This window comes from Microbacter margulisiae (assembly GCF_014192515.1).
Taxonomy (GTDB): domain Bacteria; phylum Bacteroidota; class Bacteroidia; order Bacteroidales; family Paludibacteraceae; genus Microbacter; species Microbacter margulisiae.
The window spans coordinates 461372-692057 of sequence record NZ_JACHYB010000001.1 but is presented as its reverse complement, the minus strand read 5'-3'; the positions used below and the strand labels follow the sequence as shown (position 1 = coordinate 692057).

Here is a 230686-nt window from a genome sequence, read left to right as displayed (position 1 = left end):
CACAGTCCCCCGAGTGTATGCAGTTTTTACAAATTGCACCAGATGAGTAAAATAATCTTTTTGAAACTCTTCGTTTAAGCGTGTTTTCCAGCTATCTTCGATTTTTACATCCATATAGTTTGTTCATAAAGTTTGAAAAACGAAGATACGAGAATTCAATAAACTGCACAAAAAAAACCGACAAAAATTGCCGGTTTTTTATAATAAAAACAAGACGTTTTTTAATTATTTCCTTCATTGTTCAATGCCTGATACTCTTTTGTCATTTGCAAACGATAGTACAATTTTTTCAACGTACCGGTAATATCTGTATCTTTGGGATTCATCTGATGGGCTTTTTCAAAATAAGGTAATGCTTGTTTGAAAACATCAGTCGCTTGGGTTACTTTTTGGTTATAAACATTGACGTCTTTAATGTCATTAGCAGCTAAAAGCATATTAATAGCTTGATTATAATATAAACGACCAAGTGAAGCTTCTGCTTCTGCATAATCAGGTTTTAATTCCAAAGCCTTTTCAAAAGCAGCACGAGCACCATCAATATCTTTGTTCATTTCTAACAAATTACCTTTTACATATTGATATTGAGCAACTTTAGGTTCTTCTGTAATAGCCTGATTCAAGTAATTCAATGCTTCAGCATTTTTTCCTGAATAGATAAAATAGTTAATCAGATTTTGTAAAAAGAAAGGTTCTGCCGGAAATTTAGAAGCACCAGTTTTCAAAACAGCTACAAAATTTGCGGTATCTTTTTTAGCAGCATATTCTTGGTATAGAAGTTCATATACATTCTTCAACTCATAATTATCATTTTTGAGTTGTCCTAACAAGTTAAGAGCGGTAGTTGTGTCGTTTGCGTTGATAGCTGCAATTGCAGTGTAGTATTTAACCATTTTGTAGGTTGAATCTTTTTTCAATTCATCGGGTTTAAACATTTCCAAATCAGGAATTGAAAGATAAACCTCAAATGTTTTAACTACATCAGCATAGCGTTTTTTGTCAAACAAATAACTTCCATAGCGAATTAGCTGTCCATCTGTATAGTAGGTGTGAAAAATATTCTTGATGTCTTTGGTAAAGCGTGGTTTGATTTTTCCTTTATCATTAGGTTGTTGATCTAAATTATAACTTTTCAGATAACAGCCGAAAGCTTTCACCAAATTCAGACCTAACGTGTCTTGATCAAATTTTTGTTTCAGCAATTCTTTAGCATACTCCTTTTCGCTTATTGCATTATAAACAGTACCTGCAACATACCATGTTTCAGCTTCATCTTTTGTTGCTGAATTTTGCTGTGCAGCTTGAATAGCAGCTATAGCAGCAGGAAAGTCCGGCGTACTGGCCAAAGCCTTATTTTTGGCCAAAGAAACATTTGATTTCTGGCCAAACACAGTAACCGTTGTAACGATTAACATTAGAGATAATAAAATCTTTTTCATAACAATGTTTTTTAGGGTGTGATTTTTAATTGATTGTGTTTTAATTATTCTTCTTTAGTGGAATCATTGTCATCAACATCTGTGATTTGAGAAGTAATTTCTTCGTTTGCTTCTGATTGTACTTTGCAGACAGATGCTATTTCATCATTTCGTTTTTCCAGATTAATAATCCGCACACCTTGTGTGGCTCTACCCATTACACGTATACTTGCCACATTAGTACGAATAGCAATACCTGATTTATTGATGATCATTAAATCATTCTCATCCGTTACATTTTTTATACTGACCAAACTGCCTGTTTTGTCGGTTATGTGCATTGTACGGACACCTTTTCCTCCACGATTGGTAATTCTGTAATCATCTATAGACGAACGTTTTCCGTATCCTTTTTCGGAAACAACCAATATAGTTTCTTTCTCTGGATCAGCAATACATATCATACCAACAGCTTCATCAGCAGTGTCATCATCCAGCATCATACCACGAACTCCTGTGGCAGTTCTGCCCATTTCACGCACTTTACTTTCATGGAATCGTATTGCACGGCCATTCCGGTTGGCTATGACAACTTCAGAATTACCATCTGTCAGACGAACCTGAATTACCTGGTCATCATCGCGTATTGAAATAGCATTTACACCATTAGCCCGTGGACGGGAATACGCTTCCAAAGAAGTCTTTTTAATGATTCCTTTTTTCGTACAGAACAACAAATAATGAGATTGTGTATACTCTACATCCTCCAGTTGTTTGACCCGTACAAAGGCATTTACTTTATCTTCTGCATCTATATTGAGCAGGTTTTGTATAGCCCTCCCTTTGCTATTCTTATTGCCTTCAGGAATCTCGTATACTTTCAGCCAGTAGCAACGTCCCTTTTGCGTAAAAAAGAGCATATAGCTATGCATCGATGCAGGATATATATATTCAATAAAATCTTCATCACGCGAATTGCTTCCTTTCGACCCTACTCCACCTCTATTCTGTGATTTAAATTCGCTTAAGGGTGTTCGTTTAATATATCCCAAATGAGAAATAGTAATGACCATTTCTTCGTCAGCGTAAAAGTCTTCAGGATTAAATTCTTCCGATGAGTAAAGGATTTCCGTGCGACGTGCATCTCCATATTTGTTTTTGATCTCAAGCAGTTCATCAGCAATAATCTGCATTCTGTGTTCTTTGTTCCCCAGAATATCCTTCAAATCTGCAATCAATTTTTGTATTTCATTGTACTCAGTATGAAGTTTTTCCTGTTCCAATCCGGTAAGCTGACGCAACCGCATTTCCACAATAGCCCTTGCTTGAATCTCAGATAAGGCAAACCGATCCATAAGGGCAAGTCTTGCTTCATCTGGCGTTTTCGAAGCTCTGATAATGGCAATGACTTCATCAATATGATCACTGGCAATAATTAATCCTTCGAGAATATGTGCTCTTTTTTCTGCTTCTTCCAGTTCAAACTGTGTACGTCTTACCACTACTTCATGGCGATGTTCCACAAAATGTCCAATCAGATCTCGAAGCGAAAGTGTCAACGGACGACCATGGACCAAGGCAATATTGTTGACATTAAATGAGGATTGTAGCGCTGAATATTTGAATAGCTTATTCAAAACAACCTGAGAATTTGCATCCCGTTTTACGTCAATAACAATGCGCATACCCTGACGATCACTTTCGTCATTAATATTGGATATGCCATCTATTTTCTTTTCTTCCACCATGTCAGCTATTGCTTTAATTAGCTCAGCTTTATTGACCATATATGGAATTTCAGTGACGATAATTTTTTCTCTTCCGTTTGAATCAACTTCAATTTCAACTCTGGAGCGAATAACAATTCGTCCTCGGCCAGTTTCAAAAGCTTCACGTACGCCGGCATAGCCATAAATTATTCCTCCGGTAGGAAAATCAGGAGCTTTTACATATTTAATTAGCTCATCAACAGTAATTTCACTATTATGGATATAAGCAACTGTAGCATCTATGATTTCTGATAAATTATGCGGTGGCATATTTGTAGCCATTCCTACTGCAATACCAGACGCTCCATTCACTAAAAGATTAGGAATCCGCGTTGGCAAAACCGAAGGTTCCTGCAAAGAATCATCAAAGTTAGGTTGAAAATCGACTGTGTTTTTGTCAATATCCAACAACATCTCTTGTGCAATTTTTTGCAACCTAGCTTCTGTATAACGTTGAGCAGCAGGATTGTCCCCATCCACAGACCCAAAATTACCTTGTCCATCTACTAATGGGTAGCGCAAAGACCAAGGTTGGGCTAATCGAACCATGGCCAGATAAACGGCTGAATCTCCGTGTGGATGGTATTTCCCTAATACTTCTCCAACGATTCTGGCTGACTTTTTATAAGGTTTATTTGCATCTAAACCTAATTCATTCATAGCATACAATATTCGACGATGCACAGGTTTAAACCCATCTCTTACATCTGGCAACGCTCGCGAGACAATCACCGACATAGAGTAATCTATGTAGGATGATTTCATCTCTTCTTCAATATTGATCTTTATAATTCTATCGTTATCAATCATCTATTTTAATTAATTGATTTCTGTCGTGCAACTTTAAAAAGCGCACTAAGTTATATATTTTTATAGATAGTACCAAACCATTTATCCAAGTTTGCCAACAAAAAAGGTTAATCAATCAGCTCAATATGCTTAATTCTGTGGAGGTTGATGAATCCAGACAAAACAATCCGGAAGATCAATCTTGGGAATATCCCCAGATGGGAAAATGCCAAATATAGCGGAACCAGATCCTGACATGGCAGCATACAAGGCCCCTTTGTTATAAAGCATTGTTTTTATGTCGTTAAGCTTTGGATATTTTGAAAACATGACTGATTCAAAATCATTGACAATAGTATTTTTCCACGTTTCAATTGGATGTTTAATTAATTCATTTACAGATACATTCTGTTTCTTAGGTATAATTGAGCCATAAGCCTCACGGGTTGATATATGAACAGGAGGTTTAATAACCACGAACAAATAAGCAGCAAGATCTAATTCAACAGGAGCTAATATTTCGCCTCGCTGTGTAGCATAAGCAGGAACATTACGAATAAAAAAAGCACAATCAGAACCAAGTTTTGCTGCGTAATTTTCCATTTGATCGTCCCCTAAACCCAAAGCAAATGTCTTATTAAGCAATCGAATCATTGCGGCAGCATCGGACGATCCTCCACCAAGACCAGCTCCCAAAGGAATATTTTTATGTAAGAATATAGACAATTCAGGCAAGTCAAAGTCTACTTTTACCATATTAAATGCTTTGATAACCAGATTATCATGCGCTTGATCCGACAATTCTATCCCTGAAATCGTCAGCGATGTTTTATTGGCAGGGATAATTTCCAACGCATCACAAAGAGAAATCGGATAAAAAACTGTTTCTATGTTGTGAAATCCATCTGTCCGCTTTTCTACAATATTCAGTCCAATATTAATTTTTGCATTGGGGAAGCACAACATGGGGGAAAATCAATTTAGAAATTATTGTTAGAAGCAAGGCAATCTATTTGTATTTAGATCATTGGAATGCATTGCATTCTTCTACAAAGATAGAAATTATTTATAGGAATACCGATTTTAGAAAGTATTTTATCTCTAATTTATATGTCAATTCAATCGTCTGTTAGTATTTTGTTGAAACATTTTGTTAGAAGTGAATTAGAAAAAGAGTAGATTTGGAATTCCAAAATAATCAAAAACTAATGGAATCTAATTCAAAGAATACAAAGCGTAAAGCTTCTTCTCCGATAGTGACAGCACAAAACGAATATGGAAAACTCCCTCCTCAAGCCATCGAACTTGAAGAAGATGTTCTGGGAGCTATGATGCTTGAGAAAGATGCGTATTATTCAGTGAGCGAAATCTTATTGCCTGATTGCTTTTATAAAGATGCCAATAAAAAAATTTACAAAGCAATCATCGATTTGGCTCTCAAGGAAGAACCTATTGATATGCATACAGTCACTGAACAACTGCGTAAGAATGGCGTTTTAGATGAAGTCGGGGGTGCCTATTATATTACGCTTCTGACAGCTAAAGTAGCTTCGGCTGCTCACATAGAATTTCATTCTCGAATAATAGCACAAAAATATTTGGCACGTGAGTTAATCCGTGTCTCAAGCGAGATTCTTTCCAAAGCATTTGATGATCGGACTGATGTTGCCGATTTAATGCAAGAGGCGGAAGGAATGTTGTTTGAAGTTTCTCAACGTAATGTAAAAAAAGATGTTCAGCAAATTAATCCCATCATTGAAGAGGCTGTCAAGCGTATTCAGGAAGCATCCAAACGACCGGAAGGATTAAGCGGCATTCCATCGGGCTTCCATAGTTTAGATAAGATAACTTCCGGATGGCAACGTTCTGATTTAATTATTATTGCAGCACGTCCTGCGATGGGGAAAACTGCTTTTGTCATTTCCATGGCACGCAATATGGCTATTGACTATAATGTTCCGGTTGCGTTATTTTCACTTGAGATGTCTAATGTGCAATTAGTGAATCGTTTATTGATGAATGTATGCGAGATAGAAGGTGATAAAATAAAAAATGGACAATTAGCCCCCTTTGAATGGCTCCAATTGGACTACAAACTTAAAAAATTGTATGATGCTCCAATTTATCTGGATGATACGCCAAGCCTCTCTGTTTTTGAATTGCGTACCAAAGCGCGCCGCTTAGTGAAGGAACATCATATCAAGATGTTGATTATTGACTATTTACAGTTGATGAATGCCAGTGGCATGACTTTTGGCAGCCGTGAGCAGGAAGTTAGCACTATTTCCCGTTCATTAAAAGGCTTGGCAAAAGAATTGGACATTCCAATCATTGCATTGTCACAGTTAAACCGTAGTTTGGAGGGTCGTCTAGGAAGAGAAGGCAAACGGCCTCAATTATCTGACTTACGTGAATCTGGAGCGATTGAGCAAGATGCTGATATGGTTTGTTTTATACACAGGCCTGAATATTACAAAGTTACAGATGATGGCCAGGGAAATTCATTGATTGGGCTTGCGGAAATTATTGTTGCTAAGCATCGTAATGGGGCTACAGGTGATATTTTGTTACGATTTAAAGGTCAGTTCGCTAAATTTACGAACAGAGACGATGATGATGATAGTACTTATCAAGGCTATGTTTCGAAAATTAATGAAGATAATGCTTCCTTGGCTGCAAATAATTCATTAAATGTTGATTATGATGCTTACCCACCTCCTCCTCCCCCAAATCATGATGTGCCATTTTAATATTTGCAAAAAATTCCTCTTTGATTGTCATTCTCAAAGAGGAATTTTTTGTTGTTAAAGCAGGAACATATCTTTTGTAAATCGCTATTTACTATCAATAAGCTTCAATGATAATTCGGTCAACTGATTGGTTTCAATTGGAGATGGAGCTCCGCTCATCATATCCCGCCCTGCATTGTTCTTAGGAAATGCAATGCAATCCCGAATACTGTCTAATCCTGCAAACAAAGAAACCACCCGATCTAAGCCAAAAGCTAATCCTCCATGGGGAGGAGCTCCATATTTGAATGCATCCATTAAAAATCCAAATTTAAACTGAGCTTCTTCTTCGCTAAAACCCATAATTTGAAAAATTTTATGTTGCAATTCACTATTATGAATTCTAATGGAACCACCGCCCAGTTCTACTCCGTTAATTACCATGTCATAAGCATTAGCACGGACTTGACCTGGGTCCGTTGATAGCAAGACAATATCTTCAGGTTTTGGAGACGTAAAAGCATGATGCATTGCGTAATAACGCTGTGTCTCTTCATCCCATTCGAATAATGGAAAATCAACAACCCACAACGGTGCGAAAACATCTTTTTTTCGTAATCCTAACCGCGTTCCCATCTCCAACCGCAATTCTGATAAAACCTTTTGGGCTTTTTTCTTTTCATCTGCCAATATTAAGATCAAATCGCCTGGTTTTGCCTGCACCTCTTCGGCAATTGTTTCTAAATCATTTGCGTTATAAAACTTATCGATGGATGATTTAAAGGAACCATCTGGTTCATATTTTATATAAACCAAGCCTTTAGCGCCTAATTGAGGTCTCTTGACAAATTCAGTTAGCTCGTCTATTTGTTTCCGCGTGTATGAACTGCATCCTGTTGCGCAAATACCTCCAACATATTCTGCTGAATCGAACACAGAAAACTGATGTCCGGATACTACTTCTTTTAATTCCACAAATGGCATTCCAAACCGTAAATCAGGCTTATCAGATCCATACAAGCGCATAGCGTCTGCATAAGTCATTCTTGGAAAATCATGTATGTCAATATGATGAATCGTTTTAAAAAGATGTATCATCATACCTTCAAAAAGATCCAACACATCGTCCTGCATCACAAATGACATTTCACAGTCAATTTGAGTAAACTCTGGTTGTCGATCGGCTCGTAAGTCTTCATCACGAAAACATTTGACAATCTGAAAATAACGATCAAATCCAGCAACCATTAAGAGTTGTTTATAAAGCTGCGGAGACTGTGGTAAAGCATAAAACTCACCTGGATTCATTCGTGATGGAACAACAAAATCGCGGGCTCCTTCTGGAGTTGATTTAATTAAAACAGGAGTTTCAACCTCTAAAAAATTATGCTCACTTAAATATTTTCGAACCTCCAATGCAATTAAGTGACGTAATTCTAAATTTTTACGCACAGTATTCCGCCTTAGATCAATATATCTGTACTCCATTCTTAAATCATCTCCTCCATCTGTATCATCTTCGATGGTAAAAGGAGGAATTTTCGACTCATTGAGAATGCTTAACTCAGCAGCGATAATTTCAATCTCGCCGGTATTTAAATGTAAATTTTTATTGCTACGCTCAGCAACAATACCTTGACATTGAATTACCCACTCTCTTCCTAATCGATTGGCTTTCTCAAACAATTTTGGATTCTTTTCCTGATCAAATACCAATTGTGTGATGCCAAAACGATCCCTTAAATCAACAAAAGTCATTCCTCCCATTTTACGAATGCGTTGTACCCAACCGGATAAAATCACAGATTCGTTGACATTTTGAAGGCGTAATTCGCCACAGGTATGTGTTCTATACATTGATGTAACTAATTGCTTAAATGGTTATTATTACATTTTAAATTCTGTGTTGGTTATGTAATTGGCTACCGCAATTAATTGCTGGTACCAATCTTCACCAAATCTTCGAATCAAAGGCTCTTTCAAAAATTGAAACAGTTTCCTATTTTCTTGATCTCCAAGTTCGATTCCTCCTTTACAAATATGCCATTGATGATAATTAACAGCTGTAAAAGTTCTATGTTTTTGAAGCCTTACAGGATATAAATGACATGAAATGGGTTTTTTAAAAGAGGTTTTCCCTTTCTCAAAAGCTTCTTCAATCCGACATTTCCAATATCCCTCGGCATCCTGAAAAGCAAAAACACATTCGGCTCCATTAACTATAGAAATCGAGAGATCATTATCTCGATCAAGATATGTTATTCCTTGTTTTTCTATCACTTCTTTGGCTGCTACTGAAAGATCGGCCCAAATAGAAGGTAATAAAACTTCAATTTGTTTTGCTTCTTCTTCTGTGACTGGAGCTCCTTCCTCTCCTTCTACGCAACAGATACCTTTACATTTTGATAAATCACATATAAAATTCTGCTGGACAATATCTCTGCTAATTATAGTATCATCTATCTGAATCATAGATAATTACGCTAATTCCCCTATATTGTTTTGTCTTTTCTGTTCTTCAACAATAGCATCGATGACAGCAATAATCGTCATATTAACGATATCACGAACTGAACTTTCAACATCAAGAATATGAATTGGTTTCTTTAGTCCCATTTGAATTGGGCCAATCATGTCTGATATTCCCATTTCCAAAATCATTTTGCTGGCTATGTTTGCCGAACTTAAATTAGGGAAAATCAATGTGTTAACTTCTTTATCTTTTAGTTTTGTAAATGGATATTTTTCGTCACGTAATATTTTATTTAATGCAAAATTTACTTGCATTTCTCCATCGATAACCATATCCGGACACATATGATGCAAAGTGTCAATTACACGATGTATACTTGCAGGGCTACCTTGTTTATCAACGCCAAAATTGGAATAAGAAAGCATTGCCATAACAGGATCATGAGCAAAAAATTTCACAGCCTGATTTGTTAAGCGAGCAATATCCACTAATGTTTCTTCATTCGGATGACGATTGAACAACGTATCGGCTAAAAAGAAGGTCCCTTTTTTTGTATTGGCAATATGCATTGCGGCAATATGTTTCATTCCATCACGAATGCCAATCACCTGTTTAGCCGCATTTATGTTTTCAATAAAGTTGGTATATGCACCTGTGATCATGGCATCTGCATTACCCATTTCAACCATCATCATACCAAAATAACTCCGATCAAACATTTTTTCCAGTGCATCGGTTAATGTCATACCATCACGTTCACATTTAGCTGTTAAATGTTTAGCATAAAGGGTACGCCGCTCTTCTTCCCGATCATGACGCAGATTTATAATCTCAATGCCGGTCAAATCGATATTATTTTCAACAGCCATCTTTTCAATACGTTCTTCATTCCCTAATAAAATTGGGAAACATACGCCTTCTGCTTTTGCGGTAGCTGCTGCTCTCAGCATATTTAAGTGATTAGCTTCTGAAAAAACCACTCGTTTAGGATTCTGACGTGCTGTTTCAGTAAAATGACGCAACATTTTATTATCATATCCCATTAATTCTCTTAGTTTTACGTTATATGCATCCCAGTCAGTAATTGGATTACGTGCAACGCCGGATGCAATTGCAGCTTTTGCTACTGCAGGGGCAACCGTGGTTAAAAGACGAGGATCAAGGGGCTTAGGAATAATATAAGATCTACCAAAAGAAATTTTATTCAAATTATAAGCAGCGTTGACAACATCAGGAACATGTTGCTTGGCTAAATCGGCAATAGCCAATACCGCTGCTTTTTTCATCTCTTCATTAATAGATGTTGCGCGAACATCTAAAGCGCCACGGAAAATATATGGGAATCCTAATACATTATTGATTTGGTTCGGATAGTCGGAACGTCCTGTGGCAAAAAGAATATCTCCTCGCGAATCCATGGCATCAGCATAAGATATTTCGGGGTTCGGATTGGCTAATGCAAACACAATAGGATCTTTAGCCATGGTACGAACCATTTCTTTTGTCAAAACATCAGCAACAGATAATCCTAAGAAAACATCAGCTCCATAAACTGCGTCAGATAAAGTTTTCAGACCTTGACGATCTGTGGCAAATTCTTGTTTTTGCGGGGTTAAATTTTGCCTGTCTGCTGTAATAACGCCCTTGCTGTCTACCATGATAATGTTTTCTTTACGAGCACCAAGCAATACATACAAACGGGCACAGGAATTGGCAGCTGCACCAGCTCCATTCACTACAATACGAATATCTTCAATTTTTTTTCCTACAATTTCAAGTGCATTGATCAAACCTGCAGCAGAAATAATTGCCGTTCCATGTTGATCATCATGCATAATCGGAATATCTACTTCTTCGCGTAAACGGGTTTCAATTTCAAAGCATTCTGGAGCTTTAATATCTTCTAGATTAATACCACCAAACGTAGGAGAAATGGCTTTAACAATTTGAATAAATTTTTCGGGATCTTTTTCGTTGATTTCAATATCAAAAACATCAATGCCAGCAAAAATTTTAAAAAGAAGACCTTTTCCTTCCATAACCGGCTTACCAGCTAATGCACCAATATCACCTAATCCCAAAACAGCTGTGCCATTCGAAATAACAGCAACTAAATTCCCTTTTGTCGTGTATTCATAAGCTGCATTCGGATCTTTTTCAATTTCTAAACACGGCTCTGCTACTCCAGGGGAGTAAGCCAACGATAAATCTGTTTGAGTACTGTAGGGTTTAGTTGGAACAATTTCTATTTTTCCAGGTTTGCCCATTCTGTGGTAATTGAGGGCGTCTTCTTTTGTGAACTTTGCCATTGTATAAGATGAATAATTGATTGTGTTTCTTAAAAGGAGCTGCAAATTTAGATTATTTTCTTCTAAAACTATCGTGTGCTGAAACAATAAATTGGCATATTTATTATTTTTCAATGCTATTTGCTTGTCTTATTATTTCATCTTCTCCTCAGTTTTAACTCTTCATATTTTTCCAAAAAGTAATATCTTTGTCAATCTCTAAACAATACGTGTATGCCGATAATATCCATTATTGCTGCTATAGCCGAAAACCATGCGATTGGTTATAAGAATCAATTATTATGCCATATTCCTGACGATTTGAAAAGATTCAAACGACTTACATTGAATCATCCCATTATTATGGGGCGCAATACTTTTTTGTCTCTTCCTAAAGGAGCACTCCCGGAACGAAAAAATATTGTCGTTACCCATCAATTGTTAGAATTTGAGGGATGTGCTACTGTGCATTCGATAGAAGATGCGGTGGAGATATGTAAGAATGAAGAAGAGATATTTATTATTGGAGGGAGTTCGCTATATAGTCAAATTGTTCCCAAAGCCGATAAAATGTATCTAACGCATATTTATGCCACATTTCAAGCCGATGCTTTTTTCCCTACTATTGTTGATGACGAATGGAAAAAAGTTTTTTCAGAATATCATCCGGCTACAGATAAAATACCATTTGGTTACTCGTTTGTAAATTATGAGCACATTCATGTATAATCTAATCGGCAAATCAACGTCAACTGATTTTTAAAGCTCCAATTATTTCGGAAATCGAAGTATAATGATGACGTTCCAGATAATCCTGGATTCCTTGCAATACATTCAAACTCACCGTAGGATCAATAAAATTAGCAGTGCCAATCTGAATAGCAGTAGCTCCCGCCAGAAAAAATTCAACTGCATCCCGGGCATTGCTAATTCCTCCCATGCCAATAACTGGAATATTCACAGTATGAGCAACTTCCCATACCATACGCAAAGCAATTGGTTTAACACATGGGCCTGACAGTCCACCTGTAATAGTAGATAAAACCGGAGTTTGCATTTCAGCATCAATTGCCATTCCTAACAAAGTATTAATCAAGGAAACAGCATCTGCACCTTCATTTTCAACAGCTTTAGCTATGATTTTAATGTCAGTTACATTAGGCGATAATTTTACGATCAATGTTTTATGATATACTTTGCGAACTTCTTTGACTACTTCAGCGGCTGCATCTTTATCAACACCAAATGCCATGCCCCCTTGCTTTACATTGGGACATGAAATATTAAGTTCTATAGCAGGTATATTATCTACAGCATTAATCTTCTCAGCTGTTTCAATATAATCATCCAGTGCCGAACCGGACACATTTACTATAAATGTGGTTTGAAAAGCTTTTAGTCGGGGGTTTATGGAGTTTATAAAATAATCCACTCCTTTATTTTGAAGTCCAACGGCATTTAACATGCCAGCTGGCGTTTCTGCCATCCTTGGATATAGGTTTCCTTCGCGGTGATGAAGCGTTGTCCCTTTTACACATATAGCTCCTAATTGATTAATATCAATAAAATCAACATATTCTTCGCCATATCCAAATGTTCCTGAAGCTGTTATAACTGGGTTTTGCAACAATAAGCCGCCTATTTTTGTCGTTAAATTTACCATACTAGTTCTTTTGTATTAAATACAGGTCCCTCCGTACAAACACATTGGTGTCCATGTTGTGTAGGTGTAACACAACAAAGACAAGCTCCTATTCCACACGCCATTTTATTTTCTAAGGAAACTTCGCAGTCAATCGAATATTTTTCGGCATATCGTGCTACAGCCTTCATCATAGGAGTGGGGCCACATGAATAGATTTTATCAAAAGTGTTTTGCAAAACAGAGTGCTCTGTTACAAAGCCTTTTTCACCAACAGAACCATCCTCAGTTGTTACAAAGACATTGCCATGCTTATGAAATTCATCTAACTCAATCAAACCATCAGCATTTTTTGCTCCTATTAAAAAATTGGGAGTAACGCCTTCTTCTTTCAACTTAGATCCTAAAAACAATAAAGGTGCAATTCCTACACCTCCCCCAATCAGCAAGAGATTTGATTTTTTGCTATAAGGCATTGAAAATGCATTACCTAATGGGAAAATCAAATTTAATTTCTCGCCTGGTTTAGATTTGCTTAATGCCTGAGTTCCGTCTCCTACGATCTGAATAAGTATCCAAATTTCCTTTTTATCCACATTTACGTAATTAATTGAAAAAGTACGCCTTAAAAATGCAGAAGATACATTGTCAATTTTGATTTGAACAAATTGCCCTGGCAAAATCAAAGGAAGAGGTTCTGAATATGTTAGTTTCAACAAAAAATTGCTTTTGTTCAGTGAAATATTTGCAGAGATAATCCAATCGCCGATAAATTTTTTCATTCTCACACCGGAATAAATAGTTAGAATTCAAAGTAAATATCTAAATTTTAATCTATTACGAGCTAAAATCCACAATATAAACTTTATGTTGAATTGCATACAAAAGTACGAAAATCCGAACGAGATTCAAATTCGATATAAAAACAAACAATTAGTCAGTCTGAAATTGGGTTGTTGTTGATGGGACAAATTCTTCAAAAGTCATATCGGAATAATAAACCGTAATCTTACTTACTTTCTTGTTTTTCAAACTTTCAATAGATTGAATATTGGATGTGGAAGTGATCGGTTTGAGATGGTCTTCTTTTTTTATAGATTTTGTTTGAGGATTAACGGAAGTAAGACTGGAGTCTTTTTCTGAGATGTCAAACAAAGATGTTTGTTCTAATCCATTCGTTTGTCTCATCATACTACCTCTTCCTAAAACAAGCCAGTCCGGATTAATAGATGGATAAGCAGAAAGAATCTTTTGAATTATTTCCATACTGGGCTTGTTTCTCCCGTTTAAGATGTGAGAAATAACTGACGCTTGTGTCCCAATGGCTAAGGCAAATTTACCTGAAGTCAGTTGTTCATGTGTAATGATTTGAGCAATTCGTTCTTTCATGATGAAAAATGTATCATTTCTTTACACTACAAATGTAAACTATTTTCTTTACAAATTGCATATTTACAACTGTAAAATAGAGAATATAAATTACACATATGTACAGTACGAAATAATACGTTACAGACATCTATTTAGGTATGATGCTCAGGATGTTCATTTGTAATTTTGCTATTCAAAATATCGTGTACTTAAACTTTATGTAATATTCATATATACCAAGTAAACAGTATACTACTAATTTAATTTAACAATAAAAATGACTTTTGCAGCATAAATTTGACTACGCAAGAATATGTCTCAACTTTATATTTATATATAGTACATAAAACACTAGATATATGATTATTACAAAATACAAAAAGCTATTGTTATAGGATTCAAATGATTAAATTCACAAATGTTATTTTAGACGATTTATTGCGTTACTTTTTTACTTTACATATGTCAATAAGCTATTTGATTTACATATATAATCTTTCAACATGTGAATAAAAGAATAGTTACATAGTCAAAAAAGTATTTTTGTAGCGATTTACAACCAGATCACTATGAAATTTATGCAGTTAGAACACTGTTTGCCAAAATTGCTATTTTAAAAATAACAAAGGACCTTCATTTTTTGAATTAACCAAATGAAGTACAATTTATTACACGTAATATGTACTTATTTCTATTGCTTGAGAATTCAATATTTTCAATAAGTATTAGGGGTAGGTGAAAAATTTATAGTCAAAGGCGTTCAAATATATTCCAAGCCCGGAAATAAATATTTATTTTTGCGATAAAAAAGATCTTGTGAAACCAAACAAAAAATCACTCCCTATTTTGACTAATATTCCAATTGTTGATATTGCTGCAGAAGGAAAAGCAATTGCCAAACTCGACAATTGGGTTATCTTTATACCTACAGTTGCCCCTGGTGATATAGTCGATCTTCAATTGACAAAAAAGAGAAAGAGCTATGGAGAAGCAAAAGCTATTTTATTTCATCATTTCTCAGAAGATAGAGCCGTCCCTTTTTGTGAACATTTTGGTACTTGCGGTGGATGCAAATGGCAGCATTTAACCTATGAAAAACAACTACATTATAAGCGTAAGCAAGTTATAGATAATTTGGAAAGAATTGGAAAAATTGAATTGCCTGAAATATCACCTATTTTAGGCTGTCTGCAAACAACCTTTTATCGAAACAAACTGGAATTCACTTTCTCAAATAATCGATGGATGACTCAGGATGAGCTTCATTCAGACCAACAAGAATATACAGTTGATAAAAATGCCCTAGGATTTCATATTCCTGCTTTATTCGATAAAGTGTTGGATATCAAAAGCTGTTGGTTACAAAGCGAACTTTCGAATCAAATTCGGAACAGCGTTAAAGCTTATGCTATTGAGCATCATATGCCTTTTTTTGATTTGCGAAAACAAAATGGCTGGCTTCGAAATATGATCATTCGCTCATCGACTACCGGTGAAGTAATGGTTATCATGGTCTTTTATTTTGAAAATGCAGAATTAAGAAACAAACTTCTCGAATTCATTTCCAAAAGTTTCCCTCAGGTAACATCTCTTGTCTATATCATTAACGAAAAAGCAAATGATAGCATTACTGATCAACAAGTGCATTTATTTCATGGCCGTACTTATATTGTCGAACAAATGGAATCTTTACAGTTTAAAATTGGACCAAAATCCTTTTATCAAACAAATTCCAAACAGGCTTATGAACTTTATAAAATTGTCAGAGAGTTTGCGCAACTATCAGGGAAAGAATTAGTTTATGATCTTTATACTGGAACGGGAACAATCGCTAACTTTATAGCAAAGAATGTGGCTAAAGTTATTGGTATAGAGTATGTACCTGAAGCTATTGAAGATGCAAAAGCAAATGCTTTGCTTAATCACGTAAATAATACATTGTTTTTTGCTGGTGATATCAAAGATGTAATGAATAATGATTTCGTGGCAACTTATGGTACGCCTGATGTGTTGATTACAGATCCACCAAGAGCAGGAATGCATAAACAGGTTGTTGAAAAAATCTTAGAATTGAGTCCTAAACGAATTGTTTATGTTAGTTGTAATCCGGCAACACAAGCAAGAGATCTGCAATTACTTGATGAAAGTTATGTGGTCACAAAAGTACAACCTGTAGATATGTTTCCTCATACTCAACATATTGAGAATGTAGTACAATTGACACGACGTTAAATATAATAAGATGCAATATGATACGTCACTAAGTGAGATGCCTTTAAAAACTGAATTGAAAGATAGAAATCTAAATGTTTCTATTGTTAGATATGGGCAATCGTTTGATTTGATTGCTTTGCTGATTAATTTGCTAAAACAGGCATCTGTCGTCCATACGATTTATATAATAGATAACTCTCAGGTAGAAGATATTCGTTTTCATTCATTATCTGTAGAATATATCAAGAATAAGCGCAATATTGGATTTGGACGCGCTCACAACATTGCAATTCAACATTCTATCAATGACAATATAGTATATCATGCAGTCATTAATCCAGATGTCACGTTCGAACCTAGAATTTTGTTCCGTATAATCAAATTTATGCAGAACAATCCGAAAATTGGAGCCTTAATGCCCAAGATATTTTATCCTAATGGAGATCTGCAATACCTTTGTAAATTGCTTCCGGCTCCCTTAGACTTGATATCCAAGCGTTTTTTCCCTGAAAAATGGACAAGAAAGCGAATAGATAAATTTCAATTAAAACATTTTGATTATAATGAGACGCTTAATGTGCCGTATTTATCCGGATGTTTCTTAATTTTGAAAATTGAAGCTTTACAAAAAGTCGGGTTATTTGATGAACGTTTTTTTCTCTATCCGGAAGATATTGACTTATCTCGTAGGATACATGAGCACTATGATACGGTTTTTTATCCTGAAGTAAATATTACACATGCTCATGAACAAGGTTCTTACAAAAAACTTTATCTTTTGGTCATTCATGTTGTAAATATGATTCGATATTTTAACAAATGGGGCTGGATACTCGATCAACAAAGAAAACAGATCAATTCTCAAACCTTGAGCTTAGTTGATAACCTTAAAAATCAGAAGTAAATATGAAAATTGATATTTTAGAAGTTACGAGTGCTTTTGTCGTCTTGTTTGCCATCATTGATATTTTAGGTTCAGTCCCTATCATTCTCAACCTAAAACAAAAAAATAATAAGATTAATCCATTGATGGTTACTGCGGTATCATTTGGCGTAATGCTGGCTTTTCTTTTCGCCGGCGATATAATTCTGCGAATGTTCAATGTTGATATTAAATCATTTGCCGTCGCTGGGTCTATTATTATTTTTATTATGGCGTTTGAGATGACATTAGGAGTCGAAATTTTTAAAATGGATGGACCTTCAAATGTAGCGTCCATTGTACCGCTGGCCTTCCCGCTAATTGCTGGACCAGGATCATTTACCTCTCTCCTGTCTTTGAGAGCAGAATACCAAACGATCAATATTATAATCGCGTTACTTTTAAATATGATTTTTGTTTACATTGTACTGAGAATGACAGACAAAGTAGAGCGATGGATTGGTGAGGGCGGAATTTATATTTTGAGAAAATTCTTTGGCATAATTTTATTGGCTATAGCCGTAAAACTATTTGCAACCAATATTGCCTCAATTTTTGGAGCCTTGATGATGCACAAATAATTAATATGTCGACAACAAAATCTCCTTCTTTCCTGCGATTTATCAATAGCTTTCGATACGCCCTTCGTGGAATTAAAACATCACTCAATAAAGGCGAAGTAAATATCCGGGTGCACGTTTTTGTGGCAATCGCAGCCATATCGCTTGCCTATCTTCTACATCTAAGCATACTCGAGTGGAGTGTTATTATTGTCTGTATAGGAATAGTGATTGCTGCTGAGTTATTTAATACAGCTATTGAAAAATTAGTTGATCTGGTTTCTCCTGAATGGAATCATAAGGCCGGCATAGTCAAAGATATTGCTGCAGGAGCAGTTTTAATTGTAAGCATTGCTTCTGCCATCATTGGCATCATCATTTTTGCCCCAAAAATCATTGATTTATTTCACTGAAAACATGCGTCATCCGATATCTTCAAACAATTTTTGAATTTCTGAGTCAGTTTCAAACAATTGCTTTTGACATTGATGAATTAAATCTGTTGCCTTTTTTACCACTTCAGACAGTTCTTCTAAAGGAATCTCATTTTTTTCGAGTTGTTCCAATAATTTTTCCAGTTCTTCAATAGACTCAGAGTAGCTTTTTTTAAATTTCGGCATATAATCCTATAGAATTTCAAATTTTGTAGCTATCTTATTTCAGATTGTATTGTTTTTTATAATACTGTTGATATGCCCCGGACGTAATGTCGTCGAGCCATTTTTCATTAGCAAGATACCAGTCAACTGTTTTTTCCAAGCCTTCTTCAAATAGTAATGATGGCTTCCATCCTAAGTCATGTTGCAGCTTTGATGAATCAATCGCGTATCGTAAATCGTGCCCTGCTCTGTCAGTGATGAATGTAATTAATTGCTCAGAGGCTCCTGATACGCGCCCCAATTTTTTATCCATTATTTTACATAATAGCCTGATTAAACTAATATTCGACCATTCATTATTTCCTCCAATATTATAAGTTTCTCCATTTACGCCATGATGAAAGATGAGATCAATAGCAGCAGCATGATCGTTTACATAAAGCCAATCACGAATATTTTCGCCTCTCCCATATATAGGAATAGGTTTTTGATGTTTAATATTATTGATAGCTAATGGAATCAATTTTTCAGGGAACTGTCGTGCCCCATAATTATTTGAACAATTGGAAACAACAACAGGTAATCCAAAAGTATGATGAAACGCCCTGACAAAATGATCTGAACTTGCTTTTGATGCTGAATATGGGCTTCGAGGATCATAAGAGGTTGTTTCATGAAATTTACCTTCCTGACTTAATGAGCCATAGACTTCATCTGTAGAAATATGGTAAAACCGTTTATCTTCATATGCGTTCTTCCATAATTCTTTAGCTGCATGAAGTAAATTTACTGTTCCCAACACATTCGTTCTGACAAATGATAATGGGTCTGTAATAGAGCGATCCACGTGTGATTCGGCTGCTAAATGAATAATGCCATCAAATTGATATTTTTCAAATAAACGGTGAATAGCATTTGTGTCTGTAACATCTTCTTTTTCAAAAATATGGTTTGGCTTACTCAAAACATTGTTCAGATTTTCCAAATTGCCCGCATAGGTCAGAGCATCCAATGTGATAATTTGATAGTCAGGATATTTGTTCACAAAAAGATCAACTACATGCGAACCAATAAAACCTGCCCCACCCGTGATTAGTAGACTTTTCATTATCAGATATTTTTATATTTCAGAATTTAAATCCTTCAGACTACAAAAATACAAGAAAAATAACTATTTATAGCTATCAAGAGGTCTTAAAACAAAAAAAATTACACTGATATTATTGACCACTGATTTTGTCAAATAATATTTTTAGCATAGATGCTTTGTAGTAAAAGCGATCGCATAATATATTCCGAAACACTTTGTAATGAGAAAAAAAGTCGCTAATTTTGCAACACATTGAATAAGTGATTATCGAACTTTCGTTTTGATCTTCATCGTTCCTTTTTAACACTCTAACAATATTGCCCATGGACACTCTTGATGACATCAAGCCACAATCCTCAGAATCGACTTTATCGTATACAAATTCGGAAAATTCTGACCTTCAACAGGCGTCAGAAGAACAATCCGTTGAGCAGATAGATGTCAACAAAGAAAATGAATCTTTCCGCGAATTTGCTTCATTAACAAAAACAGCTCTAATAGAGAAGCTCCAGGAAATTTTAAAAAATCCTATAGAAAAAATTGACAAAGAAGAAGTTGAAGGGATTAAGCAATATTTTTATCGCAAACATAAGCTTGAAATTGAACAACAGAAAAAAACTTTCGTTGAAAATGGGGGTATTGAAACAGACTTTACCCCACTTCCGGACGAAGATGAACTTCAATTTAAAGCATTGCTTCAAACATACAAAGATCAGAAATATGCATATGCAGAAAATATTGAAAAGACCAAAGAAGATAATCTCAAAAAGAAATTGTCTATCTTAGAGCAGTTAAAAGAAATTGCAGAATCAGGTGATGTTGGAGAGAGTTTGCCTATTTTCAAAAAATTACAACAAGAATGGAAGAGTATTGGCGCAATTCCTCAAACGAAAGTCAATGAGCTTTGGAAAATCTATAATGGATACATGGAACGCTTTTACGATCTGATTAAAATCAATAATGAGCTTCGCGATTATGACTTCAAAAAAAACCTGGAACAAAAAATAGCTTTATGTGTTGCTGCCGAAAAACTGGCGATTGAAAAAGATGTTGTTGTAGCCTCGCGTATGCTGCAAAAATTACATGAAGAATGGCGTGAAATAGGTCCAGTTGCACGTGAATTTAGAGAAGAAGTCTGGGAACGTTTCAAAACTGCATCTACTGTTGTAAATAAAAAGCACCAAGAGTTTTTTGCTGGATTAAAAGCTCAGGAAGAACTTAATTTACAAGCTAAAACAAAATTATGTGAACGTGTAGAGGCTATTGATTATTCTAAATTGATTAGCTTCCGTGATTGGGAAAACAAAACAAACGAAATCATTGAATTGCAACATCAATGGAAAGGTGTTGGTTTCGCTCCTCGCAAAGAAAATATCAAAATCTACGAACGTTTCCGAACTACTTGTGATCATTTTTTCCAACAAAAAAGCGAATTCATGAAAGCCTCCAAAGCTGAATTGGATGCAAATTATGAAAAGAAAAAAGTTCTTTGTGAAAAAGCTGAATCATTGAAAGATAGCACTGACTGGAAAAATACGACTGACATATTAATCCAGATCCAAAAGGAATGGAAAACAATTGGCCCAGTTGCAAAAAAATATTCTGATGCATTATGGAAAAGATTCGTATCTGCTTGTGATCATTTTTTTGAAGAAAAAGCAAAAACCTTTTCTTCAAAAAAAGTAGAAGAGATGGGCAATTTGAATTTAAAACAGGAGTTGATAGATAAAATCAATGCACTGAAAAAAACTGATAACGTTCAAGAATCATTTGATCATTTGAAAGAATTACTTTCCCAATGGCATACGATTGGACATGTCCCTTTTAAAGAGAAAGACAAAATATTTAAATCATTCAAAGATGCGGTAAATAAGCAAATGGATGCATTGAATATTGATGCTGTCAACCGGAAACTCATTTCGTTTAAAGACACAGTTGAAAAAATGATTGAAGGGGATCACTCCAATCAATTATTCCGAGAACGGGAAAAATTGCTACGGACTTATGACACACTGAAATCAGAAATTGCCACATACGAAAACAATATTGGATTCATTACAGCAAAATCAAAAAAATCAGATACCATTGTTACAGAACTTGAACGCAAAATAGAACGACTAAAAGAAGAACGAAACTTGATTGAAAAGAAAATTAAACTTATAGATGAGAACTTACAATAAATAATCAAATACTCATCTATATAATTCATGTCCTATACCAACCTTATTAATTATTTCAACAATGGACTTTAATGATAATAATTGGCAAAATTCTGATCAACAGTCAGGAAATGAACATGCCAGCCGTGACGGTAATTTTAACAAAGAGAATAGAACTCGGAAACGTTTTTCTGTACATGGATCATCAGAAAAACCAAACTTTTCAGGCAACAATTATAAATCACGTGATAACTTTCAACAAAGGCCATATTCACGCGACAATGCGAATAGAAACAATACACAGCGTGGTTATAATAATTATAACAACAAACCATATTCTAATGATGGGAATTCTTTTGAAGGAGGTAATCGTGACTATTCGAAATCATACCGCAGTTCAAACGACTCATCAAATCGTAGAACTTATTCATCTCAGGATCCTAATCGCAATCGCTCTGAAAATTACGGCAACAGCTATAATAAAGAAAGGAGAGATTTTTCAACTCAAAAATCCTCACAAAGTTATAATAATCAACGAAATAACTTTAACGGAAACACTTCCCGTCCTCGCCAACAGGCATACAGACCAACGCCTGCACCACGAACTTATGCCCCGCTTCCAAACGCAAATGAGCCTGTAAGACTCAATAAGTTTTTAGCAAATGCAGGGATTTGTTCACGACGAGAAGCTGATGAATATATAAAAGCCGGCGTTATATCCGTAAATGGAGAAATAGTAACGGAATTAGGCACAAAAATTATGCCCACGGATAAAGTTTTATTTCATGATCAATCCGTACAGTCTGAAAAAAAAGTGTATCTTCTGCTCAATAAACCCAAAGATTTTGTTACCACAGTTGACGATCCAAAAGAACGGAAAACAGTGCTTGATCTGGTCAAAAATGCTTGTTCTGAACGGATTTATCCAGTAGGTCGTTTGGATAGAAGTACGACAGGAGTGCTTTTACTTACAAATGATGGTGATTTAGCGTCAAAGCTAACCCATCCGAAATATAATAAAAAGAAAATTTATCATGTTTTCTTAGATAAAAATCTTTCAAAAGCAGACATGGAAAAAATTTATACCGGTATCGAGTTGGAAGACGGAGAAATACATGCCGATGAAATTCATTATGTAGATGAACAAGACCACAAACAGATTGGCATTGAAATTCACTCAGGACGTAATCGTATCGTACGACGTATATTCGACCATTTAGGTTATCGGGTTAAACGTTTGGATCGCGTATTTTTTGCAGGTCTGACAAAGAAAGGGTTACCGCGTGGAACATGGAGATACCTCACACAAAAAGAGGTTAACATGTTGAAAATGGGTGCGTTTGAATAATGTTTTTCAACTTCTCGTTTGCTATTTATTAAACTATATAGACAAAAGCTGCTTTATAAGGCAGCTTTTGTTCAATATAAAACCATAACTCAATAATTAGACCTATTTTTAGTATCACATGAGTTTCCAAAGCTTTCCATCTGCTTTACTCGAAGCTGCTGTAAATGAATTTTCAAAACTGCCTGGCATAGGTAAAAAGACCGCATTACGATTAGTCTTGTATCTTTTACATCAACCAACCCCTGATGTTGAAAAATTCGGGAATACATTGATCCGGCTTAAACATGAAATTCATTATTGCAAAAGATGTCACAATATTTCTGACACTGAAATTTGCGACATTTGTGCAGATTCTGGCCGGGATCAGTCCATCATATGTGTGGTTGAAAACATTAAAGATGTGATTTCTATTGAAAATACGCAGCAATTCAATGGCTTATATCACGTATTAGGTGGAATCATTTCGCCAATGGAAGGCATTGCTCCAAGCGATCTGGAAATAGACAGTTTAGTGGAACGAGTCGCACAAGGTGATATTCAGGAAATCTTCATGGCTCTAAGTCCAACAATGGAAGGTGATACGACAGCCTATTACTTGTATAGAAAATTAAGTGCGTGTCAAGTTAAAATTACAACAATTGCCAGAGGCATAGCCATTGGTAATGAATTAGAATACGCAGACGAAATTACTTTAGGACGATCGATCGTAAACCGAACTCCTTTTAGTTACTAATTTTTGCCATATTGATCATTCAATTCCTCAATATAGTTCAGTATTTCGACCCTTCCTTTTCCTGTTTTTGAGGATGTTTCAAAAATGAGAGGCAATGTTTCCCATGTCTGAAATAAAGTTTCTTCATATTTTTTCCTATTGTTCAGAAACTGTGTTACTGATAGCTTATCGGTTTTTGTAAAAACAATTGAAAAAGGAATCTCTTGAACACCTAACCATTCTATAAATTGTAAATCAATCGATTGAGGTTCAAGCCTGGAGTCTATTAATACAAAAAGATTAATTAATGGCTTACGGAGCAGGATATAAGAATCAATCATTTTCCTCAATCGTTCACGGGCTGCCAGCCCTGTTTGCGCAAATCCATAACCAGGTAAATCAACAAGAAACCATTCTTTATTAATCAGAAAATGATTGATCAATAACGTCTTACCTGGTTTCCCAGAAGTTAATGCAAGACCGTTCTTTTGAGTTAACATGTTGATTAACGATGATTTGCCTACATTAGAACGGCCTATAAAAGCATACTCCGGTAATGCAGTTTCAGGACAAGATCGAACATCTGTGTTGCTTTTGATAAATTCAGAAGAAAAAATATTCATAAACCTCAATTGGGTGTTCGTGGTGAGACCACTTTAATTTTATTGGAATAAGCCATGCAAAGTTAGCAAAATTAAAAGGAGTTACCTAATGAAACTTGCTATCTTGTCCCTAAGAAACTGAACAAAATTAACTATCTTTGTATTGTTCTTTTCATTCTTCATCATGAAAAAATTTGGGAGAGTCATTGGAATTATCCTGCTTGCTGGCTTTATGTTCAGCCTTTTATCTGTTATTGTTTATCGTTTTGTGCCTGTGTTTATTACTCCATTAATGATAGTCAGATCAGCTGATAAAATTATTCACGGACAAAAACCTGTCATTGAAAAAAAATGGGAACCACTTGATAAGATTTCTCCCAATATGGTACAAGCAGTCATTGCATCTGAAGATAATTTGTTTATGGAACATTTCGGCTTTGACGAAAAAGCTATAGAAGAAGCATTTAAACATAACGAACATAGCAGGCGTATAAGAGGTGGAAGTACCATTTCGCAACAAACTGCAAAAAATGTCTTTCTTCTCCCAGACAGATCATATGTGCGGAAAGCTATTGAAGCCTATTTTACCTTACTGATTGAAACATGTTGGGGGAAAGAGCATATAATGGAAGTGTACCTGAACGTGATTGAAACGGGAGATGGAATTTATGGAGTTGAGGCTGCCGCAGAACATTATTTTCACTGTCATGCATCACAATTATCTAAATCACAGGCAGTTTTGATCGCAGTGTCGTTACCTAATCCACGTAAATTTAATCCGGCACATCCGTCAGCATATTTGCTTGAACGACAGGCAAAAATTTTACATCTAATGAGTGAACTTCCTAAAGTTTCATTTGAAAAATAGTAACTATGATGAATCAAAAAATAAATATAATAGATTGGGGGTTAATTTCTTATAAAGAAGCATGGGGGCAACAGGAAGAATTATTTAATCAGACTATTGCCGACAAACAACAAGGGAAAGATACTCCTAATTATTTAATATTATGTGAGCATCCTCACGTCTTTACTTTAGGTAAAAATGGAATCATATCTAATTTACTGATCAACCAAGCTCAATTAATTGCAGCTAAAGCTGAGTTTTTTCAAACCAATCGCGGAGGAGATATAACGTATCATGGCCCGGGACAATTAGTGGGTTATCCGATATTCGATTTAGAAAATTTCAAATTAGGGTTAAAACAATACATAGATAAAGTTGAAGCCGCTATTATCGATGTACTGGCTCAGTACGGTATTAAAGCCGATCGTATGCCTAAGGCGACAGGAGTTTGGTTAGATATAGATAATCCTTCTCGAAGCAGAAAAATTTGTGCCATTGGTGTCCGTAGCAGCCATTTTGTAACAATGCACGGATTTGCTTTAAATGTATCTACAGATTTGAGCTACTTCTCGTTTATTAATCCGTGTGGATTTGTTGATAAAGGAGTAACTTCCATAGAAAAAGAATTAGGAAGAAAAGTGGAATTATCAGAAGTTAAAATGAAAATAGAAAAGGCATTTCAGAAAATATTCCTTGTATAATAACGTTTTACTAGTAAGATTTTCAAATAGCAAAAACAGACAAAAGACGTTGTTTCATTCATGAACAAAAAACTTATACTGCTCTATTTTTTAATACTTTCTGTTTTACAACTGAATGCTCAGGCTGGTAATACGGTATACTCTTTTCTGGATTTACCTGCTTCAGCTCACTTAGGAGCAATGGGTGGAACCAATGTTTCGTTATATGATCAGGATATTAATCTTGCTTTTAATAATCCTGCCTTGCTGAGTGAAGATACTAAAAATGCCTTAGGCCTAAATTATACCAATTACTTAGCTGGAATTAATTTTGGATCAGCTATTTATGGGTTCAATGCAAGTGAAACTAATCATTGGGCTTTAGGAATTCGGTATATTAATTATGGTCAGTTCCAGGGTTATACCTCTGACAATGTAAGTACAGGGACATTCAATGCACAAGATTATGCTGTAAATTTAATTTATGCCAGAACTTTAAGCGATAAGTGGAACATTGGAGTTGCATTTCAGCCAATATATTCGCATTACGAAGCTTATAGCAGTGTAGGATTGTCAGCAAATGTAGGCCTTCATTTTCACGATGAAACAAGCCTGACATCCTTTGGAATAGTTGCAAAAAACATTGGAACACAAATTACATCATATGATGCCATAAATGGGGATCAAGCCCGGGAACCATTGCCTTTTGAAATTGAAATGGGTATTACCAAAAAGTTTGAACATGCTCCTTTTCAGTTAACAGTTACGGCTACAAACCTACAGCGTTGGAATTTGAATTACCAAGAAAATGACTCCATTGCCACCTCAGGATCTGTAGTCAATATGCTTTTTCGACATTTGATTTTTGCGATAGATTTTTTGCCAAGTAATCACTTTTATTTAACTGTAGCATATAACGATCGGCGTGCTTCGGAGTTATCCATCGCTAATATACGTTCATTATCAGGATTTTCAGGTGGTTTTGGCATTAATATTTCTCGAGTAAGAATTGGATTCGCAATTGCGGAATATCAGGCGGGCAGTTTAGCATATCATTTTTCACTGACTACTAAACTTAGTGATTTCGGGATTCAATGATTCATTGTAATAATCTAATTTTCATGGATATAATTTCTAAAATAATAATTGCTATTGATGGATATTCTTCCTGTGGAAAAAGCACTATGGCAAAAACATTAGCCAAAGCTATTGGTTATATTTATATTGATAGTGGAGCTATGTATCGAGCAGTAGCATTATATTGTATAAAAAATCAATTAATTCGTGAGAATCCAATTGACTTGGAGAAACTAAAACAATTATTGCCGTCAATTTGTATTGGTTTTAAATCTAATGCAACCGGCGAATCGGAAACATATCTCAATGGGATAAACGTAGAGCGTGACATTCGTTCTCTTGATGTGGCGCAAGCTGCTAGTTTGGTCAGCGCAATACCTTTTGTTAGAGAAGCCATGGTTAAATTGCAACAACACATGGGGCAGTCTAAGGGAATTGTTATGGATGGCAGAGATATTGGTACTGTGGTTTTTCCCCACGCAGAGTTGAAAATATTCGTTACGGCATCACCTGAGATCAGAGCTAAACGAAGGTTCGCAGAGATGGCCGCTGTCAACCACAATATCACATTTGAAGAAGTTTTAGCAAACGTAATAGAACGCGACAATAGAGATACACAACGAAAAGCCAGCCCTCTTCGCAAGGCGGATGACGCCTTAGTCTTAGATAATAGCTATCTATCTATCGATGAACAATTTCAGTGGCTCTTAAATGCTTATCAAAATACAATTCACACAACTCAACAATGGTCTTAATATCACAAACTATTAAAAATATGAACATAAAGAAATATCTGCTTATTTCCTGTTTACTGATGGGAATTTTTTTACTGGCTGGATGCCATAATTATAATCCGGATTTGAATGGCAAATGGCAACTAATGACAATTTCAACTCCAACTCAAACAATTGTACGAGACAGCATTTTTTATAACTTCGACAATTATACCTTTGAAGTGCAAAATATGAACCGAAATACAAATCCTAACGGAGGAGTTTTACTTGGTGAGTTTCATCAGATAGGAGATTCATTAATTCTTCAGGTAGTAGATAATTGGTATATTCCGTCTCATTTCTACTGGAATAGTCTGGAAAAACGGTTTAAGATTGTCTCTATTTCTTTGAGTAGACTGCGTTTATCCGAAAATGATAGCATTTACACCTTTAGAAGCTATAATTAACGAATTCAATGGAAATCGAAAGATTTGTCAGTTGTAATATTTGCCATATAACTGATGAAATTCATTTGTTTTCTCAAAACGATCTAACCAGTTATTGACTAAATTAATAAAGTTTGGTGTCAGAGGATTCATTCCCCACCCTTGCTGTTGCGAAAATCCAACTGGCAATGACACATCTATACCTGTGAAACGCTTGGCAAAATATTGAGCAACACGTTCATCGGTAACTGCATAGGGAATTGTACCTTTCGCAACCAACAGTATAAGTTCTTCCGAATCATACACATTCATTTGATTGATATAGATGGTATCACTCATTTCATGAGCCAAATGTCTAATCAATTGAATGTAATATGATCCTTTAGACAACGTCACCTGCTGCTTCCCTAATTCTAATTGGTTAGTAATGTTTCCTTTACCGTTTGAATCTTTACGCTGGACAAGTACCGCACGTGAAATTAGGATAGGATATGAAATGGTGAGTGATTGCTTTGTTTCTGAAGTTAAGGGTATATTTTGAGCAATAATATCTACTTTACCATCCAACAAATCACTGATTGCTGCATGCAAAGAACGTACACGAATAAATTTTGGCTTTACATGCAGCTCGTTGTCACATAAATCACGAATCAGCTCATATTGAAATCCCGCAATAGAGTCGCCTCGATACATATAATCGATTTGATTATCCCGAATAGCAACACGCAAAAAACCTTTAGAACGAATCACATCTAAATCTCTGACTCCACTGGAAAATCGTAATGCATAAATAAGATATCCCGCTAGTAACAAGAGAATTAAATCAATAATAATTGTTTTTCTCTTGAATCTTTTAAGGGAAAGATCTCTCATTACAAAGAATTAAAAAAGTGTAGTCTGACCTGTAATCTCATCAATATTAAAATCTGTATCCGGTAGATTCTTTTCTACCTCTCGTGACGCATCCGGCACTTTAGGCTCCTCTAAAATTTCAAAACCTTCTTCATCCGAAGACGGATTTTCATCCTGATCATCGGCAACGGCTTTAGGTTCAAGTTCCTTCACAGATAACAGTTGCCATGTCGTCAAACGTTTTCCTTTTGCCTTGCAACTTTTCACACCTACAAATTCCTCCACATCAATGACAACAGGTTCTTTGTCTATGTCATCTCCGCCAAAAGAAAGCTCAAATTGAGGAAATTCTTCACCTGAAAGATGTATCAAATAAGAATCTGAGTGATCTCCAAGAAAATTGACCGGTTTGGAAGTGGATTCAAACATGAAACGCTTTAAATATGGATATCCCTGTTCGGCATCAAAAAGTATAGCTGACCACACTTTGTCTTTATCAAATTGTTCAATTACCAGAATATCTGGTTCATAATGATTTGTCAAGTCAAAATTGGATGTGTAGTATTCCCCGTTTTTATGAATAACCAAAATCAAGTCTTCACTTTGAAATTCACCAAGATAATCACCACGCCCATCATAATTCAAGCGCAACACATCATGATCAAACCATACATCCCGACCTCCCAATGTTGAAGCTCCTTTATGTTTCAAACTGATTTTCAGAATATCGTTTTTTGTCAACAAATTTCCCATCGACTGACGACCCTTAATAGCAATCGTGCTAAAATCCTTTTCTAAAACCAGATTTTTTATTCTTGGCTTGGGCTTTAATGCAATACGAATGACTTCTGCTTCTCCATTAGGATTGGCACTAAAATACAGGATTTTGGAATTTTCTTTTCCTTGTGTTACGTCGTATTCCTTATCCCGTGTCACACCGGTCACGGCAAAACGTTTCATATAATAAGCTCCGTTTCTACCATTTCTGTACACCAAGTTATAAATTGTACGCTTATCATTTTTCTTGAAGAGGGATATGTAAAGAATATTTTTGCCTACAAATAACTTTTCAGCTACTTTTACCACTTTATATTTTCCATCTTTAAATAAAATGATAACATCGTCTATATCAGAGCAATTACATAGAAATGTATCTTTTTTAAGGCCTGTTCCTATAAAGCCTTCTTCATAGTTAACATATAATTTTTCGTTGGCTTCAACTACTTTGGCTGCTTCAATTGTTTCAAAATTCCGAATTTCTGTACATCTCGGATAACGTGCACCATATTTATCTTTCAGTTTTTGATACCAATCAATCGTGTATTCAACAAGATGAGCTAAATGAAAATCAATTTGTTTAAGCTGTTCCCGAATAGAAGTAATTTCATCTTCCGCTTTTTCGACACTAAATTTTAGAAAACGCTTTGTCTTGATCTCAAACAGGCGAATAATATCTTCATTTGTCACCTCCCTGACAAAGTTGGCTGTGAACGGCGCTAATCGCGCACGGACATGATTAATAGCATCATCAATAGTTGCACTTTCTTCAAATGGTTTGTCTTTATAAATCCGCTCATGAATGAAAATCATTTCCAGTGATGCAAAATGTAAAGCCTCCAATAATTCGCTCCGTTCGATTTCTAACTCCAGTTTCAACAAGGACTTTGTGTGAACAACGCTTTGCTGCAGTAGATGAGTGACATTAATAAAATAAGGCTTATTATCTTTGATGACGCAGCAATTTGGAGATATGCTGCGTTCGCATTCTGTAAAAGCATACAACGCATCAATGGTTTTATCAGATGAAACACCTGGTTGTAAATAGATTACAATTTCTGCTTTTTGTGCTGTATTATCATCTACCTTACGAATCTTTATTTTCCCTTTCTCATTGGCCTTCAAAATTGATTCGATTAATTTAGAGGTATTGGCTCCAAACGGTATATCATTAATAACCAAAGTTTTATTGTCTATTTTATTGATTTTAGCCCTGACTTTGACAGTTCCTCCTCGTTCTCCGTCATTATATTTGGACACATCGACATAACCGCCAGTTTGAAAATCGGGATAAAGAATAAATGGTTCGTTTTTCAAGTATGCTATCGAAGCGTCAAGCAATTCATTGAAATTATGTGGCAGAATCTTCACATTTAAACCAACAGCAATCCCTTCGACTCCTTGTGCCAGCAATAATGGAAATTTTGCAGGAAGCGCTACCGGTTCTTTGTTCCGGCCATCATACGACAGTTTCCAGACGGTAGTTTTTGGATTAAATAAAACTTCGAGAGCAAATTTTGAAAGTTTTGCCTCAATATATCGAGGAGCTGCAGCTCCATCACCTGTTAAAATATTTCCCCAGTTACCTTGACAATCAACCAGTAAATCCTTCTGTCCTAATTGCACCAATGCATCACCAATAGAGGCATCTCCATGTGGATGGAATTGCATGGTATGTCCTACAATATTAGCTACTTTATTATACCGTCCATCATCCATACGCTTCATGGAATGGAGAATTCTCCGTTGAACAGGTTTCAGCCCATCATAAATATGCGGGACAGCTCGTTCCAAAATAACATACGAAGCGTAGTCAAGAAACCAGTTCTGGTACATTCCAGACAAATGGTGTTTAATCTGATCATCATGTGGGTTAGGAATATGATAATCAGAATGAGCTTTTGATGATTCAATAATAGATTGACCATCAATATTATTATCTGAAGAGTTATCTAAAACCTCTTCGGTTAAGTCGTCAGAGAATGTATCGTTATTATCGTCCATATTATCTCAAATATCTTTGCTTCTTTCCAAATCGTTTATCATTACGCCCACACTTTAAGAACCTTAGGTAACACTTTTATTTTCAGCTTCTTTCCCATCATACCTGGTTCGCCATCAAAATGCACATAATCAGGATTTTTCCTTTCTACTTTTAATGTTTTACATTTGAAAGTCTCTACATATCGGGTCTTATCCAGTTGCCTTGCAAGTAAATGTAAACTGATTTTAGGTGCTTCGTAAATTGGAAACTCCGACATCACAACTACATCCAAAAGTCCATCATCAATAGAAGCATTCGGAGCTATAATCACGTTATTGCCCCATTGGGCTGCATTGGCAAAAGTAATTAAAAATGCCTTTCGTTCGATCGTTTCTTGTCCGTCAATTGTTAATTTATACCTTTGTGGCTTATAATCAAAATATTGAAAAATGACCTCGCCTACATACACCACCGGACCTCGCCTTCCAGCTTCAGCAAAACGATTGGCTATATAAGCATCATAGCCTACTCCTGCAGTACAAAAAAACGGAGTATCATTTAACATACAGCCATCAATAAGCATTTCGTGTCGTTTACTGATTTTTCTCAGTGCCACTGACGGTTGTCCTGACATTTTAAGATGCAATGCCAATCCATTGCCAGATCCGGCAGGAACGACTCCCAATGCAACAGATGTACCCAACAGCGCACTAGCAACCTCGTTAACTGTTCCGTCGCCGCCTATCGCTACCACTGCATCATAGCCTTCCTGAACATATTTTTTTGTTTGATAAAATCCGTCATTAGGAGCATTCGTGTTATAAAGTACTGTTTCATACTCGTTTTCAGGAAAATATTTTTGAATCAATCTCGGATATTGGGATTTTGAACGAACTCCTGATCTCGGATTAATGATAAAAGCGATCTTTTTCACTGCCTGTCAATTATTTATATCACATTAAATATGTTTTGTGTTTGCAAATCTCGTCTTGAATGATTTAGAAAGAACATTTTAATGATCAATCATACCATCCCTCATTGTAACAATACGATCTGATAAAGCTGAAACTTCTTTATCATGTGTTACAATAACAATTGTCAGGGAAAAACGATCGCGAACATCAAAAAACAACCGATGTAATTCCTCTTTATTCTTTGAATCCAAGCTTCCGGAAGGCTCGTCGGCCAATATAATAGATGGCCGGTTTATCAATGCTCTTGCAATAGCAACACGTTGCCGTTCACCTCCCGACATTTCATTTGGCTTGTGTTGTGCCCGCTCTTCTACATGAAGAAACTGGAGTAATTCTCTGGCTTCTGTTTCTGTTGTTTTATAGTTTTTCTTAGCAATCAAAGCAGGTAGCATTACATTTTCCAACGCTGAAAATTCCGGCAATAACTGAGGAATCTGAAATACAAACCCAATATGTTGATTACGAAAAAGAGAAAGTTTTTTCTGATCTAATGACTGTATCGGAATAGAATCAATAACTACTGAACCCGCATCTGGACGTTCCAATGTTCCCATAATGTGTAACAGCGTGGTCTTCCCTGCTCCACTTGGCCCCACAATGGAAACTATCTCGCTCTTATTCACTGAAAAATCAATTCCTTTAAGCACTTGCAACGATCCGAACCGTTTTGTAATGTTCTCTAATTGAATCATACAAACAACTTATAATCAAATATTTTACTTACTATAATGAAGAAATTTCAGACAAACAGGCTGAGCCAGTTTTATCACCTCATGCATAGAGGCCAATAAACCCGTTTCAGGGTTGCGTTTAAGAACAACCATGCTGTTGCCATATTGATTAGCAACAATCAAATATTTACCCGTCGGATCTAACGTGAAATTTCGAGGCCAGTTTATGTCATTCCTAATCCATTGTATTGGTTTCACATTTCCTGTGTGCTCATTAAAGGAGCATACCACAATGCTGTTATCTCCACGGTTTGAAGCATATAAGAAACGGCCATCAGTTGAAAAGTGGATTCCTGCAGCCCCGTTATAGCCTTTAAACTTAGCTGGCAAAGTTGAAATATTATGCACGATAACACCAAATGCACCGCTGGTATCTCTTCTTATAATAATGATCCGGCTTCCCAGCTCATTCACAACAGCCATCCATTTTGCATTTGGAGAAAAATCAATATGACGTGGGCCAACTCCTTTAGGAAGATCTATTTCACCAAATGGACGAAGTTTATTTTGTTCAATAGTGTAAATCAAAACTTTATCAGTTCCTAAATCAGCTGAATAGATAAAGCGACCTTTCGGATCCGGCAAAATACAATGGGCTCTTGGAACCCTCCCCCAATGATGGTCTACAGTTGCTAGGGAACCAATTGCCCCATTAGCTTCAATGGGATAAAACGTTACCAATCCACTACCATAACTGGCAGCTCCTAACCATCTCATCGGTTGTAATTCTGCGATATGACAACTAAGCCCACCTTTACCCGTTTGGCTGTTAATGTAATGCAAAGAATCCATATGGTCTATAGAAAATGAAGATAAACAATAAGTTGAATCCATTTCGCCAACCGACCAGATATATTTGTTATTTGCTGAAATTGCAATATAACTTGGATTTGTTATTTTGGCAACCAATTCAGGGGCATATAGTTTACCTGTTTGAGAATCAAACCAACTTCGATAAATTCCGTTGCTGCCTTGTCCTGTGTAGGTCCCGATAAATAATGGAATTTTCGTTTTAATCTGCGCATAACTTATGGTAAATGAGTTTACACATATAATCAATAAGAATCCAATCCAATAATTTCGTTTCATTGTAATTTCATGTTTGTGAAAGATATAAAGCCTCCTTATTTTGTACTAATAAAATGTATGGGTTTAAATGATATATGCAAATTCTCAAAGATGAATGTCCATATATCAGCTGCTTCATCAATGTATTTTGAAATTGGCTTGCCTGCTCCATGTCCAGCCATATGTTCAATATGAATTAAGACCGGATTTGACCCTTCTTGATCGGCTTGCAATGTGCTTATAAATTTGAATGAATGTGCGGGAACAACCCGATCATCGTGATCTCCGGTAGTTACAAAAGTAGCAGGATAGGCAACTCCCGGCCTGATATTTTGTAAAGGAGAGTATTTCAATAAATAATGAAACTGATCTTCATTATCGCTTGTCCCATAATCACTTGCCCAAGACCATCCAATAGTGAATTTTTGATAGCGTAACATGTCCATAACTCCTACCTGAGGAATCGCTACTTTGAACAAATCCGGACGTTGTGTCATACAGGCTCCAATCAGCAATCCGCCGTTTGAAGCTCCCTGAATCGCTAATTTTGAAGAAGATGTATATTTCTCTTTAATTAAATATTCTGCTGCAGCAATGAAATCATCAAATACATTTTGCTTATGAGATAATATACCTGCCTGATGCCATTTTTCACCAAACTCTCCACCCCCGCGAATATTTGCCGTCACCCAAATGCCTCCATTTTTAAGAAATAGCATACGACTGGCACTAAAAGTAGGAGTAATACTGATATTAAACCCGCCATAACCATAGAGTAATAATGGATTTTCCCCGTTTCGTATCAAATTTTTATTGTGAACAATAAACATGGGCACTCTGGTACCATCTTTCGAAGTGTAGAAGATTTGATCTGTGACAAAGTCCGAAGTAGTAAATGGCAGTTTTGTGGAATAAATTAATTGCGGCACTGCCATATTATCTATGGGGAGTTTGTAGATATTATCAGCACAGGTAAAAGAGGTATAATCATAAAACAAAACTTTATCTTTTTGTTTCCCGCTAAGCGAGGTGACCGTACCCATACCAGGCAAAGATATCTTCTTGTCGAAAATCCCATTGGTCTGGTATAACAACAATTCATTATAAGCATTATGTAAATAAAGTACCACTAGTTTGTGATCTACTATTGTGGCTTGTTGTAACACATCTGTTTTTTCCGGTATCAATGTTGAAACTTTCCAATCTGCTGTATTGACTTTGATAATTTGATAATTAGGAGCTTCAGCATTAGTTTTCACAATTAAATCATCTCCTATGTTATCAATAACAGCATAATCGTGATCGAAACCGGAGACAAAAACATGCAGCGGAGTATGGAGACCTTTTCGTAAATTACCAACTATCAAATTATTACCACTTGACGCGTCTGCACCATAAATGAATATAAAATGTTCGTCAGCAGTTGTTTGTGCCGAAAAAGTACGCAGTGGATGCTGGCTGTCCTGATAAATTAAAATATCTGCGCTTTGAGGTGTTCCTAATTGATGATAATAAATCTTTTGAAATTGATTTTGTTGTGTTAATACATTTCCGGTCGGAGCATCATAACAACTATAAAAAAAACCGTTTTTGTACCATGCAATATCTGAAAATTTTACCCATTTCAACACATCCGGTAACTGCTTGCCATCTATTGTCATAACTCTGATTTCTGTCCAGTCAGAACCTCCTGTAGCAAGAGCATAAGCAATATACCGATTATCATTTGAAACAGCCCATGTATTCAACGCTACAGTACCAGTTTTCGATAAAATGTTTGGATCCAATAATAACGTTTCTTTGTCTGTTTTACTATCCTGCTTGTATAAAACAGATTGATTCTGAATCCCATTGTTCTTAAATAACAAGTAATTATCTCCGGCTTTTACAGGAACGCTTTGCCTGGGATAATTCCACATTTGCGTCAGGTCCTTTTTTATCGCTTTGCGAAAAGGAATTGTATCCAGATAAGAATCTGTCAGAGCATTCTGTTTCTTAATCCAATTAGATGTAGCTAAGGAATTTTCATTTTCCAACCAACGATATGGGTCGGCAACTTTTGTGCCAAAATAATCATCCACCGTATCGCATTTTGGTGTTTCAGGATAACGTATGGTTTGTGATGATAAAAATGACGATGTTGATAAACACATTGTAATAAACAAAAAAGAACGCAGGTGTTTCATGAGTTTTGTTTTAAGTGTTATTGAAAAGCTATTCAATAAACATAGCTAGTTCCGTCCTTAAAAATAAGTCACTTCCTTATCATAAATCGCTGTAAGTAAGTTATTCGCTAAACGACTGGCTCCTAACCGAAATAGTTGGTTGTTAAGCCATTCATTCCCCAATATTTCTTTTACAATAGTATAATAAACTATCGCATCGGCAGGGGTAACAATCCCACCAGCAGGTTTAAACCCAACTTTTCGACCAGTTTTTTGATAAAATTCTTTGATCGCAGTGCACATAACGTAAGCGGCTTCAGGAGTAGAGGCAGGATTTGTTTTTCCTGTCGATGTTTTAATAAAATCAGCCCCTGCTTCCATTGCCAATAAAGAGGCTTTTTTGATTTCTGCAGCCTGTTTTAAGGTTCCGGTTTCTAAAATCACTTTCAAATGGGCATGTCGGCAAGCTGCTTTAATTTCAACCAGTTCGTCAAAAACATCTTCGTATTGTTTGTTCAGAAAAGCACCTACGGAAATGACAACATCAATCTCAGATGCTCCTTCATGAACTGCCAATGAAGTTTCAGCGACTTTGACTTCCACAAATGTTTGAGATGACGGAAATCCTGCCGATACAGCGGCTACAAGCACAGGAACTGTTAAAGTATCATGGACAACGCCAGCAAAATTAGGATATACGCATATAGCCGCCACAGAAGGAATATCGGGAAATATGATTGAAAAAGCATTCACTTTTTCGACCATATTTCGAATATTCGTTACATTATCAGCAGTATTCAGAGATGTTAAATCAATAGAATTAAAACATTGCTTGTATATCTCTGGAGGAGTATTTACTTGAGATTTTTCTTCTAATAGCCGTGCTGTCAATTCTGCAATTTCTTTGTCGTTTAACTCGACATCATAACCCTGAAAAAAGGCATTAAAATCTTTCATGAAATAATAATTTGTTATTAAAGATGCATGACGCAAATTACAAATAAGTTTGTGTTTTGCTGAATATCTGACTCTTATAATAAAAAAGTAAAGGGATTCTTTTGAAGCCCTTTTTATTCTTGTTTTTTTACATAGCTTGCAAAGATATTACTTTTTCATCAGAAAATATCCTTTGTTTTCGTAACAGAAACAGTTCCATGAAGCTTTTTGTATCTGATTTTAGCAGGTATTTTTCTGAACATTTATCGGTTATCTCAATAAAAAATGTACTTTTGCAACACATATCGTTTTGAATTATCACTCATATAGCGTTGATGGTTTTAAACTGCAATATTTTACTCACAACTATTCCCATTAAGTCCGATGAGCAATAACCTTTTTATTAAAAAATCAATTGCCCAATTGATTGAACAGTCAGAAAACCATAACACATTACGTCGACATTTAAGTGCAACGAATTTAGTTCTATTAGGCATAGGAGCCGTCATTGGAGCTGGTATTTTTGTATTAACGGGAACAGCTGCTGAAATGCATGCCGGACCAGCAATTGCACTCTCATTTATATTATCAGCCTTAGGAAGCCTTTTTGCTGGACTCTGCTATGCCGAATTTGCTTCCATGATTCCTGTCTCCGGAAGTGCATATACATATGGGTATGCTACTATGGGTGAATTCATTGCCTGGATAATTGGTTGGGATTTGATTTTAGAATATCTGTTTGGATCTGCCACTGTCGCAGTTGGGTGGTCCGGTTATGTAATCAGCTTTTTGCAAGATTTCGGAATTACCTTACCTGCTTCGATAGCCCAAAGTCCATTTCTCTATGATTCAACAGGATGGCATCATAGTGGTGCTATTATCAACTTTCCGGCTATGTTTATAATAGGATTGATGACAACGCTATTGGTAATCGGCATTAAAGAATCAGCAAAGGTCAACAACATCATTGTTCTTATTAAAGTAACCGTTATATTGCTTTTTGTAGGATTTGGCATCAGCCATATACATATGCAAAACTGGACACCATTCATCCCTAAAAACACCGGCACGTGGGGACAATATGGTTTTTCGGGAATTTTGACAGGAGCTGCTGTTGTATTTTTTGCTTACATTGGGTTCGATGCAATTTCCACTACAGCACAAGAAGCAAAAAATCCCAAACGGGATATGCCTATTGGTATTTTGGTCTCGTTGCTAATTTGTACTTTATTATATGTAGCCGTAAGCTTAACATTAACTGGGATTGTCAATTATCATAACTTAAACGTTCCTGCCCCAATTGCATTAGCTATTGACACAGCAGGGAAAAGCCTGATTTGGTTACGTCCGATTATTAAAATTGGTGCCATTGCAGGGTTAAGCTCTGTCGTATTGGTATTGTTATTAGGACAATCACGCATTTTTTTCACAATGGCTGGAGATGGCCTTTTATGGAAAAGTTTTGCAAAAACACATCCACGCTTCAAAACTCCACATATTACCACAATTGTAACTGGAAGCTTTGCCGCGTTATTCGCAGGTCTTTTTCCAATAGGACTTCTGGGAGAATTAGTCTCTATAGGAACTCTTTTAGCTTTTACGATTGTGTCCATTGGCGTTATTATTCTTCGGAAAAAAGAACCCGATGCACCAAGATCTTTTAAAACGCCATGGGTACCTGTTATTCCCATTTTGGGTGCTGGAGTTTGTCTGGCCCAAATGGCTTCCCTGCCTTTAGATACATGGTTACGTCTTATTCTATGGATGCTGATCGGTTTTATAATTTATTTCACTTATGGGCGTAAGCACAGTATTACCAGAAAATTATACGAAGCCGAAGAGGAGAAAATACATTAAAATAATATTTGAGGACATATTATCTGGCTCCAAAATAACCAGATTATTGCCATATAGTTATAATCCAAAAGATTCTAAGCGTATATTTAATCAAAAAGTTGCATATTTTACCTGATTCTTGCTCTTTGAAAGGAATACCACTGTAAATAGAACTTTTTTATAGAAACAAAGTCTATGGTTTATCTGAAAATACACAAAAAGCTACATGTAAGCGTTTTATAAATAAAAGAGCAGATAAAGTCCACATTGAATACAAATATCAAGAAAGCATACATTAAAGTCAATGGCGCACACAACACATTGATATATAATATATAAAAAGAAAAATATTTTTCACAACATTTTTTTCAATTGTGGTGATGGCGATGCTAAATTAATTTTTATACCTTTGCACGCACTAACCAAAAAACTATCATTATCGTGAGTCTACTTAGCGAAAAAATGTCTTTGTTTGATGCTCCTCAGAAGTATCAAGCTGCTGGGGTTTATCCCTATTTTCGTGCAATTGAATCTGATCAAGATACTGTTGTTACAATCCACGGCAAACCTGTCTTGATGTTTGGATCAAATAGTTATCTTGGGTTAACAAACCATCCCCGTATTAAGGAAGGTGCGATTAAAGCAATAGAAAAATATGGAACAGGATGTGCTGGTTCTCGTTTCCTAAATGGGACACTCGATATTCATCTCGAGTTGGAAGAAAGATTAGCCAAATTGGTTCATAAAGATGAAGCCTTAGTCTATGCTACTGGATTTTCTGTGAATTCAGGCGTCATTCCTTGTTTAGCTGGGAAGGATGATTATCTCCTTTATGACGAATTAGATCACGCATCAATTATTGAAGGTCGTCGGCTTTCGTTTGCTAATCAGCTTAAATATAAGCATAACGATATGGAATCGTTAGAACGCCAACTGAAGCGATGCGAATCTGATAAGATTAAACTAATCGTTGCAGATGGCGTTTTTAGTATGGAAGGAGACATAGCCAAACTACCGGAAATGGTTGATCTGGCTAAAAAATATGATGCTTCTATCATGATTGACGAAGCTCATTCATTGGGAGTCTTTGGACAAACGAGCGCAGGCATTTGTGAGCACTACGGCGTAACGGATGATGTGGATGTCATCATGGGCACATTTAGCAAATCTTTAGCAACAATCGGAGGTTTTGTAGCTGCTGATAAAAGCATTATCAATTATCTGAAACACAATTCGCGTACATTGATATTTAGCGCAAGTATCACTCCGGCTTCTACAGGATGCGTGCTTGCAGCACTTGACGTCATTGCCGAAGAGACTTGGCGTAAAGATCAACTATGGGCAAATACAGCAAGGGCTTTAGATGGATTTCGTAAAGCAGGCTTTGATATTGGCCATACCGAAACTCCAATTATACCTCTGTTTGTACGTGATAACGAAAAAACATTTATTCTTACCCGGAAACTAATGGATGACGGAATATTTGTAAATCCTGTAGTTTCGCCTGCTGTTCCACCAGAAGATACATTAATTCGGTTTTCATTAATGGCTACACACACATTCGAGCAAATTGATGAAGCTATTGCAAAAATAACACGGAATGCACAACTCTTAGGCATTATCCCATAATATACAAAAAATTAACGAACCTCATTATTTGACGATCTAAAATATGAGGTTCGTTGATTCAAAAACAACGTAGAAGGGCCTCTATATTTCAAAAAAACTACTATCTTTGCACGGCTTTTCAAACAACGCGGAAGTAGCTCAGTTGGTAGAGCATCAGCTTCCCAAGCTGAGGGTCGCGGGTTCGAGTCCCGTTTTCCGCTCCACTTAAATATACTAAGATGATTGAGAGAGTTTGATTCAATTCAGGCTCTCTTTTTATTTGATTTTGTCGTTAATTAGACTACTTCTTGTAGGTAAATGTTATAAAATTGTTAAATCCAAACAGAAAAGGATCGTTTTGGTCTAACATTTTCAAATAATCCTACTAAAATATTCAAGTTATGGCTACTTTTAAGGCAGTTGTCTAATTGAATAGAAAAAGACAAGATGGAACCTATGATGTAATAATCAAAGTTACCCATAATCGGAAAAACACTTCAATCCTCACTCCGTTTATGTAATTGAGTCCGACATCAAAAAGATGGATCCACTAAATCGAGAGTCTATTCGAAAAAAGCAGAAGATATAATAAAAAGTTACAGGCATCAGTGCGATAAAATTTATGCAAGACTTCCCCAAATGACTTTATCCGAACTTGTGGATTATATCATCAATAGAAAAGATGCACCTAATTGCATGTTTAATTTTATTCAATCAGGGCTATCAATAAAGGTTAAAAAAAGATACCGGCACACAAATGTGCTATGAAACCAGAATTAGTATCACGGTGTTAATTATCGCCATAGGTGCATTATTGCAATACCCTTAATTAAACGCATAGAGCGAGTATGCTCAATTACAGGCATCCTAAATAATGGGCATCGTTTATAATCTATTTCTAGTATTTATAAATATTTTTTGTAAGTGACTTTTGTTATTTGCTTACATTTTTACCAAGCCACTTTTTTTGCTTCAAAACTTTCTTTCGCGATCGTCCTTTAGCAATCGATAAAACTAATGTACATAATTAATAAAACACATCGATGAGGCACCGTAATAGAGGCGAATTAGTCAAATGCTTCAGAAATCTTTGCTATATTTGCTTCGTTCAATAATGATAAGTCAAAAGCCTTACTGTCCACTTTTCAATAAGCAAACTTTACTGTTTTTCAAACTGATTCGAAAAAGAGCAGCAACGGCAAAACCATACAGAGGGATGACCGGAAGAGAAATTCCTACATAACATTATGACTAAACAATAAATAATTAACTGATGAATAATTTCATTGTTTCTGCACGAAAATACCGTCCCACCACATTCGAATCAGTAGTAGGGCAATCGGCACTCACAGCCACACTGAAGAATGCCATCAAAACTAATCACTTGGCTCATGCTTACCTGTTTTGCGGGCCTCGTGGAGTAGGAAAAACATCATGTGCCCGTATTTTTGCAAAAACAATCAACTGCGAACATCTGACGCCTGAGTTTGAAGCTTGCAACGAATGCGAGTCATGCCGTACTTTCAACGAACAGCGTTCATACAACATTCACGAACTCGATGCTGCATCGAACAACTCCGTTGACGACATTCGTTCCCTTATTGATCAGGTACGTATTCCCCCCCAGATAGGTAATTATAGTGTATATATTATCGACGAGGTGCATATGCTATCACAGGCAGCGTTCAATGCATTTCTCAAAACGCTGGAAGAACCTCCTGCCCATGCTATTTTTATTTTGGCCACTACCGAAAAACATAAAATCATACCCACTATTCTTTCGCGTTGCCAAATTTATGATTTTGTACGCATCGGCATCAATGATATTGTAGAACATCTTGCCTCCATTGCTGAGAAGGAAGGTATCACAGCTGAACCTGAAGCCCTGAATGTCATTGCACAAAAAGCTGACGGAGGAATGCGTGACGCTCTTTCTATATTCGATCAGGTTGTTAGTTTCTGTAGCGGGAATATAACTTATCAAGCTGTAATCGAAAATCTGAATGTACTCGATTATGACTACTATTTCAGGTTGACCGATTGCTTTCTTAGCAATCGTGTAGCGGATGCATTGCTATTATTTAACGAAATTCTGAACAAGGGATTTGATGCTCAAAACTTTGTAACAGGTATGAGCGGCTATTTCCGTGACTTGTTGATGTGCAAAAATTCTGCAACTGTCCAATTGCTTGAAATGGGTAATGCTATCAGGGAGTTATACGTAAAGCAAGCGGCCCAATGCAATCCTGTTTTTTTGTTCGATGCATTGACACTCTCCAACGAATGTGATTTGAATTTTCGCACCAGTCGTAACAAAAGATTGCTCACCGAATTGCTACTGATCAGACTCTGTCAATGGAACGATAAAAAAAAAGTTGTGACTGATGAGACTGTTGAGCATAAATCCATCGAAAAGATTAGGGTATCCTCTCCTGCTCCTGCTCCAACGCTAAACAATACTCAACTACAGAATAATGTTGTTGCCACACAATACGTAACAACACATCCATCTTCGAGTATTGGACGCTATCAGGAACCAGTGCAAAAAAAGCAAGCTGTGGTGCCTCCCTCTATATCCATTCGGACAACCCCTCAGGAAATCACGCAAATGGTTACCGAAAATCAGGCAGGCGAATACAAAGTTAAACAACATGAACCTGTTAGCCCCGAAGCATTACAAAATGCATGGCTGAAGTTTGCCAACGACAAAATAGCCGATCAGATATATGCAAGAAACTATATGCTCAACCACCTGCCAACGTTAACAGGAAGCGACTCTATCCGTATGGTGTTTGATCAACCGATACAACAAAAGTCATTCAGTGAAATTTTCGACAACCTGAAAATCTATCTGCTGGAAGAGCTCCGCAATGACTTTCTGACATTTGAATTTGAATTGGATGAAACACAGCAAGATGACAATGCGCTATTTACTTCGCAGGACCGTTATACCTGGCTCCAGAAAAAAAACGATGCTTTAACCCATTTGCGTAAAACATTTAAACTAGAACTAGACTGATATTCGGCACGCAAAAGGATTACGTCATCGGATGGCTCAATTGAAATAAATTGCGTACATTTGTAGCCGGTTTAACGATTACATCGTTCCCATGACATTCAATTTAATTATATAAAAAGAATATTGTTATGATTGCCACACGAAGTTACGTATGCCTTTTAACAACACATTACATCATATGAAATATATATTTTTGCTATTTTCTGCATTAATTCTTATTATATTGGTCAATTCGTGCAATCCAGCTGAAACAATTTCATCAGGGACAAGTGCCGTTGTACAAACTCCAACCAATGATATCTTCCCCGTTATCACGGTACGCTGGAGTGGACGTATGGTTATTTGTAACAATAGCGCAAATGATTATACCTCTTATCAGTGGTATTTGAACAATCAGGCAATTCAGGGTGCTACAGCCCAGTATTACTATGATTCAACTGGTTTGAACGGTGCTTATTATGTAGTAGTAACAACATTGAAAGGCACGAAATTACAATCCGATTCAGTGTCAGTACATACCACACCCTGATAACTTAAGAGATTATCAGATTGTTTTATAAATAAACAGCATCATCCTTTTTGTACATAACTTATTTTTCTTCTTTATATAATGAAAAGACCACTTTTTATATGGTTATTGTTAGGAGTTTCGCTTGCGCTATTTGCGCAGAAAGGGACTTATTTGAAAGGATTTGAAATAAACGGGTCTGCTTCGTTGGGAGTAAATGCACTCAGTTATTTGAATACAGGCGGAAATCGTGCTGATGGTCCGGGTATGGGGCTAGGCATAGGTGTCGCTTTTTTCAAGAATGAACACTGGGGGCTTTCCACCGGACTTAATTTTACCAACTACACCTCGTTTGCTTCTTTTGCAAACAACTACACATTTACAAACTACACGGTCGACAGCGATGGACAACCATGCAATGTCAACTTCAAACTCAACAACACAAAAGAAGTAGATGTAGCATATCAAATGTCTATTCCTTTAATGGTCAATTACCGTTATTATCTACCCACAGGCAACGCCCTCTTTGCAGCGGGTGGACTAAAGGTCTCCTTTCCGCTCGGATCAACCTACCGCGTGACTTCAGGTAACGTAACCACAACCGGCTACTATCCTGACCTGAACGCAACCATCAGTAATATTCCTGAATTGGGCTTCACGTCAAATGACATCAAGGGTCTACATGGAACAACTTCATTCAAAAGTACTTATATGGCTTCGTTCGAAATTGGTTATCTGTTAAGGCGCCAGAAAAATTCATTCCTAACGTTCAGCCTATACGGTGATCTTGGACTAAATAATTTACGCCGTACTTATACCAGTACCCCATTGATGTACAATTATTATTTATACGGTGGGCTTCCCGGATCTGATCTTGTAAACCAGGTAAAACTCTATTCGGTGGGAATCAAAATAAGCTGGAACATTCACTTAAGCGGTGGCGGTGAATTGCCCACATTGCATGAAAAAAAATAATAAGAAAAACTATTCAACCAATTAATTAAGAACTATATATAGTGTTATCAACATGGGAAGAGCATTTGAATATAGGAAAGCACGAAAAATGAAAAGATGGGGTAATATGGCCCGCGTATTTACCAAACTGGGGAAGGAAATCTCAATTGCAGTTAAAGCGGGTGGTCCTGATCCGAACAATAACCCCAGACTACGAGCATTAATTCAAAATGCAAAGGCTGAAAATATGCCCAAGGAAAATGTGGAACGCGCTATAAAAAAAGCTATTTCTAAGGATGAAGCTGACTACAAAGAAATGGTATATGAAGGATATGCTCCACATGGTATTGCCATCGTTGTAGAAACAGCTACCGATAATGCCACCCGGACTGTGGCAAACGTACGGAGTCATTTTAATAAACTGGGTGGTTCCTTAGGAACAACAGGCAGCCTTGCCTTTTTGTTCGAAAGGAAAAGTGTATTCCGTGTAGCTGCTAAAACTGATATCAATCTCGAAAATATTGAATTGGAATTGATTGACTACGGTGTTGACGAAGTGTTCGAAGAAGACGATAATCTCGTCTTATACGGCGAATTCGAATCTTTCAACAAGATTCAGAAATGGCTCGAAGAAAATCAGTTTGAAATTATCAATGCTGAATTCGAACGTATCCCCAACGAAACAAAAGAACTTACAGAAGAAGAACAGGCTCAGGTGATGAAACTGATTGAACGTCTCGAAGAAGACGAAGATGTTCAGAATGTTTATCACAACATGAAAGAATCATAATCTTACAAAACACTAGATTATAGGAAATTAACGAGAATGTGTCGTTTTCGCTTTATAATTTTACTTTTGACCATCGGATGGCTGGTGCAAGCACAATCCGGCTCACTCGTACACAATGAACATAAATTACATATCTTGTTTGATCATTTATATAACGCGAAAACAGATACACAACGTCAGTCTATAAATGACTCTATTTGCCGACAATTCAACTCAATACTATCACTTCCATCATCATTTGACTACCCTTTCGATTCATTGCAATATGCAGGGAAAGTGTATTCAACAGATCAGAAATTACGCATTTACACTTGGAATTATATCATACAATCCGGTGACTATCATTTCAATTGTTTCATTCAACGCCAGCAGGATAACGCTATATTTCGGCTGATACAAAATTCTCGTGTCTATCTGCCACAAGAAACTGGGATCATTCTGCCGTACAATTGGTACGGAGCCTTATATTATGAGGCAATTCCAATCAAAAATCACAGGAAGACAGATTATGTGCTTTTAGGCTGGTCCCGTTATTCTGCAGAAGTAAACTTCAAAACGATTGATATTTTATCATTTGAAGATAATCAGGTTCATTTGGGTAACCCATTTATTCAACGGAAAAATATCATGCTCTCCAGAGTCATCATCCCCTATTCATCACGCTATGCTCTGACGTTACAATATGATGCAAAAAAGAAAATGATTCTTTTCAATCATCTCAGTTCTCAGCAAAATACTATGTTAGTTCCTGATGAAAATTTTTCAGCCTGCATAATTACCAAATCAGGATTGAAATTCAAAGATGATCTTCCGCTGAAAGATCACGAGATACCACATGCTCATGCTCACTTCGAAGCCTCTAATTCTGTAGAATAATCTCGGGCATAGGCCTTTTTCATTATCAAAGCATTGTTGTTTCAGATAAAATGAGTATCTTTGCAGTTCATTTAGGCGCAACCGCTGGTAGTATAGAGAGAACTGTTATTGTTGCGGCTACTTACTTAATTAAATAATTGACACAAATGGATTTAGTTAAAGTTGCAGAACAAGCATTTGCAGTTGAACGTGAACTTCCAGCATTCAAAAGTGGTGATACGATTACCGTAGCTTACCGCATTATTGAAGGGAACAAAGAACGTATTCAGCTGTACAAAGGAGTAGTAATTAAAATTGCAGGACATGGAAACAAAAAGCGTTTCACAGTTCGTAAGATGTCTGACAATGTAGGCGTTGAGCGGATATTTCCCATGGATTCTCCCTATATTGAAAGTATTACTCTGAATAAAGTAGGAAAAGTACGCAGAGCAAAACTCTATTACTTGCGTAGTTTGACAGGTAAAAAGGCTCGCATTAAAGAAAAACGAATCTAAAAAAGATAGATTGACATCAGTTCTTCAAAAAAGGAAGCTCATAGAGTTTCCTTTTTTTGAATACACTCATCAGAATCCATCCACTATCAGCAACTAGGCGATGACTTTATGAATTTAGTTATTGATCAGGGTAACACATCAACCAAGATTGCTGTTTTTGACCAAACATCGATACTTGAGGAAACATCCGGAGTAATGCCTGATGTAAAAGACATGGTAGCATTATTGGATAAATTCCCCATTAATCAGGTTGCAGTGTGTTCTGTCGCCGGATTCTCAAAATCAATTTTAGAATTGTTTTACCAAAGGAATCTCCATCATATTATTCTGACACAGGAAACACCCATACCTCTTGTCAATCATTACCAAACACCTGCAACGTTAGGCGTTGATCGCATTGCGGCAGCCGTCGGGGCAAATTTCATTAAGCCTAACAACAATTTATTGATCATTGACATGGGAACGGCAATCACATATGATGTTGTTTCGAAAGATAATGCTTTTGTAGGCGGTAATATTTCCATTGGATTACAAAGCCGTTTCCGGGCATTAAAGGATTATACACATCAACTTCCGTTACTTCATCCGACAACTAAGTGGACTAATTTTATTGGCCAATCGACAGAAAAAGCGATCATGGCTGGTATCATGTATGGAGTTTTATTTGAGATGGAAGGCTTTATTTCCACAATAGAAGAAAAGTATGATTCACTTTCTGTTTTTTTAACGGGTGGCGATTCAATTTACTTTGAAAGCAGCTTAAAAAAGCCCATCTTTGCAGTGAAAAATTTAGTATTAGTAGGCCTTAACCGAATATTAGACCATAATGCAATTTAAAAGAATCGTTTGGGCACTTGCTGCCTCATTTATTTGCCTCACTTTATCGGCACAAAACAATACAAATTCCCCATATTCACGCTATGGATATGGTGAATTACGTGATCTTGGCTTTGGAAAAAGTCAGGCTATGGGAGGAATTGGTATCGGTTTGAGAGATCATACCACTATCAATCCTGCTAACCCGGCTTCCTATTCTGCCATGGACTCTCTAACATTTCTGTTTGACTTTGGCGTTTCCGGAGTCAAATCAAGCTTTTCAGAAGCCGGTACACATGCTTCTACTTTCAACGGAGGGTTAGATTATGTGGCTTTCCAATTTCCGTTGGCGAAGTGGATGGCTGCTGGTATCGGACTAGTCCCCTATTCTGTTGCAGGGTATAATTTTACAACCCAGGGGCGACTGAAAAGTATTACAGGTACCGCCCAGGATCTGCCCGGTCGTACCGACACAGTGCTTTATCTTCAGTCTTTCAATGGGAATGGAAGTATATCGCAATTGTATGGTGGAATCTCTGTCAAGCTAGGAAAGCATCTGGCATTAGGGGTTAATGCAAATTATCTCTTTGGTAGCAACAATTACTATAAGTCTTTATCGATTGCCGATTCATCAGATGCAAGTCATACCTTCACGTCAACAGCACAGTCGCTTAGCCTGCATGTCAGCACATTAAGTCTGCGGTACGGCCTTCAATACACTACAAACATAGGGAAAGTTGATGGATTGACAATCGGAGCGATGTTTGAGCCCAAAGTAGGTATGCATGGCCATTATACAGAAAATACCTATGGGATAGATACCGTTACTATTGCAAATGCAGAAAGTTCCAATTATTTTGAAACTCCAACACAATTTGGATTTGGTGCTACATATATGCATGATAATAGAATCACGCTTGGTGCTGATTTCTTAATGCAGCAATGGGCGAATTCCAAATACTTTGGTAAAACTGATTCATTGAAAAACAGAATAAAATTCTCTTTGGGAGGTGAATACATAAACAATCCTTACGGACAGTCATATTGGCAACGTATGAGATTCCGTTTCGGAGCTAACTATTCCACATCTTATATCAATGTCAATGGATATTCACCAACAATGATGAGCATTTCATGTGGTTTTGGATTCCCGTTGAGAACTTCCCGATCTATTGTAAATACAACGTTTGAGTATGGCATTATAGGCAAATCAAGTCCGACAACTTTACGGGAGAATTACTTCCGATTCTCGCTTGATTTAACTCTGGACGAACTTTGGTTCTTTAAACGTGAATTATAATTTGATGAGATTTCAGTTGCACAAAGAGCGGCTCTCTTCTCCGCGAATAAAAAGGAAAAACATAACAACTGCCTTCTGGGTGGTTGTTTTGTGCTTTATGGCAGCTTGTTCGGACATCCATCCAAAGACAGTGGACATATCTGTTAACCGAAATAAACTACCAAGTTTAATCGAAACGCGCGTAACAACGTTAATTTCTGACTCAGGAATCACCAGATATCGTATCACGACTCCAATATGGTATGTATACGACAGAGCATCAATGCCTTATTGGTATTTTCCTAAAGGAATTATTTTACAGCGTTTTGATAAAAATTATCATGTAGACGGATCAATCCGATGCGACAGCGCACGTTACTTTATCGGTCAGCAACTCTGGCAATTAGATGGGAAAGTAAAAGCGCTGAACCTTCAGGGAGAAACATTCGAAACCCCCCAGCTGTTTTGGAGCCAGCATGATCAACGCATTTATTCCGATTCTTTAATACGGGTTACGCAGTCAAGCAAAATTATTATCGGTATTGGTTTTGATTCAAACCAATCATTGACAAAATACACGATACGCAGTCCGGAAGGAATTATTCCGGTGAGCCCAGTTGCTAATGCTTCTACTGCTCCAAAAGCTGCTTCCGATACAAAACAGGTAACAAAAACACCCACACCGATTCATGCAAAATAGTTCACTATGTGGCTTTATTTGTTGATATTAATAGCCTTTCTATTTGCAGCCTTTTTCTCAGGCATGGAAATTGCCTTGATCTCTGCAAGTCAATTACGTTTTGAATTGGAAAAAAGACCCTATCGTTTTTCATCTATTTTGTTATCATTTCTTTTTCATCATCAGGAACAATTTATTGTCACAACATTGGTTGGTAACACCATTGCCATTGTAATTTTCACTAGCAAGTTAGCCGAAATTACAACACCATTTTTTACTTTTACCCACAGTGACATCTTCATTACACTCATTCAAACACTGGTTGCTTCAACTTTCTTATTAATATTTGGCGAATACTTACCGAAAGTCATTAGCCGGTCAAATCCAAATCTATTTTTAAGGTCTTTCTCCATTTTGTTCGGGCTATTTTATGTTATATTATATCCCCTTGTCTGGATTATTATTCAACTATATAAGCTTATATTCGGTCTTTTACACATATCTATCCATCATAAACCCATATCTTCATTTTCACGTGTTGATTTTGATTATTTGGTGCAGGAAAATATAAACCAACAAATTGAAAAAGAAGAAATCATTGATCCGGAAGAAGAAATCTTACAAAATGCGCTGGACTTTTCCTCCGTCAAACTACGTGATTGCATGGTGCCTCGAACAGAATTAATTGCAATCGACCAGCAGACAGCCACTACCGAACAATTAAAGCAACTGTTTATTGACACCGGGCATTCGAAGATTATTCTTTATCAAAATGATATTGATAATATTGTAGGATATATCCATTCCTCAGAAATGTTGAGACATCCTGAAATATGGAAAAATTATGTCAACAGTGTACCTATTGTCCCCGAAACTATGCCGGCTCATCATTTGATGAAGCTTCTGAATCAGATGCACAAAAGTCTGGCAGTTGTAGTAGACGAATTTGGTGGCACTGCTGGAATTGTGACACTGGAAGATATCCTAGAGGAGATCTTTGGTGAAATAGAAGATGAGCACGACAAAAATGCATTAGTCATGAAACAGATCGATGATACATCCTATATCTTATCTGCTCGTTTGGAAATTGAAACGGTAAATCATCAATTGCATCTTAACTTACCTGAATCAGAGATCTATATGACACTTGCAGGTCTCATTCTGCATTATCTCCAGCATTTACCAAAAGTGAATGAGGTTATTCAAATCGAAAGCTTTGAATTTCGAATTTTAAAAATGGGACAGAATCGGATTGAATTGGTCAAATTGCTTATCAATCCTTCTTCTCAAAAAAACTGAAATGTACATTCCCATAAGAACGTTCTTCCATAAAATTAGGATGGCTCTCAAAATGATTTTTTCTGGAATGTTCCAAAATAAACAATCCTCCTTCTTTCAGTATATTATTTTGAAAAATTAAATCCGGCAGAGCTGGCAATTCATTCATTGCATAAGGAGGATCGGCAAAAATAATATCGAACTGAGCGTGACGAGCCGATTTGACATACCGGAACACATCCATTCGAACAGGATACAGCGCACTTTTCATATTCAGTTCCTGTATTACGTGGTGAATAAACGTAAGATGCCTTTCGCTCATTTCAACCGCAGTGACATTTGGGACTCCTCTGGATACAAGTTCATAGCTAATGCTTCCTGTTCCTGCAAACAAATCTAAGGCAGAAATCGACTCCCATTCAAAGCGATTATTGAGCACATTAAACAGCGATTCTTTGGCAAAGTCTGTTGTTGGCCGTGCCGTAATATTAGTCGGGGGAGTAAATTTTCTCCCTTTAAAAGCTCCACTTATGATTCGCATAGGATATAATAAACCAAGTCAGTAAATGAATGATATAAATCTTCAGGGACGTCCGACGTCACCGGAATGGTAGATGGAAAGGGCAATACAGAAACCTTTTTCAGATATGTTCTGAGATAAAATATCTTTTCAGTAATAATCGTCTTATTCCCTGATAAATGTACCAAGGCAGACGAGCTTTCTAATTCAAATTGTTCAAACAAGCGCATTATCCAATACAATAAATCTTCCGGTGTAATTACTTTAAAATGATTTAATAATAAGATTTTTCCTCCGTCAGCTAACGCTACAAACATAATTTCGGGATAAAGGCCGATAACCATAACCGGCTGAAATGACCTTTTTGACAATTGATAAGCAGCACAAAGCAATGTAGAAGAGACATGGCAATATTTAATATCCGGCAAGAAATGATGCGCAAACTCATAAATTTTTTTAGGCACAAGGAAAAGACCTACCATGTCAAGATATTCCAAGTCAACATGTTCAAGAACAAAATCTTCTTTTAATTCATTGCAGAACTGGAATAGATCTTGTCTGTAGTCTTGATTAAAAAACGGACGCGGCACAAACAGGCTATCTTCCGAAAAAATAATTAGACTGGATTTGCCAAAACCATTGATGTCCCATTGATTCAATTCGGCCTCTATTTCCTTAAACGAATTATAAGTTCCCTGATTCCCAGCAACCAACAATTTAGTTTTTCTTTCCACAATAAACCATGCCCACATTACATGATCAATTTTCAAAATGAAATGATACAAATGAAGTGCATCTGATTGAAGTTTCGAAGGCAGATAACGTTCATGCATAATTTACGCAAAAAAAATGGCCCTGATGGACGGTTTGTAATGCAAAAGTAATAAAAAATCGTTTCCGTTTATGCTCTTTACACAAGCAGGCTGCACTATCGTTAGTAAATAATTTTTGAAAATGTCGTTTTTAATTAAATTGCAATTAGTGAGCTTATTATTATTTCATAAAAGAAGCGGTTAAACCAGTTTAAACGAGGAACAATAAAGAATAATTGGTATCTTTGGCACTAAAATCAATAAAAGTGAAGACACGTCGTCCCTCAAAATCAATAGAAATGTTACTGCTCACAATCGGGCTGTATCTATTTTTCATGGGATTTGCACAATTATCTTCTGCGAAAACGCCTGTAAAACACTTTCGCTCTAAAGCAAAAATTACGCTGGTAAAATATTGCCAGCACCCGACAAAAAAAATACCAATCCCAGTTCCTGCCACACACCCTCCTAAGGGAACACCACGGATAGTAAGTTCATCATCAGTAACATATCAATTTGATGTTTTCAATTATTATCTTTCATCTTGTGTCTTTGCAAAATTGACGCATGCTTCAAAAATCCGAACTATTTATCACTTGAGATCTGCTTACTCAGTATATCAGGTGATTCATTCCCTCCGAGCACCTCCGTTCATGGCATAATTGCCAAGAATCTGACATGTTTATTACGCATTTATTCATCTATTAAGCCATTAATAGATAGCAATACAGACAATATTCAAAGGTCAGTATAAACAAAAGATATGACATAGACTATCTTTGTTTGTAGTGGACTTTCCTCTTAGTAGATCAATATGTTTCTTACTATGGCAAAAGACAATGGGGACGAAAAACGGACAGTTTTTTAATTAGACACCCCCAAATGCCTCCGTATGCCTTTTTACGGAGGCATGTTTTATGGTACAACAAGGATTAATCACAACAAAACTTTGAGTATCTTTGTCCGAGATATAACACTAACAAGACCTCTCTGTCAAGATGAAGAAGAAAGAAATTTTCGGCGTTATTTTAGTATTTACTGCCTTACGGATATTGCTGGCATCGATGATGGGCTTGATGCCTCAAGATGCATATTATTTTTATTATAGCGATCACATAGCTCTCTCCTATTTTGATCATCCTCCTATGATCGCTTATATGTTGAGATTTTTCAGCATTATATTGGGGCACAGTGCGCTTTCACTTCATTTGGCAGATTTTCTGATAACATCTTTGACTTTATATGTTTTTTATTTGTTTCTAAAGGAAATATTAGAAGGAGAAACCTTACGTAAAGCTTTTATTTTAATAGCAACAACACCTTTGATGACAGTGCTTTGCATTAATAGTACGCCTGATGTTCCGTTGTTGTTGTTTTGGGCAATAAGCTTATTGTTAATGTATCGTGCTGTTATGCATCATCGGATTATTGATTGGATACTCGCAGGTATTGTTGTAGGACTAACATTTGACAGCAAATATACAGGACTCTTCCTTCCTGCCGGAATGGTTCTTTTCCTGCTGTTATCTCCTACACATCGTCGCAAATTAATTTCCTGGCAATTCTTATTGTTTGTTGTTTTCTGTTGTTTAGCCGTATCACCAGTAGCGATCTGGAACATAAACAATCATTTCATCTCATTCAAATATCAGTCCACACAACGGGCTTCAAGTATTGATTCATTTCATTTTCAACCTATATTGTTTTTGGGGAGTTTCGGATCCCAATTGTTTTTAGTCTTACCTGTGTTCTATCTGGTTATTTTTAAAGCAGGCTATTATCTACTGAAAAAATATTTCACACGCTCTCCAATAGATGACAAACAGCTTTTTGCCGCCTCGTTTTCACTTCCTGTTATCTTCTTTTTTACAGCTGTTTCCCTTTTTTACTGGGTAAAAATAAACTGGATGATGCCAGCATTTCTTTCCGCAGCCATCATAGCTGTAGTATATTTCAAAACATGGAAATCAATTCGTTGGCAAATTTGGATTTCTCTATTCATTCATCTTCTGGCAATTATTGAAATTGGATATATGGTCGTTCCGATTAATTCAGACGATACGTGGTGGGGATGGAAACAACTTGCAGGAAAAGTCAAAACATTGCAACACAGTCATCCCAATTATTTTGTATTTTCTGATGATTCATATAAAACAGCGGCTGAGCTCAATTTTTATCTACCAACGCATGTGTATGCCGGAAATCTGATTGCACAAGATGCATATCAGTTTGCGTTGAACGATACAGCATTAAATGCTTTATCCAGCCACAACGGGCTATACATTACTTCGTCGTTTAATCAACACAACAAATCGCTTAAAGGAAATGTCGAACCATACCTTTTGAAATATTTCAAAAAAGTGCAACCACTGGATTCAATTCTATTGAAAGATCATAACGGAAATATCAGACGAAGGTTTGCGGTATATGCATGCCAAGGATACATGCCTCCGGCTAAAGACCATCAGATTCCTGTGAAATAAATACGAAGATATTTTTTCAATGAATGGAAAGCAAAAACTTTTCAATTGCTTTGCGCACATTCAACGAAGATCCGCAGAAATTATTTGTCATAATCGAAAAGACATAGTCTTTATTATTGTGTTGCAAATAACCCGAATAACATAATACCCGCATAATAGAACCACTTTTCGCACGTACTTTACCTTCTAAAGGAGTATTAGCTAAAAAGTTACGCAATGTTCCATTTACTCCGGCAACAGGTAGAGAATTCAGTAACTGATTTCCATAAGGATTCTCAGTCCTCATATAAATCAACAAATGTACCAAAAAAGAAGGAGTAACACCATCAAATGGAGATAAACCGCACCCATCTTCCATAAACAAAGAAGTTGTATCAAACTGATGATTACTCCAAAACTGTTTTACCATATGCGTTGCCTCCTCGCGGGTAGCAACCGGGTAATCGATCAAAGCCAATCGCTTAAAAATATGTTCAGCAAATAAATTATTACTTTCAATATTCGTTTTATCAATAATAGTATTCAGATCAGGTGAATAATGAACATAAAACGTATGCCTTGAGCTAAGTAAATCAGGAAGAGTATCTGTAGGCGTACCTTTCACTGCAATCCCTTTTCGAGTTAATTCCCACGTAAAATAAGTTGCTAATGCTAAAGGAGGATTTGGCAAATCTCCTTTAACAACAAATGAGGCACGATTGGCAGGTATAGTTCCGGTTATAGTTCTTTGGTAGCTAAAAGGAGCACCATGCAAATAGCTGTCGTCGGCATTCACGGAAGAAGCCTTCAGATAATTATGAAAAATAATAGGATGAAACTCGGGAGCCACTGAGACAATGACAGGAGTAGAGCCCACACTTCCTGTACGAAACGTTAAACGACACATATTATCATCTAAAGATAAGCCATAATCGCCTGCTGCATAATAATTACCCATATCTTCCCAAACCCAGTTGGGAGGAATTACTTCTCGATCAAAAGCAGAGACATCAGCAACAATACGACCTTCAATAGCTTTAATACCAATATTTTTCACAGCATTTACCCACTGGTCAATAAAGTTTATGTCATCAAATTTTTCAGAACCAATAGTCGGATCCCCTGTCCCCACAATATAAATATTGCCATGTAAAATGCCGTCTCGATCAATATTGCCGTCATATTGCAGTGGCGTTTGAAATTTAAAATCCGGCCCCAGCAAATTTAACGCAGTAGCAGTAGTAATCAATTTTAAATTTGATCCCGGGAGTAATACTTTATTAGATTGATAATCAGCTATAATCTTATTGTTCTTTATCTCTTTCACAAGAACGCCTACATTTGCGCATGATAATTCCGGCGTTTTTAAAAAAACAGATAATGCATGCGATTCAGCCTGAATATTTTCCAACGACAAAGCAAGCAAAAGTAATGCAGAAAATAAGCGATAATGACGAGAAGTAAAAAAAAGGAGCATCTTATTCATGAATAGAAGCATTTAAAATCGTTTTTGCCTATACAGAATAAATTCCATCAATAATATACAGTCAAAACTATGAATCACTTATGATGGATAAACAAAACTCATGCAAAATTCAGGAAGAAACACGCATGAGTTAAAAAATTAAATAGTAATCAAAATATTACTATTAATAAATAACATGTCACTGGAAACCAACCAGTTGCACATCAAAAATAAGGGTAGAATATGCAGGAATATTCCCCATTGCTGTAGATCCATAGCCTAACGATTGAGGAATATAAATTTCAAAAGTAGAGCCGGTATTCATTTTCAACAAGGCTTCCTGAAATCCAGACACCAAACTCGAAACATACATAGACCGAGGGCTATTGACTAATGTAGTATCATTTACCGTTGTGTCAAAAACAGTACCATCGATAAGTTTCCCTGTGTAAAGTAATTGGACATAGCTTCCAGCATTGGGTTTTAATCCTACGCCTCTTGTAATGACTTTATATTGTAATCCAGTCGAGGTAGTCACGACATTTGCTTGGGTCTTATTATTATCTAGAAATTGTTGATTCAATTTTTGCCAGTTACCGGATTGACTATTACAAGCACCCACGATTAACGCAATAATAATAAGAAGAGGAAGAGCGTTCAGTTGTTTTGAGTTTAACATAAAAAAGAAATTTAGTCGTAATCAAACGTATATGTTATATTAGCGATCATTCCATTGTTTTGTAAATGATCGGTGAAAAACAGGCATCTTACGGCGCGGTCCCCATAATGTAAAATTCAAAGGAGCAGCACCAATATTTTTTATATTCGCAGGCAAAAGGTCAAACCAGAAACGTTTTCCTGTGATCAATCCAAATGCCTTCATGCTAATCTTTTCAACTAAAGGACGCGTAGTTCCTTCGACCACTTTGCGGCGATTAACAAGAAGTAATTTTGGCAATGGAATCCGAACCGGACAAACTTCTGCACATTTCTCGCACAAACTACAGGCAAAACTTAAATGCCCCATTTCTTTCATTCCCTTAAAAAAAGGAGTAATCACAGATCCGATAGGCCCGCTATATGTTGCATTATAAGTATATCCTCCAATCGTTTTATAAACAGGACAAGCATTTAAACAAGCCCCACATCGGATACAAGAAAGCACTTCAGCTACTTCATCATCTTCATATACCGCTGTACGTCCATTATCTAACAGGATGACAACCATTTCTTCAGGGCCATCTATTTCGCCTTGTTGGCGTGGTCCCGCAAAAATAGTATTATATGCGGTCACCTGTTGACCAGTCCCTAATGTTGCCAGTAAAGGTTGAAACAGACCCAATTGCCTCATTTCCGGTATTATCTTTTCAATACCTGCTATCACAATATGCAATTTCGGAAAAGAAGTGCTCATCAAAGCATTTCCTTCGTTTTCAGTCACTGCAACAGCACCTATATCTGCAATTAAAAAATTAGCACCCGTTACTCCAACATCTGCTGCAATGAATTTTTTACGTAACAAAGCACGAACGTATGCTGTAAGCTCTTCCGGTGAACTATCAATCGGAGTCTCAAATTTATCATGAAAAAGTGCAGCAATATCTTCTTTCGATTTATGCATTGCCGGAGTAACAATATGATAGGGACGTTCTCCTGCCACCTGCACTATAAATTCTCCTAAATCTGTTTCCACAGATTCACATCCAAGTTTTTGCACTACTTCATTCAAAGAGACTTCTTCTGTTGTCATTGATTTGCTTTTCACCAACAACTTTGCCTGATGCTCTGTCAAAATCTGATTTACATATAAAACAACTTCTTGTGCATTCATGGCCCAAAGTACCTTTGCTCCTCTTTGGGTTATATTTGTTTCAAATTGCAGCAAATATTCATCCCAGTGAGCCAACATAAAACGTTTAATATAAGCTGCACGATCTTTAGCCAGAGAGAGGTTTTCATATCTTTTATAACCTCGTTCTACTGCTAGATCATATCGTGAGATATTAAACTGTAACGTTTTGCGGTGCCGCTCATTAAAAGCAATTTTTGCAGCATCTTTATGAAATTGAGTGGTTGCTTTCAATGTTGTTTTCAAGATAGAGCCCGACAATTGTAAATCGGGGTCAAAGATAGTAAAAGTTTAAAGCTCACACAAAAAAATCCGGCCACTTCACAGTGGACCGGACTCCCATCTAACCAAAAACCAAAAAAATAATGAATGCGTGCCTTTTCACAAAGACTGACCATCTAAAAAGTTATGTGTAGATTTAATAGGTTGCATTCAAACCATCTTTATTTATAAACTAATGAGTAGACAGTATCGGCTCCTTTAAGATTTTTCACTTTAAGCATTAATTTCACCGGCAAAGTATTAATTAATTGCAAAGATCTGAGATCGAAAGAAATCACATTATGATACAGATTCTTTGAATTATCTCCGTAAGCATTATGCCTTAACTCTAAATTAATGTCGGCGTCTTGTCCAGCAACGATGGAAGGGATCTGAACCAAGCTAATAAAATGATTTGCGTTTGCTCCATAATAAGAATAAGCTATATTCAAAAAATGGCTTCCAATCCAACAATCAGACACGTTAACCGGGTCATTCCCCAAACTATCCTGCAATACATCAGAAAAACGCGTAATTTCTTTAGTTACAACATTAGTTGCATCATTCAACCGTATGGCATAATTATAATCACCATTAGCCTGATTCTTCCCTAAAATTGTATAGTTAATCAAGACACGTCCCAATTTAACTGGCTCAAATGTATTTACAACATTATCAACAGGATATAAAACAGTGTCATTATCCAATTTAAGTAGAAAATCTTTAGAAGAAACTACCTGTTCAACAGTAGCCAAACTTACCACACATTCATTGTATGATAAGCTATCTTCCTGACTACAAGATTCTAAAAATCCCAATAAAACAAAGAGCAATAATAAACTTTTCATTCACCATCTTATGTTCATACAATTTATTTATAAGATGAACGTTAGGAGAAAACGTTGCACGAAAAAAAATATTTTTGTTTTTTTATTATTGAAAGGCTTTCGGTTTAACTAAATCAAAACCTTGCTACGCTATGAATAATGTATAAATTTGTAGTTTTACTAAGAGATCCTTTTTATTTGATAGAAAAATTCAGATAGCGTATTGCAAAATGGGGGATCTTTTAATTTCAACTCAAAGAATACAAAATATAATTCAATGTATTATGAAACAACTAACTTATGATCCAAGCAACTATACCATAAAACACCTTTTTCTAATGCAAATATTTAAAGTTTCTTGGGGGATGCTCTTCTTGTTTTATTGCATGCAATCTGGTTATTGCGAAGGGACAAAATCTGTTTCGCCAAACGCTGATATGTGTACAGGTTTAGCTATATTACCTTCTCGAAATAATGGATCTTATTTACATTGCCCAGTAAGTAACAGAATCTATTTTCATATTAAAGATTACAACACAGAACGCTTTTTTTATGGGTTTAATTGGCAAAAATATGGCAGCGGATTAGTTGCCGCCAGCTATATCAAAGACTCCACTCTTCATTATAAATTTTATAGGAAAAGCCCTGGAAAAGCAAAAAACGTATATATGCTCATTTATGCTCCTGACGGAACACTAGCTCAAAGGCCTATTCTTTTGCCTTCTAATGGCATTGGTCATATTGATTCATACAATCAGGCGATAGAAGGGCCAGACATCAATAGATCTATGTCAAAAGGGTATAGGCCTTTGGTATTCAAACCAAAAATGAATGGTGAATATTGGATTGAGTTTTACATAAGTAATGATGGAGGACGTTCTTCAACATCAAAAAACGAATGGATATATTCTCCGTATTTTGATCTTACTGTAGCCACTTCTACTGGTAAAAAATTTAATGGAAGAGTACATTCAGCAAAATGGGGTCTTGTAGCAATAGACCCACGTACATTTGGCAACACTATCACAGCAGATGCATCACCAACATTTTATGCAATGACTTCAGACGGAGTAGTCTATCGCATCACATTTGAACAAGGATTTGAACCAATTGATTTTAATGTAGCAATGACAGCATATGGAGTGGTCGACAAAGGAAATTGGCTGGAAGATAGAATCTCACGTAACGACAAAATATCTCCAACATTTAATAATGGATTCCCAATTTTTTTAAACCTACCTGATTCAACTGTGTATTCTTTTGCCAAACCACCCAAAACTCCTTCTTTCGGAAATCCAGGTGTTATTGGTTGTTATCCAGGTCCCTATCTGATTCGTTTCATTTTGCAACAACCATCTGATTGCCGTCTGGTAATCCAACACACACCAGCAGATTCATTATCAAATAGAATTATTGAGATTCCAAACTGCAAGAAAGGATTAAATACCTATCTTTGGGATGGGCGAGACAATCACGGAAAAATTTTTCCTGAAAACTCAAAAATTGAATTAGTTGTTGTGGACAACATCGGTAGAGGTAATTTACCTATCTATGATGCTGAAATTAATAAGGGGGGGGTTAATATTGACTGTGTAGCTCCTGCTAAAACCAATCACATTCGCATATACTGGGACGATAGCCAACTTACATCTGTTGGATCTGATTTAAAAAATGATCAGGATAATCTCACAGGACCCGGTATTGATAACAGTATGTATGGATCTATTACTCCTTCACATGCATGGAACGGGAATGGAAATCCAATGCAATTCATTCCAGCACCGGCAGTGCAACAAAATGATTTAGATGACATTCAAGCCAATGATTTTGGGAATGTCCGAACTATCAATTCATGGTTTTGGGGAATATCTCTGCACGCTTCAACATGGACAAATGCATCTTGTATTTCTATTAATGGAAAAGTATCAGTAAAAAATATGAGTTTAGTTCATTTCACACAAAATCATCACACCAATATTTTTGTTACATTAATTGACCCGACTACGCTTAAGGTATTATCCTTTGTACAAGCCGATTCATCTGGGATTTATTCTTTAAAAGATTGTCCAATTAATGGCTTAGATATGCCTATTATTCTCACGTCAGAAGCCCAGGCTGTTGGATTCAATCCAACTGATACGCTACGCTTTTTTGATATCAGCAAACGAAATGTTATGCAAACTGTTTCTACGGCTTCATCATCTGTATTTAATATTAATTTTCAGCTGATACCTATTGATCATTCAATAAGCATAACAGGAATTGTGAAAAATTTCCAGACCTCTCTACCCTTCCCGAGTGCAACCGTTTTTATTTATAATCAATTAAACCATTTAATACAAATAGCAAAAACAAATAGTTATGGCGTTTTTAAAAGCTCATTCAAAATGCCATTCAACGGAAACATAAAAGTATTTGCCCCCCATTATTTAAGTGATTGCCTAGCATTAAAAATTGATTCAACAATTAAAGATAGCACCGTTGTTATTCCCCACCCTTTATTTTTGAGACCTTTTCAGGCTCATATTGGAAAGATCTTCTACAATTTCAATAAATGGGATATTCGTTCAGATGCCAAATTAACATTAGATTCGCTCGTAACAATATTAAAAAAATATCCCGTAAAAGTTGAAATTTATTCTTATTGTGATTCCCGTGGATCTAATGCATATAATAATGCTTTATCCAAACAGCGGGCCAATGCAGTTGCTAATTATTTAATTATGCATGGAATTAGTCATCAACAATTCATTTCTAAAGGATATGGCAAACATCATTTAATTTTCAAAGAAAAAAATGGCATTCCGCCTACCGAAGCACAACAACAAGAGAATCGTAGATCTGAATTTAAAATCATTAGGAATCGATATCTTAATCAGAATCAACTAATAAAACTTCATAATGGAAATCAATTTACATATAAGAAAGCCATAAAAAACTGGATTATCAGTTCAGAATTTAATTCAACGCCACAATATGAAATCAAATAACGCTTAACTCTTATAGAGCACAAGATACTGCCAATAATAAAACAGTTTTTGCCTATGACGATATCAACTCCACGTTCAATCTTTGACCTGAGCGCTTCAGGAATAATTCTAAACAGTGAATGGTCAAAAGCAACATATAAAGATTCCGCTGTCACATCTATTGTGATTAGCTCTATGTCACTTAAGCGTCGACAAATTTTTCCCAGTTCAAATCACAAATGCGCTACGGGTTATAATTAATATCTTGTTACGCATGTTTTCTGCATTCACCTCCTCATCTTCTCGGATAAGTTGTTGCTGATAATCATATACTTTGGCCTTTAGGGTGTCAAGATAAGCATTAACGGCTTTGGCTTCTGCCGTAGTGCCTTTCATACGGTTGCCTTCGACAGACCATTTGTCGGGATGGGTGTAACGTTTGGTTGACAGTTCGATACGCTCGCCATCAACTGTAACTCTTAGATAAATGGGGATTAATCCTTCTGTTGTTGTTTTTGCTCTCTTTGCATAAAAGAGAATGGAAAGCTTGGCATTCATTAGTGGTAACCTTTTAGAATGTTCAAAAATAGTTGTTCTTTAACTCTCATACAAGATGTTCAATGATTGAACTACTTGATTATGAATAATTTTTGAATAAATCGGTTACCCGGAACTTGTAAATCTTTGGGTACCCGAATGGATCTCCTAAAGATTGATGAAAATTGAATATTTTGACTATTCCCGAAAAACAAAAAAGCTCGTAAATCATTGATTTTACGAGCTATAAGCATTTTTTGAAATTGTAATTGCGGAAAGTGAGGGATTCGAACCCCCGGTACCCCGAAGGGTACAACAGATTTCGAGTCTGCCCCGTTCGACCACTCTGGCAACTTTCCTTACGTTTAACAAAAAGCGTTACAAAGGTACTATTTTTTATCACTCTAACAACTCTTGCCGGTAAAAAACAGAATGAATCAGCTTTTGATTCCTGATATTCTGAATCAAATGAAACTACAAGCTTTCATTGTACGTTTTCAAAACCTTGATTAACAAATTATTTTCATCAGGAGATCCAACAGTGATGCGCAAACAACCTTCGCACAAAATCACATTGGTGCGATTGCGCACTACAATGCTCTTTTCGACTAAGTAGCTATAAACAGCATTGGCATCATGCACTTTAACCAAAACAAAATTCGCAGACGATGGATAAATTGTTTTCACATATGCAATTTTGAGTAAATCACTGATCAAGCGTTCGCGTTCTTTGAGCAACAATTCAACCCAGGCGCGTTTACGCGATTCAAACTGCAAGTGTTCCAATACCAGATCCTGTGTCAAAATATTTACATTGTAGGGATACTTCACCTTATTAAACAAAAGGATAATTTCAGGCGAAGCAAAAGCCATCCCCAGGCGTACTCCTGCTAATCCCCAGGCTTTCGAAAAAGTTTGCAATACAATAAGATTAGGAAAATGCCGAAGCTGTTCAATCCAGCTTGTTTCGGGGGAGAAATCAATATAAGCTTCATCAATGACCACAATCCCTCCAAAATTTTCCAGCACATGCAATACTTCATGACGATCCAGTAAATTGCCACTTGGATTGTTTGGGGAACAAAGAAAAATCACTTTTGTGTGATCATCCGTAGCCGCAAGTAATTTTTTGGCATTCAATGTAAAATCGTCATTTAAATGTACTTTGCGGTATTCTATCTGATTAATATCAGCACTGACTTCATACATCCCATAAGTTGGAGCAATGGCTACCACATTGTCCTGTGCCGGTTCACAAAAGACACGAAAAACCAAATCAATAGCTTCATCGCTTCCATTTCCCAAAAAAACATGTGTTGAAGGAACCTTCTTTTTCGCCGTAATTGATTCTTTCAGTTTCCATTGCAAAGGATCAGGATATCGGTTATAAGGATTATTAAACGGATTTTCGTTGGCATCGAGAAAAGCCGAAGCTTCGCCATGAAACTCATCGCGTGCACACGAATAGGGCTTCAATGCTAAAATGTTCTTTCGAACCAATGATGTTAGATCTGCCATAATATATTAAACGTTAGAATAGTCTCAAAACATTTATTGCGAGTAAAATCAGAAGATGGCACGATAAATATGACAATAGGGCGTTGTGCCTTTGTGGTCATAATAATCCTGATGATAATCTTCCGCCGGCCAAAATGTCTCAGCAGGGCGTAACGCTGTGGCTACCTTATATCCCTTGTCATTTAAAATGCGGATATACTTTTCAGCAATCGCTTTTTGTGCGTCATCTGCATAAAAAATAGCAGAAAGATATTGAGAACCGATATCCGGCCCTTGCCCATCAGTTTGCGTGAAGTCATGTGTCTCAAAAAAGAGCTTTACCAACTCCTCATAGCTTGTCTGCAAAGGATCAAACATAACTTCCGTGGTTTCCAAATGGCCTGTAGTACCTGTGCATACCTGTGAATAAGTAGGATGCTCTACATGTCCTCCCATGAAACCAACGGTAGTTTCCACCACGCCGTTTGCCTTATTAAAATGATATTCTGTACCCCAAAAACAGCCGGAAGCAAACCACGCCGTTTGCAACTTTTCCGATTCGTCAGGTTGAAATTCTAAAGATAATGAATTAACACAATGACGAACATTTTTAGGAGTCATCATTTCACCTTCAAAAACATGCCCAAGATGTGCACCACAAGCCGCACACACTATTTCGGTACGACTACCATCCGCATCAGGTTGCCGGCGGACAGCACCCTCTATTTCATCATCAAAGCTCGGCCACCCGCAATGCGAGTTGAATTTATCGTCAGAACGGAACAAAGGGGTCTGGCATCGCTTGCAAAGATATAGCCCTTTTTTCTTGTTGTATAAAAGAGACCCGGAATATGGATGCTCCGTAGCTTTATGAACAATGATATTTTCTTCTTCGATAGTTAGTTTTCTGAATTCCATATAATTTATTGATGATTTTCAAAAAGTATCTGCAACAAATTGACATATAAGAAACATATGATTTTCCTTCAATTATTAGCTGACACCCATTTTTATGCAAAGATAGGCTCATTTTGAAGACTCTTTACCTCATTTTGCGAAAATAGCTGCAATTTATTCCTCTATTGCAACCATTCTGAATTAAAAACAGTTGAGAAAAGCTGGATTATAGAAAGCGAATCATACATTTTCAGGGGTAAGCGCTCCCCCTTTCGCCAAAAAGGCATATCTTTGCAACTTAATACGTTTGAAAAGAAAAACTATGGAATTAAGTGAACAAGAGCTTTTACGACGGGATAGTTTAGCACAATTACGAGCTTTGAATATCAATCCATATCCTGCTGATGCTTTCCCGGTAAATGCCCTCTCCAATTCAATTAAAGCAGAATTTAGTGATGATGTAACGCCATTGCGTCAGGTTACCATTGCCGGAAGAATGATGAGCCGGCGTATTATGGGAAAGGCGTCTTTCGTTGAACTACAAGACTCTGCCGGGCGTATTCAGGTCTATATTACGCGTGATGATATAAGCTATGACGAAGAAAAAACATTATATAATGTAGTCTTTAAAAAATTATTGGATATTGGGGATTTCATTGGCATCAAAGGTTTTGTTTTCCGCACTCAAATGGGCGAAATTTCGGTGCATGCGCAGGAACTAACCGTCCTTAGTAAATCTTTGCGTCCACTGCCCATCGTCAAGTATAAAGATGGGGTAGCTTACGATGCGTTTGAAGATCCCGAACAGCGCTACCGCCAACGTTATGTTGACCTGATGGTAAACGACGGCATAAAATCCATCTTTTTAAAACGCACCCAAGTGTTCAATTCGATGCGAAATTTTTTCAACGAAAGAGGATACGTCGAAGTAGATACGCCTGTTTTGCAACCTATCCCGGGAGGAGCTGCCGCACGTCCTTTCATCACACATCATAATGCTTTGGATATCCCGTTATATCTACGGGTAGCTAATGAATTATATTTGAAACGACTCATTGTTGGTGGATTTGAAGGGGTTTACGAATTCTCGCGTAATTTTCGCAACGAAGGAATGGATAGAACGCATAATCCGGAATTTACAGCAATGGAAATCTATGTCTCCTACAAAGATTACAACTGGATGATGGATTTCACGGAAGCTATGCTCGAACATATATGCCTGACAGTAAATGGCACTACTGAAATTCCTGTCGGAGACAATATAATCAGCTTCAAGCGTCCTTTCAAACGCATTACCATGATTGATGCCATCAGGGAACATACCGGCATTGATATTAATGGAATGGCAGAAGAACAACTGCGTGATGTATGTAAAACCCTGCATATTGAAATTGACGACACTATGGGTAAAGGAAAACTAATTGATGAAATTTTCGGCGAAAAATGCGAAAGTAAATACATCCAACCGACTTTCATTACCGATTATCCCATTGAAATGTCACCTCTGTGCAAGCGCCACCGTAATAATCCCGAATTGACGGAGCGCTTCGAGTTAATGGTAAATGGGAAAGAGCTGGCAAATGCTTATTCCGAATTGAATGATCCGATTGATCAGCGTGCCCGTTTCGAAGAGCAATTAAGGCTTAGCGAAAAAGGAGATGATGAAGCCATGTTTATCGATCAGGATTTCCTGCGTGCACTGGAGTATGGCATGCCCCCAACTTCGGGGATGGGGATCGGCATGGATCGTTTGGTCATGATCATGACAAACCAGCAGACCATTCAGGAAGTATTGCTTTTCCCGCAAATGCGTCCTGAAAAAATACAACGGAGAGATTCAAAAGAAGCCTACACAGCTCTTGGAATTCCTGAAGAATGGGTCAGTGTATTTTACGGCATGAACCTGATAACTGTCGATGCTATAAAGGGATTGAATCCAAACAAGTTTCATCAGGATCTTTGCGGATACAATAAAAAGAATAAACTGGGGCTCCAAAATCCGACACTCGACGAAGTGAATCAATGGTTACAATCCACAAAACGGAATTAATCATGCAAAAAACTACAGAGGAATCCAAAACAACCATGGCATACAAGCCGACAAAAATTGGTGTTATTGGAGGAGGAAGCTGGGCGACTGCCATAGCCAAAATTCTACTGAGTACACAGGAGACCATTTACTGGTATATGCGCCGTCAGGATCAGATTGATGAATTCAAACGTGTCAGTAAAAATCCATCTTACCTTACAGGACTGAAATTCGATACAGAACGTATTTTTTTCACCAACAAGATCAACGATCTGGTAAAACAGGTTGATACCATCATTTTTGCAACACCGTCCCCATTTCTCAAACAACATTTGAAAAAGCTGAGGGTTCCACTGAAAGACAAAATAATCATTTCTGCCATTAAAGGTATTGTGCCTGAAGAAAATCTCATTATCACCGATTATTTCCAGCAGTTCTATAATGTTTCGCGGGAAAACCTTGCTGTACTTGCAGGTCCTTGTCATGCTGAAGAAGTCGCGCTCGAAAAATTATCCTATTTAACAATTGCTTGTGCAGACAGGGAAAAAGCAAAAGCGCTGACACAAGTATTTTCTAATCATTATATACGAACAAGCACAACGGAAGACGTTACAGGAATTGAATACGCCAGTGTACTTAAAAATGTATATGCTATTGCGGCAGGAGTATGCCACGGACTAAAATATGGAGATAACTTTCAAGCTGTATTGATGTCAAATGCCATTCAGGAAATGCAACGGTTTAGTAGTGCAATTCATCCCCTCCCCCGTAGCATTGATGAATCGGCATATCTGGGAGACTTGCTTGTAACCGGTTATTCCAAATTCAGCCGCAACCGTACTTTCGGTAATATGATCGGGAAAGGATATTCTGTAAAAACAGCACAAATTGAAATGGAAATGATCGCCGAAGGATATTACGGAGTGAAATGCATTAAAGAAATCAATGAAAGCTTTCATGTACAGATGCCTATTATGGAGGCGGTATACAACATTCTGTACAACCGGGCATCGCCTGTATTGCAAATCAGGGCACTGACCAAACTGATGCACTGATCATTATTATTGACAAACACAAAATCAGCACAATAAAAATAAACGTATGAAAACTATTAAACTGAACATTGACAAAACAAGTAATTTTGTTTCGAAAGACGTTCTCGACAGTTACGAAAAAAGAGCCAATGATGCCAATTCTCTTCTGCACGAAGGAATAGGTCTTGGAAATGATTTTCTCGGATGGTTGCATCTGCCTTCTTCCATTAGCGAAGCTGAAATTGAAGAATTGGAAGCAACAGCCAAGACATTGCGCGACAATTGTGAAGTTGTTGTAGTCATCGGTATCGGAGGAAGCTATCTGGGAGCAAAAGCAGTAATAGACGCGCTGTCCTGCAGCTTCGATGCAATGCAGGCAACCCGTAAAAATCCACTAATCGTTTATGCAGGACACAACATCTGCGAAGATTACCTGTTCGAACTCCAGTCATTCCTGAAAAATAAAAAATTCGGAATTATCTCTATCTCCAAATCAGGAACCACCACAGAACCAGCGTTAGCATTCCGACTACTGAGAGAGCAACTGGAAGCTCAGCAGGGTAAAGCTTCTGCCCAACAATTAATTGTAGCTGTTACCGACAAAGCCAGAGGAGCATTACGCACTTTAGCCACTCAGGAAGGATACAAAACCTTTGTTATTGAAGATAGCGTCGGAGGCCGCTATTCCGTATTGACACCGGTAGGTTTATTGCCTATTGCCGTTGCCGGGTTTAGCATCCGCGATCTCATTGCAGGAGCCATGCATTTCGAAAATCTCTGCGGGCCAGAGATTCCGTTCGATCAAAATCCTGCTGCACTCTATGCTGCTGTTCGCAATGCGCTCTATCAAAGTGGAAAAAAGACTGAAATACTGGTCAACTTCCATCCAAAACTACACTATTTCAACGAATGGTGGAAACAGCTCTACGGCGAAAGTGAAGGAAAAGAAAACAAAGGTATTTTCCCGGCTGCTGTTGACTTTACAACCGACCTCCATTCCATGGGGCAATGGATTCAACAGGGTGAACGCACTATCTTTGAAACCGTAGTGTCTGTTCAGCAGTCTAACCACGAAGTGCGTGTTCCTTCAGATGAGGCCAACCTTGACGGTTTGAATTATCTGGCCGGAAAACGTGTGGACGAAGTAAACAAAATGGCTGAACTCGGAACTATGATCGCTCACGTGGACGGAGGTGTTCCTAACCTGAAACTGGAACTTCCGGAACTTAAAGAACTCTATCTGGGACAAATGATCTATTTCTTTGAAAAAGCATGTGGCATCAGCGGATACATATTAGGAATCAATCCGTTTGACCAACCCGGTGTAGAAGACTATAAGAAAAACATGTTTGCTTTGCTCGAAAAACCAGGCTACGAAGAAGCTACAAAAGCAATTAAAGCAAAACTATAATTAAAATCATCAACCTTGAAATGCATGTCCGGAGAGCCCTGAGTGCATTTCAAGGTTTTTTAATTGACAAACATCATTTGTATGAAACGAGCCATCTTTCCCGGGACTTTCGATCCGTTCACCATAGGCCATTACGATATTGTGCTGCGAGGATTGGATCTGTTCGACGAAATCGTTATCGGCGTAGGGATCAATCAAACCAAAAAGACATTCTTTACGATTGAAAAGCGGCTGGAAATGATTCGGCAGGCATTTGCCAATGAACCGCGCGTGAAAATTAAATCATACGATGACTTGACAGTCAACTTTGCCAAACAGGAAGAAGCTTCATTTATCCTGCGTGGGGTTCGTTCCGTAAGTGATTTTGAATATGAACGCACTATTGCCGACGCCAACCGTCAACTGATCGGTATCGAAACAGTCATTCTCAATACCAACCCTGCCTATTCGTTTATTTCATCCACAGTAGTACGCGACCTGCTGTTCTACAACAAAGACATTACTCAATTTTTACCACCTAACGTAACACTTTAGGATAAAACATAAAAAAAGTTCATCACTGCAGGGTGCAATAACGAACTCTTGTGCTTTAGGAAAGGAATGCCTGACGATGAATCTCTTACTTTTTATCGGCTTCTTTGTCGTCTTGTTTGACCTCTTTTTTCATCTCCTCTCCCACTTCATTCATGCCGTCTTTAAAACTTTTGACCCCTTTGCCAAGGCCATGCATGAGTTCGGGAATCTTTTTGCCGCCAAACAATAAAAGCACTACCAACGCGATAATGATGATATGCTCGGAACTGAGAAACAATAACGTGTGCATACGAATAGATTTTATAATTGGATTGAACAGTGTTTCGTGAATGAATCAGAGGCAAAGATACACCTTTTATTGACAATTTAGACAAAGCCGTCTCTAAAATTCTGTTTGCAAGACTTCATCCATAGACGCCAACTACTTTTCGACGGGGATTATATCCAGCTTAGAATTCGATATCATACAGTCCGGCGCCGTCTCTTTCGAACCATTCCAGACTCATGTCGGTCATGGGGTGGCTGCGCAGGCGTTCAAGTACATCGAAACTGATGGTAGCGGCATGGCTTCCCACCATACTGACGCGATGCACCTGGTCAACGGTTTTGAAACTGGCGGCAAGCACTTTCGTTTCCAGTTTGAAGTGTTCGATATTGTCTACGATGTGTTTCACTACTTCGATGCCATGTGACGAGATGTTGTCCAGACGGTTCACGTAGGGAGCCACCCAATCGGCACCTGCCCTGGCCGCTATCAATGCTTGTTGTTGGGTAAAAATGGCCGTGGCAGTGACATTGATACCGGCTTCTTTCAGCATGGGGATAGCACGGTAGCCTTCTCTCGAAACAGGTATTTTTGCAAAAAAGTTATCGCCCAGATTAAATTTCGATTTGTACGTTTTGGCTTCCCGCAGCATGTCTTCAGCTTTGGTACTGATCATCTGAACATGCAGCATCTTGTTGCCGACAAGATCGATCAGTTTCGGCAGGATTTGTGACAACGGTTTGTTTTCAGCGGCAATAATAGTCGGATTGGTTGTTACCCCTGCAATCGGGAAGTACGAAAACAGCTCATTGAGTTCATCAAAGTTGGCTGTATCAGCTAAGTAAATCATATTCCATCAATTTTAATTAGTGATTGCAAAATAAAACAATTGAGCTTACAACACGGCCTTACGAAGTGTAAAAAATTACAAACTGTGCAAAATAGATGGGAAACAGGGCTCCTTTCACCTTTTGACTCAAGTAACCCAATGCACTTGGCGTAACAAACAGGAATATGCTATATATTTGTATGATAATTGAAAAGATACAAAATGCCAACTTTGTTCTATTTTTTTGGACTACGCTTTTTCTTTTATTCAAATGATCACTTACCAATCAATGTCGTTTAATTAAGAATACCCATCTTAGAGTCTGACAGGAAATGAATTACCTCAAAGAAAAAGTTGTTTGTATTTTGTAGTGTGAGAATTTCTTCGTATTTTTAAACCATATATTAATGGGGGTAACCCAAGTACTAATCAAAAAGCGGATTACCGTGGAAATGTATCTAAAAACATAGTGTATGAACTTGATAACGAAGAGTTTAGGGGACGCTCACGAGGTGTCCTTAAAAAAGTATTTACACGAGATAGAGTACTGACATTCAAAAATTTAATTGTATTGATCATAACATTTAAGTCATCCATACAACGAGAATTAGACGGTTTTTTCAAAGCGGTTAATCAATCGGATTTTAATATTCGAGCCGTAACAAAAGGTGCTTTTTCGACAGCTCGTTCCAAATTGGATCCATGGGCTTTTGAACGACTGAATGAAGTTGCTGTGAATACTTTTTATGATGAAGCGCCCTATTATTTATGGGAAGAGCATCGGGTGTTAGCTGTCGATGGAACGCGTTTGGTGCTGCCGAATCACCCAAGTGTGGTAGAGGAATTTGGGGTGCATGAATTTGGTCCCAAAGCAGATAGCCCACGTTCATTGGCTTTGGGATCGGTGCTGTATGATGTTTTGAACAAGGTTACTATTGAAGGGCAATTAGCACCTTATTCAAGCAGCGAAAACAGTTTATTAATGAAGCATTTATCCAAAGTCAAAAAAGGAGATTTATTGCTACTTGATCGGGGCTATCCAAGTTTCTGGTTGTTGTTTTTACTTCAGGCCGAGGGGATTGAATTTTGTGTTCGCTTGAAAGAGGATTGGTGGTTAAAGGTAAAAGATTTTACCGAAAGTGAAGAAAAAGAAAGGATCGTAACTTTTACCTTGCCAAAAAAAGACAGAAAGAAGTTGGCTGAATATCCCCACATGCAAGATACAACGATCACCTGCCGTTTAGTAAAAATAGGTTTGCCGGATGGAAGCAAAGAGATATTGTGTACCTCTTTGATAGATGCAGAAAAATATAAATACGAAGATTTTGATGAATTGTATCATCTTCGCTGGGGAGTAGAAGAAGCATATAAGTTGCTAAAAAGCAGAATAGAATTAGAAGATTTCTCAGGTAAAACAGCCATAGCGGTAAGGCAAGATTTTCATGCAAAAATCTTTTTAATGAGTCTTTGTGCTATTTACGCGCATCCCATTGACGAAAAAGTAAGAGAAGAATACAAGGCTGATGAACAAAGAAAATACAATCAACAGATTAATCAAACAAATGCTTTATCAATGACTCAAAATATTCTGATACCACTACTGCTTAAACAACAATTTGAAAAAGCAATGCAGGCATTCGATTCAGTGGTTGAAAAAACCAGAGAAGTCATCCGTCCGGGACGTAGTAACGAACGAAAGAAAAAGCCCAAAAAACTTTACTCCATGAATTACAAAAGATTATAGCTTCACCTTAATTAAACGACATTGACTTACCAATACATATTCATGTAAGCAATGGAGAAGGCGAAGCAAAATACAAGATGGCAACAGACAATATAAATGTTATTTTTTTAACACATGACAATAAAAACAGAACCCGACTCGAAAGTGAATATGCTATCCAGTATTTTATTTCTTCCTTTCTTGTTCGTTTTAGTAGTATGAATTTTCGCTCCCAGTACCTTATTTTTAAAAACCCTAAGACTTAAGTTCGTCTTTCTAAATGAGCAATATATGTTGCATCATAAATTTTATCAATATGACAAAACGAATTCCTACTATTCATGCGGACCGTTGCCATGGCTGCGGCGATTGTGTAGAAGTATGCCATCAATATGCTATTGCTTTGGTAGAACAACCCTTTCCAAGATGGAAAAATCTGTTAGGTCTCCCATTGAAATACAAAGCAGCGCTTTCTTATCCACAGGCTTGCACCGGATGTGGACATTGCGTCACAATTTGTCGTCATCGGGCCATACAGATAGAGAAAATCCCCGTAAGCAATACCTAGAAATAACCGTCAAGCCGTAGCAAATCTCTTTCCGGTATATAAAGCTTCAATCCTTGCTCCAAATATGGCTTGCAAATTGCGGAACCCCTCTTCGCCGGTACAGTGTCCCGTATATACACGGGAAATCCCCAGCCTATCCAGTTCCTTTGCCAGCATCCACACCGTTTCAGGAGTCTCTCCTAAAGTCTTTGTAGCAGTATTGATCAGATGGAATCCACCCACTAATGTGTGAATGGGAATGGCAGGTATCTGCTCAAGCACTGTATGCACCATATTAAGGATGCCGCTATGGGCACAACCCGTAAATACTGTATTGATGCTATGTTCTGTGACAGCCATCACAAGCTCATGAGTAAAATCGTCAGGCAACATCTTTCCCTCTTTTTCTTTATATAAAAGAGAGTTGAAACGTGGGTGAAAAGTATTGTATTCACCAACAGCAAACAAATGAACTGAATCAGACACATCGATAGATGCAGAAAAAAAGATAAACCGCTCGTTATACTCCTCAAACAAATCGGAATCTAGTCCTATATATCGGAATACAGGACTCCTGCTGATAGAATAGTATTTGTTTTTAGCAGCTTCAAGCAGATAGATAGGGGCATGATCGTTCATAGCAAAAAAAGCCCGTAATCCTCCCCCATGATCATAATGCGCATGAGATAACACAACGGCATCAACAGTCGAAATATCGATGTCCAATGCATCTGCATTGCGTACAAAAGATTCATCCGGCCCGCAGTCGAATAAGAGTCTCATTGTTTCCGTTTCGATATACAGCCCCAATCCGTGTCGTGCTTCAAGCATCGATCCCCGAGGAATTGTATTCTCTGTAAGTGTTGCAATTTTCATTGGAAAATGATCCTATGTATATTGAAAGACGTCCCCGCCATTTATTTAGCTATGGCTTGGAATGGTTAATATTATCCAAAATGTAGGAATAAATAAGTAAACAATGCAGTTATCACCTGCAAAGATAAACATTTTTTATTTTCGCAAGTCGTTTGTGCACAACAGAACTGCAAAGAAGGTTTGAAATTCGAAAAAATGAAATTTTAAAGATGTAAATAAAGCTAATCAATTGAATTGTTGATCGATACCAATAGTTCAATAATCATCGGTTTCTCAGTTCAGTATTTCTTCCTTAATTTCTGATCTTTCCAACTTCTCTAACTTACTGTTTCCCATCATTTAATTTCGATCATAAACTCTGTCAGATTTTTTTCAGGAGGGATATGCAACCTCTTTCTCAATCGCGAACGTCCTGCTTCGACGCCTTTCAGGGAGATATTCATCAGGTTGGCGATGTCTTTTGAAGTCAGGTTAAGACGCAAATAAGCACATAGACGCAAATCGTTTGATGTCAGTTCGGGATAGCGTTCATGGAGTTTGCGGAAGAAGTTGTCATGAATACGGTCAAAGTTGGTTTGAAAGATTGCCCAGTCATCTTCTGTAGAAAGATTTTCATCGACGATATGAACAATCTTATCAAAATATTTTTTGGGATACTGTGTCCCCAGTTGTTTTTTCTGATAAACCAGCTCTTCTTTAATAGTTGTCAAAATATCGTTCTTTTTGATGATTGACATTGTGGAACTGGCCAACTCCTTACTTTTCAGCGTCAGTTCGGTTTCAAGCTTTTCCTTTTCCAGTCTCATGATACGCTGTTCCCGTTCTTCTACTTCCTTGCGGCGTAATTCGGTATGCATTTGTTCGATTTTAGCTTTTTTCTTCAGCAAAAATATCTTTGTCCTGTGAATAGCAACCAAAACAAGGCCAATGAACATCATTAAATACAACAACTTAGCCCATATACTCAGGTAAAAAGGAGGAAGAATCTCAAAAGAATAGGAGATGCGGTCAACTACTTTTCCGGTTGATGTAACCACTTCCGCATTAAACACATAATGATTATATGGAAGGCGGGTATATTCCTGATATGGCGTAGTTTTCAGATCCGACCAACGGGTATCAAAGCCATCCAACTTATACCGGTAGTATATATTATCCAGATCGTTATAATTAGGGAATGCAACCGTAAATTCAACTGAATTGAGCCTGAATGGCAATGGTTTCGGATTGATTAATGATACCCTGAATTGTTCAGAATTATCCATATTCATTGCATTTACGCTTTTAATGGCAAGCGGAAAACGGACTTCATTCGTAATGTTTTGATTCGGCAACTGATAAAGAGCCAGACCATTCTCCATACCAATCAAACATTGTGAGTCTGAAACAGGAAGAATAGTTTCACTCTTATCCACGGTTTCTCCGGGCAAGGAAGCATACTGAATTACATCAACAATGGTTACCTTGTCATTTGTAACTTCAGCCAAAGCGGCATCTTCATCACGGATAAACCAGTAATAATCATCCCTGAAATGCAGGACTCTGTAAGCCGATGCAAAAATTCCAAGTCCGTTATTCAGCAGATCGTAAGGGATAATTTTTTTGCTCAAATCGTCAAAGGTATAAAACCGTACTCCGTTGTTGAAAACCACCCGATTCCCAATTTTAAATACCGTAATATTAGTAGGAGTTTTACCGTCAAAATGGGTATACAAATGGATTGACCGGATATGTTGCAAATCAGGAGCAAGCACGATGCGATATAACCCCAGTTGCAAATGAGATGCCCATATTGTGCCCTGATAATCAACTTCGAGATAACGTATCGGATTAATAAAACTATCGACTACATTGCTAAATGCCCATCTTCCCCGGATATTCTTTTTATAAATGCAAAGCTGTGTGTAGGTCCCTTGTACAAGTACATCCTGTCCATTGATTACCCCTCTTTTCAGACAAAAACCACCCTTTACATCGCACACCGGCGTTAAATTTTTCCCGTCAAAACAATAAGTTGACTCATTATTTCCCACAAACAACTGGTTGTCAAACCTGGCAAGACTCCATACCTGTCCACGTATCTGAGGAACTAATTGTACCGACAGCGATTTGGTGTTACTACTTAGATTACTTACCGTACCTATATACAAACCTTGATTGGTTCCGATATAAATAGACGATTTATCAATATTTACATCATAAATTGCTCCTATCGAAGGTTGAAAGGCAGCAACATAATGCACATTTCCACCATTGTGAATCAGTGAGACTCCTTTATCCAGTGCTAACCACACATTGTTTACCTTATCACAATAAATTCCCAATATGGTATTGTTTTGAAGAGCATTTGACGTGTTCAACTGCCAAAGGACTTTCCCTTTTTTGTTGATAGCAATAGCTCCGTCCAAAATAGTGCCAATCACAAACACGGAATCTTTTGTCATTATCGCCCTGTTGGCTTGTGCCTTTTTCAATAAGTCATTGGCGTCATTTTTGAACACCTGGCATTGATTTCCATCCAACAAAAAAAGTCCTCCGGTGGTGGTAACCAGCAAAGCCCGATGGGCATCATAAGGAAGAATCGAAATAACAGGATCCGGAGGTGCGTTATGGGCTATTACAGGATAAAACTGACCGGTGGCAGGATCCATCCTGGATAAGCTTTTCCCGTCAACATGGGTATAGATAGCATTTCTGTATTTATTAAAGATCAAAAAAGTTAATGGCTCGCGGCATCCTGTAACTGTTTTCCCATCAAACACAAAGAAAGAAGTAAAGGACTGAAAATAAATTTTACCGCCTATCGAAAGAATGCTCCATATCTCATCATTCTGCATTGTATAATTTTTCAGGAGTTGCGACAAGGAATGATAACACAGCTGGCCATCGGGTTTTGGTTCAAAATAGCCAAATTCCTCATACGAACCAACATATATCCTTCCATCCTGACCAATTAAAAGAGACCGTACCACACGATTGCCGGGAATACGAAAGAGCTCCCACGAAGTGCCGTCATACCTCAATAATCCATCATTATTACCAAAGTACATATAGCCATGTTTATCCTGACCCACTGTCCAGTTTTGATTTGCCGCTTTATATTCTTTTTTGGTGAAATTTGAAACGATAGGGACAAAATCAGTAGCATGCAACGAAAAACAAGTCACTGATAATAAAGATATGAGAAATAGGAGGAAACGCCAACGTACATATTGTGTTTGCATGGGGGAAGCATTAAAACCGAATACAAAGATAATGCAATATTCAAAATTTATAAAGAGTTATTTTTTAGATAAGTACCGTAAATCATTTTTGTCGTGGCTGTATTTTATTGAAACAGGAAATTATGCAACAAAAACCCAATCCATTTTACTATTTTTGCTCATCAAAAACATGATTGTGTTACACAAATCAAATTGGCCTCCATACTCAATTCAATAAAACCCAATAAAAAAGAGTAATATTGCCTCTGTAATTTTCACACGAATAAACAATCCATGATTATGACAAAAAACTATTCCCGGATGAAAGCCGCCATGCTGATTTTACTGCTTTTCGGTTTGGACGCGTTTACCGCCGGAGCCCAGGAGGTGAAAATCGGAACTATCCCCTACCCAATGCATTTTGAAAACCATCCTGTCGGTTATAGCGTGTCCGGCAGCAACCATCTCTGCATTGCAGCCGGACCACACACCGATCTTTTTATTCCACCAGGAGGGAATGGCGAAATCAACTCATCGCCACGGCTGGTGTTTCATCCCGATTCAGACTTTATACTCACAGCGAAAGTTACGCCTGACTTCAGGACTAAATGGGACGCTGGAGTGCTGGTTATTTACAACGACCGTTACCATTATGCCAAATTCTGTTTTGAAGAAGACTATCTGGGACAACCGCGTGTTGTGAGCGTAGTCTGTAACCAGGTGGCCGACGACTGTAATTCAATGGCTGTTCACCAGAAATCGGTTTACTACCGGGTCATTGGTTCCTCTAAAGGCAACACATTTTCCCTTTACTATTCGGCTGACGGGAAATCATGGTACCTTGTGAGGGCCTTTCAGCTCGATGCAGTCAACCACCTGATGATCGGCTTCAGCGCACAATCATCCGTAGGCAAAGGTTGCAATGTCGATTTCGATCAAATCAGTCTTCAACAACGGAAAGCTAATGATTTCTGGAAAGGAAACTAAAAAATGCGTATCCGTAAAAATATAATAAGCTACGGTTGCATCAAAAAAGCATATATATGCATCTATATTCTGAAGGAAATTCATATAGCAAGACAAACAGCCAAATGTTTTGCAGCACATCGGGTTCACGGATTAACAACGTGAACTCGATTTATTTACTAAACACCCTACTCTTATGAAAGCAACAATATTTTCTTTTCTGTTTCTATGCTCGGCATTGACACTTGCAGCCCAGGGCGAAAAAAACTTTATTGACCAAAACTATATTGAAGTGACAGGACATGCCGAAATGCAGGTTGTGCCCGATGAAATCTACCTTAACATTCAGCTTAACGACAAGGATGTCAAAGGCAAATCATTGTCCGAAATCGAGAAAAGCATGTTTGCCTCCCTACAGCAATTAGGTATTAACATCACAAAAGACCTTGCCGTAAAAGATGTGAGCAGCAACTTCAAAAACTATTGGATTCTGAAAACCGGAATTGTTCTTTCCAAGGAATACCAGCTCCGTGTGCATGATGCCCGCACTGCCGGCAGAGTCATTGTAGCCCTACAGCAATTAGGCATTTCTAATGTCTCCGTCGACCGTGTTGACCATAGCCATATGGATGCATTACGCATGGAGGTAAAAGTAAATGCCATAAAGGCAGCTCAGGAAAAAGCGCAAGCTCTTGCCCAGGCAATTCATCAAAATATCGGGAAAGCCATTTACATACAGGAACTCAATTATAATGCCTATACGCCGATGCTGAATAAATCGGTCAACATGATGATACGTGGAGCTGCCACCGACAATGCCAATAATGCACCGGAGCCGAATATTGAATTTGAAAAAATCAAGCTCGAATATTCAATCCTGGTACGTTTCGCGTTGCAATAAAAGGCTGTTTTTTATAAATCACGAAAAGCGTACTCGAGCGTATTATAGTAGATTGCCTTCCATCCCCGCCAATGACCTTTTCCGGCGAGGGAACTGTTGTGCCATAGGCTCACGAATTCACCGTTCACTGCTTTTACTTCGTCAATAAGTTTTATGATCTCCCGTTCTGACTCTTTCCTCGACAATTGCATGTAATCATTGAATGTACCATCCATGTAGACTAATGGTTGGATGCGGAAATCAGTAGCTTCATTACGAAGCAGATCAAAAAAACGGAATGACGTGCACACAGAAGCACGAAAACCTACCCGACTGGCATATCCCATCGTAAAATCACATTGAAGGCCTGCTTCATGCAAAGCACGGTAAGTCTCTGGCAAATGAATCAACAGGTAGTGTTGCCGGCTATACTTCAAAGAAGTTTTCAACACCAACTCCAAGGATTTCTTCTCTGCCGTGATTTTTGATAAATCTTTACCAGAAGCAAAAGAAGGATGCAGCCCCACCGTGCCGTTTTGTTTCAATAAAAACAATAAGCGCCGAAAAGCTTTGTTCGTAAGGGATAAGTTTCGGTCATATTTTCCCCGTTTTTCCGCACATAAAATAAAGAAATAGGGATGCAACTTAAAGCGTTTGTTCAACATGAAGATAAATCCGTAATTGTCGTATGCATCCCTTTGCAAGCGCAATAATGTACCAATCCGGTCTTTGAACAGACGAAATCTGCCGCGTAGCAAATCCTTTATCATACCTGCGGCATTCACCACAAATCCTTTATGCCTGAACTGGTATGCATTGTCGATATCATAGGTTGGAATATACGTAAAGGTACGGGCTGAAAATTCCTTGAAATCCCTACCCGGAAGCCATTTTTCCATAAAAGCCATGATCCAGCAATTAACCAACGGCTTTTGCAAAAAATCGCCTTTAACTGCCAAAGAATACTTTGCCTGATATCTACCAAAACGATCCTTGCGCTCCGGTGACAAATATTCTTCGTAGCGCGTCATCAAATAAAATGAAGCGGCAAACATATCGAAAGGGATCAAAGAGCGAACATTATCCGTACCGAAAAAGGCAGGCAGATCCTGATGTTTGAATAAAAGAATATTTTGAGATCTCACATTATTCTCAAGTAATAGCGGATGTTGCCATATCCATGCAGCCCCTTTCACTGGTTCAGTTGAATACGCAAATTTTGCACCATCAAATGCCTGGAATATTTCGTACGAAGTAGTCAGGTTGTAAGCTATCTGCAGGTAATCGGCAAAAATATAGTCGAAAATGTATTGGATACGGGGAGTAAGGGTTGGTGTATAGATTAAAATCTCCATCATTAAGGATTAAGGTTAGATGTAAACCAGCGAGTAGTTCACTGGCTTTTCAAAATAGTTTATGGGAAGAAGTAGTTTTCATCAATCACGAAATACAACATGAAAAGGTCCGCTTTCCGGTTCAAAATGACCTATCTCTACCGGATGGACACCTTGTTCAGCTGCTATCTTTTTAAATTCAGCCACGCTATCGGGTTCTACAGCCACCATCAACCCACCGCTGGTTTGCGGATCGCACAGCAAAGCCTTCAATGATTCGGACATCGGTTCCACTTTATGACCATAGCTGTTGAAATTACGGAATGTACCACCAGGCATGCATTTTTGTTCAATATAATAACGAACGCCTTCGATCATGGGGACATGCTCAATGTTTACAACAGCCGTCAGCTTGCTTCCTTCAGCCATCTCCAGTAAATGTCCCATTAATCCGAAACCCGTGACATCGGTCAGAGCAGCTACTCCGGGAAGCTTTGCAAAAGCAGCGCCTGCACTGTTTGGCGTTGTCATCCAACGAACAGCCTCAGCTTTGTGATCAGGTTGTACCAGTCCTTTCTTCTCTGCAGTGGTAATCAATCCAATACCTAAAGGCTTGGTCAGGAAAATACGACATCCGGCTTTAGCCGTATCATTCCGTTTTATATTTTCCATAGAGACTAATCCGGTAACGGCTAATCCGAAAATCGGATCAGAAATATCAATACTATGCCCTCCGGCCAAAGGAATATGCAACATTTCGCAAACCGCTTTGGCGCCCTGTACTACCTGTTGTGCAAGTGAAGAAGACAGTTTTTCAAGTGGCCATCCAAGAATAGCAATAGCCATCAAAGGAGTACCTCCCATGGCAAACACATCGTTAATGGCATTGGTGGCAGCAATGCGGCCAAAGTCAAAAGGATCATCCACAATTGGTGTAAAAAAATCCGTGGTGCTAATCACGGCACTTCCGTTTCCAAGATCATACACAGCAGCATCATCTTTACTTTCATTGCCAACCAGTAATGCATCAAAATGCATTCTTTCTTTTGTATCAGCTAAAATGACTTCCAATTCTTTTGGGGAAATTTTACAACCACAGCCCGAACCAGGGCTAAAATGTGTTAATTGAATATCCATGTTTATTTTACAACTAAAGATTTTAAATACAAAGCCGTCGAATATAAATCCGGCATTGTCATAATATTGATTACTTCAGGATAAGGTTTTTCAATCAATGCTTTTGCATAAGCCTTATCATAGTATTGCAATACAATAGAAATAGCAGTACGACAATCCTCTTCTTCACACGCTTTCACCGCTTCCTGACAATGATTTCTCCCCAAACGTCTTTCGAGCAATTGAATGGAAGCAATCAGATCTTCTTTCGGGAAACAGGCATACTCTTTCATCAAAAAATCTATACGATCCGACAAAGAAGACAACATGTAATAAGCGGTTGAACGGTGCATTTGCCTGAAGAAAGCCAAAGGGATCTGATTCTTTCCGATCATCATGCTTTCATCTTCTACCCAGACAGGTCTTGTCGGGTCTAACCGGCTTACTATTTCATAAAGACGATTCTCAAAATCTTCCGTAGTGCTCTGCGGTTTTTGACCCAATGCACCGAAAGCTGATCCTCTGTGATAAGCCAAGTCTTCCAGATCAATGATCTGCTCTCCTAATGCAGCCAGTTCATGTAGAATAGCGGTTTTAGCACTTCCAGTCGGTCCGGCAATCACCCGAAGGAGCAAAGGTTTTTCAAACTGTGCCAATGCATGATTACGAAAAGCTTTATATCCCCCATCACAAACAAAACATTTCAAATCAACCGTTTCAAAAAGCCATGCCATCGATTGGCTCCGCATACCGCCCCGCCAACAATAAAGGCCAATTTCAGATGACTCCAATGCTAATGCTTCTTCTGTCAATATTTTCATATGAGGACTGACAAAAGCCAATCCCTGCAAAACTGCCGCCTGTTTTCCCTGTTGATGATATAAAGTTCCGACCACAGCCCTCTCTTCATCAGAAAATAGTGATAAATTGACAGCGTTAGGCATATGTCCCCTGATAAATTCAGCCGGGGTACGAACATCAACAACCGGAAGTGTACTCATTTTTTGCAAAAAAACATCAATAGGAAGCACTGTCGCCATGGTGATTTATCTTCTGTTTTCTATTAAGCATTCTGTTTTTACGCTACCAAACAAATACAGGATCAGAAACATATCAAAACCTGCTATTCATATCACTACTCAGAATCATGATTTGATTGCAGACACAAAGGTACAATAATCCTTGCAGAGAAAAATAAACTCAAAAATGTATCTCCGCTTTTGTTTTTTAGACGAAAATGAACCTTTTTAGGTCTGCTTGTTTTATCTTTGTTGTCGCAAGATTCCCATTTTTTTCTGTACACATAAATTAAAATTCCCTTTATGAACCCATTCTCAATTCGTACCCGCCATTTTATCATTTTGTCTTTTTCGTTCTTTTTATCCTTGCTGTCTTCCAATCTCCATGCACAACTGCCAGGACAAACCGGACAGCGTGTTTTACTTCCAAACGGATGGTGGCTTTCTCCCGCTGGCAATTCAGTCACATTAAGCACAATGCCAATGAATGCAGCTCTTTCTCCTGACGAGCATTTTCTGGCCATCACCCATGCCGGAATGGATAAACCTCTGGTCATGTTAATTGATTTGAAATCACACAAAGTAGTGCAATCTATCGCACTAAAAGATAGCTGGTTGGGGATTACTTTTCATGGCGATAACCTTTATGTTTCGGGAGGAAATCAAAATTGTGTCTATACATTCAATTTAAAAAATGGCATGTTATTCCCATCAGACACCCTTTCCTTCGCATCCCCATATCCGAAGGCCTCCATTTTTTTAGCCGGGCTTGATGTCCATCATCATACCCTGGCAGTAGTGGCACGGGGAGACAGTACCCTGCACTATATGAATCTGGTAACAAAAACAAAAGAATCTATTCATCTGGATGGAATGCCATATACCTGTAAGTTTTTAGACAATGGATTGCTATTGGTATCCTTATGGAGCGCACATAAAGCAGAACTGTATCAGGGAACACACAAAATAGCTCAGTTTGAAACAGGAAACCACCCTACCGACATCGCCCTGACAAAAGACGACAACACAGCCTACATTGCGAATGCCAATGACAATAGTGTGACTGAAATCAATCTGAAAACGAAACACGTGACAGCCACGATTTGCACATCGCTTTATCCCGATTCTCCCGAAGGATCAACTCCTGACGCGGTATGTATAACCCCTGATGGTAAATTTGTATTGGCTGCCAACGCAGATAACAATTCATTAACAGTGATGCAACGGACGGAACACGGGGCAAAGCCTGTCGGTTTCATTCCGGTAGGATGGTATCCAACCAAGGTACTGGTAACCAAAGATGGCACTATACTGGTGCTGAATGGCAAAGGCAACCGTTCGTTTCCCAATGCCGATCATCAATATATAGGCACAATGCTGAACGGCACACTCTCTTTCATTCATTTTCCAGGCACGAAACAACTGGAAACCTATACTAAAGCAGTATATGCCAATATTCCATACAAGCCCCGTGAAATGAAACAAAGCATTGTTGAGAAAGACAATCCGATACCCTACCGGGTAGGACAACCATCCCCTATTAAATACGTTTTTTATGTCATTAAAGAGAATCGCACCTATGATCAGGTTTTCGGCGATATGAAAGAAGGTAATGGCGATTCAACGTTGGTGCTTTTTGGAAAACAGGTCACACCGAATATTCATCATATTGCGTCACAATATGTGCTTCTCGATAATTTATATGCGAATGCGGAAATCAGTGCACAAGGACATAACTGGTCAACAGCAGCTTATTGCACCGATTATGTAGAAAAAAGCTGGCCATCAAATTATGCAGGAAGAGGAGCATTATACGAATTTGAAGGAGGACAACCTGCAGCATCGCCTTCAGGAGGCTACATCTGGAATCTTTGCCAGAAACATGGCATCACGTTCCGGGATTATGGAGAATTTGTAGAAAGCAACCCCGATATTACCAAACCCAACACGGCAATGGAGAAAATTCTAAAAACACATTTTGACCCGATGTATCGCGGTTGGGACTTAGACTATTCGGATGTGGAGCGCTATCAGGAATGGAATCGCGACTTCACCAATTTACTGGCCAAAAATGCAGTGCCACATTTCAATATCATCCGGTTACCCAATGACCACACAGCCGGTACGCGCAAAGGTTCTTTGACACCACAAGCCATGGTGGCTCAAAATGATTATGCCGTCGGATTGCTGGTTGATCGCATTTCACACAGTCCTATCTGGAAAGAATCAGCCATTTTCATTATTGAAGATGATTCACAAAATGGTGCCGACCATGTGGATGCACACCGCACCGAAGGCCTGGTAATCAGTCCGTATGTTAAGCGTAATGCGGTAGATCACACATTATACACAACAGCTTCGATGATGCGTACGATGGAACTTATCCTCGGCTTACCTCCTATGAGCCAATATGATGCTGCTGCTATGCCTATGTTTAACTCGTTTACCATGACTCCCGATTTCACACCTTATAACGTTGAAAAACCATTAATTGACCTGAATGCCAAAAATCAGGTAGGGGCATACGGACAAACATTAATGGAACATTTTGACCTGACACATGCCGACCGGGTTCCCGATCTTATTTTTGATGAAATTGTATGGCGTTCCATCAAGGGAACAGACATGCCAGCTCCCCGTTTTTCAATCCTTTCAGGACCTGATGGTGACGATGAATAACCCTAAACAGAAAATCAATTAAAAAATGAATTAATATGAAGACATTAGTTTTATTACGACACGGAGAAAGTCAATTCAATAAAGAGAATCGTTTCACAGGATGGACGGATGTCCCCCTGAGTGATAAAGGAATAAATGAAGCAACACAGGCCGGTAAAGCAATGAAAGATGCCGGTTTTGTATTTGATATGGCCTATACATCCGTATTGAAACGTGCTATCAAAACCCTATGGATATCGTTGGAAGAACTTGACCAGATGTGGTTACCGGTAGTTAATTCCTGGAGGCTGAATGAAAAACATTACGGTAAGTTGCAGGGATTGAACAAAGCCGAAACAGCTGCCAAATATGGAGAAGAACAAGTACTCCTGTGGCGGAGAGCCTATGATGTACGCCCCCCGATGTATGATCCCGAAGATGTGGCAGAACAGCGAAAAGAAGCCCGTTATCATGATGTTGATCAAATACACTACATGTTGGGAGAATCGTTGCAGGATACTGTTGAACGTGTCATCCCATTATGGGAACAAGAAATCAGCCTGCAACTCAAAGCCGGGAAACGTATCCTGGTGGCTGCTCATGGGAACAGCTTACGTGCTTTTGTAAAATATCTGGATCATAAAACGGAAGCTGAAATCCTTAAATTCAACATCCCAACAGGTATTCCATTGGTTTACGAACTGGATGATGACCTGAAACCCATTCGCAGCTACTTCCTGGCCGATGAAGAAACATTGAAAAAAGAGATGGAGAAAGTTGCCAACCAGGGCAAAGCAAAATAAGAAACTGCTATATCTGGCTAAAATAAGAAGAGGTTGCCGAAAGACAACCTCTTCTTATTTTAAACACAGCACATCATTCTGCAATTTTTTCCATGTAGGTTTTTCCCAGTACCCGCCGCATAATCTTACAAAAGGCCCAGGGATAATAAATACCGGCTGTAACTATTGTCAACAATATTTGGCCCCATAGATAAAGAAAATCATATCCATTTTGGATGTCGTAACCAAATTGCAGGTAATCATTTTCTACCTTATTACTTTGCGTTCTCATAAGAAAATAGCGGTAAACCCGCAAATAGGCCAAAGGAGCATAAATGCCACATGTAATAATAGAGAGAATCATCTCCAAGGCTATTTTAGCCATGGAAGGCAACCATTTGGTATGCCATGTAATATGATATTCTTCGTATTTGATATTTACCCGCCATCTGTAATACAGGTATATGTAAGGAATCAGGATAATATACATGACAATCTGATAAATAATGCGGGAAACAGGTATTAGGTGCCGCATGTGCAATCCGAATAGACTTATGCCGATTAATGTAACAACAAATATCGGAATGATCACAGCAAAGATATAAATAAGCAATAAATCAGTGGCTTGTCCATGAAAAGAGAATTTCTTATCCTTATAGGAAGCGTTATTAATGAAGAAACGATGCATGTTTCTGATAAACCATGGAGAATATATTCCCAGCGTAATCACTGAAAAAATCAACCCGGGGATAATAACTTTAAGATAACCACTAAACTTATAATCACATTGAACCAGGTTATCCTTAAAACCAATATGCCTGACAATCAGTTTCAGGATATAAAAAGCCAGGATAAATGCGATTACGATAAGCAAGATAATCCACAGCAAAGCCCATAAGTGATGATGCAAAGGACATTCAGTGGCATGATTAAACGTCCTCATCTGTGAAATCAGCAAGACATAAGGAACAATAAACAGTACATAAAACAATGCCCACAACGGAAAAAACTGCTTTCCCGTAAGTTGAAAGCTCAAATAGTTTTTCATAATCATTGGTGTTAAATGGTTCGTAACATGCTGCACATAACTTCAACAAAAATTCAACTCTAAATATGTCGAATCAATATATTGTTCTTATTCGGATTGCATTTATCTTCGATTAATTTTATCCAAAACAAAGTTTACGTGACTTCACAAGAAAAATAAGGAAAGAATTGGCGTGATATATTCTGTTTTTCAATTATATAAATTCACACGCATGCTCTAAAAAGGGCTTTCCCTGTGAAATGAAATCATTTTTTTTAACGCATCAAAGATGGAAAATTTATTCTTAATTAGCAAGTAGCATGGAATATTTTTTAATCTGTGATTTTATTCCTCAACACACGGTATCCGTCGGGGCGTTTATACTGATGAAAAGTTCATAAACAAGGCATTACAAAAATAAAGCGTTGCCAGTTTCCATGCCTTTCCAGGTGCTAAAAAGGCATTGACATACCCAAATTACCTTTATGTCGACTCTTTTGCCCATTTGGTCTATTATTTTTTCAGATTCATTTCCAGCCTGCTACTTTTACATCGCAATTACAACAGAAACGAACATTTAGACAGTAAGTATAATTATCCATGTTTGTAGCAGTTGCTATGACTTCGCTTCTGTTTAATAATTCAACCCAACAAAAAAACGACGATGTTAATCCCTTTTAAAAGCCAATTGATCAGAGCATTGCTAACAGGTTTGTTTTTCACTTTCATTTTCATAACAAATGCACAGGTAATAACAGGCAAAATAGAAAACGGATTAACCAGACAGGCGATTCCCAACGCCAATATTGTTCTTTATTCTATACCCGGGAGGGTCGTTGCGAGCATGATGAGTAAATCGACCGGCATATTCGATTTGCAAGTCAGGGGTACCGGACATTATAGGCTGCGGGTTTCGTTTGTTGGGTTTCGTACCGTAGAAAAAGAGATAACAGTTGATAAAGCAACGGTTGACATAGGGATAATTGGATTAGTTGAAAACACTCAAAATCTAAAGGAAGTGGTAGTCAAGGCTGCCCTTCCTTTAGTGACGCAACGTGGAGACACCACCGTGATGAGTGCAAGTTCATACAAGACAAACCCGGATGCTACCGTTGAAGATCTGGTACAAAAAATGCCTGGTATCGTTGTTGAAAACGGGACCCTGAAAGCACAGGGAGAAGATGTAAAACAGGTGCTTGTGGACGGAAAGGAATTTTTCAGAAACGATGTTTCAGCAGCTATTAAAAATCTGCCGGCTTCAATTGTAAAGAACATAGAAGTATATGATGCCCAAAGCGAACAATCGCGCTTCACGGGCTTTGATGATGGCAACAGATTAAAAACCATTAATATCGTTACAACCACAGGAGTAACCAAAAGTCAATTTGGACGTATGTATGCCGGGGCAGGAGCCGATCATCTTTACAGCATCGGAGGCACACTAAATTTGTTTCGTAATGACCGTCGCATCACTCTCATCACCCAGGTGAACAATACCAACGCACAAAACTTCGCTATGGGAGATATGTTCAGCGGGAACAACAATATGAACGCGCCTCCCGGTATGCAAGGGCCGCCTATGGGGGGAGGACAAGGAGGTTCATCCTCTTCCGGAAGTGGAATCAGTAACTTCACGGTAGATACACAAAACGGAATTACCAAAACAAATGCGGTAGGAATTAATTACTCCGACCAATGGGGAAAGAAAATTAAAGTTGACGGCAGTTATTTCCTGAACTATTCCGATAACCATTCGCTTCAAACATCAGACTATACATACCTGATGAACAACGGAGAGACTTATCTGGAAAATGAGCAGACATCTGCAAACGTGATGAATCACAGGTTTAATTTCCGGATCGATTATACCATCGATCGTCATAATACTTTGTTTTTCCGGCCGGGAGTATCTTTACAGCAAAGTAACGGCACATCATCCACCCTTGCCCGGACGGATTCGATGCGACAACCGCTAAATGCATTTTCAAGCATATACAATCCTTCGCTGAAAGGGATGGAACTGACCGGAGAATTGCTTTATCAGCATAAATTCAACCGCATCGGCCGTACCTTAGCCATCGATGTAAACAACACCACCGAAACAAAAACAGGAGACAACTATCTCCATGCCATTACAGATTATTATTCATCTGCCACCATAGATACCACGCAACAATATGCCCATTTGCATGCCAACGGATATTCTTTTTCAGCCAATGTATCCTATACCGAACCACTTACACGGAAAAGCATGTTGATGGTAAACTATATGTATGGTTTTCAGGATGGCACATCGAATCAAAGAGGCTACAACTTTAATGCCCTGACCCGGCATTATGACCAACCCGATTCATCATTAACCAATATTTATCATAGCCGCTATACCACACAGACAACAGGATTATCATACCTTTATCATAAAGACTATCTCAATTTTAATGCGCAGTTAAGCTACCAGAATGCGCGGTTAACGGGTGAAAATGATAATGCAGGCGCCGGTGAAATTCCGGCAAAGCGTTATAATAACATTTTACCATCCATCCGGTTGCGTTACAATCTCAATTCCATGACTCACCTGGAATTTGATTATCATGCTACGGCAAGTGCCCCTTCTATAAACCAGTTGCAGGAAGTGGTTGATAATTCAACTCCGACACAATTGACTGTAGGAAATTCCCATTTGTCGCAAACATACCAGCACAATATTTCCTTACGATTTATTGCCCCAAATACCTCTACAGCATCCGTATTGATGTGTTTCCTGAATGGTAGTTTCTCTAACAATTATATTGGCAGCAATACATTCATTGCCACATCCGACACACTGCTGACCGCCTATAATCAGCATATGGGACAAGGGTCGCAACTTACTACCTATGACAACATGTCCGGATATTATAACCTGACAGGCATGATGGGTTACGGGTTTCCGTTGCTTCCATTAAAAACCAATGTCAATATCATGCTTAATAGCAGCATGAGCCAAACACCCGCTATTATTAATAACGAAAAGAACTTGTCAAAACAGATTTCCCTCGGGGGCGATTTGATGCTTAGCAGTAACATAAGCCAGAATATTGATTTCCTGATTCACGGGCGAGCGAATTACAACACGGTAAACAACAGTTTGGCAACCCAGACCGACACCCGTTACTGGGATATGAATGCCAATGCACGGCTCACCTGGATCGTACTTTCCCACCTTGTATTTTCTTCTGATTACTCCTTTTCAGGATATTTTGAACAAGGGAGCCGGAACGAACTCAAATACCTGTTGAATTGTTCGCTGGGCTTTAAGTTCCTGCACAAAAATGCCGGAGAGCTTCAGTTTGCAGCCAATGACCTGCTCAATCAAAACAGTAACTTCAGCCGAAGCTCCACTGCATTATACACATTGACACATCAGAGCAACACATTAGGACGTTACTATATGTTGTCATTCATTTATACGCTCCGCCACTTTGCAAGCGTCAACCCGACTTAAAATTTCAAATGACACTTTCCCGCTTCATATTCCGCCAATGGTAATATACATATACAGATTGTAATCACTAATGTTTTAATCATTCTCTTATGAAAAAAGTATCTTATTTTCAACGCACTTGCATGCTTGTTGTGATGCTGACCACCTTGTCGGTATTCACCTTGTCGGCAAAAAAGGTTAAGCTATCCGCCACCTCTACCTTTTATTCCGATCTCTCCAATGTACCTACGCCTGACAGCACTCTTGCCGGTTTTACAACGTTTGCCGATGGTAAAGCCCTGATTAAAGTCTTCACCAATGACACAGGACTCAATATTCAGTTAACTGCCAAAGACGAAACTACACAACAGAAATGGCTTTTCAACGGACTCACCATCTATGTAGATCCCACAGGGAAAGGCAGCGATAAATATGCCATGGTTTTCCCTTCCCTGATGTCTTTGGGAAGGCCGGACATGATGCGTCAGTCCCAGCAAACCGATAATCCAACTCCCCAAACAGGACAAAGACCTCCTTTTCAGGGGCCTGATATGCAAATGATGGCTCAAAGAATCAATTCAACAGGAGCAACCTTTGATGTCAACGGCGATACTATTTTTGCCGGCCCCTCGCTGGCTGAAGTAACACTGATCAATCCACATCAGTTATGCTATAACATTAAACTCCCCTACTCGATTTTTCACAAACAGAATCTGAATCCTGAACATCTCAGCATAGGAATAGTTTCTGAATTCAAGTTCCCCCAAAGACAAGGCGACAATAGGGGAAACATGGGTGGCCCTGGTGGAGGAATGGGTGGCCCTGGAGGTGATATGGGCGGTCCCGGAATGGGTGGCCCTGGTATGGGTCCCGGCGGAATGGGAGGACCTGGTGGAATGAATGGCTTTGGCCCCGGAATGTCCGGAGGACAAAGAAACAAAAGCGATCGTTTCTCTGATATGCAGCAGCCCGTTAAAGGTTGGATTGAGATAACGGTAGCCCAACATTGAATTATACAAATACGGAGAGCGGCATGATCAACATGCAGTCAATTCAGAATATATGCGGATATTTAGGGAACCGTTCATGCCCTCTTCGTATGTCATACGATAATTGAAACAATAATTCTCTTTCCTTTGTCATCAGGTATGAAACTAACTATTCGGCACCGGGAACTATTTGAAGGCGTAGTGCACATTTGTTTCTGGATTATTTTCCTTTCCCTGCCTGCGCTTTTGCCCAAACCACAACCCCACCTAATGCCATTTGGATCAAGGCCACCATTCCCCTTTGATCATGTAACTTTTTTGCCCATGTATGTGGTGTTGGGTATGGAAATGGCCTATTTTTATCTGAACTATTGCCTTTTTATCCATCTCTTCCGTAACCGGCGTTATGTACTGTTTGTTTTGGCAAACCTGGTTACAATGGTGATTATTCTTGCCATTAAACACATCAACGATCCGCATCAGGATATCGGGATGTTGTTGTTCAGGGATATGTCGCCCTTTATCTTTCTGTTTCTGGCGGGAACAAGTCTGCAAATGATCAAAGACCAGATTAAAATGCGGAACGAAGTGCTCGAAAATGAACTAACCTTTTTGCGCAATCAAATCAGTCCACACTTCCTGTTCAACATTCTGAATATGGTCAACTCTTTTGCACGCAGTAAACCGGAACTTATTGAACCCACCGTTGATAAACTTTCGAACCTGATCCGTTACATGCTCTACAACACGGAACAACAAGTGCCATTAAGTGAAGAAGTGGAGCACCTGAAAGAATACATCGAACTGCAGAAAACCCGTTATAATGACCGGATAACTATAGTGTCGTATATCTCCGATCCCCTGCCCGACTGCCATATCGAACCAATGCTGCTGATTCCTTTGGTTGAGAATGCTTTTAAGCATGGTACAGCTTTAATTGATGCACCGGAAATTCATATCTCATTAGACAGAACACCGGGCACAATTTCTTTTTGTGTCACAAACCGTTTCAATAAGGACTCCCATGAAAATACCAGCACGTATTCGGGCATCGGATTAAAGAATATCAAACGCCGGCTGGAGTTGCTTTATCCCGGTAAACACACATTCGACGCTTTTGCCGATAAAGAATGGTATCACATTCAGCTAACCATTACCTTATGATGAATTGTATTGCTGTTGACGACGAAAAATATTCCCTGGAACTGATTGCGGATAACATCAGGAGAACACCTTTTTTGCATCTTACCGCCACATGTAACAGTTCGCCTGAAGCGATCCGTTTGCTGGAAACCGAACCTATTGATCTTGTTTTTCTCGATATCCAGATGCCGATGATCAACGGATTGCAGCTTTTGCGCAGGCTTGACAAAAAACCGATGGTGATCATTGTATCTGCCTACAAAAACTATGCGCTTGAAAGCTTTGAGCTGGATGTGCTGGACTATCTCCTGAAGCCGGTTACGTATGAACGGTTTTCTAAAGCAGCCCTCAAAGCCAATGACTACTATCATTTGACGCACAAACAGGACAAAAGCAACGCCGGTTATATTTTCGTGAATGCAGATTATCGACTCGTGAAAATTGAGCTTGACAAGGTGTTGTATGTTGAAGGTATGAAAGATTATGTCAAAATCTTTTTGTCAGATGCCAGGCGACCCATTGTCCCTAAATTATCGCTCAAAGCCATTGGCGAGATGTTGCCTGAAGGAACCTTCATGCGCATTCATAAATCCTACATTATCAACACAGATAAAATCATTGCTTTACAGAGACAGAAATTAACTCTTTCGGGCGATCACACATTGCCCATCGGACAGAACTACCGCGAGAGCTACGAACACCTTTTTGCAAAAGACGAGTATAAAAGTTGATTGCGAACTACCCCAAAACCAAGAATTTCAGATATGCCCCAACCCTTAGCTTTCATTCATCCGGATGCTAAAATAGCGCCAAATGTGATTATCGAACCGTTTGTGTCGATTGATAAAAATGTCGTCATCCTCGAAGGTTCTCATATAGGGCCGAATGTGATCATCAGGGAAGGAACCAGGATAGGACGTAACTGCAACATCTTTCCCGGAGCTGTTATCGGAGCTATTCCACAGGATCTGAAATTCTGCGGCGAAGAAACCACTGCTATCATTGGCGATAACACCACGATACGCGAATGTGTCACCATCAACCGGGGAACCATAGCGAAAGGACGCACCGAGATAGGCAATAATTGCCTGATCATGGCTTATTGCCATGTAGCGCACGATTGCATTGTAGGTAATCATGTCATCCTGTCGAATGCTACCCAACTGGCCGGAGAAGTTATTGTTGGCGACTGGGCTGTTATCGGCGGTGGCTCCCTGATTCATCAGTTTACCCAGATTGGCGCCCATGTAATGATCCAGGGCGGATCAAAAATCAATAAAGATATCCCGCCATTTGTCAAAGCTGCACGCGAACCGATCTCCTATTGCGGCATCAACTCTGTGGGACTACGCCGAAGAGGCTATTCCAACCAGCAAATACGGGAGATTCAGGAGATTTACCGCGTCCTTTATCTTTCGGGAATGAATAACAGCATGGCTGTTGAACGCATCGAAGCCGAATTGCCCGCTGCAAAGGAACGTGACGAAATAGTGCTCTTTGTCCGAAACTCCCCAAGGGGAATTATGAGAGGATATTTTGATTGAAAAGAGTATTTTGGACATCCCCTCAGATGTGGAATGCAAATCATATCATCTGTCTGGCCTCTCTCTAAATCCTTCTCCGAAGTAAACTGTATCATCGCCCATAGTAGTAAACACAACCCACACAACAACTGACCTTATTCCCTTATTGCCTGTTTATTACATCTGTTCATATTGCTAAATAATCTGACCCACACCATCTGTCTGACTTCTCCCAAAATCCCTCTCCGAAGCAGAGGGACTTCGCCGGTTTTCTACTACTTTGGAGGCAATGCTAGCTCTGCTTCGTATTGCACATCAGGCAATAGATCCGTTTCCTGTTGCCTTTTGACTCCCTCACGTCCACTGTGAGGCTAATTTTCCATTTTGCAAGGTGATTTTCGCCAATGTAACCTTACATAGTAACAATGTAAGCTTGCAAAGTGACAATGTAAGCTTGCAAAGTAACAATGTAAGCTTACATAGTAATAATGTAAGCCTGCAAAGTGACAATGTAAGCTTGCATAGTGATAATGTAAGCTTGCAAAGTGATAATGTAACCTTACATAGTAACAATGTAAGCCTGCAAAGTGACAATGTAACCTTACATAGTGATAATGTAAGCTTACATAGTAACAATGTAAGCTTGTTTTCTCCAGAATTGAGGTTGCATAGCCTGCAAAGCAGGTAAAAATGTTGTAGAAAAGAAAAGCCTTCACTTGAAGTGAAGGCGTGACTATCGGAAATATAATTAATGTTATACTGGGATGAGACCGTCCAAAAAACTGTGTAAATAGAAATAAATGCTTATTTTTATAACAGAAAAAAAAGGACATGAAAAAGCAGAAATCAGTATTATCAAAATTGAGTGCAGAAGATGAGGCACTTTTCTCCCAGTTACCAACAGATTTTTTCAAGGGTTTCAAGACCATGCAAGACATAAATGGTTTTATGGATAAGCTATTTAAGCGGGGAGTAGAAAAGATGTTAGAAAGTGAGTTGAGCGAACATCTTGGCTACGACAAGCACTCAGTCAAAGGAAATGGCAGTGGGAACTCTCGTAATGGAAAAACCCGCAAGTTAGTAAAGAGCAGTAGTGGAGAAATAATTATAGAGGTTCCCCGCGATCGTCAGGGTGAGTTTAATCCCATCGTTTTGCCCAAGCGTCAAAAAGTAATAGACAAGATAGAAAGCGTTGTGATTTCTTTGTATGCACGAGGCATGTCGACTCGTGACATAGAAGCTCAGATAAAAGACATTTATGGTGTCACTATCAGTTCTTCGTCCATATCCAATATCACAGATCAGGTAATGAGCGATGTAGAAGCCTGGCAAACCCGTCCATTGGATGATACTTATCTGATTGTTTGGTTAGATGGTATTCGTATCAAAGTTCGTTCAGGAGGTAAGATAATAAGTAAAAGCGTTTATCTGATTATCGGTTTAAATACCAATGGACATAGAGAAGTTATTAGTATGTGGATCAATGAAACTGAATCGGCTTCATTTTGGATGAACGTGTTGGATGATTTGAAGAAACGAGGGGTGAAAGATATTTTAATTGCCTGTTCAGATAATCTGAAAGGGCTAACCCAGGCTATTCAGGCTGTGTTTCCGGAAACAGTAACACAATTATGTATTGTTCATCAGATAAGAAACACGATGAACTATATTGGGACAAAGGAAAAACGGAGTTTTATGCATGATCTTCAACAAGTGTATCAGGCCCGAAACTTAGATGCTGCTGGGGAAGCTTTTGCTGAATTGGAAACTAAATGGGGAGAGAAATATCCTTATGCCATTAAATCCTGGATTGCAAATTGGGAAAATCTGACAGCCTATTTTACCTATCCAGCCGAAATACGAAAGATTATCTATACCACTAATGTGATTGAAAATCTAAATCGAAGCATACGCAAATACACCAAAAATAAATTGATGTTTCCTGATGATCAGGCAATGAAAAAAGCAGTGTATCTGGCGATCCAACAAGCCTCAATATCTTGGAGTGCAAAAGTTTCCAACTGGCCATTGATTGCCAATCAGTTTATGATTTTATATCCTGATAGAGCAAATATTAGTGACACTAGTTTAAGAATAAAATAAAAACGGAAGTTTTTTCTTTTCAAACCCCTCAAAAATTTTGAGAGGGGATTCGAAAAGAAAAAATAATAATAAATGAGATAAGAATGCGTTTACACAAATTTTTGGACACTACCTACTGGGATTATCAGAATGCCTCATAATAAGGCTCTTTATGCCGTATTGAAGATTTTTATCAGAACTGAGTGCTTTATTATCGTGGCTTATTTCCCTTTGTTTTTCTTCGCCGAAAGGAAACGGATCGGCATTTTGATGGGTTTGGATTTTATTTCGTCAGGGTTGTGGGGATTCACTCTGTCGCCATGCGATGGAGGTTCGGAAATGACCAGAAACTTCAGATCCGAATTGGTGTTATTTATGATCCGGTGTTTGATTCCGGGGTTGATCAGGACTCCTTCTCCGTCTTCGAGATTATACATCATTCCGTCGATCTCAAAAGTGGCAACTCCGCTCAGGATATAAAAGAACTGGTGCGACTTCCGATGATAATGAAGCGTTTCCTTTGTTGCGGGAGGCATGCATTCCCGGATAATCGCTATATTTTCGGAATTTAAATAATACCATCCGCTACAACGGTCTCCCCATGTATAATGTTCCGCATTGTAAGTGCTTATGATTTCAACTGATTCATGTTTCATAATAATGTACGGCTAATGTTATGGGTGAAATATCCCTGTTTCTGTATAAAGGCGTTGCATGCAACATCACTACAGACTGTAAGTATCGTAATCTACAGTCAGTTCTTCGCCTGCGCGGATATCTCTCAGGGTAATGAAATTATAATCTTCATCGCAATACACGTTGGGGGTTTGGGAATGGTTGAGGTACCAGGATATTTTCAGGTTAGAAAAGTTATCCGGACATCCGTACAGGGTTTCTCCATCCTTTTCTTTGACTACGCAAAAATCTTCATATAGTTTCCGTATGGTCTCGGGAAGTTGCTCCAGTTTGAGTTCTTCCTCTTTCAGCCATACCATTTCCGACTCGACTTCACTAAACAGATCGGTCTCCCCGGGAATATCAACAATGGCAAAAACCCCGATTCCATGTATCTCTGAGCGTTGTAACCGGGTATATACCCCTTTATGCGGCAGTTCCATAGTATTGTTATTTGGTATATTACAGAATATAGGGTGCAAATATACCATTTTCTGTGTTATGTGCTTATTTCTGCAGAAACATTGCTTTAAACGGAAGATATATGCTGCGGCAATCGGGTATGATATATACACCCGTGGAATGAGTGCTTTTTGCCCTGAACATTGCAAATATTCTTTTATCTTTTCTGAAACATTCTATTGAATAGACTTGCGGTTCAGTTTGCTCTGTAATAAAAACAGAAAAATAATGCTATTTTTGAGAGCATAAATTTGAAGACGGAGAAGCAACAAAAGATTTTATCCTCTTTGGCTTTATATTGTCTGAACCACTTTAGTTTTTTTATAATGATATTGTATTATGGAATTACATTTGAGTTTTTAATCACAGGCTTATGCAACAAAAAATATATCAGGTAGATGCCTTTACAGACAAATTATTTGCAGGCAATCCTGCTGCCGTTTGTCCTTTGGAGAAATGGTTAAGCGATGAGACCATGCAAAACATTGCCAAAGAAAATAATCTGGCAGAAACAGCATTCTACGTTAAGCAAGGGGATGAATATATCATCCGGTGGTTTACTCCGGCGGTAGAAGTTGATCTTTGCGGGCATGCAACTCTTGCGACAGCCTTTGTATTGTTTAATTACGAAAATCATACAGGGGATACAATTCATTTTCAGTCGCCAAGAAGCGGTGTATTGTCCGTGAGCCGACATGGAGAGATGTTGACACTCAATTTTCCTGCCGACGAATTGACAGAAATAGCACTAACCGCCGATATCATGAACGGATTCGATAAAATCCCCATCGCCGCATGGAAAGGAAAGACTGATTATCTCTTGGTATTTGAGCATGAGGATGACATCAGGGAAATGACGCCTTTTTTTGATAAAATTTCAAGACTAAAAGCGCGTGGTGTCATTGTCACATCAAAAGGACATGAATCTGATTTTGTATCAAGATTTTTTGCTCCGCAAGTGGGAGTTAGCGAAGATCCTGTGACCGGTTCGGCACATACCACCCTTACTCCTTATTGGGCACAGAAACTTGGAAAAACGGATATGACTGCCATTCAGTTGTCCGAACGAAAAGGATACTTACAATGTAAATACCTGCATGAAAGAGTCGAGATTAGTGGACGATGCAGATTGTATCTAACCGGAGTAATTGCTATTGAATAATTTAAGTTATCAACATTACCATGAAACTACTTCTTCTATTCCTTTTCTGTATACTTGCCTATGCCAACAGTTTAGCGCAATCAAAGAGCGAAGTATTCCTCATGTATGGATACGCCGGCAACGATATTCTGATGAATGAAGACGTTTTAGGAGACATGGGCTATCACGGTAAAGCCGGTAATATGTATGAACTATCGTATATCAGGTTTCTGAATAGAAACCTGGCCATTGAGACCGGGGTGAATTATTCTGAAAACGAAGTCAGGATGACCTATTTTCCAACTGGAGTGCTGCATTCGGAGAATATTCGGATAAAGATGATCTCGATACCGGTATGGGCTAACTTTAGTTTTTTGAAATATTGGTTCATTAATGCCGGCCCTCTCGTTGATTTTGAAATAAAACATTCGCCTTCACAATCAACACAAGATCAATCAGGCATTGGGCTTGGCATTGGGGTAGGAGCAAAATATAAATTAGGAAGGATTACATTCAAAATCAATCCCTTTATTCAGGAACATGCCGTAGTGCCTTTTCTCAAAAAACAATTTAATGAAAAGCTGATTGAAAACGGTGTGAAAATTGGTATCGGATATTCGTTTTGATCACTATTGAGTTGCACTATAATTTTTCCCCTTTATATAGCAAGGATAATCTATATAAAAAACAACATTGCAGTATAAAATAAAAATTGTACCCAAAGACATTAATAATCTATGGATACAATTTACTTTTTGAATAGCCATTTATCCTATTGCCATTTACAAAAAGGATTAGTGGCTAAATAGGCATTATAAAAACGAACATCACCCGTTACTTCCGCACCCAACCATTCGGGATGCTCAAATGTAGTTTGTTCCGAAGGTAATTCTATTTCTGCAATCAAAAGTCCTAAATTATCGCCTAAAAACTCATCAACTTCAAAAGCCAATTCGCCGACAGGTATAATATAACGAATTTTCTCAATTATTCCAGGTTCGCATAAACGTAGTAATGCATCTGCCTCTGTTACATCAATTTTTTTCTCCCATTCATACCGCGTGATTCCAGTATCATTTCCTTTACCTTTGATGGTCAGAAAGGCTTCCTTATCCTGAATCCTTACCCGAACACTTCTTTCGGGATGCGATGAGAGGTAGCCCTGTTTAATTGATAATGATTTCCGGACAAAAGGGTGAAAGTCTCCTACTACTAAAAATTTACGCTCAATTTCGTAAGACATGGCATAAAATTAATGCGAAGTCGTCTCTTTGCGTTTTTCCTGCAGCTTTATTTCCCATAACCAGGCTGAACGTAGAGTATCTTCAATCGATTCTTTGGCTGCCCATCCTAAAACCTTATTGGCTTTTTCAGGATTTGCCCATACCTGTTCAATATCACCATCCCTCCGACTAACTATTTTGTAAGGCAAAGAAACGTTATTGACATCCTGGAAAGTCTTCACAATTTCAAGAACGGAAAGTCCTCTACCTGTTCCGATGTTAAAAATTTCAAGGTTCGATGCGCATCTATTTTGCAACATTCTTTCCATGGCCTTGACATGCGCCTTCGCTAAATCAACTACATTAATGTAGTCCCGTATGCACGAACCATCAGCTGTGTTATAATCATTACCATACACGCTCAGCTGTTTACGCAAACCGATTGCTGTTTGTGTAATGAATGGTACTAGATTGTTAGGAACCCCATTCGGTAATTCTCCGATCATGGCTGATGGATGCGCTCCAATAGGATTAAAATAACGAAGAATAATACTATTAATCGCAGGTGTTGCATGAATCGTATCCCGAATAATTTCTTCGCCAATTTGTTTTGTATTCCCGTAAGGAGACAATGCCGGCTTTAACGGAGCTGCTTCAGAAACCGGTAACTCATCGGGTTGACCATAAACTGTACAGGAAGAGGAAAAAACAAAATGTTTGATTTTATGCAAAGGCATCAATTGCAGCAGGTTCATCAATGAGACCAAATTATTGCGATAATAAAGCAAAGGTTTATCCACCGACTCTCCTACAGCTTTGCTGGCCGCAAAATGAATAATAGCTTCAATACCTTCATGTCGGGCTAACAATTTATCTAAACCCACATAGTCAAGACAATCCAAATTCTCAAAAGTTGGCCGAATGCCTGTAATTGCAGTAATGCCATTCAAAACATCGACGTTCGAGTTTGAAAGATTATCAACAATAACAACTTCAAATCCTGAATTTTGTAATTCTACAACCGTATGAGATCCAATGTACCCAGTCCCGCCGGTTACTAAAATCTTTTTCATATGTTTACCATTTAAAAGCTCCTGATTGCGAATGCAATCCATGTTTATCAGATATAGTTATTTATTTTTCTTTTCCCCAAAGAACGTTCGGATACACACCTTTACGAATCAATTCATTGATTTTTAACACAACCTGTGGACGATCTTCAGCATATGTTACTCCAAACCATTTGGCAGCGGTATCTAAGACTTTACATGTTATTGCCCTTTCAGTAATCAGTTCATTAACAACAGTAGGAATATAAAATTCTGATTTAATATTATCGCCATGAACTTTCAAAAAACGGGTAAAGCTTTCTTTGGAATATGCAAAATAATCAGGCGTAAAACCCCACATATTCATTGAAACAGGTGTTTCAGGAGCAATTTGATTCTCTACGCCATGTTCATCTAAAAACACAATAGTACCACCTTTTTCTTCAATATGTGTACGTTCTACCACAGAAGTCAGGTATCCATTTTCATCCGGGACACAAATTCCACGGCTCACAGCACCGCTTTCAGACAAAGTATTACCTACTCTATAACCTACCATACAATATTCATTTCTGGAATTTTCAACGCTGCGAAGAAAATCGGCCAAAACTTCAAAAGATTCTTTCCCATAGAAATCATCCGCATTGATAACGCCAAAAGGTTCATGAATAACATCTTCACCCATCATTACCGCATGATTTGTGCCCCACGGTTTTTCTCTTTTTTCATTATAAGAAATTCCTTCTGGTACATATTCCACTTCCTGAAAAACAATTTCAACAGGCATTATTTCCCGATATTTGGAAACGACAGCCTGTAAAAAATCCTTTTCAAAACTATGTCGAATGACAAAAACAATTTTGCCAAAGCCAGCACGAACAGCATCATACACTGAATAATCCATAATTGTTTCACCATTGGGTCCAAGTCCGTCCAATTGTTTGAGACCTCCATAGCGGCTGCCCATTCCGGCTGCTAAAATAAAAAGAGTTGGTTTCATATTGTATTTGTAATGAGTAAATGTCATCATCAACATGAATAGCCTGAAGCTATTGTGGAATGAAAACTATAACAATGAAAAACATGAATGACCAAAGGTTACATTATTAGCAATGAATCATTCATTTACTATAAAAAAGCAATATATTATCCGTTTTCACGTGCAAATATACACATTTCTTTCCCTCCGCGAAACAAATTTTGAGAACAATGAACGGCATTTAATCATTTGTAGAAACAAAAATTTGTAGTACTTTTATCACCACAATTTTAAGAGGAATAAAATGGAAAATAGTGATTTGATAAAGTATGTTACCGAAAAAGCAACAGCTTGGCTCAATGGTAACTATGACGAAGCAACAAAAGCAGATGTTCAGCGTATGTTAGATGCACAAGATTCCAGTGAATTGATTGACGCATTTTACAAGGATTTGGAATTTGGTACTGGTGGACTTCGGGGAATTATGGGCACAGGGACCAACCGGATGAATTTATATACTGTAGGAGCTGCCACCCAGGGACTTTGTAACTATTTAAAGAAAGAGTTTGGGGATGTCCCACAAATCAAAGTTGTGATAGGACACGATTGCCGCAACAATAGCCGGAAATTTGCTGAATCCTCTGCCGATATTTTTTCCGCAAATGGCATTAAAGTATATCTTTTCGAATCTTTGCGCCCTACCCCTGAGATTTCATTTGCTATCAGGCATTTGGGATGTCAAAGTGGAATCATTATCACGGCATCGCATAATCCGAAAGAATACAACGGTTACAAGGCTTACTGGAACGATGGAGCCCAGATGATCGGGCCCCACGATGTCAATGTGATCAAAGAAGTGGAAAGCATTAAAAGGGTAGATGATATCCGATTCCAGGGTAACAAATCCCTTATTGAAATCATAGGAGAAAATATTGACACGCTTTATTTGAATAATATCAAAACCTTGTCCTTATCTCCCGAATCAATTGCTCGCCACAACAATATGAAAATCGTTTATACACCAATTCATGGCACCGGCGGCATGCTTATTCCCAGATCTCTTGCAAATTTCGGATTTACCAATATTATTCACGTGCCTGAACAGGACGTTATCAGTGGCGACTTTCCAACCGTAATTTCTCCTAATCCGGAAGAACCTGCTGCTCTTGATCTTGCTATCAAAAAAGCTATTGAAACCGATGCTGAATTGGTAATGGCATCCGATCCTGATGCAGATCGTTTGGGTATCGCAGTCAAAAATGATAAAGGAGAATGGATTTTGGTCAATGGAAACCAAACAGCGCTGATTTTTACCTATTATCTGATAAGCCGCTGGAAGGAACTGGGCAAAATCACAGGGAAGGAATTTGTGGTGAAGACCATTGTGACTACAGAAGTTATTAAGGAGTTGTCCGAAAAGAATGGAGTGGAATGCTTTGACTGCTTCACCGGATTTAAATGGATCGCAGCAGTGATTCGCGAACTGGAAGGCAAACGTCAATACATAGGAGGAGGAGAAGAAAGTTACGGTTATCTTGCCGAAGATTTTGTGCGCGATAAAGATGCTGTTTCTGCGTGTTCACTGATGGCTGAGATTGCCGCTTGGGCAAAAGATAACGGTAAATCGCTTTTCGAAATGATTCAGGACATTTATCTTGAATATGGATTCAGCAAAGAAAAAGGGATCTCTATTGTACGGAAAGGTAAATCTGGTGCTGATGAAATAAAACAGATGATGAACGAATTTCGCAGCAACCCGCCACAAGAGATTGCCGGATCCAAAGTAGTAATCATTAAAGATTATAATACATTAAAACAAATAGACACGAAAAATGGTTCAACGACGAATCTGGATATGCCAGCCACTTCGGATGTATTGCAATATTTTACGGCTGATGGCACTAAAATATCTGTACGTCCTTCGGGCACCGAACCTAAAATCAAATTCTACATTGAGGTACGCGGAACACTTACTTCACGCGCCGAATACGATCATGTAAATACTGCTACCGAAGCTAAGGTTGAAGCTGTAAAAAAATCTTTGGGAATCTGATGTCTTTTCCAAAGTTTTAATTGTAGATACAAAAAAGCCGCTTCTAAATGATGGAAACGGCTTTTTATTTATTTAAATTTTGCAGCATCAGTTATTCCCCTGATCTCTCATCTGATGCATTCTTTCCATCATAGCTTTTCTTGCATCTTCCCATGTCTTCATTTGATCCGGCGTCAGAATGGCTTTCAAAGCAGTATTTTGTTCTTCAATGCATGTACGCATAGCAGAACGCATATCACCTGATTCACGCGCCTTCATCATGTCCTGTGCAAACTTAAGATTCACAGAATCTATTTTTGCCACCTGATCATCTGTAAGGTTTAACTGCTTTTTCATCCTTTCTGTCATCTGTTTAGCTCTTTGTTCGGGCGTTAACTGTGAATTAAATCCCTGGGCAAAAGCAGCTCCCATGCTCAAAGCAGCAAACAACACCATAAAAGTCAAAAATCTTTTTGTTTTCATACTCAAACAATTTAGAATTAAATAAAACGAAAACTACTTACAACTATCTCTTAAACCTATGATTAGTCAAATCACATTTAGTAATAAGACATTTCATGCATAAATAAGTTTAATCACCTAATGTTAAACTTTCTTTATACAACTTTCTTCGTTCGTTTGATTGGGTATAGGAATCTACTTTTGTATTGAAATCAGTAAAGACCGACTCTCCGGTTGTCTATAATCTCTTTATTAATGCATACTTTACTCGTATTACTTGGCCCCACCGGCATCGGAAAAACGGAATTAAGCCTACATCTGGCAAAGTATTATAATGCGCCGATTCTTTCATCTGACTCGCGACAGTTCTACCGTGAATTAAACATTGGTACAGCAAAACCAACGCCGGAACAACTCCTTCGAGCCTCACACTATTTTATTAATACGCATTCCATTCTTGATAATTACAACGCAGGTCAATATGAAATAGATGTGATCAACATATTACCGGATTTATTTGCAAACAGCAATTATGCAATGCTGGTAGGCGGATCCATGCTTTATATCGAAGCGGTCTGTCATGGTATTGATGATTTACCAACAATTGATCCGGAAATCCGCCAATATATAAAACAAATCTATCTCGAAAATGGAGTAGAAGGAATACGTTCGTTGCTCAAAAAACTGGATGTCACATATTATAATCAGGTGGATCTAAAAAATTCCCAGCGAATTATGCATGCACTTGAAATCTGCATCATGACCAATCAACCTTATTCTGCCTTAAGAACTCAAACAAACAAAACACGTCCTTTTCAGATCATCAAAATAGGATTGAACAGGCCTCGCGAAGAACTTTATGAGCGTATCAACAAACGTGTTGACGAAATGATATCTCAGGGACTTGAAACAGAAGTGCGCTCTCTCTACCCCTACAAGCAACGAAATCCACTGAACACAGTTGGATATAAAGAATTTTTCGACTATTTTGATGGTCATTATACCTATACAGAAGCCATAGATAAGATCAAGCAACATTCGCGCAATTATGCAAAAAAACAACTTTCATGGTTTAATCGCGATGCTTCGGTCCGGTGGTTTCATCCTGACGATGCACTGGCAATCATCAACTACATCAATAGCTTCAATGGAAATATCGGGGACATAAAACAAACAGGCGAGTGATAAACTTCATTACTGAACTTATATCCCTCGCCATGTCTGTATTTTACATCAACAAGTCAGTAGTAAGTTGCTGCAACTTTAATGCTCTGACCCTTGGCTTAACGCCTTTTGAATATAACCTCGCTCGTTATGGTATTGCGAGTACCCAACACAAGGCTTTAATCATATTTGACGTCACAAATATAAGATGAATAAGCCACAGTTGAACATGCTTTATTGTTTTTTGATATAATTTCAATGTAAATCCAGACATACAGGTTAGTATATTCATACAGCCTATTATCAGTATATTGCAAAATAATCACACTGTCAACCATATATCATAAAGAATAAAAAACTGTAGCATACCCCAATGAGTACAAAAATCCTGTTTTTGTGATTTGTTGTTACCTTTGCATCATAAAAATTCTCATAAAATGACAAATCCACTTGATATCAAAGCCATTCGTAATGACTTTCCAATTCTGTCACGAACCGTTTACAACCGACCGCTTATTTATCTGGATAACGCTGCCACAACTCAGAAACCACGCTGTGTGGTAGAAGCAATCGAAAATGTTTATTACAATCAGAACTCTAATATTCACCGGGGAGTTCATTATTTGAGTCAACGGGCTACAGAAGCTCATGAAGCTGCCCGTGCAACCGTCAGGGATTTCATTCATGCCACATCGTCAAATGAGATAATTTTCACCCGCGGCACGACAGAAGCTATAAATTTATTAGCAACCTCTTATGGGGAAACATTTTGTAACGAAAATGATGAGATCATCATCAGCACCATGGAACATCATGCCAACATTGTTCCCTGGCAAATGCTACGTGACAGGAAAGGCATTAAGCTGAAAATTATTCCCCTGACCGAAACAGGTGAATTGGATATACCTGCTTTCGAATCATTATTCTCTGAAAAAACAAAATTAATTTCTGTTACACACGTATCGAATGTACTGGGAACTATTAATCCTATCAAAGAAATTATTGAAAAAGCACATGCCCGTAATATCCCAGTATTGATAGACGGTGCACAGGCTGTGTCACATCTTGCAGTCGACGTACAACAACTGGATGTTGATTTCTATGTGTTTTCAGGGCATAAAGTATATGGGCCTAATGGTATTGGAGTATTATACGGCAAGGAAAACTGGCTGGAGATGCTGCCCCCTTATCATGGTGGAGGAGAAATGATAGCCCATGTCAGTTTCGACAAAACCATTTTTGCAGACCTTCCGTTCAAATTTGAAGCCGGCACACCTGATTATGTAGGATCGGTTGCTTTGGCTACTGCACTCAATTATCTTCAAAGCTTTGGCATGGATAATATTGCCGCATATGAGAAGAGTTTGCTAGAAGATGCAACTGAAAAGATGTTGAAAATCGAAGGAATGCAGATTTTTGGCAATGCTCCTCAAAAAAGCAGTGTTATCTCATTTCTTGTCAACAACATTCATCCTTTTGACATGGGAACATTGCTGGATAAGCTCGGGATAGCTGTCCGCACAGGCCATCACTGTGCAATGCCTTTGATGACCGCCCTGCAAATTGATGGGACAGCAAGAGCTTCATTTGCATTTTACAACACACACGACGAAATTGACGCGTTCATTGCTGCCATTGAACGTATTACCAAAATGTTTTAACAATAAAAACTCTATAAACATGACGATTAACGAAAAACAGGATCAGATAATTGAAATCTTTGAAGAATATTCCGACTGGATGGATAAATATGCCTACATCATTGAACTTGGTAATGGTTTATCTCCCATCGATCCAAAAAATAAAGTAAATCAGAATCTTATAGAAGGATGCCAAAGCAGGGTTTGGCTGGATGCCAAATACCAAGATGGCATTATACACTTTGCAGGTGAAAGCGATGCTGTAATCGTAAAAGGTATTGTTTCACTCCTGATTGATGTGCTTTCCAACCACACTCCGGATGAAATATTAAATGCTGACCTGTATTTTATTGATAAAATAGGACTTAAAGAACATTTATCACCTACCCGTGCCAACGGACTACTCGCCATGGTAAAGCAGATGAAACTATATGCACTTGCTTTTAAAGCACAAAATAATCCATAGATTTATTCATTAATCGTAATATGAACCCCTCAAAGGGTACGGATATTATAAATTAATGGCAGGAAAACGATTCTTCAACCATTAATTTCCGCTCAATTTTGTCTGTAGATTATTGCTGAACCGGAATAAAATCAGTAATTTTGTTGGCTTTTTAGCACACAACGTTATATAAAATGACTATGAGTGAAGAACAGATCCTGAACGGGGAAGAACCCAAAACAATGGATAGCAATTCATACGGCGCAAGTAGTATTCAGGTACTTGAAGGATTAGAAGCCGTTCGCAAACGTCCTTCAATGTATATTGGTGATACCGGAGCCAAAGGGTTGCATCACCTTGTTTATGAAGTAGTGGACAACTCCATCGACGAAGCTATGGCCGGCTATTGCAATACGATTGAGGTTGTAATCCATGAAGACAATTCCATCAGCGTAAAAGATAACGGGCGGGGCATTCCTGTTGATATGCACGAAAAAGAAGGAAAATCGGCATTAGAAGTTGTTTTGACAGTTTTGCATGCCGGCGGTAAATTCGATAAAGGCAGTTATAAAGTTTCAGGCGGTTTGCATGGAGTCGGCGTTTCGTGTGTAAACGCACTTTCAGATGATTTACATGTAGAAGTCTATCGTGACGAGAAAACATACGAACAGGAATATCAAAAAGGGAAACCTCTGTTCGATGTTAAAGAAACGGGAACAGCTACAACAACAGGAACCTTTATTAAATTTCATCCAGATCCTGAAATATTTTCGGAAGTTTTATATCATTACGATATCTTAGCTGCCCGGATGCGAGAATTGGCATATCTGAATGCAGGCATTGCCATTACTTTAACAGACTTACGAACAATTGATACCCAGGGAAATCCTAAATTCGAAAAATTTCATTCTGAAAAAGGATTAGAAGAATTTGTCCAATTTATCGACGCCGGACGCGAACAATTAATAGAGCATGTAATTCATATTTCAACAGAAAAATTTGGCACACCTGTTGAAATTGCTATGACATACAATACTTCATACATCGAAAATGTTTTTTCCTACGTCAACAACATTCACACAATAGAAGGAGGAACTCATGTAGCCGGATTCCGTCGTGGGTTAACGCGAACGCTCAAAAAATATGCCGATGAAAACAAAATTCTGGAAAAAGTCAAAGTTGATATCAGCGGAGACGATTTCCGTGAAGGTTTAACGGCTATTATTTCCGTCAAAGTTGCTGAACCTCAATTTGAAGGTCAAACAAAAACCAAATTGGGAAATAACGAAGTAATGGGTATCGTTGATCAAGCTGTAGGAGAAGCACTTGGTAACTATCTGGAAGAAAATCCAAAACAAGCGAAAGCCATTATTGAAAAAGTGGTTCTGGCAGCCACAGCACGAAATGCTGCTCGAAAAGCCCGAGAAATGGTTCAACGAAAATCTCCGTTATCAGGTGGCGGCCTTCCCGGGAAATTAGCAGATTGTTCAGAAAAAGATCCTCAAGTATGCGAAATTTTCCTCGTTGAAGGTGATTCTGCAGGAGGTTCTGCAAAACAAGGAAGAAACAGGTTGTTCCAAGCCATCTTACCTCTAAGGGGAAAAATCTTGAACGTCGAAAAAGCCATGTATCATAAAGTACTTGAAAGCGAAGAGATTCGTAATATTTATACTGCATTAGGTGTAACGATTGGAACAGAAGAAGATAATATGCAACTAAATATTTCGAAATTGCGTTATCATAAAATCATCATTATGACCGATGCCGACGTAGACGGAAGCCATATTGACACCCTGATTATGACATTCTTCTTCCGTCACATGAAGGAGTTGATTGAAAACGGCTATCTCTACATTGCCACTCCCCCCTTATACCTCTGTAAGAAAGGAAAAATTGAAGAATATTGCTGGAACGAAAGTCAGCGGCTGATGTTCATTGAGAAATATGCGGAAGGCAATGAAAATGCAGTACATATTCAACGTTATAAAGGTTTGGGGGAGATGAATCCCGAACAATTATGGGATACAACCATGAATCCTGAAAAACGTACTTTACGGCAGGTAACCATTGAAAATGCGGTTGATGCCGATCATATATTCTCAATGTTGATGGGCGATGATGTCGGACCTCGCAGGGAGTTCATTGAACAAAATGCCACTTATGCTAAAATCGATGTTTAATGAAAACGGGTAACAGTTATGTTCATTAAAAAAATCATCATCTTAACTTCGTAGCTTTTACTACTTCAAACGGAAAGAGGCCATATCAATATATATTGATACTGGCCTCTTTATATTGTCAACCCATGATATTATATGACACAAAACAGATCTAAACCCAGGCCCATCGCCAATTCAGCTCCGAAAGGCTATAAAGGAATGTTCCGTTCACTCGAAAGCCGCAACTTCAGGCTTTTTGTAACAGGTCAAAGCATTTCACTGATAGGTACCTGGATTCAGCGTATCGCTATGCCATGGCTGGTTTACGATTTAACTCACTCCGTATTTTTACTAGGATTAATCGGATTTACGGGTCAAATTCCGGTATTTTTGTTAGGCCCGTTTGCAGGCGTGATTACAGATCGTTGGAATAAACGAAATTTATTGCTCTATACACAGGCATTGGCAATGTTACAAGCGTTTGCTATTGCGCTATTAATAGTTCTGGGCATCGTTCAAATCTGGATGCTTATTATTTTAAGTATCATTCTTGGCTGTATCACTGCGCTTGACAATCCAGCCCGTCAATCGTTCCTGATAGAAATGGTGGGTAAAAAGGAAAATCTGGGAAACGCCATTGCCTTAAACTCTACCATGGTCAATGTGGCCAGATTAATCGGGCCTTCAATTGCCGGTATCATTCTGGCTTCAACAGGGGAAAGTGCATGTTTTGCAATTAATGGATTAAGCTTTTTACTTGTAATTATTTCGTTGCTCCGCATGCGAATTGAACAGCAAACTCTGAAACCGAAACAAAGCCAATTTTTGTCTTCATTCAAAGAAGGAATTAAATATACGTTCGGGTTTGCGCCAATCAAAGCTGTTATTTTGTTGCTTGCCTTAATGAGCCTCATGGGAATGCCGTATGCAGTACTTATGCCTGTCTTCGCTAAAGAAATTCTACATGGAGGATCACATACCTTTGGGTTTTTAATGGGAGCAACAGGATTAGGGGCGCTTATGGGCGCTATTTATCTGGCATCACGAAAGAACGTATTGGGACTGGAAAAATTGATTCCATTCGCATGTGTTTTGTTTGGTGCCGGACTCATTGCTTTCTCCTTCTCCCGCTATCTTCCCTTATCCCTTTTCTTCTTGATATTTGCAGGATTGGGGATGATGATGCAAATGGCTTCCAGCAATACCATCATTCAAACCATTGTGGATGACGACAAACGAGGACGTGTCATGAGTTTTTACTCCATGGCTCTGATGGGAACAGCTCCTTTTGGTAGTTTAATTTTTGGATCATTGGCACAATGGATCGGAGCTCCCCACACGTTAGTGATTGGTGGCATTTCATGCATTCTGGGCGCAATTGTATTTATAAAGAATCTTCCCAATCTAAAAACTCAAATTCATCCTATTTATATTCAACAAGGCATAATGGAAAATCCGTTAGACAATCTGGAAGAGTAATTTGTACTATTCTTCTTGAAAAGTTGTATGCGCGAGCTGACTGTTTCTGTTTAGAACAGGACAAAAGCTTTTATTAGTACAGTGTACTTATATTCCTTGTTATCTTACATAATCACTTTTATAGCATTGTCCGTTGCAAATAATCCTTATGTTTTTTAGTTCGTATCATTGAAATGCAGGAATTGTGCGTATATTTGACAATTAACACAAATACTACTTATCTATAACGGCGGAACACGAGTTATGATATTCTTTTCAAAACAAAATGTTTATCATATGAAAATAGGAATTATTGGCACCGGTGGCGTCGGTGGTTATTTTGGAGGTAAATTAGCATTAGCAGGTCATGATGTGATCTTTATAGCACGTGGAGCTCATTTAAACGCCATACAACAAAATGGACTTCAAATCAAAAGTTTTCAAGGAGAGTTTACAGTAAAAAATGCTCATGCAACTGACAATCTGGAGGAGTTAAAAGGAGCTGACGTAATTTTGTTGACCACCAAGGCATGGCAAATAAAAGATTTAGCTCCCCAATTGAAAGGAATTGTCGATCAAAACACAATTCTATTGCCTTTGCAGAATGGAGTTTTGTCATCGGAAGAGCTATTGGAAGAGATGCCTGATAAACATATCATGGGAGGATTATGTCGCATTATCAGTATGATAGAATCTCCGGGAGTAATCTCTCATATCGGCGTAAATCCTACGATTACATTCGGAGAACTGAATAACACAGAAACGTCTGCCACAGTTTTGCTGAAACAACTATTTGAAGAGGCTGGTATTGAAGCATACCATGCAAAAGATATTCAAGCAGATCGCTGGAAAAAATTCATTTCAATATGTCTTAGTGGATTGCTTGCTTTGACACGAACAAATTATGGAGAGTTACGCACGTTACCTGAAACGCGGGAATTAATGATACAACTTGTGACTGAAGTATTTCAGGTTGCTAAAGGTGCTCATATCAACCTACCTTCTGATTTTGTTGAAAAAACCATCACTGTAACTGATTCTTTACCTTTTCACTCCAATTCATCCATGGCACGGGATATTTGGCAGGGAAAACCTTCCGAATTAGAATATCAAAACGGAACAGTCGTTCGTTTAGGAAAAAAATATGGAGTACCAACCCCCGTCAACGCGTTTGTTTATAACTGCTTATTACCAATGGAACTTAAAGCGAGAAACAAATAATCATCGGCATCTGCTTTGTAATTATTGTCTTTGAAAATTTGCAAATCGACAAATTCAAAATATATTCAATATTTGTCCAAACAAATCAAAAATGACATGTCTGTTTTAATTGAGGCAGCCGCCTTTACACCGCTTTCAGCAATAGCAGCCGCCTGGGGTGGTGCAGATCGTATAGAGTTATGTTCGGGTTATGCCGAAGGAGGCCTTTCACCATCCATCGGCAGCGTAGCCTATGTAAAAGAACACCTCAGCATCCCCGTCCATGTGATGGTGCGTCCGCGTGTGGGCGATTTTGTCTATAATAAAGAAGAGTTGCAGGTGATGGAGCGCGAAATCCTTTTTTATAAACAATTGGGGATAAATGGTGTTGTATTCGGAGTGCTGACAGAACAGGGTAATATTGCCACTGAAGCCGTCAGGCGCCTGATAGCAGCAGCACGGCCTATGTCAGTCACCTTTCACCGTGCCTTCGATCAATGTACAGACTTGTTTCGCGCATTGGATGACCTGATGGATTGCGGTGTCAATCGCATCCTTACCTCAGGAGGCAAACCTTCGGTTCCCGAAGGGGCTGATATGCTGGAACAACTGATTGCACATGCTGGCAACGCCCTTATCCTTCTTCCCGGAGGAGGTATCTCGGCAACCAATGTGTCCTCAATCATCCAACAACTGAATGTCCGGGAGATCCATCTTTCCGGGAAACATCTGGTGAAAAGCCCGATGCAGCCCTCTCCGCATGTCTCGCTTTGTGCTCCCGGAGAAGTATATGATTTTCAGTGGTATGAATGTGAAGAACAACGCATCAGGGATGTAAAGACCGTTTGTGCCGATCTTTTTGCATAAACTGCCTGTCTATTTTGACAGAATGTATTGTATTTTTGTTGAATTCCGTGACCAAAAAACTGATTTATGAAACATAAGGTAGTTAAGATTTCGGCAATCGTTGTGTCTGCCATCGCGCTTTGCCTCATCGTATTGGCATTGTCGGTTTCATCCATTGTCAAAAACTATATTGAAAAACACAGTAAGGAAATGATCGGGCGGCAGATCCTGATGAGCAAACTACACCTTAACATTTTCACAGGTACGCTCGAAATGGATTCGCTCCGCATGTACGAGGCCAATAGCACGAAAGTGTTTGCTTCCATCGACACCTTTTACATGGAGCTGACGATACATAAATTGCTGGGTAGCACGTTTGAGTTATCCCAAATAAAAGTTATCCGTCCTTATGTTGATATCATCCAGAAAAAAGATTCGTTCAACTTCAACGACCTGCTTTACAAATATGAACATCGCGACACAACGCCTTCTTCGTTCCCTAAAGCAATTATCCTGAAAAATATTTTTATCAAAGGGGGAAAGATTGTATATACCGACCTGCAACTGCACAACACGATTAAGATGAATGATCTTGGCGTCGCCATTCCCGAAATGCGTTTTGGCGAAGGAGACACCCATGCCGGCATCCATTTAAAGATAGGCGAAAACGCAACCGTAGATAGCCATCTGGCCCTTAACATGAAGACAAACCAGTATATCCTTGGACTTCAGATAAGCAACCTGCCCCTCAGCATTTTCTATCCCTATGCCAAAGAAGAGCTTAACATTGCGCAACTGGAAGGATTCATCAACACCAACCTGAACATTACGGGCGATATGGATCACATGATGAATTTTGTGGTTACAGGTACTGCAAGCGGGAAATCTTTCAACATAACCAACAAGGCAGGTGAAGAGCTTGCCTCGGCAGCAACAGCGGAAGTGAAAATCGACTCGCTGCTCTGGAACAGCTCTGCCTACCTGCTCGACTACGTGCATGCTTCCGGCGTACACCTGAACTTTATCATGCGGAAGACTACCACTAACTACACGAACCTGCTCACGCCGGCGGCTGAAGACACCACTTCCCCATCGCAACCCATGACCGTAAAGATAAAAGACCTGCATATTACCAATTCGCAACTCACTTACACAGACCAAACGCTCTCTGTTCCGTTTACCCTGCCGGTGCAGCAAATCGACTTCCAGGTTGCAAATTATGATATGAACGGCACCAATACGTATAAAATGCAGGCGCGGTTTCCTGAAGGCGGCTTGATGCATTTCAGCTGGAAAGGGAATATGAACAATCTTGCCAACCAGGATATCATGCTGAATATGCGCAACATCAGCCTGCGGTTGTTCAGCCCCTACGTTGTGCAATATACCGCCTACCCTATCACAACGGGGAACTTCAACTTTGTAAGCAAAAATGTCATCCGGCGAAACAACCTCAACAGTTCAAACCTGCTCGACGCATTCAATGCCAATGTGGGGAAGAAACAACATGGAGTGAAACCGGAATACCATATCCCGATGAAACTGGCATTGTATATCCTGAAAGACAAAGACGGCAAAATTGAATTTAACGTGCCTGTACAGGGTAATATTCATGATCCGAAGTTCTCCTATACAAAGATCATTCTGAAGACACTGGTCAACCTGATGGTGAAAGTGGCCATCTCTCCGGTGCGTTTCCTGGCCGGTTCGCTGGGATTGAACCCTGATAAGATGGAAGCCATTGTCATGCAACCTCTGCAAACTGATTTCACCGCTCAGCAATACCAGCAATTGAACGACCTGGCAAACATGCTGAAACAAAAACCTGACATGCTGCTGACACTGACACAATATGTTGATCTGAAAGATATGCTGCCTGCATATGCCCTTTTCAAAACAAAATCAGCTTACCTGAAATCGCAACAAAAGGACAGCACACAACAACAGATCCATTATAGCGATATCGAGCTGGTGAACAATAACGATGCCGGATTTGTTGCCTATGTTGACACATTGGTAAAGGCAAAAAGCAACCTGCCTGTCAACGCATCCATACAGGACAAGGTCAATGCCCTCTATGCACCCGATTCCATTCAGGCCGGTGCTCAACGTTTCCTGCAACGGCGCAACCTGTTTATCCTGCATTACATGACCACTTCGTATCAGGTTCCCGAAAAGAGTCTTATCGTCAGAACGGTAGGTCAGGATACGCTCAACACCTACAGCAGTAAAGCAAAGTATGCCATCAAAATGACTCTGCCTGGCGCAGATAATTCCGTTGATACAACAAATGTAAAATAAAATCATATGGAAAAGCTAAACATCCTTTGGACAACAAACAACAAAGAAACTTTCTTCAACATGGTATCCATGTATGCCACTAACGCAAAAAAACGTGGATGGTGGCAGGATGTCAATGTAATTATTTGGGGATCCTCTTCGAAGCTTGCAGGTAGCGACCCTGAAGTACAGGAAAAAATTAAAGAAATGCTTGCAGCAGGCGTAACCGTTGAAGGATGCCTTGCCTGTGCCGATAACTCAGGCGTAACCGAAGAACTGAGAAAACTTGGCGTTGAACTCCGTTATATGGGACAACCCCTCACCGACTACCTGAAAGCTGACGAAAAGATATTGAGTGTGTGAGAGAAAACATGGTAAATTAGCGGGATGTTATACCAAAATCCCTTTCTGTTATCAGCAAAAATAACTAATTTGCCAACTGAAAATAATAAGCGGAACGGCACGATTCATCATCTGCCATTTATCACATTTTCAGTGTGTTTAATTCATACCCTTCGGGGATAATTTCTTGATCAACCAAATGAATCCACAACTTCTACTGGGAGCCGAGGCGATTGCCCTTGCCGCTATTGACGCAGGCATCTCCGGCGTATATGCCTATCCGGGCACTCCCTCAACAGAAATCACCGAATTTATCCAACAATCGGATGTTGCCAGGCAAAAAGGCATCCATTCTGCATGGGCTACTAACGAAAAGACCGCTTACGAAGCGGCTTTAGGCATGTCGTATGCCGGTAAACGCACACTGATCTGCATGAAACATGTAGGCCTCAATGTTGCAGCCGATGCTTTTATCAATTCCGCCATCACCGGTGTGCATGGTGGTATGGTGGTGGTAGTGGCGGACGATCCTTCCATGCACTCTTCGCAAAACGAACAGGATACGCGTGTATATGGCAAGTTTGCCTTCCTGCCGGTCATCGAGCCTTCGGAACAACAAGAGACATACGATGCCGTCCGTTATGCATTCGACTTTTCGGAAGAGATGCAACTTCCCGTTTTGCTGCGTATCACCACACGCCTTTCGCATGCACGTTCCATCGTCTTGCCAAAAGCCCCCCGCGATGAAAATCCGTTCAACCCGTCAACCGATAAACGGAAATGGATTCTGTTGCCGGTCAATGCGCGGGTGAATTACGCCAAACTGCTGGACAAACAAAAGCAACTGACTGCCGTCTCCGAATCATCGTTCCTGAACAAAGAGATTGCCGGTACTGGTAAAAAAGCGGTTATCGCATTTGGTATTGCGTTCAGCTACGTGATGGAGGTGCGTGAATCGGCTCAGCTTGATTTCCCTGTTTTGAAAATATCACACTACCCCCTACCCGACAAAACCATCAGGGCTTTCACGGAACACTATGATGATATCCTGATCGTCGAAGAAGGATATCCTGTTTATGAAGAGCTTTTGAAAGGATATTTCGGAAACAGCAAATTCCACGGACGATTGGACGGCACATTACCCCGTACCGGAGAGCTGTCTCCGGATATACTGGCAAAAGCATTAGGCGTGGAAGATGGGGAGGCAAGACAAGCCATACCTTCCGTTGTGGCAGGCCGTCCTCCGATGTTATGCCAGGGATGCAGCCACAGAGATGTGTTTGAAGAACTGAATACGGTTTTCGAAGCTTATCCCGAGAAGCATCTCTTTTCCGATATCGGATGTTACACGCTTGGCGCCCTGCCTCCTTTCAGCGCCATCAACACATGCGTCGATATGGGAGCTTCCGTCACCATGGCCAAAGGAGCAGCCGACGCCGGTTTGCATCCTGCTGTTGCCGTGATCGGCGATTCGACCTTTACCCACTCGGGTATGACCGGATTGCTCGATGCCGTGAATGACCGCTCCCCTGTCACGATCATTATTTCCGACAACTCCACCACTGCCATGACCGGAGGACAAAACTCAGCCGGAACAGGCCGGTTGTTCGACATCTGCAAGGGGATTGGCGTTGAAGAAGCACATATCCGCACCATTATTCCGCTAAAGAAAAACAGTGAAGAGAATAAGGCCATCCTTAAAGAGGAGATGGAGTACAAAGGTGTTTCGGTGATCATTGCCCAACGGGAATGTGTGCAGACTGCCAGTCGGAAACGAAGAGAGAAAGCAAAAGAAACACCAGCATAAGCCACAAGGTGTCAAACCTTTTATTTTGACAAATCGACTATCGTATGACAACAAATATCATTATTGGAGGCGTCGGCGGACAAGGTATCCTTACCATTGCCGGCATCATTGACATGGCCGCCATGCAACAGGGCCTATTCTTGAAACAATCCGAAGTGCATGGCATGAGCCAGCGGGGAGGAGCCGTTGAATCGCATTTGCGCATCTCCGACAAAGAGATCTATTCCGCTTTGATCCCGACAGGCAAAGCCGACCTGATTTTATCTATCGAGCCCATGGAGTCGTTGCGCTACCTGCCCTTCCTGGCACCCAACGGCATTATCGTTACGGCTACCGAGCCTTATATCAATATTCCGAACTATCCCGAGCCGGAAATCATTCTGAACGAGATTCGGAAACATCGTCATCTGCTGGTTGATGCCGAAGCATTGGCGCGTCAGGCAGGCAATGCAAAAGCCTTTAACCTTGTGATGCTCGGAGCGGCTTCACCCTATCTGGGCATTGCATCCTCTGTTTTGGAAGATGCTATTACAGAACGTTTCATTTCGAAAGGAACAGACACCGTGCAAATGAACCTGGAAGCATTCCGGCTGGGAGCGACACATGCTAAAAGATGAGCATTGACCGCTTGCCAGGGGGTATAGCACCTGTGCACTGCCGTTATTATATGCCACAACAACATTAATGACAAAATAACACCCTCTTGACCCTGTTACAATATGTAAGGAGGGATTTTATTTACATTTATTATCTGCCACAAAGATGCGCGGTGAAAGAACGTTAACAGTTTTACTTGCCGCACCAATGGGTGGTTAAAGAACAATAACAGTATTCCTTGCCTCACCAGCGATTGGCAAAAGAACGTTAATAATATTGTTTCCCGCAGTAATGATTGGCAAAAGAACATTAACAATATTGCTTGCCACAGCAATATAAGAGCAATTCCGTTAACATTCCGGCTTGCCGCAACGATGCGACAACTTTTTTCGATCGTGAGATACCTTGCCGCAACCATGAAACAGGGAAATAAATAACGAAACGAGCAATATGCATTATCACTACTGCATTATAAAAATTCAAAATGGATAAATACAAACAATACTTCACCGGAGATAAATTTGCCATGAGCAACGGCATCGAATTGATCGCATGCCATCCGGGATATGCCAAAGCACAGGTAACCATTGAAGAACGTCATTTAAATGGAGCCGGAGTGGTGCATGGCGGACTACTTTTCACGCTGGCTGACTTCAGCTTTGCCGCAGCAGTCAATTCATACGCCCTCATCACCCTTTCCATCAACGCCAACATGTCATTTTTCGCCAAAAGTACGGCAGGCATCCTTACTGCCGAAGCCAGGGAAATTTTCCGCAGCAACAAGTTATGCACCTGCGATATCAACGTGACCGACCAGGAGGAGCAATTGCTGGCCAATTTCAAAGGGACTGCCTACATTACGCACAAAGAAATAGAATTCTAACCCATCATGCCAATACAAATCCTTTCCTACACCAATCTTCATCGCCATGCCGATGAAATCATACATTTCAGTTCCACCCGCGTCGGAGGAATCAGTTCAGGTGAGTTTGCTTCGCTCAATCTTGGAAACTACTCTTCCGATCTGCGCGAAAACATCGACCACAACCGGCAATTGCTTTGCAACGAACTGGGCATTGCGTTTTCAACCCTGATAGGCACTCACCAGATGCACACCACCAATGTAAAAGAAATTGACGAAGCGCTACTGGCTATGCCCGAACCCGAACGAAAAGCCGCTGTGGAAGGTTTCGATGCAGTGATAACGCGCGTCAGGGGAATCTGCATCACAACCACTACAGCGGATTGTGTCCCTATCCTGCTCTTCGACCCGCTGCAAAAAGCTGTCGCTGCCATTCACTCCGGTTGGAAAGGAACATTGAACAACATTACCGCTGCCACCATCGACAAAATGCAGGAACGGTTCGGCACCGATCCACATACCCTCATTGCCGCCATCGGCCCCTGCATCAGCGGAGAGGTGTACGAAGTCGGGGAAGATCTCTATCAGCAGTTTCAGGAGAAAGGTTTCGATGTTTCCCGTTATTTTCGTCCCAAATCAGGGGGAAAATATCTTTTCGATGTCCGGGCGGTGGTCTTCGACGAGCTCAGGGCAAAGGGAGTGAAAGATATTGAAGTATCCACACATTGCACCTATTCCGAACCGGAACTGTTTTTCTCGGCACGACGCCAGGGGATTCGTTCAGGCCGTCTGCTGAGCGGCATCGGATTAAGAAAATAAATAATCAATACCATTACAATGATTCCCGTTTCCATTTCCGACCATGTTAGAACCGCCTGTCCGCAACTTGTGCTGGGGCTGATTTCGTGCAGTGTAACCAACAGCACATTTGAACCCGGATTATGGGAAGAAATCCATGCCGCCGAGGAATATGTAAAAGCTCGTTACACGCTGGAACAAATCAACAAAATCCCTGCTATCCAGGCCACACGAACAGCCTATAAAGCATTCGGGAAAGACCCGAATCGTTACCGTCCCTCTGCCGAAGCCCTTTGCCGCCGTATTGTACGTGGCATTCCGCTTTATCAAATCAACACGCTGGTGGATATCATCAACCTGATTTCCATCCGTACCGGCTACTCCATCGGAGGTTTTGATGCCGATAAGATAGAAGGCACCTTGACCCTGACCGTTGGAACAGCCGATGACCATTTCGAAGGTATCGGGCGTGGCGTGCTGAACATCGACGGATTACCAGTATATAAAGACAGCAAAGGCGGTATCGGCACACCTACCAGCGATAACGAACGCACCAAGATTTCCACCGGGACGACACACCTCTTCTTGATCCTCAACGGATACTCCGGCAAGGAAGGAGTGGAAGAAGCGGTAAAGATGTCTGTTACGCTGCTCGAGAAATACAGTCATGCAGTACAAATCGAGGAAAAGCTGTTGTAACTTTGTTGCTTACAAAGATGCATCTGCCATAAAACAGCCATTGCAGTCCCGATTTGTTTAACTCAAAACACATTTGCCATGAAACGTCTGTCATCTCTTTTATTCATCCTTTCAGGATGTTTGTTTTCGTACGTTCCCGCCACAGCACAGGTTGCCGCCGTTGAATTGATGGTGAAACTTCCGGGCACCGGCATTCAAAAAGATTCTTCCGTTTTCCTCGCCGGATCATTTAACAACTGGAATCCCGGCGACAGCAGCTACATGATGCACCGCATCGACAAGACACACTACCGGCTGGTCATTCCTTGTTTTAAAGGGAAAAAATATGCCTATAAATATACGTTGGGGAGTTGGAGTAAAGTAGAAAAAGGCAATGATGGCAAAAATATTTCCAACCGTACTTTTATAGCCCGCAACCGGATGAAAATTAAAGATGTGATCTTGCAATGGAATCATCCGGAGCCGGTTGCACCGAAAGATACCAGCAACATGCTCACCAAAGCACAACTGGCAAAGATGTCGGCTTTGAAAGACTCCGTAATGAAAAGCCTCGCTCCGGCTATTCCCCAATTACTTTCGCTCCTGAAACAAATCAACACCAACCTGCTTGCCAATCAGCCTGACACTACCCTGGAACGGCAATACAACCAGAAGGTGACGGTCATCGTTTCGCATGCGCTTGATACATTAACAGACGGCATCCGGCAAATGACCGACCTGCTGACTCCGGAACAGAAACAAAAAATTAAAGAAACCATGCAAGATCCGAACGCTCCGAAAGATCTCGTGAATCTTATTATGCAATCACTGAATCAAAAATAAATTATCACATGACTCCCGACAATCTGGCCGTGGCAATACGGACGTTCTGCATGCAACATGCCAACGAAGCAAACGTAAAGAAGTACAGCCGTTTTTTTAAAGGCGAATACAATGCATACGGACTATCCCAGCCTGAGATGCAGGCTGAAGTAAAAACATTGCGGCAAACGGATGGAATCACGTTGGAAACAGTGCTGGCAGCAGCGCCGGCATTAATTGCAGCAGAAAAGTATGAAGAAGCCTCATTTGCACTGCTGCTGACGGATGCATTCGGAAAACAATTCAGTCGGAAGACCTTCGACACCATTGCTTCGTGGTATGCCATTGGCATCACAAACTGGGCGCATGCCGATACGCTCGGAATGATTATCCTTCCGAAATTCCTTCTGCAACACATCGTCACTGTGGAAGAGTTTCGTCCATGGTTGCAAGCGAAGAATCCTTTCCAGCGACGGTCGGTGCCGGTTACTCTCATCAAATGGATTAAGAAGAATCCCGGCGAAATCACTTCCCTGTTCCCGTTTCTGGACATCCTGATGCAGGATCCTGTAAGAGAGGTGCATCAGGGCATCGGATGGTATTTGCGCGAAGCATGGAAGCTGAACCCCGAAGCGACGGAAGCCTTTTTACTCCAATGGAAGGAAACCTCGCCCCGGCTGATCTTCCAGTATGCCTGCGAAAAAATGCAGCCGGAAGCAAAAGCACGATTCAAACGCAGCCAACCTGTAAAGAAATAATAGCCAGTGATGCTTTGAAACGTTATTCTTAGCAATGTCATTCTATTGCCTGCAAATGTTCTTTTTGTTACATTTGCATCGCATAGCCACTTAATGCTGCAATCCATGAAACGATTCCTGTTTTCGCTTTCTGCTTTATTGTCATGGTATGTCATGGCGCAAGCTCCGTTTTACACCCATCCTGTCTCCGGTCAGATTAAAACATTGCAGGTAAGTGTGGAAGGAGCCCCAATGTCTCTTCCCGTCATTGTATTGAACAGTCAGAAAGATATTCTGATCCAATTTGATGAAATGTCGCACGACAGCAAAAACTATTACTATTCGATCAGGCATTGCGATGCCAACTGGCAATTATCGGATGTATCAGATATGGAAGCTATCAACGGCTTCCAGACCGGAACCATCACCGAGTCGGCATTATCGGTGAATACCACTTTTCTGTACACACATTACTGGCTGCGTTTCCCAAACGACAATACCAGCATGAAACTTTCGGGTAATTATGTCGTGACCATTTATGAAGATAATGATCCCGACAAAGTAGTAGCTTACGCCTGTTTCTCCGTAGTCGATCCACATGTGGCAATCAATGGTTCGGTTCGAGGCAATACCGACACAGAAATGAACGGGAGGTACCAGCAACTTGATTTTACGGTTGACAACAGCAACTTTCCCATCCGGGATGTATTTTCAGAGATGCATGTGTTGGTGCGGCAAAACGATCGTCGCGACAATGAGGTGTACAACCCACAACCTACCTACTCTACCCAGACGCTACAAACTTTCTCCAACAACAAGGCGCTGATCTTTGAAGGAGGAAACTCATACCGCCAGTTTGACATTTCGTCCGTTTATCTGGCTGCTATAGGAGTGAAAGGCATCCAATACATTGCTCCTGCCTATCATGCTACATTAAACGATGATCCCATCCGTGCCGGACGCTCGTTTGAAAAAGAACCGGACGTGCATGGCAATTACCTGATCAACATCCAGAATCATTCCGATAGTGATATAGAAGCCGATTACATGTATGTTCACTTTACCTTGCCCGACGATCATCCGCTTTTTGAAGGGTCGTTGTACTTAAGTGGAAACTTCGTCTATAACCAGTTCAACGACAGTGATCGACTCGATTACAACGGCCAGCAACAAGCTTATGACAAGACACTGTTACTCAAACAAGGCGGATACAACTATCTCTATTTGTATGTTCCCAAAGGAGATTCGGTTGGGTCGACTTTGCCAATCGAAGGAAGCTACTGGCAAACGGACAATCAATATGCCATTTACGTTTATTATCGTCCGATGGGAAGCCGGTATGATCAGCTAATCGGATTTAAAACCATTGCATCAACGAATTAAAATTATCAGTAGATTAAAAGAATATAGTAAGCATGAAACGAGCATGTACATTATTTATATCCAAACACATGAGAATGATTGATGTGCGAGTTCCATACGACCTTTAAAAAGTTATTCATGTATGAAATCGAAAGAAGAAGATGAGATGACGTTTTGGGATCACCTGGAAGCCTTGCGGTGGATGCTAATGCGTTGTGCGGTTGTTCTGGTCGCCTTGATGATAGCTGTTTTTCTGGCTAAAGAGTGGGTTTTTACAGCCATCTTTGCCCCGAAGAGTTCCAGCTTTTTTGTCTATCATTGGATTGATAAGTTGGGGGCACTGTTCTATATTCATTCCCTCCGTATTGTCCCTTTCAATCTTAATCTGGTAAATTTTCAGCTCACCGGTCAGTTTATGACCCATCTTTCAGTTGCTTTCTGGCTGGGTTTAATTCTTTCTTTTCCTTATTTCTTCTATGAGCTTTGGCGGTTCATCAGTCCAGCGCTTTATGCCAGCGAACGACGTCCGGTTGTCTGGACATTTATGGCCGGAGCTATCCTGTTTTTCATCGGAGTCTCCATCTCGTACATAATTATTTTCCCGGTAGCAGTCCACTTTTTCTACATGTATCAGATCAGCCCCGATATTAAAAACCTGATCTCTTTAAGTTCATACATCAGCCTGTTTACCACTACGCTCATTTCTATCGGGGCCGTTTTTGAGCTTCCCATTCTGGTGTACCTGCTCTCGCGACTAGGTATCCTGAAGCGTAGTTTTATGCGCAAATACAGACGACATGCTATTGTTGTCATCTTTATCATTGCCGGTATAATTACTCCGGCAGATCCGTTTACTATGCTTGCTGTTTGCCTTCCTTTGGTACTTCTCTACGAAGCCAGCATTTATGTATGTAAAAAATAATACGTTTCCTGACGTGGGATAGGATTCTAACATGGAGCTAACTGAAACACTGAAGCATTTTATATCATCGCATCAGCATGATGATGTTATGGAACTGCTGTTGCATGCAGCCAAATATCCTGATGTTGATATACCGTTTGCTGTACAACAAATCAGTGGGCGTCGCAAAGCATCTGTTAAGTTTCCGAGTCTGCTTGAAAACGACAACATTATCTATCCTCCCCAGCTGTCCATGGAGCAGGCTTCATCTGAAACAACAGCACATTATAAGGCAAACCTGGTGAAAGACAAGACAGTTATTGATTTAACGGGAGGATTGGGAATCGATAGTCTATATATGTCCGAAGCTGCTAAACAACTGGTTTATGTAGAGCACAATCCTGAATTAGTTGCCATTGCCAGACACAATTTTGACGCAATGCATGCTCCGATTGAAACTTATTGTGATGACGGGATAACATTTTTACAAAAAAGCAACCGGCAATTTGATGTACTTTATATTGACCCTTCACGGCGCAACGAACACCAGCAACGCGTTATTGCTTTGGACAAATATGAACCGAATGTTTTGGAGGCAATGTCCTTGTTTTATCAACACGCGTCTCGGTTTATTATCAAGATATCGCCCATGATGGACATATCGCAGGCCATAACTACTTTGCCATATGTAGAAAAAGTGCATATTATTGCAATAAAAAACGAATGCAAGGAGCTTTTATTCGAATGTGTAAATTATCCCACAGAAACTGAAATCACGGCAGTTCATTTCGGGATGCAGGAAGATGGCCGTTTTGCTTTTTTTCAAAAAGAAGAAAAAAACGCTACTGCTCATTATACTGCTATTGTAAAACAATACCTGTACGAACCCAATGTAGCCTTAATGAAAGCGGGCGCTTACCGATTGCTCGCCTTCCGATTTTCCCTTGAAAAACTTCATCCGGCATCGCATCTGTATACTTCAGATCAGTTGATTTCCAATTTTCCGGGACGTATCTTTGAAGTCGTAACCACCTTCCCGCTGAACAAAGCATCGCTACGAAAATGGCTTCCCTCTTTGCAGGCAAATGTAGCCGTACGCAATTTTCCCATGACCGTTGCAGATATCCGGCACAAATTCCAATTAAAAGAAGGAGGCGATCATTATCTGTTTGCTTCAACTTTTGCTGACGAAAGCAAAGGAATGATATTCTGTAAGAAATTATAACTATTTGGGTTAACTCTGAGTAGAGCTGCTCCATGGCATTGACTCCTGATAAATCAGTGCGCTTCCAAGGCTTTTTCTACCAGAATAGTAGCAGCAGAAACTATTATTCATTTATTTTCTAAAAACAGATGTTTTTTTTGTGCTTAAAAAATCGTATAATTGCATCATAATCCTAGAGAAGCCAGTAGGAACAGGTATTTGTCATCAGATAAAAGATTTTACTCATGAAACGAGCATGATTGAATTAAAAATAAACAAATGATGATAGACTTTGCTATGCGAGTTCCATGTGACCTTTGATAAATAAACAATACACACACATGAAATCAATTATAATTCCTTACATTCCACAATTGAATGATGCTACAGCGGAGATAGCTGCCAACGTATTGGAAGAAAATGGGAGAGAAGGGAATATCGAACATGTTAACTGGCCAGACCTATTCCCATATAAACCTATTTCCTTTTTTTGGGCAGGAAGATCAACGACTCATCTTTTTATCAAATATTCCGTAATCGGTAATGTCTTGAGAGCAATCAACGATCGTGACCAAACTCCTGTTTGGGAAGATAGTTGCATAGAGTTTTTTTGTCAGCTACCGGAACATACCGAATATATGAATTTTGAGTTCAATTGCATTGGGGCATGTTATTCTGGCATTTACACTGAACCACGACACGGCAAATTGCGTCCAACAAATGAGATGGTACAAATAGACCGTTATCCTTCCATGGAGAAAAAAGCTTTTAATGAAATGGAAGGAATTTTCGAATGGGAACTTACGGTTGCCATTCCTTTCAAATTACTGGGCATACGGCCCGATCATTTGCCAAAGAAAATCATGGGCAATTTTTATAAATGTGCCGATGGAACAAGCATGAAGCATTATGTAAGCTGGAGTCCAATTAACACAAAATCCCCTGATTTTCATCGTCCTGAATTTTTCGGAGAACTACTGTTCGAGTAACGCCCCGGCATAAACCCACAACTGTGCTGTATCAATAAAATGGGTTATCTTTGTGCGTTAAATTTCAAATACACATCAATTATGAAGAAAGCATTTGTATTTCCCGGTCAGGGCGCTCAATTTGTGGGCATGGGTAAAGACTTGTACGAAACAAACGATCAGGCAAAAACACTCTTTGAGCAAGCCAACGAAATACTTGGTTTTAGAATAACCGATTTAATGTTTGCAGGCACTGACGAAGATCTACGCCAGACCAAAGTAACACAACCGGCTATTTTTCTCCATTCGGTGATTTTAGCAAAAACACTTGGCAACGAATTTACCCCTGATATGGTAGCTGGTCACTCTTTAGGCGAGTTCTCGGCTTTAGTAGCTTCCAATGCGCTTTCATTCGAAGACGGCTTACGTTTAGTTTCCGCCCGTGCTATGGCAATGCAAAAAGCTTGCGAAGCCAAACCTTCCACCATGGCAGCCGTTTTAGGTCTGGCCGATGATGTTGTGGAATCTATTTGCAGTTCTGTAGAAGGCGTTGTCGTTCCTGCCAATTTTAATTGCCCCGGGCAATTGGTCATCTCCGGTGAAGTGGAAGCTGTACAAAAAGCATGTGACTTATTGAAAGAAGCCGGAGCAAAACGTGCATTGATGCTATCAGTCGGAGGAGCATTCCATTCACCATTGATGGAACCTGCCCGCGCAGAATTGGAAAAAGCGATTCAGGCAACAACTTTCCATCAACCAATCTGTCCGGTTTACCAAAATGTAAATGCACAACCTCAAACAGATCCGGAAATCATCAAGCAAAATCTTGTATCACAATTGACATCTCCTGTACGCTGGACACAAACCGTTCAAAACATGATTACTGACGGCGCCGGATGGTTCCGCGAATTAGGGCCTGGAACAGTATTACAAGGATTGATCAAAAAAATCAACAAAGAAGTTGAAACCTGCTAAATAGGTGACACTTTTCATTATTAAAAAAGCGTTGGATTAAGAATTTCTTTCCCCAACGCTTTTCTTTTTCTCCGAAACGACCTTAAAGTTTATTTGTCAAAACGAAGAAAAGGATATGCTTTCTGCAAAGTTTTTATCTTTTGATCCAATTGTTGACGAAACTTGCTGTATGCTTCCGAATCAGGATGCAAAGCACGATGTTGTAAGGCTTTATTGATTTGTTCGACTTCCCTGATTGTACGTTGTGTATCAGGATGAATATAATGCAGTAGGAGCTTCTCCCAAATAAAATCAATAGCTATAGCATTGGGATGCATCATATCCTCGGCATAAAAACGATAATCTCTCAATTCATCCAACATCAGTTCATAAGCCGGAAAGTAATGCACAAAAGCAAACTGTTGCTGCAGCTGTTCAATGGCCAGCAATAAGATAGCCTTACTCAACTGATTTTCGTGAGCGCCATCCTTCCAGTGCCTGATTGGGCTGACCGTCATCAGGATCTGAAGATCCGGATTCATGCCTTTTAGTCTACGAATCAATGGGATAAACTGCTCTACAATATCTGCCCCGCTCATTCGCGACCGGAGAAACTGCTTTTCCGGAAGTTTATGACAATTAGCTACAATCATTCCTGTGTCTGCCAAGCGATAAATCCATGCCGTTCCAAAAGTTATAATCAACCAGCGTGCTTTCTTTAGGCGTTTAGCGCCTAAGGCCAGCTCGTCATTCATGGCATGTAAGGTTTCTTTCTCTGAAACTAGGGAGAAACGACTGTGATGCGCAAAACTATGCCATATCTCTTCATAATGAAACAGATCAGCAGCCTCAAAAGGAACAGGATTCATCAATCGCTCCAAAGCTCCGGCTATTGAAGCCGGATTGTAAAGTACGCCAAAAGGATTCACAGTAACCTGAAAATTCAGCTCCTGAAATTTCTTGCCCATGTTTTCCACAAAACAAGATCCCATCAAGAGTAATTCATCCTGATAAGAGATTGTTTCGGCAGCATTTGGAATCAATATTTCTGTTTGAAATTTCATGTGGTTATAATGTTTCTTGAGACGCTGAGAGATCAAAGAAATGCCAGGAGCTAAAAGAAGATCAGGAGTTAACGTATTCAGTAGATAGTAGTGCTATCTTCTCTTCTTTCAGTAACTTCCTTAAATTCAGATTATCAGATTTCTATTATCTACTAGCTACCAGCCCGCTATCTCCTTGTAGGCTTTCATCTTCCTGTTGTTCGGTTATTCAGTTATTTTATTATATTATGTCCCTCGGGCTCAATATGAATAGTAGTGTGTACTTTAAAACGAACAGACTCGCTGATCTCTTTCTCCAGGCTGTCCGCCGTGTTATGAGCCACCAGGATTGATTCTTCAGGCGGGACATGAATGCAAACATCTACGAAAACATCTCCTCCGGAGGATCGTACCTGCAAATCATGATAACCCGTGATGTCATGATTATGCTTTAATACTTCTTTGATCTGCATTTCAACCTCTCTGGGAGCTTTATCCAGTAAGGAGTCTACTGCTCTTTTAGCCAGTTGAAATGAAATGACTATAACAATAATAGCCACTAAAAGTCCTGCAATCGAGTCGGTGACAAACCATCCCAGTTCTGCCCCGATCAATCCTGCCAACACCACGCCTGAACTTAATATATCAGAAGAAAAATGAAGCGCATCAGCTTCCAGTGCCTGGCTATTATACTTTTTCGCAACTCTTCTCAACGAAATGGACCGTGTTATATCCACTCCAATCGCTAATAAAACAACGGCGTAGCTCCAAATGGTCACTTCGACATGAATGGCAGGATGTGTCAGCCGGTAGATAGCTTCATAAATAATCCAGCTACAGGTCAGTAATAATAAAACAGCTTCGATAAGTGCTGAAAAATTTTCTACTTTACCATGCCCGTAATGATGCTCCCGGTCTGCCGGTTTATCCGAAATATGAACAGCCGCGAGCGTGATAACAGCAGCAACAACATCCAACCCGGAGTGCAGGGCTTCCGAAAGGATACCTAAACTGTTCGTCTCATATCCCACCACTAACTTTATAATGGTCAGAAATAAAGCAGCGGCCACAGATAGTACGGATACAGTAATTTTTTCAGATGACATGGTGGTGTCTTTTTTACAATTATTCTGCTAGTAATGATATAAAACCGCAACGATTACTATTGAAATCGTTGCGGAACAGATGTGTTTTTAGAATTAAATCTCAGCAAGCAACGTAATCAATAATTTCCAAAAACGTTGAGTAGCCACAATGTCCAAACGTTCGGACGGAGAATGGGCGCCACGAATGGTTGGGCCAAAAGAAACCATATCCCATTGAGGATATTTTTCCAGAAAGAGACCACATTCCAATCCGGCATGAATAGCACGTACGTGAGGTTTCTGCTGGAAAAGCTTTTCATACAGAGAAGCGGTTAGCTTCACAACAGGCGATTCCGGATTAGGCTGCCATCCGGGATAACCTTCTCCATGTTGCACTGAAGCACCTGCCAATGTAAATACGCTGTTAACCATAGCCGCCACATCATGCTTGGCAGAATCAATGGAGCTACGTTGGCTGGTGGTGATGATAATCGTGTTGCCCGACATCTTCACAGAAGCCAGATTGGTTGATGTCTCCACCAAACCGGGCATCGTATCGCTCATACGGATAACGCCATGTGGACAAGCATATAATGCATTCAGCAAAAGATCGGTCGTTTTCTTATCTATAGCTTTTTCCGGTGCTGTTTCAGAACTTAATTCCAAGCGTATATTAGGTTCCTTATGCTCCAGTTCCTTTTCAATCATTGCAGCAAAAACGTTAAAATCAACCCGCAATGATTCTTTTTCTCCATTAGGAACTCCGATGACAGCATGTGCCTCCCGAGCAATTGCATTACGCAGGTTGCCACCATCAATAGAAGCAATACGTAATGAAGTCTTATGTGCCTGTTGCCACAAGAAGCGATTCAAAACTTTATTGGCGTTGGCAAATCCCTTGTCAATATCATCTCCGGAATGTCCCCCCGTCAATCCCTTCACTTCAACAAGTGCCCAGAAATAGTTATCCGGAACGTTTTGGTATTCAAAAGGCAAAGTAGCTACTGTATCGATACCTCCAGCGCAACCAATGAAGATTTCCCCATCATCTTCCGAGTCAAGATTTAACAAAATATTGCCCGTTAAAATATTGGGTTGCAAAGCAGCAGCGCCTGTCAGACCCGTTTCTTCATCGACTGTAAATAGACATTCGATAGGGCCATGTTGTACATCATCAGATGCCAGCACTGCCAGTGAAGCGGCTATGCCAATACCATTATCAGCACCCAAAGTAGTACCTTTAGCCTTCACCCAGTTGTCTTCAATATAAATCTCAATCGGATCGTTCAGAAAATCATGCGTGACGTCATTATTCTTTTCACAAACCATATCCATGTGAGACTGAAGAATAACAGTAGGACGATTTTCCTTGCCAGGAATAGCCGGTTTACGGATAATGACATTACCCGCAGCATCAGTTATGGTTTCTAAATGTAATTTCTTTCCGGTTTCTTGCAAATAAGCAATAATTTTCGACTCTTTTTTCGAAGGGCGCGGCACCTGACGAATCTCGTTGAAATAATGCCACACCAAAGCAGGTTGTAATTGATCTAAAATTGACATAAACAAAGATTTAAGTATGATGAATTAAATCACAGATCAGCAAGAGGCAGAGCATCTTCAGCATCATGACCTGACAAATGCCAATTCATATCTCTTGTTGGTTTTTATGCAACAAATATACAATCTACAATCGAAAGAAACTACGTTTTTGTAAAAAGGAAAGACTCTTTTTCACTTCAATGGAAAATTATTTCCACTGATAATTACCCTTTTTGCCAAACAGATGAATATACAGATTGACTAGGGGAAGGAACATATCAAAGAGAACAAGGGTAATATAGAATCTTTGTTCATCCCATTGTTTGGCTATTTTATTGACCGTCCACAATTGAATGCCATACCGGCACAAAAACAATGCAAAAGCGATCATTTTCAACAGAGAAGGACTAAAAAGCAATATAGCAAGCAAAAGCAGATAAAATAATCCTCTTGTTAATACTTCAACGCCAAGCATCGTTAAGCTACGCATGGTATAAAATCTTGACGTAGAAAGATGCCGTTCCTTCTGCCGGAACCAGCCATTAAATGTGGCTTTCGGAACCGACCAGGTGACACTTTCAGGGGATATTTCAACCCGTGTATTATATTCATTGGCAATTCTATTGACAAACAGATCGTCATCTCCCGACTGAAGCTTCAGAAATTTGGAAAAACCTTTTTCACGCAGGAATGTTTCCTTACGATACGCCATGTTACGTCCTACGCCCATGTAAGGATGGCCTGTCAAAGCAAATCCCAACGATTCCAAACCTATAAACAACGTATCGAATGAGATCAGTTGCCCCAATAATGTTTTTGACTTTTGATAACCTCCATATCCGATCACCAACTCAGTGCCCTGCGTAAAATTACGGGACATGTTTCTTATCCATTGTTTATCTGTAGGCTTGCAATCTGCATCTGTAAAAAGCAACAGATCATATTTAGCTGCCTTAATGCCAATTGTGATACCTAATTTTTTGGTACTTATAACATTAGCAGAATCAGGCACGAAGGTTCGATAAAGATGTGGATACTGTTTTGACATTTCACGAAGCAGCTCCTCTGTGGCATCTGTAGATCCGTCATTAATCACAATAACCTCGTATTGAGGATAATCCTGCTCCAGAACAGAAGGAAGAAACTCCCTCAGATGCTCTGATTCGTTTTTCGCACAAATAATTACGGAAACAGGGGGCGTTGTCTCCAAAAAGGGGACAATACCTTTCCTAAGATTACGTTTATATCTCAGGACCGAATTAAAATGATAGAGGTAATAATAAAGTTGTACGCCGAAAGTGATGACAAGGGCTGTCAACAGAATTTTATCCGGCAACTGCCATTGTTCAGGAAGTAAGAAATTCATCGCTTTGCGTCTTTCTAAACGGTTATTCTGAATAATAGACGCCAGGAAGCTGGCGCAAATTGTATCGGGAAGCCATAATTTCGCCATAGGCTCCAGCCGAACGTAAAGCGATATAATCTCCTCTTTTGGTTTCGTTGAGCGTCCGTTCTGTACCGAAAGTATCAGACGATTCACAAATCGGGCCCACAACATCATATGTTTTCAAAGGACCTTCAGATGAAATATTTTCAATATGATGATATGCCTGGTACAGAGCCGGTCGAATCAAATCAGTCATCCCTGCATCTACAATCACAAATTGTTTTGTAGCACCTTCTTTTACATAAAGCGTTTTTGTAATCAGGCTTCCACAAGGGGCAACAATAGCGCGTCCCAATTCAAAATGAAGTTTTTGGTGCGGCTTCAGTTGCAAATGGTTATTAAATACTTTGAAATAAGATTCAAAATCAGCAACAGGGACATGATTGGGATGCTCATAATTAATCCCCAGACCTCCTCCCACATTGATATGCTCCAAACGAATACCTTTTGATTCAAAAAACTCCTGAATCTCATTCACCCTCACGCAGAGATTTTGAAAAGGTACCATATCTGTAATCTGAGATCCAATATGGAAATGAATTCCTATCAGTTTCACATTTTTCAATGCAGGCAACAGGCGAATGACCTTATCCATATCCTCCATATTAAAACCAAATTTGTTTTCGTTCAATCCGGTCGTAATATAATGATGAGTATGGGCATCCACATTAGGATTAATTCGCAAGGCCACAGAAGCAGTCACTCCCCTTTCGGCAGCCAGTTGGTTGATTACTTCCAACTCAGGAATTGATTCTACATTGAATCCGAAGATATGATGTTCAAGCCCAAGCTTGATCTCCCAGTCGGCTTTTCCAACGCCGGCAAACACGATTTTATCCGGAGAAAATCCGGCTTCGACAGCAGCACCTACCTCTCCACCGCTGACACAATCAGCGCCAAGACCCTCTTTGGCAATCAGTTCCAATAAATGTTTGTTAGCATTTGCTTTAACCGCATAATGCACATCATAGCCAAAGCCTCCGGCCAGGGATTTGACTTTTTCCAAAGTCAGCTTCAACAAGCTTAAATCGTAATAATAAAAAGGAGTTTCTACAGCCTTGAATTGTTCTAACGGGAATTTACCTTTTATCATAATTTGTTCGAAATCAAATATTCTTTACTCAAAAATGGACTGCAATGCTTGTAATGCTTTTTGTTTGTCCTCTTTCTTGATGAGGAAAGAGATATTGTAATCGCTTCCTCCGTAGCTTACCATACGAATGGGTACTTCTTTTAACGCATTCACTACTAATGCCTGCAAACCGTTGTATTCGTGATAAATATCTCCTACCACACAAATAATAACCATGTCGTGGTCAACGGTAACTGTACCCAGTTTTTTCAAGTCATTGACAATTTCTTCCAGATGTTTTACCTTATCAATCGTTACGGAAACACCTACTTCCGAAGTAGTTACCAAATCCACTGCAGTCTGGTAGCTTTCAAATATTTCAAACACTTTGCGCATGAAACCATATGCCAACAGCATTCGTCCCGATTTAATCTTGATCGCCGTAATGCCATCTTTTGCTGCTACTGCCTTTACCTTGCCATGCTCTGTTTCGTTTGAAATAAGTGTACCCAACGCCGATGGATCCATCGTGTTCAATAAGCGAACAGGAATATTGCTCAACTTGGCCGGCAACACGCAGGTTGGATGTAATATTTTTGCACCGAAATAAGCAAGTTCCGCAGCTTCTTCAAAATGAAGATTACGCACAGGATGGGTATTCTCTACAAAGCGGGGATCATTATTATGCATCCCGTCAATATCGGTCCATATTTGCACCTCTTCGGCATCTAAAGCAGCTCCCAGCAAAGAAGCAGTGTAGTCGCTGCCTCCGCGTTGCAGGTTATCAATCTCTCCATAGAAATTACGGCAGATATAGCCCTGTGTGATATAGATTTCGGCATCAGGATATTGCTGGAGTTGTTTGTTTAAGTTTTCGCGGATGAACGCATTATCGGGCTCTCCGTTCTTATCTGTTTTGACAAATTCCAATGCATTCAGTAAAATGGAGTTAATGCCCAGTTCTTTCAGATAAAGTTGCATCATCATGGTTGAAAGCATCTCGCCCTGAGCCAGAATGATTTTTTCCTCAAACAATGTAAAAATACTTTTGGAGAAAGTCCGGATATAATTAAAATGGGTTTTTATGCCTGATTCAGCTTCCTGCAATATAGCCGGCTTAGTATACAATTCGCCTATGGTGTGGTAATACTTCTTTTCCAGCTTGTTGATGACTTCCAATGCTCCCACCGGATTCTTTTTGTAGAAATAATCGGCAATTTCTACCAATGTGTTCGTAGTACCCGACATAGCCGACAACACTACAACCTTTTGATCTCCATCGCAAATAAGTTTTGCAACTTCTTTCATACGTTGCGCCGATCCAACCGATGTACCTCCAAATTTTAATACCTTCATTTTATGAAAAATAGGGTTTGTAAGACAACTTATTTATCAACTGCAAATATAGCCTTTTTCGCTCACTTTTCGGCAAATAGGATAAAATTAAAAAATGATTATGGATAGCTAAAGTGAAGAAAAAATTCTGATCTTCAAATTTGTCAACACTATTCAGGCATGAACACCTTCACATTGTCAATTGCCAATTAAACATGACTTCCTGCTGTTCTGCTACTCGGTCATTTGATTACCCCTCTTTCACCGCATGTGATATACGCTGAAGCGCTTCTGAAACAATAGAGCGCGGGGTACCGATATTCATGCGTTGATGTCCTGCCCCACCCGGGCCAAAAGAGATGCCTTCATTCAGTCCGATGCCTGCTTTTTCCACCAGGAGTTGTTTCAATGCCTGATCGCTCAGGTTCAGCTCCGAGAAGTCAATCCATACCAAAAAGGAAGACTCCGGCATCATGGCTTTAACAGCCGGTAATTCTTTAGTAAAATAAGATACTACCATACCCGCATTTGACTGGATATAAGCAATCATTTGGTTAAGCCACTCTTCACCATCATGATAGGCAGCCTGCATCGCTTCGTATGCAAAAAGATTACCATGCAAATCAAGTTGCATCAATGTATTATGAAAGCGCCGGTATAAATTTTTATCAGGAGCTACGATAAATGATCCGATAATGCCGGGAATATTAAACGCTTTGCTGGGCGACATAAAGACAATGCTATTGCATGCTGCCTCCCCGGATACTGTAGAAAAAGGAACATGAGTGGCCGTGTTATAGGTCATGTCGGCGTGAATCTCGTCGGAAACAATCAGCACTCCTTTTTGATAACAGAGGGACGCGAGCTTTTGCAACGTTTCGCGACTCCATACACGCCCTCCGGGATTATGGGGATTCGAAAGGATCAACATTGTAGTGCGGTTGTCGATCTGTTTTTCCAGTGCATCGAAATCCATTTCAAACCTGCCATCCACTTCTTTCAAAGAATTCCAAACCACATGCCGCCCGTTCATTTTGGGGGCATTGAAAAAAGGCGGATATACCGGAGGTTGCACAATGATTTTATCGCCGGGCTTTGTAAAAGTCTGGATAGCCAGATTAATTCCTGTCACAATGCCGGGAACAAAATCAACATCCGAAGGATGAACTTCCCATGAATAACGCTTTTGTGTCCATGCACAAAAAGCATCCAACAGGGAAGAAGGTAAAATGGTGTAGCCGAAAACCGGATGCTCACATCGTTTCCCCAATGATTCAATAATAAAATCCGGCGTGCGGAAATCCATGTCGGCAACCCACATGGGAATAATGTCGTCCGTCCCGAAAAGCGTGCGGCACAAATCATACTTCACACTGTTCGTTCCTCTCCGGTCGATACGTTCATCAAAATTGTAATCCATAGCTATTTGTAAAACATTATATATGAAGAGACGTCAAAGCAGGAACAAAGGCTTGTCCATTGTTTCATGGCAATCCTTCAAGACAACACAAACAAACTTTTATGCCATCTGTCCGCTTCATTTTGAAAATGTAAAATTAGACAAAAATTTCATCCCCAAACCATCGTCCGGCAAATCTCAGGTAAAAAGAATATAATGCATCCTTATTAATATGAGTATCTGATTTTTATTCTAAAAATAATTGCCCACAAAAAACAGATCACATGATTTTGGATCTTCCGAATACTCGCAGTTTGCAATCTGTACCAGCATATTATTTATTATCAATATTTTTCACCTCATCACGATTCATATATTCAGGCTGAAAGCCTGATCTGTCATCAACCCGGTAGCATCGCTCCGGGGTTTCCACGCCGAATGGCATTGGTATGAAACACGATGGTGTGCAAAGCCTAGATAGCGATTGCGACATGGCATCTCTTATTTCTTGCCCTTACAGGGCGTTTTTGTTGTACTTTGTCTATCCGAAGGCGTTGCCTTTAGGTTAATGCTATGCTGCCACTTCGTAGTGCCGGGTATCTGCCAATATCACCAGCATAACAATTCCGGTTCATAATGATGTTTTGGCACGAATTACAAAGCTGCATCAGTAGGGAAACCAGCAAGCACCCGACCTCCTCCATCCCCTCCAAAGGCGGGGAGTAAATCTGCCGGATCTTCATTGTTCGTTCATGCATTCCTGTGAAACTACCAATCCATCACATTCTTGTATTTTTGACGTGTTGTTGTTTTTCATTTATTTATCCACCATTTTTCGTTTTCTTTTTCTCTGGCTTTAATAACTTCAGGGGTCTCAGGATAAGTTTCCCAAGCGAGTTTATAATTTTCCCACCCATTCTTTAAATACTTATCATTGATGCTAAATTCTCCTGCCCCAATATCACGACCATTTTGCCAATCACATTCAGGTATTCTATAGTCTCCCCAATTACATCTTTTTGATTCTCCTGTCTTATAACTTATCCAATGACCTGTAAATTGGTTATTATTAAATCCATCTGCTACAAAACAAATAGCGTCGTATTGTATATTTCCTTTTTTATCAATATAAAAGTTAGTCGTAAAAGTGCCAGTTAATTCTCCGGTCCCTTGTTGTTTAGAATCTTCATAAAATTCATATATACCTTTTACAAAACCTTGTTTTAATGGAGGCAAATCGCCTTCAACATAAATTCGAGCTTCATTGATAGTAATTTGACCTTGAAACGAACATATATTCTCCTTAACTTTTGTTTTACCATAAATTAGATATTTAAGTTTGTCTGTCGGGTTTTGTATAGCCGAAATAAAATGAATATAAAACCGCTGATAATTCTCCCCAATAAAACCAACCGGTTCTTGTCGCTCAACAATAACAGTGTCGTTTCCTGCTTGAAATTGTTTTAGAGTCCACAAATGAGAAATGTCATGTTTGGTTATTTCAGTCAGAAAATCAGTCGTTTTAGGTTCTTGTCCATAAACAAGACCTGAAACTACAATGCCAAGTAGAATCAAAAAAAGTCTCATAATGCGTTATCTTTATTCCTTGCTCCCGCTGCCGCCGATTTGTAATCGGTGTGTTGTTCGTCAGAACAAAAAATGCTTGCTTTTCCAAAGCAACACACAAGTTGCACACCTTGCGGGAGTGGGAGAAATTCGTTGATTGTTTTTATCCGGATAAGTTTTGAATTTGCCATATCGCAAAGTTACTTTTTGAATGAAAGTTGCTCACTCAACAACCACAACTCTTTACCGGTTGATGGGTCAAAGTTTTTGCGAATATCAACGATGTTATTTTTTTCGTCAAAGAATTTTCCATTGGTAGATTTCGCATTTTCTTTTGTCGCCACATATACACCACTGTCGCAGGTTTCAGGGGCATTTCTAACATCAGGTGAAAATGAAAACATTAGTTTGAGCCACCATGGTGCTGTATTTTTTCCAAGATTTGATTTTACAAATCCGGGGTGAAATAGCATAGAGCTTGCCGAAGTATTTTGCAATCTGTCTGATAATTCAAAACCAAAATAAACTCTTGCAAACATCTCTGAACGTATAGCTTTCATCCAACTATACTTGGTATGTTGCAAATCGTTCAAATCAATTTTAGGGTTATTCAAAAAACGTGGTGCACCTGCCACTGTTACAATGCGCGCATCATCAGTTGCTTTTAATAAATCAAGTAAACTGTTTGTGAGTGTATAATGACATAAATAATTTATCGCAAAAGATTTATCAATACCTTCGCTTGTAATTTCTTTTTTGAAATACCACGCACCTGCCGCATTTACTAAACCGTGTAGTTGATGGTGTTGTTGCTTAAACTGTTCGCTTAGCTGCACAACAGATTCCATTAAACTTAAATCGGCTGTGAGAAAGGATATGTTTTTGTTAGCTGATTTTGCCGAAATTTCTTTCACGGTTTGTTGTCCGTTTGAAGCGTTACGGCTGACGATTACAACATTTGCACCTGTCGTGGCGATGCCTGTGGCAATGGCCTTTCCAACGCCCGAAGTGCCTCCTGTAACTAAAAATGTTTTGTCTTTCAATTCCATTGTCATATTTTTTTTGTCGTTGCAAAATTCAGCAACATGCAGAAAACAGATGTAGTCAAAACGCCTTTTGTTGTAGTCTAAGTTAAAGTCGTCTTATTATTTGGCTAGTAGGTAGATTCAGTTGCCTTGCACACAACGGCGGTGGCATGAAATGTGCCGAACTTCGAAGCTGCATCTTTATTCCACATTATATAAAACTTGTTGCAGGACGAAACGCTTGAAAACCCACTGAAACCGCTATGTTTTATGACCGCGTGCTATGGTCAGTTTACTAATATCTTAGTTCTTTTGAGATATTCATTTCTTCGATAATCATTTGTTGTAGCAACCGCAATTCCTTTGCATAGTCAACTTTTCTGTCATCATCTTGTTTTAATTCTGATAAGATCCCGAAATCAAAATTATCCTCTCCTTTTTCGTTCCAATCTTTTTGCAGCTCCCGGTTTACATGGGTACCAAATTTTAACTCGAATTTATGCCTGTTCCATGTCGAGGCCATATCAACGCTATGGTCTACAAATACTTTGTTATTTGATTTGTTTTTTATTTGAAAAACTCCCATTTGGAATTTCATCTGCTTGTATTCCTCTTTAATATCCTTCCTCGTTTTCATTATTGTATAAATCCTAATTGTTTAGCAACCGTATTTCTGTCAAAAACTTGTGTATGTCCACTCATTAAATCATCCTTAAAATGGTAGATTGTGATCCCTTTGGTTTCTATCTTTTTGTTTGTGGGAGGAAATTCTCCAATCATACCAAGATTTGTCCCTGTTAGAATCCAAGTGATAGCCACATGGTTTTCTTCTTCAATAGCCGAAGTTATTTCAAAATTCATATCAGGGAAAGAGTCAAATGAATACTTTAACCGTTTTTTATATTCGATGTGTGATAAAGTTTTCCCTTCCCATGGATCTGCAGTATCAAGATAAATATGGTATTCGTTATGAATATATTTCTCAACTTTATCGAAGCCTTGTTTGTTCCATACTTCGATCATAAATTCTCGCAAAAAAAGTTCCTTGTTCATCCTTGTCTTTCTGTTAAATTTGGTGCTAGCAACCGAGGCTATGGGCATTGGGCGATTTGCGGAAACATCACTATCGGGGCACAATACCTGACCCCAATGTTTTATACACGACGTTAGCAACAGTTTATTTCATTCCTTCCTGTCAGCACTTTTTCTAATAGTAAATTAAATTCTGCCGGTTTTTCTACCATTGGATAATGTCCGGTTGCAGCGATAGTTTCCACTTGAAAACTATTTCTACAATGGTTTTTCAGTCCGGTTTCGTTTGTTGGGAAACCATCATTATTTATTAAATACCATTGGTGTCCACTAAAAAATTGCAAAAGATCTTTGAAAATATTGAAAGTTAGATAGTTATAGCGTTTTAAAGGGTGCGACGATTTCAATTTATCTTTGTATTGATATTCAATACGATATGCATAAAGAGAAGTTCGTTTTCGCCCAATTAGTCGAGTTTCTTAATGCCGATAAATTCAGGCACATTGTAGACAAGCACCAAGGAAACCGCTATATCAAGTCTTTTACCTGTTGGAATCAGCTGCTTGTTCTCATGTTCGGACAACTTTGCAACAGAAGGAGTCTGAGAGATTTGGCGATGGCTATCGGTGCGCATAGGGGTAAAGGATATCATCTGGGTTTTGGCAGTGATGTCAAGCTAAGCAATCTTTCCAAGGCAAATACCAATCGGGACTATCGCATTTTTGAAGAGTTTGCCTATTACATGGTTGGCAAAGCTCAATCAAAACGTATGGACAACATCTTCAAGCTTGGAGGTAAAGTCTATGCCTTTGATTCAACGACCATTGACTTATGTATGAACATTTATCAATGGGCTCGTTTCAGAAAGACAAAAGGTGGAGTTAAAATCCATACCCTGTTTGACCTGGAAACTCAGATCCCAATGTTCTTCCATATCACTCCTGCTGCGGTAAATGACGTAAACGCGATGGATGTGATTCCCTATGAACCAGGATCTTTTTATGTGTTTGACCGCGGGTACAACGATTTCAAACGATTGTTTAGAATCAACGAAATCAGGTCATTATTTGTGGTCAGAGCCAAGAACAATCTACAGTGCAAGGCAGTCAGATGGAAGAGAAGGATGCCGAAAAACATCCTCTCAGATTCCGTGGTGACATTCACTGGTTACATGAGCGAAAGGCATTATCCGAAGCCCATACGAAGAATTGTCTTCTACGACGAAGAGCAAGACCGAGTGTTTACATTCCTAACCAATGCTTTTAGTCTTGATGCTTTGCAAGTCGTGCTGCTTTACAAGAACAGATGGCAGATCGAGCTGTTTTTCAAGTGGATGAAGCAACACCTCAATATCCAAAAGTTTTGGGGCGTAACTGAGAATGCTGTCAGGATCCAGATTTACTCGGCTATTACCGCCTACTGCTTGGTAGCTATTGTGCATCATGACTTGAAGATGGAATGCTCCATCTACGAAATGCTTCAGATTCTCAGCATGTCACTAACGGACAAAGCCAACATAAATGATTTGCTCAACAAATCTAACTTCAACAATTTCAATGAACGATGCGGTTCAAGTGAACCAAGTTTATTTGCTTTTTAATATTTATACAGTGCCGTTTTTTTAGTGGACACTAGTGATTAAATACAACTTGTAATTTAGCTGTTCCAATCTTTGTGCATCGGTATAAGCATACTGCATTTGGTTCATAAATGTCCCATAGCCAATAACGGGATCGCTATTTGCAAAATCAGTTTTTACCCTGTCTTTCACTTCCTTTGAAGTTGTTGGGTGAAAAAGCATCATATCTGCATATACAGGTGCTGAATTTTTAAAATCCTTTTCAAGCATTGGAAAAAAGCCGGCCATTTGTTTCATTTGTTCTGGTGTAAAGGTAACATCAATAAATTTGAAATTGTCAACACCTACAACGCCTACTATTTTTGGATTGTTGGTTAATGCCGCTTGTAACATAATTTCGCCTGCCATAGAATGTCCAATGATTACAACATTTTTAAGGTTCAGTGTGTCGATAAATGCTGTTACATCATTGGCGTATTCTTCAATTGTCCAGTTGGTTCTTTCAGCTTTGGATTTACCGAAGCCCGGCAGGTCTATTGCGTACACACAGTAATTTTTAGAAAAATAGTCTACTTGATTTTCCCAATAAGTTCCGTCAATACACCAACCGTGTAAAAACAGAACTGTTGTGTCGCCTTGTCCTTGTTGAAAATAATTGATTTCAACTTGTTTGTCTCTGATTGTGATTTGTTTTGCTGTCATTTTTTTCTTGTGTTTTTGCCTTGCCTGCGCTTTCTGAAAGTGAAGCAATAGCGATTAATACAATTGCTTTTTTATTCATCCCTGGTTGAATTTGAAGCAAAGATACAAGGCACATAGGACAGCCCTATGTCAGGGGTTCAAACAATCTTCTGGAACGTTCTTCTAAATAGTGTTCCATGCTGAAAGTCTTGTCAGGTTTGAAATGAGTTTGTTGGATTTTGAGTTCTTTTATCCTGTCAAGGCGAAACTCTCTTATTTCTTGCCGTAACTCACAAAAGGCAATAGTCGACCAAACAGCACCACTGAAATAAACTGCACAGGGTTGGATGGTTCGTTCCGTTAGTTGCTCTTCTCCTCTTGACTGATACGCTATTTTCAGTTTTTCGTTTTCTGTAATTGCATGCTGGATGGTGTCCAAATACAAACTTGTAGGTGCCCACGGTTTTTGAAATCCGATTCTTGAATCTAAAAATTCCAATTTGTCTTTGTCGTTGAGTGATAAAACTGCTTTGATTTTTAAAAGTGCCGATTCGTAATTTTGTTTCAGGGAATCTTCGGTATGGTAGTTCAAAATTTTACTTGTTGTTACCAAAGCTCTTGCTTCTTCCATGGTGAACATTACAGGTGGCAACCGATACCCTTCAACTAAAAAATACCCCTTTCCTTCTTCTTCGCCAATGGGCACACCTGCAAGCCGTAATGTTTGAATATCCCGGTAAATTGTCCTGTTTGTAACTTCAAATCGTTTAGCTATTTCACGGGCAGTTGTCTGCCGTTTAGATTGAAGTTGTATAAGTATGCTTGTTAGCCTGTCAAGTCTGTTCATTGTCTGTATAGTGTTTCGTTAAATTGCTGCTAACGGTAAATTGCATGAATAGTGGCCGACTGCGTGGCACTTTCCTGTCAAACCGATACGTAGTTTGAGCGGGTTACAAACCTTGATATTTACCACATCGCCTGCTATTACTTATACAAAATGTTAGGCACAGTATTTTCTTCATCTCTTTTTTTTATCACTCAGGTTTTATTCCTCCAAATATAGAAAGTTCAAAAGCTTTAAAGAAACAATCAACCTGTGAAAATCCGATTTCTCTTAACCAATCACATTGTTTTTCAACTGGTGCCAAAATATTTATTTCTTTGTCCTTGTAGAATTCTGTTTCAATTGTTTCTATCGAAATATTAGTATTATTTTCCTTTTTAAATTCTCTCATTTTGTCCATAAAAAATTCGTTGAAAATGGATTCAATCTGAGGTGTTGCCGATTTAACCTGTTCCAGATTTAAAAATATCCCTCCTGGTTTTAAAACCCTGTCGAAAATATCCCGATAAATTCTTTTTTTATTATTATCAGCCTGGTGATGAATTGCAAATCCTGAGACCACAACATCAACAGGCAACTCTTTAGAAATCTTATCTAACCAGTTGATATCTCCAATATCTTGAACTGCAAAAGTGGTTTGATTCCTATATTCCTGACAATTTGCTTTTGCGGCTTTTATCATAGGCTCAGAAAAATCCACAAATACACCTTTTGATTGGGGCTTATTTGTTAACAGTGTTTTTCCTAAGACTCCGTCTCCACACCCTAAATCTAAAAATGAATTAAAGTTTGGATTGAAGGACTTTATTATCCGCAATAATATTTCTATTTCTTCATACGCAAAAGGTATTGCACTTCTCACTCCTTCCAAATAAGTTTCTGCTAAATTTTCTGTTTTCCAATTTTCCATATTAATGTTCCTCATTTTGTTGTTGCGATGGGCTCGGTCAATATTGTGCCTAACGACCCGAGGCTATGGGCATTGGCGGTTTGCGGGAGCGTTCACTGTCGCCCTGCGACAAAGTGAAGCGGGAGCAAAACTGCCGGAATGCACGTCAGCCAGCCAATGACCATAGGCGTGTGTTAGCGGTTCGGTGTTTGAAAATCAACATTGTTCAATATTCAATTTCTCTCATTTTGTTGTCCAATTTCAACAGGTTTCTTAATCTCCTTTCTCATTTCGCACCAAGCATTTACAGCCATTTTCCCTATACTCATAATAAGGAGTACAATAACAGGTGCTACAAAAGTCCCTGCAACACCCATGGTGCTACCAATAGCTGTAGACATTACTCCGATTATGTATTGTTTGGATTTATCTGCACTTTCTGAAATTTTTTTTCTATCTTCATCGTATCTGTTGTCTCCGCAAATGAATTTTTCAACTTCGTCAAGTAATTTGTCTCTATAAATAATTGCTTTATTTGGTTCTCCTCCAAATTTAGCAGTATTTGAAGGACCTGCATTTAACCACTTATCCGCACTTGCTAAGTAATCATTTCCTGTAGAAACTAAAAATGATTCTAAGATTTCTTTTTGAAAACTGTCAATTGCCAATAACAATTCATTTGGTTCTGATTGACACAAATTATTCAGTTCTTCCATAACTTATATCATATTTAGTATATATTCACTTGAAACAGCGTGAGTTGTTTGGTGTAATGTCAATGGGTCAACTCCACCTAATGAAATGCCTCCAGCACCACCAGGTGCGTAAGACCCTATTATCATTCCGATTAATTTCGAATCTGAAAGCCTGAAAATAGGGCTTCCTGATTGTCCAGGTCTTGTTTGTATATTTAAAACTAAATGTTTTGATTTTATACTCGACGACTCAATTAATACTTTAGCTCCAACGACGGTAGTTTGGAATGTCAGAATGTTTCTTCCATCAACACAATGGGGAAATCCTACAATTCCAACATTTTCTGTAACTTTTACATCATCTGTTCCACCAATTCGTAAGTTTGAAAATCCTGCATTCTCTATTTTTAAAATACATATATCTCTTATTGGGTCAACTTTATAAATGACTGCAGGAACTGTCTGTCCAAGAGTATTAGTTGTGTCCTGATAAGTATTTAGGTCAGTTTTTCCTGATACGAAAATTACCAAGTTATTGTTGTCATTATTGGTGACATGTGAAGCAGTCGCAAATAAACCAGCTTTGTTTAATTGGAAGCAAGTTCCTAATAAACGTACTCCATTAGGTGTAATTCGACCTACTGTGTAAATCACTCTGTCTAATCCTGTTATTTCCATCATATTTATATTTTTTAGTTATTCTATTCTTAATTTACGCGAAGTAATTCAACTGTTTTATTTTTTTTACACTGACCGCTAACGAGAGTCTGCGCAAAAACCGCCCAAGCTCCCGTAAAAGTTTTATATTTATGTTCTTCAGGCTTTCATAGCTTCCGTTTGCGTGAGGCTATAAATTGCCTGTGTTATTTTTGTGTATTTAGAACAATTGCTTAAATCGCCTTTAAATAAGCCTGTTGTGAACAAATATGAGCTATTACTCCCTTTATTAACTCTTTGAAGGCATTTATCCCTTCGGTTATCTGTATAAACCGGCTCAGGTTGTAGCCGATAAATACCAAACTTACTTCACCCAATACATTTTTCTTTCCCCGGGTCAGTACGTAATCAAATCCCCGTTGCCGTTTGAGTGTGCCCCACGGATGCTCGGCCAATTGCTGGCGTTGTTTGTAGTAGGCCGGATTCTCTTTTACTCGTTGGTTGTTCTGTTCTACATCCGCAGCAAACTCACTGCGGTCTATATTTCTGCCGTTATTTTTACTTTTGGTACACAAACTATGCATTTCGCACAGGCGACATTTCGCCGGGTTGTTGTATCGTTGAAACTTGTAAGCCGACTTATATCCTTTGCTGCTATGCGTGAGCCAGGTGCCATTGGGTGTAAGTGTTTCTCCTGCCGGACAAGTGTAACAATCTTTTTCAGTGTCGTACACAAAACTTGTTATCGGAAAAATATCCGGATCATTCGAAGCCGGCTCTTTGGGCGACACATAGGTGGTGATTCCGTTTTGTTCACACTGCCTGATCTGTTCCCCTGTATGATAACCTTTGTCTGCCAGTACATCCATTTGCTCCACCTGCAACACTTCTTTGGTGGCAACAGCCACTGTGCCCAATGCATTGGTATCGTTTACTCCTCCTGTATCAAAATGGGCAATGAGCTTGTTTTTGGCATCCACCGAAGCCTGTATATTATATCCCACCACGGTTATTCCCCGTTGTAACACTACCGATTGTGCATCCTGGTCTGTTGTGCTTATCTGGTCTTTGCCTGTTTCTTTGAGTTCGGCTTCGATAGCCTGATATTTCTCCATGCGACTTTGCTGTACGGCTATTTTATCTTTCAGTACTGTTTTTTGTTCCTGCGAATCGGCCTCGTCCAGTGCATCTTCAAATTCTTTTATTCTGCCGTCAATATATTCCAGCTGACGGTCTATCTTTTTCTGATTGTAATTGTGCTTGAGTGAGTTTTGTGCCCTCACTTTAAAGGAATCAATGGCAATGGTTTTTCCTTCCATCAAGCCCAACTCTTTGAGCAGAAAAACAAACTTGCGAAAGATCGCTTTGAAGCTTTCGGCATATTCTTTTCGGAACATACAGATGGTGCGTGCCGAAGGTGTCTGCTCACACAAGAGCCAGCGAACTTCCAGATTCAACCTAGCTTCACGTTCCATCTTACGAGAAGAGCGAATACCATACCTGTAGCCATAGAAATACAACTTCATTAGCACAGCAGGATGATAGGGCGGACGACCTTCTTCCTTCAGCTTTACGTTCCGAAATCCGAAACTCTCCAAATCGATGGTATCTACAAAGTAATCAATTACCCGAACGAAACTGTCGGCTTCTACCATTTGCTCCAAACAGAACATTTGAAGCTGATTTCGTTCTTCGCCTTGTATGTGTTGCATAATTCTGTTGTTGAATGTATTATGCTATAAATTTACAAAATATTGCTCACATACACAAGTAATTAATCACTTTTCTTTTAGTAGTCCTAATCTCTTAGTCAAAAACATCCGCTGATGTTTTTGCGCAGTCTGACGACCGAGGCTATGGGCATTTGGCGGTTTGCGGGAGCGTTCACTGTCGCACAGCGACAAAGTGAATGCGGGAGCAAAACCTCCAAATTGCACGTCAGCCAGCCAATGGCCATAGGCGTGTGTTATGCCCTAGGCTTTTAATTGTAATATATTGTCTAAATCTAATATCATACTGTTATATTCGTCAACTTCTATAGGATTTTCGTTCCTTTCGATTCCATTATGCATTTCACCCCCTGAAACTCTACTATGAATCCTTTCCAAAGTATCAATGACTACACTGTCATTATTTATGCTCTTTAATTCCGCCCATGCAATTCGACTGTTCTTATTACTAAAACGAGTTGGAACTTGATAGTTGAAAATAACTTCATCAATTACACACTCAACTGTCAAACGTAATAAATTTGACACCTTTATCTCATCTTCAAAAGGTATAGAACTTAGTAATCTTTTAGCGTCTTTAATATGATTTTTAGCATGATTCCCTTTGTAATTTCTCAAAACACCTTTGACGTTTTTACCTTGGGAAATGACTTCATATATTTTAATGTGTTTACCTTTACTATTATTGCAATCTGTATCTGTTGTTTTACATATATGATTGGTTTTACTAGTTTCAAATGAGTCTAGGAAAAGTCTATTGTGATTAAATAAAATGATTTGATTATCTAATTCCATAAGTCGTTCAGCAAATCTTCCAGCAATTTTATGGTCAAGACTATTAACTGGATCATCAAGAATTATTGGATTTGAAGTTCTTTGTATTCTTATCTCAGCAATAAATAAGGCTAATGCAACTGCTTTTTGTTCACCTTCACTCAAGACAGCTTTCAAATCTTTGTTTTTTGTCAAAGTCAGTTTTGTACTTGAAACTCCTTTTTTTGTTCCAGCACCTTCCAAATAAACATCAATATTTGAATAACCAATATTTTGAAGTTCTTCATTGAATTTAGTTTTTAGAGATTCAGTTAATAGTTCTTCATGTGCTGTTGCAGACAAAGTACTCAACTGTCTTGTGTTAATTATTGAAGCTTTCTTACGCAAAGTCGCTTCTTTTGAATGTAAATCAAACCATTTGATAATACTTTCTTTTTGAATACTGATTGACTCACTCTCTTGTAAATCCGCAATCTGCTTTTCGAGTGTTTTTATTTTCTCTTTTTTCTCTGAATCCTCTTTTGTAAGCTTGTCAATAGACACTTGCAAGTCATCTAAAAGCTTGTTCAATTGATCTTTTAGAAGTGTAATATTTGGAATAGCAATTGCGTTATTATTGGTTTTGGCTTTTAAATAAGCAATTAATTGTTCCTTTATTACCAAATATGCCTGCTCAGTTTGTAAAATTAGCTCCTTAAGATTTGTATCAACAACTTTTGTATCAATCAATATTTTATCTATATTCTCGGATATTTGAATTGAAGTAGAATATCTTTCAATCTCATTTATTTTTCCTGAAATTTCACTATTAACTCTATTTAGTTCTTGTTCGGAACTATCCTTTAAAAATAAACTATACGATCTAACTATATTAATTGCACTATCATCTCTTAATGGCTGTCTACAATAAATGCAAGTATTTTCACTATCACCTATAATATTCGAATACTTTTCACCTGCAATAATAAAATCTTTCCATTCTTTCGAGTTATTCGACGGAATCACTTTGAGTAACTCAAATTGTTCTTTCGTTTTCAAACTTGCCTTTTCTTTTTCTTGATATCGTATCAATAAAGGATTTAAGTGTTTTAGGAAGTCTGATAATTTGGTTTCCTTTTCTTCGATATTTTTCTTTAGTAAAATTAAATCTCTTTTGTTGTTCTCAAGTAGTGAAACCTTGTCAACGATATTTATTTGTTTTAGATTATCTACATCTCTCTTAAGTCCTATTATAAGTTTCTTATTTTCGTCAGTAAATATGAAGTGTTTTTCTATTGCTCTTTTTACTACATCTGACAAACTGTGATTTGAAAAAGCATTTTGAAACGGTTCTGAAAAGTTGGTTGTTACAATTGTTGGTTTTTGAAGTCTCAATTTATCTGCATCGGAAATCAGTTGATTTTTTAGGCTATCAACCATCTCAACAAGATAAGTGAAGAGACTCAGTCCTAAAGGCTGAATAAGAGTTAAATCTGACTGTCTAACATCTAAAAGCCCATTTAAATATGAGGTATCAAATACTTTACATCTATCTAGTAAGGGTAAGGATCTTGTTTGTCCATTCCAGTTAATTGTATGAACTTGATTATTATTATCTTCAAACACAATTTCCACATCTATGTTGTTCAATGTGTTTGAATATATATTTTGTAATATCTCTTTCTTTTGGTTGCCACCGACTAATTCATTTAAAATTCTAAAATATCCGCTTTTCCCGGCTCCATTCATTCCAAATAAAATAGTGATATCATTATTGAACTTAATTGTTTGATTTTCTGCAAGAGCATTTACACCTTTTTTATGTGTTAGTTTCGAGATATGAATCTCACCATTTGCACTTGGAATACTAATGTTCGATAAATCAACTTCAATTGCTTTTGAATTCTTAAAACAAGAGTATATTTCTGTTTTTCTTTCATTGCTTATTGTCCCATTTGATTCAATAGTGTCGTGAATCAATGCTTTTAACCAGCTGTCTTGGCTTCTCGCAAATTCAATCAAATAATCTTTTGCATTAGTTTTCATGTTCTGTATTTTTTTTAAGCTTGGGCATAACATCTGTATATACGCCATGCTATGGCGCATACATTTGTCTTATAAGTTTGCTACATTCGCTGTAATTAAGCTCATTATATCTATCTGGTATTTCTGTTTATGGCGTATATCCTTTTGTTGTAATATGCGCAATATATCTTAGTCGTCTGCTACCCGAATGTCCAGGTAAACTTTCTATGCAATGAAGATCTTTTTCATCCTATCCGATTTGCAATCAAAAAGCACTCCTCCATTATAATATAAACCTTTTCATCCGGTGCTGAACAGGAATAGCTTTCAAATTACGCTTTCTTTCCCTTTCCGTTAGCCCAACATTAGGCATATAAATCGTAATGATAACTTATTTTCCTCTTTTTCCAATGTCCGCTTCAAATGTAAACAATTATTTTTAATCTAACAGCAAAAAATATCAATCAGTTATCAACATTTGATATAATGGGAGCGGATGGGTATAAGGGAGTACAATAAGAGGAGCCGGGGTGTTGTGCTGTAAAGAGCATGAAAAGAGGGATGTTTTCCCTGTGCAGGTGTCCGCTGCCTGCACGCAGGCAACAAAAAGTAAAATACAAAATAGCTTCATATTGTTCTTATTTGCATATATAATCTTCGTCAATCTTTACACTAAATGATTATTCTGTGAAATATTTGATACAAAATGTTGGCAACACCAATTTCTTTCCTTAGTTTTGTGTCGAAATATTTAACAGGCTTAATTTATGATGAAGAATTTGCATTCCCAACCCCGCCCGCTTCGCTCGTCCCCTTTCACCAAAAGGGACAACACGTGAGCATCATGTTTTGGCAACTATGGCAGCTTTTTCCTGATCGTCAGATTGTTTTGCCCTTCTGATGAAGGGAAGTACCCCTGGGTGGTAGGGTTAGGCATTAAAAGGATTGAAGGAAAGAAGCAGCAACAGGTCGAATGTCAATCTGCTATTCCATCGTTCTGTTATTTGATTTCTGTCTGCCAGCTACGAAACTACCTGGGTTCTCTTCAAATTTTCATTGTCCATTACTCATTTATTCATGTTCACCGCCTTTTCCCTTTTGTCCGGATTCCTGCTGGTTCTCTTTGCCCTGCTGCTGTGGGCGAGGCCATCATCTATCCGGAGGGCAAACCGGATGTTGTCAGGGATCTTCCTGCTGTTGGCGGCACTCAGCCTGTGGATGCTACTCCTTTATTATATATACGGCCGGAAGATGGACTTCCTGCTCCCGTGCTATCTTCCCCTCGACCAGGTGCTGGTGATGTTCATCGGGCCGTTGCTCTATTTTTATGTGTTGCTGTTGTTCGATCCTTTACGCCGCATCACGGCCCGGCAGTTTGCCAGGCATGCCCTCCCGGCTCTGCCTGCGCTGGCCTATGTGGGCTATTTCATCTCGCTGCCGTTGAAGCAACGCACGGGCGTGTTGCTCGATGCTTCCGACCCGCGGCGCTGGATGGAAAACCTGCTCGACTATCTTTTCTACCTCCAGTTGATGCCCTACCTGATGGTCTCTTTCCTGAAAGTGTACCAGCAACGGGAGTCCGGTTACCTGCTTGAGTCCAAGGGGTGCCGGGCGAATATCCGCTGGCTCTGCTATGCCCTCCTCATCGCGATGGCAGGTGTCCTGCTCCACCTGCCGCTTTGCATGGCAGACGACTGCAACGGGATGGAGCTTGTGGTGGGTACCTCTGTCATTGGCCTGCTGGCAGGATACATCTTCCTGCAATCCATCTTTAGCACCGGACTTTCAATGCAGGCCGCGGTAGAGATCCTGTCCGAACCGGAACGGCAAATAAAACTGGACGAGCAACTGGTGGACGACTACATACAGCGGCTGCATGAAATCCTGTCTGACACCAGGATATACCTGAACCCCGAATGCACGCTGGAAGCCGCCGCCATTCAAACCAATATCCCGCAACATCATCTCTCCCACGTGGTCAATGTGCACTGTGGCAAAAACTTTTCCGATTTCATCAACGAATACCGCTGCCTGCATGCCTGCGAACTGCTTGAAAGCGACCAAGCCGACAGGATGACCATCGAAGCCATCGGATTGCAAAGCGGATTCCGTACAAGAGTCAATTTCTATTCTGCTTTTAAGAAACGCTATGGCAAAAGCCCTTCCGATTACCAGGACGAACTGAAACAGGAGAAAAGGATGGGCAGAAGCACAGGAGCCCCCATCCGGTAGATAACAGCACCGGGATAGAGATATCTTCCTGTTTTATGGGAAACTCCAATTTCCTTCGGTTGCACAATGCCCTGTATTTTCCCGGCTCCACACTCTTTCGGCATTTCCCGTCGCCGGTTTTTCACATCATCACATCCTGAATCGCTTTTCAATCCCGTGATTGCCTGTTTTTCGTTGCGGAATAGACCCGGTTTGTTAAGCAGGCCCGGGTAATAAGGAGATAATACCGGGGTAAAGGAAGAAGATACCGGGGTAAAAGAAAAAGATACCGGGGTGAAGGAAAAAGATACCGGGGTGAAGGAAGACAACTCCGGGGTGAAGGAAAAAGATACCGGGGTAAAAGAAGACAACTCCGGGGTGAAGGAAAAAGATACCGGGGTAAAAGAAGACAACTCCGGGGTGAAGGAAAAAGATACCGGGGTAAAAGAAGACAACTCCGGGGTGAAGGAAAAAGATACCGGGGTCAAATTGTTAAAGAGACCGTCCAAAAAACTGTGTAAATAGAAATAAATGCTTATTTTTATAACAGAAAAAAAAGGACATGAAAAAGCAGAAATCAGTATTATCAAAATTGAGTGCAGAAGATGAGGCACTTTTCTCCCAGTTACCAACAGATTTTTTCAAGGGTTTCAAGACCATGCAAGACATAAATGGTTTTATGGATAAGCTATTTAAGCGGGGAGTAGAAAAGATGTTAGAAAGTGAGTTGAGCGAACATCTTGGCTACGACAAGCACTCAGTCAAAGGAAATGGCAGTGGGAACTCTCGTAATGGAAAAACCCGCAAGTTAGTAAAGAGCAGTAGTGGAGAAATAATTATAGAGGTTCCCCGCGATCGTCAGGGTGAGTTTAATCCCATCGTTTTGCCCAAGCGTCAAAAAGTAATAGACAAGATAGAAAGCGTTGTGATTTCTTTGTATGCACGAGGCATGTCGACTCGTGACATAGAAGCTCAGATAAAAGACATTTATGGTGTCACTATCAGTTCTTCGTCCATATCCAATATCACAGATCAGGTAATGAGCGATGTAGAAGCCTGGCAAACCCGTCCATTGGATGATACTTATCTGATTGTTTGGTTAGATGGTATTCGTATCAAAGTTCGTTCAGGAGGTAAGATAATAAGTAAAAGCGTTTATCTGATTATCGGTTTAAATACCAATGGACATAGAGAAGTTATTAGTATGTGGATCAATGAAACTGAATCGGCTTCATTTTGGATGAACGTGTTGGATGATTTGAAGAAACGAGGGGTGAAAGATATTTTAATTGCCTGTTCAGATAATCTGAAAGGGCTAACCCAGGCTATTCAGGCTGTGTTTCCGGAAACAGTAACACAATTATGTATTGTTCATCAGATAAGAAACACGATGAACTATATTGGGACAAAGGAAAAACGGAGTTTTATGCATGATCTTCAACAAGTGTATCAGGCCCGAAACTTAGATGCTGCTGGGGAAGCTTTTGCTGAATTGGAAACTAAATGGGGAGAGAAATATCCTTATGCCATTAAATCCTGGATTGCAAATTGGGAAAATCTGACAGCCTATTTTACCTATCCAGCCGAAATACGAAAGATTATCTATACCACTAATGTGATTGAAAATCTAAATCGAAGCATACGCAAATACACCAAAAATAAATTGATGTTTCCTGATGATCAGGCAATGAAAAAAGCAGTGTATCTGGCGATCCAACAAGCCTCAATATCTTGGAGTGCAAAAGTTTCCAACTGGCCATTGATTGCCAATCAGTTTATGATTTTATATCCTGATAGAGCAAATATTAGTGACACTAGTTTAAGAATAAAATAAAAACGGAAGTTTTTTCTTTTCAAACCCCTCAAAAATTTTGAGAGGGGATTCGAAAAGAAAAAATAATAATAAATGAGATAAGAATGCGTTTACACAAATTTTTGGACACTACCTTGTTAAAATCGGGTCAAAAAGTCGTTTTTTTGAACAACTTGGTAAAGGATTATAATCCTTTACCAACTTTGCCCTCAAAAATTTGCACAAGGGCTTTTGAATCCTTAGTTTTGCGACTCATTAATTTTCAGGCGAATGAAAACACGGTACCGTTGTCCCGTCCGGGAAAATCATCGGCCATGTGGATTTCGCTATTGTTAAACAAAAAAAACGTTATCGTATGAAAAACTACAATGCAGTATTGCATCTGAAGAGCAAAGACCCACTGGCAGTAGCCCAATTGAGTGGAAAAGTGTCATCCGCTATGGCAGCCAACAAAACCGTATTCCCCACGCCAGACCCCGCACTGGAAGAGTTGGACACGGAAACCAACAAACTCAACGCAGGCATAGAGGTAAAAGATGGCAGTAAAATAAAAAATGTGGACATAAAAAACCAGGCCATTATTGTGTATAACCTGCTGAAAACCGAAATGATTTACGTCAACAAGGTGGCGCAGGGAGATCAAAAGACAGTGCTATTATCAGGCTTTGACTGCAACAATGATCCTGTCCCGCATAGCATTCCGGGCAAGGCTGTGATTAGACGGATGGAAGATGGAAGCACAGCATGTAGCGCTAAGATCTATGTAGAGTCACTGACCAATGCCGATCGCTACAAAGTGGAAATCACCACTACTCCTAATGACTCAAAAAGCTGGACAACCACCCTTGATTATGTCTCGTTGAACAATTTAGAAATCGCGAATCTTACCAGGGGAGAGGAAATCTACATCCGGGTTAGTGGCGGTAATACCCATGGCTGGGGAATGGTCAGCGAACCGGTATCATTTATGCCGAGATAAAAATCAATAGTATATGGAGACGGTGCATTTGTAGAGATGTTTATGTTACAGACCTCAAAGGTTTTCAAAACCTTTGAGGTCTCTACGATGTCAGGAATAATTCCTATTCCGGCTTTAGCCAAATGAAGAACAATTGATAATGAAAATCAGGAAGTTAAGGAAGTTACAGGAAGATCTAACCCTACCCCCTTCGGGTACTTCCCTTCATCAGAAGGGCAGAACAATCTGCCAGAGCAAGCAAAGGCTACCATGGTTGCCAAAACATGATGTTCAAGAGCTGTCCCCTTTGGTGAAAGGGGACAGGATAACACTTGAGAATAATATTTTAGTAACCATGAACATTCCGGCCTCTCCCTAAATCCCTCTCCAAAGTAGAGGGACTTTCCCTGATGACGAAATGGAATATAAGACGGGAGGAGCGTAGCGGTGACATCTTTAATTCCTGATAATTTGTAATCCAGGCTCATATGAATAAAACAGATCGCAGGGCTAACGCCCCTTTCTTCTTTTGGAATCCATTTTTCTATGAAGATTACAGGGCTAACGCCCCTATAGATTGAAGGATTGAGGGACCTAGATCGTCGGATGTATAAATTTGACGTAGCGGGAGGAGCGTAGCTCTGGCATCTTCGTAGGAAACAATATCCATTACATCACAATAGCCGCGTAGCGGTGACATCTTAAAACATGACAATGAAGATCCGGCAGATTTTCTCCCCGCCTTTGGAGGGGCCGGGGGAGGTCAGGCGCTTCCTGATTCCATTCCAATTGCACATGATTTATAATCCATAGAAACAATGAATATATCTCCGGTTTAAACATCTTTTTTCTTTATAAATGATAAACATATTCTATATTTATACCTGTTTCTGATTTTTCACCCCTTTGAAAAATAGCCTGTTTGCCGAAAACTCAACATAAGTTGTATCTTTGCCCTTCAAAAAACAAACAGGCATGAGCAAAATCTCAAAAGCATTAAAGAAATTTCCCGGAGTATTCTGGATTGCCAACACCATGGAGTTGCTGGAAAGGTGGGCATGGTATGGTTTATTTGCCGTTCTGGCACTGTATCTTACACAATCCACCGACACAGGGGCGTTGGGTTTTTCCCAGACACAAAAGGGGGATATCATGGGCATCGTCACCGCCATCCTGTACCTGTTGCCCATTGTGACAGGAGCCATTGCCGACCGCTTCGGATACAAAAAAGTGCTGATACTGGCCTATATCGTGTTATCTACAGGCTATTTCATGATGGGACAGTTTACCACCTATGGCTATGTGTTTTTTGCTTTCCTGTATGTAGCCCTCGGAGCAGCCATGTTTAAGCCCATCGTCTCAGCCACCGTAGCCAAGACCACGGATGAAGAGACAAGCTCGATAGGCTTCGGCATTTTCTATATGATGGTCAACATAGGCGGTTTCCTGGGGCCTATCGTGTCGTCGAAGATGCGGGTGGTAGCCTGGGATCATGTGTTCACCATGTCAACCATCTCCATTTTGCTCAACCTGGTGCTGGTGCTCCTTTTCTACAAAGAACCCAAACGCGAAACCGAAGTAGAAGCGAAAAAATACCTGATTCTCGATTACCTGAACATCTTATGGACGCTCATCACTTCCATCATCATCTTTGTCGTCTTCTTCACGATCTTCCTTACCATCTTCGTCGCCGAGTCGCTGGTGATCTTCCTGTTGAAGGAAAGAGTCAGCTTTAAGTTTGTCGATTTCATCAACACCTTACCCATTGGCGACGACAACAAAAAGATATTCCGCAACATTACCACCATATTCCGCGATTCAAAATTTATCCTCTTCCTGGTGTTTATAGTAGGATTCTGGACCATGTTCAACCAGATCTTTTATACACTGCCCAACTTCATCGACCAGTGGGTCAACACCCAATCGCTCTATGATTTCTTCGGACATATCTGGTCGGGGCTCTCCTGGTTCTTTGGTCCCGATGATGGCCGCAGGGTGATAGAGCCAGAAATTGTGGTAAGCTTTGATGCCGGATTTATCATCCTCTTCCAGATTCTGATCTCCTCTTTCGTCATGCGGATGCGTCCCATCAACTCCATGATCAGCGGCATTATTGTATCCGCCATTGGGGTAGCGCTTGCCTTTGCCACCCACAGCGTAGCTTTTGTGGTACTGGGCATCTTTATTTTCTCCATCGGGGAAATGGCTTCCTCACCAAAGTTCACAGAATATATCGGCATCATTGCCCCTCGCGAAAAAGTGGGGATGTACATGGGTTATTCCTTCCTGCCTGTGGCTATCGGCAATTTCTTTGCCGGAATCCTTTCCGGAAGGGTTTACCAAAGCATGAGCGACAAGATCTCCCTTTTGCAGATTGATGCTGCCAGGCGTGGGCTTCATATCCCGGCGATCTCGAAAACCACCGACTTTACGCAAAACGATTACATCAACCGTTTTTGTAAACTCACCGGCATGAGTCACGACCAGGTAACGGAATATTTATGGCAACACTATCACCCGGCCAATATCTGGATTATTTTTGCCCTTATTGGCTTTGTCGCTGTAGCTGGATTGTGGATTTACGACCGTTATATCCTCGGTACTGCCCGGAAAAGATAGAGATAACTAATTCAATCTATATTCTTGACAATCATTACATTTAAACAAATTGCCTATTAATAGACATTGTATGACATACAAAAGTTCAATAAAGCAATCCTATATTACTATAATTTCATGGTACTATATTAGGATATAGGATCGTCTTATATTACCATATCGTCCGAAGCAATATCAGAGAGGCGCAATGAAGAGAAACCCCTGGCGCTGGTAGCCAATTACAGGCGAAAACTCAACAAAAGTGTTTATGATTCGATGTATATCAATCAAATACAGGACCGACAACAGGAATCTTACGTATCAGCCATGATACCCATACGGCAACGGTTATTGTTATCGTACCGGCTATGAGAAACTTTGCCAACGGATCCATGTGTACTCCTTTCAGCAAAAGCGAAACCGTGATCAATACAGGAGCATGAAAGACATAGATGCCAAACGTATTATCGGAAAAGAATTTCATCCATTTGCCCTGATAGTTAAACCTGGCCCGGGTAATGCCCAGCAGGGCAACAATAAAGGCAACACAAAAAAACGACTCCCACAAGGCATACAGGAAAGCCGAAAGATTCATGCCCCCGAAAATAGCCATTTGAGGCCCCGGCACATTCCCGCTCAACCAGGGCGCAACCCATAACGGCAGCCCGATGGCAAAAGCGGCAATCATCCATCCACGCCCCATGCGACCACTGATCTTTTCCACCAGATGATGGCGGCTGGCTTCCGTTCCTAACAGAAACATAACGATGTATGCGGCAAAGAAACAAAACTGAAGGTTCATAAACGATGTACCAATGGGCGCTACCAGTCGGATGAGAAAAGCGGCCAGCGTAATGACGCCAATGGTGCCAAGCAGGAAACCCGTACGGAGTTTTTTTGTGTCATCCGCAGGAGGTAAATGGCCGGCAAACAAAGCATACAACAGGGAAAAGATAAGCAACACCAAAGCAAACCATAAGGGACCTGTCCAACCGAGAAATGAAAAATGGGTAAGCCCGTTCAGAAGGAAAGAACCAACATGCATCTCCGGATAAGCCAGTTTGACACACAAGGGTTGCATCACAAAAATATAGAACAAAACCGGAATCCCCAACCTGTACAATCTTCCCGAAATGAATTTCCGCACTCCTTTGTGGGCAAGGGATGCAGGGACAAAATAGCCTGCTATAAAGAAAAACAAAGACATATCGAAAGCCTGGGTATGCGACTGGAAGAATAAAAAGATCAGTTGCTCAATGTTGCCCAAATGCGTATGCTCCACATAATACCAGCTACCAATGCCACTATAGGTGACGGCGGAATGGACAAACACAACGATAAAGATCGTAAACACCCTGAGGTTGTCGATAAAACGAAGGCGATCAGTCATACTTTTGGAGGATAAGTTACCCCCCGGAATGAACCTCAGGTCATTCCGGAGGGTAATGATATATGTTTACAACAAATGTTATTGTTTGTCATATATTTTCCCGAGCACCGAAAAACGATTGTCGTTTGTTGCCTGTATGGCTATGGATCGTGTTTTGATCCACATAACGGAAGGATTCGGAACATCAGGAGCAGCGGCAGGCCATTCAGGAAGATCTTTCCCGTTCGGATTACCCGTTTTGATGAAATTGGCAAAATAGTCTTCCATGGTGTCGGATACGGCATAATCTTTTTTCCTCCAGGCATACCAGGGGGATAGATAGAGATTTCCAAGGCAATATTCAATTTCCTGCGAATGGGCAGCGCCAATGGCTTTTGGCATAGGAGGCTCATTGCCGCTCTTCTTCATCTCGCCGCCTGCCAGACCGGGAGTCAGGTTGGTATTGGTTAGCGGAGGCCTCGGATTGTCGAACCAATAGCGGTAAACAGGTTGCGTACTGTTGTTCCGTTGCAGGTCAAACCATTTCCACGTGCTGTAAACAATAAATCCGTCGGAAGCCAGATCGGTAGCCGAACGTTCCACCTCTTTTGCGTTTGCATGAGGATAGGCTTTCAGGATATCGTTGTAATTCTGTGGAAATGCAGCTTTCACCTGACGGATGAAATTTTGTGTTGTGTAGGGTTTACCGGTCATAAATGCCAGGCCTGTCATCTCGGCAGAATTCCAGCCCACCAACAAAGGAACCTGAGCCTGTTCCCTGGCTTCATAAATAGCCGGCAATGGTTTTGGGAGAAAATAGCCGTCAATACATGCAGGGAAACCAAATCGTTTGGATTGCACGTAAAGTTCAAGCAGCTTTTTAGCGCTGAGGGCGCGTAAATCTTTCAATGCTGGATAACCGATCTGTTTGGCAAAAGCATCGCCTTCCTTTTCAGCCTGTACCAGCGGTACAGGAGCCATCGTCGGGTTAATGGCCGCTCCGCTCTCGCCGATAGCGCCAGCAATCAACCCTTTCGACAAGGGAGACGCCATTTGTTCACTTACCGAAATAGAACCGGCTGATTCTCCGCCAATGGTTACTTTATCGGGATCGCCGCCAAACGCAGCAATGTTTTGGTGTACCCATTTCAGCGCTGCATTCTGGTCGAGCAGCCCATAGTTGCCGGAAGCTTTATAGGGCGCTTCTGCACTTAGTTGGGAATCGGCAAAGAAACCAAAGACATCCAGACGGTAATTGGCGGTTACGACTACGATGCCTTTTTTGGCCAGACTGGCGCCGTCGTACCGGGGTTCATCACTACTACCGGCAACAAAACCACCTCCATAGAAATAAACCAGGACAGGCAATCCCTTGGTGTTCTTTTTAGCCGGAGTCCATACATTCAGGTAAAGGCAATCTTCGCTCATGGAATCGGAACGGAAATGCATGTCCCCGAATACATTTGCCTGCATGGGCCTTGGCCCGAACTTTTTAGCCTCGCGCACCCCTTTCCAGTTATCCACAGGCTGCGGAGCCTTCCAGCGGAGATCGCCCACAGGCGGTTTGGCAAAAGGAATTCCTAAAAATTTCAACACTCCTGTCGTACTATCCTGAATCCCTTCCAGGATACCATTGGCAATCTTTACCCTTGGCGACAGATCTTGTTTTTTCTGTGATGTACAGGAATACATCATAAAGCAGACGCTCAACGTCAGAAATACCAGTTTCTTCATGTTTTTACTCTCTACAGGGTTAATAACTCAATGATTAATTTATAAAACAGCATATATGCAGCTCCTGGCCAGTATAATAAAACGTTATTTCCAGCCAAAATATTTTTTGATATACGCAATCCACAGCAGGTATCCTTTCCGGTTCATATGCAACCCGTCAGGACCAAAGATATCCGGACGCAAACGTCCCCGGGCATCAAACATCTGACTGCTGACATCCATAAAGCCGGTATTGCGGAAGTGTGAAAGATTACGTTTAAGGGCAAGGTTTGTAGCATTTTGCAGGGGAATGAGCTTCTCACGTGCAAGGGAAGGTTTGATCGAAAGAAAATAGATTTTCGTTGCCGGCAGTTTCTTCTGCACCATATGGACAAACGAATCGCACTGTGCAATGAATACGGCAGGGGTAACTCCTTCGGCAAGATCGTTATCGCCTTCATAAACAACAATAACGGAAGGTTTATAGGGAAATACGATATTATGAATGTAAAAATTCAGGGCTTTCATGTTCGAGCCACCGAATCCACGCTGAATAATGGTATGCCCTTTGAAATCACCGGGCAGTCCCTTCCATAAACGGATGGATGAGCTTCCGGCAAACAGGATAGCGCCTGAAGGGGGAAAATGAGCCGAATCGGCTTTCATGAACTGGTTGATCTCAGACTCAAATCCTACAGGAGTTTTGCCCGGCACATAGTAAGCGGGAGCTTTGGGATGGGCATACAAAAACATAGCGCTGGCGATACAGAAAAGGCTAACAAGATAAATTCGCTTCATAAAGTTATGGTTTAAGGTTATGGTGCATATCATTTGATGCTGAACATCCTTCAAAGGTCATACATTTTTTTGTAAAATCCAACGGTTTGGATGTTTTATTTTAAGTCAGGATATGTTTAGAAAGGAAAAGAAGAGGAATCGGTTCTGTTTGAATATCCGTTGATATGGCTGGCGTCTTCATCATACCTCCGTAAAGGTAAAGATCATTGCCATCCCTCCTTAATCATCTGGCTGCATGGTTTTATAGATGTATTCCATATCTACATGCTGACGGATATGAGCTGCCAGTTTATCGTATTGTTCTTCTTTAAAAGCCGGATAATCGAAAGTAACGGATTTACCGGATTTATATCCGGGCACCTGGCGGAGGATATATCCGACAGTTTCTGTATGGTCAAAAAAACCATGCAGGTAGGTACCAAAAGTCTTTTCATTCCGGAAGTAACCATCACTCACTCCACTGTCAAGGAGACAAAGCGGCGAGGGTTGTTCTGCAACCGTCTCTCCCATATGGATTTCATATCCTGTACAATCGGGTTTGGTGCCGAGAAAAGAAAAATGACAAGCTTCTGTCTTTTTTTCCCGTGTTAGTATAGTTCGTACCGGTAAAAGCCCCAGACCTTGCATTACAGCCACATCCCCTTCTATCCCCAAAGGATCTTCCACCCAATTCCCCATCATCTGGTAACCGCCGCAAATGCCATAAACCGATTTTCCTATAGCATGCTGCTGCAAGATTGCCTTAGCCATCCCTGACTGACGGAGGTAGTTAAGATCGTCGATGGTGTTTTTAGATCCCGGCAACAGGATGATATCGGCATCCGCCAGTTCCTCAGGATGGGATGCATAAAACAGATGGACATCGGGATGCTGTTCCAGCATGTTGAAGTCAGTAAAGTTTGATAAATGCCGCAATAAGACAACGGCAATCGTAACCTTCCCTACCCTGTCCTTTTCTTTCCGGTATTCAAGGGTTACCGAGTCTTCCTGGTCAATATGAATATCATGGAAATAAGGAATAACTCCCACAACAGGCACTCCGGTCAGCTCTTCCAACATTTTCTTTCCATCTTCAAACAACGCCATATCACCCCTGAACTTATTGATGAGAACTCCTTTGATCAACTTCTTCTGAGTTTCGGGTAAGAGCTGAATACTTCCATACACACTGGCAAAAACTCCTCCGCGGTCAATATCGGCAATCAAGAAAGTCGGTGCATTCAAAGCTTCTGCCACGCGCATGTTGGTAATATCCCTGTCCCATAAATTTATCTCCGAAATGCTACCTGCCCCTTCTATTACCAAGGGATTGAATTCCTTCGTCAAGCGATGGCAGGCGGCCATTGCCTGTAGAAAAAGATCATTGCGGTCGGTCTGGTTAAAGTACTGATGTGCGGATTGGTTTCCTATAACTTTTCCGTTAAGCACGACTTGCGAAGAGGTATCGTCGGTTGGTTTCAGTAATACCGGATTCATATCTGCACGGCAGGGAATGCCGCAGGCCTCTGCCTGTGTCGCCTGAGCCCGTCCAATCTCCAGCCCATCCGGCGTTGCATAACTGTTGAGCGACATGTTTTGTGCTTTAAAAGGCGCAGGATGAAAACCATCCTGTTTGAATATCCGGCAAAAAGCAGCATTGATTACACTTTTGCCTACATCGGAACCGGTTCCGACAAACATCACGGGTCGAAGTTGCATACTCATTTCTTATTTAATCATTACTCTCTATTCGAATATGGCAGGAGTAATACTAATCCATCTGCCGGGATGGCCTGAAGTGCCGGTATATGAGCACTGGCAGCTCTTCCGGCTCATTTCCATATGCAAAGCCTACCATTTTCAGTCTCTTCGATCAGCTTTTGTTTTTAGCAACCTTCCCGGCTTTGGGATACTGATAAACAGTGGCAATGGTAATTCAGATACGTTTATGGAATTGACAGCTGCAGATACAGCACCGGAGTAGTTCATTCCGTGATGAAGGCACCGGACTCACTCTTTCGATCATTCCCTGCATTAAGCAATGATCGCCAAATGCGTTGACAAAAGTACTCAAAGTAGTGGGATAGCCAAATTATGATTGCGTCAATATTATTGATCGTAAATCAGCTGTAATTATACAAATTCTAAAAATCAAAGATCAAATCATATCGCCACATCCTGCTTTATCGTATCTTTGCCACGTGAGATTTAAGCGGAGTACCTGTATTTATATTGCTTTTGCTGTGATACAATACTCCTTCTCTAACATCTATAATTTGAAAATAAGACAATATGTATAAATTAGGCATTTTAGGTTTAGGCGAGGGACGCAGCACAATGTCTGCTGCATTGCAAAGCGAAAAATGGATATTACAAAAGGTTTGCGACATGAACGAAGCGTTGTGTAAACAGCGCGCCAAAGAGTTCGATTTCTATCATTACACAACCCGGTATGAAGATTTGCTGAATGATCCTGAAATTGATGTGATCGGGATTTATACGCCTGATAAATGGCATGCCGATCATATTAAAATGGCTCTTCAGGCCGGAAAACATGTAGTTTGTGCCAAACCCCTTCTGGATGATCTGAGCCAGGCCCGGGAGCTGATAGAACTTTCAGAAAAAACAGGGAAAAAAGTATTTGTGGGCCAAAGTAGCCGCTTCTTCGAACCGATGAGACGTCAACGAACAGATTATCTGGCAGGAGAAATAGGCGACCTGGTCACCGTGGAAGCTTATTACCATGCCGACCAACGCTGGTTTCTGGCAAAAGGCTGGTCGCTCGAATCTTCCTTTAAATGGCTTTACGGCGGACTCAGCCATCCTGTTGATTTGGTTCGCTGGTATTTGCCCGATATTGTGGAGGTAATGGGTTATGGCATGCTAAGTCCCAATGGAAAAGCAGGTGGCCTTAAAAATGCAGACACCATGCACTTCATCCTGAAAGCCGCCGATGGACGTATTGCCCGGGTAAGTGGTGTTTATTCATGCCCCATTCAACCCACTTTACGCGACAGCGAGATGAGTTGCATTCTACGTGGTACGGAAGGTTCCAGCCAGGGAGATTATATGGATCTTCGATATGCCATTACCACCTCCTCCGGTGAAGAAAAAATAATCACTTTTGAACATAAACTGAAACATTTTTTCCGCTTTGAAGGTAAATCACACCATGCAGGAGAATACCAGAATTATTATGAATATTTTGCTGATTGTCTTGATTCCGGAGAAACAGCTTATCCCGACCTGCGGGAAGGAATCGGAACAGTAGCCATTATGCAGGCCATGGATGAGTCCTTGCGCACCGGACTACCCGTCAAACCTAAAAACATTTTATGATGTAAACCGTTCGCTGAACAAATACGTGAAAGGGTTTATTGTTCAACATCATCAGCTCTCCTTTTTGAATTTGGATTCTTACACAAGATCGGGAAACATAGTTGTTTCCATCCATACGAAAACAGCCGGCTTGTCATCAACGACAAACACGGCTGCTATAATTCGCAAAAATCTCTTGTTTGATTTAACCCATCGCTACAGCATAGCGGCTAACCATACTGTATTAATAGTTCTACAAATATAGAATTCAATTCTTCTTTCTGCACACCTTTAATTATTAAAAAATAATAAAACATACTCAATACGGCGTTGACACAATGCAGGCAGGTTGCCAATCCATATTTTATTACTTCCATTTTACTACTTTTGGAGGTAACCGGTCAATCCCTGTTCTTATTTTCTTCCTATCAACCTCCGGGATTTTTTATGATCTTCCCCTGTTTCTTACTCAGTGTGCAATCACAAAATGACAGACGGCGAGATGTATTCCTTATATTACCAGTGATACATATCTCTCCGTTGCCATGTCCTGGAAAACCCGGATAAGCCTTTCCTGATTTATACGTTTATCCTATCGCACATAAAGGATTTTTAATGTCCCTTGAATTTTTAATAGCGAATTAATTCTGTATATTTGGCAAACAAAAATATTTTTACGATGCAAACTGTTTCAGTAACTTCCGATTATATACCCATCTTAATTCAAATCATTGTAGCTCTTGCATTTGTCGTCGTGGTAATGTTCATATCTCACTATATCATTACCAAACGGAGACGGGTAAGATCAGTTAGAAAAGAAGACAATTTTGAGTGTGGAATCGAAATTCAGGGAAACGCACGGTTCCCATTTTCAGTTAAGTACTTCTTAGTAGCCATTCTCTTTGTCCTTTTTGATGTAGAAGTAATCTTTTTCTATCCCTGGGCAGTTAATTTCAAAGAAACGGGATGGAATGGGTTTCTGTACATGATGCTTTTTGTAGCCCTCTTTATGTTCGGATTTTTCTACATCTATAAGAAAGGATCATTTGATTGGAATAAGAAGGATTAGGAGGCCCGTTAAGGCCAAAGCAATGAAATATGTAAAAAGTCAATCAATGGAAACAATAACTCATAAACCTAATTATAACGTGGTTGATCCACCCGAAGGATACAGTTCCCCGGGGTTTTTTGCAACAACGCTGGACAAAGCTGTCGGATTGGCCCGTAAAAATTCGATCTGGCCTTTACCATTTGCCACGTCATGTTGCGGCATCGAATTTATGGCAACCATGGGAGCCCATTACGATTTAGGCCGCTTCGGAGCAGAACGTCTCAGCTTTTCTCCGCGTCAGGCAGATTTATTGATGGTGATGGGAACCATCGCAAAAAAGATGGGACCAATAGTTCAGCAAGTGTACGAACAGATGGCTGAGCCCCGCTGGGTAATTGCCGTCGGAGCCTGTGCATCGAGCGGAGGCATTTTTGATACCTATAGCGTTTTACAGGGCATTGACAAAGTAGTTCCCGTAGATGTGTACGTTCCTGGTTGTCCGCCACGCCCGGAACAAATTATCGACGGCTTTATGAAAATACAGGAACTGGTCGCGCACGAATCGTTGCGGCGTCGCTACAGTCCTGAATATATTGCACTGCTCAAAAGCTATGGCATCACTCTAAACGTTTAACACAATGAATATTGATACGATATTTTCTGAATTAAAACAACATTTCAATGACTATATCCTGGCAACAGACAGTACACCGGATATCCCGACAGTAACTATTGTAGCGGAAGCCATAACAGAAATTTTGCAGTACCTTAAAGATCAACAAGGATTTACTGTCTTAACCGATCTGTGTGGCATACACTATCCCAACCAGGAAAAAGAATTGGGCGTCATATATCATCTTAACAATCTGTCTGAAAAGCAACGGATACGAATTAAAGCTTTTGTCACGAAAGAAAGTCCGCAGATCAGCAGCATTGTATCCCTCTATCTGGCTGCAAACTGGATGGAACGGGAAACATATGATTTTTATGGCATCCAATTCGTTGGGCATCCTAACCTGAAACGCATCCTTAACGTAGAATTCATGGATTATTTCCCTATGAGAAAGGAGTATCCGCTGGAAGATGCTACCAGAACCGATAAAGACGACCGCTTTTTTGGAAGATGATTATGAATAAAACATCAAAACATAACAACCCGGCAAAAACAATTCCCAGCATTCAGGTAGATAAAAAATATAACACACTGAACCTGGGGCCTACCCATCCTGCCACACATGGTGTATTTCAGAATATACTGACAATGGACGGGGAGATCATTCTGGGAGCTGAACAAACGATCGGTTACATTCACCGTGCGTTTGAAAAAATAGCCGAACGACGTCCGTATTACCAGATCACGACGCTTACCGACCGGTTAAATTATTGCTCTTCGCCGTTAAACAATATCGGTTGGCATCTTGCCGTCGAAAAACTACTGGGAGTTGAAACCAACAAGCGCATTGATTACATGCGCATCATCGTGATGGAACTTGCACGTATATCCGACCACCTGATCTGTAACAGTGTGACCGGGGTTGACAGCGGAGCACTCACCGGTTTCGTATATGTCTTTCAGGAAAGGGAGCGAATCTATGAGATATATGAGGAATTATGCGGGGCAAGGCTGACTACTAATTTAGGACGTGTTGGAGGCTTCGACAGAGACTTCTCACCGACTGCTTTGCGCAAGATAAGAGAACTCTTAGACCGATTACCTAAAGTAATGCATGAATTTGAAACATTGCTTTTACGGAACCGTATTTTTATGGATCGAACTATCAATGTAGGCGGCATTTCAGCCGAAAGAGCCCTGAATTATGGGTTTACCGGTCCATGTCTGCGAGCTGCCGGCGTAGATTATGATCTGCGCGTACATGAGACTTATTCATCCTATCAGGATTTCGATTTTGTGGTTCCCATAGGACAAAACGGCGACACATACGATCGTTTCTGTGTAAGACAAACTGAAATATGGGAAAGCATGAAGATGATTAAAACGGCAATGGAGAATCTTCCCGAAGGAAAGTTTAATGCAGAAGTACCCGCATTTTATATGCCTCCCAAAGAAGAGGTATATAGCAGAATGGAGCCGCTGATCAGTCACTTCAAGATGGTAATGGGCGAAATTGATGTTCCGGCAAAAGAGATCTATCATGCCGTGGAAGGAGCAAACGGAGAACTTGGATTTTACATTGTTTCCGAAGGAGGGCGTACGCCGTACCGGTTACATTTCAGACGCCCCTGTTTTGTCAATTATCAGGCTTATCCCGAAATGATTATCGGATCGAACATCTCTGATGCTATCCTTACTATGAGCAGTATGAATATAATTGCCGGAGAATTAGATGCATAAAAATAAAACTATGAGCGATAAACATTTTCACCATAAACTCTATGTAAAAAAGAACATCGACGTTGCATTCTCCCCCGACACGTTGCGGAAAGTAGAAAGCATTCTGTCTCATTATCCTGAAGATCAAAAGAAATCGGCATTGATTCCGGTCTTGCAGATTGCACAGGAAGAGTTTGGAGGCAGCCTGAACGTGGACATTATGGACTACGTGGCTTCCTTATTAAATATCACTCCTATTGAAGTGTACGAAGTTGCAACATTCTACTCACAATTCTATCTCGATCCGGTCGGGAAATACGTGATTGAAGTGTGTCAGACAGGTCCGTGCGCTATTTGTGGAGGCGAAGATGTATTGCACTATCTGGAGCAAAAGCTGAAGATCAAGGTCGGCGAAACAACCGAAGATAAACTTTTTACACTCAAGGCGGTAGAATGCTTGGGAGCTTGCGGTTCGGCTCCTGTAATGCAGGTGAATACCGAGTTTTACGAATATCTCAATCTTGATAAAATTGACGACATCCTTGAGACCTTGCGCAAAGAGAGTGCATTACCAAAACCAGAAAAGCAGACATGGAAAGAAAGATTATCTTAGAAAATATAGAAGTTGAAGGAATTCGCTTTCTCAATGTTTACAGGAAACACGGCGGTTATTCATCCGTTGAAAAAGCGCTGAAAACCATGACGCCCGACGAAGTGGTCAATGAGGTAAAACTCGCAGGATTACGCGGACGTGGCGGAGCAGGTTTCCCTGCAGGAATGAAATGGAGTTTCATTGACAAGAAAAGCAATAAGCCCCATTATCTGGTTTGTAATGCCGACGAAAGTGAACCCGGAACCTTCAAGGATCGTTACCTGATGGAACATATCCCCCATCGTCTGATTGAAGGGATGATTTGTGCTTCGTATGCTCTTGAAGCCCATACCGCCTACATTTATGTACGGGGAGAATACAAATACATCGTAGGCATACTGAATGAGGCCATTAAAGAATGCTATCAGCAGGGACTTCTTGGCGAAAACATTCTTGGGAGCCATTATGATCTGGATATTTATGTGCATTGCGGAGCCGGAGCATACATCTGTGGCGAAGAAACCGCCCTACTCGAATCCCTGGAAGGTAAAAGGGGAAATCCAAGGCTTAAACCCCCCTTCCCTGCCGTCAAGGGACTCTATCAGTCTCCGACGGTAGTGAACAACGTGGAAACGTTGTCGAACATCGGATGGATTGTGAACAACGGGGGCGAAACCTTTGCCAAAATAGGTATCGGCAAGAGCACAGGCACCAAACTGATTTCAGCTTGTGGACACATTAACCGTCCCGGGGTATATGAAATTGAATTGGGATTACCTGTGGAGGAATTTCTTTACAGCGAACAATATTGCGGTGGTATTAAGGATGGGAAAGAACTGAAAGCGGTCATTCCCGGAGGCTCATCTGTTCCCATACTGCCAAAGAACTTAATTCTGAATACCCTCCAGGGAGAAAAACGGCTGTTAAGCTATGAATCCTTGGCCGAAGGAGGTTTCGTAAGCGGATCCATGTTAGGATCGGGAGGATTTATTGTGTATGATGAAGATGATTGTATCGTACGCAACACCTATAATTTTTCCCGTTTCTATCACCATGAATCGTGTGGACAATGTTCACCCTGCCGGGAAGGAACCGGATGGATGGATAGCGTACTCTACCGGTTGGAAAACGGTGAAGGAAAGATGAAAGATATTGATTTGCTGGTTAATATTTCATCCCATATCGAAGGCAACACCATCTGTCCGCTGGGTGATGCTGCGGCCTGGCCTGTTGCTGCAGCAATAAGGCATTTTAGAGAAGAATTTGAGTTTCATGTTACGCATCCGGAGATTGTCCGGAACATTAAACATGGTTCTCTTGCAAAATACATAAACAACTAAACGGCAATGTTAACAGTAACAATTGATAACCACACCATTGAAGTAGAAGAAGGGACAACTATACTTCAGGCGGCAAGACTCATCGGAGGCGACATTGTTCCACCGGCGATGTGTTATCACTCCAAGTTGAAAGACAGTGGAGGGAAATGCCGTACCTGTATGGTGAAAGTAGTGCAGGGATCGACGAAAGATCCGCGTCCTATGCCAAAATTAGTACCTTCATGCCGTACAGCTGTCATGGATGGCATGGTAGTGCAAAACATCACATCACCGGAAGTATTGGAAGCCCGCAGGGCAGTGGTGGAATTTCTGTTGATCAACCATCCGCTGGATTGTCCGGTTTGCGATCAAGCTGGCGAATGTGATCTACAAAATTTAAGCTACGAACATGGCAGCAATACCTCACGGTTTGAAGAAGAAAAACGGACATATGATCCTATTACTATTGGCGATCTGATTCAGTTTCATCCCAACCGTTGCATCTTATGCTACCGTTGTGTGTACGCAGCAGAACAATTTACAAACAAAAGGATGCACGGCGTCTTGTACCGCGGAGATAAGGCTGAGATATCTACTTTCATCCAGCAAGCCATTGATAACGACTTTTCGGGTAACATGATTGATGTGTGTCCGGTCGGAGCATTAACGGATAAACCTTTCCGTTTTAAAAACAGGGTTTGGTTTCTTAAACCAATGGATGCACACCGGAGTTGTACAAAATGTTCCGGGAAAGCTACGTTATGGATGCGAGGTAATGAAGTTTACCGGGTAACCGGCAGACGCAACAAATATGGAGAAGTGGAAGATTTTATCTGTAATGAATGTCGCTATGAGAAGAAAGATGCGACAGCATGGGAGATTGAAGGCCCGCGCGCCATTGAACCGACATCAGTTATCAGCCAAAACCATTATCGAAACATGGTGAAACCATCGGTTATAAATCCTTTAAAAGAAAAGATGGAATAATATGGATGTGATCATTCTATTTAAAACGGCGCTAATTATTGTCATACTTTTGCTCAGTCTTGTCATTGCAATGTATGCAACACTGGTTGAGCGCAAAATTGCAGGTTTTTTTCAAGATCGCCTTGGGCCTAACAGGGCAGGCATATTTGGAATTCTTCAACCTGTAGCAGATGGAGTAAAACTCTTCTTCAAAGAAGAATTTATGCCTGCTACTGCCGATAAATTTCTATATGTATTAGGGCCTTCGCTCACTATGCTGATTGCCCTGCTCGGGAGTGCTGTTATTCCATGGGGAAATACGCTGGTTATCGGAAATAATGTATTCCCATTACAGGTCGCCGACGTCAATATTGGCATTTTATATGTATTTGCCGTGACCTCCATCGGAGTTTATGGCATTATGATAGGAGGCTGGTCATCAAACAACAAATATGCCCTGATGGGGGCAGTACGTTCTGCTTCTCAAATGATCAGTTATGAACTGGCCATGGGAATGTCAATCATCGCCATTGTAATGATGTCAGGCACATTAAGTTTGAAAGATATTGTAGCACAACAACATGGTTTGCATTGGAACGTATGGTATCAGCCTATTGGTTTTTTTGTATTTGTGATTAGCGCTTTTGCTGAGTGCAACCGGACTCCATTTGATTTGCCTGAATGCGACTCAGAACTTATTGGCGGTTATCATACCGAATACAGCTCCATGAAACTGGGATTTTATCTCTTCTCAGAGTATATTAATATGTTTATCTCTTCGGCAATTATCTCTTCGTTATACTTTGGAGGCTACAACTTCCCATTTATGCACGAATTGGGATTGTCGCACAACTGGCTAACCATAGCGGGAACCATCGCGTTCTTTATCAAAATAAGTTTCTTTATCTTCCTGTTCATGTGGGTGCGCTGGACTTTGCCACGCTTCCGTTACGATCAGTTAATGCGGTTCGGATGGAAAGTGCTATTGCCATGGGCAATTATCAACATCGTAGCAACCGGAATAATTGAGTTAGTGAAGCATTAAGACCTTTAACTGAATTATTGAGGAAGAAATGAGAAATCAAAACGAAAGCATATGTAAAGCATTGAACAATGAATCAGGACTTAAATAAAATAAAACTGACCGACCGATCACAGGTTGTTTCCAACAAAAAGATGACATTGTTGGAAAAATTTTATCTGCCGGCCATTTTCAAAGGATTATACGTCACTTTTACGCATTTGTTCAGGAAGAAAACCACCATTCAGTTTCCTGAAGTAAAGCGTCCGGTTTCCTCTATTTACAGGGGAATGCATGTATTGAAACGTGACGAAGAAGGCCGTGAACGATGCACTGCCTGTGGTCTATGTGCATTATCGTGTCCGGCTGAAGCCATAACAATGGTTGCCAAAGAAAGGCTGGAAAGTGAAAAACATCTGTACCGCGAAGAAAAATATGCTGCTGTGTATGAAATCAACATGTTACGATGCATCTATTGCGGCGATTGCGAAACGGCTTGTCCAAAGGAAGCTATTTTTCTGACTGATCGTTTCGTTCCCAGTGAAGAAGCACGTGACAACTTCATCTATGGCAAAGATAAGCTGCTTGAACCGATTGATGCCCGGATTGATGTATCGAAAAGGCAAACGCCTGAAGTCCTGGCATTCAAAAAAGATAAAACGCAATTACATAACAAATAAGTATGTTACAGGTATATCTCTTTATATTTTTAAGCATCGTAGCTATTTCCTCGGCCATGATGGTATTGATTACCAAGAATCCGGTGCATAGCGTACTCTATCTGACATTAACCTTTTTTGCACTGGCCGGACATTATATTCTATTGAATGCCCAATTTTTAGCGGTGGTGCATGTTATTGTCTATGCCGGAGCTATCATGGTTTTATTCCTGTTCACTGTGATGTTATTGAATTTGAACAAAGAAGGACAGTTTCCGAAAACAAACCTGATAAAAATCATGGCAGTCATAGCCGGCGGATTGCTCTTCGTGGTACTGATCGGATCCATAAAATCATCAGAACTGACAACGCTCACCAATCCTACTACCAGTCAAATTGGACTGGTAAAGAATTTAGGGAAAACATTATTTACAGAATACCTCCTGCCTTTTGAACTCTCTTCAGTTCTTTTCCTTTCGGCAATGGTAGGTGCTGTAATGCTTGGTAATAAACATAAAAAATAAGAAGATGGAAACAGCAGTCACCCAATTACAAATGATTCCTCTTATCTATTACGTTATATTTTGTTCCGCCCTGTTTACCATCGGAGTAGTGGGCGTATTGGTAAAACGTAACGCCCTGGCAATTTTCATGTCGGTCGAACTGATGCTGAATTCAGCGAATCTTTTGATAGCAGCATTTGCCGCTTATCGGAACGATCCATCTGGGCAAGTGTTTGTCTTCTTCATCATGGTGGTGGCAGCAGCCGAAATAGCTATCGGGCTTGCATTGCTGGTAGTGGTTTACCGTTCATCACACACGATTGACATTAACATCTTAAATCGTCTCAAATGGTAATGGAACAGTCTTCTTTTATGCAAATTATAGCACAGCTCTTGTTACTTTTCCCGTTGCTTGGATTTCTGGCAATCGGGTTATTTCAAAAGTTGATTTCTAAAAATCTGGCAGGGGTTGTCGCCTCTTCGCTGGTATTTTTCAACCTGATAATTTCTTTCGTATTATTCTGGTATGTCAGCACCACTGGACAAACAGTACAGGTCAATCTGTTTGATTGGATACAATTTGCCTCCATTTCCATTCCATTCGGCATCACGGTCGATCGCCTGTCAGTGCTGATGTTACTGGTTGTGAATGGTGTAGGCTGGCTCATTCATGTCTATTCTATTGGTTATATGAAAAATGATGAAGGCGTAAACCGGTTCTTTTCTTATATGAACCTCTTTATCTTCTTCATGTTGATTTTAGTACTGAGTTCCAATTACCTGATGATGTTTATAGGCTGGGAAGGCGTCGGGCTGTGTTCCTATCTGTTGATTGGATTCTGGTATAAAGATCACGCCAACAATAATGCAGCAAAGAAAGCCTTTATTATGAACCGGATCGGAGATTTGGGTTTTCTGATTGCTACATTTATGCTCATTCACACCTTCGGCACATTAAACATCAGCGATGTGGCCAATAAAGCGATGATTATGCCATCAGGCAACACAGCTTTACTGATCATCACACTCGGTTTGTTTATGGGAGCCATTGGGAAAAGTGCCCAAATACCTTTATTTACATGGTTACCAGATGCTATGGCAGGCCCCACACCTGTGTCAGCGCTCATCCATGCTGCCACAATGGTTACCGCAGGGGTTTATCTGGTAGCTCGTTCCAGTGTGATCTTCGTGTTAGAACCGTTCACCATGAACCTGATTTTAGTCATAGGAGCCATCACGGCTGCGATTAGCGGACTGATTGCTATTTACCAGTATGATATCAAGAAAATACTGGCATATTCAACGGTTAGTCAGTTGGGATTCATGTTTATGGCATTAGGATTGGGCTCTTTTTCAGGAGCCATGTTTCATCTTACCATGCATGCGTTTTTTAAAGCATTGCTTTTCCTCGGAGCTGGTAGTGTGATTCATGCATTAAATCAGGAACAGGACATCCGCAACATGGGGGGATTGCGTAAGAAAATTCCAGCAACATTCTTCATGTTTTTGATCGCTTCCATTGCCATCTCAGGGATTCCTCCTTTTGCGGGCTTTTTCTCTAAAGAATACATTCTTTCAGCGGCTTACGAACATGGCATGGCTACAGGCATTATTGCGACTCTTATTTCATTGCTGACAACCATCTACATGTTCCGTATGGTATTCATTGCCTTCTACAAACCTGAAAGCAATGCTGTTAAAACCAATCATCATATTCACGAATCACCTAAAGTAATGTTGATTCCGATGGCTGTGCTGACTGTATTGTCTATGATAGGCGGTTTTGTACAAATTCCTGCTTTATTTGGTTCAGACAAGGTATTCAGCAATTATTTGTCGCCTATGTTTGCAACAGCACATCAAATCGCACCTATGCCCGAACAGGCACTTGGTATTGGGACTGAATGGCTGACATTATTGATTCCACTGACTATTATTGCTTTGTTGATTGTGTGGCTATACCATCGATTTGCTAAAGATCACGAAGCTGTAAAATTAACCGGCATAGAAACCATCATGGCCCGTAAATTTTATTTTGACGAGATTTATGACTTTTGTGTTGTCAAACCCGTTGAACGATTATCCATATTTCTCCGCGAAACCATTGATCAGGGCATCATAAACCGTTTTGTCAATTCGGTTGGTCAGGGAACCTTATATATTGGAGCCAAAATTCGCCTGTTGCAAACCGGTAATATCGGATTTTATCTCATGATAATGGTATTCAGTATTATAGCACTTTTATTGTTTAATCTTATTCGATAAATAGATGATCATCGTACTTTTAATTATCCTTCCGTTAATCACTTCCCTTTTTCTGTTTACAGGAAAAGCGGGACAACAGAGTAAAACGGTTGCTTTTGTTGCATCGCTCATTGTTTTTGTCATTGCAATGTTAGGCGGCTATGACGTGTGGGCTGCTCCCGGGACAGGATTGGTTGCCAATCTTAATCTGGAGCAAATAATGGGACTGAATATTGCCTTAAAAATGGATGCTTTGTCTGTCCTTTTTGTTATCTTAACCACACTGCTTGTGCCTATCATCCTTGCTTCAACAGATAGGAACAAACGTCGTCCTGCCAGCTTTTTTGCACTGATCATGTTAATGCAATCAGCGCTAGTCGGAGTGTTTACGGCATCGGATATGATTTTATTTTATATTTTCTGGGAATTTGCGCTATTACCGATTTTCTTTATCACCGCCCGCTGGGGAGGTGAAAACTCAAGACGAATCAGTATTAAATTCTTGATTTATACCGTCATTGGAAGTTTCTTCATGCTCGTCGCTATTTTGTACCTGTACACGTTAACGCCAGCTCCCCATTCTTTTAGTTTTGACTCATTTTACCAACTCCACATACCTTATGCGGCACAGATACCTTTGTTTCTAGCTTTCTTTCTGGCATTCGCCATCAAGATTCCGCTATTTCCATTCCATTCATGGCAGGTCGAAACCTACAATGCATCTCCTGTACAAGGATCAATGTTGCTGGCAGGTATCATGCTGAAAATGGGTCTTTATGGAATTGTGCGCTTTCTGATTCCCTTGTGTCATGATGTCGTGGCAAACGGGTCGCTGTATGTTCTGCCGATTATTTTGTTTGGCGTAATTTATGGAGCCATCATTGCTATCAATCAGCCTAATCTGAAAAAATTGATTGCCTTTGCCTCTTTAGCTCACGTTGGCATTATTGCGCTGGGATTATTATCAAACAATGCTTACGGTATTGAAGGAGGTATTCTACAAATGTTTTCACACGGGGTAAACATCGTCGGTTTCTTTCTTTGTTATTACATTATTGTTAAACGGACAAAAACAGACAATATCAGTCAATTGGGGGGAATTGCCAGAGTAGCTCCCCGTTTTGCCACTATATTCATGATCATTCTTTTAGCTAATGTAGCGTTACCGCTTACCAACAGTTTCGTGGGAGAATTTTTGATTTTGCTCGGATTGTTTACATACAATAAAGTATTGGCGGTGATTGCCGGACTGACGATTATTCTTGGAGCTGTTTATATGCTGAAAATGTACCAAAGAATAATGTACGGTGAAAAGAAACCTTCTACGGAAAATTTCTCTGATTTAACTCTTAAGGAAACCTTACTTTTCGTACCAATCATTTTCTCCGTATTTTTAGTTGGTATTTATCCGTCATTTATCTTGCAAATGTTGCAAGGAGTGGTTAAATAATTCTCTTATAAAAACATCGACTTATGTACGCCATCATTACAATATCCATTGTTGCCATTCTGATTTTATTTCTGGGAGCCATTCGCCAGACAAAATTTCTTTTGCCTGTTATTTTTGTTGGTCTGATAGCTGCTTTTGTCGTCAATCTGTTGGGGTGGAATCAGAACATTCATTATATTAATGAGATGTATATCAACGATAACTTCACGATAGCGTTCAATGGTATACTGATATTTTCAACCTTATTGGTTTTTATGCTCGTTCCGCTCTATTACGTATCGGTTAAACATACAATGGAAGATACCTATGCTCTCATTTTGTTTGCACTGATCGGAGGTTTAATCATGACGGCATTTGGAAATCTGGTGATGTTGTTTTTAGGGATAGAGACACTCTCCTTATCCCTTTATCTCCTGGCCGGTAGTAAAAAGGAAGATCGTTACTCGAATGAGGCGGCCATGAAATATTTTCTGACAGGATCCATAGCTTCGGGTTTTATGCTGTTTGGCATTGCTTTTCTTTACGGCGCATGCGGAAGCTTTAATATGGGAGCCATACAAACATATGTCACCCAACACCAAGCTGCCATCCCTGTCATGTTCACGGTTGGGCTTATACTTATTGCCGTAGGGTTGATATTCAAAATCGGAGCAGTTCCGTTTCATTTCTGGGTACCTGATGTGTATCAGGGTTCTCCAACCTTAATCACTACTTTTATGGCAACCGTGGGAAAAATAGCTGCTTTTGCTGCCTTCTTCCGGTTCGTCAATGCCAGTTTTATGTCAATAGACTTTTTATGGAAAACCCCATTAGTCGTTATTGCTATTGCAACCATTCTTTATGGTAATCTGACAGCTCTTTACCAAAACAACACGAAGCGGATGATGGCTTATTCGGCTATTGCTCATGCAGGATACATGCTTATTGCCATCATCGCGATTAAGGGCAATGATGCTGGAGTTCTACTGTTGTATGCTGTCGCCTATTCCGTAGCAACTATTACGGCCTTTACCGTAATCATGATGGTTCGCAGAAAAACGGGATCCTTTTCTATCAAATCATTCAACGGATTGGCGAAGCAATATCCTCTTGCTGCCTTTGCATTAACAATTGCTATGCTATCATTGGCAGGTATTCCGCCGCTCATTGGGTTTTCAGCAAAATATAATTTGTTTGCCACAGCTATTGCACAAGGACAACTAATGTTGATCATCATTGCAATTATAGGATCCATGATCAGTGTATATTATTACCTGAGGCCTGTTGTGGCTATGTATTTCAGGCCAACATCCAACGAAGAGCCCTTACATCCGGTATCTCAATACAAAATGACAATTCTGGTATTTGTTATTTTGTTGCTTCTTGCCAGCATAGTTCCAGGACTTATTATACATCTGATTTAATGCTCAAAAAAAAAAGAAAAGCCTTGACAAGAATGCCAAGGCTTTTCTTTTTACGTTATTGTCTCGTCCTGAAATAGCGTTACACAAAAAGCGTAAAATAATGGGAGGAATTAAGAATCAGTATGTAAAGCGCACTCAAAAGGATTATAGCATGTCCTTAAAATTATCGATTATTTCAGAGATAGAACGAGGAGACATCTCAGTCACATCAGCTACGAAGAAATATGGTATACAGGGAAGATCCACAGTAGTTGGTTGGCTCAGAAAATATGGTACCTTTGATTGGGAAAATCAAACGCCGGGTAATATGCCAAAAAGTAAAGATCAAAAGATCCTTGAATTAGAGCAAAAGATCAAGGTTTTAGAAAAGCAAAAAGCATTTTTAGAAAAACAGGCAGAGCAATCTGATATGAAAGCAGCTTTCTTTGACATGATGGTTGATATGGCAGAAAAAGAGTACAATATCTCTATCCGAAAAAACTCTTTACCCGAACAGTCGACCGATTCAGCCAAGAAAACAAAGTGAGCAAAACCTCCACCTGTGGATTGCTCGGGGTAAGTAGACAGGTTTATTATCGTTATTGTAGGTCAAAACAGAAGAAACAGGACAAGGCAGAGCAAGTATTAACAATGGTTCGTCCCATACGGAAAAATATGCCCCGAATAGGATTCAGGAAGTTATATTATCTTCTTTATGAACCATTAATAGAATTACATGTTGGCCGTGACAAGTTTCTATCTATACTAAAGGCTAATCAGATGTTGATTAAACCAAAGAGAAATTATCGTATAACCACAGACTCCCACCATCGTTTTAGAAAGCACAAGAATTTGGTGGCAGATATAGAACTGACCCATCCCGAACAGGTTTGGGTATCGGATATAACTTACATCGGTGGCAGGAACAGAAACTGCTATCTGGCATTAGTTACAGATGCATATTCCAAAAAGATCATGGGTTATGATGTTTCTAATAGCTTGTCCACAGAAAGTTCTTTAAGAGCTTTAAACATGGCCATTAGACAAAAGAGATATAAAAACAAACTGATCCACCATTCGGATAGAGGATTACAGTATTGCAGTAACGATTATCAAAATGTTTTGAAAAAGAAAAAGATCATACCAAGTATGACTGAGCATTATGACCCTTATGCCAATGCGATAGCTGAAAGGGTAAATGGGATATTAAAACAGGAGTTTTTTCTGGAGGATTATCTGGTAGATATCAAAACAATGAAATTGTTGGTAGAAGATGCTGAGACTGTAAATTAAACTGTGTCAGTAAAGAATAAAATAATTTTATAACTTTACAATACAGTTTATTTTTATGGAAGAATTTGATTACAAGGCTTTTCAAGCCAAAGTTTTAGAACAGATAAAATCTGGCAAACCCCTTTTAGGCAAAGATGGTGCCTTTGCGCCCTTGTTAGAAAATATTCTAAATGCAGCTTTAGAGGGAGAAATGGATGCTCATTTAGATGAAGATGAGCGTAGTTTAGGCAATCGGCGCAATGGACGTATGTCCAAACAAGTTCAAACCCAATTGGGTGAAGTCACCGTTCATACACCCCGTGACCGCCATTCCAGTTTTGAACCTGAGTTTATAAAGAAACGTGAAACAATACTTGCAGAAGGTGTTGCAGACCGTATAATTGGTCTTTATGCCTTGGGGAACAGTACTCGGGAAATAAGCGATTGGATGGAGGAAAACCTTGGAAACAGGGTTTCTGCTGACACAATCAGTTCCATAACAAACCGGGTTCTGCCAGAGATTCAGTCCTGGCGTAGCAGGTCATTGGATAGTGTTTATCCAATTGTTTGGATGGATGCCATTCACTACAAAGTGATGGACGAAAAGAATCGCCCTGTAACACGAGCCATATACAACGTATTGGGTGTTGACCGTAACGGTTACAAAGATTTGCTTGGCATGTATATTTCCAAAAGCGAAGGAGCTAACTTTTGGTTATCGGTGCTCACCGATCTTCAATCAAGAGGAGTAAATGACATTCTAATAGCCTCTACGGACAATCTTAGTGGCTTTTCAGATGCTATAAAAAGCGTATTTCCACACACAGTAGTTCAAACTTGTGTGGTGCATCAAATCCGCAATTCAATTAAATATGTTGCAAGTAAAAATCAGAAAACGTTCATGAAAGATTTGAAGCTTGTTTATCAAGCAGTAAGCAAAGAGCAGGCAGCAATCGAACTCGATAATCTTGATTCAAAGTGGGGAAAGGATTATCCAATTGTCATTAAATCATGGCGTGATAATTGGGAAAAACTAACCGCTTATTTTGAGTTTTCTGATGCTATCCGAAGAATCATATATACCACCAATACCGTAGAAGGCTATCACCGTCAGATAAGGAAAGTTACCAAAAACAAAGGTGTTTTTACCAATGATACAGCATTGGAAAAATTGGTGTATTTGGCCTATCGCAATATCCGGAAAAAATGGACTATGCCTCTGTCAAACTGGGGGTTAACTGCACAACAACTGGCGATTAAATTTCCTGAAAGGTTTAATTTATTTGAATAAAATCACAACATCAAATAAATATCCAGGCATTTTTCTTAGTTTTGCTTCCACCCAACAAAACGATGGTGAAACTTTGTGCCATTGTAATAAAAAACGATTAGGGGGTCGACCCCTAACCGTTTTTGCCCAACAAAACTCAGGATCTTCATTATCCATTATAAAAAATCGGATTAATTGAGTATCTGAAATTTGATAAGAATTGAAACTGACACAGTTTATTTTACGCTACCAAGATGCTGTTCATATTTACAATACACAAAGGCCACACTGGTCTTGTTACATGAAAACACCTGAACAGATGCACTGCCAAAAAGAGATAAAAATTAGAAATTATAAAAAGCAAAACCTTATCAAGGCTAGCCTTGATAAGGTTTGATAAAAAGAGTATTTTTGTTCATTAAACCTGTAACGGTTTTTTAGGACTAGTCATATTTTGTGCCGGGGTTATTCTATCACGGCATTCCATCCATATATATCCGAATCATCTCCGTATTGGATAGCCCTCAATTTTTCATATAACTTACGACTAATTGGTCCAGGTTGGCCATCTTTAGAAATAATATATGATTTATTTTCATCGATATCGTCGATTTTCGAAATTGGACTAATCACAGCCGCCGTCCCGCATTGACCTGCTTCTTCGAATGTCGCAAGTTCTTCTTCAGAAATCCGGCGTCTCTCCACCGTCATCCCCATATCTTTGGCTAGTTGCATTAAACTTTTATTCGTAATAGATGGCAAAATGGACGTCGATTCCGGAGTCACGTAGGTATTATTTTTAATCCCAAAGAAATTAGCAGGACCACACTCGTCAACATACTTTTTTTCTTTAGCGTCAAGATAAAGTACAGCAGAATAGCCCATTTGATGAGCCTTTTCACCGGCTAACATGCCAGCCGCATAATTTCCTCCTACTTTATATGTACCTGTTCCCAATGGAGCAGCACGGTCATATTGTCGCAAGATAACCACAGGTGTCGTCTGAAAACCACCTTTGAAATATGGACCAACTGGCGTTACAAAAATGACGAATAAATACTCGTCAGCTGGTTTCACACCTACCTGAGCGCTTGTACCAACCAATAGCGGACGAATATATAAAGAAGCACCGCTTCCATAAGGCGGCACAAAACGTTTATTCATTACGACAGCTTTTTTTACGGCTTCCATAAATAATTCCACCGGCAATTTAGGCATCATAATTCCATCACACGTGTTTTGCAATCGTTTTGCATTTTCTTCAGGACGAAAAATACGAATTTTCCCATCTTTTCCCATAAATGCCTTAAGCCCTTCAAAGGCTTCCTGACCATAATGTAAACTTGTTGCGGCAATATGCAACGAAATTGTTGTATCTGTAGTAGCTTCAATCTCTCCCCATTTCCCGTCTTTATATACACAACGGATATTATAATCTGTAGGAATATAGCCAAATGAAAGCTCAGACCAATTAAGTGTATTCATACATCAAAGTGTTCAAAATTTGATTACAAAGATACGCTTTATTTACTGACGATGGAGCAGAAATTTTCATTAAATGTCTTCTCCAAGGGCTTTTTAATGCAGTTATGATCAAACCCTTCGCATCTGGTTTGTCGAAAGAAATTGCCACTCTGATTTCAAACTAAAGTCGTACGTGATAAAATTGGAATAAATACTGCGAAACTGGTAATAATGGAGAAAATGTAATCTCAAAATAAAAATTTATCTGTAATTTTGTGCTATTCTCTTCAGGTCTCTAATAACTCAGATTGTTTTATGAAAAAGTGTAGTATCTTATTGATAATATTTGCTTTATCATTCTATATAAGTGGACAGACATTGAAATACGCACAGAATCTGTACAGCGGACAACACTATACAGAAGCAGCAAAAGCTTTTCTGAAATTATTAAAATGGCATCCATACGATGCACGGTTGAACTACGGATATGGAATGAGTCTGGTTAAAACCGGACAGGAAAACGCAGCCCTACCCTATTTGCAAAAAGCTGCAGATAAAAAATTTACTCCTGCTTTCCCTGTCTTATGCGATCTTTATTTTAAACATTATTATTTTAGCAAAGACGTAACAGCTATTCAGAATTACTTGGCTTCTCCACATATTTCAGCAGCCGAAGCAAAAAAATATTCTGCCTTACTCGTAAAAGCAAAATTAGGAGCAGATATGATTCAACATGTAGAATTAGTGACCATTGTGGATAGTCTTCAGGTTAGCAAAAAAGATTTCTTTAAGCATTACACTTTTTCAAAAGATATGGGAACTATTTTCCCGTCCAAAAATTTGTATAGTCAGGAACCTTCAGATATGTTGGCCTATCGTTCGCAACGTGGAAATCGGATTGTCTTTGCTGATTCCCTTCATGGCAAATCAGCCTTATACAGTACATTTCAAATGACAAATCAATGGAGTGAGCCTACACCGCTAAGCGATGTAGTCAACAACTATGGCACTGCACTTAATGATCCTTTTGTTGCTTCAGATGGTGTGACGCTCTATTTTGACGCTAAAGGCGATCATTCATTAGGCGGATATGATCTTTTCGTAACTCGCTATAATCTAAGGGATAATAAATATTTCGAACCTGTCAACTATGGCATGCCTTTCAACTCTATATACAATGATTATCTGCTAGTTATCGATGATGTTGACAATATAGGATGGTTTGCTACAGACCGCTTTCAACCAGCAGGTAAAGTCATGATTTATACATTTATTCCAAATGCTATGCGAACAATTATTCAAAGTAATGATACGGATTATATTCGACATGCAGCCCAACTCAGGACATATAGAAAAGGAAAAATGCCTGTCATTCATGATATTATTGCTATTGATTCGTTAAGCAACACATCTCTCACCAATGGGAAACCCAACATACATTTTGTAATTAATGACACCTTGATTTATGCATCTCCTTCCCAATTCAAAAGTGAACAAGCACGCCAACTGTATCAGCAGGCAGACAGTTTAAAACAAGTGATTACAAATATAGAACAGGAATTAAGTAACAAAAGAAATGCCTATGCAGACGCACAAAATCAAGAATCAAAACAAACATTAGAACCTCAAATTCTGGCACTTGAACAACAAGTCATAGCATTACGCCCACAACCAATAATATTATTAAATAACGCCCGGGATTTGGAAAATAAAGCGCTGCAAGGTTTAGTAAAACCATGACCGTATCGTATACAATCACCCAAAAGGTAATTCAGTTCATCCAAAAAGAGAATCTGCCTCCAATAAGCAGCAGACTAATTGTTGGTGTCAGCGGTGGACGTGATTCCGTTGTGTTGCTACATCTATTACATCATATCGGCTATGAATGTATTGTTGCCCACTGCAATTTTCAATTACGAGGAACAGAATCGGACAGTGATGAACAATTTGTTGAACGTCTGACACAACAAATGCAACTACCTTTTGAACATATCGCCTTTAATACCAAACAAGAGGCAACAAGCAAAGGTATCTCTATCGAAATGGCAGCCAGGGATCTACGTTACGTATGGTTTGAGCAACTACAAGAAATATTGACAGCTGATGCCATTGCCGTTGGACATCATTCTGATGATGCCATCGAAACCTTTTTCATTAATATTCTTCGCGGAACCGGCATTCGGGGCTTAACTGGAATTGAGTCTAAAAATCAATCTATTATCCGACCTTTACTATGTTTAAGCCGTACAGAAATAGAACAATACGCACAAGAAAATCATTTAGAATATTGTACGGACTCAACCAATGAGGATCAGTCAATTCAACGAAATAAAATAAGACACCAACTGATTCCTTTAATGGAGCAAATGAATCCTTCCTTCCGTAAGACTATGCAAAAAAATATGGAAAGGCTTGCCGAAACTTACATGTCAGTGCATTATGAAACAGAACATAGCAGGCAACGCATTATGGAACAGAAGGGAGAATTAGCAGCTATTTCTATTCAGGCTTTATTAAAAGAAACACAACCTCACTTTACGCTTTTTGAATTGCTTCATCCGTTCCATTTTAATTCAGCTATTATTCAATCGATTTATGATAATTTGGATGATATTTCCGGTAAACAATTTTATTCTTCAAGTCACCGTTTGATTAAAGATCGAGAACAATTACTCATCCTCCCGATTCATCAAGAGCATAAAATGGCGCTTACAATCCTAGCGTCAGATTCTGTTGTTAAAATTGACAATTTCTCGCTTGAAATATCGCAATCGATTGATAAAAAAGAAATTATCATTGAAAAGAAGCATAATATTATATTTGCTGACGCCGATCAACTGCAATTTCCTTTGACAATAAGACACCCTGTGAAAGGCGATTTTTTTTACCCATTTGGCAGTAAAGGGAAAAAGAAGCTCAGTGATTTTTTCATTGACCATAAATGGAATTTATATCAAAAAGAAAACTGTTGGCTTTTATGCTCAAATGATACAATCATGTGGATCATCGGACATCGTTTTGACGATCGTTTCAAAATAGGCGAAGCGACTAAAAAGGTTATCAAAATAAGAATTTTATGACGTATGCTTCATAAATAAAAAATATTACGTACCTTTGTAACACAAAATTTCACGAACATCTTCGTCTTTTGTATCCAATCAATATACATCCCTTTTTAGCTTGTTAAATTCAACAAATACGGAACTTTAAAAAATTCCGACATGTGATCAACACGTGTCTGTGTATCATATTTACCTCCATTTTTTATGTATAATATTTCAGAACTAAGAGAGAAAGACCTTGCTGAGCTGAAGAAAATTGCAGCTGAGATGAACATTAAACGTTTCGAATCTTTACCCAAAGACGAATTAGTTTATCGAATTTTAGATGAACAAGCAATTTCAAAAGCTGCTGAAAAAAAAGAATCAGCTTCTATTGATGAAGATGCAAAGAAGAAACGCATTCGGATGAGAACCCCAAATAAAGCAAACAATAATTCATCTGATAAACCTCAAAATCAAACAAATGGAAGCAATGTTTCCCCACAGAATAACACGGTAAAACCGGCAATGGCAGAAGCAGGGAAACTTCAGAAACAAGAAAATAAGCCTAACACATCGGAAACAAAACCAACAACACAAGCTCCCCAGCACAAACCCCATCATAAAAATCAAGTGCAGAAAGCTGTTGTTGATGTTAAGACAGAAATGCCAATTAAACAACATGTCAAAGACACTGATCCATTGTTGAATGAGACCATCGAAGAAGATATAGAACAAACAGAAAATCAAGTTGCTGCACCTGTTCCTATTCCTGAAATACAAGAAAAGAAATCCGATTTGCCTCCGGCCAATACACCAAATCATAATCAACCTTCTCAAAAGAATCAACGGAATCCTAACAACAAGACGCCAAACCAAAATTTTCAAAACCAGAATAATAACCAAAAGAAAAATTCTGAAAACGGAGAAAAACCTTATGAGTTTGAAGGAATTTTGACGGGAGTTGGAGTGTTTGAGCCAATGCAGGATGGGTATGGCTTTCTGCGATCGCCTGATTATAACTATTTTACATCTCCTGATGATATCTATGTTTCTCAATCTCAAATCAAACTATTTGGATTAAAAAAGGGAGACACCGTAGAAGGAACAATTCGTCCGCCAAAAGAAGGAGAAAAATTTTTCCCATTGGTCAAAGTAACCAAAATAAACGGTAGATCACCCGAATTCGTTCGTGATCGCTTGGCCTTTGACCATCTTACGCCATTATTCCCTGATGAAAAATTCAACTTAATTACCGGGAAAAATGATCCTACATCTATGCGCATTGTGGATCTTTTTTCTCCTATAGGAAAAGGCCAACGGGGTCTTATTGTAGCTCAACCTAAGACAGGAAAGACTATATTACTCAAAGACATAGCTAATGCGATAGCAGCAAATCATCCTGATGTATATATGATTATTCTACTTATTGACGAGCGTCCTGAAGAAGTAACAGATATGGAACGAAGTGTCAATGCGGAAGTGATTGCGTCAACCTTTGATGAACCAGCAGAGCGTCATGTCAAAGTAGCAGATATCGTTTTAGAAAAAGCTAAAAGATTGGTAGAATGCGGACACGACGTGGTAATTCTGCTTGATTCAATCACGCGATTAGCGCGGGCATACAATACAGTAGCACCAGCTTCAGGCAAAATGCTCTCGGGAGGTGTGGATGCCAACGCGTTGCATAAGCCTAAACGATTCTTTGGAGCTGCCCGTAATATTGAAAATGGAGGAAGCCTGACTATCATAGCCACTGCGCTTACTGAAACAGGTTCAAAAATGGATGATGTTATTTTTGAAGAGTTTAAGGGGACAGGCAATATGGAATTACAACTCGATCGTAAGCTTTCAAATAAACGTATTTTCCCTGCAGTGGATATTATGTCATCAAGCACACGCCGCGATGATTTATTGCATGATCCTGAGACATTGAATCGTATGTGGGTATTACGTAAATATTTATCAGACATGAACCCGGTCGAAGCGATGGAATTTCTGAAAGATCGCCTGGAAAGGACCGAAAGTAACGAAGAATTTCTTGCCACGATGAACGGGTGATTCTGAATTATAAGATCCAAAAAGAAATATAAGATCGGGGCAACTTTTTAGGTTTGTTCCGATCTCTTTTATTTTTAGAATATGTCTTTGCGCTACAATGATTATACAACCTTGCTACGCGAACAACTCAACGAACGCGTTCAAAAAATATCCATCAATGCTGGATTTACTTGTCCAAATCGAGACGGAACGTTAGGCTATGGAGGATGTACCTATTGCAATAATCAATCATTTAATCCTGATTATTGCAAACCATCCAAATCTGTCACCACACAGTTGGACGAAGGCATTCGCTTCTTTCGTAAAAAGCATGAAGATCAAAAATATATCGCTTATTTTCAGGCATACACAAACACATATGCACCATTCGACAATTTAATCAAATTATATGAGGAGGCACTGGCATATCCTAAAGTGATTGGAATTGCCATCGGTACCCGTCCGGATTGTGTAAATGACACGATACTGGACTATTTTGCTCATCTGGCAAAGTCTTGTTATGTGATGATAGAATATGGTGTAGAATCTACTTGTAATGATACATTACAATTTATTCATCGCGGGCATACTTTTGAACAGGCTGAAGAAGCAATTCGAATAACAGCAACTCGAAATATTGCCACGGCTGCGCATCTTATCATCGGATTACCCCATGAAACACATGAAACATGGTTGCAACATGCCCGAAAGCTATCCATGCTACCTCTGTCAGTTTTAAAATTGCATCAATTGCAAATTATCAAAGGAACACAAATGGCAAGACAATACGGGGAACATCCGGAATGGTTTCATCTTTCCACGCTGGAAAATTATATTGATACTGTTATTGATTTTCTGGAACTCCTTCCTCCTGCCATTTCTATGGAACGTTTTGCATCCCAATCACCGGCACAATTGCTCATTGCACCAGCATGGAAAACCAAGAATCATGAATTTGTAGTAAAATTACAACGTCGAATGGAAGAACGGGATACTTTTCAAGGGAAAAAATGGAGAAGTACCCTTCCCCACTATACCATCAAATAAATCATCTTTTATTTCCAGTTTACTATTTTTACCGGATGACGCAAAGCTATATCCCATGTCCTTACAAAATGGAAAAATTGATTTGCACTCTTGTAACCTCCTATTTCCTGCGACCATGCTGCCGCAAAATGATAAGTAAATGATTTCCCCTTGACTATCAGCAAAAGATTATCAGCATCCTTGGTTGACTTCTGCAAAATAGCGTAAGGCATCGAAACAGCTAATCCAACAGTTTGCGGCATAGCCCGTTTATTATCTGTTTTGGGATATTGTAATCCTGTCCCCCAAATCGCAACAACACCTTTCACAGGAGACATAATCTGAGATTTATCGAAAATTGTTTGAACGCCAGCACACAACGTAGTGGTATCATTTTGATTTACTTGAACTTCAACATCACGATGTCCGGCATAAAGGATATAACGTTCCTTCAATTGAATCTTTTTTCCTTCATATTGCCAACCATCCGCTTCCATTTCAATGATTGCCCTCACCGGACCATCCGTTATCACCCGAGCAGTACGATTAGAGACTGGGGCAATATGAAGAGCCTGCGTTCCGTTCCATCCTTTAAGTGTTCCACACCCAGCCGTCTCTTTAACCCACAAAATATCATCTCCAAAGCCATGAGCAATCTGTTCGTCGGAAGGATACCAATTATCCTGAGCTAATTCCAATTCATGATGCTTTTTACCGTATAAGTCAACGGTTTGTTTTTTATCGAAGTATATGCGAAAAGCCATTATTTTTGATTCAAACGCCGGCCCATGATGTTGCAAAGCCTGGTATAAATTGCCTGTTGGCGACGATGCCTCCCGTGTTGGAATTAATTGATGCGTTGTTTTATTCCTTAAAAACATCTGGGCATGTGTTTCTTCAGGAAATCTTGTAAACAAAGAACTATCTGAAGCAACTTTCAGTGTCAAAATTCGCTCGTGCTTAGCAGGGATACTCACCAAAAAAGCCAATTCATCCGGTTTTCCATCATGATTAAAATCATCCAATTGAGAAGGAATCAATTTTCCCGCTTCATAAACTGCGACAGATTGTACATTAACTCCAGTTTTGTGCGTTAACGTTGAAACAGAAATTACCACAGGAGCATTAAATTGGTTGACAAGTGATGGATTTTGAAGTGTAATAACAATTGATTTCGTTTTAGCAAAAGCAATAAAAGCCACAGATAAACACAAAAAAATAAAAGCAACTCTTTTCATAGAAGATATGTTTCAATATAAATATTTATAGCATAATTACATACACAACGGGCACGTACACGGTAAAACATAAAAACTTCGCCTGAACACAAAATTCAAGCGAAGCAAAGGTAAACCAATTTTCTGAAAAACACGATCTGCTCGTGAAAGAAGTTGTCAAAAGATTCTCTGTTCAATCCATATTAATGGCCTTGATGACGGTATTGATATTGATAATTATATTGATATTGATTTTGTAATACATATGTATTTCCTTGTTCCATAGGTGATTGAACAATAGAATCATATTCTTCCTGCGAAAGATATTGAGGCACATACACAATGCCCAAATTCGACAATTGACGATAAAAAGCCCTTAAATGGTTACGTGAAGCTTTCAGCAGGTTATCAAACGTGGTAACAATATTTGTATTGGGGTTACTCGCTAAGCCATCCATCAAATCCTTAATATCCATTTCTTCAATCTGTATTCCAACCTGATAAGCACCTACCAATGAAGCTTTACCATTGGAAACAAAGGTTTGATATAGCTGTGTCAGTTCAGGAGTAGAGAAAACGCCCATATCAGCAACTAACGTATCAGGTTGATTATAAAATCTCAACAATGTCAGAATAGCTTGCAAGTGGCGTTCTTCGGCAGTTTCAATGTTAGCAAATATAGGTTGCGACCATGCCGTGCTCAAATTGGAATAAACGTCACGTGCCAATTTTTCATCTTCCTTAATTTTTAGTAAAAGCGCTAATTCACTATCACTTAAAGAAGGTGTAGCCACAAAAGCAGCTTGCAAATTATTTGTCAATACCGTAGTAGATCCATCGGAAGCAACTTGAATCAGGTTGCCATAAGATGGTTTCGAAGTTTTCAAAGCGTCTTGTTGATTACAAGACATAAGGAGTAGTGCGTTCACTGCACACAATCCCCAACACATCATCCTTTGTTCGATTTTTGTTTTCATACGATAGTCACATTAAAGGTTCTGTTAAACTTGCATATTAATACTATACATTGGCAATAAAAAGTTTACATAGTTATTGCATAAGTTTATATTGATTAAAACCAGCTAATCAGCCACTCCCTACTAAGCTCCTGCCCATATTTAAAGCGAGACATGCTGTTTAATTGCATGACTGACGCCGAGACTAACACAGATTTCATGATTTCTTCCACTTCATGATGCGACGCCGTCATTAACAGTTCGCTCTCCCTATCTAATAATCTGGCAAAAGATAAAAAGTTCATGCGTGATATATATGTTTTCCCGTCGCTTTTCTGATAAATACTGATTCTACAAGGCATCAACGGAGAAACAATCCTCATTTCGTCTTTTGTCAATAACTGGCTTGCATACGCTGGATTACACAAAGCCAGAACTTTAACCGGAAGCACTTTTTGACCATATTCTTCCAATGATTGTTGTAAATCATTTACTACAGATATCTTCCATGAAGTTTTCCTGATTTCAACTATAAGTTTTTCAACCGTTTCATCAAAATCGTACTTACTTTCCTGTTCTATAAATATAGAGTTCATTGAAGTGAAATTAATTGATCGTTAGCAGTAAAAAATACGCAATAGTTATTTTTTGATAACCGTTTCCCTATAATCACAAATACCATTATGGTTTTTATCCACAAATCTTGATCCGTGACCGCATCCTACTCCTTTCCCCTTCCCTCTATGTTGACCTTGTCCATATCGAACCATAGTAGTAGTATTATTGGTATGACGGGCCTCATAATTATCACATACCCCATTCTTGTTTTTATCAACATATGCCGGACGTGTTATATTTCCATTGCGATTAGAGGTTTTAACAGAAGTTTGTCCCATTGTTACAGCGGTCATTGCCAAGCAGGCAAATGATACAATCATCATTCTTGTTTTCATAATCTACTCGTTTTTAATTATTAAAATATAAACTAATACTCAACGGCTAAATCGATTACTCCACTGGCCACCACCAGATTGGCCATGATTTCCAGGATAATTCAAAGGCAAATCATTAATAAAAATCTCTTGAAATAATTCATGTAATTTTTGTTGTTGACTCGAATCACATTCCTGTTTTATTGCAAGATAATAGCGCACAGTTGCCTGTTTTAATGCATAATGTAAATCACCTATTTCCTTCGAAAATTGATTCAACTTAATGGTATCCGTATGAGGAGCACTCATTTCTTCAAGTATCTGCCTTCTCTTGGAGACCAACTCAGACAAAATCATTTGTGCTTGTTGTCTAAAAGTCCGGTTGACTTGTCGGAATTGAATCATTTGCGAAGCATTCAATTGTAATTGATCACGAAAATACCGGCCGGTAAATTTTGCTGCATCCGCCTCAATCCCTATCTGTTTTTCAACGGATACCTCTTCACGGTTCGATTGATAGACATGATAAAAGATTGTTGCTAACATAGTCAAGTTCATCACTGCTAAAAAGAATACCGCCCAAACAAGGCCTTTGATTTTTTTATCTGTGTCCATTGCATGCCTCCTTTATTTTGCTTCGTAAAAAGCAATAGGTTCAATTGCTCCATCATTTAAATAAAACATCTCTTCTGAAATTGCAGGATGAAGTTTTACAGGTTGATACAAATTTCCTAGTATGACTCCTAAAAAAACAGCTATTCCTACAATAAAGGCAATAGTCACAGGCTTAAAAACTAATTGCTTTCTTGCTGCAGTTTCAGATGGCATTTCGAGTTTTGACATAACTCGAGTAGCAAGAAACGGATTGGAAGAGGTCGACTTCTCTTCTTTTATCATGTATTCCGCCTTTTGCCATAATGCATACATTGCAGCGCATGATTTACACGAATCAAGGTGTTCCTCCATCTGAGATTTCATCTCTGATGAAAGAACGCCTTCGAAATAGGCATCAAAATAATGTTCGCATGTAAAACAATTCATTTTAGTCGCTTTTATTAGTTAGAAACAAAATTGTTCATTTTCCTACGGTAATGGAATTTTTTTTATAAAACCCTATTATTATTGTCGTTAGATTATCAAGATGAATGCCATAAGGCAGATAATTGCTTCCGCAAAGATTGTTTGGCACGTTGCAAAAGCGATTCCACAGCTCCTTCTGAGATATGAAGAATCTCCGCGATTTCGCGCTGTGACAAGTCTTCATATTTACTCAAAACAATTGCAATACGTTGCTTTTCAGGAAGCTGGGTTAATGCTTTTGCAATTAAATTCCGCTCTTCATGCTTAATAAGTTGTTGCTCTGGGTTTTCTTCAAAAGTTTGTACTTCCAAACCTGATGAGCTTTTATCAAATCCAACCCATGACTCTAACCTATGAAATAATGATCGTTTCTGATGATCCCGGACGTGATTTAATGCCCGATTGATCGTAATTCTATACAACCAAGTAGAAAAGGAAGACTCGCCTTTAAATGTTTCCAATGATTGATATACCTGAATGAAAACTTCTTGTGTCAAATCATCTGCATCTTCTTTTTGATGAACAAAGCCGATACATATTCGGAACACTTGTGCCTGATATGTTTCTACAATTTGCTTATACAGGGACAAATTACCGGAAAGAATTTGTGTAATCAACTCATATTCAGTCATAGGAATGAAAAAAGAATTAATAATCAAATATATCCAAATTATCAGGATATTTTAATTAGACACAAAAGGAATAAAAATCCTACGCTGTAAGATAAAAAATAACGGGTAAGGAGGGAAAGGTTAGGTTGTGTAGATTTGAAAATCAAAAGAATAGATGTAGTTCCATTCCATCTTACTCTTCCCAAGGATCGAGATCCAGATTAGTCGAGGCATATATATTCCGATTCATATAATTTAGAATACGTTGAATATACTCCAATAACGCCTTCGCTTTTACATTATTGCTATCCTGCTGTAAAATCGTTTGCAGTTTATTAATTGCTTCGTTATATTTTTGATTTGCAATGAGTGAACTAATTTCCTCAAAAATATTATCATAATTGGGTTGTTCCATCTTGATATCTTTTCTATTGGTGATGATAAATACTGCGTTGTACCCACAACACAGCTCTAAGACAAAACAAAGATACAACACACTAAGACGGATTTGCAGGAACCCCTTTAAATATTGTATTAGCAGGCAACGTTTCACTTTTCATCAATACAGAAAGAGGTTGTAAAATAGCATCATGTTCCATTTTTGAATCATACAAAACAACTGCCATGCCACCCACGCTACAATTATTTTCTATATCGACAAACGACATTTTCATGACTCGGTCTTCAAATAAATGTGTCTGCAAGGTACAATTGTCGTTTACAGCCACATTATCTCCCATCTTAATCAAGTCAAACTCTGTAATTTGTGTTGTAAACATACATGCTTTTTTCCCTATCTTACATCCGAGTAAACGCAACGGATATTTGATAAACGGCGTACCTGTCAGAATATTTAAGAAAAACAGTACCAAAAAATTTTCATAAACGCCTGTTACTAACTCACTTCTCCATACATAATGACTCCATAATGGCTTCTTGGCTGGTTTGTATTTTCCAATAACAATCCATTTAAAAATAGCCATTGCCATAGTTCCCAAAATAGCAGCTCCAAGATACATGAAAGGAAACAAAAGGAAAAGCTCACCCAGTGACTTCGTAACTTGCAAATAAGAAGCAACATCCGTAATCAGGGCTGCCAAAGCAATGAAAAATGTTGCAGGTAAGGTAACCCGAAAAAACTCAATGGAATAACGAAGTATAAACAAAAGTTTCGTGGGTTTATAGGTTTGTTTAATGGAAAAATCCTGATTAATATCACGTTTTGGAAGATAAACAGCAGGAGAACCAAACCATGATGAGCCATCTTTCGCGGGGAGATTTTCCTGACTCATTTTTGAAAGTACTCCAACCAAAACATCGCTACCAAGTCGGGTTCCCGGACTTATCACGGCACTGTTTCCTACAAAGGTACGATCTCCAATGCGGGCTTTTGCAATGGTAATATATCCGTTTCTCACATGTGAAGCACCTACAGAAACGGAATCAGCAAGGAAACATTCGTCCCCAGTCTCAAGCAGATCAGGAGAAATGAATTCAACCGTAGCAATTTCAACCCGTTTACCCATTTTTACACCTAACATTTTAAACCAAGTTTGTAAATAAAGTGTAGTGTATAGTGTTCCAATAACCTGTAAACTCAATTTCATCAGTTGATCAAAGAACCACTTCTTATAGTAAAAAATACTATTAACGGGATATTTGCCTTCCTTGATATTTCCTAGCATCAACCATTTCAAAATCGCAATAATCACCGTCAAAAGCACCACAAATGAAACCCCTACTCCAATGGTCGACCATAAAAAATGAAATCCTCTCGAAACATAGGCCAAGTGTGTAATCAAAACCAAGCCAGGAAAATAAGCAAGCATTGTAATCAAAGGAATAAGGAAGATGCTGATAAAAAACAATATGGAATTACGTACCGACCAAAGCTTTTGATGCTCCGGTTTCCCATTTGTCCCGATTTTCACAGCAGGCGATCCGCTCCATTGTTCATTAGCAGGAATCACTGTTCCTTCTGCAACCAAGGTAAGATCGTCAATAGACGAATTGCGTTCCATCTTGGTATTATGAGATAAATTGCATCGTGTGCCCACAAAGCAGTCATCCTCCAATGATATGTCTCCAATATACAAAAACCCATCTGCAATGTTGTAACCCCGAAGATGCGTATCCGTACAGATGCTAACGTTATCACCTATACGCAGCAAATCAAAAGCAGAAATAGCAGAAGTATTGATATAAACATTCTTCCCTATTTTAGCTCCCAATGCCCGCAAAAAAACATTCATTATTGAGGTCCCGGTAAAATAATTAATAGGTGCAATATTAATAACTTTATCAACAATCCAAAACCGAAAATAATAACTCCCCCACAATTTGTATTTTCCGGGTTTTATTCGACCTATAACTGCCCATTTAAATCCAATAGCAAAAAGAGAAAGTACAGGCATCAGAATAAAGTACATCCATAGCATTGTCACCATAGAATGAAATACACCATTATCTGCCTGATAATAATATGAATAAACAAAGAAAGGACCTAGCCATTCAATGCCAAACAACAACAAAAGGAAAATCATAGCAATCCCTTGAAAAAACACACACGTGTAATAATTCATTTTAGAAGGGACATAAATATCTCGTTCTTTTTTGGACGCTGTTTTTTGTTCGGGTTGTTGTTGTTTTTTTTCAAGCTCCTTTGCCAAATCAGATAAAACAGGAAATTTATATACATCAACAACTGACATAGTGGCAAACATCGCTTTTTCTCTCATTTCAGATACCACCAATGCAGCTAACAATGAATGACCTCCTAAATCATTGAAAAAATGATCATCCATAGATATGTTGTCGCGTTTGAAATGCTTCGCCATAATAGTCACCATGGCTTTTTCCAAAGTTGTTGATGGAGCAATAATCTCTTTCTTAGCAGAATATGAAAGCGGGGTATGAGGTACAGGTAATCTTTTCCGGTCAATTTTTTGACTGGTTGTCATAGGCAGCTGATCAATCACATCCAATGTGGAAGGGATCATGTAGTATGGCAATTTCAACCGTAATAAGTCAGCCAGCACTTCACGGTCAATTTCCGTATTGTGATCCACAACAACATAAGCAGCCAATTGCTGTGTCGCGCTATCCAAAGCAACAACAGCAGCTTGAACTCCATTAAATTGCAGAAGTAATCCTTCTATTTCTGCCAATTCAACTCTGAATCCTCTGACTTTCACTTGTGCATCAGCCCTACCCATAAAGAAAAGTTCACCATTTGATGCATATTTTGCCAAGTCGCCTGTACGATAATAACGCCTATAACTCCCATCAAATCTATCAGTTGAAATAAACTTCTGACTGGTAAGATCGTCACGATGTAAATATCCTCGTGCAACGCTCGGACCACCAATAAGTATTTCGCCTTCTTCTCCTTCAGCTACAGGTTCTAATTGTTCATTGACCACAAAAATATCATACCCTAACAGTGGACGGCCAATACTCACTGGTTTTGCAGCTTCCAATATTGAATATGTTGCAATCACCGCTGCTTCTGTCGGTCCATATGTATTATACACTAATCTACCAGGTTTGCACCATCTATGAGCAATATCCGTTGAACAAACTTCACCTCCGAAAATCAATATTTTCAAATTAGGAATATCCTCATGCACCATCGACAATAACGTTGGCGCACATGACAGAAATGTAATATTCAGATCGTTCAAAATAGAAGCAAACCGATCTCCCGAACGCATAATCTCAAAAGTTCCCACTACAAGTGTAGCTCCTGCCGCAAAAGTGACCCAAATTTCTTCGACAGACGCATCAAAAGAAACGGAGAAACCTTGTAAAACACGGTGTGTGTAATCCACAGGATAAATTTCCTGAGCACCTATTATATAGTTAATCACATTCCGATGCTCTAGCAATACGCCTTTAGGCTCCCCGCTACTCCCAGAGGTATAAATTATATAGCAAAGATTATTAGATTCTCTATGGATGACGAATGGGTTACTATCTGAATAGCGATGCAATTCCTGCATTTGATGGTCAATATTGAAAACAGGATATTGATCCAAATGAGAAGCAACTCGTTCCAGCATACCATCATCGGTTATCAGCATTTTTGCATCCGAATCATGCATAATGAAATTAACCCTTTCACCAGGAGCTTCCGGGTCTATTGGAATATAAGCTCCTCCCGCCTTCAGAGTGCCTAACATGGCAATGTAAACTTCAGGAATACGAGGTAGCAAAATAGCCACTTTTTCTTCTGGAGCAACCTCATGCTCTTGTAAAAAATGAGCCAACCTATTTGCTAAACGATCAACTTCGGAATATGTATAATGCTTCTTCCCATATTCTATAGCAATGTTATCTGGATATAACTGAGCTGTTGTTTCAAAAAACTGATCTAAAAACGCGGGTCTGTTTATTTGAGAATCCATATTTATTATCAAAGAATGCAAAAATCAATATTTAAGAGCATGAAAACAAACGGAGTGAATCAAAATATCAGTACGTTGAGATAAAATCATTTATAACCATACTTCTACTTACACATGTTGACCAAAAGACGTTGTCAATCTTACTGTAACATGTAGTTTTGACTCTATAATTTGAAAAAGGTTGAATGAGAATACAATTAATATTACTAAAGAGAAAGAATAAAGGTGTCAGTTCTTTTATCTTGCGATATGAAATAAAGCATTTTACCAATAAAGATTGGCCGGTAAAATTTGTATTATGCCTAATTAAGAGCTGAAAGCGAGACATTTATATATAATTAACCATTAAGGATTTTGCGTTGTTACAAATTGTCTCATTTTGTAGGCTCTCCAGATAAACAGGAACCACATCTTAAATGTTTTTGAGATGATAAATAGCGTATTTTCAGCATTACATCAGGATACAAAGATAATTCCATTTTCAAAAACAATATTGATAATCAAATCGTTATACCTTAAATTATATACATTTGAAATCACTCAAAAAGCATACAAAGATATAACAATTTACAGGTATTTGCTGCTGATCATTACCTATGAAAAAATGAATCATTAGATTGCCTCAAAACGAAATAAAATTGTAACTTTGTCGGCAATAAATCCTTACTGTTAAGGAGATAATTTTACAACCCTTTTCCACTTATGAAACGAATCCCCGTTTTTATTCTAAGTAGTTTTTCCTTTCTTCTATTGCTAACGAGTTGCACTTCTTCAGGGACTTATGCAAATCTCTTAAAAGCACAAGATGTTACAATCAAAAACTATGTAAAACAAAATGGTATCCAAACCGTCGGAACATTACCTGCGTTTGACAAATGGACATCTTCTAAAGAATATTATGTTAGTTCTACTGGTTTATACTATCATTTGAATGTTTGTGGTGATACAACTACCGACTCTATTCGAGCAGGGGATGAAGTTTCGGTGCGTTATCTGAAAATTTCTATCACAACACCGCCGGATACTGTGGAAAACTCATGGACAACACTTGACTCACCCTATCCTTATATGATGATATACCGGGTCAGTGGTTCTGAACCTCCTGCATGGCAAGAAGCCATTTCTTATATGAAATATAGTGGAGCGCAAGCAACGCTCATTGTTCCTGGAGGAATAGGCTTTTCCGCAGAACAAACCAGTATTATTCCTTACATTCACGTAATCAGTATTCTGAAGATACCGGGTCAAAACTAAATAAGGTTTTAAAATAATAACACAATGATTATAATCTGTTTACATATAAACGATGATAATCGTATTTTTTAGAGACAAACGGAATTATGACGCTTATCAAATCAATTTCAGGTATTCGGGGCACAATTGGTGGCCAAATTGGAGAAGGCTTGAATCCGCTGGATTTAACCCGGTTTACTGCAGCCTATGCATTCTGGATCAAGCAAAAGAACGAAAAAAAAACCACTATTATTGTAGGACGTGATGCACGTATTTCCGGTGAAATGGTAAATCATGTCGTAATTGGTACGCTTTTAGGAATGGGCTGTGACGTAATCGATATCGGTTTGGCTACGACACCTACAACTGAAGTAGCCGTACAATTGGAGCGCGCTGCAGGAGGCATTATCTTAACAGCCAGTCATAATCCCAAGCAATGGAACGCATTGAAATTACTCAACGGACAAGGCGAATTTCTTAATGCACTGGAAGGCGAAGAGGTATTACAAATCGCCGAATCCGGAAGTTACCGGTTTGCCCCGGTTGACGAATTAGGAAAGCTAACGTATGATAGCAGTTTCACACAAAAGCATATTGAAAAAGTATTGTCTTTACCATTGGTCAATATAGAAGCTATTTATCGCTCAAACTTCACGGTGGCTATTGATTGTGTCAATTCGGTTGGAGGAATTGCTATTCCTGAATTATTGAAAGCTTTAGGTGTAAACACAATAGAAATGCTGAACTGTACACCTAATGGCAATTTTGCACACAACCCGGAACCCCTTCCCGATCATTTAACCGAAATCTCCGGATTACTAAAACAAGGCAACGTTGATGTGGGATTTGTTGTCGACCCGGATGTTGACCGCTTAGCCATCATATGTGAAGATGGGTCAATGTTTGGAGAAGAATACACGTTGGTTTCGGTCGCCGATTATGTTTTAGCACATACCACAGGGAACACGGTATCAAACAAGAGTTCTACCCGTGCCTTGAGAGATATCACCATGAAACATGGAGGACAATATACTGCTTCAGCAGTGGGAGAAGTCAATGTGGTTGAAAAAATGAAAGCAACCCAAGCTATTATAGGAGGAGAAGGAAATGGTGGCGTTATTTATCCGGAATGTCATTATGGTCGCGATGCATTAGTCGGCATTGCACTTTTCCTATCACATCTTGCTATAAGCGAAATGAAGCCTACCGAATTACGTCGAACTTATCCGGCCTATTTCATGGCTAAGAAACGTATGGATTTGACCTCTGAAATCGATGTGGACAAACTCTTGCAACACATAGCAAATCAATATACATCACTTGATGTAAGCACGATTGACGGGGTCAAAATTGACTTTCCAACCAGTTGGGTTCATCTTCGCAAATCCAATACAGAACCCATTATTCGTATTTACACGGAAGCTCCTTCTCAGGAAGAAGCGAATCGGTTAGCTGACCAATTTATCTCCGAAATTACTACTTTTATTGCATAAACTATGGGTAAAACAGCACTTATCACTGGAATTAATGGGCAGGATGGCTCATATTTAGCCGAGTTTTTATTAGATAAAGGGTATCAGGTGCATGGCATTATTCGCCGGAGTTCCATCTTTAACACACAAAAGATTGAACATTTATATATTGATGACCTGATTGAAGATATGCACAAGAATCGTAAAATTCAACTGCATTATGGCGACATGACTGATTCGTCCAATCTTATTCGGTTGATGCAGGAAATCAAACCTGATGAGATCTATAATTTAGCTGCACAATCGCACGTGAAGGTATCATTCGAAGTTCCTGAATATACAGCTGAAACAGATGGAGTCGGTACATTGCGCCTTTTAGAAGCGGTACGCATATGTGGTCTTGAAAAAACAACACGCATTTATCAGGCATCTACTTCCGAGCTTTTTGGCAAAGTACAGGAAGTGCCTCAAACGGAAACTACTCCGTTCTATCCCCGTTCTCCTTACGCAGTAGCAAAGATGTATGGCTTTTGGATTACCAAAAACTACCGTGAAGCTTATAATATGTTTGCTGTCAACGGTATTTTATTTAATCATGAATCGGAACGACGTGGAGAGACATTCGTAACTCGTAAAATTACATTGGCCGCTGCCCGTATAAAAAGAGGATACCAACAAAAGCTCTATTTAGGGAGCCTTGATTCGTTGCGAGATTGGGGATATGCAAAAGATTACGTCGAATGTATGTGGTTGATTCTTCAACACTCAACGCCAGAAGATTTTGTCATTGCTACCGGAGAAATGCATACCGTTCGTGAATTTTGTACCTTGGCATTTGCAGAACTTGGCATTGATCTGGAATGGCAGGATCAGGGAATCGATGAAAAAGGAATTTGTAAAAAAACGGGGAAAGTATTGGTTGAAGTAGATCCTAAATACTTCAGGCCCACTGATGTCGATCAACTGCTTGGAAATCCAGCTAAAGCAAAAAAATTATTAGGATGGAATCCAACGCAAACATCTTTCAAAGAATTGGTAACGAGAATGGTACGGTTTGACTACGATTACGTTGAAAAGATCAATCAATCACGCATCAAGTGGTAATGCATGACTACACACTGAAAACTTATGACAAAAGATGCTAAAATATTTGTAGCTGGCCACAAAGGATTGGTTGGATCGGCTATTTTGCGCAACCTTCAATTAAAAGGATATACAAACTTTATAATAAGAAGTTCTTCGGAACTGGATTTGCGCAATCAACAAGCTGTATCTGATTTTTTTGCTAACGAAAAGCCTGAATATGTATTTCTTGCAGCAGCGAAAGTAGGTGGTATCGTTGCCAACAATACATATCGCGCCGAATTTATACACGACAATCTTGCCATCCAAAACAATGTCATCCATCAATCATATGTGCATGACGTCAAGAAATTACTATTTTTAGGCAGTACCTGTATTTATCCGCGTGATGCCAAACAACCGATGAGCGAACAAGAACTACTGACTGGCCCCCTGGAATACACCAATGAACCGTATGCCATTGCAAAAATTGCAGGATTAAAAATGTGCGAAAGCTATAATCTACAATATGGGACCAATTATATTGCGGTAATGCCGACTAATTTATATGGCCCAAATGATAATTTTGACCTACATTCTTCCCACGTTCTTCCAGCATTAGTTCGTAAAATACACCTTGGCAAATGTTTAGAAAACAACGATTGGAATGCTATTCGTGCTGATTTCTCCAAGAGACCGGTTCAAACAACAGACGGCAATGCGTCTGAACATGACATAACTGAAAAACTCAATGCCTTTGGGCTATTTCAAAAAGATGGTCGGGTTGAAGTAGAAATTTGGGGCAGCGGTAAGCCACTTCGTGAGTTCTTATGGAGCGAAGAAATGGCAGATGCCTGTGTTTTTATTATGGAGAACATTAACTTTGATGACCTGAAAGGGGATCAACAAGAAATACGTAATTGCCATATCAACATCGGGACAGGCGAAGAACTATCTATTAGGAAATTAGCAGAAACTATTCAGTCAACGGTTGAATTCAAAGGTTCTCTACGTTTTAATACTGAAAAACCCGACGGTACTATGCGCAAATTGACTGATCCGTCCACGTTAAATCGGTTAGGATGGAAACATACTATCCAAATTGAAGAAGGAATCAAAAAGTTATATGAGTGGTACCTCTCTCACTGAACAAAAAAAAGCACTACGTTTGCTCATTAAGGAACGAAAAAAAACGCTCGACGTAAAAGATCGGGAAGTGTTTTCGTCCCAAATTTTTGATATACTGAAACAAAATGAACTGTTTCAGAAAGCTAAAACTATACTCTGCTACTGGTCAATGCCTGACGAGGTAGAAACGCATACGTTTGTCCAAAATCATTTATCGGAAAAGGTTTGGTTGTTGCCGGTTGTAAAAGATGACACCTTGGAAATCAGACAATTTACCGGAGTACATGATTTACAGCAAGGAGTGCTGAACATAGGAGAACCGTTAGGACAACCATTTGAAGGCAACATCGATTTGGCAGTTATTCCTGGAATGGCATTTGATCGCGATGGGAACAGACTGGGACGTGGAAAAGGTTACTACGATAAATTCTTATTACAACACAATTTACATACCATAGCTGTTGCATTCTATTGTCAGATAGTAGATGAAGTTCCAGTAGGGAAATGGGATGTCAAAATGCATCATATCATCACGGAAAAAGGCATTATTACTCCTATTGCATAAAGTTCTGCAGAGTAAATTCATCTTTGGTAATTTACAATCAACAAATTAGAAATTGAGGTGTTGATTTGCAAAAAAAATTAGCCAAAACATTTGCATGATTCGAAGGAAACACTTACCTTTGCATCGCTTTTGAGAACGATATGCCATGCTAAAAGCTAAGTTAGAACAGCGATTCAACGTAAAATGACAACTCTCAAAAACACTTTCTATTATCTTCTTCAGTAGCTCAGTCGGTTAGAGCACCTGACTGTTAATCAGGGGGTCGTAGGTTCAAGTCCTACCTGAAGAGCTAAAAAACCACTTACAAAATATGTAGGTGGTTTTTTATTTTTGCCAATGATAACTAATCTCTCTTTACGTCATTTGTTGAGATATAACGAAAATAAGATGGGATTTGCATGCTGACGATAAAATAGTGAACTTTGGAGAAAAATAAAGCAGGCTATGCTACATACAAAACAAACCATATGCAATCATTAAAAAGAACCATTGAATCTATACATGAAAAAGGATTGATATTTATACTGAAAAAACGATTATCCAAATTAAGAGGAGGTAAGATCAGCCATTTTAGCCTATTAAAGGAGTTGCTTGAAAATAAAAACGGATTAGAAATTGGAGGTCCCAGCAGTATTTTTCAGGATAAAGGAGTAATTCCAATTTATAAATTTATCAAAACACTTGATGGATGCAATTTTTCGACACAAACCATCTGGGAAGGAAATATTGAAAGTGGAAATCCATATTTCTACTATCCAGACAAAAATGGAATTCAATATATTTCAGAAGCCGCAGATTTGAGTGTTATCAAAGATGCTTCGTATGATTTTGTTATATCTTCCAATTGTCTGGAACACGTTGCTAATCCATTACAGGCTATTCAGGAATGGATCAGGGTAATTAAGCCCAATGGCATAATTCTTTTGGCACTACCTAACAAAGCATATTGTTTTGATCACTACCGTCCAATAACTTCATTTGATCATTTAATAAAAGATTTTCAAAACAATATTCAGGAAGATGATCTAACTCACTTGAATGAAATACTCCAATTGCATGATTTAACAATGGATTTGCCGGCTGGAGACAAGGATCAATTTAAATCGAGATCATTAAAAAACTTAGAAAATAGGACATTGCATCATCATGTATTTGATATAGATCTTCTCAAATCAATCTTTCATTATTTCAAACTGGAAATTCTGCTCACTCACAAAGGACGCGATTACGTCATTGTAGGAAAAAAGATTTGATAACTATAATGCTTCAGCATAAACAGATAAATTTTGATTCAAGATGGTGAAAACACGTTGTCCATGGGCGGATACAAATGATTGGAACAAGATATATCACGATACGGAATGGGGTGTTCCGGTTCATGATGATACCAAGTTATTCGAGTTTCTGGTTTTAGATGCTTTTCAAGCTGGATTAAGTTGGGTAACCATATTAAAAAAACGTGAGAACTTCAGAAAAGCTTTCGATCATTTTAATGCAAACATCATTGCATCCTATACCGAGGATAAAATACAATCATTAATGCAGAATGCCAACATTATCAGAAATCAAATGAAAATTAGGGCGACAGTTGATAATGCTCAGTCTTTCTTACAAATCCAGGAAAAATATGGCAGTTTCGATAAATATATTTGGCAGTTTACAAATTATCAGACCCTAGTAAATTCATGGATTAACCAGGTTAATATTCCAGCCAGCAGCAAAGAATCGGACGAAATGAGCAGGTCACTCAAAACGCATGGTTTTAAGTTTGTAGGGACAACAATTTGTTATGCTTTTATGCAAGCTGCAGGCATGGTTAATGATCACACCATTCATTGCTTCAGATATCAGGAGGTGCAACAGATTCATCAAAGCGACTTGTAGATTACTAAACTTCAAATCTTGTAACATGATTATTTGTGATTAGAAAAGTATCAATACGTTTACCTTTTTTAGGCGAAATCTCAATACTATATTCCACACAGACCTGATTATTATCATGTTTGCTAATCTTGCTCCTTGTAAAATGGATTTGCATTGAATTAAACTCTTTTTCCAGTGCCTCTATTGAATAATCAGACGCATCAAAATAAATCTCATATATCTTAATCTGATGTAGATTATCAAAGATAGCTTCCAGTTTGGACAAAGTAATCATCACCAACAAAACCAGAACCACTACAAATGCAGCCAGAATAAAGTGTTGCAAACCGATACACATTCCAACAGCGGCAGCCATCCAAATCACAGCAGCTGAAGTAATTCCTCTCACTGTTGCCCCTTCCTTGAATACTACTCCAGCACCTATAAAACCAATTCCTGTCACAATATTAGCAGCAATATGATCACTGCCCGACAAAGACACAGAAAGAATCGTAAACAAGCAGGAGCTCACCGAAATGAGGATCATTGTCCTGAAGCCGGCGGGTTTACTATGGTATTCTCTTTCCAACCCAAGAATAGCACCGGCTGCTAAAGCAGCTAAAATTTGCAAAATATGCTCATATTCAGGCCTCATAGTGATGATATATGATTGTTTAATGGATTAACAAAGGTCGAAAGTCTATCAACGGTCAAAAAGTGTAAAGTCAACAACAAGTCTAAAAAACAAGAGCCAAGAAATCTGACTATGACCTACTATCTACCTTGTAGTTGTTATCTTCTGGTCTTCCTCTAACTTCTTTAACTTCTGACTTTCATTGTCAATTGTTTCTTGCCAAAGATCAGATTTTTCTTTCTAAATTGCAAGTATTATGATGATTTTTTGAAACATCTCCTTATTCTCCAAAAAGCAATAACCATTCAAGCTATTTCTATCAATTCTGGAAATAAAATAGTAAATTGCCCCTTAAAATTTGATTCGTCATTAATGCGGAAATATGCTCATAATCTTTTAACAATCAATACCAATAGCACTTTTCATATGACAACAAAACATTCACTTATTCTTGTATTGTGCCTTTTCTTCGGCTTGATTCAGGCACAAAACAAACTGGTTCCGTATAACAACCAGCACATTTCTTACGAAGGAAGAATTTTATATCAACCTAATGCGGCTGTGCTTTCGTGGCCGGGAACATCTGTCTCGATTCGTTTCAAAGGAACCGAAATTTCCGCCATCATGCAGGATCAGGATACTGCCAACTATTATAACGTAATTATTGATGGGAAAGTAGCTGCTAAAATCCACACAGACACAATAAAGCACAGTTATGTGCTGGCATCAGGATTAAAAGATGGCAACCACACAGTAGAATTATTCAAACGTACCGAATGGGACAAAGGGAAAACGTTGTTTTACGGATTCAAACTGGCCGGTAAAACAAAATTATTGACTCTTCCGGCTCCCGAAAAACGTAAGATTGAGTTTTACGGCAATTCCATCACATGCGGTTATGGAGATGAAGATCCTCATGGACACAATTCTTCTTTAGGTTGTTTTGAAAATAACTATGCATCATATGCGGCTATTACAGCCAGACATTTCCATGCACAATACCGTTGCATAGCAAAGAGTGGCATTGGCATCATGGTTAGCTGGTTTCCGCTCATCATGCCTGAAATGTATAACCGTCTGGATCCGACAAACCCTGCCAGCAAATGGAATTTTTCGAAATACACTCCTGATATCGTTGTAATTAATCTTTTTCAGAATGATTCATGGATTGTTAATATGCCAAATAATCCACAATTCAAGGCTCGCTTTGGCACACAAAAACCAGATGCCGCATTTATTGTCAAGTCTTATAAAGACTTTGTGGCTTCCATTCGTAAAAAATATCCGCATGCTTCTATTATATGCACATTAGGAAGCATGGATGCCACCAGAGCCGGTTCTCCTTGGCCTGAATACGTTAAGCAAGCCGTGAAAGAGTTGAATGATTCCAAAATCTATACCCATTTCTTCCCATACAAAAATACAGATGGGCACCCGAGCGTGGCAGAGCAAAATGAAATGGCAACAAGCCTTATTCAATTCATCAACAAACAGATTCAGTGGTAAGAAACAACTCAATATTCTGATTGCCTGCTAAACTTTTACATTGAACCATCTCATGCAATAATCACAAAGATAAAGCCCTTTAATTGCTTTTGCCTCTTTTTCCGACTATCTTTGGAAAAATAAAAAGCAATTGATTATTACGTCTAAGAAACTCCATTGTAATGACAATTGTCATATAATGGGGTTTCTTATTTTGGTGTATGACCGAATAGCACGAACAATAAATATTATTATCAATTAATTATAACCAGAATGATTGAGCAAACCCAATTCACTGTACACGCCCGCCACAAAGGATTTCACCTGATTACAGAAGAAATTAAACAGTCCCTGCCTCCCCTACCTGGAACAGGATTATTACACCTTTTTATAAAGCATACCTCTGCTGCTTTAACCATCAACGAAAACGCCGACCCTGATGTACAAGCGGATATGGAAAGTATCTTTAATCATTTGGTAAAGGAACGGGAACCTTATTATGAACATACGTTGGAAGGAGATGATGATATGCCTGCACATGCAAAAGCAACCTTAACAGGATCAAGTATAACCATTCCCATTACAGATCATAAGCTTAATCTGGGTATATGGCAAGGTATTTATCTATGTGAGTTTCGCCATCATGGTGGAAATCGTCAGATTGTAGCAACAATTTTAAGTTAAGATGAAACAACTGGAATTACATGTGGTACAGCCATCTGAAAAAGAGCAAGTTTTCTCTATGCTACGGGATGCCGCCCTATGGTTGAAAGAAAAAAAGATTGATTACTGGCAAAGCTGGCTGAACTCGAACGATCCCAGCTATCATTGGATTGAAGAAGGAATAAATGCCTATCAGTTTTACTTTGTGGTGCTCGATTCGAGCATTGTTGGCATGTTCAGGTTGCAATGGAATGACGAAGAATTTTGGGGTGTTCAAAACGATGATGCCGGCTATGTACATTCTTTCACCGTAGATAGAAAATACAAAGGGAAAGAATTGGGGAAACAAATTCTACTCTTGATAGAGCAAGTATGTAAAGAACACCACAAAAAATATGTACGGCTTGACTGTGGAGCCCATATCAAAGCATTATGTGATTATTACGAGAATGCGGGATTTGTTGACAAAGGAGATGTACTTTTCAAAACACATCGCTTAAAGCTTTACGAAAAACGGATTCCTGATTGACAATTGAGACTAAAAATTCAACATTAAAAACCAAAGCTACTTTTTCTGCATTCTACATAATCAGATCGGTCATTATGTTAATTTAGCCTTCCTTTTTTACAAACCGTCTTATACGCATATATCTTTGTGACGAAAATATTTTGTGTAATTCTAAAACTTGAAGGTATGAAAACGAGAAAAATCGTATTAGCCGTTTCAATGATGGTAGCAGGAGTATTGCTGGCATCTCCGTTATTAGCACGTGATTTTCCAAAGGCACAAAAAGAAAGCATCCAAAAGGAGAAAAAAGCAGCAGAAAAGGCTGCACGGGAAGCTGCACGTATGCTTACCTTCAGACAGGCATTACAAGCATTGAATGATTCAACCTGGATACTGGAAGCAAATCAGGTGTACAGCAAATGGGGGCGTATCTTTGAGGTAAACGACAACACTAATTTCATTATGCTTGAAAAGGGGAAAGCTTATTTACAATTGGCATTCAATGGATTCAGGAGTGGTCCGAATGGCATTGGCGGCATTACTCTGAAAGGATATCCAACAAAAATTACCATTACAAAGGATAAGCAAGGGAATGTTACCTATAATATGAACGTGATGGGGAATGGTTTGAATGCAGATATCACTCTTTGGCTGGGCTATGGCGATAATCACGCAGAAGCAATGGTAAATGCCACCTTTAGTAGCGGACAGGTCAGCTTTGCGGGCCGACTGGTTCCTTTGTCGCAATCAAATTATTTCAAAAGCGGCTTGGATTTCTAAAATCAAATCACCCATAAACAACTGATAACAAATCGTTTTTCTCTGCCATTTGCAATAAAAGGTTCTTACAAAGATTATTCGTCTTTGCAAGAACCTTTGTTATGATCACTGCTTTTCGAAGCTAGAACTGACAACTAATAAGTTTGAATATTTGGATGGAAAGATAGGAAAATATCTCTCCATTTTATTTTTGCAATAAAAAAACAACGATACTGGCTATTTTACCATTTTAATCGGCAAGAAAATATCAGGCATACCCTCAGCATGAGCGATGACGGTAACTGTACCTGGTATTTTCCCAGCTTGCAATAAGATAGTTGCCACACCGCATTCGGAGCTGGCCGGATTGTCACCAATCAAACGGGCATCACCACGAAGCGTAAATCTGACTTTTATACCATTGTCGTACACTGGATTCCCTTTTGCATCACACAGCGTAGCATAGACAAATACCACATCAGCACCATCAGCCTTTAAAGCCCGGCCACTTTTGTCATAACTCAGGCGAATAGAAACCGTTTTACCGGGCGTGGAGACCTCATCAGTCTTTACCGGTTTGCCTCCGATATAACCTACAGCTTTCAATTGTCCGGGTTTGAATGCCGGAAGAGAGAATAGAAACGGCGGATAAGGAAGATGATCGGAATATTTGTCGCGCACAGCTTTTTTTCGTGCAATCAGTTTGCCGTTCAGGTAAAGCGCCACCTCCTGGCAATTGGAATATACCTTGATATCTGTCGTCGACTTTGCGTTCCAGAAACTGGCTATTTTTACCGTCGGTGAAGCATCATACGATGTTACGCCAACTCTGGGTGCCGCTTGCGAACGGTAAAAATAGTAAGCAAATTTAGGCAAACGGAAAATATCCATTATTCCAGAAGCTTCAATATCTGGAGAATATCCACGATTATAATCGAACATCAACCAGTTGGCATCGCCCAGATGCGGATTGCACAGGTCATCATTATGAGCTTCCTGAAAATTGAGCGCTTGTTGCAGCAATCGTTTTTCTCCATCGCTACGTAACTGCCGGCTGGTGCGCTCATCGCTTTTCAAACCGGCATAGCCCGCTTGGTTCAGCCCTGCATCCTGAGCAAAATACTCCCAATCACCATATTCTCCGGTAAAAAGAGGAATACGTCCCTTATATTTTTTCCAGTAATCAGGAAACTTGGCGTGCTGCCGTGCCGGAATAAAGACATCATAATACCGGTCGATCCATCCACAGGTAATCAATTTTGTATTGGGCGATTCTTCCCGGGCAATTTCATTCATTTTCTTCATAAAAGCATCAGGCATCGGCGATTCATTGAGTGAAAGCTCCCACATGGCAACGCATGGATGATTGCGGTCGCGACGAATCAGTTCGCGTGCATCCTGATACGAACGCATCTGAAACGTATCCTTACCCACAAACTGCCAACCGGGGATGGCATCAATGGTCAGAAGTCCAAGTTCATCGCAGGCATCCATAAAAGCCGGCGACTGGGGATAGTGCGAAAGACGGACAATATTGAAGCCGGCTTCTTTGATTTTGACGGCATCACGATACTGAGCATTGTCGGATAAGGCATTTCCAATGTAAGGATATTCCTGATGGCGATTGGTTCCTACCAGCAGAAGCGGGTGGCCGTTTATCAGGAAATGTTCATTTTTAATTTCAAACTTACGAATGCCGATCCGGATAGACAGCTTATCCTCCACCCCACTCTTCCCTTTCAGCGCTACCGTTAACGTATATAGATAAGGACGGTCAGGACTCCACAGAGCCGGATCGGTTACTTTTATTTCCTGTCGGATACTTTTGTCCCTACCAGCCAAAAGAGACTGTCCGGAAGATGTTGTCTTTGCCACTATCCGACCGGTTCTATCCCTCAAAGAGGAAACAACAAAAAAATGTTTTGCTATGCTGTACTCATTTCGAACGTTAGTTTCAATGGCAACTGTAGCCGATTTTTCGGAAACCTGAGGATACCAGACAAATAATCCACCGGAAGCCGTTTTGTTTTCTTTTATAGCATTGGTAATATGTAATAAATGGGTTATAACAAGAGAAACGTCTCGATAGATGCCGCTGTAATAACAAAAATCGAGACTCATAATGGGACGTCCGGGAGGGGTGTTTGGGTCGTCATGGTTATCGGCCTGAACCAACAAGCGATTTCTCTTTCCAAATTCAAGATAGGGAGTAAGATCTATGACAAAAGGAAGATATCCTACATAGTGAGTCATCAGAAGTTTCCCATTGAACCACACCTTCGCCTTCTGCATCACAGCGCCAAACTCTATATAAACTTTTCGTCCCTTCCAGCTGGCATTCGGTACAAAATCTTTCTTGTACCAACTGATTCCCACCCAGGGATGCTTGATCACCAAGGGTTCAATTTTTGCAGTATGAGGCAGAGTAACCGTCTCCCAGCCTGAAAACAAATACGAGGTATCCTCAGGATGAATGACTGTTTGCCCTAAATCTTCCTGATTGCGAAACTGCCAGTTATCATTGAAATTAAGTTTTTGTCGTTGACTAACGACGCTCGTCGTATTCAACAGGCAACATATAGTTATAGCGAAAAGTAGCCGGAAACGCACTATTGAGAAACTATCCATTTGTAAATTATTTTGGCATATAGAATCCTCGTGGAGACCTGTTTCACATGCCTCTGGACAAGCATTCCTGTTTGGTTTATGATTTTTTATTTGAAGGCATTCAATGCTACGGTCGGTTTGCCTGAATTATCGAAAGCGCCTAATGTGTAATTTTGCCAATTGTTATAACATTCCGGTTCCCAATAAAAGACTCCGAGTCCTTTATGATTACTTACCGATTTCACTTTGGCAATCAGGTCGGTCAGAAAGCTTTGGCAAACAGTGGGCGAATCCCAGGGCATTCCCACTTCACAAATCATCACTTCAGAACCATAGCGGCTCACCATATCGTTCATATTGGCAAGGCATTGGGCATTGTAGTTTTGCCAGTTTGTGGTGGACGGATATAACGACATGCCAATCACATCCCATTTGGCACCATTGCTTTTCAATCCATCAAACAACCAGCGATAGAGTGAATTATCATATCCATTTTGTAAATGAATAATCACTTTTGTGTTGGGAAACACAGCTTTTACCGCGTTGTATCCCGTATTTACCAAGGCGGCATAATTTGCCATACTGGTAGTAGCATTACCAGCCGGCCACATCATCCCATTGCCGGTTTCGTTGCCCACTTGCACCCACTCAGGCGTGATTCCATTTGTTTTCAACGTATCAAGAACATTGGTCGTGTAGTTGGCCATGGCCGTTTCCAATGCTGAAAAACTCAGCGATGCCCACGCTGCCGGAATAGTTTGATGGGAAGGATCTGCCCATGTATCGCTATAGTGAAAATCGATCATGATTCGCATCCCGAGGTTTTTGGCTCGAAGTGCCTTCACCAACAAATCCTTCGTGTTGCACCATCCATCAGATGGATTGACCCATGCCCTCAACCGGATAGAATTGATTCCCAAGCTCTTTAGCAACGTCATACATTCAGTTTGCGTACCGGCAGCATTATAAAATTTGACGCCACTGGCCTCCATTTGAGTTACCCAACTGACATCAGCACCTTTGGCAAACGTTGTATCGCTTGTTGTAGTAGCCGTTGTTGTTATAGTAGCCTTTTGGCATGCTGAGCACAGCAATAGACCCAGAAATGACATGACCAACAATATAATCTTTCCCTTATTCTTCATTGTTATGTTTTTTATTAATTCTACGGCTTATACAAAAATAACTCCATCGCTTTGAACGGAGGTATATTTTTCCAGCAATTGAGTTGATAACCACTCCCTGTCCTTTCTCCTTCGGGTTCCCAATATACGACATCAAATCCATTTTTGTGCAGTACAGCTTGTATTTCGTTAAAACCTTATGCAACGGTATTTTGTTACGTGACCATTGCATAAGGAATAAAGAATATTCTTCAATCAGGCGCTCTATTGTGAAACAATAAATGTTCCCGACTTAAAGTTGGCAGTAATCGTATAGGTACCCGATGTTGAAGGGCTTTGCATATTAACACCTGCCCAGTTGTTGGCAGCACCGCTCGCAATGATTTCACCACCCGATGTGAATGAAGATGCAGCAGAGCCTGCCGGAAGGATAAAGGCCGGATCTGTCCATGTAGAAGCAGCCGTAATCAAAGCATAAGTCTTTCCTCCGGTCAGATATACTTTCAGGGCAAAGGTATTGGCATCAATCTGTGTAAATTTCTGTGTAGCATCGGGAGCTGCCCACCCCAACGGAGTAGCATCGCCCACGATATACAGGGCAGATGGCGCAGAGAGCAGGCCAGGAGCTGCTGTCACGGTATACGTACCTGTCGTAAAATCGACTATTACCTGATAAACACCACTCGTAGCGGGAGCTGGGATATCAGATCCTCCCCATGCTGGTGTAGTAGTTGATCCCGAAGGAATAAAGTTACCTCCTGAGGCAGCTTCAGATGATGTAGCCGCCCTATAGGCCGGATCTCCCCATGAAGAAGCAGTAGTAATGAAATCGTACGATCCTCCACCAGTAAGTGAAACCAGCAATGCAAAACGATGGTCGTCAATTTGTACCATCTTCTGTGCATCGGGGACAGGATAACCCCAATTGGAAGCTACTGCGCTACCTTGTAAGTAAAGAGCAGTTGGCATTGCATATTTAAGCACTGTAGAAGTATAGGGAGTTACAGTTAATGTAATGACATTTGAATAAGCAACCATCTGATTATACGCCAGACTCGATTTCAATCTGACTTTCAGTTTCTCTGGTTGCCCTGCTTTCAGGTTGAGTTTCAATGCCCGCAGGTTCAATATAGAATCAGAGTAGGAAAAAGTATAACTGTTAGTGATCACCGATTCTTCGATAGGATTGGAAAACGTACCATTCAAAGTATCAACTTGCAACGTATAGGTTACCGGAGTGCTCACGCCATAGGTGAGCGAGTCCCAACTGAAAGTCACTGCATTCGTTGATCCGGCATTGGTAGATGACAATGCAATGGTAGTATCACTGGCATGCAGTGTAAATGTTCCATCAGCCGGTAAGGTTGCTATATAGGCAGGGGTATTGTCGGTACACGAAACAACTATCAATCCTACTGTAAAAAGCGCCAAAATCCATTTAAATATATTGTTTGTCATGATCATTTCATTTTAATCGTGAATAACATGGTTAATTCGTCATAAACCACAGATCAATAGCCTGTGTTTTGAGTCAGGTTCGGGTTTGCCAGCAAATCTGACGTGGGAATTGGGAAGATGTTGTATTTGCTGTCAACAGCTTTACCAGCGGCAACATTACCTTTCCAAGGCCATAGATAATCGGCGGTGGTCAATTTATTGTAGCGAACCAAATCGGTACGGCGTTGCGCCTCCCAATACAATTCGCGGGCACGTTCATCGAGAATAAAGTTGAGAGTCAACTGCGACAGGGTAATATTTCCTGCTGTACTCTGAGGATTGTTAGCATAAGCACGACCTCTTAGCTGGTTGATATATGACAATGCCGTAGACATGCTCCCTCCCGATCCGCCTCTTAACACAGCTTCTGCGTAGATCAGATAGATTTCTGCCAGACGGAAGACCGGAAAATCAATATCAGACAAATTGCCATAACTGTTATTTTGCACTATAGCTTGACCAGAGCGGTCTACATTGCGGTATTTGTAGAAAGAATAGCCATCTGTTTGCGAAGAAATACTGGTAATATCCAAAGTTTGTCCTGTTGTCCAGAACTCTGCCCGTTTGTCAGTAAGCGTGTCGGTCGAGGGAAACAGATTGACTAAAGCTGATGTAGTTCTGAATTCCCCCCAGCTTGACGACAGACCGTTGACAGTCGAAGGGACTCCGGCAGCACCCAGAGAAAGAAAATTTGTTCCACCCCATGTTTCCATCGAATTCTTATAGTTGATGGTAAAAATAAACTCATTGGTATTTTTATAATTATCGCCAAGCATCAACCAATTATAGCACGGTTCAAGTGAATATCCCGCATTAATCACTTTATTGCAATAGGTGATGGCATCCGTATATCGGGCTGTGTCGGTATAAACAGAGGCGTTGAGATACATACGGGCCAACAATGACCATTCAGCAGCTTTATCGGGAAGTCCCCATTCGTTTGTTTTCGGATCAGGCAGATCGGTATCAATACTTTTCAACTGCGCTTCTATCCAATCAAACAAGGCATCACGCTTAATCTGTGTAGGATTGCTTTGACCTAATGTTTGTTCGGTTGCGAAAGGAGGATTGGCATATTCATCCATCATAATCCAATAAAAATAGGCCCGCAGAAATTTTGCTTCAGCCAGATATTGCTTGATAGTGGCTGCATCCGTACCCGTAAATCCCCGTTTAGCCACATTAGCATCGGAAGCTTCATTGATAAAATTATTGCAGTACGTGATATTAGTCATCACAACCGTGTAAAGATTATTGATAGCCGTAAGATCGGCGCTCCAATCAAGTTTATGGTATTCGCCTGTATTGCCGTCGTCATCCCAGGTGCCTACAGCTTCATCGGTGGGATATTCCTGCATTTCCCAATAATAGCGCAAAAAATTATTATATGCCAGATTAGAGAACAGCGACACCAAACTCTGTTTATATCCTGCTACTGTAGAATATTGCTCCGAATTGGTGATGCCATTGGTCGGCATCTTGTTCAGATCGCTTGTACAGGAAGATAAACTCAAAGCAGAAACAAGTACAAAGGCTGTAACTATTGTCAGGAATTTATAGGGATTCATTTTTATATCATTCATAGCGTTAAAATTAGAAGTTAAGATTTAATCCTAAAGAAAATGTTCGGGGAATCGGATAGGTGTTTTGATATCCACTATTCGTTTCAGGATCTTGTCCGGTGAATTTGGTAATCGTAAACACATTCTGAACGGATGCGGATAACCTGAGCGACACATGACTGTCACGGATAATATTACCGAAATCATACCCCAGATTAATATTATCACACTTCAGAAATGAAGCGTTTTGTAAGTAAAGATCGCTGTAATTCTCATAAGAACTACTTTGAGAGAAATGCGTTTTATAATAGAGTGTACTCATATTTTCGGAAGTATTCCATCCGGTAATGGCTATGGTGCTATTGGTTGGTTGGTAATAAATATAATTGCCTAAATCTGAATGCATGGCAATACCCAACGTCCATCTTTTATATTGAAAGCTTGTATTAAAACCCATAAGGTATTTTGGCACTGCCGATTTATTGGTTAAATAACGGTCACTGGCACTGATCACTCCATCATGATTAGCATCAACCACCTGTCCTTCTACTGGCATGCCGTTTTTGTCGTACACCTGATGGTAGAGATAATAGGTATCACGACTATACCCCACAGTGTTAACAAGGCGATCATCACTCGAAAGCGATAATCCGTTATCCGTCGTATAATTCAGATGTGTAATTTTATTTTGATTATAAGCAAAATTGTAGCTAATATTCCAAGTAAAGTTTTTGGTCTGAACAGGCACGGCTTTAATAAGAAATTCTACACCGTCATTTTCCATTGTACCAATATTTCGTGTCATAGTGGAAGAAAATGTATATCCAAGCGGGACTATGACTGTCTGGAGTAAATCTTTTGTTTCCCGTTTATATACATCGAGGGAGCCCGTGATGCGGTGTTCCAGAAAACCGTAATCTACACCAGCATTGGCAGTGGCTGTTTGCTCCCACTTTACATCCGGGTTGTAAACCGATGGCCAGATTGTAGTATATGCCGTATTGCCAATATAATACTGATAAAGGGTGCTTGCAGCCGTATAAACAGGAACATGCATATAATTAGCCAGTCCATCCTGCTGTCCGGTAACGCCATAACTCAATCTTAGTTTCAGATCGGAAATAACACGGTTATTCTTCAAAAAGTTCTCATCTTTCATTTTCCATGCCAATGCTGCTGATGGAAATATTCCCCAACGATGACTGGGGGCAAAACGGGAAGAGCCATCATCGCGAATCGAGGCAGTTAAAAGATATTTCTGGTCGAAGGTATAATTCAGACGTCCATAGAAAGAGATAATGGAGTGGCTCGGTTGATCCATTCCATAGCCGGATGTGGAAGGATATCCATACTGCGATAATTGTGTTCCAGCCTGATTGTATGTCGGATAATAATAATAGGTAGACAAGAAGTTATTATAGGAATATCCACCTGTAAGATCAATCTTGCTAAGTAGTGACGGTAGCTCTTTCGCATAATTGGCATACGATTCGAACACTGTATTAAATACTTTTGATGCTGGATCGGCCTGGTTGTTATAACCACCGGCCACGTTATCAGCAAAATAATTAGCCGGAGTCCAATATGACGAAGTCGCCCTTGATGCATCATATCCTGCATTTACATTGATATGCAGGTCGGGAAGAAAATGAACTTTGTAGTCCAAATGAATATTGCCTATGCTCCGTATAGTACTACTATAACTGTGTACCTGATCAATCATACTTACCGGATTGGAAATGGTAACCGCTGGATTCGAAGCATACTGGGTATATTGGTAATAACCACCATACGTCTGATCGGACGTGTAAACAGGCTGTGTGGGATCATATTCTGCAGCAACCCAGATAGCATTTTGATTGGCAATCCGTTGTTTTTCATACGAACCTTTCACACTGATGGTCACTTTAAGATGATCAGTGAAAAATGTTGGATTAAGATTCAACATACCTGTAATTCTCTTATAATTACCTGTTTTCAGAATGCCATTCTGATCAGTATAACTGGTAGAAGCATAGTAAGGAAGGGCTTTTACCTTACCTCCGACGCTAAGGTTATAACTGGTAGAAAGTGCTGTCTGAAAAATTTCTTTCTGCCAGTCGGTTGATGCATTTCCCACAGGAGTAACCGTGGTTAGGCCTAAATTATTTATCACGTTACGATACTGAGTGGCAGACAGTACGGATATTTCCTTTCGAAGATCCGACACTTCCGTATTTTCTGAAAAAGAGATCTTTGGTGCACCTTTGACGCCTTCTTTAGTAGTGATAAGAATAACGCCATTCGATGCACGCGAACCGTAAATGGCAGCGGCAGAAGCATCTTTAAGCACAGTAAAAGTGGCTATGTCATTAGGATTCAGTTGACTTAGCATGCCAGGGCCGCTATCCCAGCCTTCCAATGGCATTCCGTCTATCACGATAAGCGGATCAAGGCTGGCACTCAATGAAGCGCCGCCTCGAATTAGGATAGAACTTCCTGCGCCTGGCTGACCACTTGACGGTAGTACCTGAACACCTGATATTTTATTGGAAATCAACTCCTCTGCATTAGCAACAGGGGCTTTCTGGAAATCCTTGGAACTGACCGATTCGATAGCTCCGGTAAGATCTTTGGCTTTTTGCGTACCGTACCCGATCACCACCACTTCATCTAGTTTCCTGGCTTCTGGCGTCATTTGTACATTCAACCTGCTTTTGCCTGCCGCAAAAATCTTCTGTGACTGATAACCAATAAAAGAAAATTCCAATGCAGTTTTATCAGCAGGCAGTGTCAGGCTAAAAGAGCCATTAACGTCGGTAATAGTTCCTGTATGGGTACCTGCTACGACTACATTTACACCTGGTAGGGGCATTCCCTTTTCGTCTTTCACTATTCCCGTTATTTTACGAGAACCGTTTTCCGTCGAATTCTGTTGGGTGGGTGGTAAAGGTGCTGCATAAAGCAAACAACTGACAAACAACATGAAGATTGTCATTACAAAGAACCGATAATGACAAAATTTTTCCACATGGAGGATTTTTCTCATAATAGATAAATTAAGATTAAACAATTGAGATCATTAAACTCACGAACATTAAAACGACACACCCTGATTGCCTAAAAAAACCTGATTAAAACGCATACAGTGTAATCCGGCTGGCAACGCTTTGTCATAAATATGGATTACAGACAAGAGAACCATTTCCCATTGAAGGAAAACAGGCAAAAGAACAGCCTGATCACTTCATTTTGGGATGAACAAAAGTAGAAGGAAGGAGAGCATATAGTCCGACGAAATCGGACATAAACTAACAAAAAACAGACGTGGAAAAGGATTTAACAGTCCGGTTATCGTAAGCTGAAGAGATTATTAAAAAAGCCATAAAACAATAATAATCTGGATATTAAAAAGAATTAGTCTCACTTAAATCAAACGTATGCAGATCAACGACAATGCAGATTGAAGATCAGATAGCAACTAAATAGTTTCTTTTTTAATTTCCGGTTATTTGGTGTACTGTTTCGGGGTTTGTCCGAATTTATTCTGGAAACATTTGGTAAAATAGGAATGATTGGTAAAACCCACCAAATACATTACTTCTGTTACAGAAAATTTTTTCTGTGCCAGCAGCATGGCGGCTTTTTCTAAACGAATGGAACGAATATAGTCGACAGGAGTAAAACCTGTCAGTTTTTTTATTTTGCGGTAAATTTGCTTGGTGCTGATTTCTGAAAGTTCACTCAGGAAATTGACATTCATTTCAGGATTATCAATATTATCTTCAATGATTTTAGTCAGGTTGGCCAGCAACTTTTCATCATACGAAGTAGTTTCTATTTCTTTTGGGGTGGTCATCGCTTCGATGCGGAGCTTTTCCTCTATCTTGTCATTTTGAGTGATTAACTGGCGAACACGCAGCATGAGGATGTTCAGATCAAATGGCTTTGGTACAAAGGCATTTACACCCGCCTTCAGACTTTGTTCTTCCGTCAGGGTATCGTCTTTTGCTGTCAGCATAATGATCGGGATTAACGACATCTCCTTGTGTTTGCGCAACTGACGGCACATCTCCATCCCGTCAAGCACCGGCATCATCATATCGGCAATGATCAGGTCGGGATGCAACTCCAATGCACTATCAAGTCCTGTTTTGCCATTATGCGCCACATGCACTGCGTATTCACCCGACAATGAATGCATTAAAAATTCACTTACTTCCAGATTATCTTCCACAATAAGAATCTCTTTCTTTCCTGGCTCAGCTTGGGTAGGCGTCGCATAAACTACCTTCTTTTGTTCCTCCCTATCGAATTCTTTAATAATAGGAGAGCAAGGCAATGTCAGCGTCATCGTAGTTCCGTGGTTTTCTTCCGAATCAATATGAATAGTGCCTTTGTGTTGGTCCATATACTTTTTGACAAGATAGAGCCCGATACCGGAACCTTCATAACTATGTACCATTTTATGCGACTGGTAAAAACGCTCGAATACATATGGTAAATCTTCCCGGGGAATTCCGATGCCAGTGTCGGCAATAATTAATTGTAAATTTTCTTCCGAACTTTGTGTTATGGCTAAGGTAATGGTACCACCCTGATTAGTAAATTTAAAAGCATTAAATATCAGGTTATTCAACACCGATTCCATTTTCACCACATCGATTTCAACATAGACCTGTTTGATATCTGACAAAAACAGCCCCTGTATTTCCTTCTGTTGGAATAAGTCTTCATACACTGCAAATATTCCACGGGCAAATTCTACAAATTCAACTTGTGATTTGATCAGGGCTGCATCAACAACCTGATCCTGGTGCCCAAATCCTACCACCTGCTGTACCAACTCATTCAGTCTAAGCGCATTTTTATAAATCGAATTCAATTGTTTTTTTAGGTTGGTACTACGGGTTTCGAGCATCATCTTACTCAGAGGTGCGATAATCAGACTCAATGGAGTTTTCAGTTCATGCGAAACATTGGTAAAGAAATCAATTTTAAGGTTCGACAATTCAAGCGATTTTTCCCGTTCTATCCGTTCAATTTTTATTTGGTGTTTATCCCTGTAATACTTTATTAACCAATACACAACAGCAACAATCACTATGAGATAAAACAATCGCGCCCAAATAGTATTATACCACGGATACCTGATTTGAAGTATAAATACAAGATCCTGCTGAGAATTGTCCGGATTTGTATTGACATTACGAACTGTCAGTTCATAATTGCCAGGAGAGAGGTTGGTATAGGTAATCCGGTTGGTACCGGGATCAATCGTATGCCACTCGCGATCAACGCCATTCAGGTAATATTCATATTTATGGTTTTCTTCCTTTGAATAGGTTAGATCTGATACCTGAAAAGTCACATTATTTTGATCGTAAGGCAGCGAAATCCTGTTCAAATAACGGATCGCTTCTCCTTTACGGTTGATATTTGAATCATACGATTTGCCGTTGATCAACAAATCGGTAAGAAGCAGAGATGATGTTCCTGTGGCATGACGACAAACATTGGGAGAAAAAACGATATATCCGTCGACTCCGCCTAAAAACATGCGATGGCTTTGCGTATCATAGAAACTACTCATGAAAAACTTATCGGGAAGATTGATCTGTTGAATGGCAAAAGTCTTTTTGTTCAGGCAAAAAATACCTTTTATCGTACTGATCCAGATATACTCCCCTTCTTCGGCTAATGCACGGATATTATTTTGCTTCAGCGCATCATATTTAATAATCATTTCCCTGTTGGTAGCAGGATCTATTCTAATAAGGCCACCATCAAATCCAACCCAGAGATAACCGGAAAGATCCATCAGCATGCATGTTGAATTCAGATCAATATTAGTTCCACGATCAGATTTAAAGAACATTTTACTTGCCTGTCCGGTAATGCTGTTGATTCGGGCAATTCCATCATCGGGTGTCAATGCCCAGATGTTTCCCTGTTTGTCCTGAACAATCTGACTAACGAAATTACCAGATTCAATCGTTGAAAATACGTTGATATTAAGATTTCGCTCTGCCACATACGGTCCTGAAGTGTTGGCAAGCAGCTTGTGTTTGTCAACAATAAATAACCCACCCAAATAGGTTGCAATCCACAATTGTCCCCTGTTGTCTTCAAGAATACTGTAGGCCCAGTTCGCATTGCGGGTACCTGTTTTATCAATAATGTTGTAATGAATAAACTGGTGGTTAGCATAATTATAGCGGCTTATACTCCCATCCGTAGCGATCCACAGGTCGTGGTCCCTGTCTTCATAAATACATCTGACCCGATTGTGCGAAAGAGGGTATCGTGGATCTCCCATCCTATACCAAATGCTTCGTTTCGTTTTTGCATCGACAAAAATCAGACCGTTGCTGCCGCCATACCAAAAATTACCGCGGGAGTCTTTAAACATGCAATATATTTGATTTCCATCGCCTACTCCGGTTTGCTGGAAAATCGTTATCAACTGGTAGCGTTTTGTATTTTTGCTGAACGATATTCCATAAGCTGTTCCAAACCAGGCATTTTTATCCTTATCCACAAAAATTGACCAAATAGCATTATCTATCAAGGAGTTGTTGTTACGGGTATCATGTACTACATGCGTGATATGGTTTTGCTCCGGATTATAGACGAACAAACCGTTATCTGTACCGAGAAGCAGGTTGTTATCCTTGTCAATCGCCAATGACTTAACGGAGTTGCCATCGAACTGTGCAATATGTTCCACCTTCTTTGTATCCGGATGATATTGCAACAAATACCCCTCTGTACCGACCCAAATACATTTCCGGGCAACATCCTCGCAAAGCGAGTTGACCAGCAGGGATTTTTTGGCAGTCGTTACCGGTAGCTCTATTTTTTGGAACGTATCCTTATGGTTATATTTGACACATAATCCATTATACGTTCCGACATAAAGATCGTTATTCTCCGATATTTGCAGGCAGTAAACCGCATTATGCGTAATCCCTGTATGACTTGTCGCGGAGTAATTGGTAATTTTGCCATCTTTCAGGTTGTATAAATACAACCCCGTCAATGTACCTATCCAAAGTTTATTGCCCTGCAAGGCAACCGCACGGACATCAGTGGGTAATCCGGAAACACTCTTTTCGAAGCGATCTGTCTCAATATTGTAAATATAGACACCTCCGAAAGAGCCCAGGTAAAGATATTTTTTTCGGTAAATAACGCCACAGGTAAAGATCGGCGCCTGCTGGGTGGCTCCATAAGGATGGTATTGAAAAAAATAACCATCATAACTATACAATCCTTTATCTGTTTCAAGCCATAGCAATCCCTGTCGATCCTGCACAAAGGCATAGACGATGGCATTGTCGGCAGTAAATGAAATATTGGCAAAATTCTGATATTCAAGCGTCTGACCAAAAGCCAAAGATTGAAGGCAACAAAATGACAATAAAAATAACGCCCTTTTAAGCATTGTATGGAAGATCGTTTATTGGCAATAGAACGATATGGGCTTATTTCTCAAAAAAAGGATAAAAACCGCCCTTTGATCAATAAGTTATCCCGGGCAAAATTACAAAAATCTTTTTTATGATGACTGCCTGGAGCAGAGCTAAAAATGAATGCCGAACCGTAGGATACTTACAACTGCATTTTTGTATCGGATACCTGTACGGGCCGGATTAAACACGTATTGAACATCAGGCTTGAGGTATACATTGGGATTGACGTTCCATTGATATGCCATTTCAACTGTAGTTTCGTTTGCCACTGCTCCATTTTTTAAATCCAGATACGCAATTGCAACCCCAGCCTGATCCTCTCTTCGTCCGGGAAACAAGCCATTATAATTCAGGCCTATACTAATATAACCTTTGTCAATCCGATGTGGTGTTGGATTAATCCCCAGTTGTGAGAACAAGACCACTCGCCGTGTTTTCGTTTTCCATACTTCCTGTTCTCCAATAAAATAGAATCCCAACTTGGTCTGTTCACATGGTATGGAATCATTGCAATGCCGGAAATAAAAACCTGCCTTATAACTTCCCTGAAGTTCTTTTATCAGGCTATGAGCAAAATCGACCTCTGTGACAGACAATATACCATTATTTTTACCTAAACACCATTTCGTGTTATAGGGATTGCTCTGAAAATTGTCGGGAGTTCCGTCATAAACAGCGCTTTGCCATGACATGGTGTTATTCACGTTCCATTGTACAGAAACCCCCAGGGCGGTGAGCGGAAAAATCGGAGCAGGAATATTCCCGGAGATACTGGGCATGATACCAAATGAACTATTCAGAAACAGGGCTCCGGAAGCACATACCGCAAAATTCGCATTAAGATCCTGCAAGCCAGTTATGACCGTAACACGTTTTAGCATTTGCTTATACCACAATTCATACAGAAAAGTCAGGTTACCTGCCTCGATATTCGATACACCCTGAAAGTCGCCAATCAAATATTCCGAAGGTCGTCCGCCATGTGTGTTTCCGCCATTGACAAAGAAAGTTCCGCCTTTCCACCAACCTGCGTTATCGGTATTGAATCCTATTTTTAAATTGGCCAACCCCAGGTAAGTACTACCCTGCTTTATCCCGCCCCGTAAATTGGAGGCAAAGTCCCCAATGTAAGATGCTTCAAAAAAAAAGGGAGATTTGTTGTTTATAGGTTGATTTGAAACATACTGGCCGTAAAGGTTGAAGGAAAAACATGCAAATACAGTGCCAACAGATATCATTTTGCTTAATCTCATCTCCTTTGCCGTGTTGTGGTTTCAAACACTGCAAAAGTAGTAAGCGGTTTATTATCAAACCATAACCCAAAATAGTGATTTTTTAGCTGAATGCTCCTTATTTATGGTGATAATCCTTCCCTGCTCCATCTGCACGCTTCAATGCATTATCTGTTGATCCGCTTCTGGAGGGTTTGCCACGTGCCGGTAATCAGAAAGCTCTCCTCCATATACTCCACCATCTTTTTGAATTTCACCATGGGAACAGCAAAAGAAAGAATATCCTGCGAAACGCAAGGTCGTGCAGAAGGATCGAACATCCCGATAACCGCCCTTGGGCGTTCAGCATCTTTTTCGAGATAAGGATAGTAAACGATCGTGCTACATCCCGAACCAAACGGTGCAATGGAGCTGTTTGGTTCTGTTTGGTCGAAGTTGGCCAGGGTAAACAAGCCGGATAACACATCAGGCCGGGCAAAGAAAATTACCACTGCAGGGTCGTCGTATTCCTGAAGCTTATCCCAGCGTTTAAAGATAATATAGTGATCTTTGGCATCTTGTATTGCCTTTTGTTGTTTCTGAATTTCCTGCACCATTTCAGGTGTTCGGATATACCTTTCCCCTTCCATCTCTCCCGGAATGCCACATGACAGGAAGTACTCGAAATTGGGACGGATTTTGTCAGCAAAACCCAAAAACCGTTTTGCACCGCCACACACAATGTTGTCCGCATCATAAGCAAGTGATGCTCCTTTGCGTACCTGTGCCAACTCGCAGATAATGCAGCTTCTTCCTTTTTTGGGGGGCAAATGAATGGCATCATGCAGTTCCTTATGGTAATAGAAAACAATGGGAAGTTCGGCCAAACCGAAATATTTCTCCCATAAAGACAGAAAAGTCTCTTTCAAGTGCATGTCCATGGGTTAGTCTTTTAGATGGTTACCTGTACGGGCTGTAAGGTCATCCGGAGGCTTATTGCTTAAACTTTACATAATCCAATATCAGTTCCACAGCATTGTCAACACCTATTTTCCCGGTATTAATCGCAAGATCGTAGTTGCAAATATCCGACCATTTTTTGCCGGTAAACGTATTGATATAGAGTGCTCTTTCTTTATCGCTCTGCAGGATCATTTCTTCGGCTTCCTTGTCGGATATCTCATATATTTGCTGAATCCGTTGCACTCTGAAGCTTTTATCCCCGTATAAAAAGATGCTGACGCGGTTACTGTATTCGCGCAGGATATGAAATCCACACCGGCCTATAATGACTGCCGAGTGCTCTTTGGCAATGTGCCGGATAATTTCTGTTTCTGTTTCATAAAGTTCGCGCGATGTTGGGTCCATCACATCCGAAGGAATATATTTATCGGAAGAAAATGCGCTGAATTGTAAAAAAGAATGCCAAATGGACTGTAATTTTTCATCACGTGAAGCCAGGTGCGACTCTTCCATCGAAAACTTATTCGCTGCTTTGTTGATTATTTCATTATCAGCATAATACATATCCAGCTTCTTTGCCAATTGTTGACCGATATAAGCTCCGCCACTCCCCAACTGACGGCTGATGGTTATAACGAAAGGATTATCATGTCCCATATACATATCTCCTTATATTATTTGGTTAATAGGCTTTCTCCGTAATGATGCTAATCATAACCGTTATGTTTTTCGTGAATATTAGTTATGATTTCGCACAAATATATCTATATTTCTTTATAATTCATCAGGCAATCGTCTCTTTTTGCATACTTTTTCCCATTTGTTTGCAAGTTATTGCAACAACCCGAGTTGCGAAGCATAATGGACGGCTTCGATGGAATTTGAGGCTCCCAGTTTCTCCAAAATATGTTGACGGTGGGTGTTAACGGTGTGAACGCTGATGAAAAGTTTTTCGGAAATTTCTTTGCTCAGCAATCCATCACGGATCAGAAACAGGATTTCCTGTTCACGCTTTGTCAGGGTCAAAGGCATATCCGGAGAAACTGCCCCGGAATAAGGCAATACAAAGCGTCCTGTTTTATAGTTCAGCAACTGATACCTGACGCCACGGTATTCATCCTGGTCGGGAGCAACATCCATCATCGACATGGCAAGCCATATATTTCCGCGGGGATCAAGCTCCAGAGGCTGGTGTTGCTCAATCACCCTCATATAATGGCCGGCTTGGTTCAAAATGCGGTATTCATTGATCAGCTTATAGTCCATACGTTCGGACAGTGGCAAAGCAAACACAAAATTCAGAAGAAAAATTCCATTGCGGGTCAACGTCATATAATCATCCGGATGAATGCGGGAATTGATGTAATCGTTCCCCTTTTGTTCCATCAGCTCCGGATCGTAACCAAACAACATCTCCATGTTATATGACCAGAACAAATGTTGTTTCCGGTATAAATCGAACACAGTCACTCCGCTGTTGCCCAGTTGTGCCAATTGTTGCAGCTGAGCCTTATGTTTTTCGGGGATGGTATAATCCAGCTCGCTTTCCACAAAGTGCTGTTGTGCCAAAAGATCGGCGTAAGCCTTATTGAGCTGTTCGGTTGTTTCCATAGCAGGAGATGAATCGGTATTTCATGAGTGACTGACCCCTAAAAATAATGATTAATCAGTATTGTAACGCGGCAGGTTGTTCTGTTTCTTTGTAATGCAAATGTAGGAAACGAAAATGGAAAACGGGTACATGCTGAATGATGAAACAGAAGGAAATTAAAGAAGATGCATTCAATGGACAATGGACAGTTGACCATGAGAACATGAAGAAATTAATTTACAAAAAGTTACGGGAAGATGAGAAGATAGCAACTTCAAAGCAGGCAGTAGATACTACTCCCAAAATTCCCATAACAGATTGACTCTCGACCTGCTGTTTATTGTTTGTCTTTAGGCCTCCGGCTTTCGACATGAGACCTATTCCACTTTTGACCTGTTGCTGACTCATAACTTATGAAAACTTCTTTTCAACAAACTATTCTTGTCACAGGCACATCCTCCGGCATCGGACGGGCTGTAGCTGTTCACCTTGCCCGGGAGGGCTACACTGTACTGGCCTCGGTACGGAACTCTCATGATGCAGAAGCATTGCAACAGTTGGGGATCACCCGGCTTATCCCGTTGCATCCGCTCGATCTGACACTTCCGGAACAAATAAAAACCATAACCGGAGAAATAAAAACCCGGGTGGAGCAAAAAGTGATTCCACCGCTCTATGCAGTGATCCACATAGCCGGAGGAGGCCAGATAGCTCCTATCGAGTTAATGGATATCAACGGCTTCAGGAATGAGCTGGAAACCCGGCTTGTCGGACCTGTTTCGTTATTGCAGAAGCTCCTTCCCCTCCTGCGTCAGACACGTGGAAAAGTGCTGTGGATTGCAACGCCTGGGTTATTACCGGTTCCTTATGTTGCCGATATTCATGCGCCTGATTTTGCCGTGAATTATCTGGCGCGGACCTTGAACATCGAACTTCAGCCCGATGGAATTAAAAATATCCTTGTGCGTTGTGGCGGCATTGACACGCCATCGCCTGAGCGATCCGAAACCCATTTGAACAACATGCTGAAGCGTTGGCCCGACGAAAGGTTACGTATCTACAAAGCACGGCTGATAAATTTACAAAACGGATTGAAATCGTTCAATAGCAGAAGGACAGCTCCCGAAGAGGTAGCCAGTACCGTGATGCATATCCTGAAGGCAAAACACCCCAGGGGAAGATACCCGGTGGGATACATGTCGAAAGCAGGAGCCCTGTTTGAAATGTTGCCCCAGTCGTGGGTCGATGCCATTTTCAGTCTCAGGGAAAGGAAAGGGTCGGCACGGTGATCCTTATATATGAACGGATTGCATTCATGATTCATCCCGGTTATTAGAGAAAGGCAAATGGAGGAATTGTCACTTCCTTACCTTTTGATCTTCTTCATCTTTCGCAATCCTGTTTGCAAATGTCGCTGTAACTTTCTATCTTTGATTCCTATTATCAGCGCTTTGAAAGTATGTTGTGCCTTTATTGACCTAATTCCTATTCATGATGAAAAAGACAAAATTTCACCTACCCATTTTTAGTGTTTTTGTTATCGGCTTAATGTTGTTAAGCTCAAACCTGGGTGCTCAGGAACAGGAGACCTTAAAAACCTATGTTTACCAGCCAAAAACGTTGAGTAGTATGGACCAGGCGCTGGAAACCATAAGCCATATTCTGAATGATAAATGTGTTTCCATTACAGACACAGCGAAGAACAGCAAAAAATTTAAATACAAAAAGGCAATTGTGACCAAAGACGGAATAGAGCTTCAGATGAAATCAGGGATAAAAATGATCTATTTCTCAAAGCTGTTTGGCGAGGGCGACATTACCCTTGTGAGGCTTTACCACCTGGTGACGGATGCAAAAACAGGAGAAAAATACAGAGATTATTATAATGACTATATCAAGGGAATAAAAAACTTCTATTTTTATAAAATGCATTCCGGATTTGGAGTAACCATGCCTGATCCGGGCTATTATCCAAGCTGTAACGCAGAATTGGCCGATGCGCTGTTTACGATAGAAAAGGCAATGAACAGCCAAAACCAACAATCGAGGCTTGAGGCTTTTAAACAGGTAGCAGAACAATACCGGGCTCTAAAAACGAAACCGGTTCAGACTGAGGAACAGCGGAAATATGTGGTTCAGGCAACCTTTTTTGCTCAACAGAAAAAATTCCCTCAAGCCATCGAGCTCTATAAAAAGGCATTATTCGTTGATTCCACCGCGTTTCCCATAGTCTATTATGATTTGGCCAACATTTATGCTGAAACGCAAAGTTACAGTGCGGCCATATTTTACATGAAGGAATATTTAATGCTTGTTCCGGATGCTTCCGGTGCCCGTGCAGCTCAGGATAAGATTTATGAATGGGAAGCTATCGTAAACCCGCCACAATAGCGCTTCTTTTTTTTGACAGAACCCGGTTTCAACAGTTCCGCCGGATGACACGTTTTGCATTTCAATGCGCTGCCTT

Annotated in this window: 197 protein-coding genes, 3 tRNA genes, 1 pseudogene and 1 riboswitch (1 of these 202 only partly in view); of the genes and pseudogenes, 113 read left to right on the top strand and 88 right to left on the bottom strand. The window is 39.5% G+C overall.

Annotated features, from left to right (window positions below):
• The 4 genes from ung to ispE form a co-directional block, all read right to left on the bottom strand.
• A protein-coding gene (gene ung / locus FHX64_RS02960; protein ID WP_183412351.1) for a uracil-DNA glycosylase crosses the window boundary here: on the bottom strand, positions 1-114 show its 5' end (the start). It extends 549 nt beyond the left edge of the window; only the first 114 of its 663 coding nucleotides appear in the window; its start codon is at positions 112-114; its stop codon lies off the left edge, out of view.
• Between the two features lie 107 nt (positions 115-221).
• The gene (locus FHX64_RS02955; RefSeq protein ID WP_183412350.1) at positions 222-1439 is read right to left on the bottom strand and encodes a tetratricopeptide repeat protein; all 1218 of its coding nucleotides are present in this window, start codon (positions 1437-1439) and stop codon (positions 222-224) included.
• 44 nt (positions 1440-1483) lie between these two features.
• Positions 1484-3997 carry a DNA gyrase subunit A gene (gene gyrA, locus FHX64_RS02950; protein ID WP_183412349.1) on the bottom strand — a complete coding sequence of 838 codons (2514 nt, stop codon included), beginning with the start codon at positions 3995-3997 and terminating at the stop codon, positions 1484-1486.
• Positions 3998-4126: 129 nt separating this feature from the next.
• Positions 4127-4942 carry a 4-(cytidine 5'-diphospho)-2-C-methyl-D-erythritol kinase gene (gene ispE / locus FHX64_RS02945; protein ID WP_183412348.1) on the bottom strand — a complete coding sequence of 272 codons (816 nt, stop codon included), beginning with the start codon at positions 4940-4942 and terminating at the stop codon, positions 4127-4129.
• Between the two features lie 242 nt (positions 4943-5184).
• On the opposite strand from ispE, the gene dnaB reads away from it, so the two are divergent.
• Entirely contained in the window at positions 5185-6726 is a 1542-nt protein-coding gene (dnaB, locus tag FHX64_RS02940; RefSeq protein ID WP_183412347.1) for a replicative DNA helicase, read from the top strand.
• Positions 6727-6810: 84 nt separating this feature from the next.
• Here the strand turns inward: dnaB and aspS are convergent, their stop codons facing one another.
• The 3 genes from aspS to FHX64_RS02925 are packed head-to-tail and all read right to left on the bottom strand — an operon-like array spanning position 6811 to position 11487.
• Positions 6811-8562, bottom strand: a complete 1752-nt coding sequence (gene aspS, locus FHX64_RS02935; RefSeq protein ID WP_183412346.1) for an aspartate--tRNA ligase — start codon at positions 8560-8562, stop codon at positions 6811-6813.
• 30 nt (positions 8563-8592) lie between these two features.
• A complete protein-coding gene (locus FHX64_RS02930; RefSeq protein ID WP_183412345.1) occupies positions 8593-9177 on the bottom strand; it encodes a DUF3109 family protein in 585 nt (194 codons plus the stop codon).
• A gap of 6 nt (positions 9178-9183) precedes the next feature.
• Positions 9184-11487, bottom strand: a complete 2304-nt coding sequence (locus tag FHX64_RS02925; RefSeq protein ID WP_183413508.1) for an NADP-dependent malic enzyme — start codon at positions 11485-11487, stop codon at positions 9184-9186.
• Between the two features lie 213 nt (positions 11488-11700).
• Between FHX64_RS02925 and FHX64_RS02920 the strand changes: the two genes are divergently transcribed.
• Positions 11701-12195, top strand: coding sequence for a dihydrofolate reductase (locus FHX64_RS02920; protein WP_183412344.1), 495 nt, complete (start codon positions 11701-11703; stop codon positions 12193-12195).
• 19 nt (positions 12196-12214) lie between these two features.
• Here the strand turns inward: FHX64_RS02920 and FHX64_RS02915 are convergent, their stop codons facing one another.
• The 3 genes from FHX64_RS02915 to FHX64_RS02905 form a co-directional block, all read right to left on the bottom strand.
• Positions 12215-13129: a dihydroorotate dehydrogenase gene (locus tag FHX64_RS02915; protein WP_183412343.1), complete on the bottom strand. Its 915-nt coding sequence runs from the start codon at positions 13127-13129 to the stop codon at positions 12215-12217.
• Positions 13123-13890: a dihydroorotate dehydrogenase electron transfer subunit gene (locus tag FHX64_RS02910; protein WP_183412342.1), complete on the bottom strand. Its 768-nt coding sequence runs from the start codon at positions 13888-13890 to the stop codon at positions 13123-13125. The genes FHX64_RS02915 and FHX64_RS02910 overlap by 7 nt, the downstream gene beginning before the upstream one ends.
• 151 nt (positions 13891-14041) lie before the next feature.
• Complete coding sequence (locus tag FHX64_RS02905) at positions 14042-14497, bottom strand: helix-turn-helix domain-containing protein (protein ID WP_183412341.1); 456 nt, start codon at positions 14495-14497, stop codon at positions 14042-14044.
• Between the two features lie 798 nt (positions 14498-15295).
• On the opposite strand from FHX64_RS02905, the gene rlmD reads away from it, so the two are divergent.
• From rlmD to FHX64_RS02885, 4 genes are read left to right on the top strand one after another with little or no spacing between them, the layout of a single operon-like run.
• Positions 15296-16711: a 23S rRNA (uracil(1939)-C(5))-methyltransferase RlmD gene (rlmD, locus tag FHX64_RS02900; protein ID WP_183412340.1), complete on the top strand. Its 1416-nt coding sequence runs from the start codon at positions 15296-15298 to the stop codon at positions 16709-16711.
• Positions 16712-16721: 10 nt separating this feature from the next.
• Positions 16722-17597, top strand: a complete 876-nt coding sequence (locus tag FHX64_RS02895; RefSeq protein ID WP_246392285.1) for a glycosyltransferase family 2 protein — start codon at positions 16722-16724, stop codon at positions 17595-17597.
• Positions 17598-17599: 2 nt separating this feature from the next.
• A complete protein-coding gene (locus FHX64_RS02890; protein ID WP_183412339.1) occupies positions 17600-18196 on the top strand; it encodes a MarC family protein in 597 nt (198 codons plus the stop codon).
• Between the two features lie 5 nt (positions 18197-18201).
• Positions 18202-18588 carry a diacylglycerol kinase family protein gene (locus tag FHX64_RS02885; protein WP_183412338.1) on the top strand — a complete coding sequence of 129 codons (387 nt, stop codon included), beginning with the start codon at positions 18202-18204 and terminating at the stop codon, positions 18586-18588.
• A 9-nt stretch (positions 18589-18597) separates the two neighbouring features.
• On the opposite strand, the gene xseB is transcribed toward FHX64_RS02885, so the two are convergent.
• Both xseB and rfbB read right to left on the bottom strand, forming a co-directional pair.
• Entirely contained in the window at positions 18598-18795 is a 198-nt protein-coding gene (gene xseB, locus FHX64_RS02880; protein ID WP_183412337.1) for an exodeoxyribonuclease VII small subunit, read from the bottom strand.
• A 34-nt stretch (positions 18796-18829) separates the two neighbouring features.
• On the bottom strand, positions 18830-19882 hold the full coding sequence (gene rfbB / locus FHX64_RS02875) for a dTDP-glucose 4,6-dehydratase (protein ID WP_221202129.1): 1053 nt from the start codon (positions 19880-19882) through the stop codon (positions 18830-18832).
• Positions 19883-20187: 305 nt separating this feature from the next.
• On the opposite strand from rfbB, the gene FHX64_RS02870 reads away from it, so the two are divergent.
• The 3 genes from FHX64_RS02870 (at position 20188) to recR (ending at position 24104) form a co-directional block, all read left to right on the top strand.
• Positions 20188-22044, top strand: coding sequence for a DUF349 domain-containing protein (locus FHX64_RS02870; protein WP_183412336.1), 1857 nt, complete (start codon positions 20188-20190; stop codon positions 22042-22044).
• Between the two features lie 61 nt (positions 22045-22105).
• Positions 22106-23371 carry a pseudouridine synthase gene (locus tag FHX64_RS02865; protein ID WP_183412335.1) on the top strand — a complete coding sequence of 422 codons (1266 nt, stop codon included), beginning with the start codon at positions 22106-22108 and terminating at the stop codon, positions 23369-23371.
• A 118-nt stretch (positions 23372-23489) separates the two neighbouring features.
• The gene (recR, locus tag FHX64_RS02860) at positions 23490-24104 is read left to right on the top strand and encodes a recombination mediator RecR (RefSeq protein ID WP_183412334.1); all 615 of its coding nucleotides are present in this window, start codon (positions 23490-23492) and stop codon (positions 24102-24104) included.
• Here recR and yihA read toward each other — a convergent pair.
• Positions 24101-24706, bottom strand: a complete 606-nt coding sequence (gene yihA, locus FHX64_RS02855; protein ID WP_183412333.1) for a ribosome biogenesis GTP-binding protein YihA/YsxC — start codon at positions 24704-24706, stop codon at positions 24101-24103. The genes recR and yihA overlap by 4 nt on opposite strands.
• A gap of 163 nt (positions 24707-24869) precedes the next feature.
• Between yihA and mtgA the strand changes: the two genes are divergently transcribed.
• The 5 genes from mtgA to FHX64_RS02830 are packed head-to-tail and all read left to right on the top strand — an operon-like array spanning position 24870 to position 28469.
• Positions 24870-25553, top strand: a complete 684-nt coding sequence (gene mtgA, locus FHX64_RS02850; RefSeq protein ID WP_183412332.1) for a monofunctional biosynthetic peptidoglycan transglycosylase — start codon at positions 24870-24872, stop codon at positions 25551-25553.
• Between the two features lie 5 nt (positions 25554-25558).
• Positions 25559-26233, top strand: coding sequence for a lipoyl(octanoyl) transferase LipB (gene lipB, locus FHX64_RS02845; RefSeq protein WP_425487951.1), 675 nt, complete (start codon positions 25559-25561; stop codon positions 26231-26233).
• A 60-nt stretch (positions 26234-26293) separates the two neighbouring features.
• On the top strand, positions 26294-27310 hold the full coding sequence (porQ, locus tag FHX64_RS02840) for a type IX secretion system protein PorQ (RefSeq protein ID WP_183412331.1): 1017 nt from the start codon (positions 26294-26296) through the stop codon (positions 27308-27310).
• 23 nt (positions 27311-27333) lie between these two features.
• Positions 27334-28044 (top strand): (d)CMP kinase, encoded by a 711-nt coding sequence (gene cmk, locus FHX64_RS02835; protein WP_246392283.1) that lies wholly within the window; start codon positions 27334-27336, stop codon positions 28042-28044.
• A 20-nt stretch (positions 28045-28064) separates the two neighbouring features.
• Positions 28065-28469, top strand: a complete 405-nt coding sequence (locus FHX64_RS02830; RefSeq protein ID WP_183412329.1) for a lipocalin-like domain-containing protein — start codon at positions 28065-28067, stop codon at positions 28467-28469.
• Between the two features lie 27 nt (positions 28470-28496).
• Here the strand turns inward: FHX64_RS02830 and FHX64_RS02825 are convergent, their stop codons facing one another.
• From FHX64_RS02825 to deoC, 7 genes are all read right to left on the bottom strand, one after another.
• Complete coding sequence (locus tag FHX64_RS02825; RefSeq protein ID WP_183412328.1) at positions 28497-29321, bottom strand: transporter substrate-binding domain-containing protein; 825 nt, start codon at positions 29319-29321, stop codon at positions 28497-28499.
• Between the two features lie 9 nt (positions 29322-29330).
• Positions 29331-32081 carry a DNA gyrase/topoisomerase IV subunit A gene (locus FHX64_RS02820; RefSeq protein ID WP_183412327.1) on the bottom strand — a complete coding sequence of 917 codons (2751 nt, stop codon included), beginning with the start codon at positions 32079-32081 and terminating at the stop codon, positions 29331-29333.
• Between the two features lie 41 nt (positions 32082-32122).
• Complete coding sequence (locus FHX64_RS02815; protein ID WP_183412326.1) at positions 32123-32995, bottom strand: YegS/Rv2252/BmrU family lipid kinase; 873 nt, start codon at positions 32993-32995, stop codon at positions 32123-32125.
• Positions 32996-33073: 78 nt separating this feature from the next.
• The gene (locus FHX64_RS02810) at positions 33074-33727 is read right to left on the bottom strand and encodes an ABC transporter ATP-binding protein (protein WP_183412325.1); all 654 of its coding nucleotides are present in this window, start codon (positions 33725-33727) and stop codon (positions 33074-33076) included.
• A 24-nt stretch (positions 33728-33751) separates the two neighbouring features.
• Complete coding sequence (locus FHX64_RS02805; RefSeq protein ID WP_183412324.1) at positions 33752-34855, bottom strand: lactonase family protein; 1104 nt, start codon at positions 34853-34855, stop codon at positions 33752-33754.
• A gap of 35 nt (positions 34856-34890) precedes the next feature.
• A complete protein-coding gene (locus FHX64_RS02800; RefSeq protein ID WP_183412323.1) occupies positions 34891-37020 on the bottom strand; it encodes a prolyl oligopeptidase family serine peptidase in 2130 nt (709 codons plus the stop codon).
• A gap of 57 nt (positions 37021-37077) precedes the next feature.
• The gene (gene deoC / locus FHX64_RS02795; RefSeq protein ID WP_183412322.1) at positions 37078-37956 is read right to left on the bottom strand and encodes a deoxyribose-phosphate aldolase; all 879 of its coding nucleotides are present in this window, start codon (positions 37954-37956) and stop codon (positions 37078-37080) included.
• Between the two features lie 363 nt (positions 37957-38319).
• Between deoC and FHX64_RS02790 the strand changes: the two genes are divergently transcribed.
• The 13 genes from FHX64_RS02790 to FHX64_RS02730 all read left to right on the top strand — a co-directional run bounded on the left by FHX64_RS02790 (position 38320) and on the right by FHX64_RS02730 (position 52093).
• Positions 38320-39792 (top strand): amino acid permease, encoded by a 1473-nt coding sequence (locus FHX64_RS02790; RefSeq protein WP_183412321.1) that lies wholly within the window; start codon positions 38320-38322, stop codon positions 39790-39792.
• A 420-nt stretch (positions 39793-40212) separates the two neighbouring features.
• Positions 40213-41400 carry a serine palmitoyltransferase gene (gene spt / locus FHX64_RS02785; protein WP_183412320.1) on the top strand — a complete coding sequence of 396 codons (1188 nt, stop codon included), beginning with the start codon at positions 40213-40215 and terminating at the stop codon, positions 41398-41400.
• A gap of 127 nt (positions 41401-41527) precedes the next feature.
• A tRNA-Gly gene (locus FHX64_RS02780) sits at positions 41528-41603 on the top strand.
• Between the two features lie 1049 nt (positions 41604-42652).
• On the top strand, positions 42653-44398 hold the full coding sequence (locus FHX64_RS02775) for a DNA polymerase III subunit gamma/tau (RefSeq protein WP_183412319.1): 1746 nt from the start codon (positions 42653-42655) through the stop codon (positions 44396-44398).
• Between the two features lie 178 nt (positions 44399-44576).
• Positions 44577-44927, top strand: coding sequence for a hypothetical protein (locus FHX64_RS02770; protein WP_183412318.1), 351 nt, complete (start codon positions 44577-44579; stop codon positions 44925-44927).
• Between the two features lie 81 nt (positions 44928-45008).
• Positions 45009-45881, top strand: a complete 873-nt coding sequence (locus tag FHX64_RS02765; RefSeq protein WP_183412317.1) for an outer membrane beta-barrel protein — start codon at positions 45009-45011, stop codon at positions 45879-45881.
• Positions 45882-45933: 52 nt separating this feature from the next.
• Positions 45934-46650, top strand: a complete 717-nt coding sequence (locus FHX64_RS02760) for a YebC/PmpR family DNA-binding transcriptional regulator (protein ID WP_183412316.1) — start codon at positions 45934-45936, stop codon at positions 46648-46650.
• A 36-nt stretch (positions 46651-46686) separates the two neighbouring features.
• A complete protein-coding gene (locus FHX64_RS02755) occupies positions 46687-47526 on the top strand; it encodes a hypothetical protein (RefSeq protein WP_183412315.1) in 840 nt (279 codons plus the stop codon).
• A 146-nt stretch (positions 47527-47672) separates the two neighbouring features.
• Positions 47673-48020 carry a 50S ribosomal protein L19 gene (rplS, locus tag FHX64_RS02750; RefSeq protein ID WP_183412314.1) on the top strand — a complete coding sequence of 116 codons (348 nt, stop codon included), beginning with the start codon at positions 47673-47675 and terminating at the stop codon, positions 48018-48020.
• 108 nt (positions 48021-48128) lie between these two features.
• On the top strand, positions 48129-48857 hold the full coding sequence (locus tag FHX64_RS02745; protein WP_183412313.1) for a type III pantothenate kinase: 729 nt from the start codon (positions 48129-48131) through the stop codon (positions 48855-48857).
• Complete coding sequence (bamG, locus tag FHX64_RS02740) at positions 48847-50136, top strand: BamG family beta-barrel-assembly machinery protein (RefSeq protein ID WP_183412312.1); 1290 nt, start codon at positions 48847-48849, stop codon at positions 50134-50136. The genes FHX64_RS02745 and bamG overlap by 11 nt, the downstream gene beginning before the upstream one ends.
• Positions 50137-50140: 4 nt before the next feature.
• Positions 50141-50815: an LPS export ABC transporter periplasmic protein LptC gene (lptC, locus tag FHX64_RS02735; protein WP_183412311.1), complete on the top strand. Its 675-nt coding sequence runs from the start codon at positions 50141-50143 to the stop codon at positions 50813-50815.
• Between the two features lie 6 nt (positions 50816-50821).
• Positions 50822-52093, top strand: a complete 1272-nt coding sequence (locus FHX64_RS02730) for a hemolysin family protein (protein WP_183412310.1) — start codon at positions 50822-50824, stop codon at positions 52091-52093.
• On the opposite strand, the gene rsmD is transcribed toward FHX64_RS02730, so the two are convergent.
• Both rsmD and FHX64_RS02720 read right to left on the bottom strand, forming a co-directional pair.
• Positions 52068-52613 carry a 16S rRNA (guanine(966)-N(2))-methyltransferase RsmD gene (gene rsmD, locus FHX64_RS02725; RefSeq protein ID WP_183412309.1) on the bottom strand — a complete coding sequence of 182 codons (546 nt, stop codon included), beginning with the start codon at positions 52611-52613 and terminating at the stop codon, positions 52068-52070. The genes FHX64_RS02730 and rsmD overlap by 26 nt on opposite strands.
• Positions 52601-53425, bottom strand: coding sequence for a DUF3822 family protein (locus tag FHX64_RS02720; protein WP_183412308.1), 825 nt, complete (start codon positions 53423-53425; stop codon positions 52601-52603). The genes rsmD and FHX64_RS02720 overlap by 13 nt, the downstream gene beginning before the upstream one ends.
• A 977-nt stretch (positions 53426-54402) precedes the next feature.
• Here FHX64_RS02720 and FHX64_RS02715 point away from each other — a divergent pair.
• On the top strand, positions 54403-55887 hold the full coding sequence (locus FHX64_RS02715) for a glycosyltransferase family 39 protein (protein WP_183412307.1): 1485 nt from the start codon (positions 54403-54405) through the stop codon (positions 55885-55887).
• A gap of 16 nt (positions 55888-55903) precedes the next feature.
• Here FHX64_RS02715 and dacB read toward each other — a convergent pair whose 3' ends face one another.
• The 4 genes from dacB to FHX64_RS02695 form a co-directional block, all read right to left on the bottom strand.
• A complete protein-coding gene (dacB, locus tag FHX64_RS02710) occupies positions 55904-57352 on the bottom strand; it encodes a D-alanyl-D-alanine carboxypeptidase/D-alanyl-D-alanine endopeptidase (RefSeq protein WP_183412306.1) in 1449 nt (482 codons plus the stop codon).
• A gap of 178 nt (positions 57353-57530) precedes the next feature.
• The gene (gene bamJ, locus FHX64_RS02705) at positions 57531-58010 is read right to left on the bottom strand and encodes a BamJ family beta-barrel-assembly machinery protein (RefSeq protein ID WP_183412305.1); all 480 of its coding nucleotides are present in this window, start codon (positions 58008-58010) and stop codon (positions 57531-57533) included.
• 39 nt (positions 58011-58049) lie between these two features.
• Entirely contained in the window at positions 58050-59426 is a 1377-nt protein-coding gene (locus FHX64_RS02700) for a LutB/LldF family L-lactate oxidation iron-sulfur protein (RefSeq protein WP_221202128.1), read from the bottom strand.
• A 197-nt stretch (positions 59427-59623) separates the two neighbouring features.
• Positions 59624-60289, bottom strand: coding sequence for a NigD1/NigD2 family lipoprotein (locus FHX64_RS02695; protein WP_183412304.1), 666 nt, complete (start codon positions 60287-60289; stop codon positions 59624-59626).
• 263 nt (positions 60290-60552) lie between these two features.
• Between FHX64_RS02695 and FHX64_RS02690 the strand changes: the two genes are divergently transcribed.
• On the top strand, positions 60553-63258 hold the full coding sequence (locus FHX64_RS02690; protein ID WP_183412303.1) for an OmpA family protein: 2706 nt from the start codon (positions 60553-60555) through the stop codon (positions 63256-63258).
• Positions 63259-63465: 207 nt separating this feature from the next.
• On the opposite strand, the gene FHX64_RS02685 is transcribed toward FHX64_RS02690, so the two are convergent.
• The 4 genes from FHX64_RS02685 to FHX64_RS02670 form a co-directional block, all read right to left on the bottom strand.
• Positions 63466-63795 (bottom strand): Arm DNA-binding domain-containing protein, encoded by a 330-nt coding sequence (locus tag FHX64_RS02685; protein ID WP_183412302.1) that lies wholly within the window; start codon positions 63793-63795, stop codon positions 63466-63468.
• A gap of 251 nt (positions 63796-64046) precedes the next feature.
• Positions 64047-64133, bottom strand: a tRNA-Ser gene (locus FHX64_RS02680).
• A 115-nt stretch (positions 64134-64248) separates the two neighbouring features.
• Positions 64249-65292: a histidinol-phosphate transaminase gene (hisC, locus tag FHX64_RS02675; RefSeq protein WP_183412301.1), complete on the bottom strand. Its 1044-nt coding sequence runs from the start codon at positions 65290-65292 to the stop codon at positions 64249-64251.
• A 48-nt stretch (positions 65293-65340) separates the two neighbouring features.
• A complete protein-coding gene (locus tag FHX64_RS02670; RefSeq protein WP_183412300.1) occupies positions 65341-66189 on the bottom strand; it encodes a bifunctional methionine sulfoxide reductase B/A protein in 849 nt (282 codons plus the stop codon).
• 301 nt (positions 66190-66490) lie between these two features.
• On the opposite strand from FHX64_RS02670, the gene lysS reads away from it, so the two are divergent.
• The 4 genes from lysS (at position 66491) to coaD (ending at position 71176) form a co-directional block, all read left to right on the top strand.
• Positions 66491-68218, top strand: a complete 1728-nt coding sequence (lysS, locus tag FHX64_RS02665) for a lysine--tRNA ligase (protein WP_183412299.1) — start codon at positions 66491-66493, stop codon at positions 68216-68218.
• A gap of 35 nt (positions 68219-68253) precedes the next feature.
• Positions 68254-69252: an NAD(P)H-dependent glycerol-3-phosphate dehydrogenase gene (locus FHX64_RS02660; protein ID WP_183413503.1), complete on the top strand. Its 999-nt coding sequence runs from the start codon at positions 68254-68256 to the stop codon at positions 69250-69252.
• 46 nt (positions 69253-69298) lie between these two features.
• The gene (locus tag FHX64_RS02655) at positions 69299-70642 is read left to right on the top strand and encodes a glucose-6-phosphate isomerase (protein WP_183412298.1); all 1344 of its coding nucleotides are present in this window, start codon (positions 69299-69301) and stop codon (positions 70640-70642) included.
• Positions 70643-70723: 81 nt separating this feature from the next.
• Positions 70724-71176 (top strand): pantetheine-phosphate adenylyltransferase, encoded by a 453-nt coding sequence (coaD, locus tag FHX64_RS02650; protein ID WP_183412297.1) that lies wholly within the window; start codon positions 70724-70726, stop codon positions 71174-71176.
• Positions 71177-71261: 85 nt separating this feature from the next.
• On the opposite strand, the gene FHX64_RS02645 is transcribed toward coaD, so the two are convergent.
• Both FHX64_RS02645 and FHX64_RS02640 read right to left on the bottom strand, forming a co-directional pair.
• Positions 71262-71465 (bottom strand): Sec-independent protein translocase subunit TatA/TatB, encoded by a 204-nt coding sequence (locus FHX64_RS02645; RefSeq protein WP_183412296.1) that lies wholly within the window; start codon positions 71463-71465, stop codon positions 71262-71264.
• Positions 71466-71625: 160 nt separating this feature from the next.
• The gene (locus FHX64_RS02640; protein WP_183412295.1) at positions 71626-72291 is read right to left on the bottom strand and encodes a transaldolase family protein; all 666 of its coding nucleotides are present in this window, start codon (positions 72289-72291) and stop codon (positions 71626-71628) included.
• A gap of 448 nt (positions 72292-72739) precedes the next feature.
• On the opposite strand from FHX64_RS02640, the gene FHX64_RS02635 reads away from it, so the two are divergent.
• Together FHX64_RS02635 and FHX64_RS02630 are read left to right on the top strand one after the other, a co-directional pair.
• A complete protein-coding gene (locus FHX64_RS02635; RefSeq protein ID WP_183411908.1) occupies positions 72740-74014 on the top strand; it encodes an IS4 family transposase in 1275 nt (424 codons plus the stop codon).
• Between the two features lie 295 nt (positions 74015-74309).
• Positions 74310-74561: an ATP-binding protein gene (locus tag FHX64_RS02630; protein ID WP_183412294.1), complete on the top strand. Its 252-nt coding sequence runs from the start codon at positions 74310-74312 to the stop codon at positions 74559-74561.
• Positions 74562-74570: 9 nt separating this feature from the next.
• On the opposite strand, the gene FHX64_RS02625 is transcribed toward FHX64_RS02630, so the two are convergent.
• Together FHX64_RS02625 and FHX64_RS02620 are read right to left on the bottom strand one after the other, a co-directional pair.
• On the bottom strand, positions 74571-75416 hold the full coding sequence (locus FHX64_RS02625) for an MBL fold metallo-hydrolase (protein ID WP_183412293.1): 846 nt from the start codon (positions 75414-75416) through the stop codon (positions 74571-74573).
• Positions 75417-75751: 335 nt separating this feature from the next.
• The gene (locus FHX64_RS02620) at positions 75752-78640 is read right to left on the bottom strand and encodes a helix-turn-helix and ligand-binding sensor domain-containing protein (protein WP_183412292.1); all 2889 of its coding nucleotides are present in this window, start codon (positions 78638-78640) and stop codon (positions 75752-75754) included.
• A gap of 279 nt (positions 78641-78919) precedes the next feature.
• Between FHX64_RS02620 and FHX64_RS02615 the strand changes: the two genes are divergently transcribed.
• On the top strand, positions 78920-79606 hold the full coding sequence (locus tag FHX64_RS02615; RefSeq protein WP_183412291.1) for a DUF1349 domain-containing protein: 687 nt from the start codon (positions 78920-78922) through the stop codon (positions 79604-79606).
• 175 nt (positions 79607-79781) lie between these two features.
• A complete protein-coding gene (locus tag FHX64_RS02610; protein ID WP_183412290.1) occupies positions 79782-80486 on the top strand; it encodes an SIMPL domain-containing protein in 705 nt (234 codons plus the stop codon).
• 11 nt (positions 80487-80497) lie between these two features.
• On the opposite strand, the gene FHX64_RS02605 is transcribed toward FHX64_RS02610, so the two are convergent.
• From FHX64_RS02605 to mnmH, 3 genes are all read right to left on the bottom strand, one after another.
• Positions 80498-81823: a polysaccharide deacetylase family protein gene (locus FHX64_RS02605; RefSeq protein WP_183412289.1), complete on the bottom strand. Its 1326-nt coding sequence runs from the start codon at positions 81821-81823 to the stop codon at positions 80498-80500.
• Between the two features lie 78 nt (positions 81824-81901).
• On the bottom strand, positions 81902-82942 hold the full coding sequence (gene selD, locus FHX64_RS02600) for a selenide, water dikinase SelD (protein ID WP_183413502.1): 1041 nt from the start codon (positions 82940-82942) through the stop codon (positions 81902-81904).
• Positions 82939-83955: a tRNA 2-selenouridine(34) synthase MnmH gene (gene mnmH, locus FHX64_RS02595; RefSeq protein ID WP_183412288.1), complete on the bottom strand. Its 1017-nt coding sequence runs from the start codon at positions 83953-83955 to the stop codon at positions 82939-82941. The genes selD and mnmH overlap by 4 nt, the downstream gene beginning before the upstream one ends.
• 282 nt (positions 83956-84237) lie before the next feature.
• Here mnmH and FHX64_RS02590 point away from each other — a divergent pair, with 282 nt between their 5' ends.
• Entirely contained in the window at positions 84238-86613 is a 2376-nt protein-coding gene (locus tag FHX64_RS02590) for a bifunctional YncE family protein/alkaline phosphatase family protein (RefSeq protein WP_183412287.1), read from the top strand.
• A 35-nt stretch (positions 86614-86648) separates the two neighbouring features.
• Positions 86649-87395 carry a 2,3-diphosphoglycerate-dependent phosphoglycerate mutase gene (gpmA, locus tag FHX64_RS02585; protein WP_183412286.1) on the top strand — a complete coding sequence of 249 codons (747 nt, stop codon included), beginning with the start codon at positions 86649-86651 and terminating at the stop codon, positions 87393-87395.
• A 73-nt stretch (positions 87396-87468) separates the two neighbouring features.
• Here the strand turns inward: gpmA and FHX64_RS02580 are convergent, their stop codons facing one another.
• Positions 87469-88422 (bottom strand): DUF898 family protein, encoded by a 954-nt coding sequence (locus FHX64_RS02580; RefSeq protein ID WP_183412285.1) that lies wholly within the window; start codon positions 88420-88422, stop codon positions 87469-87471.
• Positions 88423-89065: 643 nt separating this feature from the next.
• Between FHX64_RS02580 and FHX64_RS02575 the strand changes: the two genes are divergently transcribed.
• The 6 genes from FHX64_RS02575 (at position 89066) to FHX64_RS02550 (ending at position 97622) form a co-directional block, all read left to right on the top strand.
• A complete protein-coding gene (locus tag FHX64_RS02575) occupies positions 89066-91885 on the top strand; it encodes an outer membrane beta-barrel protein (protein WP_183412284.1) in 2820 nt (939 codons plus the stop codon).
• Between the two features lie 89 nt (positions 91886-91974).
• Positions 91975-92874: a hypothetical protein gene (locus FHX64_RS02570; protein ID WP_183412283.1), complete on the top strand. Its 900-nt coding sequence runs from the start codon at positions 91975-91977 to the stop codon at positions 92872-92874.
• A gap of 138 nt (positions 92875-93012) precedes the next feature.
• Positions 93013-94017 (top strand): sensor histidine kinase, encoded by a 1005-nt coding sequence (locus FHX64_RS02565; RefSeq protein WP_183412282.1) that lies wholly within the window; start codon positions 93013-93015, stop codon positions 94015-94017.
• Positions 94014-94727 carry a LytR/AlgR family response regulator transcription factor gene (locus FHX64_RS02560; protein ID WP_183412281.1) on the top strand — a complete coding sequence of 238 codons (714 nt, stop codon included), beginning with the start codon at positions 94014-94016 and terminating at the stop codon, positions 94725-94727. The genes FHX64_RS02565 and FHX64_RS02560 overlap by 4 nt, the downstream gene beginning before the upstream one ends.
• Positions 94728-94760: 33 nt before the next feature.
• Positions 94761-95540, top strand: coding sequence for an acyl-ACP--UDP-N-acetylglucosamine O-acyltransferase (lpxA, locus tag FHX64_RS02555; protein ID WP_183412280.1), 780 nt, complete (start codon positions 94761-94763; stop codon positions 95538-95540).
• An 810-nt stretch (positions 95541-96350) separates the two neighbouring features.
• Entirely contained in the window at positions 96351-97622 is a 1272-nt protein-coding gene (locus FHX64_RS02550) for an IS256 family transposase (RefSeq protein ID WP_246392280.1), read from the top strand.
• A gap of 200 nt (positions 97623-97822) precedes the next feature.
• Here the strand turns inward: FHX64_RS02550 and FHX64_RS02545 are convergent, their stop codons facing one another.
• Both FHX64_RS02545 and FHX64_RS02540 read right to left on the bottom strand, forming a co-directional pair.
• Entirely contained in the window at positions 97823-98257 is a 435-nt protein-coding gene (locus FHX64_RS02545) for a cupin domain-containing protein (RefSeq protein WP_183412279.1), read from the bottom strand.
• Positions 98258-98326: 69 nt separating this feature from the next.
• Complete coding sequence (locus FHX64_RS02540) at positions 98327-98719, bottom strand: SET domain-containing protein-lysine N-methyltransferase (protein WP_183412278.1); 393 nt, start codon at positions 98717-98719, stop codon at positions 98327-98329.
• A gap of 392 nt (positions 98720-99111) precedes the next feature.
• Here FHX64_RS02540 and FHX64_RS02535 point away from each other — a divergent pair, with 392 nt between their 5' ends.
• Together FHX64_RS02535 and FHX64_RS02530 are read left to right on the top strand one after the other, a co-directional pair.
• A complete protein-coding gene (locus tag FHX64_RS02535; protein ID WP_183412277.1) occupies positions 99112-99900 on the top strand; it encodes a PhzF family phenazine biosynthesis protein in 789 nt (262 codons plus the stop codon).
• Between the two features lie 20 nt (positions 99901-99920).
• Entirely contained in the window at positions 99921-100505 is a 585-nt protein-coding gene (locus tag FHX64_RS02530) for an outer membrane beta-barrel protein (protein WP_183412276.1), read from the top strand.
• A gap of 146 nt (positions 100506-100651) precedes the next feature.
• Here FHX64_RS02530 and FHX64_RS02525 read toward each other — a convergent pair whose 3' ends face one another.
• The 3 genes from FHX64_RS02525 to FHX64_RS02515 form a co-directional block, all read right to left on the bottom strand.
• Complete coding sequence (locus FHX64_RS02525; RefSeq protein WP_183412275.1) at positions 100652-101122, bottom strand: CYTH domain-containing protein; 471 nt, start codon at positions 101120-101122, stop codon at positions 100652-100654.
• Between the two features lie 9 nt (positions 101123-101131).
• Positions 101132-102175: a UDP-glucose 4-epimerase GalE gene (gene galE / locus FHX64_RS02520; RefSeq protein WP_183412274.1), complete on the bottom strand. Its 1044-nt coding sequence runs from the start codon at positions 102173-102175 to the stop codon at positions 101132-101134.
• A gap of 61 nt (positions 102176-102236) precedes the next feature.
• Complete coding sequence (locus FHX64_RS02515; protein WP_183412273.1) at positions 102237-103151, bottom strand: nucleotidyltransferase family protein; 915 nt, start codon at positions 103149-103151, stop codon at positions 102237-102239.
• 283 nt (positions 103152-103434) lie between these two features.
• Between FHX64_RS02515 and FHX64_RS02510 the strand changes: the two genes are divergently transcribed.
• Complete coding sequence (locus FHX64_RS02510) at positions 103435-105183, top strand: phospho-sugar mutase (RefSeq protein ID WP_183412272.1); 1749 nt, start codon at positions 103435-103437, stop codon at positions 105181-105183.
• Between the two features lie 87 nt (positions 105184-105270).
• On the opposite strand, the gene FHX64_RS02505 is transcribed toward FHX64_RS02510, so the two are convergent.
• Positions 105271-105645, bottom strand: coding sequence for a DUF4890 domain-containing protein (locus FHX64_RS02505; RefSeq protein WP_183412271.1), 375 nt, complete (start codon positions 105643-105645; stop codon positions 105271-105273).
• 234 nt (positions 105646-105879) lie between these two features.
• On the opposite strand from FHX64_RS02505, the gene miaA reads away from it, so the two are divergent.
• The 21 genes from miaA to fabD all read left to right on the top strand — a co-directional run bounded on the left by miaA (position 105880) and on the right by fabD (position 128869).
• On the top strand, positions 105880-106809 hold the full coding sequence (gene miaA / locus FHX64_RS02500; protein ID WP_183412270.1) for a tRNA (adenosine(37)-N6)-dimethylallyltransferase MiaA: 930 nt from the start codon (positions 105880-105882) through the stop codon (positions 106807-106809).
• Positions 106810-107225: 416 nt separating this feature from the next.
• Positions 107226-108449, top strand: a complete 1224-nt coding sequence (locus tag FHX64_RS02495; RefSeq protein ID WP_183412269.1) for an aminotransferase class V-fold PLP-dependent enzyme — start codon at positions 107226-107228, stop codon at positions 108447-108449.
• 19 nt (positions 108450-108468) lie between these two features.
• A complete protein-coding gene (locus FHX64_RS02490; protein ID WP_183412268.1) occupies positions 108469-108894 on the top strand; it encodes a SufE family protein in 426 nt (141 codons plus the stop codon).
• Positions 108895-109073: 179 nt separating this feature from the next.
• Positions 109074-111053, top strand: coding sequence for a DNA topoisomerase (ATP-hydrolyzing) subunit B (gyrB, locus tag FHX64_RS02485; RefSeq protein WP_183412267.1), 1980 nt, complete (start codon positions 109074-109076; stop codon positions 111051-111053).
• Positions 111054-111188: 135 nt separating this feature from the next.
• The gene (locus FHX64_RS02480; RefSeq protein WP_183412266.1) at positions 111189-112511 is read left to right on the top strand and encodes an MFS transporter; all 1323 of its coding nucleotides are present in this window, start codon (positions 111189-111191) and stop codon (positions 112509-112511) included.
• 276 nt (positions 112512-112787) lie between these two features.
• Positions 112788-113711, top strand: a complete 924-nt coding sequence (locus FHX64_RS02475) for a ketopantoate reductase family protein (protein WP_183412265.1) — start codon at positions 112788-112790, stop codon at positions 113709-113711.
• A gap of 96 nt (positions 113712-113807) precedes the next feature.
• Positions 113808-114557, top strand: a complete 750-nt coding sequence (locus tag FHX64_RS02470; protein ID WP_183412264.1) for a copper homeostasis protein CutC — start codon at positions 113808-113810, stop codon at positions 114555-114557.
• Positions 114558-114623: 66 nt separating this feature from the next.
• The gene (locus FHX64_RS02465) at positions 114624-116837 is read left to right on the top strand and encodes a DUF748 domain-containing protein (RefSeq protein ID WP_183412263.1); all 2214 of its coding nucleotides are present in this window, start codon (positions 114624-114626) and stop codon (positions 116835-116837) included.
• 6 nt (positions 116838-116843) lie between these two features.
• A complete protein-coding gene (locus FHX64_RS02460) occupies positions 116844-117179 on the top strand; it encodes a DsrE family protein (protein ID WP_183412262.1) in 336 nt (111 codons plus the stop codon).
• Positions 117180-117357: 178 nt separating this feature from the next.
• Positions 117358-118965: a thiamine pyrophosphate-dependent enzyme gene (locus FHX64_RS02455; RefSeq protein ID WP_183412261.1), complete on the top strand. Its 1608-nt coding sequence runs from the start codon at positions 117358-117360 to the stop codon at positions 118963-118965.
• 44 nt (positions 118966-119009) lie between these two features.
• Positions 119010-119582, top strand: a complete 573-nt coding sequence (locus FHX64_RS02450; protein ID WP_183412260.1) for an indolepyruvate oxidoreductase subunit beta — start codon at positions 119010-119012, stop codon at positions 119580-119582.
• Between the two features lie 464 nt (positions 119583-120046).
• The gene (locus FHX64_RS02445) at positions 120047-120445 is read left to right on the top strand and encodes a PaaI family thioesterase (protein WP_183412259.1); all 399 of its coding nucleotides are present in this window, start codon (positions 120047-120049) and stop codon (positions 120443-120445) included.
• 6 nt (positions 120446-120451) lie between these two features.
• Complete coding sequence (gene pgeF, locus FHX64_RS02440) at positions 120452-121243, top strand: peptidoglycan editing factor PgeF (protein ID WP_183412258.1); 792 nt, start codon at positions 120452-120454, stop codon at positions 121241-121243.
• A gap of 18 nt (positions 121244-121261) precedes the next feature.
• On the top strand, positions 121262-121921 hold the full coding sequence (locus FHX64_RS02435; RefSeq protein WP_183412257.1) for a B3/B4 domain-containing protein: 660 nt from the start codon (positions 121262-121264) through the stop codon (positions 121919-121921).
• A 78-nt stretch (positions 121922-121999) separates the two neighbouring features.
• A complete protein-coding gene (locus tag FHX64_RS02430) occupies positions 122000-122743 on the top strand; it encodes a Spy/CpxP family protein refolding chaperone (protein ID WP_183412256.1) in 744 nt (247 codons plus the stop codon).
• Positions 122744-122751: 8 nt separating this feature from the next.
• Positions 122752-123480 carry a DNA alkylation repair protein gene (locus FHX64_RS02425; RefSeq protein WP_183412255.1) on the top strand — a complete coding sequence of 243 codons (729 nt, stop codon included), beginning with the start codon at positions 122752-122754 and terminating at the stop codon, positions 123478-123480.
• A 105-nt stretch (positions 123481-123585) separates the two neighbouring features.
• Entirely contained in the window at positions 123586-124842 is a 1257-nt protein-coding gene (locus FHX64_RS02420) for a type IX secretion system plug protein (RefSeq protein ID WP_183412254.1), read from the top strand.
• Between the two features lie 121 nt (positions 124843-124963).
• Positions 124964-125743 (top strand): twin-arginine translocase subunit TatC, encoded by a 780-nt coding sequence (tatC, locus tag FHX64_RS02415; RefSeq protein WP_183412253.1) that lies wholly within the window; start codon positions 124964-124966, stop codon positions 125741-125743.
• Between the two features lie 31 nt (positions 125744-125774).
• Complete coding sequence (locus FHX64_RS02410; protein WP_183412252.1) at positions 125775-126947, top strand: THUMP-like domain-containing protein; 1173 nt, start codon at positions 125775-125777, stop codon at positions 126945-126947.
• A 320-nt stretch (positions 126948-127267) separates the two neighbouring features.
• A complete protein-coding gene (locus FHX64_RS02405; protein WP_183412251.1) occupies positions 127268-127915 on the top strand; it encodes a carbohydrate-binding family 9-like protein in 648 nt (215 codons plus the stop codon).
• An 81-nt stretch (positions 127916-127996) separates the two neighbouring features.
• On the top strand, positions 127997-128869 hold the full coding sequence (gene fabD, locus FHX64_RS02400) for an ACP S-malonyltransferase (RefSeq protein ID WP_183412250.1): 873 nt from the start codon (positions 127997-127999) through the stop codon (positions 128867-128869).
• Between the two features lie 89 nt (positions 128870-128958).
• On the opposite strand, the gene FHX64_RS02395 is transcribed toward fabD, so the two are convergent.
• The 7 genes from FHX64_RS02395 to FHX64_RS02365 all read right to left on the bottom strand — a co-directional run bounded on the left by FHX64_RS02395 (position 128959) and on the right by FHX64_RS02365 (position 137792).
• Positions 128959-129912 carry a GSCFA domain-containing protein gene (locus FHX64_RS02395; RefSeq protein ID WP_183412249.1) on the bottom strand — a complete coding sequence of 318 codons (954 nt, stop codon included), beginning with the start codon at positions 129910-129912 and terminating at the stop codon, positions 128959-128961.
• Between the two features lie 212 nt (positions 129913-130124).
• The gene (locus FHX64_RS02390) at positions 130125-130997 is read right to left on the bottom strand and encodes a cation diffusion facilitator family transporter (protein WP_183412248.1); all 873 of its coding nucleotides are present in this window, start codon (positions 130995-130997) and stop codon (positions 130125-130127) included.
• Positions 130998-131090: 93 nt separating this feature from the next.
• Entirely contained in the window at positions 131091-132539 is a 1449-nt protein-coding gene (locus FHX64_RS02385) for an aminoacyl-histidine dipeptidase (protein WP_183412247.1), read from the bottom strand.
• A gap of 187 nt (positions 132540-132726) precedes the next feature.
• Positions 132727-133884, bottom strand: a complete 1158-nt coding sequence (locus FHX64_RS02380; RefSeq protein ID WP_183412246.1) for a glycosyltransferase — start codon at positions 133882-133884, stop codon at positions 132727-132729.
• A gap of 22 nt (positions 133885-133906) precedes the next feature.
• Positions 133907-135058: a diaminopimelate decarboxylase gene (gene lysA / locus FHX64_RS02375; protein ID WP_183412245.1), complete on the bottom strand. Its 1152-nt coding sequence runs from the start codon at positions 135056-135058 to the stop codon at positions 133907-133909.
• A gap of 24 nt (positions 135059-135082) precedes the next feature.
• The gene (locus FHX64_RS02370) at positions 135083-136393 is read right to left on the bottom strand and encodes an aspartate kinase (protein ID WP_183412244.1); all 1311 of its coding nucleotides are present in this window, start codon (positions 136391-136393) and stop codon (positions 135083-135085) included.
• A gap of 229 nt (positions 136394-136622) precedes the next feature.
• Positions 136623-137792, bottom strand: a complete 1170-nt coding sequence (locus tag FHX64_RS02365; RefSeq protein WP_183412243.1) for a MalY/PatB family protein — start codon at positions 137790-137792, stop codon at positions 136623-136625.
• Between the two features lie 22 nt (positions 137793-137814).
• Between FHX64_RS02365 and FHX64_RS14235 the strand changes: the two genes are divergently transcribed.
• Positions 137815-137988 carry a hypothetical protein gene (locus FHX64_RS14235; protein ID WP_221202126.1) on the top strand — a complete coding sequence of 58 codons (174 nt, stop codon included), beginning with the start codon at positions 137815-137817 and terminating at the stop codon, positions 137986-137988.
• A gap of 596 nt (positions 137989-138584) precedes the next feature.
• On the opposite strand, the gene FHX64_RS02360 is transcribed toward FHX64_RS14235, so the two are convergent.
• The 5 genes from FHX64_RS02360 to FHX64_RS14375 all read right to left on the bottom strand — a co-directional run bounded on the left by FHX64_RS02360 (position 138585) and on the right by FHX64_RS14375 (position 141639).
• The gene (locus FHX64_RS02360; RefSeq protein ID WP_183412242.1) at positions 138585-139358 is read right to left on the bottom strand and encodes a hypothetical protein; all 774 of its coding nucleotides are present in this window, start codon (positions 139356-139358) and stop codon (positions 138585-138587) included.
• Between the two features lie 179 nt (positions 139359-139537).
• Positions 139538-140386, bottom strand: a complete 849-nt coding sequence (locus FHX64_RS02355) for an SDR family NAD(P)-dependent oxidoreductase (protein WP_221202125.1) — start codon at positions 140384-140386, stop codon at positions 139538-139540.
• 271 nt (positions 140387-140657) lie between these two features.
• A complete protein-coding gene (locus FHX64_RS02350; protein WP_183412240.1) occupies positions 140658-140999 on the bottom strand; it encodes a GIY-YIG nuclease family protein in 342 nt (113 codons plus the stop codon).
• Entirely contained in the window at positions 140999-141415 is a 417-nt protein-coding gene (locus FHX64_RS02345) for an ester cyclase (RefSeq protein ID WP_183412239.1), read from the bottom strand. Before FHX64_RS02345 ends, FHX64_RS02350 begins: the two co-directional genes overlap by 1 nt.
• 113 nt (positions 141416-141528) lie before the next feature.
• Positions 141529-141639, bottom strand: coding sequence for an alpha/beta hydrolase (locus FHX64_RS14375; protein ID WP_183412238.1), 111 nt, complete (start codon positions 141637-141639; stop codon positions 141529-141531).
• Positions 141640-141830: 191 nt separating this feature from the next.
• Between FHX64_RS14375 and FHX64_RS02335 the strand changes: the two genes are divergently transcribed.
• Positions 141831-142994 carry an IS4 family transposase gene (locus FHX64_RS02335; protein WP_183412237.1) on the top strand — a complete coding sequence of 388 codons (1164 nt, stop codon included), beginning with the start codon at positions 141831-141833 and terminating at the stop codon, positions 142992-142994.
• Between the two features lie 21 nt (positions 142995-143015).
• On the opposite strand, the gene FHX64_RS02330 is transcribed toward FHX64_RS02335, so the two are convergent.
• The 7 genes from FHX64_RS02330 to FHX64_RS02300 all read right to left on the bottom strand — a co-directional run bounded on the left by FHX64_RS02330 (position 143016) and on the right by FHX64_RS02300 (position 151268).
• Positions 143016-143675, bottom strand: coding sequence for an alpha/beta fold hydrolase (locus FHX64_RS02330; RefSeq protein ID WP_183412236.1), 660 nt, complete (start codon positions 143673-143675; stop codon positions 143016-143018).
• A 124-nt stretch (positions 143676-143799) separates the two neighbouring features.
• Positions 143800-144501 (bottom strand): helix-turn-helix transcriptional regulator, encoded by a 702-nt coding sequence (locus FHX64_RS02325; protein WP_183412235.1) that lies wholly within the window; start codon positions 144499-144501, stop codon positions 143800-143802.
• Between the two features lie 187 nt (positions 144502-144688).
• A complete protein-coding gene (locus tag FHX64_RS02320; RefSeq protein ID WP_221202124.1) occupies positions 144689-145408 on the bottom strand; it encodes a class I SAM-dependent methyltransferase in 720 nt (239 codons plus the stop codon).
• A 212-nt stretch (positions 145409-145620) separates the two neighbouring features.
• Positions 145621-146103 carry a hypothetical protein gene (locus FHX64_RS02315; protein WP_183412233.1) on the bottom strand — a complete coding sequence of 161 codons (483 nt, stop codon included), beginning with the start codon at positions 146101-146103 and terminating at the stop codon, positions 145621-145623.
• 3 nt (positions 146104-146106) lie between these two features.
• The gene (locus FHX64_RS02310; RefSeq protein ID WP_183412232.1) at positions 146107-146763 is read right to left on the bottom strand and encodes a S1 family peptidase; all 657 of its coding nucleotides are present in this window, start codon (positions 146761-146763) and stop codon (positions 146107-146109) included.
• Positions 146764-146972: 209 nt separating this feature from the next.
• On the bottom strand, positions 146973-148451 hold the full coding sequence (locus tag FHX64_RS02305; RefSeq protein ID WP_183412231.1) for an IS1182 family transposase: 1479 nt from the start codon (positions 148449-148451) through the stop codon (positions 146973-146975).
• 261 nt (positions 148452-148712) lie between these two features.
• A complete protein-coding gene (locus FHX64_RS02300; RefSeq protein WP_183412230.1) occupies positions 148713-151268 on the bottom strand; it encodes an AAA family ATPase in 2556 nt (851 codons plus the stop codon).
• A 1056-nt stretch (positions 151269-152324) separates the two neighbouring features.
• Here FHX64_RS02300 and FHX64_RS02295 point away from each other — a divergent pair.
• The 5 genes from FHX64_RS02295 to FHX64_RS02275 all read left to right on the top strand — a co-directional run bounded on the left by FHX64_RS02295 (position 152325) and on the right by FHX64_RS02275 (position 158848).
• The gene (locus FHX64_RS02295; protein WP_183412229.1) at positions 152325-153479 is read left to right on the top strand and encodes a helix-turn-helix domain-containing protein; all 1155 of its coding nucleotides are present in this window, start codon (positions 152325-152327) and stop codon (positions 153477-153479) included.
• 273 nt (positions 153480-153752) lie between these two features.
• Positions 153753-153983 (top strand): hypothetical protein, encoded by a 231-nt coding sequence (locus FHX64_RS02290; RefSeq protein WP_183412228.1) that lies wholly within the window; start codon positions 153753-153755, stop codon positions 153981-153983.
• A 37-nt stretch (positions 153984-154020) separates the two neighbouring features.
• Positions 154021-155292 carry an IS256 family transposase gene (locus FHX64_RS02285; RefSeq protein ID WP_246392280.1) on the top strand — a complete coding sequence of 424 codons (1272 nt, stop codon included), beginning with the start codon at positions 154021-154023 and terminating at the stop codon, positions 155290-155292.
• A 334-nt stretch (positions 155293-155626) separates the two neighbouring features.
• Positions 155627-156250, top strand: a complete 624-nt coding sequence (locus tag FHX64_RS02280) for a hypothetical protein (protein ID WP_183412227.1) — start codon at positions 155627-155629, stop codon at positions 156248-156250.
• A 954-nt stretch (positions 156251-157204) separates the two neighbouring features.
• The gene (locus FHX64_RS02275; protein ID WP_183412226.1) at positions 157205-158848 is read left to right on the top strand and encodes an MFS transporter; all 1644 of its coding nucleotides are present in this window, start codon (positions 157205-157207) and stop codon (positions 158846-158848) included.
• A gap of 262 nt (positions 158849-159110) precedes the next feature.
• On the opposite strand, the gene FHX64_RS02270 is transcribed toward FHX64_RS02275, so the two are convergent.
• The 4 genes from FHX64_RS02270 to FHX64_RS02255 all read right to left on the bottom strand — a co-directional run bounded on the left by FHX64_RS02270 (position 159111) and on the right by FHX64_RS02255 (position 164411).
• Positions 159111-160217 (bottom strand): acyltransferase family protein, encoded by a 1107-nt coding sequence (locus FHX64_RS02270; protein ID WP_183412225.1) that lies wholly within the window; start codon positions 160215-160217, stop codon positions 159111-159113.
• A 78-nt stretch (positions 160218-160295) separates the two neighbouring features.
• Positions 160296-161930 carry a carboxylesterase/lipase family protein gene (locus FHX64_RS02265; RefSeq protein WP_183412224.1) on the bottom strand — a complete coding sequence of 545 codons (1635 nt, stop codon included), beginning with the start codon at positions 161928-161930 and terminating at the stop codon, positions 160296-160298.
• Between the two features lie 84 nt (positions 161931-162014).
• Entirely contained in the window at positions 162015-162707 is a 693-nt protein-coding gene (locus FHX64_RS02260) for a GDSL-type esterase/lipase family protein (RefSeq protein WP_183412223.1), read from the bottom strand.
• 219 nt (positions 162708-162926) lie between these two features.
• A complete protein-coding gene (locus FHX64_RS02255; protein WP_183412222.1) occupies positions 162927-164411 on the bottom strand; it encodes a cobyric acid synthase in 1485 nt (494 codons plus the stop codon).
• A gap of 75 nt (positions 164412-164486) precedes the next feature.
• A riboswitch (cobalamin riboswitch) is annotated at positions 164487-164755 on the bottom strand.
• A gap of 223 nt (positions 164756-164978) precedes the next feature.
• On the opposite strand from FHX64_RS02255, the gene FHX64_RS02250 reads away from it, so the two are divergent.
• The 18 genes and pseudogenes from FHX64_RS02250 (at position 164979) to FHX64_RS02165 (ending at position 182086) form a co-directional block, all read left to right on the top strand.
• A complete protein-coding gene (locus FHX64_RS02250; protein WP_183412221.1) occupies positions 164979-166025 on the top strand; it encodes a Gfo/Idh/MocA family protein in 1047 nt (348 codons plus the stop codon).
• A 658-nt stretch (positions 166026-166683) separates the two neighbouring features.
• A complete protein-coding gene (locus FHX64_RS02245) occupies positions 166684-167073 on the top strand; it encodes an NADH-quinone oxidoreductase subunit A (protein WP_183412220.1) in 390 nt (129 codons plus the stop codon).
• 46 nt (positions 167074-167119) lie between these two features.
• The gene (locus FHX64_RS02240) at positions 167120-167689 is read left to right on the top strand and encodes an NADH-quinone oxidoreductase subunit B (RefSeq protein ID WP_246392278.1); all 570 of its coding nucleotides are present in this window, start codon (positions 167120-167122) and stop codon (positions 167687-167689) included.
• 4 nt (positions 167690-167693) lie between these two features.
• A complete protein-coding gene (locus FHX64_RS02235; RefSeq protein WP_183412218.1) occupies positions 167694-168182 on the top strand; it encodes an NADH-quinone oxidoreductase subunit C in 489 nt (162 codons plus the stop codon).
• Positions 168183-168184: 2 nt separating this feature from the next.
• On the top strand, positions 168185-169408 hold the full coding sequence (locus FHX64_RS02230) for an NADH-quinone oxidoreductase subunit D (RefSeq protein ID WP_183412217.1): 1224 nt from the start codon (positions 168185-168187) through the stop codon (positions 169406-169408).
• A gap of 10 nt (positions 169409-169418) precedes the next feature.
• Positions 169419-170000, top strand: a complete 582-nt coding sequence (gene nuoE / locus FHX64_RS02225) for an NADH-quinone oxidoreductase subunit NuoE (protein ID WP_183412216.1) — start codon at positions 169419-169421, stop codon at positions 169998-170000.
• On the top strand, positions 169979-171319 hold the full coding sequence (nuoF, locus tag FHX64_RS02220) for an NADH-quinone oxidoreductase subunit NuoF (RefSeq protein ID WP_183412215.1): 1341 nt from the start codon (positions 169979-169981) through the stop codon (positions 171317-171319). The genes nuoE and nuoF overlap by 22 nt, the downstream gene beginning before the upstream one ends.
• Before the next feature lie 6 nt (positions 171320-171325).
• Complete coding sequence (locus FHX64_RS02215) at positions 171326-172285, top strand: NADH-quinone oxidoreductase subunit G (protein ID WP_183412214.1); 960 nt, start codon at positions 171326-171328, stop codon at positions 172283-172285.
• Position 172286: 1 nt separating this feature from the next.
• A complete protein-coding gene (gene nuoH, locus FHX64_RS02210) occupies positions 172287-173309 on the top strand; it encodes an NADH-quinone oxidoreductase subunit NuoH (RefSeq protein WP_183412213.1) in 1023 nt (340 codons plus the stop codon).
• 68 nt (positions 173310-173377) lie between these two features.
• A complete protein-coding gene (locus FHX64_RS02205) occupies positions 173378-173965 on the top strand; it encodes a NuoI/complex I 23 kDa subunit family protein (protein ID WP_221202122.1) in 588 nt (195 codons plus the stop codon).
• 2 nt (positions 173966-173967) lie between these two features.
• Entirely contained in the window at positions 173968-174468 is a 501-nt protein-coding gene (locus tag FHX64_RS02200) for an NADH-quinone oxidoreductase subunit J family protein (RefSeq protein WP_183412212.1), read from the top strand.
• A 4-nt stretch (positions 174469-174472) separates the two neighbouring features.
• Positions 174473-174802, top strand: coding sequence for an NADH-quinone oxidoreductase subunit NuoK (gene nuoK / locus FHX64_RS02195; protein WP_183412211.1), 330 nt, complete (start codon positions 174473-174475; stop codon positions 174800-174802).
• 17 nt (positions 174803-174819) lie between these two features.
• Positions 174820-176712, top strand: a complete 1893-nt coding sequence (gene nuoL / locus FHX64_RS02190) for an NADH-quinone oxidoreductase subunit L (RefSeq protein WP_183412210.1) — start codon at positions 174820-174822, stop codon at positions 176710-176712.
• Positions 176713-176716: 4 nt separating this feature from the next.
• Positions 176717-178141: a complex I subunit 4 family protein gene (locus FHX64_RS02185; RefSeq protein ID WP_183412209.1), complete on the top strand. Its 1425-nt coding sequence runs from the start codon at positions 176717-176719 to the stop codon at positions 178139-178141.
• A gap of 23 nt (positions 178142-178164) precedes the next feature.
• On the top strand, positions 178165-179544 hold the full coding sequence (locus FHX64_RS02180) for an NADH-quinone oxidoreductase subunit N (RefSeq protein WP_183412208.1): 1380 nt from the start codon (positions 178165-178167) through the stop codon (positions 179542-179544).
• Positions 179545-179644: 100 nt separating this feature from the next.
• Entirely contained in the window at positions 179645-180070 is a 426-nt protein-coding gene (locus FHX64_RS02175) for a helix-turn-helix domain-containing protein (RefSeq protein WP_183412207.1), read from the top strand.
• A pseudogene (locus FHX64_RS02170) lies at positions 180067-180744 on the top strand (IS3 family transposase); the annotation flags it as partial. The gene FHX64_RS02175 and the pseudogene FHX64_RS02170, both read left to right, overlap by 4 nt.
• Positions 180745-180871: 127 nt before the next feature.
• Entirely contained in the window at positions 180872-182086 is a 1215-nt protein-coding gene (locus FHX64_RS02165) for an IS256 family transposase (RefSeq protein WP_183411945.1), read from the top strand.
• Between the two features lie 444 nt (positions 182087-182530).
• Here the strand turns inward: FHX64_RS02165 and FHX64_RS02160 are convergent, their stop codons facing one another.
• Complete coding sequence (locus tag FHX64_RS02160) at positions 182531-183550, bottom strand: branched-chain amino acid aminotransferase (protein WP_183412205.1); 1020 nt, start codon at positions 183548-183550, stop codon at positions 182531-182533.
• Positions 183551-183844: 294 nt separating this feature from the next.
• Between FHX64_RS02160 and FHX64_RS02155 the strand changes: the two genes are divergently transcribed.
• The 4 genes from FHX64_RS02155 to mnmL all read left to right on the top strand — a co-directional run bounded on the left by FHX64_RS02155 (position 183845) and on the right by mnmL (position 189657).
• Positions 183845-185269 carry a tetratricopeptide repeat protein gene (locus FHX64_RS02155; RefSeq protein ID WP_183412204.1) on the top strand — a complete coding sequence of 475 codons (1425 nt, stop codon included), beginning with the start codon at positions 183845-183847 and terminating at the stop codon, positions 185267-185269.
• Positions 185266-186609, top strand: coding sequence for a tRNA lysidine(34) synthetase TilS (gene tilS, locus FHX64_RS02150; protein WP_183412203.1), 1344 nt, complete (start codon positions 185266-185268; stop codon positions 186607-186609). The genes FHX64_RS02155 and tilS overlap by 4 nt, the downstream gene beginning before the upstream one ends.
• A 186-nt stretch (positions 186610-186795) precedes the next feature.
• Positions 186796-188631, top strand: a complete 1836-nt coding sequence (rho, locus tag FHX64_RS02145; protein WP_183412202.1) for a transcription termination factor Rho — start codon at positions 186796-186798, stop codon at positions 188629-188631.
• 81 nt (positions 188632-188712) lie between these two features.
• Complete coding sequence (gene mnmL, locus FHX64_RS02140) at positions 188713-189657, top strand: tRNA modification radical SAM protein MnmL/YtqA (RefSeq protein ID WP_183412201.1); 945 nt, start codon at positions 188713-188715, stop codon at positions 189655-189657.
• An 8-nt stretch (positions 189658-189665) separates the two neighbouring features.
• On the opposite strand, the gene FHX64_RS02135 is transcribed toward mnmL, so the two are convergent.
• The 9 genes from FHX64_RS02135 to FHX64_RS02095 all read right to left on the bottom strand — a co-directional run bounded on the left by FHX64_RS02135 (position 189666) and on the right by FHX64_RS02095 (position 198838).
• On the bottom strand, positions 189666-190874 hold the full coding sequence (locus FHX64_RS02135; RefSeq protein WP_183412200.1) for a DUF4861 domain-containing protein: 1209 nt from the start codon (positions 190872-190874) through the stop codon (positions 189666-189668).
• Positions 190875-191056: 182 nt separating this feature from the next.
• Complete coding sequence (locus tag FHX64_RS02130) at positions 191057-191830, bottom strand: DUF2202 domain-containing protein (protein ID WP_183412199.1); 774 nt, start codon at positions 191828-191830, stop codon at positions 191057-191059.
• A 95-nt stretch (positions 191831-191925) separates the two neighbouring features.
• Positions 191926-192405, bottom strand: coding sequence for a DUF302 domain-containing protein (locus FHX64_RS02125; protein ID WP_183412198.1), 480 nt, complete (start codon positions 192403-192405; stop codon positions 191926-191928).
• Positions 192406-192450: 45 nt separating this feature from the next.
• Positions 192451-192762: a hypothetical protein gene (locus FHX64_RS02120; RefSeq protein WP_183412197.1), complete on the bottom strand. Its 312-nt coding sequence runs from the start codon at positions 192760-192762 to the stop codon at positions 192451-192453.
• A 39-nt stretch (positions 192763-192801) separates the two neighbouring features.
• Positions 192802-193356 (bottom strand): periplasmic heavy metal sensor, encoded by a 555-nt coding sequence (locus FHX64_RS02115; RefSeq protein WP_183412196.1) that lies wholly within the window; start codon positions 193354-193356, stop codon positions 192802-192804.
• A gap of 12 nt (positions 193357-193368) precedes the next feature.
• Positions 193369-193782, bottom strand: coding sequence for an anti-sigma factor family protein (locus FHX64_RS02110; protein ID WP_183412195.1), 414 nt, complete (start codon positions 193780-193782; stop codon positions 193369-193371).
• Between the two features lie 95 nt (positions 193783-193877).
• Positions 193878-194453: an RNA polymerase sigma factor gene (locus tag FHX64_RS02105; RefSeq protein ID WP_183412194.1), complete on the bottom strand. Its 576-nt coding sequence runs from the start codon at positions 194451-194453 to the stop codon at positions 193878-193880.
• Positions 194454-194625: 172 nt separating this feature from the next.
• Complete coding sequence (locus FHX64_RS02100) at positions 194626-194847, bottom strand: hypothetical protein (RefSeq protein WP_183412193.1); 222 nt, start codon at positions 194845-194847, stop codon at positions 194626-194628.
• A gap of 82 nt (positions 194848-194929) precedes the next feature.
• Positions 194930-198838: a Pls/PosA family non-ribosomal peptide synthetase gene (locus tag FHX64_RS02095; RefSeq protein ID WP_183412192.1), complete on the bottom strand. Its 3909-nt coding sequence runs from the start codon at positions 198836-198838 to the stop codon at positions 194930-194932.
• 702 nt (positions 198839-199540) lie between these two features.
• On the opposite strand from FHX64_RS02095, the gene FHX64_RS02090 reads away from it, so the two are divergent.
• The 8 genes from FHX64_RS02090 (at position 199541) to FHX64_RS02055 (ending at position 206182) form a co-directional block, all read left to right on the top strand.
• Positions 199541-200092, top strand: a complete 552-nt coding sequence (locus tag FHX64_RS02090) for a DUF4827 family protein (RefSeq protein WP_183412191.1) — start codon at positions 199541-199543, stop codon at positions 200090-200092.
• 86 nt (positions 200093-200178) lie between these two features.
• Positions 200179-201564 carry a phosphoglucosamine mutase gene (gene glmM, locus FHX64_RS02085; protein ID WP_183412190.1) on the top strand — a complete coding sequence of 462 codons (1386 nt, stop codon included), beginning with the start codon at positions 200179-200181 and terminating at the stop codon, positions 201562-201564.
• Positions 201565-201567: 3 nt separating this feature from the next.
• Complete coding sequence (gene gmd, locus FHX64_RS02080; protein WP_183412189.1) at positions 201568-202647, top strand: GDP-mannose 4,6-dehydratase; 1080 nt, start codon at positions 201568-201570, stop codon at positions 202645-202647.
• Between the two features lie 24 nt (positions 202648-202671).
• Positions 202672-203754 (top strand): GDP-L-fucose synthase family protein, encoded by a 1083-nt coding sequence (locus FHX64_RS02075; protein WP_183412188.1) that lies wholly within the window; start codon positions 202672-202674, stop codon positions 203752-203754.
• Positions 203732-204298 (top strand): 5-formyltetrahydrofolate cyclo-ligase, encoded by a 567-nt coding sequence (locus tag FHX64_RS02070; protein ID WP_183412187.1) that lies wholly within the window; start codon positions 203732-203734, stop codon positions 204296-204298. The genes FHX64_RS02075 and FHX64_RS02070 overlap by 23 nt, the downstream gene beginning before the upstream one ends.
• A 215-nt stretch (positions 204299-204513) precedes the next feature.
• Positions 204514-204587: transfer RNA gene (locus tag FHX64_RS02065), tRNA-Asn, on the top strand.
• A 178-nt stretch (positions 204588-204765) separates the two neighbouring features.
• Positions 204766-205551, top strand: coding sequence for a class I SAM-dependent methyltransferase (locus FHX64_RS02060; protein ID WP_221202121.1), 786 nt, complete (start codon positions 204766-204768; stop codon positions 205549-205551).
• A gap of 43 nt (positions 205552-205594) precedes the next feature.
• Positions 205595-206182 carry a DNA-3-methyladenine glycosylase I gene (locus tag FHX64_RS02055; protein WP_183412185.1) on the top strand — a complete coding sequence of 196 codons (588 nt, stop codon included), beginning with the start codon at positions 205595-205597 and terminating at the stop codon, positions 206180-206182.
• A 4-nt stretch (positions 206183-206186) separates the two neighbouring features.
• Here the strand turns inward: FHX64_RS02055 and FHX64_RS02050 are convergent, their stop codons facing one another.
• A complete protein-coding gene (locus tag FHX64_RS02050) occupies positions 206187-206816 on the bottom strand; it encodes an MgtC/SapB family protein (protein ID WP_183412184.1) in 630 nt (209 codons plus the stop codon).
• A gap of 405 nt (positions 206817-207221) precedes the next feature.
• Here FHX64_RS02050 and FHX64_RS02045 point away from each other — a divergent pair, with 405 nt between their 5' ends.
• The 4 genes from FHX64_RS02045 to FHX64_RS02030 all read left to right on the top strand — a co-directional run bounded on the left by FHX64_RS02045 (position 207222) and on the right by FHX64_RS02030 (position 210231).
• Positions 207222-208301 (top strand): SGNH/GDSL hydrolase family protein, encoded by a 1080-nt coding sequence (locus FHX64_RS02045; protein ID WP_183412183.1) that lies wholly within the window; start codon positions 207222-207224, stop codon positions 208299-208301.
• Positions 208302-208553: 252 nt separating this feature from the next.
• On the top strand, positions 208554-208964 hold the full coding sequence (locus tag FHX64_RS02040; protein WP_183412182.1) for a secondary thiamine-phosphate synthase enzyme YjbQ: 411 nt from the start codon (positions 208554-208556) through the stop codon (positions 208962-208964).
• Between the two features lies 1 nt (position 208965).
• On the top strand, positions 208966-209472 hold the full coding sequence (locus FHX64_RS02035) for a GNAT family N-acetyltransferase (RefSeq protein WP_183412181.1): 507 nt from the start codon (positions 208966-208968) through the stop codon (positions 209470-209472).
• Between the two features lie 165 nt (positions 209473-209637).
• Positions 209638-210231, top strand: coding sequence for a DUF4251 domain-containing protein (locus tag FHX64_RS02030; protein ID WP_183412180.1), 594 nt, complete (start codon positions 209638-209640; stop codon positions 210229-210231).
• A 216-nt stretch (positions 210232-210447) separates the two neighbouring features.
• On the opposite strand, the gene FHX64_RS02025 is transcribed toward FHX64_RS02030, so the two are convergent.
• The 10 genes from FHX64_RS02025 to FHX64_RS01980 form a co-directional block, all read right to left on the bottom strand.
• Entirely contained in the window at positions 210448-212838 is a 2391-nt protein-coding gene (locus FHX64_RS02025; protein WP_183412179.1) for a glycoside hydrolase family 2 protein, read from the bottom strand.
• Between the two features lie 86 nt (positions 212839-212924).
• Positions 212925-213962 (bottom strand): glycoside hydrolase family 53 protein, encoded by a 1038-nt coding sequence (locus FHX64_RS02020; RefSeq protein ID WP_183412178.1) that lies wholly within the window; start codon positions 213960-213962, stop codon positions 212925-212927.
• A 243-nt stretch (positions 213963-214205) separates the two neighbouring features.
• Complete coding sequence (locus FHX64_RS02015; protein WP_183412177.1) at positions 214206-215399, bottom strand: SusE domain-containing protein; 1194 nt, start codon at positions 215397-215399, stop codon at positions 214206-214208.
• A gap of 53 nt (positions 215400-215452) precedes the next feature.
• A complete protein-coding gene (locus tag FHX64_RS02010) occupies positions 215453-217021 on the bottom strand; it encodes a RagB/SusD family nutrient uptake outer membrane protein (protein ID WP_221202120.1) in 1569 nt (522 codons plus the stop codon).
• A 10-nt stretch (positions 217022-217031) separates the two neighbouring features.
• The gene (locus tag FHX64_RS02005) at positions 217032-220028 is read right to left on the bottom strand and encodes a SusC/RagA family TonB-linked outer membrane protein (protein WP_183412176.1); all 2997 of its coding nucleotides are present in this window, start codon (positions 220026-220028) and stop codon (positions 217032-217034) included.
• A 459-nt stretch (positions 220029-220487) separates the two neighbouring features.
• Positions 220488-224426, bottom strand: coding sequence for a two-component regulator propeller domain-containing protein (locus FHX64_RS02000; RefSeq protein ID WP_183412175.1), 3939 nt, complete (start codon positions 224424-224426; stop codon positions 220488-220490).
• A gap of 138 nt (positions 224427-224564) precedes the next feature.
• Positions 224565-225707, bottom strand: a complete 1143-nt coding sequence (locus FHX64_RS01995; RefSeq protein ID WP_183412174.1) for a carbohydrate porin — start codon at positions 225705-225707, stop codon at positions 224565-224567.
• 146 nt (positions 225708-225853) lie between these two features.
• On the bottom strand, positions 225854-226606 hold the full coding sequence (locus FHX64_RS01990) for a DUF169 domain-containing protein (protein WP_183412173.1): 753 nt from the start codon (positions 226604-226606) through the stop codon (positions 225854-225856).
• A gap of 52 nt (positions 226607-226658) precedes the next feature.
• Positions 226659-227285: a cytidylate kinase-like family protein gene (locus FHX64_RS01985; protein WP_183413498.1), complete on the bottom strand. Its 627-nt coding sequence runs from the start codon at positions 227283-227285 to the stop codon at positions 226659-226661.
• Between the two features lie 174 nt (positions 227286-227459).
• Positions 227460-228239 (bottom strand): LuxR C-terminal-related transcriptional regulator, encoded by a 780-nt coding sequence (locus FHX64_RS01980; RefSeq protein ID WP_183412172.1) that lies wholly within the window; start codon positions 228237-228239, stop codon positions 227460-227462.
• A gap of 137 nt (positions 228240-228376) precedes the next feature.
• Here FHX64_RS01980 and FHX64_RS01975 point away from each other — a divergent pair, with 137 nt between their 5' ends.
• The 3 genes from FHX64_RS01975 to FHX64_RS01965 all read left to right on the top strand — a co-directional run bounded on the left by FHX64_RS01975 (position 228377) and on the right by FHX64_RS01965 (position 230610).
• Positions 228377-228541 (top strand): hypothetical protein, encoded by a 165-nt coding sequence (locus tag FHX64_RS01975; RefSeq protein ID WP_183412171.1) that lies wholly within the window; start codon positions 228377-228379, stop codon positions 228539-228541.
• A 91-nt stretch (positions 228542-228632) separates the two neighbouring features.
• Complete coding sequence (locus tag FHX64_RS01970) at positions 228633-229508, top strand: SDR family NAD(P)-dependent oxidoreductase (protein WP_183412170.1); 876 nt, start codon at positions 228633-228635, stop codon at positions 229506-229508.
• A 202-nt stretch (positions 229509-229710) separates the two neighbouring features.
• Positions 229711-230610, top strand: coding sequence for a tetratricopeptide repeat protein (locus tag FHX64_RS01965; protein WP_183412169.1), 900 nt, complete (start codon positions 229711-229713; stop codon positions 230608-230610).
• Positions 230611-230686 lie beyond the last annotated feature (76 nt).

What these genes read in the sequence shown, in the direction of transcription:
- FHX64_RS02955 (WP_183412350.1), bottom strand. Translation starts at nt 1,439, where the DNA reads ATGAAAAAGATTTTATTATCTCTAATGTTAATCGTTACAACGGTTACT.
- gyrA (WP_183412349.1), bottom strand. Translation starts at nt 3,997, where the DNA reads ATGATTGATAACGATAGAATTATAAAGATCAATATTGAAGAAGAGATG.
- ispE (WP_183412348.1), bottom strand. Translation starts at nt 4,942, where the DNA reads ATGTTGTGCTTCCCCAATGCAAAAATTAATATTGGACTGAATATTGTA.
- dnaB (WP_183412347.1), top strand. Translation starts at nt 5,185, where the DNA reads ATGGAATCTAATTCAAAGAATACAAAGCGTAAAGCTTCTTCTCCGATA.
- aspS (WP_183412346.1), bottom strand. Translation starts at nt 8,562, where the DNA reads ATGTATAGAACACATACCTGTGGCGAATTACGCCTTCAAAATGTCAAC.
- FHX64_RS02930 (WP_183412345.1), bottom strand. Translation starts at nt 9,177, where the DNA reads ATGATTCAGATAGATGATACTATAATTAGCAGAGATATTGTCCAGCAG.
- FHX64_RS02925 (WP_183413508.1), bottom strand. Translation starts at nt 11,487, where the DNA reads ATGGCAAAGTTCACAAAAGAAGACGCCCTCAATTACCACAGAATGGGC.
- FHX64_RS02920 (WP_183412344.1), top strand. Translation starts at nt 11,701, where the DNA reads ATGCCGATAATATCCATTATTGCTGCTATAGCCGAAAACCATGCGATT.
- FHX64_RS02915 (WP_183412343.1), bottom strand. Translation starts at nt 13,129, where the DNA reads ATGGTAAATTTAACGACAAAAATAGGCGGCTTATTGTTGCAAAACCCA.
- FHX64_RS02910 (WP_183412342.1), bottom strand. Translation starts at nt 13,890, where the DNA reads ATGAAAAAATTTATCGGCGATTGGATTATCTCTGCAAATATTTCACTG.
- FHX64_RS02905 (WP_183412341.1), bottom strand. Translation starts at nt 14,497, where the DNA reads ATGAAAGAACGAATTGCTCAAATCATTACACATGAACAACTGACTTCA.
- FHX64_RS02895 (WP_246392285.1), top strand. Translation starts at nt 16,722, where the DNA reads ATGCAATATGATACGTCACTAAGTGAGATGCCTTTAAAAACTGAATTG.
- FHX64_RS02890 (WP_183412339.1), top strand. Translation starts at nt 17,600, where the DNA reads ATGAAAATTGATATTTTAGAAGTTACGAGTGCTTTTGTCGTCTTGTTT.
- FHX64_RS02885 (WP_183412338.1), top strand. Translation starts at nt 18,202, where the DNA reads ATGTCGACAACAAAATCTCCTTCTTTCCTGCGATTTATCAATAGCTTT.
- xseB (WP_183412337.1), bottom strand. Translation starts at nt 18,795, where the DNA reads ATGCCGAAATTTAAAAAAAGCTACTCTGAGTCTATTGAAGAACTGGAA.
- rfbB (WP_221202129.1), bottom strand. Translation starts at nt 19,882, where the DNA reads ATGAAAAGTCTACTAATCACGGGTGGGGCAGGTTTTATTGGTTCGCAT.
- FHX64_RS02870 (WP_183412336.1), top strand. Translation starts at nt 20,188, where the DNA reads ATGGACACTCTTGATGACATCAAGCCACAATCCTCAGAATCGACTTTA.
- FHX64_RS02865 (WP_183412335.1), top strand. Translation starts at nt 22,106, where the DNA reads ATGGACTTTAATGATAATAATTGGCAAAATTCTGATCAACAGTCAGGA.
- recR (WP_183412334.1), top strand. Translation starts at nt 23,490, where the DNA reads ATGAGTTTCCAAAGCTTTCCATCTGCTTTACTCGAAGCTGCTGTAAAT.
- yihA (WP_183412333.1), bottom strand. Translation starts at nt 24,706, where the DNA reads ATGAATATTTTTTCTTCTGAATTTATCAAAAGCAACACAGATGTTCGA.
- mtgA (WP_183412332.1), top strand. Translation starts at nt 24,870, where the DNA reads ATGAAAAAATTTGGGAGAGTCATTGGAATTATCCTGCTTGCTGGCTTT.
- lipB (WP_425487951.1), top strand. Translation starts at nt 25,559, where the DNA reads ATGATGAATCAAAAAATAAATATAATAGATTGGGGGTTAATTTCTTAT.
- porQ (WP_183412331.1), top strand. Translation starts at nt 26,294, where the DNA reads ATGAACAAAAAACTTATACTGCTCTATTTTTTAATACTTTCTGTTTTA.
- cmk (WP_246392283.1), top strand. Translation starts at nt 27,334, where the DNA reads ATGGATATAATTTCTAAAATAATAATTGCTATTGATGGATATTCTTCC.
- FHX64_RS02830 (WP_183412329.1), top strand. Translation starts at nt 28,065, where the DNA reads ATGAACATAAAGAAATATCTGCTTATTTCCTGTTTACTGATGGGAATT.
- FHX64_RS02825 (WP_183412328.1), bottom strand. Translation starts at nt 29,321, where the DNA reads ATGAGAGATCTTTCCCTTAAAAGATTCAAGAGAAAAACAATTATTATT.
- FHX64_RS02820 (WP_183412327.1), bottom strand. Translation starts at nt 32,081, where the DNA reads ATGGACGATAATAACGATACATTCTCTGACGACTTAACCGAAGAGGTT.
- FHX64_RS02810 (WP_183412325.1), bottom strand. Translation starts at nt 33,727, where the DNA reads ATGATTCAATTAGAGAACATTACAAAACGGTTCGGATCGTTGCAAGTG.
- FHX64_RS02805 (WP_183412324.1), bottom strand. Translation starts at nt 34,855, where the DNA reads ATGAAACGAAATTATTGGATTGGATTCTTATTGATTATATGTGTAAAC.
- FHX64_RS02800 (WP_183412323.1), bottom strand. Translation starts at nt 37,020, where the DNA reads ATGAAACACCTGCGTTCTTTTTTGTTTATTACAATGTGTTTATCAACA.
- deoC (WP_183412322.1), bottom strand. Translation starts at nt 37,956, where the DNA reads ATGAAAGATTTTAATGCCTTTTTTCAGGGTTATGATGTCGAGTTAAAC.
- FHX64_RS02790 (WP_183412321.1), top strand. Translation starts at nt 38,320, where the DNA reads ATGAGCAATAACCTTTTTATTAAAAAATCAATTGCCCAATTGATTGAA.
- FHX64_RS02775 (WP_183412319.1), top strand. Translation starts at nt 42,653, where the DNA reads ATGAATAATTTCATTGTTTCTGCACGAAAATACCGTCCCACCACATTC.
- FHX64_RS02770 (WP_183412318.1), top strand. Translation starts at nt 44,577, where the DNA reads ATGAAATATATATTTTTGCTATTTTCTGCATTAATTCTTATTATATTG.
- FHX64_RS02765 (WP_183412317.1), top strand. Translation starts at nt 45,009, where the DNA reads ATGAAAAGACCACTTTTTATATGGTTATTGTTAGGAGTTTCGCTTGCG.
- FHX64_RS02760 (WP_183412316.1), top strand. Translation starts at nt 45,934, where the DNA reads ATGGGAAGAGCATTTGAATATAGGAAAGCACGAAAAATGAAAAGATGG.
- FHX64_RS02755 (WP_183412315.1), top strand. Translation starts at nt 46,687, where the DNA reads ATGTGTCGTTTTCGCTTTATAATTTTACTTTTGACCATCGGATGGCTG.
- rplS (WP_183412314.1), top strand. Translation starts at nt 47,673, where the DNA reads ATGGATTTAGTTAAAGTTGCAGAACAAGCATTTGCAGTTGAACGTGAA.
- FHX64_RS02745 (WP_183412313.1), top strand. Translation starts at nt 48,129, where the DNA reads ATGAATTTAGTTATTGATCAGGGTAACACATCAACCAAGATTGCTGTT.
- bamG (WP_183412312.1), top strand. Translation starts at nt 48,847, where the DNA reads ATGCAATTTAAAAGAATCGTTTGGGCACTTGCTGCCTCATTTATTTGC.
- lptC (WP_183412311.1), top strand. Translation starts at nt 50,141, where the DNA reads ATGAGATTTCAGTTGCACAAAGAGCGGCTCTCTTCTCCGCGAATAAAA.
- FHX64_RS02730 (WP_183412310.1), top strand. Translation starts at nt 50,822, where the DNA reads ATGTGGCTTTATTTGTTGATATTAATAGCCTTTCTATTTGCAGCCTTT.
- rsmD (WP_183412309.1), bottom strand. Translation starts at nt 52,613, where the DNA reads ATGCGAATCATAAGTGGAGCTTTTAAAGGGAGAAAATTTACTCCCCCG.
- FHX64_RS02720 (WP_183412308.1), bottom strand. Translation starts at nt 53,425, where the DNA reads ATGCATGAACGTTATCTGCCTTCGAAACTTCAATCAGATGCACTTCAT.
- FHX64_RS02715 (WP_183412307.1), top strand. Translation starts at nt 54,403, where the DNA reads ATGAAGAAGAAAGAAATTTTCGGCGTTATTTTAGTATTTACTGCCTTA.
- dacB (WP_183412306.1), bottom strand. Translation starts at nt 57,352, where the DNA reads ATGAATAAGATGCTCCTTTTTTTTACTTCTCGTCATTATCGCTTATTT.
- bamJ (WP_183412305.1), bottom strand. Translation starts at nt 58,010, where the DNA reads ATGTTAAACTCAAAACAACTGAACGCTCTTCCTCTTCTTATTATTATT.
- FHX64_RS02695 (WP_183412304.1), bottom strand. Translation starts at nt 60,289, where the DNA reads ATGAAAAGTTTATTATTGCTCTTTGTTTTATTGGGATTTTTAGAATCT.
- FHX64_RS02690 (WP_183412303.1), top strand. Translation starts at nt 60,553, where the DNA reads ATGAAACAACTAACTTATGATCCAAGCAACTATACCATAAAACACCTT.
- FHX64_RS02685 (WP_183412302.1), bottom strand. Translation starts at nt 63,795, where the DNA reads ATGAATGCCAAGCTTTCCATTCTCTTTTATGCAAAGAGAGCAAAAACA.
- hisC (WP_183412301.1), bottom strand. Translation starts at nt 65,292, where the DNA reads ATGGCAGATCTAACATCATTGGTTCGAAAGAACATTTTAGCATTGAAG.
- FHX64_RS02670 (WP_183412300.1), bottom strand. Translation starts at nt 66,189, where the DNA reads ATGGAATTCAGAAAACTAACTATCGAAGAAGAAAATATCATTGTTCAT.
- lysS (WP_183412299.1), top strand. Translation starts at nt 66,491, where the DNA reads ATGGAATTAAGTGAACAAGAGCTTTTACGACGGGATAGTTTAGCACAA.
- FHX64_RS02660 (WP_183413503.1), top strand. Translation starts at nt 68,254, where the DNA reads ATGGCATACAAGCCGACAAAAATTGGTGTTATTGGAGGAGGAAGCTGG.
- FHX64_RS02655 (WP_183412298.1), top strand. Translation starts at nt 69,299, where the DNA reads ATGAAAACTATTAAACTGAACATTGACAAAACAAGTAATTTTGTTTCG.
- coaD (WP_183412297.1), top strand. Translation starts at nt 70,724, where the DNA reads ATGAAACGAGCCATCTTTCCCGGGACTTTCGATCCGTTCACCATAGGC.
- FHX64_RS02645 (WP_183412296.1), bottom strand. Translation starts at nt 71,465, where the DNA reads ATGCACACGTTATTGTTTCTCAGTTCCGAGCATATCATCATTATCGCG.
- FHX64_RS02640 (WP_183412295.1), bottom strand. Translation starts at nt 72,291, where the DNA reads ATGATTTACTTAGCTGATACAGCCAACTTTGATGAACTCAATGAGCTG.
- FHX64_RS02630 (WP_183412294.1), top strand. Translation starts at nt 74,310, where the DNA reads ATGACAAAACGAATTCCTACTATTCATGCGGACCGTTGCCATGGCTGC.
- FHX64_RS02625 (WP_183412293.1), bottom strand. Translation starts at nt 75,416, where the DNA reads ATGAAAATTGCAACACTTACAGAGAATACAATTCCTCGGGGATCGATG.
- FHX64_RS02620 (WP_183412292.1), bottom strand. Translation starts at nt 78,640, where the DNA reads ATGCAAACACAATATGTACGTTGGCGTTTCCTCCTATTTCTCATATCT.
- FHX64_RS02615 (WP_183412291.1), top strand. Translation starts at nt 78,920, where the DNA reads ATGACAAAAAACTATTCCCGGATGAAAGCCGCCATGCTGATTTTACTG.
- FHX64_RS02610 (WP_183412290.1), top strand. Translation starts at nt 79,782, where the DNA reads ATGAAAGCAACAATATTTTCTTTTCTGTTTCTATGCTCGGCATTGACA.
- FHX64_RS02605 (WP_183412289.1), bottom strand. Translation starts at nt 81,823, where the DNA reads ATGATGGAGATTTTAATCTATACACCAACCCTTACTCCCCGTATCCAA.
- mnmH (WP_183412288.1), bottom strand. Translation starts at nt 83,955, where the DNA reads ATGGCGACAGTGCTTCCTATTGATGTTTTTTTGCAAAAAATGAGTACA.
- FHX64_RS02590 (WP_183412287.1), top strand. Translation starts at nt 84,238, where the DNA reads ATGAACCCATTCTCAATTCGTACCCGCCATTTTATCATTTTGTCTTTT.
- gpmA (WP_183412286.1), top strand. Translation starts at nt 86,649, where the DNA reads ATGAAGACATTAGTTTTATTACGACACGGAGAAAGTCAATTCAATAAA.
- FHX64_RS02580 (WP_183412285.1), bottom strand. Translation starts at nt 88,422, where the DNA reads ATGAAAAACTATTTGAGCTTTCAACTTACGGGAAAGCAGTTTTTTCCG.
- FHX64_RS02575 (WP_183412284.1), top strand. Translation starts at nt 89,066, where the DNA reads ATGTTAATCCCTTTTAAAAGCCAATTGATCAGAGCATTGCTAACAGGT.
- FHX64_RS02570 (WP_183412283.1), top strand. Translation starts at nt 91,975, where the DNA reads ATGAAAAAAGTATCTTATTTTCAACGCACTTGCATGCTTGTTGTGATG.
- FHX64_RS02565 (WP_183412282.1), top strand. Translation starts at nt 93,013, where the DNA reads ATGAAACTAACTATTCGGCACCGGGAACTATTTGAAGGCGTAGTGCAC.
- FHX64_RS02560 (WP_183412281.1), top strand. Translation starts at nt 94,014, where the DNA reads ATGATGAATTGTATTGCTGTTGACGACGAAAAATATTCCCTGGAACTG.
- lpxA (WP_183412280.1), top strand. Translation starts at nt 94,761, where the DNA reads ATGCCCCAACCCTTAGCTTTCATTCATCCGGATGCTAAAATAGCGCCA.
- FHX64_RS02550 (WP_246392280.1), top strand. Translation starts at nt 96,351, where the DNA reads ATGAAAAAGCAGAAATCAGTATTATCAAAATTGAGTGCAGAAGATGAG.
- FHX64_RS02545 (WP_183412279.1), bottom strand. Translation starts at nt 98,257, where the DNA reads ATGAAACATGAATCAGTTGAAATCATAAGCACTTACAATGCGGAACAT.
- FHX64_RS02540 (WP_183412278.1), bottom strand. Translation starts at nt 98,719, where the DNA reads ATGGAACTGCCGCATAAAGGGGTATATACCCGGTTACAACGCTCAGAG.
- FHX64_RS02535 (WP_183412277.1), top strand. Translation starts at nt 99,112, where the DNA reads ATGCAACAAAAAATATATCAGGTAGATGCCTTTACAGACAAATTATTT.
- FHX64_RS02530 (WP_183412276.1), top strand. Translation starts at nt 99,921, where the DNA reads ATGAAACTACTTCTTCTATTCCTTTTCTGTATACTTGCCTATGCCAAC.
- FHX64_RS02525 (WP_183412275.1), bottom strand. Translation starts at nt 101,122, where the DNA reads ATGTCTTACGAAATTGAGCGTAAATTTTTAGTAGTAGGAGACTTTCAC.
- galE (WP_183412274.1), bottom strand. Translation starts at nt 102,175, where the DNA reads ATGAAAAAGATTTTAGTAACCGGCGGGACTGGGTACATTGGATCTCAT.
- FHX64_RS02515 (WP_183412273.1), bottom strand. Translation starts at nt 103,151, where the DNA reads ATGAAACCAACTCTTTTTATTTTAGCAGCCGGAATGGGCAGCCGCTAT.
- FHX64_RS02510 (WP_183412272.1), top strand. Translation starts at nt 103,435, where the DNA reads ATGGAAAATAGTGATTTGATAAAGTATGTTACCGAAAAAGCAACAGCT.
- FHX64_RS02505 (WP_183412271.1), bottom strand. Translation starts at nt 105,645, where the DNA reads ATGAAAACAAAAAGATTTTTGACTTTTATGGTGTTGTTTGCTGCTTTG.
- miaA (WP_183412270.1), top strand. Translation starts at nt 105,880, where the DNA reads ATGCATACTTTACTCGTATTACTTGGCCCCACCGGCATCGGAAAAACG.
- FHX64_RS02495 (WP_183412269.1), top strand. Translation starts at nt 107,226, where the DNA reads ATGACAAATCCACTTGATATCAAAGCCATTCGTAATGACTTTCCAATT.
- FHX64_RS02490 (WP_183412268.1), top strand. Translation starts at nt 108,469, where the DNA reads ATGACGATTAACGAAAAACAGGATCAGATAATTGAAATCTTTGAAGAA.
- gyrB (WP_183412267.1), top strand. Translation starts at nt 109,074, where the DNA reads ATGAGTGAAGAACAGATCCTGAACGGGGAAGAACCCAAAACAATGGAT.
- FHX64_RS02480 (WP_183412266.1), top strand. Translation starts at nt 111,189, where the DNA reads ATGACACAAAACAGATCTAAACCCAGGCCCATCGCCAATTCAGCTCCG.
- FHX64_RS02475 (WP_183412265.1), top strand. Translation starts at nt 112,788, where the DNA reads ATGAAAATAGGAATTATTGGCACCGGTGGCGTCGGTGGTTATTTTGGA.
- FHX64_RS02470 (WP_183412264.1), top strand. Translation starts at nt 113,808, where the DNA reads ATGTCTGTTTTAATTGAGGCAGCCGCCTTTACACCGCTTTCAGCAATA.
- FHX64_RS02465 (WP_183412263.1), top strand. Translation starts at nt 114,624, where the DNA reads ATGAAACATAAGGTAGTTAAGATTTCGGCAATCGTTGTGTCTGCCATC.
- FHX64_RS02460 (WP_183412262.1), top strand. Translation starts at nt 116,844, where the DNA reads ATGGAAAAGCTAAACATCCTTTGGACAACAAACAACAAAGAAACTTTC.
- FHX64_RS02455 (WP_183412261.1), top strand. Translation starts at nt 117,358, where the DNA reads ATGAATCCACAACTTCTACTGGGAGCCGAGGCGATTGCCCTTGCCGCT.
- FHX64_RS02450 (WP_183412260.1), top strand. Translation starts at nt 119,010, where the DNA reads ATGACAACAAATATCATTATTGGAGGCGTCGGCGGACAAGGTATCCTT.
- FHX64_RS02445 (WP_183412259.1), top strand. Translation starts at nt 120,047, where the DNA reads ATGGATAAATACAAACAATACTTCACCGGAGATAAATTTGCCATGAGC.
- pgeF (WP_183412258.1), top strand. Translation starts at nt 120,452, where the DNA reads ATGCCAATACAAATCCTTTCCTACACCAATCTTCATCGCCATGCCGAT.
- FHX64_RS02435 (WP_183412257.1), top strand. Translation starts at nt 121,262, where the DNA reads ATGATTCCCGTTTCCATTTCCGACCATGTTAGAACCGCCTGTCCGCAA.
- FHX64_RS02430 (WP_183412256.1), top strand. Translation starts at nt 122,000, where the DNA reads ATGAAACGTCTGTCATCTCTTTTATTCATCCTTTCAGGATGTTTGTTT.
- FHX64_RS02425 (WP_183412255.1), top strand. Translation starts at nt 122,752, where the DNA reads ATGACTCCCGACAATCTGGCCGTGGCAATACGGACGTTCTGCATGCAA.
- FHX64_RS02420 (WP_183412254.1), top strand. Translation starts at nt 123,586, where the DNA reads ATGAAACGATTCCTGTTTTCGCTTTCTGCTTTATTGTCATGGTATGTC.
- tatC (WP_183412253.1), top strand. Translation starts at nt 124,964, where the DNA reads ATGAAATCGAAAGAAGAAGATGAGATGACGTTTTGGGATCACCTGGAA.
- FHX64_RS02410 (WP_183412252.1), top strand. Translation starts at nt 125,775, where the DNA reads ATGGAGCTAACTGAAACACTGAAGCATTTTATATCATCGCATCAGCAT.
- FHX64_RS02405 (WP_183412251.1), top strand. Translation starts at nt 127,268, where the DNA reads ATGAAATCAATTATAATTCCTTACATTCCACAATTGAATGATGCTACA.
- fabD (WP_183412250.1), top strand. Translation starts at nt 127,997, where the DNA reads ATGAAGAAAGCATTTGTATTTCCCGGTCAGGGCGCTCAATTTGTGGGC.
- FHX64_RS02395 (WP_183412249.1), bottom strand. Translation starts at nt 129,912, where the DNA reads ATGAAATTTCAAACAGAAATATTGATTCCAAATGCTGCCGAAACAATC.
- FHX64_RS02390 (WP_183412248.1), bottom strand. Translation starts at nt 130,997, where the DNA reads ATGTCATCTGAAAAAATTACTGTATCCGTACTATCTGTGGCCGCTGCT.
- FHX64_RS02385 (WP_183412247.1), bottom strand. Translation starts at nt 132,539, where the DNA reads ATGTCAATTTTAGATCAATTACAACCTGCTTTGGTGTGGCATTATTTC.
- FHX64_RS02380 (WP_183412246.1), bottom strand. Translation starts at nt 133,884, where the DNA reads ATGAATTTCTTACTTCCTGAACAATGGCAGTTGCCGGATAAAATTCTG.
- lysA (WP_183412245.1), bottom strand. Translation starts at nt 135,058, where the DNA reads ATGATAAAAGGTAAATTCCCGTTAGAACAATTCAAGGCTGTAGAAACT.
- FHX64_RS02370 (WP_183412244.1), bottom strand. Translation starts at nt 136,393, where the DNA reads ATGAAGGTATTAAAATTTGGAGGTACATCGGTTGGATCGGCGCAACGT.
- FHX64_RS02365 (WP_183412243.1), bottom strand. Translation starts at nt 137,792, where the DNA reads ATGGATTACAATTTTGATGAACGTATCGACCGGAGAGGAACGAACAGT.
- FHX64_RS14235 (WP_221202126.1), top strand. Translation starts at nt 137,815, where the DNA reads ATGAAGAGACGTCAAAGCAGGAACAAAGGCTTGTCCATTGTTTCATGG.
- FHX64_RS02360 (WP_183412242.1), bottom strand. Translation starts at nt 139,358, where the DNA reads ATGAGACTTTTTTTGATTCTACTTGGCATTGTAGTTTCAGGTCTTGTT.
- FHX64_RS02355 (WP_221202125.1), bottom strand. Translation starts at nt 140,386, where the DNA reads ATGGAATTGAAAGACAAAACATTTTTAGTTACAGGAGGCACTTCGGGC.
- FHX64_RS02350 (WP_183412240.1), bottom strand. Translation starts at nt 140,999, where the DNA reads ATGAAAACGAGGAAGGATATTAAAGAGGAATACAAGCAGATGAAATTC.
- FHX64_RS02345 (WP_183412239.1), bottom strand. Translation starts at nt 141,415, where the DNA reads ATGAACAAGGAACTTTTTTTGCGAGAATTTATGATCGAAGTATGGAAC.
- FHX64_RS02335 (WP_183412237.1), top strand. Translation starts at nt 141,831, where the DNA reads ATGCATAAAGAGAAGTTCGTTTTCGCCCAATTAGTCGAGTTTCTTAAT.
- FHX64_RS02330 (WP_183412236.1), bottom strand. Translation starts at nt 143,675, where the DNA reads ATGACAGCAAAACAAATCACAATCAGAGACAAACAAGTTGAAATCAAT.
- FHX64_RS02325 (WP_183412235.1), bottom strand. Translation starts at nt 144,501, where the DNA reads ATGAACAGACTTGACAGGCTAACAAGCATACTTATACAACTTCAATCT.
- FHX64_RS02320 (WP_221202124.1), bottom strand. Translation starts at nt 145,408, where the DNA reads ATGGAAAATTGGAAAACAGAAAATTTAGCAGAAACTTATTTGGAAGGA.
- FHX64_RS02315 (WP_183412233.1), bottom strand. Translation starts at nt 146,103, where the DNA reads ATGGAAGAACTGAATAATTTGTGTCAATCAGAACCAAATGAATTGTTA.
- FHX64_RS02310 (WP_183412232.1), bottom strand. Translation starts at nt 146,763, where the DNA reads ATGATGGAAATAACAGGATTAGACAGAGTGATTTACACAGTAGGTCGA.
- FHX64_RS02305 (WP_183412231.1), bottom strand. Translation starts at nt 148,451, where the DNA reads ATGCAACACATACAAGGCGAAGAACGAAATCAGCTTCAAATGTTCTGT.
- FHX64_RS02300 (WP_183412230.1), bottom strand. Translation starts at nt 151,268, where the DNA reads ATGAAAACTAATGCAAAAGATTATTTGATTGAATTTGCGAGAAGCCAA.
- FHX64_RS02295 (WP_183412229.1), top strand. Translation starts at nt 152,325, where the DNA reads ATGTTCACCGCCTTTTCCCTTTTGTCCGGATTCCTGCTGGTTCTCTTT.
- FHX64_RS02285 (WP_246392280.1), top strand. Translation starts at nt 154,021, where the DNA reads ATGAAAAAGCAGAAATCAGTATTATCAAAATTGAGTGCAGAAGATGAG.
- FHX64_RS02280 (WP_183412227.1), top strand. Translation starts at nt 155,627, where the DNA reads ATGAAAAACTACAATGCAGTATTGCATCTGAAGAGCAAAGACCCACTG.
- FHX64_RS02275 (WP_183412226.1), top strand. Translation starts at nt 157,205, where the DNA reads ATGAGCAAAATCTCAAAAGCATTAAAGAAATTTCCCGGAGTATTCTGG.
- FHX64_RS02270 (WP_183412225.1), bottom strand. Translation starts at nt 160,217, where the DNA reads ATGACTGATCGCCTTCGTTTTATCGACAACCTCAGGGTGTTTACGATC.
- FHX64_RS02265 (WP_183412224.1), bottom strand. Translation starts at nt 161,930, where the DNA reads ATGAAGAAACTGGTATTTCTGACGTTGAGCGTCTGCTTTATGATGTAT.
- FHX64_RS02260 (WP_183412223.1), bottom strand. Translation starts at nt 162,707, where the DNA reads ATGAAGCGAATTTATCTTGTTAGCCTTTTCTGTATCGCCAGCGCTATG.
- FHX64_RS02255 (WP_183412222.1), bottom strand. Translation starts at nt 164,411, where the DNA reads ATGAGTATGCAACTTCGACCCGTGATGTTTGTCGGAACCGGTTCCGAT.
- FHX64_RS02250 (WP_183412221.1), top strand. Translation starts at nt 164,979, where the DNA reads ATGTATAAATTAGGCATTTTAGGTTTAGGCGAGGGACGCAGCACAATG.
- FHX64_RS02245 (WP_183412220.1), top strand. Translation starts at nt 166,684, where the DNA reads ATGCAAACTGTTTCAGTAACTTCCGATTATATACCCATCTTAATTCAA.
- FHX64_RS02240 (WP_246392278.1), top strand. Translation starts at nt 167,120, where the DNA reads ATGGAAACAATAACTCATAAACCTAATTATAACGTGGTTGATCCACCC.
- FHX64_RS02235 (WP_183412218.1), top strand. Translation starts at nt 167,694, where the DNA reads ATGAATATTGATACGATATTTTCTGAATTAAAACAACATTTCAATGAC.
- FHX64_RS02230 (WP_183412217.1), top strand. Translation starts at nt 168,185, where the DNA reads ATGAATAAAACATCAAAACATAACAACCCGGCAAAAACAATTCCCAGC.
- nuoE (WP_183412216.1), top strand. Translation starts at nt 169,419, where the DNA reads ATGAGCGATAAACATTTTCACCATAAACTCTATGTAAAAAAGAACATC.
- nuoF (WP_183412215.1), top strand. Translation starts at nt 169,979, where the DNA reads ATGGAAAGAAAGATTATCTTAGAAAATATAGAAGTTGAAGGAATTCGC.
- FHX64_RS02215 (WP_183412214.1), top strand. Translation starts at nt 171,326, where the DNA reads ATGTTAACAGTAACAATTGATAACCACACCATTGAAGTAGAAGAAGGG.
- nuoH (WP_183412213.1), top strand. Translation starts at nt 172,287, where the DNA reads ATGGATGTGATCATTCTATTTAAAACGGCGCTAATTATTGTCATACTT.
- FHX64_RS02205 (WP_221202122.1), top strand. Translation starts at nt 173,378, where the DNA reads ATGAATCAGGACTTAAATAAAATAAAACTGACCGACCGATCACAGGTT.
- FHX64_RS02200 (WP_183412212.1), top strand. Translation starts at nt 173,968, where the DNA reads ATGTTACAGGTATATCTCTTTATATTTTTAAGCATCGTAGCTATTTCC.
- nuoK (WP_183412211.1), top strand. Translation starts at nt 174,473, where the DNA reads ATGGAAACAGCAGTCACCCAATTACAAATGATTCCTCTTATCTATTAC.
- nuoL (WP_183412210.1), top strand. Translation starts at nt 174,820, where the DNA reads ATGCAAATTATAGCACAGCTCTTGTTACTTTTCCCGTTGCTTGGATTT.
- FHX64_RS02185 (WP_183412209.1), top strand. Translation starts at nt 176,717, where the DNA reads ATGATCATCGTACTTTTAATTATCCTTCCGTTAATCACTTCCCTTTTT.
- FHX64_RS02180 (WP_183412208.1), top strand. Translation starts at nt 178,165, where the DNA reads ATGTACGCCATCATTACAATATCCATTGTTGCCATTCTGATTTTATTT.
- FHX64_RS02175 (WP_183412207.1), top strand. Translation starts at nt 179,645, where the DNA reads ATGGGAGGAATTAAGAATCAGTATGTAAAGCGCACTCAAAAGGATTAT.
- FHX64_RS02165 (WP_183411945.1), top strand. Translation starts at nt 180,872, where the DNA reads ATGGAAGAATTTGATTACAAGGCTTTTCAAGCCAAAGTTTTAGAACAG.
- FHX64_RS02160 (WP_183412205.1), bottom strand. Translation starts at nt 183,550, where the DNA reads ATGAATACACTTAATTGGTCTGAGCTTTCATTTGGCTATATTCCTACA.
- FHX64_RS02155 (WP_183412204.1), top strand. Translation starts at nt 183,845, where the DNA reads ATGAAAAAGTGTAGTATCTTATTGATAATATTTGCTTTATCATTCTAT.
- tilS (WP_183412203.1), top strand. Translation starts at nt 185,266, where the DNA reads ATGACCGTATCGTATACAATCACCCAAAAGGTAATTCAGTTCATCCAA.
- rho (WP_183412202.1), top strand. Translation starts at nt 186,796, where the DNA reads ATGTATAATATTTCAGAACTAAGAGAGAAAGACCTTGCTGAGCTGAAG.
- mnmL (WP_183412201.1), top strand. Translation starts at nt 188,713, where the DNA reads ATGTCTTTGCGCTACAATGATTATACAACCTTGCTACGCGAACAACTC.
- FHX64_RS02135 (WP_183412200.1), bottom strand. Translation starts at nt 190,874, where the DNA reads ATGAAAAGAGTTGCTTTTATTTTTTTGTGTTTATCTGTGGCTTTTATT.
- FHX64_RS02130 (WP_183412199.1), bottom strand. Translation starts at nt 191,830, where the DNA reads ATGAAAACAAAAATCGAACAAAGGATGATGTGTTGGGGATTGTGTGCA.
- FHX64_RS02125 (WP_183412198.1), bottom strand. Translation starts at nt 192,405, where the DNA reads ATGAACTCTATATTTATAGAACAGGAAAGTAAGTACGATTTTGATGAA.
- FHX64_RS02120 (WP_183412197.1), bottom strand. Translation starts at nt 192,762, where the DNA reads ATGAAAACAAGAATGATGATTGTATCATTTGCCTGCTTGGCAATGACC.
- FHX64_RS02115 (WP_183412196.1), bottom strand. Translation starts at nt 193,356, where the DNA reads ATGGACACAGATAAAAAAATCAAAGGCCTTGTTTGGGCGGTATTCTTT.
- FHX64_RS02110 (WP_183412195.1), bottom strand. Translation starts at nt 193,782, where the DNA reads ATGAATTGTTTTACATGCGAACATTATTTTGATGCCTATTTCGAAGGC.
- FHX64_RS02105 (WP_183412194.1), bottom strand. Translation starts at nt 194,453, where the DNA reads ATGACTGAATATGAGTTGATTACACAAATTCTTTCCGGTAATTTGTCC.
- FHX64_RS02100 (WP_183412193.1), bottom strand. Translation starts at nt 194,847, where the DNA reads ATGGAACAACCCAATTATGATAATATTTTTGAGGAAATTAGTTCACTC.
- FHX64_RS02095 (WP_183412192.1), bottom strand. Translation starts at nt 198,838, where the DNA reads ATGGATTCTCAAATAAACAGACCCGCGTTTTTAGATCAGTTTTTTGAA.
- FHX64_RS02090 (WP_183412191.1), top strand. Translation starts at nt 199,541, where the DNA reads ATGAAACGAATCCCCGTTTTTATTCTAAGTAGTTTTTCCTTTCTTCTA.
- glmM (WP_183412190.1), top strand. Translation starts at nt 200,179, where the DNA reads ATGACGCTTATCAAATCAATTTCAGGTATTCGGGGCACAATTGGTGGC.
- gmd (WP_183412189.1), top strand. Translation starts at nt 201,568, where the DNA reads ATGGGTAAAACAGCACTTATCACTGGAATTAATGGGCAGGATGGCTCA.
- FHX64_RS02075 (WP_183412188.1), top strand. Translation starts at nt 202,672, where the DNA reads ATGACAAAAGATGCTAAAATATTTGTAGCTGGCCACAAAGGATTGGTT.
- FHX64_RS02070 (WP_183412187.1), top strand. Translation starts at nt 203,732, where the DNA reads ATGAGTGGTACCTCTCTCACTGAACAAAAAAAAGCACTACGTTTGCTC.
- FHX64_RS02060 (WP_221202121.1), top strand. Translation starts at nt 204,766, where the DNA reads ATGCAATCATTAAAAAGAACCATTGAATCTATACATGAAAAAGGATTG.
- FHX64_RS02055 (WP_183412185.1), top strand. Translation starts at nt 205,595, where the DNA reads ATGGTGAAAACACGTTGTCCATGGGCGGATACAAATGATTGGAACAAG.
- FHX64_RS02050 (WP_183412184.1), bottom strand. Translation starts at nt 206,816, where the DNA reads ATGAGGCCTGAATATGAGCATATTTTGCAAATTTTAGCTGCTTTAGCA.
- FHX64_RS02045 (WP_183412183.1), top strand. Translation starts at nt 207,222, where the DNA reads ATGACAACAAAACATTCACTTATTCTTGTATTGTGCCTTTTCTTCGGC.
- FHX64_RS02040 (WP_183412182.1), top strand. Translation starts at nt 208,554, where the DNA reads ATGATTGAGCAAACCCAATTCACTGTACACGCCCGCCACAAAGGATTT.
- FHX64_RS02035 (WP_183412181.1), top strand. Translation starts at nt 208,966, where the DNA reads ATGAAACAACTGGAATTACATGTGGTACAGCCATCTGAAAAAGAGCAA.
- FHX64_RS02030 (WP_183412180.1), top strand. Translation starts at nt 209,638, where the DNA reads ATGAAAACGAGAAAAATCGTATTAGCCGTTTCAATGATGGTAGCAGGA.
- FHX64_RS02025 (WP_183412179.1), bottom strand. Translation starts at nt 212,838, where the DNA reads ATGGATAGTTTCTCAATAGTGCGTTTCCGGCTACTTTTCGCTATAACT.
- FHX64_RS02020 (WP_183412178.1), bottom strand. Translation starts at nt 213,962, where the DNA reads ATGAAGAATAAGGGAAAGATTATATTGTTGGTCATGTCATTTCTGGGT.
- FHX64_RS02015 (WP_183412177.1), bottom strand. Translation starts at nt 215,399, where the DNA reads ATGACAAACAATATATTTAAATGGATTTTGGCGCTTTTTACAGTAGGA.
- FHX64_RS02010 (WP_221202120.1), bottom strand. Translation starts at nt 217,021, where the DNA reads ATGAATGATATAAAAATGAATCCCTATAAATTCCTGACAATAGTTACA.
- FHX64_RS02005 (WP_183412176.1), bottom strand. Translation starts at nt 220,028, where the DNA reads ATGAGAAAAATCCTCCATGTGGAAAAATTTTGTCATTATCGGTTCTTT.
- FHX64_RS02000 (WP_183412175.1), bottom strand. Translation starts at nt 224,426, where the DNA reads ATGCTTAAAAGGGCGTTATTTTTATTGTCATTTTGTTGCCTTCAATCT.
- FHX64_RS01995 (WP_183412174.1), bottom strand. Translation starts at nt 225,707, where the DNA reads ATGAGATTAAGCAAAATGATATCTGTTGGCACTGTATTTGCATGTTTT.
- FHX64_RS01990 (WP_183412173.1), bottom strand. Translation starts at nt 226,606, where the DNA reads ATGGACATGCACTTGAAAGAGACTTTTCTGTCTTTATGGGAGAAATAT.
- FHX64_RS01985 (WP_183413498.1), bottom strand. Translation starts at nt 227,285, where the DNA reads ATGGGACATGATAATCCTTTCGTTATAACCATCAGCCGTCAGTTGGGG.
- FHX64_RS01980 (WP_183412172.1), bottom strand. Translation starts at nt 228,239, where the DNA reads ATGGAAACAACCGAACAGCTCAATAAGGCTTACGCCGATCTTTTGGCA.
- FHX64_RS01975 (WP_183412171.1), top strand. Translation starts at nt 228,377, where the DNA reads ATGATGAAACAGAAGGAAATTAAAGAAGATGCATTCAATGGACAATGG.
- FHX64_RS01970 (WP_183412170.1), top strand. Translation starts at nt 228,633, where the DNA reads ATGAAAACTTCTTTTCAACAAACTATTCTTGTCACAGGCACATCCTCC.
- FHX64_RS01965 (WP_183412169.1), top strand. Translation starts at nt 229,711, where the DNA reads ATGATGAAAAAGACAAAATTTCACCTACCCATTTTTAGTGTTTTTGTT.